We start from the raw sequence: 229050 nt of genomic DNA on the forward strand, positions 1-229050 counted from the left end.
GTGACGATCTGGCCGCCCTCCTCGATCATCCCGCGGAAGATCGCGCCCGGCACGCCAAGGCAGTCGCGCACGCGATCGAAGCGCTGCGCACAGCTCGCCCGCCAGAACCACAGATCACCGACGACGTCGCGCAGTGGCTCGCCCCGCGGGCCGTGCGTGTGCTGCACGCCGACGGCATCCGCACGCTCGCCGATCTGACCGTGCGCATCCCGCGTCGCCGCCAGTGGTGGAAAGCGGTGCCCGGCCTCGGCGTCGCCAGCGCCCGCGCCATCGAGACATTCTTCGCGGCCTGGCCCGCCCTCACGGAAAAGGCGCGGGCGCTCCTGCTCGCGAGCCGCCGCGCCGAACTCGTGCCGTGGGAATCGCTGCAGGTACCGCATGAAGTTGACGGCTCCCAGGGGACATTTCGGGCGCCGAAGGCCACCTGCGCGCTCGACGCCGGCAACGACTATGAAGCGGTGCAGACCTGGCTTGCCCTGCAGGAGTCCCCCGCCACACAGCGCACCTACCGCAAGGAGGCCGAGCGACTGATCCTGTGGGCGATCGTCGAGCGCGGCCGCGCGCTGTCCTCGCTCACAACGGAAGATGCGATCGCGTATCGCACGTTCTTGCGCCACCCATCGCCTCACGCACGCTGGGTCGGTCCGGTGCGTCCTCGCACATCACCCGACTGGCGGCCGTTCAACGGCAGCCTGTCGGCGCGCTCGGTCGCGCATGGGCTGTCGATTGTGGGCGCGCTGTTCCGCTGGCTGATCGAGCAGCGCTACGTGCTCGCCAATCCATTTGCCGGCGTGAAGGTGCGCGAAGCCTCCGGTGCCAACGTGCTCGATACCTCGCACGCGTTCACCGAAGGCGAATGGGCGCTCGTGCGCACGATCGCCGATGGACTCGAGTGGTCGTATGGCTGGTCAGCCCCGGCCGCACACAGGCTGCGCTTCCTGCTGGACTTCGGCTACGCGACGGGGCTGCGGGCGGGCGAACTGGTCGGCGCCACGCTCGGACACGTCGAGACCGATGCGCGCGGCGATCACTGGCTGCGCGTGACGGGCAAAGGCAGGAAACTGGCGCGCGTCGCGCTGCCGCCGCTCGCGTGGGACGCCCTCGCCCATTACCTCGCCGAACGCGAACTTCCGATCGCGCCGGTGCGCTGGCGCCCGGAAACGCCGGTCATCGGCAGCCTCGAGGCAGACAGCGGGTCGACAATCAGCAGCGTGCGGCTATGGGGTGTGCTGAGGCGCTTCTTCCTTGCGGCTGCGAAGAGTATCGAAGCCGATCATCCGCCGCTGGCAGAGAAGCTGCGGTGCGCAAGTCCGCACTGGATGCGCCACACCCACGCGACGCATGCGCTCGGACGCGGCGCGGAACTGACCACCGTGCGGGACAACCTGCGGCACGCTTCGGTGTCGACGACGTCGATCTATCTGCATAGCGATGAAGTGAAGCGGGCACGGCAGATGAGCGACGTGTTCGGGGCTCGCAAGTAAGGTCGGTTCGATAACGCGCTGTGTGCTATCCGGGCGCGGCATCCAATTGAACGCACTTTGGCTGGCCTGACGCTTCCGCTTCGGCTGCACGTTCGGCAGGTGGCTAAAGTGCCTTGCTAAAAGCCCCATCGTGCACTAAAAAACATCTACCTACCTCGCATGTCTACTGGCCGCCCAGCCAATGCGGTGGGCGCCTCTACCCCAGCGAACGCGACAGTCTATGAGTCTTCTCGAGCTCAGAGGCGTTTCCAGACATTTCGGCGCCATTCAGGCCCTGATCGACGTGACGCTCAGCCTGGAGCCAGGCCAGGTGGTCGGGCTCATGGGCGATAACGGGGCCGGGAAATCGACATTGGTGAAGATCGTCGCCGGCAACTTTCCGCCTTCGCACGGTGAAATGCTCATCGATGGAAATCCCGTGCATTTCAACAAGCCGATCGACGCCCGCGCGCGCGGCATCGAGGTCGTCTATCAGGACCTCGCGCTTTGCGACAATCTGACGGCAGCCGCCAACGTCTTCCTTGGTCGCGAACTGCGGATCGGGTTCGGACCTATCCGCGTGCTCGATCACGCGACCATGTATCGGCGTGCGGGTGATCTGTTCAAGCAACTGAAGTCCGAGACGCGCCCGCGCGACCTCGTCAGGCAAATGTCGGGAGGGCAGCGGCAAGCGGTGGCCATCGCCCGCACGCGACTCTCTGATGCGAGGCTCGTCCTGATGGACGAGCCGACCGCCGCGATCAGCGTCCGCCAGGTCGCCGAGGTGCTCGATCTCATCAAACGCCTGTCCGAACACGGTATCGCCGTCATCCTCATCAGCCACCGCATGCCTGACGTATTCGCGGTCGCCCACCGGGTGGTTGTCATGCGGCGCGGGCGCAAGGTCGCGGACAAGAAGACCGAAGAGTCCTCCCCGGAAGAGGTGACTGGCCTCATCACCGGCGCCATCGCCGCCGCCTGAAACTGCCTTGCATCGGAGCCCCAGATTGAACGACGCGTCGCGAAGGCCTCCCACAATGCCGCCATTGATCGATGATCCACAGTCCGCGAGGACGCATACTCGCTGGTCGGGACTACTCGCAAGCCAGGTGTTCTGGGTCGTGCTGGCAACGATCGTCGCCTGTATCGCCCTATCGATTGCGACCTCGACCTTCGCGACCTCCGAGAATCTTTTCAACGTTACGCGAAACTTCGCCTTCGTCGCCATCGTGGCGCTGGGAATGATGGCGGTGATCGTCACGGGCGGCATCGACATTTCGGTTGGCTCGACCATCGGCATCAGCGGTATCGTGCTCTCGGTCGTCATGAACGCGGGCTACCCGATCTGGGCCGGCATCGGCATGGGCCTACTGACCGCCGGGCTGGTCGGCCTCGTCAACGGCTTGCTGATCGCGTATCTCGGCATGCAGCCTTTCGTCGTGACGCTCGCCATGCTGAGCGTCGGCCGCAGTCTCGCACTCGTGATTTCCCGCAGCCGGACTATTTTCGATTTCGGCCCCGACGGGAGCAAACTTCTCGCGCTCGGCGGCGGCGCGACGCTCGGCGTCGCCAATCCGGTGTGGTTCCTGATCCTGCTTGGGCTGTTGTTCTGGTTCGCGTTCGGCTGGACGCGCTGGGGCCGCTACGTGTTCGCGATCGGCGGCAACCGTCATGCGGCGACCCTCACCGGCGTGCCGGTACGCCGTATCGTTTGTAGCGTCTACGTGCTCTGTGGCCTGATGGCGGGCGTCGCGGCGATTCTCGAAGTCGGCTGGCTAGGCGCAGTGACGACAGGCCTCGGCACCGGCGACGAGCTGCGCGTGATCGCTGCCACCGTGGTCGGCGGGACCAATCTGATCGGCGGGGTTGGCAGCGCCTTCGGCACGATCGTCGGCGCCGCACTCATCGAGGTCATCCGCAACAGTCTGATCCTGCTCGGCGTCGACGCGTTCTGGCAGGGCACGGTCGTCGGCAGCTTCATTGTCGTCGCGGTGCTCTTCAACCGGCTCGGTGGCGAGCGGCAAGGGGATTGACTGTCTGTGGACGCACCGGCCACTTCCGGGCCGGTGCCGCGGGAAGCGGGTGTGGTCGGATCAGACGCGGGACTGGCGCACGCAGGGGTTCACAACACCGCGAGGGTCCGCTCCACGACCGGGGTCCGATTTCGGGCCTGAAGTCGGATCGTTATGAAAACTGTGTAAGCCGACATGGGCACCGCAGAGCCGGCGCCGAACAGGAGGAAGCAATGAAAAAACTGTTGATGTGTCTTGCTGCGGCGGGAGGACTCGCGATGCTGGCGTCCCCGGGCTTTGCGGCCGATAAGACTCTTGCGCTGGTCGTGAAGGGTCTCGACAACCCGTACTTCGACCTCATGCATCAGGGATGCGAACGGGCGAACAAGGAACTCAACAAGCAAGGCTACAACTGCTATTACACCGGTCCCGCGACCGCGGCGGACGAGAGCGCGCAAGTGCAGATTATCGACGACTTGCTGACCAAGGGCGTCGCGAGCATGGCGATCTCGCCCGCGAACGCGCCGGCTGTGGCGGAGGTGCTGCGCCGCCGCGGCGGATCGGTGCCAGTGATCACCGCGGATGCCGATCTGCTGCCGAAGGATGCGTCACTGCGCAAGAGCTATGTCGGCACCGACAACTACGAGCTGGGCGCGAAGCTTGGCGAGCAGTTGAAGATGCTGATGCCGAAAGGCGGCAAGGTCTGCCTCGTGATGGGCAATCCGGCTGCGGAGAACATCAACCAGCGGGCCCAGGGCGCGCGCGATGTGCTTTCCGGGAAGAAGGGCATCACGAAGCTCGCCGGCGAGAACGGGTGGCAAGAGATCAGTGGCTGTCCGCTCTACGTGAACGACGACGCCGCGAAGGCGAACCAGATGATGCAAGACACGCTGACCGCCAACCCCACGGGTCTCGACGCCTTTCTGCTGGAGGGCGGCTGGCCGCTCTTTGCTCCGCAGGCCTTTTCGCAGGTCGTCGCCCCGATCATGGACAAGATCAAGAATGGCAAATTCGTGATCGTCTCGGCTGACACGCTCGGGCCCGAACTGCAGGCGCTCAAGGACCGCAAGGTGAATGTGCTCGTCGGCCAGCGGCCCGAGGAAATGGGCTACCGCGCCGCGATGGTCATGCGTGACCTCGCGGAAGGGAAGTCCGTGCCTCCAGTCATTCACACCGGACTCGACGTCTGCACCTGGAAGAACGCCGACACTTGCCTGAAGCATTGAAGGCCGTTCGCTGCGATGAGGCCAGTCCCGTACCGCACGGGACTGGCTTTCTTATTGCAGGAGTACTCTGTGACTTCAACCTTGTTGACTGTTCGACGCCTCCAGCACTACGGCCTTGATGGCATGGACATGCACACCGAGCCGTTTCCTGGCGACTGCCAGCCCGTAACTTGCCGCGTCCTCGTCGCTCTGTCGTAAGAAATTGGACGACAGATTTACGAGCAGCGTGCCGTCGTTGAGCAGGCGCACACGCATCTCGAGCAGTTCGCCATCGGCGCGTGCTACGACGCCACGGACGATTCCGCATGGATGCCGCAGGCATCTGAGGCTAGCGCAATGCCGCGACCGCTACCCGTTGCGCAGCGGTCTGCCGCCCGGCATTCACTTTTGCGTCCGCCCTACGTTCATCTGGCTGATGAGTAGCGGTTGATCTGCGTGTTGAGCCCCGTGTGGTACCGGCCTGACTGGACTTTCGCGATGGTTATTCCGAGGTGAACGCGACAGTACGCTTTTGCCTCTCGTCTACGGAAAGCGAAAAAACATCCGGACGGGAATAGTGGCCAACGACGTCAAAATCGTAGCGAGCCCGCGTGAGTTCGGCCGTGTCGATCTGCGCCACCACGAGCCCCGTTTCGCCTCGTAACGGCCCGGCCAGCACTTCGCCGAGCGGGCCGACGAGCAGGCTGCCACCGTTGATCAGGGGACGGTCTTTGTCCCAGCCCGGCACGTCGATGCCAAGTGCCGCCGGCGACGGCTGCACCTGGCAGGCGCTGATAACGAAGCACCGCCCTTCATGAGCGATGTGGCGCATCGAGCACTGCCAGATCTCACGCTCGTCTACCGTAGGAGCGCACCAGATCTGTACGCCTTTCGCATACATGGCCGTACGCAACAGCGGCATGTGATTCTCCCAGCAGATCGCCGCGCCGGCGACACCTGCGGAACTCTGAACTGCGGGCAGAGTTGAACCGTCGCCTTGCCCCCAGATGAGACGCTCGGTTCCGGTAGGCATCAGCTTGCGGTGCCGGGCGACCAGCCCTTCCCCCGGATTGAAGAACAGTGCGGTGCAGTAAAGCGTGCTGCGCTCACGCTCAATGACGCCGATTACCAGCGAAGCGCCGCACCGGTTGGACAGCTCGGCGAGCGCCTCGGTCTCCTCCCCGGGGACGTCGATCGCGTTGTCGAAATAGCGTGCAAAAGCTTCGCGCCCTTCCGGCAGTCGATAGCCGAGCCGAGTGCCGAAGATCTCGCCTTTCGGATAGCCTCCCAGTAACGCCTCAGGCATGACGACGAGCTTCGAGTCGGAAGCGCGGATCTGTTCTTCGAACGACAGGATCTGACGCAAGGTCTCCGCCTTGCCTGCAGCGGACGCGCCGATTTGCAATGCGGCGACTCTCGATCTGGACATGATGCGGTTCTCCACGGTGAGTTGATAAGTGCAATTGTTCCGTCGCGATAGAATCGCGAGAACACATATCAGCACTTAACGATATGAATAAATTTGATATCTCGACTATCGATTTGAACCTGCTGAAGATCTTCGAAGCGTTGTTTGAGGAGGGAGGGGCCAGCCGGGCTGCGATTCGACTGGATATGACCCAGTCCGCCGTCAGCGCTGCCTTGAAGCGCCTTCGTGAGCTCTATTCCGACACGCTATTCGTACGTACCGGCCGCGGCCTGGCGCCCACGTCGCGTGCGCGCGAACTCAAGCCCGTGATCAGCAGTGCGCTGGACAACTGCAGGCAAAGCCTGGCTATCGCTTCGCCCGATGCAACGACCTTTCATGGCCGCAGCGTAGCGATCGGACTTTCCGATGATTTCGAACTTGCCGCCGGGCAACGAATTATCGATATGGTAGGACGCCGTGCACCGGGGCTTAGGATCATTTTCCGGCAAACCTACAGCCAGATCGTGAGCGATGCATTGGCCAGACAGGATATGGATTTGGCTATCGCGGCAGGTGGCTTTGCCGCTCGGGGTCTCAGTCACAAAGTGCTTGGCACGGGAAGCTATGCGTGCCTGATAGACGATGTGCACGGTGGAAGCCAAGGCCTGACGCTCGACGAATATGTGTCGAGAGGCCACGTTCTGGTGTCATCGGGCGGAGTCGTGGGGATCGTTGACGAGGCACTGGCGGCTCTCGGGTTGAAGCGCGACGTCATAGTGTCGACGACGCATTTTGCCGCGTTACCTTTTCTTCTAAAAGGAACGCGAGCGGTGGCGACGATCCCCTCACATGCTGCCGAAACAATCGCAGCAGTGACGGGGCTGACGCTACTGGCGTGTCCATTGGCGTTGCCGGGGTACCCGATTGAGCTTGGATGGCGCGGCAACTCGTTGCGGGATACGGCCGTAGCTAAAGTTCATAACGCGATAATCGAGTGCTTCTCCTGACCTGCGAGTGACTCGTCCTGGCGGGTCGCACCTTTGGCAGCCTCTTCCCTGTCGTGCTGCCCATTGAACGGGCAGCGTCCGCGCGGTTTGCAACGGCGCGAGCATGCAGACATCGGCGGTTTATGGCGTCGGCAGATGCAACTGGCCGTCGTCGCCGAGCACGAGTCCCTGCCAGGTCGCGGGCTTGCCCGACAGTTCCCATGCCTGGATCTGAGGCGGCGTCCTGCCGATACCGCCGCTTACGCGCGCAAGCGCTGCATGGTCGAGGTCTTCGTTCATCGGCAGGTCTTTGATAGTCAGCATATTCATCGTCGTGCTCCTTCGGCGGCGTGGTCAGCTGGTGTGCGGACCCAGTCGGGGAAAAGCACGGAGCATGCCACTCAGGCGAAGGCCGTCGGGACGGGACAATGCCCGAAAGAGTGATGGACGCGGACCAACAATTGCTCACTGCATGTCGGCGCACGACCGTCTTTAAGGTGAGCGTTTTCACCAGCTTTTGCAGGGACGACGATCCGCTTGCTGTCCTGTCAAAGAACCACTCATCCATCGTCAGAACCCTGATGCCAGAACAGTATCTCTTCCTTGCGCCGCCTCCTTGATTTCAACTGCCGTACTGCTTCGTATTCGGCATTCGCACGATGTGAATCCCCTCCGGCAACGATATCTCCACCCTGCCGCCCAGATCATCCGCGAGCATCTGTGCTGTCGCTGCACAGAACGTTGCCGTTTGCTGCGCCGTCGGTTTGATAGCGGTGATGTAGGATTCGCTCGCGTCCAGATATTCCTGTTCTCTGTCCGCGCTGGTCATGGCGCTTGAGTTCATGCTGCCTTTCTCCAGTATTTGCGCATGGGCGATTTCGCCATGCAGTTCCTTTGCCGCTTCCAACATGCGGCGTATCCTCCTCTCGCGTCTTAAACGATCCACGGTGAATCTTCATTCCATTCACACTCTACGAGTAATGCAGAAGTTCTTTCTCTTGCTCCACATGACTCCCTTAAGACCGCAGGTGTTGTTCCTCTGCAATTTGTGATTTCATACGTTTTCCAAGAAATTGACGCGCGCATACGCACGCCGCGCATTGACGCGATTGCAACGGCCGTTCTTCATCGAACCGGTCTCTCGGCCAAAACAGCAATTGCTGCGGGTGGTCGGTCTGACGCTCTCCGTTAGCAGGTACAGATCGTCGGGTCGACCTCGGCAATATGGCGCACGATGGCCGCGTTGACCTTGTCGGCATGCGTGACAGGTCCCATGTGTCCCGCGCCCTCGACCACGGCGAGACGCGCTGCTGGCAACAGCATTGGCAAGCGCTCGGCAATCGCACGAGTCGGAACGGGCGCGTGCTGGCCACGCATGATTAGCGCCGGAATACGCAAAGCGGCGTATGCGCTTGCGGGCGTACCCTCATCAATCAGTGCACGAAAGTCGAGAGGCGCCTTGGGAGCCCAGCGCGTGAGCGCGGCCTGAACCGACGGACGCAGTGCATCCCACGCGCCCCGTCCGCTCCAGTAGTCAACGAATGATGCTGCGGCACCCCGATAGTCGCCACAACTCACGCCATCTGCGGTGCGTTTCGAAATCGCGATGATCTCGGCAAGCGCCTCCGCCCCGTACCTCCCCATCGTCTTGAGCAGATGAAACGCCGATGGTTCGTAAAGCGTCAGACTTGCTACGCGCTCCGGCCGCTCGAGCGCCGCACGCAACGCGACGCCACCGCCATAAGAGTGACCGACGAGATGCACCTTCACGCGCAAGGCGTCGATGATCCCGACGGTTCTCGCTGCCTCGTCGGCGAGTGTGAAGGCGCGCTCGCCGCTCCACGGGCCCGTGCTCTCGCAGCCGTAATGCTCAGGGGCGATGAACTTGTGACCCGAGGCAAGCGCATCGCTGAGCTTTCGCCATTGCGCCGAACCCGAGCCGGAGCAATGAAGTGCAATTACCGGCGCCGCAGATGAGAAGAGTTGCGCTAGGGGCATGGTCGTCATGTCGTTCATGGAGGCTGGGTCGCTGTGTGGCGCGGATGGCTCGCGATGACCGGGGCGTGTAAGGTTTCGGCCGCATTGACGACAACCTCGCCTTCACGCATTCAGCGTCGTTCAATCACGACTTCGAGATACTCGCTCGGCAGGACGAGTGTCGCGTCGTTCGAGCGGTTACGGTTCTCGATCAATGCCGTCAGATCGCGATGAAACGCCACCTGCGACTCACCATCGAGGGCAGCAAACGCCTTGTTCATCGGCCCATAAAACGTCCGAAACACGTCGATGAAATGCGCCGGCGACCGATAGCGGAACACGAAATCGCGGTTGATCGCCGTGATCCTCCGCGCACTGTCGCCGAACAACTCTTCCAGGCGCGCCTTCGCGCCCCAGAGCGCTGGTGACTTCACGCCTGCCGGTGGCGGAATGTACTTGCCGATCGTCTTGAATAGCTGCCCGATGAAACTTTCCGGCGTCCAGTTGGCGAGGCCGATCTGTCCGCCAGGCGTGCATACACGCACGAGTTCAGCTGCGGCTTTTTCCTGGTTGGGAGTGAACATCACGCCGAAGGTCGACATCACGATGTCGAATGTGGCATCCGCGAAGGGCAGCGCTTCGGCGTCCGCTTCCTGGAACTGCACGGTCAGTCCCTCAGCTTGCGCTCGCGCCCGGCCCGAATCGAGCAGCGAAGCAACGTAGTCAGTCGACGTCACGTCGCACCAGCGGCGCGCGGCGGCAAGCGTTGCGTTGCCGTTTCCTGCGGCGACGTCCAGCACGCGACTGCCGGCGCGCAGGTCCAGCGCTTCGCAGAGGTTCTCGCCGACGATCTGCAACGTGGTGCCGACCACGGCATAGTTGCCTGTCGACCAGGCGACCTGGTGACGGGCCTTGATGGCGGCGAAGTCTGGAATCGATGCGGAAGCGAAATCTACAGTGGACATAGAGAACTCCTCAAAGGCCCTAAGTGCGAGGCGCGAACGCGGGTCGCGCTGCATATCTGACAGCGCCGCGAATTCTTGATGAGCGTGCCCGCGCGGCGATCTGGCAACGCAAACGGACGAAAATTGCCGATGCTTTGTTGACGTTCGATTGGCGCTTGATCGTTCGTTGTTGCAGCGGCGTGGGTGCTAGTATCAGCACGCATGTCGTATTGAGGAATGACTGGGCGTCCAGAATTTTTGCGCAAGACGCCGAAACTGATCGGCAGTCTCCTGGATGCTGTGTCGGATGTTCTTCGTGTCCTGTACGTCGCAGGCGCGGTTTATCTAAACACCGTCTTAACTGTGCCATGTGTCTAGTCGGAGGCTCAGCACAGAGGAAAGCTGCTGGGCAACGCAAGACAAACCGCGTCCGCCGTCAGCTCATCGCACTGCGACCTGGCCAAATGGTGCCGTCTGCGTGCGCGCGCGCCGACTACGGGACACCGAAGACGCCGGGCCAACTTCAATCAATGCGGCAGACACTCCGTTTGGAACCAATAGTCGACCAGGCGCTGGGCCGCTTGCAGATCATCCGGATAGTACGGGTCGTCATTCCATGGCGACGGGTCGTAACCTGCTTTCCTCAGGGCCGCGAGTTCGTTCTGGTGCTGCGCCATCGTAGGAGGCGCGTTGGTTTTGAGCGCTGCCAGGTCGCGGCACTCTGCGGGGCTGAGATGCGGCCCGGTATATGGCATGCCGCCGACGATACAGCCGGCGAGCAAAAGCACCGCGGCGGGAAGTGTCAATCCTGTCTTGAGCGACTTGGTCATAGTAGGTGGACTTCCATTCGATCGCTTGATTGCACGGGGTCGCGACGGGCGCCTTGTCGTGAAGTCGTTCCTTCCTACAGGTCTTCCTATCGCGAGGAGCGGTCAAGGCAACGCCCGCCTTCAACTCCCCGTTGAACGTGGCCTTGAATGACGCGTTTTTTGTCGCCACGCCTTTCCATTTTGAGCGCCTTCTATACGGGTATGTGTAAGCAATCGCTTCTGCTGATCACCCGGATGCGAACTTTACATCCACTGCAAGTCTCGCTGCTTTGTACCTAATCGCGATTTGCCTGCAACACCGTGAGCGCGGCCATATTGATGATTCGACGAACCGTCGAACTGGACGTCAGTATGTTGACCGGTGCATTGACGCCTAGCAGGAACGGCCCCACAGCGACATTACTTCCTGCCTCCGTCTTAAGCAGGTTATACGCAATATTTGCCGAATCGACGTTCGGACAGACCAGCAGATTGGCGGCGCCCTTCAGTCGCGACGTGGGTAAAACGCGCTGACGCAGCGCCTCATCCAGCGCGCAATCTCCGTGCATTTCGCCGTCGATCTCGAGGTCGGGCGCCTTTTCGCTAGCGAGTGCGAGTACGTTCCGCATCTTCTCGCCCGACGCAGAACTGCCCGAGCCAAAGTTCGAACGCGATAACAACGCCACTTTGGGCGACAGATTCAACCATGCCATTTGCGCCGCGGCCGCAATCGTGAACTCCGCAATCTGTTCGGCCGTGGGGTTATCGTTGACGTGTGTGTCGACGAGTGCCAGCGTGCGTTTGTCGAGCAGCAGGATATTCATTGCCGCATAAGTTTGTGCGTCGTGTTTTCTGCCGATCACTTCGTCGATGAAACGCAGATGCTTGTGATAAGCGCCGACAGTGCCACATATCATCCCGTCCGCGTCGCCCAGTCGTACCATCATGGCACCGATCAGTGTCAGGCGGCGGCGCATTTCAACCCGCGCCATTTCCTTCGTAATCCCATCACGGCATCGCAGTTCCCAATACGTCGTCCAGTATTGGTGAAAGCGTTCGTCGTTTTCCGGATTCGTGACCTCGACGTCCTCGCCGAGCTTCAACCGCAGCCCGAATTTCTCTATTCTCGACAGCAGCACTTCCGGCCGGCCAACAAGAATCGGCCGCGCCAGCTTCTCGTCGACGATCACCTGAACCGCCCTCAGAACACGCTCCTCTTCGCCCTCCGTGAAGACGATGCGCGAGTTGCCACCCTCGCGCACGAATTGCTTCGCGGCGGCGAACAGCGGTTTCATGAACGCGCCGGAGTGATAGACGAACTGCTGAAGCTGATCCGCGTAGGCATCGAAATCAGTAATCGGGCGCGTAGCCACGCCGTCCTCCATCGCGGCCTTTGCGACGGCGGGTGCGATGCGAACGATAAGCCGGGAATCGAACGGCTTGGGAATCAGATATTGCGGTCCGAAGGAAAGATCGTACGCACCATATGCGGCGGCGACGGAGTCGTTCGGTTCCTCCTGCGCGAGACCTGCGATTGCGTGAACGGCGGCCACTTCCATGTTCCGCGTGATGGTGGTCGCACCAACGTCCAGCGCACCGCGGAACACATAGGGAAAGCACAGGACATTGTTGACCTGATTCGGATAGTCCGATCGGCCCGTCGCGATCACCGCGTCATCACGGGCCTCGCGCACTTTCTCCGGAAAGATCTCCGGCGTCGGATTGGCGAGCGCGAGAATCAGCGGACGTGGCGCCATCTGCTTCACCATTTCGGCCTTCAGCACGCCACCGACCGAAAGCCCAAGGAATACGTCGGCGCCTTCGATGACGTCGGACAGCACCCGCGCCGAAGTGGCCTGTGCAAAGCGCGCCTTGTCGGGGTCCATCGCTGCCGTGCGTCCTTGATAGACCACACCTTCGATGTCGGTCACCCAGACGTTTTCGCGCGGCAGTCCGAGATCGACCATCAGTTCTAGACACGCGAGCGCCGCGGCACCTGCGCCCGAAGTGACGACCTTCACCTTCGAAATGTCCTTGCCCACCACTTTCAGACCGTTGAGAAACGCGGCGGACACGGTGATCGCGGTGCCGTGCTGATCGTCATGAAAAACGGGAATCTTCATACGTTCGCGCAGCTTTTGCTCGACGATGAAGCAATCGGGCGCCTTGATGTCCTCCAGATTGATGCCGCCAAATGTCGCTTCGAGACTCGCGATGATATCCACGAGCTTGTTGGGATCGCTCTCGGTAATTTCGATGTCGAAGACGTCAATGCCCGCGAACTTCTTGAACAGGACGGCCTTGCCCTCCATCACCGGCTTGGAGGCAAGCGCACCGATATTGCCGAGACCCAGCACCGCCGAGCCGTTGGTGATCACGCCGACCAGGTTTCCTCGGCTTGTATAACGGAAGGCCTCGCGTGGGTCCGCCGCGATTTCCTCGCATGCGACCGCCACTCCGGGCGTGTAGGCGAGTGCGAGATCGCGCTGCGTGACGAGCGGTTTGCTTGCGCTCACCGATATCTTCCCCCGCGTAGGAAACTCGTGATACTGCAGGGCTGCCTCGCGTTCGGTCCTGTCCATATGTGCCGTGCTCCTATGTGTACACCGGGACCATCCCGGCTGATCGTCATTGGAGACATTCTAGGAACGAGGCATTCGGGGCTTATTTTGTTTTATTATCGGGGCATCACCTTTTGGTTATGTCTGGATTCCCACTATCGTGTCATTCAACACGGACGAAGTGATAAGGCGCCTGGGCGCACGCCTGAAGATGCGCCATCTCATGTTGCTGCTGCAGATACGGCAGCATGGCTCTCTTACTCGCGTAGCCGAGCACATGGCAAGCAGTCAGCCAGCCATCACGAATGCCCTCGCTGAACTGGAAGATATGTTCGGTGGCTCGCTGTTCGAGCGTTCCTCGCGCGGCATGATTCCGACGCCGCTCGGCACCACCGTCCTCGCGCGCGCTGAGTCGATGCTGCACGATCTCGACCACCTCGCATCCGATGTCGGCGCACTGATCTCGGGCCACGCGACGCGGTTTCACATTGGCGTGATTTCCTTCATTTCGGGAAAGACTCTGGCGTCGGCAATCCGTCATACGCAGTCGCAGATTTCGCAGCGGCTCACTTTTTCCATCCACGAAGACACGAGCGAAGGACTAATGTCCCAATTGCGCGACCATACGCTCGACATTGTGATCGGACGGGCATCGTCGAGCGTCGATCTCGACAATCTGCATTTCGAGGTAATTCATCAGCAAAAACCCCGTCTGATTGCTTCGCGACGCCTCGCCGCCAGACTCTCACGCAGCGCAATGAACTGGCGAAAACTCGCCGAACTCGACTGGATTCTCGGTGCATCGCAAACCCCGATGCGCGACCAGATATCCGATCTGTTCCTGCACGCCGGTGTTACACCGCCCTTTCCTGTTGTGGAAAGTCTTTCGCCGCGGCTGATCGGCGAGACGGTCGCATTGAACGAGAACGCCGTGTCCATCATGCCGGCAGACATCGCGGAAGAACTCGTACGAATAGCGGGCGTGGCGATTGTCCCCTATGCGTTCGACTGGACGTTGCCACCCGTTACGCTGTTCACCCGCCCGGGCATTCCGCGCGAGATCGACACGATTTTCGCCGCATCATTGCGTGCGCAATATCAGAACAAGGTAGTGAACGATCCAGCGTCGCTCGGCTAGGGTGGCCGATGGTCCTGCTTGAGAAACATCAGCGGTTTCTATTGCGCCCGCATGATCGTATGCTTGCGCCCACCACACCGAATTCGGCGCGTATCGCGCTGCCGTTAAGGAGCAGCAAATGCTGGATCTGGACGACCTACGTCTGATACGCGCTGTGGGCGTCTCTCGCTCACTGGCCTCAGCGGCGCAATTGCTGAATCTCACTCCCCCTGCGGTCACGATCCGTTTGCAGCGGATGGAGGAGCGACTACGTATCCGCCTCGCCGTACGGAAGGCCAAGGGCATTTCACTCACAGAGGAAGGACAGCGCCTACACCAGGAAGCGGTTGAAATTCTTGAACGAGTCGAAGCATTGCCGGCACATATCTCCGGAGAGCACGGCGAGGTAACGGGCTCTCTGCGCGTCGTCGCTCCGTTCGGATTCGGGCGAATCCACGTATCGCAGATCGTGCGAAAACTCCACCTGTCGCATCCCGGGCTTGAAGTGTCGCTCCACCTGTCAGAAAGTCCATTGGTCAACGCTGCCAGTGCGGACGTGGTGATACATATAGGCGAGCTCAAGTCCTCATCCTGGGTTGGCTATCCACTCGCACCGAATGATCGGCTTCTGTGTGCAAGCCCCGCATACGCGAAAAGCATCAAGGGATTGAATCAGCCAGCGGATCTGGTCAACTATCACTGTATATGCTTGCGGGAAAACGATGAAGACCTGCCCCGCTGGCGCTTTTCCCTGAAGAGCGACCCAAAGCGGACCACGGTCCTGCGCGTGTCTGGCAAGTTGTCCGCAAACGACGGGACGGTGATTACCGATTGGGCATTGGCCGGGCTCGGCATTGTCGAGCGTTCCGAGTGGGATGTCGCCCCCTTGCTCGCGACCGGAAAACTCGTCCGCTTGCTGCCGGACTGGAATCTACCCCCTGCTCCGGTAACAGCGCTGCTGCCCTCACGAACGGGCATGTCCATCAGACAGCGCATCTTTCTGGAGACCGCGAGGGCCTTCCTTAACCCAGCGCCATGGAGAAGCCGCGGATAATTGTCACGGATTTATCTGTGCTTAATTCCGCATTATCCGTTCGTTAAACAACGGAGAACGCACTGCGCATATAGTTGTCACATAGGCCCCACTGTGAGACAGCAACATGAGCATTGACACCCTGAACACCCCTGCCGCCCTGATCGATGTGGCTCGAATGCGCCACAACATCGACAACATGCAAGCGCGACTCGACAAGCTCGGAGTCAGATTTCGCCCCCACGTCAAAACGACAAAATGCAAGCAGGTCGTAGATGCACAAGTCGCAGCGGGCGCTTGCGGCATCACCGTTTCGACGCTCAAGGAAGCGGAGCAGCTTTTTGCCAGCGGCGTTCGCGACATCGTCTACGCGGTCGGCATGGTGCCGACGAAACTCCCGCAAGCGCTTGCGCTGCGCCAACGAGGCTGTGACCTGAAGATTGTCGTCGATAGCCTTCAGGTCGCACGCGCTGTTGCCGATTTTGGGCGCGAACATGATGAGCGCTTCGAAGTCTGGGTGGAAATCGATGTCGACGGACATCGGTCAGGCATACAGCCCGATGATGATCTGCTGGTCGAGGTGGGCCGGACACTGGTCGCGGGTGGTATGACTCTCGGTGGGGTCCTCGCACACGCTGGCTCGAGCTACGAGTACAGTACACGTGCCGCGCTCGTGCAAATTGCGGAGCAGGAGCGCAGCCGTACCGTGCGCGCGGCAGAACGCCTTCGTGCCGCCGGCCTTCCCTGCCCCGTCGTCAGTATCGGCTCTACGCCGACCGCACTCTCCGCGGAACGTCTTGAAGGCGTCACCGAGGTTCGCGCCGGCGTTTACGTGATGTTCGACCTCGTCATGCACAACGTCGGTGTTTGTGATATCGAAAATATCGCACTCTCTGTGCTGACCACGGTAATCGGCCACCAGGAGGACAAGGGCTGGGCAATCGTCGATGCGGGCTGGATGGCACTGAGCCGGGACCGCGGCACGCAAAAACAGGCTCACGACTTCGGCTACGGGCAGGTTTGCACTGAAGACGGGCGAGTGCTCGGCGACTATCTGGTCAGCGGAGCAAACCAGGAACACGGCATCGTTGCCCGCGTCTCCAGCCCCGACGCCAATATCGCGGAGACGTTGCCGATTGGCACGCGGCTGCGCATCTTGCCCAATCACGCCTGCGCCACCGGCGCGCAGCATCCCGAATATCAGGCGGTGAATACCGACGGTTCCACTGAAGCCTGGCCGCGTTTCTACGGCTGGTAAGCCTTCACGAGTCCAGACATCCATCTGGTATCTGTCAGCAGCGAGTACGCGGTTTCGTGTGGCTCGCTTCATCCAGGATTTCGAAATGTCCACCGAATCTCACACTTCGACCATTACTTGTTCGAACGCGCCTGCTATGCCGCCCCCCGCTGGTCACTACTCGCACGTTTGCGTCGCGAACGGGTTCGTCTTCGTCTCCGGACAATTGCCCATTGATTCGGCAGGAAAGCCCTTGAGTGACGAACCGTTCGAAGCGCAAGTCGGCCAGGTCCTCCGCAATGTCGATGCCTGCCTAAACGCCGTGGGTACTACTCGCAATCGGCTGGTTCAGGTCCGGGTGTTCGTTTCGGATATTAAAAATTGGCCGGCTTTCAACAAACTCTACGCGGAATGGATTGGCACCCATAGGCCAGCGCGAGCCGTTGCGCAATCGACTTCCCTCCATTACGGCGCCGCCGTCGAAGTGGAAGGCGTCGCCTTGGCCACTGCGGCCTGAAAACCAGCAGAGGAGACGTCATCATGAAAAGACTAAAACTCGCCCATTGGATTATGTTCGGTATGGTACTGGGGGTCCTTGTCGGATACGCCTGCAACCGGTATGCGGGAAATGAAGCAACCGCAAAAGCCATCGCCGCCGACTTTGGCGTGGTGACGGGCATCTTTCTTCGACTGGTCAAAATGATTATCGCGCCACTAGTCTTCGCTACGCTCGTCTCCGGCATTTCGAGCATGGATAGCGGCAAGTCGATTGGTCGCATCGGCGCGAAAACGATTGGATGGTTCGTCGTCGCGTCGCTGATCTCTCTCACCATTGGACTGCTGTTCGTCAATATCGCGCGACCCGGCGCACATCTGAATCTGCCGCTACCTGCAGCGGATGTTCACCCCAACCTGCAAACGAGCGCGCTGAACTTCAAGGACTTTCTGACCCACATGTTTCCAAGCAGCGTTATCGAAGCAATGGCAAACAACCAGATCATGCAGATCCTGGTGTTCTCGCTGTTCTTCGGCATCGCACTTGGCAAAGTTCCCGGTCTGCCCGGTGAGTTCCTCAAGCGCTCGATCGACGGTCTCATGGACGTCATGCTTCGCGCGACGAATGCGGTCATGCTCTTCGCACCTGTCGGCGTTTTCGCCGCAATCGCGGGCGCGGTCACCTCACAAGGTCTGGGAATCATCTTTACGTACGGCAAGCTCATCGGATGGTTCTACGTTGCCCTGTTCACTCTGTGGGGCGCGCTGTATTTCGCGGGCCGCGCGGCCCTCGGTTGCCGCATGGGTCAACTGTTCAGGAGCATCCGCGAACCGATGATCATTGCCTTCTCCACTGCCAGCAGCGAAGCCGCCTACCCGAAGCTGACCGAAGTCCTGCAGGAATTTGGCGTACGAAAGCGCCTCGTCGGCTTCGTTCTACCGCTCGGCTATTCGTTCAACCTGGACGGCTCCATGGTCTACCAGGCGTTCGCGGCCATCTTCATTGCGCAGGCGTTTGGCGTAGATATGCCCATCGGCATCCAGATAACGATGCTTCTCATCCTCATGGTCAGCAGCAAGGGCATGGCTGCCGTACCACGCGGCTCGCTGGTGGTCGTGGCCGCAATTCTCCCGATGTTCCACTTGCCGGAAGCTGGCTTGCTGCTCGTCATGGGCATCGACCAGATTCTGGATATGGGGCGCACGGCGACCAACGTGCTGGGCAACAGTATCGCGACCGCCGTCGTTGCAAAATGGGAGGGTGAACTCGCTGCTGCTGGCACGCCCGAAAACGAAGAGGCCGTCATCGGCACCAGCTCCAATGAGCACGCGGCGCAGTACCTGCATTTAACGAAACCTCCGGGACGAACCATATGAAACTCGACGAAAGTGTAAAAGCAGCCGGCCTGACGCCGACAGCTGAGTTGCTGCAGGACGCCGGTCAACGTGCGCTCGCTTATGTTCAGTCTGTGCATGACAGGCCCGTCAACGTTTCTACCCAGGCATTGCAAGGCCTGAATGCATTCCGGCACTCACTGCCAGACGCCGGGCTGGATGCACGTGAAGTGTTGCGCCGCCTCGACGAGGCTGGGTCACCTGCTACCGTCGCGACAACAGGCGGACGGTACTTCGGTTTGGTCATCGGCGGCGCGCTGCCTGCAACCATCGCTGCGAACTGGCTTACGACTGCCTGGGATCAGAACGCATGCTTTCGGTGGACTTCGCCAATTGCGGCAACGCTCGAAGACGTTGCGTTACGCTGGATCGGCGATCTGTTCGGCTTGCCGGACGACATTGGAGGAGCCTTCGTTACAGGTGCCTCGATGGCGAACTTCGCGGCGCTGGCGGCAGCACGCCACGCTCTGCTATCCCGCCTGGGCTGGGACGTGGAGGCGAAGGGACTCTACGGCGCTCCGGAACTCCGGGTAGTTGTCAGTAAAGAGACTCACGTTACCGTGTCCAAGGCATTGTCGATGTTAGGACTCGGACGCGAGCGGGTCATCGTCGTGCCGACGGATCACCAGGGCCGGATGCGAGTCAGCGAGCTTCCGGAACTCGATGAGCAAACCATCGTGTGCATCCAGGCAGGCAACGTGAATACCGGCGACTTCGATCCTGCGCGTGAAATATGCCGACTTGCGAGGAAAGCCGGGGCCTGGGTCCATGTCGATGGTGCATTCGGCCTATGGGCGCTTGCAAACCGTCAGTTCGACACCCTGACGGATGGCTTCGCCGAAGCCGACTCCTGGGCGACGGATGGGCATAAATGGCTCAACGTCCCGTATGACAATGGCATCGTTCTGGTGCGCAGAGCTGCCACTCTGCGTGCGGCAATGTCGTTGAACGCCGCATACCTGGCAGAGGGTGATGCGACTGAGCGGGAACCGTCGCACTACACGCCGGAATCGTCACGGCGGGCGCGTGGCGTGGATATCTGGGCCGCGCTTCTCAATCTCGGTAGAGATGGCGTTGCGGCGCTAGTCGAACGTACTTGCCGTTATGCCGGAATGTTCGCCCAAGGTCTCGAGGCCAGTGGCTATGAAATCCTGAATCATGTCGCACTCAACCAGGTGCTCGTCTCATTTGGTACGCCGGAGATGACGCGGGCCGTGATTAACCGTCTTCAAGCCGAGGGGATTTGCTGGTGTGGCGGCACAGTATGGCAGGGCCGCGTCGCCATGCGAATCAGCGTCTCCAGTTGGGCCACCACCGACGCCGATGTGCAGACGAGCCTCCGGGCAATGATTCGTGCCGCGGAGACCTGTGCGCCGTGATGCGTTCTAAGGATCGATGGGCTTTTTCATGATCTTACAAAGCGTTATTGACTTTTCTGGACTGCCCGGTTTATAAATTGACAATGCGCAACGTAAACACCATCACCGACCGGCAGCGAGGACGTCCCCGCGAGTTCGACGTCGACCACACTATCGAGCGTGCAATGCAGGTCTTCTGGACGCTCGGTTATCAAGGCACGTCTTTGCCGGACCTCATGCAAGCGACCGGGCTTTCCCGAGGGAGCCTGTACGCAGCCTTCGGCGACAAACACGGTCTTTTCCTGCTCGCCCTCGATCACTACATCGTGCAGGCACTCAAGCGTCTCGACTTCGAGCTTGCGTCGGGCCAGAAAGCCCTGGCGGGGCTAAAGGCGTGTATGGACGGCTATGTCGAGCGTACCAATGGTGCTGCCGGCAAGCGAGGCTGCCTGGTTGTGGCTACAGCCATGGAATTGGCGGCACATGACCACGAGGTTTCAAACCGGATCGCCTATTTTTTCAGGGCAATGGAAACCCGGTTGGCCAACGCGTTGAAGCGCGCCCAGAAAGAAGGCGATCTGGGCAGGAACGTTAGCCCTGAGGCGGCGGCTCACGTGCTTGTTTGCTTTCTCGAAGGGCTGCGTGTCGTTCGCAAAACAGGAATCGAATCCGACAGGGCAAAGGATGCCGTGCAGACACTTATCCGCAGCCTGGCAGGTTAACCGCTGACGATGGGACGCGATGCATTCCTGCATCTTTTTTTAGACTGATTGGTTTAGATATCAATGGAAGCTATCCATATAGCAGCGGCCCTGCTTGTTCCCTTGCTGTGGGGATTTCAGTTTGCGGTCGTAAAAGCGGGGCTCACGGTGTTGCCACCGCTATTCTTCGCTGGCCTGCGATTTGCCGTGATTGCCGCGATTCTCATACCCTTCGTGGCACGAATTCGGGGCCCCGAGATTTGGCCGATCTTCCTTATTTCCTGCTTCATGGGAGGGGTAAATTTCGCGTGTTCCTACATAGGGTTGACGCAATCGCCGGTCGGAATTGCCGGGATTGCCAACCAGCTGTGGACCCCGTTCACCCTGATGCTTGCCTGGCCAATGCTCGGAGAAAAATCCTCTGCCCGAATGGTGATCGGCGTCGGCTTAGCGCTATGTGGTGTAGTCCTTTCAATCGCAGATCCGGGCTTGAAGATCTCGACCATTCCGACTTTGTTTTTGATCGCGTCTGCCTTCGGATTGGCTATGGGCAACGTACTGGCCAGGAAATTCGGCCCTTTCGACCCGGTGAAGCTCTTCGCCTGGCTGTCGTTCTTCACGGCATTCCAGCTGCTTGGACTTTCGATGATCGTGGAGGGTGGGCAGATCGAGGCGCTTCAGCGGGCGTCGAGTTCTGAGTGGCTGGCTTTCGCCTTTACCGTGATACTCGGCGGTATCGCCGCATTTACCATCTGGTTCTGGCTTATAGCCCGATTCTCGATGGCTCGGGTAGCCCCCTACGCCTTGCTTCAATCATTCTTCGCGATTGGCGCTGGCGTCGCTTTCAGGCATGAACCCATTACCCCTACGCTGATTTTGGGCGCCATTATCTGCGTTTCGGGAGTCGCGCTCAGCCAGTGGCCGATCTCCACCCGTCTTCGTAATGAAGACGGGGTGCAGTGAATCGCTCGCAAAGGCTCCGCAAATTCTTTATCGAAAAAATCGAGGAACAAATAGTCATGGCGAAATTCGTTCTTGTTCATGGTGCTTTTCAGGGCGGCTGGGTGTACGCGAGAGTCGCCCGCAAGCTTCGCGAGGCGGGACATGATGTCTACACTCCCACGCTGACCGGCCTCGGGGAACGCTCTCACCTGGCTGACCGGGCGATCAACCTGGACACGCACATTCAGGATGTTGTCAACGTCTTCAAGTACGAGGACATCACCGACGCAATCTTGTGCGGTCACTCGTATGGCGGCCTGGTCATCACTGGCGTAGCGCATGAAATCGGGGAGCGCATCCGCACGCTCTTCTATCTTGACGCCTATGCGCCAGCCGATGGGCAGTCACTTGTCGATATCACCGGCGCCGAGACCGCGCTGGCCTTCCTTGCGCAGGCGGGCCAAAACGACGGAATGATTCCGCCTATTCCAGCCGCCATATTCAATGTGAACAATGCGGACGCCGCGTGGGTCGACAGCATGTCAGGGCCGCAGCCGCTGGCCACGTTCATTCAAGGCGTTCGGGCAGGAGTGGATTCGGCCCCCGTTGCCAATCGCACCTATGTATTCGCGAGCGACAACGGAGGAGACTGGTTTGTCGACACGTATGCCCGATTGAAGGACGCCTCCCGGTGGAAGGTCCACGCTATTCCATGCGGACACTCCATCATGCTCGACCGTCCGGCGGACCTGGCTGCGCTACTGCTGGCAGAAGCCACGCATTGAGGTTGCGCTGTTCAGACTGCCCCAACGTCTTAAGGACGGCGCTATCGCCGGCAAAAAATGAACCTGGTACCCGCATCGAGCAGTCAACTTTCCGAATCGCCGCACACGGATGAGTCAACCCGCTATATGTTGCTGACCGGTGCCAGTCGCGGAATCGGACATGCGACCGTCAAACTGTTCCAGCAGCACAACTGGGATGTTTTCACTGTTTCGCGGCAGCCCTTCTCCAAAGACTGCAAGTGGCCGGCCGCACGGGAGTCGCATATCCAGGCAGACCTTGCCGATCTGAATTCCGTCGAGGAGATTGCCGACGAGGTGCGGCGGCGACTTCCGCACGGCAAACTGCACGCGCTCGTGAACAATGCAGGAATCTCACCTAAGGGCAAGAACCGAACGCGACTTGGCGTACTCGACAGCGACATCCACACGTGGTCGTCCGTCCTCAACGTCAATCTCATCTCCAACGCCTTGCTCGCCAGGGCTCTGTTTCCTGAACTTGCACGTGGCAAGGGCGCAATTGTCAATGTCACGTCTATTGCCGGTTTCAAGGTCCATCCATTTGCGGGTACCGCTTATGCAGCGTCCAAAGCAGCACTTTTCGCTCTGACGCGGGAGATGGCTCACGAATTTGGGCCCCACGGGATACGTGTCAATGCGATCGCTCCCGGCGAGATCGATACCTCGATTCTGTCTCCAGGTACCGAAAATATAGTCAACAACGAAATTCCGCTTCATCGTTTGGGCGACCCTCGTGAGGTGGCGGAGACGATCCACTTCCTTTGTGGGCCGGCTTCGTCTTACATCAATGGCACCGAGATTCACATCGACGGAGGCCAGCACGTCTGACTTACCGGACACCCGTATCGTCGCGTTTGCGCAATCGGTGCACTCACGCAACCGGTTTCCGGCGACGAGGTGAAGGGCACGGCGATGCCGACAACGAAATATCGGCCAGCCGCTTCACTATTGCCTTGCATGCCCCATCATGGGCTTGCGCCGACATGCCTTGCACAACCGCCCCGTAAAGGCGGGCGAGAGCTTCGGTGTCGGTCTCAGTGGCAAGCTCACCCTCGGCGACGGCACGGTCGAAGCGTGCCTTGACGGTCTGGAACCAGGACTCCCGCCGCTCGGCGACCGTCTGCCCGGTAAATCGATCAGGCGCGCCAGTACCAACTGCTGCGCTCCAATTGACACCATCTGCTGCTTCATTTTCATCGCCTCGCGATCAACAATGGCATCAGCGTGGGCCGGGACTCTCCATTGTTCGACTTCAACGACCGGACCGCGTTGGGCACGCTGCATTGATCCCGGGATTAAGCACCCCGAAGTGCAGAACTTGCGGCGACGTCGCAGCGCGCGGCAAGTACGACCCCGGCGGTTCCCTGCCGGGGTCTCCTCAAGCAGGTTGTCCTATCTCGCGTGTCAGCAAGACACCCCAATGACAAAAGCATACGGGCGCAGCAACAGCGGGCGAGCAAGTGCTCCCGATGTACTCCCGCACATGTCGCCCGCCGCTCGCACCGTCTCCTCGCCGCTGATGAACGCGTCGCGAGGCATACCAGGCCCACGAAGTGTCAGTCGGACTGTACGCGTGCGGTCAGTCAGATCGGCTACCGCGACTCGAATGCGCCCTTGCGCGTCTCGCGCGGCGATACATGCGATCGCTGACATCTGCGAGACCCCGCTCTCCCGTCCACGCACCTAGCATCAATTGTCTCGATCCGCGCCCCTTCCGGCGCCGCCGTCTAACCGGCGAACCACGCGCCCCCGGACAGCGCGGTCTGGCGCGGACAGAAGCCGGCCATCGCAATGCGTTCGTGTGTCTGCTAACCCGGTTTGGGACGCCGAAGCCTGAGTCGCAATGGTCGCCTGGGCTTACTGCGATTCCGGCGTCTCCGACGCGAGCCGCCACGTGAGATTCCCGCGAGCACGCATCTCGCATCTCGCGTGGAAATAGTCCGTGAAATAGATGCGAGGTCGTGCAAGCAGGCCGCCGAGAAACTTTCGCTCCTGCAAGTCATACGCCAGGTCGTCGAGGTCCGAGCGCTCCCTGCGTACGCGCACTCCTTCCGCGAGAAACCGGGATCTCGCGGCGCCTAGCACAGCGAGGTCGATGTCGCACGTAAAGCGCTCGTCGGGCTCTTCCGGCGCGCCGGTATGTCGGGTGGCGAGGATCATTTCGCAGATGTGCTCACACATCATGATGCGATCGTCGGCCGAGCGTCGAAGCCAGTCCGCGCTGCGCTGCTCGTTGTCGCCTGCGCCTGGAACATAGACGACGTCGTGGCACCACAGCGCAAGTTCCACGAGATCCGGATGCGGAATGGCGCTGCACGCGAAATCGAAATAGCGCAGACAGCGGCGAACGTGACGCAACGTGTGATAGTGACGAATGGGTTCGCTGTAACGTTGCGCGAGATCGGCATAGACAGCCTCGGCGCGTGCGCCCCCGCAGCGCGTCCATAACTCGACGAAGCGTTCCTGCAAGTGGCTCATCTCTGCTCCTTTGCGCACTTCGGCTCACTACGACTGCCCGCCGCTTTCTTCAGCAGGCTGCTCAGAGAAACTCCGCGCGAATGTCGATGCTGGAGCGTCGACCGAGATCCGCGTAGTGCCGCGCGAGCCACGCATCGGCCCAGTTTGTGCAGCGCATACAACCTCGTCGCGGCACGACCCATAGAAACTCATTATGCGCCCGATGCACCTAGGAGCAGTCCGGTCATTCACCTGGTATTGCGGCCGCCGAATCGTCCGAAAACGTGTACTCCCCCCAAGTATTCGCCTATACTGCCCCCTAGTATCCATACATCGTTGCTGTCATGCCTTATTCCGCCGAAGAAAAGAAACGCGTCCTGACACGCGTGCGCAGGGTTCGCGGGCAGTTGGACGCGCTCGAGCGCGCGCTGGAGGAAGGCGCCGATTGCGCTCCGGTGCTCCAGCAACTGGCGGCCATCCGCGGCGCGATCAACGGTGTGATGGCCGGTGTGCTCGAAAGCCATCTGCGCGAGGAGTTCACGCACCTTGCGGGGTCCGCGGATGCCTCTTCCGGGTCCATCGACGATGTCGTGACCCTCGTTCGAACCTATTTACGCTAGTACCATGCGGGAATTCCACCCCGCAGTTGGCCGCCCCTTTAAAGGACCACTATGAAATCGCGTGCTGCAGTTGCGTTTGCGCCAGGTAAGCCCCTCGAGATCGTCGAGATCGACGTCGAACCGCCTCGCAAGGGCGAGGTGCTGATCAAGATTACCCATACTGGTGTTTGCCACACCGATGCCTTCACACTCTCGGGGGACGATCCCGAAGGCCTCTTCCCCGTCGTGCTCGGTCACGAGGGCGCCGGCATCGTCGTCGAAGTGGGTGAAGGCGTGACGAGCGTAAAACCCGGCGATCACGTGATCCCCCTCTACACCGCGGAATGTGGCGAGTGTCTGTTCTGCAAGAGCGGCAAGACCAATCTGTGCGTGTCCGTGCGCGCCACTCAGGGCAAAGGGGTGATGCCCGACGGCACGACCCGCTTCAGCTACAACGGCCAGCCCATCTATCACTACATGGGCTGCTCCACGTTCAGCGAGTACACCGTGGTGGCCGAGGTGTCGCTCGCCAGAATCAACCCGCAGGCCAATCCCGAGCAGGTATGCCTACTCGGCTGCGGCGTAACCACGGGTCTGGGCGCGGTGAAGAACACCGCCAAGGTGCAGGAAGGCGATACCGTCGCCGTCTTCGGGTTGGGCGGCATCGGCCTCGCCGTGATCCAGGGCGCCAAGCTCGCCAAGGCTGGCCGCATCATCGCGATCGACACCAATCCGGGCAAGTTCGACCTGGCGCGCGCCTTTGGAGCGACCGACTGCCTCAACCCCAAGGATTACGCAAAGCCGATCCAGCAGGTGATCGTCGAAATGACAGACTGGGGCGTGGACCACAGCTTCGAATGCATCGGCAACGTCAACGTGATGCGTGCGGCGCTCGAATGCGCGCACCGTGGCTGGGGCCAGTCGGTCGTCATTGGCGTGGCCGGAGCAGGTCAGGAAATCTCTACCCGTCCGTTCCAGCTCGTGACCGGCCGCCGCTGGCTGGGCACCGCCTTTGGCGGCGTGAAGGGCCGCTCGGAACTGCCCGGCATGGTCGAAGACGCGATGGAGGGCAAGATCCAGCTCGCGCCGTTCGTCACCCACACCAAGCCGCTCTCTGGCATCAATGAAGCCTTCGATTTGATGCACGAGGGCAAATCGATCCGGACCGTGGTGCATTACTGACACTGAAGGACGGCGAGAGACCATGGTCTCGGCAGGCTGAGCGCGGCATCGGGAACGGCGCCGGGAACTTCGCGGGCGCCGCATCCACCGATCAGGTATGCGTTCGCCCGCGCTTCATGGGCAATCGCGGATGATCCGGGCCGTGGGTCATTCCGGAGTGGGAAAGGCTACAGATCGAGAATCAGATCCGAAGTCGGTCGGCTGCAGCACATCAAGCGCATGCCCTTGTCAATTTCACGCGGGCGGATGCCTCCGTTGTGCTTCATGTCCACTGAGCCTTCGAGCACTTTCGTCTTGCAGGTCCCGCAGATGCCCTGGCTGCATGACGACGGCAAGGGCACACCGGCCTTGCGCGCGGCGACGAGCACGGTCTGGGACCCGTCCATCGTGAACGTGCGACCCGAGCGCGCGAGCTGCACCGTGTAGCCAATCCGTCCGCTCGGTTCTGCGCTGGGCTCCGCGCCCGGCCCTTGGGCGCACTCCACAGTTTCCGCGAAGTTGAAGCTTTCCTGATGATATCGGGAAGGGTCGTGCCCACCTTCTTCGAGCATTTTTCTGGAAGCGTCCATATAGCCGCCCGGGCCACAGATGAACACTTCACGATCGCGGTAGTCCGGCACATGCCGGTTCAATAGTTCAAGACTCAGACGCCCCACGGGGCCTGGCCAATCCGGCTCATTCCCGGGCGCCTCGCACACGTGCACGACCCGGAGCTTGTCCGAGAGCGCGCACAAGCACGCAAGCTCGTTGCGAAAGATGATGTCTTCCGGCGTCCGGGCGCTATGAATAAACACGATGTCGCGATTCAGGCCGAGGTCGAGCGCCGCCCGCGTCATCGACATCAATGGTGTCACGCCCGATCCCGCCGAAAGATAAAGACTCTTCGCAGCGGGGCCCGAAGAAGGTGTGAATACGCCCGAGGGCCCGAAGACTTTCAGTTCGACACCCTCCCTCATGTTCTCGTGCAGCCAGTTCGACACGACGCCACCCGCCGTGCGTTTGACCGTAATGGAAAGCGTATGGGGGCGTGTAGGCGGCGAAGAGATCGTGTAGCAACGGCTAATCTCCTTGCCAGCGATCTCGGCGGACACCGTAATGAACTGCCCCGGTTCAAAGCTGAAGAGCCGGCCATCCCGGGCGCTAAACACGAATGTCCGGACATCGTGCGTTTCAGCGGACACCCGCGTGCACGTGAGCGTGCGCTGTTCGTGACTCGGCCACTGCGTGTCCGCACGTTCCCACGTGCTCGCACTGCAAAAGCGATCAGGCATTTCCTGACCCGGCTCGATGAAACATGAATCCGCGGCTACGTTCATGGCGGCCTCAAACTCCGTGCGCTCTCAGCTTCGCGTCGTACCAGCGCGAAAACTGATCCAACGCTGCCTCTGTATAGTTCGAAAAAGGCCCCGGGATATAAGCCGGATCCTGTGTTCCTGCGTGCGCGTTCGCGACGAGTTCCGCGTCCTGGTTCGTCGTCGCGATCCAGACTTCGGTGAGCCGCTTCAGGTCATAGTCCACTCCTTCGACTGCGTCCGCGTGGACGAGCCAAACCGTGCGCACCAGCGTTTTGTCCGGCGCGAGCGGCAAAAGATAGGCGATCACTGCGTGGTCGCTCATCACGTGGGTCCACGAATGATGGCCCCACATGTGGACGTCACCCAGATCGCGCCGCTCGACCCCGCCGAGCAGTTTCGTGCATGCCACTTTGGTGTCCAGCGTCTGCGATTCGTTGGCCCCCGAGATGACGAGACGCTGGGTCCGGAAGTTGGTATCCACACCCTCGTCGACCGATTCGAACGTGGCGCAGACATAGCCGTCCTGTTCCCAGTTCTCCCGGCAAGCCGCGTTGCGTTTCAGGTACTCATCGTAGCTTTGCAGCGATTCTTCACTCTGGCCGTCCGGACAGAAGCCGAAGTCTTCTGCAAGGAACGAGTTGGTCAGCTCCGGATGGGTGCCCGCGCAGTGGTAGCACTCGCGGTTGTTTTCCACCACGAGCTTCCAGTTGCCGTTTTCGACGATCTCCATCTGATGGGCGATCTTCGTTCGCGCCAGATCGTACGGCGCGAAGCGAGGGGCCATCACGGTCTCGAGCTTCTCGAAGTCAGCGGGCGGATCGTCGGCGAGACAAACGAAAATATGCGCGCCCACCGTCTTCACATGGACTGGAATCAGACTGTGGCAGCTTGCGTCGAAGTCCTTGCCCATATGCGTCGAATGCCTGAGGCTACCGTCGAGATCATAGGTCCACTGATGGTAGGGGCACACGAGCATCCCGACGCTGGCCTTGCCAGCTTTCTTTATGATTCGCGAGCCGCGATGGCGACAAACGTTGCGAAAGGCACGCACGTTCTCGTCGTCGTCCCGCACGATCATAATCGATGCCTTGCCGATGTCGACCGTGTGCACGTCACCCGCTTCCGGTACATCGGCAGTCACGCCAACGACAATCCAGAGCCTGTGAAAGAACACCTCGACGTCCGTCTCGAAGACGTCCTGACGCCCAAACAACTCGCCGGGCATGCCGTGTCCCTTCCTGCGGCTTTCGATTAGTTCGCGATGCGTTTGAAGCTGAACTTCGGACATGATTGGCCTCGTGGTGAGAACGTCTCGCAGTGCTGGCGGCACTGATATGGCGTTGAGTATTGGACCGTCAAAACGCACCGTCAACGTCCTTTATAAGCCGGTTCACATTCCTTTAAATCATGTGAGAATGCATGTGGAACCGGACTGCCGAACCGGGCATCGAGGCTCTGCTCTCGAACCAGGCAAACCAGGGTTTGGGATGAGAAAGAGGCGGATCACCGCAGGCTCAGACTCACCGTTGTACCCGTCGACAGATGTGACTCGAATGAAAACCACCAAAGCAACGAAAGGCTATCGTCGGATCGTTCCGTCGCTTACGGCGCTTGTCGAGTTCGAAGCCGTGGCTCGGCTCGGGAGTTTCACCTATGCCGCGAATGAATTGGGCGTCACGCAGTCCGCGGTGAGTCGACAGGTCAGATTCCTCGAAGAGACGCTCGGCGTTCAGCTTTTTCACCGGCTGCACCGTTCGATTGATCTGACAAGCGAGGGCGAAGCGTTGTACATGGTCGTCGCCGAGTCCATGCAGAAAATCGCCGGCGTATTCGATCGTCTGGTTACGGGCACCGAATTGCGGGAACTGGTGCTGGTGTCGACGGCCGCCTTTTCGCAATTCCGGCTCCTGCCGCGGCTCGCGAAGCTAAAGAAGCTCGTCCCCCCTTTGCAACTGCGGCTGTCCACCGACATGTTCACCGCGGACCTTCGGCATGTCGAAGTCGATGTCGCTGTGCGCTATGGCGACGGCAACTGGCCGGACGGAACCTCGACTTTGCTGTTCGACGTGGAAGTCTTCCCTGTATGTTCCGCGGAGTTCCTTCGGGAATACGGCACGCCTCGCTCACTCGATGAACTGGCGAAGATGGCGCTCGTCGAGTCCGATGCTACGACCGAAGGTTGGATGGGCTGGAACGAATGGTTTCGCGCGGTCGGGTACCGGCCTGGGCGACTCAACAAGGTGCTGCGGTGCAGTCTCTACACCGATGCGATTCAAGCCGCGAGATATGGCCAGGGAATTGCGTTGGGGTGGAGCCGCCTGGTCGATGACCTGTTGCGCTCAGGAGAACTGATCCGGATGGATGTGGCGACGTTCCGGCCGAGCGACGCCTATTTCGTCGTGGTTCCCCATGGCCGGACCATCACGCCGGTCATTACGCAGCTTATCGAGTGGCTGCGGGAAGATCCGGCGCCCCGCTGACTTCTCGCGCAGCGCATCGTTTGTTGTCGCTCAGACCCACATACCACCCATCGTGAAGCCGTTGACGAAAGGAACGTCAGGATCGAGAACCGCTCGATACACGAATTACTAAAAGGAATGCCAGCATGAAAATAAAGCGCGTTGACGCGCTTTCGTCGCGCTTCAATACTCAGGGTGAAGACCAACCGGAGCACTAGCCGCCCCTGCTTTTGCTTTTTATAAGCGCAGTTGAGATTCACGCGGGCCGGATGACGCCCGGTACGCTGAGCGCGCGCTCTTCCTCGTGGCCACCAACCCTATTGGGATCGTACCTTGATACGGACCTATACCGCCTTCTTTCTCCTCGGACTCTTCTGGGGATCGAATTACATCTACATGAAATGGGCGGCTCCGTTGATCAGCCCAGCTCAGATATCGCTGTTGCGGGTATTCTTCGGCTTCGTCCCTCTCGCGATTCTCGCGAGACGCCGGGATGTACTGAGGCTGGACCAGGTGCGCTACCTGCATCACTTCCTGGTGATGGCTGCGCTCGCAACAGCCTTCTGCTACTTTTCGATGGCAAAGGGAACCGCCCTGCTTCCGTCGGGTATTGCCGGCGTGCTCGGAGGCTCGCCGGCCATCTTTACGTCGATTGCGTCGACGCTGTTTCTGCGCAACGAGAAGATGAACCGCTCGATGGTCTGCGGTGTCGCGTTGGGGATGGCGGGCATCACGCTGATTGCACGACCATGGTCTGCCCTCAGCAGCGACGATGCCATCAGTCTCGCGGGCGTCGCGTGGATGATCGCGGGCGCGATCGTTTTTGGTCTGTCGTATATCTACGTCCGGCGCTTTCTCTCTCCAATCAACCTAGCCCCATTGGTCATCGTGACATGGCAGATGGGCCTTGCATTGCTGATACTCTTTGTCTTGACCGACCTCCACGGTACGGGCCAGATACTGCAGGACTGGCGCGCCACGGCAGGCGTGGTGATCGGTTTGGGATTTTTGGGCACAGGCGCATCGTTCCTGCTTTACTACTTCATGCTGCAGGATCTGGGCGCCGTCGTCGCCTCTGGGGCGGTCTATATCACGCCCGTCATTGCGCTTCTGATAGGTTGGGCTGCGGGTGAGCAGATCGGTCAGCTCGAAATCGCGGCGATGTTTCTGATACTCGGCAGCCTCGCGATACTTGAGATCGGGCGACAGCGCACCGTTCAAAGCCAAGCGGTACCTGTTCCGAGCGCCGTGACTCTTGATTGATCAGCGCGATACCTGGGCAACAGACTCACGGAAACATCCATGTACCGGCGACCTGCCAACCTCGAGCTTTTCATCCGCATTGCCCGCGATCTGTTTCAGGCGGAGGCGCTGCCGGAAGCGGGCCGCCAGTTGGCCGTGAAGGTGTTCCAGCGTCTCGATCAACCATCCGACGATGGAAAGCGAAACAGCGAACGCTATCCCGCCTGTGATCTCCTCGCTTCGGCCCTTGCACCGCTTCTTAACGACACTTCCGATCTCGGTGACGCCGCACGCGCTATCAATGTGCTCGAACCTGCGATCGGTTGGCAGCGGCGGACTTCCGGACTGAATGGCAGCAAAGACTATGTCGAGAAGCACGTGAACGGCATGATTTGCGGCCCTGGCGGCATGGAGAGCCGCTACGATGTTCAGTTGGGTTTTTCATTGCTCGCTCCACACACCCGATACCCCGATCATCACCATCCGCCGGAAGAGGCTTACGTGCTGCTCACTGCTGGGGAATTCCGGCAACGTAACGGAGACTGGTTCGATCCGGGCATCGGCGGCGGCCTGCACAACACCCGCAACGGCGTGCACGCGATGCGCTCGGGAACAACTCCGCTCCTCGCGCTGTGGTGTCTGCTGGTATAAAGGCGCTTCGATGACGGTTACCGGCATCCGCCGAGTTGAACCCGTTATCGCTGCGCAACGACAAGAGTCTGTTGTTAGCTAACCGTCGTCCGGCAATTCAGTTGGCGCCGAGGGTTGTCACCGGCAGCCACTTGCCGCCTTTCACCTGATAGAGCGTCGACGTCGGGTGCTTCAGATCACCGTACGAATCGAATTCGATCTTTCCCGTGATGCCGTCGTACTGAATAGTTCGCAACGCAGGCGTAAATACCTCCGGTTTTGAGGAATTCGCCTGTTTCATCGCAGTGATAGCCAACCACGCGCAGTCATAGGCGAATGGCGCGTAAGTCAAGGTATCCGCGCCAAACCGCTTTTTGAATTTTTCCGCGAAGGCCTTGCCTTGGGGAAGAGACTCGACCGGCCGTCCGTACTCCCACGCCATTGCGCCCTCGGCTGCACTGCCAGCAACGCTGATGAAGATGCTGTCGGCGATGCCACCGCTCCCTACGAACTGCGTCCGCATGCCGAGTTGTTTCATTCGCCTGGTAAGAAGGGCCGCCTGGTTATCAAGGCCGGCAAAGTAAAGGAGGTCCGCGTTCGCGGCCTTGATATTCGTGAGCTGTGCGTTGAATTCAACGGCCTTGTCGTTGGTGTATTCCGACGCGACGATATGGCCGCCGGCCGCGATGACGGCCTTCTTGAATTCATCGGCGGCTCCCTGGCCAAATGCCGTGCGGTCGTCCATGACTGCAATGCGCTGCGCTTTGGTGACCGTTACCGCGTACCCTCCTGCATTGCCGGAGTTCTGTGCGTCGGTGGCGATAATACGGAAAACGTTCTTTAGCCCTTGTCGGGTTATGGCCGGGTTCGTCGCGGCAGGGTCTATCAACGGAATGCCGGCCTTGGCGAATATCGGCGACGAGGGCAACGCTACTCCGGAGTTGTAATAGCCCACCACGGCAACTACGCCATCATCGACGAGCTTCTGCGCGACTTGCACGCCAATGCGCGGATCGCCCTGATCGTCGACGGAGTCCAGCTCGAAGCGCACCTCCTGCCCGCCCAACTTCGTGTGCTGGGCGTTGGCTTCTTCGACGGCGAGGCGAACGCCATTCTCGATGTCCTTGCCGTTGGCGGCTGCGGCGCCGCTCAGCGGGGCTGATACGCCGATCTTCACGACCTGCTGTGCGAACGGTTGGCTGCTCGCGAGCAAAAAGGCGACGGCAGCCAGCCCAGCCGTAAAGCATTTTCTGGCGGCGTCGAGCATCTGTTCACTCCGGGACGTGCGAAAGGGCGCGCGAACTGCAGTTCCGAGGGCGCGCACGCTACTCAGTATTGTGCAACCTGGTTGAACGAATTCGGCAAACGCGCTTCGCTCTTCTTTCGTGAAGTTGCCGCGCGGCGCGCGGGCAACGTCGACACGCTGTCGAGCTGGGTTTCGGCGCATCGAGTACGACGTTCAGGGCGTCGGCGCATCTGGCCGAATCAGTTACCTACGCCGGAGCTCAACCCAGAATTCGGGAGGAAAATCGCCCTCGAATGTCCGCAGGTTTTCATCGACTTGCGCGAGACTCTCGGGCGACGCGGTACGCTGGAGTCCATCCCTGATCAGCAACATCAACATCACGAACGTGAACGCGAGCAACGTGTCGGGCACGGTGGCGTACTCGATGTCTGCGGGCTTCGTCGCCGGTTCGAACTCGTGCTTCCAGGCGCTCTTGATGCAGGGCTCCGAGGGGGTCGACTACAACGGTCCGCGTCCGGTGTTCGTGAGCAATGTGAGCGGCGTTACGCTGAGCAACGTGGTGATCGCGGGCACCACGTACAACACGTCGCTGACCGCACCGGCAACCTGATGCGAGGGCACATGGACGCGGGCAACCGCATGCAAACGGAAGTACGACTACCCCGCCTTGTACTTTGGCGCCTGGCGCAGTCGTCGGGTCCTATTGCCACTTCGCGTTCTTATGACGATTGCGACCGACTACGTCCCACTGCTTTCTCGCTTCTTTTTGCGCCGACTTGCTGTGATCATGCTGGTGTTCTCCGTCGGCTGATTGACCGACCTTGGCGCCCCGCTTTGCGAACCTGAACATTTCGGCGAATTTCATCTCGATCTCCTTGTGCGGTGACGACGCCGCAAATCCAGTGTACTCCGGCTGCCAGGCCAAAAATCGCGACTCGAACCAGCTTGCCTCCAAGGTCCTCAACGGTTTTGGCTGTTCCCGGGAAACACAATGATCAACGCGTCAATTCAAATAAGCGGTTTCGTTCTTATTGCCTCGATCGCTGTCGCGCCGGGGTGGGCATTTTTCTGAATCTCAGCGTTGCAGCGTCTGGCGTAGATGAATGTCAGATCCGAAGCGTCTCGATGCAGGACCTGGAAAGTACCCCAATCCTCGCTCGGTTCGCTGAGGCGGTCACATAACAGTTCGATAACTGCATTCGGAGCGGGCGCGCAGTTCATCTGCGGCTTATGCGACATCAGAAACGTCCGCATTGTCTCTGGTTGTTCCAGGTTGAGCGGAACGTGCCACGGCAGCCGGCCAGATGTTCCATCGAACTGCACGTACAAGACCGGCGGAGCCTTGAAGTGCACGTGGAACAGCCCATGCACATGGATCGCGAAACGCTCGAAATAGTCCTCCATGCGCGCCTGCAAGCTCGAGTGGGAATAAAGGAGGGTCGCGCTCGCGGTGGCTTCCAGACAAAAGGTGACAAACCTCGCCTCCCCTTCCTGGGAAACCACCCCAACCCCGTACTGCCCTATCACCTGAAACGGGGTCGCGCGAGGCGGGGTATAAAAGTATCGATCGACGTACGAGACGGGTTCCCCATCGTCATCATCATCGCGGAAGCTGCCCGCTCGAGAACTCGCCGAAGCTGGATTGTCGGGATTCAATTGAGTGGATCGATTGTCCCTATCGCTTTTGCTCGACATAGTGGTGCCTCCGCATCTGGTTCTGGGAGAAGCAGCATATGCGTCCAACCCGGCGGGCCCGGTCTTGCGTCCAGCTTGCGAAAATCACCCTTTCGGATCTTTACGTACCACGTCGTTATGGGGTCCGTGTGTCGTGCGCCTCCAGGCCTCGTCCGCCCTTTGCTGAGCCGATTTCACGGTATGTTCGATCCGGTGCTTGCTATTCGGCGCATGCGTAATTGCCGAAGTCAGACTGGAAAGTGTCCGTCGGACAGTCCTGGTGACCATAACTCGCTCCGCGTTCTTGTCCATATCCATATGTTAAGTCTAGGCCGTTACATGAACTGCGCGCTACTGTACGTTTGAACAGCACCTTGGCGAGTTCATGATGGATATCGTCTCGTTTCATCGGAGCAATGAGCCCCGGGCTAAGGCAGCTTTGATTTACAACTGCCCTGAACGAATCGCGCGATTCAGTCGGGGCTTCAGGACTCTGGCCTGGCGCTCCTACCTGCGGCGAAGCGGCGTTGTATCCCGACGAGCTGGTCGTCCGTGGTCGCTACCAGCCACAGGCGTGCGTGCTCCTCGATCTTTCGGTTGTGGTCCTTCAGCGGCCCCATCGAGGTCGCGGCCTTCCAGACCACCGGGCCAATCCGGCTGCTCCTGCCCGACGGCGCGCCCACCAGCAGGCAATAAGGTCCAAGAGGAAGCGATACGAACGGTACCGCTGGACTCCCTCGCACGCGCCAGTCGATGAAGGGCGTCTCGCTGATGAGCAGCGGCATGGCCAAGCCGTAAAGCACGCTGAAATCGTACAGCGCCAGTTGCTTGCGCATGCCCGCGTAGGCGCGTCGGATATCAGCGATGACTGCCGCGCGGATTTCATCCTCGAACATGGGCTCGTTCGCATAGCGCGCGAATGCCTCCCGGGCGTCCGACTGATATGCGCTGAACACGCCCAGCTCCACGCAGTCCTGAACCGCGCGGTGGATCTCCGCAACCGAGCCGGCCTCGTCTGGCTTGCCCAATTGCGCTGCCCGCAAGAACCGGGCAAGTCCCGCTTCCTGGATAGGAGGGCCATCCGCAGCCGTATCGTCTGCAGCGTCCGTATCGAGCGGCACGTAGACATACTTTTCGGCCGCAAAGCGCGATTTCTTACCTTCATCAAACTTGATCTCGCCATCGATGCAGTCCAGATAGCGAGTACCGATTCGTCCATGCTCCCAAACCCAATTCTTCAGGAGCGGGCGTAGTGGATGCAATGTGTCATGGTCAGCAGCCATTCAAGCCTCCCAATGCCTTCGGATAGTTGCGCGTGGTCGTCTGTTTCGTCGAGGTTCCCCATCAGCGATGGTAACGGAGACGCGGCCTGCGACTTCCATCCACTCAAAGTGTGCGGGCAACGCCAACAGGTATCGCATGTATGTTGGGCGACGGGCGTCACGGAGCGTTTGCGGCACCCGATCCGCAAAGCTCATTTCCTTTTTTAATCAATGGACTAGAGAAATATGACGAATTGGCACGTCGCGTGCAATGTTGGTTTTAAGCCAGCGTTGCCTTGCTCCGAATGGCGTACGACGCCATCGGAGGGACTTCGAAACACCGTCGCGCATCGGCGCCCGGTGTGGCTTTTTGGAGTCTACCTATGCCGCTCGCTCGACTGCTACTCTGCTTTCTCCAGTGCTCGCTCGCAGCCGCGGTGCTGTTGCCCGTCGTCGCCGGCGCCGCGAACCTGCCAGAGGCATCGCAACGCTATGCATCCGACACGCGCGACGCGGCTCCCAGCGATTCGGCGACGCCTCACGAGCTGAAAGCTGGCATCGAGCGCCTGCGCACCGGGACGTGGTGGGAAGCCAACCGCAAGATCCGCCCGGAACTCGCGCAAGTCGGCGACCTGATGTTCCTGCTGCCGCTTGCCGACAGGCAGCTCGAACCATCGTCGGATGCTATCGGCCGCGTGCAGCGCCTGCGCGAGGCGCTGCGCGGCCACCTGATGCGCGAACCCGCCGGCTGGACCCGCCTCGTTGCGCAGGTGCGGGCAGAGCGCGCGAAGGCCGGCGATGCGTCAGCCGTGCTGCTCGCTGACGCGCTCGTCAACGAGGTCCGCTACCGCGACGGAACCGACGGCAGCTACTACGCGCCGGCACGCTTCTTCGCCGAAAGCGGCGTGTGCAAGGACTTCGCCGTCGCCAAATACCTGCTGCTGCGCGACGCGGGTTTCGACATCGAGCGGCTGCGTCTCGTGTCGCTCGCGCCGCGCTACAACAACACGCCCGACGACTGGCACGTGATCCTCGTCGTGCGGATCGATGGCGCGAGCGAACCTCTGGCACTCGATTCACCGAGCGCGCCGGGCGCGAAGCGCGCCGCTGATTCCGCCAACGAAGCATCGGCTTCGAGCGGTCCGTCCGCGCTGCTGGGCGCGATCCTCGCCGGCCGCGAGCCGGCCGACGCGGTGCTGCGCGCGCCCGCCGGCCCGCTCGCCACGCCGCTCAGCCGGTCGGGCCAGGCGCGGCGGCCGCTGGCGACGGTGTTTAACGAACTGGGCAGCCGGTCGTTCGAACGCGCCGCGCCGGGCGCGCCGCGGCGCGCGTCGGCGGCCGGGCGAAGCGCGAATGCAAAGTATGTCGACGAAATGGGCGAGTCGTGGACAGTCGACGGCTCCGGCACGTTTCCGAAGTGGCGCGTCGCCGTTGACCAGGCAGACCTGCCGGCGAAACCCGGTCCGGCGGCAAGATTGATACGCGTGGCGGCACGCTGACTGATGTGCGCATCTCGCGCGCCCGACGCGAATCGACCAAAACGCACCGCCGCGCGACCGCACTGCTGCTATCGGTTCTCGAGTTCCGCGAGCAGGGCTCGCGCCGCACGCACGTCGGTCAGTCCGCTTCCTTCACTAATGGCCTCGCAGGCGGGCTGCAACACGGCGCAGGCATGATTGAAATCGCCCGTTGACGCCAACCCGCGGGCAAGGCTGGTTGCAGCACGAAGACCCGGAAAGCACGCGCCCTGCCTTTGTGCCACGGCGAGCGCTTCGCGGATCAACGCGAGCCCTTCTTCGGATCGCGCGGTTCGCTGGGCCGCGAGCAATTCGCCTTTGAGCTGCAGCATCTCGGAGAGCTGGAAACGGCCGCCATGCTCATCCACAGCCGCGAGCGCCCGGTCGATCGCGACGAGCCCCGCCTCACCCCTGCCGGCTCGGCCAAGCGCTTCGCCGAGCAGCGCGTTGAAGTACGGCAAGCCCATTTCCGCACCTGTCGCGCTGATTGCCGCAATGCCCTCACGCATCCGTTCGATGCCTTCGTCGAGGTCGCCGCATTGCGCCAATGTCCAGCCCAGTTGAAATGCCCCCTGCGACAGCAGCAACGGCAACGCGTATTCCTCGCACACCGCGATCTCACGTACCGCCCACTGCCGCGCCAATTCCGGCTCGCCACGCAGGATATGCGCGAAGCTGCGCGTCCAGTACGCGAGAGCCGTCGTCAGCGGATGATCGAGTTCGCGCGCGAGTTCGAGGGTCCGGTCGGAAATCGACAGCGACTTGTCCGGATAGCCGCGCAGGCACTGCACGAGCGCGGTGAAGCAGCGGCAGCAGACACCGGGATCATGCCCGGAGTACTTGAATGTCAGCGCATGGTCCCGTTCGCGCTCGTAGAGGGCAATCCCCTTTGCACAGTGGAATCCGGCCGCGGCGTATTCCCCCATGAAAAAGCTGTTGGTCCAGAACAGATGATGCGTTTCTATGCGCATTGCAGGGTCGTGCGAGTCCGCCGTTAGTGCGGCGCAGCGGTTGCCAAGTTCACGGGCGACTTCCGACTCGCCCCGGATCATCCGATATTGTCCTTCGCCTCGCAGAACCGTGAACAACTCGCTGTCGTCGGCTAGCTCCTCGCACAGCGAACGGGCCCGCGTATAGGCGTCGAGCACTTCTTTGGCAGCCCAGCCCTTCGCCGCCATCATCGTCACGCCCAGAACCTTTTGGTAATCGAGTTCATGCCTGAGCAGCGCCGGCGTGCGAGGTAAGGTCCGGATGATGTCGAGTCCCCGGTTCAGATACTCGACCGCCTGCTGATACGCGGATCGCTGCAGCGCCTTGCACGCCGAGCGGTACAGGTATTCGACAGCCTTCTCCCACAACTCGCCCGCCAGCGCGTGATGCGCGAGGCGCTCGACATGCTCATCGAGACGTTGCTCATGAAGCCGCTCGATCACCTCCACGAGTTGCACGTGCACCGCTCGCCGCCGCTCTTTGAGCACGCTTGCATAAGCGACGCGATGCGTAAGCGCATGCTTGAACGTGTACTGCTGGTGAGGCAGCAAGCGCGTCTGATAGAGGAATTCGGCCGCCTGCAACTCGCCCAGCAGATCGAGCAGCCGTTCGTGCTCGAGTTGAGCCACCGGCTGCAGAAGATCGACCGCAAACTCCTGGCCGATCACGGCTGCCGTCTGCAGCAAACCTTTTTGCTGCGCGGACAGTCGATCGATCCGCGATGCCAGGACGGCGTGCACGGTCGATGGGATCTCGAACGTGTCGACGGATCGAACCATCTGGTACGCACCTGTCTGACCGACCAGCGCACCGGCATCGACCAGAGCACGGACCGACTCTTCGAGAAAGAGTGGCGTGCGGCCCGTGCGCTCGATCAGCCGTCTGCGCAGAGCCAATACCCCGGCGTCGTCGCCGAGCAGCGAGCGCAGCAGCAGGTCCGCGCTTTCAGCGGCAAGACTGTCCACACGGATCTGCGAGAAATAGCTTTTGCCGAACCAGGCGTGCCGGTATTCCGGCCGATGAGTGACGAGCAGCAACACGCGCGCGGCGCCCATGCAATCGACGAGATGATCGAGCACTGCTTGCGTGCCATCGTCGTTCCAATGCAGATCCTCGACGACGACGACCAGCGGATGGCTCTCACTCGCACGGATGATGAGAGAAGCCACGGCTTCGAGGGTGCGCTTGCGCTTTTGCGGCGGACTTGCGATCTCCCACTGCGGATCGTCGGTCGGCAAGTCCAGCAGTGCAGCCAGCGGGGGACGCGTCACGGCGAGTTGCGGGTCGACTGCGCCGATGCCCTGACTCAGCCTGTCAGCCGCTTCAGCCAGCGTGTCGCGCTCGCCGATGCCGAACCACGTCCGCAGCAGATCGGCGATCGGAAGATAAATTGCGCTGTTGTCGTGCGAGCTCGTACCCGTTTCGAGTGTCGTCCATCCAGCCGCGCGTGCCGCGCTGACGAATTCGTGCACCAGACGGGACTTGCCCACCCCGGCTTCCCCGACGATCGCGCACACCTGGCCAGTGCCGTATGCGGCGCGCTCGAGCAGCCCCTGCAAAGTAGCCATTTCCGTGTCGCGCCCGACAAACCGCGAAAGGCCGCGTGCCGCGCGAGCGTCCCAACGAAGCCGCAGCCCAGACCTGGCGCGCAATATGAAGATCTCGACCGGCGGCGCCGGGCCTGGCAGCACTCGCGACCGACGATCCGCGAGTTCGATGAATCCTTCCGCGCACCGCACCGTGTCGGCGCTTACGCCGATCTCATCGACGCGCAGCACGGAATCGATCAGGTTCGCCAGTTGCGGTACGGCGCCTAGCGCGTCGTAGTGCTGCGCCCGGTCGCTGCCGATCGTTCGGACGATCGCGTCACCGGAATGAATGCCAATTCGCACGTCCAGGGGCCGTCCAACGACCGCCGGCATCGCTTCGCGCATCGCGAGCGCGGCGTAACAGGCCCGCACCGCGTGGTCCTCCTGGGAGACGGGCGCCCCGAACAGCGCCGTCACTCCATCGCTGCGAAGCTGCGTCGTGAGCCCGCCGAACCGGTGGACGGCGTCGACCATGGTCTTCAGCACGGCGTCGACCTGCTCCACACCAAGCTCAGGGTCGGTGTCGCCGATCGGCTCGCGCACGCGCGTGCAGAGCACGCTGACCTGTTTGCGCTCCGCCGGCGATAGCGCTGCATGGACGGCTTCATGCGCGTCGCGCGACGCTGCGCCAGGCTGCTCTGCTCGTACCCCAGCAATCAGCTCCGCCGCGGCGGGCACGCCATACCCATCCTGCTGAATTTCGGCGGCCAGACGTTGAGTCGCTTCCGTGGGCACGATGCCGAGTTCGGCATTGAGCACGCGCACGCATTCCTGATACTGACGCATCGCAGCATCCCGGCGCCCCGCTCTCGCATACAGCCTCATCAGTGCCGCATGCGCCCATTCCAGCAATGGGTCCAATGCCAGGATTCTGCTGGCCGTCGCTATCGCGTCACTGGATGCGCCGGATTGCTCATAAAGGCTGACGAGCTCGCCGAACACTTCCACTGCGCGCTCATGAAACCAGCGACGCTCAATCGCCATCCATTGTTCGAAGGGTTCTTCACGCAGGCCGAAGCCATCGAGCAGCGCGCCTCGATAGAGCGCGACAGCCTTTGCCAGTGAAGCGGCAGACCGCTCGCCCGAGAAGTGCGTGAATTGCAGCGCGTCGACGTCGACAAGGTGGGCGTCGAGCCAAATCGCGTCTGGCCCTGCCTTCAACAGCGGCGCGGCGTACGACAACATCCGGCGCAGGCTCGACAGCGTCTGCCGCAAGCTCGCTCTCGCCTGCTCTTCGGCGCTGCGTTCCCAGAACACGCTTGCCAGTTGCTCGCGTGAACGCAGCATGCCCGGCGACAAGGCGAGGTAAGCCAGGATCGCCTTGCTCTTGCGGGTCGGAAAGTCCAGCGGCATGCGCTCCCCAGCAAGGCGGATGTGCAAGCCCCCAAAGACTTCGATCGTGAGCCGGGTCATGACGTGCGGAAAAAGAAACGTTGCCCTACAAACAGTTTACTTCGCGGCGCACGACATTCACGCATCGCGGCCGGACTTTGCCCAGGCTTGTTTCCTCTTCATTCGATCTTTTTTTACGACGAATTTACGCGGCCCCGCGCGCTGTTCACGGATCGATGACGTCCCGCAACGATAGTTGGATCGTGACGATGCGCTTCGGCCACGATGGCTGACACACTCGAACGGACATCCCGGCGGGCATCGGCACTTTGAGTATCGATGAATCGCAATTGAAGGAGATGTTTCAATGGAACTCACCACTGCTATGAACCCGATCGACACCAGCCGCTACGCAAAATGTATCGCCGCATCGAAACGCGTCCGCTGGGACATCGACCGCGACGTGATTCGCGGCCGATCTTTCGATTTTTCGAAGAAATTCCTGCCGGACGCGCTGTCGAAGATCGATTCCCTCGACTTCCTCGGCCCCGACGAACAGCGCATGCTCAGTCAGATTCAGGGCCGCACGTATGCAAACATGTTCGGCCTCGTCGAACGCTTCATTGCGGCCAAGGTACTGGAGATGAGCGGTCCCTACCGCCTCGGCGACCAGGACGCACTCGAAGCGCTGGTCCGGTTCAGCGATGAAGAAATCAAGCATCAGGAACTGTTTCGCCGGATCGAACACATGTGCGCTGAAGGCATGCCCGCCGGCTACGCGTTCTTGCCGGAAGCCAACAGCGTCGCTTCGTTCGTGCTTTCGAAATCCACCTGGGCGGTGCTCGCGCTGACCTGTCACATCGAGCTTTTCGTGCTGGCGCACTATCGCGGCAGCATCGGCGACGACCCGAATTCATCGGAGCTGTGGAAGGACGTCTTTCTCTACCATTGGCGCGAGGAATCACAACACGCAATCCTCGACGAACTCGAATGGCAACGCGAAGACGCCCGACTTTCGCCTGAGGAGCGCGACAAGGCGGTCGACGAACTGATCGAACTGGTCGCTGCCGTCGATGGCATGCTGCAAACCCAGGCCCGCGCGGACGCCGACTACTTTGCAAGGATCTGCGGACGGCCTCTGCCGATGGCAGAAAAAGAGGCCGTGCATGCGGGTCTGCTCGGCGCGTACCGCTGGCAATACATCATTTCCGGCGTGCAGGAACCGCGCTTTAGTCATGCGCTCGGCAGCATGATTACCGCGAACCAGGTGTCGCGGATCGAAACTGCGATGGCGCCAATCATGAGTTAGCGCGCGCGACGGGCCGCTGCGGAAATTCGCGCGGTCCGTCAAATTGCACGCTCTCGATCTCCTGACGCAAATCCCTCATCCAAACCGAACACAATAAACAGGCGGCAAATGCGCTGAAATCAATTGCCAGCTTTCGCCGCCGTCGTCGGACGTCCAGAGCGAGCCGGTGGTCGACCCCATCGCGAGGCGCATGCCGGAGTCATCTACCGCGAGCCCGTGCCGGTAGACAAGGTCATACGCCGGGCTCCGCGGCAGCCCGTTCGAGAAACGCTCGAACGTGCGCCCGCCGTCGCGTGTGCGCGTGACAACGAATTGGCCGTCCACCGGAATGCGGCACGCGTCTTTCACGGCAGGCACGAACCACGCGGTGTCGGGGTCGCGCGGATGGACGGCAACCGCGAAGCCGAAACTCGATGGCTGCGCTTCGATCCGCTGCCAGTGGGCCGCACCGTCGATCGAGCGGAAGATGGCGCAGTGATGCTGAGTCCACAACGCATCGGGGTTTGCCGGGCATTGCACGACGCGGTGCGGGTCTTGCACGTTGGCGTCGCCGCGCCGCTCCGGCGGCATGTAGTCGGCCTCCATGCCCTCGGCACTCACGCGCCAGCTCGCGCCGCCGTCGTCGGTTTGCCAGACGCCGCCGCAAGACACGCCGATCGTCACGTGCCGGCTGTCGCGCGGATCGACCATCACCGAATGGATTCCCGCCGCGTCGTAGCCGCCACCGAACCATTCACGGCGCTCCGGGCGATCCCACAGCGCGCGGTTGAGCACCCACGTGTCGCCGCCATCGCCGGAACGGAAAAGCCCGCCTGGAATCGTGCCGGCCCACAAGACACCCGGCTCGTCCGGGCCGCCTGTTTCGAGCGACCAGATCTGCTGAAGCGTCCACGGAGTGGCCGGCCGGCTGGGCGCGGCATCGTTATCGCTGTCGGCGCCTGCGCTCGCGTGCGCGCCGTCTCCGGCATGCGTCTCGTCGGCGGGCTGCGGCGGGTAGACCGGAACAGCGCACTCTTCCCAATCCGCCATGCCTTCGCGCCGGCGATGCAGCTTCACGCCGAAGTGGCCGAGATTGAGCGCCGCATACAGCGAGCTGTCGCGCGGATCAGGCAGCACCATACTGACTGGCTCGCCGGCGAAATGCAGATCGCCGAAGTTCCAGCCGCCCTCACCATCGGCTCGGACATCGAACAGGCCCTTGCGGGTCGCGACAAGCAATCGATCGCTCATATCGAGTGACTCCTCGAGTACTGATGACCCTCTCACCCCCCCGACAGCGCCTGAACGACGTAAACCCGGCTTTGCTCGCCGAGCGCGTCGGACAGATGCTCACGGTCGTGCACCCGCCGGCCGTCGACGAACACCGCGAGATGCGGCCGCAGCGAGCCCTGATCGTCAAGAATGTAGCCGCGCAGTCGAGGTTGCGCGACAAATACGGCTTCGAGCGCTTCGCCGAGGGTGCGCGCGTCGATCTCGCGCTCGGGCGTTGCGACATGTCGCTGAATCGAAGCTGCGAAAAAGATGTGCGCCATGGCCGGAGAGAGTCGCGGGGATGACAGTGCCGTCGGTTCTGTAGTCTAGGCGATTCCCCGCATTCGGTTGAGTCGCGCAATGAACGCAATTCAACGCCTGGCTGCGCGCCCCGTGCCGCATCGTCCCGGCCAATGCGGAGCCTCGCTCAGCGCCAGCTTGAGACCCATGACGACGATCGCTATCGAAACGAGCAACGTCATCGAAGGCGGCCGCCGCGCGATGAACAGTTCGATGGCCGCCGCCGTAACCGGCCCGAGCGCCTGAAACGCGACGACGCGGCTCGCATCGATCCGCGCGAGCGCCCACAGCAGACAAAAATATCCGATGCCGCTCGATAAGCCGATCACGCCGACGTTCGCCCATTGCGATACCGTCAAGCCTGGCACGAGCGGCTGCGATGCGACAACGCACCATACGGCGAGAAAAACGACCGCGGCGGTCATTGCCAATGCGCTGGTGGGCAATGCCGGATAGCGTTGCACATAAGGCCGGTACATGATGCTGCACACCGCGCCGATCACCGTTGCGCCGAACAGGGCGGCGAATGCAGGGGCCGTGCTCGGATGCGCGCCGCCAGATGAAGCCGACGCAGCCAACAGCAACGCGATGCCGCAAACCGCAAGCGCGAGGCCGGCGAGCTTGGTCCAGCGAAAGACCTCGCGGCCAACCATGATCGCGAAAGTCATCGTAAGAAGCGGCATGGTCGAGAACACGAGCGCACAGATGGCGGCGGACAATGTTCGCAACGCTTCATTGATCAGCACGATCAGCAGCGCAAACTGAAAAACGCCAAGCACCGCGATCGCGAGGGCGTCTTTCAGCGTGAAGCGCGGGCGCGGGCCGCACAGCACCGGGACAGCGAGTACGACGGTGCCGATCAGATAGCGAAGAAAGGCGAGCGTTGGTGGCGATGCATGGCTCGACACCGCGCGCGTCGACACCATTGCCACGCCGACCAGCACACCGGTGATCGCGGCGGCCGACGACGCCTTGCCATCTGCCTTCACAAATCGAGCGCCCAGTTCTGACCGATCAGGTCTTGGCCGAAGCTGTGATGCGGCTGCTCCTCTACCAGCGTGAAACCCGCCCTTTCATAGATGCGGCGTGCGTCGGTGAGCACGCTGTTGGTCCACAGCACGAGTTTCCGGTAGCCGGCGTAGCGCGCGAAGCGGATGCACTCGTCGACGAGACGGTGGCCGATGCCGAGGCCACGTGCGCTTGCTTCGACGGCAAGCAGCCGCAGCTTCGCGGTCGCGTCGTCCTGCCGTACCACGAACACCGAGCCGACCGGCTTGCCGTCTTTCTCGGCGATCCAGCAGCGTTCGCGCTTCGGATCGAATTCGCGAACGAACTTCGCGACGATTTCTGCGACCAGCGCCTCGTACTCTGCGTTCCAGCCGAACTCCCGCGCGTACAGCACGGCTTGCCGATGCACGATCCAGCCCATGTCGCCCGGTTGCGGCTCGCGCAGAATGAAGCCCGGCTCCGGATCGCTCAGCAGCGTGCGAATTTGCTCCATCGCGTCGACCAGTTGCTGCTGGGCGGTCTGCGGCAGCCGCTCGAGCATCGCGATGACCTCCCGCTGCGACGCTTGATCGAGCGGCGCAAAGCTCGCGCGGCCGTGGTCCGTCAACTCGAGATGCGCGACGCGAGCGTCCGTCGCCGAGCGCGATTTGACGACGAGGCCCTTCTTTTCGAAGCCAGAGATCACGCGGCTCAGATAGCCAGCATTCAGGCCCAGTTCGCGGCACAGATCCGACGTCGTCAGATCAGCGCGGTGTGCAAGCTCATACAGGATGCGGACCTCGGTCAGTGAGAACTCGCTCTCGAGCAGATGCTCGTGCAGCACGCCGATCTGGCGCGTATAGAAACGGTTGAAGCTGCGAACTGTGTGCGCGCGCTGGTCGACGGTGAGATCTGACATGATTGCACCTGTATATTTGCCTTAGGCAAATTATTATATGCCTGAGGCAAATATGTCAACGCCCGAGCAACTGAGTGAACGAAAGACGACGGCTATCTGCCGTCGTGGGCACGAAGCACCATCGATAGAATGTACGAATGTCCATTCAGAGCTTATTGGGGAAATCGACTTCAATGCGAAACGCGCCCTACATCCAAGGCCGGTTACTGATCGTCGCGATGTTCGCGTTGCCCGCGTTCGTCTTCACCAACGGCTGTAAGTCGACGGCGACGGCGACACCGTCCGCGAATGCGTCGGGGGCAATCGCCACTGACGACGCCACGCTCGCCAACCGGGTGAAGCAGGCGCTTGCCGCGGACCCCGCGCTACGATCGCTGCCGATGAGCGTGGCGACGTATCGAGGCGTCGTGCAGTTGTCGGGATACGTGGATTCAGAGGCTCAGATTCTGAAAGCGCTTGCGGTGACCCACGGCGTGCCCGGGGTGCAATCCGTGAGCAATGATCTGCACCTCAAGCCGCAATGACATGCGTTCGCCGGTAGACGGATGACACGAGAGTCACGCGGTACAGCACACGCCCTCGTTCTCAATATGTCGCAACGTGATATGTCGACCAACAGGCCGGCTTCGAAACCGGTGTTCGACAATCGAAAGGAATGTCGATTGCTCATGTCATGACGAGGCGGTTCGCGATTGAGCGGTTCACCGTCACTTTGCGGCCGCCTGTTTGTGTTCGAAAGGAGTTTCGATCGTGTCGCTCTCTCGCCGTCATTTCATGATACTTGCCGCATCCGTTGCCTCGACGACCGTCCTCTCGACGAAGTCAAACGCGGACGCGCCGGTGCTGGCCGAAAACGATCCGACCGCGCAGGCGCTCGGATACAAGATGGACGCGTCCAAGGTCGACAAGACAAAATTCCCTCGGTATCAGACCGGGCAGACCTGCGCAAATTGCCAACTGTATCAAGGCAAACCCGGTTCTACGAATGGGCCGTGCCCGACCTATGGGGGCAAGCTGGTCGAAGCAAAAGGATGGTGTAACGCCTACGTGAAAAAGGCGTAATTTACAACCTGCGGGCTTTGAACGAGAACCGTCACGCACGACAACGAACAACAAGCCCGCGTGCGTTCAGCACCATGTCACCTGGTCATATCCAACCGTGCGCCGGTAGACGTGCGTGGCATTCCAGTTGCACGTCGTGTATTCCATGTACGCATTGGTAAGAACAACGATCCAGTGTGACAGCGTTTGCATCACGATCTCCAGAGTTCGGAAAATGCCCTCAAGGCTCCTGCGGCGCAACAATTCGATGATTGTTGAGCCGTAGTTTTGTCGTCGGATAAGACGACCGCACAGTCCAGCTTCGGGATTTCGATTTCGTCGCGAATGCCTGGCCAGATCGTGCGGTTCATCATCGCCTTCTGCGGCAGCAACCGATTCTTCGAGGATCTGAATCGACCCAGGGCCAAAAACCGCCAATGAAAATGGCGAACCGTTGTCGCGATGCAGCACTGAAGCGACCCCGGCAACGGAGAGCGATGCATGATGTGACTCCATGCTGCCGGTTGTGTCTCGACGCGGCAATTGCGAAATCCGCCACCGCGATTGCTGATTCTTGCCGTCGAGCGCGACATAGCCGATCTTCGCTGCTCAGCGCTGAAAGTAGGTCAAGCCCAGCGCGCCTCTGACCTCTGACAATGTTTCTCCAGCCACTTCCCGCGCGCGCATCGTACCGCGACGCAGGATCGCAAGCACCTCGGCCGGGTCTTCCTCCAACTCGCGACGTCGTGCGCGAATCGGTTCAATCAGCGACTGGAGCCGCTCGTTCAGCACGCGCTTGATCACGCTGTCGCCAAGTCCCCCACGCCGATAGTGGGATTTCAGTTCGTCGACTTTCTGCACGTCGGGCTCGAACGCATCGAGAAACGCGAACACGACATTGCCTTCCACCTGACCAGGATCGCTGACTCGCAAGTGGTTCTGGTCGGTATACATGTTGTTGACTGCCTTGGTGATTTCGTCCGGCGTGGCGCCTAATGCGATCGCGTTGCCGAGGGACTTGCTCATCTTGGCTTTGCCATCGATGCCGGGCAATCGCGTGACCTGTGACAGCACCGCCTCGCATTCGACCAGTACAGATCGGTCGACGGTGTTGTTGAAGCGCCGAACCAATTCGTTGGTCTGCTCGATCATCGGTAGCTGGTCATCGCCCACGGGTACGTGCGTTGCCTTGAACGCGGTGATGTCAGCCGCCTGACTGATCGGATACGTGAGGAAGCCTGCCGGGATGTCGCGCTCGAAACCGCGCAGGCGAATCTCTTCCTTGATGGTCGGGTTTCGTTCGAGACGCGCGACCGTCACGACGTTCAGCAGATATTGAAACAGCTCGGCCAGCTCTGGCACCTGGGACTGGATGAAGATCGTCGACTTCGCTGGGTCGATGCCCACCGCAAGATAGTCGAGCGCTACTTCGATGACGTTCTGGGTAACTTTCTGATGCCGGCCGACGTTGTCGGTCAGCGCCTGCGTGTCAGCGAGAAGCAGGAACTGCTGCGCCTCATGCTGAAGTTGGACGCGCGCACGCAGCGAGCCGATATAGTGGCCGAGGTGAAGCGGGCCGGTGGTGCGGTCACCGGTCAAGATCGTGGGGCGGTTTGTGTGTGTCATGGACAGGAGGCTCATAATTTCGATGCCACCAGCCATGAGCGCGCTGAAACGAAAATGCCGCCAGGACTGGCGGCATCACGTTTGCGAATATGCGTGTGTGTGGAAACGGGCCGCCGGATTCAGGCGTGCCACCAACGATGCGGTTTCAGCGAGGTCGGGTTCGTATCCATAAATTTGAGTATAACGCAGCCTCGAACGAATTTGCCTGATGTCGGCGACGCGTACGAGGGTGACGCGCTACGTGCAGGCGCGAAAAAGGGAAAGTGATACGATTGTCCGGCGTTCGATCAGGAGACGAATATGCCCATCTATCAGATCACTCGCAGTGTTCTGGAGCGCGTCGCCCAGGCGGTATCGCGCTCCTTCCACGATGACGCTATCTACAGCGAAGAGGCTGCGGCGGATGGTCGGTTGAACGTGCTGCTAGTCCGCAACCCGGCCGGACCCGACACTCCCTATATTTCGCTTCGCTTCCCCGGTGACCTGCTGGGTCGCCTCGAAACGCTGGGGCCCAAGCAAACCGCCATTGTCGGAAATCACATTCGAAACATTGTTTCGGCCCGTCTTGCCGACTACCGGAACGCGGCCGACGCCGGAACGCTGAGCCGGAACGACCCCTTCCCGATCGAATTCGACGAGCGCATCTTCGACGCCACCGCTGGTGGAGATGAGACTACTTGAGCTCGTCGGAAGGAAATGCGGTGAGGAAATCGAAGTCGCACCCTGCCGCGGCGGATAGCACGTGATCGTGATAAAGCCGCTGGTAACCGCGCGCATACATCGCTTCCGCCGGACGAATCTCAGTGGCACGACGCGCCAGCTCGGCCTCGTCAACCAGTAGATCGATCCGCTTGTTCCGCGCCGAGAGCCTGATCCGGTCGCCGTTGCGCACCAGCGCCAACGGGCCGCCGAGCGCCGCCTCCGGCGTCACGTGCAGCACGATGGTCCCGTAGGCGGTGCCCGACATGCGCGCATCGGAAATCCGCACCATGTCCTTCACCCCCGCCCGCGCAAGTTTCTGCGGAATCGGCAGATAGCCGGCCTCGGGCATGCCTGAAGCACTGCGCGGCCCCGCGTTCTGCAGTACGAGAATGTCGTCCGCGCGGACGTCCAGATCGGGGTCGTCGATGCGGGCGGCCAGATCTTCGAGCGAGGTAAATACCACCGCGCGCCCTTCGTGTTCGAGCAGTTCGGCGGTAGCGGCGGCGCGCTTCAGAACCGCACCGCCGGGCGCCAGGCTACCGTTCAGAACGATCAGCCCGCCCTCGGCGCTGACCGGTTGCTCCGTCGAGCGGATCACGGCCGGATCGATCGGATCGGCAAGCGGCTTGTTCAAACGCTCCTCGAGACTCTGCCCGGCGATGTCGCGGCAAGTCAGATCGAGTTGAGGCATCAAGCCGCGCAGAACACCCTCCAGCCCGCCGGCTGCATGAAAATCCTCCATGTAGCCGTTGCCTACCGGCTTCAGATCCACGAGCACGGGCGTTTCATCGGACAGCCGGTTGAACTCGTCGTAATCGATCTTCAGTCCGATTCGACCGGCGATCGCCGCCAGATGAATCACGGCATTGGTCGAACCGGAGACCGCCAACAGCACGCGCAACGCGTTGCGCACCGATGCGGGCGTCACGATCTCGGCCGGTTTCGGTCCGCCATCGAGGGCCATGCGCGCAACCAGCGCTCCGGTCTCCTCGCAATTGCGCAGACGATCCGCGTGCACGGCCGGAATCGCCGCCGACCCCGGTAGCATCATGCCCAGCGTTTCCGCGATCAGCGCCATGGTCGACGCGGTGCCCATGACCGCACACGTGCCCGCGGTGACGGCCAGACGTCCCTCCACCTGCCGGATCTCCTGCTCCGGGACTTTCCCCGCGCGGAAATTGGACCAGAAACGGCGGCAGTCCGTGCACGCGCCGAGCCGCTCGCCGCGATGTCGCCCGGTCATCATCGGACCGGCCACCACCATGGCGGCAGGCCGCCCCGCGGAGATCGCGCCCATCAACATCGCCGGCACGGTTTTGTCGCATCCGCCGAGCATCACCACCGCATCCATCGGCTGGGCGCGAATCATTTCCTCGACGGCCATCGCCATCAGGTTGCGATAGACCAGCGAAGTCGGCGAAAGGAATACCTCGCCCAGCGAAATCACCGGAAACACCACCGGCAACGCGCCCGCTGCCAGCACACCGCGTTCGACCGCCTTGATCATTTCGGGGAAGTGGCGATGGCAGTTATTGAAGCCACTCTCCGAGGTGCAGATTCCGACGATCGGCTTGTCGAGCGATTCGCCGGTGTACCCCATCGATTTGGCAAACGACCGGCGCAGATAGCGCGCGAAGTCGTGATCACCGTAGTTCGTCAGGCCATTGTCCAGGCCACGCGGTTTTTGATTCATGTCCCATTCCTTACGATCAGGCGATGACGAATGTATTTGGGCGTCAGGTAATCAAGTATGCCGAGGCTGCCGCCCTCGCGGCCAAAGCCCGATTCCTTGATACCACCGAAAGGCGCCTCGGCCGTCGCCAACAGCGTTTCATTGATGCCGACCATGCCCGCCTCGAGCGCTTCGGCGGTCATCGCGGCCAGTGCCGAATCGTGCGTGAAGACGTAGGCCGCCAGACCGAACTCGGTTGCATTGGCGCGCGTGATCGCGTCCGTGACGTCATCGAAAGCCGCAATCGGCGCAACGGGTGCAAACGGCTCCTCGCACATGATCCTCGCGTCGTCGGGAACGTCAACCAGCACGGTCGGCTCGATGAAATGCCCTCGTTCGAGATGGGACGGCCGTTGGCCGCCAGCCAATACTCGCGCACCACGGGCGCGGGCATCCTCGATCAGCGACAGTGCGCTCTCCACCGCGCGGGCGCGAATCATCGGACCGAGGGTGGTTGCAGGATCACGTCCATCCCCGATCCTGAGTTCCCTCGCGACGGCCGCAAACGTCTCGGCAAACGGCGCCAGGATCGAGCGGTGCACATAGAAACGCGACGGCGAGATACAGACCTGGCCACAATTGCGGAACTTGGTCGTAGCCAGCTTTTTCGCGCTTTCCACGGGGTCCGCGTCGGCATGGACGATCACGGGTGCATGCCCGCCCAGCTCCATCGTAACCTTCTTCACATGATCGGCGGCGAGCCGCAGGATCTCCTTGCCGACCGGCACCGACCCCGTCAGCGACACCTTGCGAATCACCTTCGATTGAACCAGCCGGGCCACCATCGGTTTGGCGTGACCGGTCAGGATGCCAAGCACCCCGGCCGGCAAGCCCGCATCGAGCAGAACCTGCCCGAGCGCCATGCAGCTGCCTGGCGCTTCCGAAGCCGGACGCGCGACCACGCTGCAGCCGGCCGCCAGCGCCGCGGCAATCTTGCGCGACGGCAGCAACATCGGGAAATTCCATGCCGACAGCGCGAGGCACGGCCCCACTGGCTGATACCCGACAGCAAGCCGTTCGTCGGCATGGCGCCCGGCAATAGTGTGTCCGTAGATGCGCTTGGCCTCCTCCGCATACCACTCGAACTGGTCCGCGCTCGCGTTGATCTCGCCGCGCGCCTCGAGCAACGGTTTGCCGGTCTCGCCGCTCATCAGGAGGGCATACGTGTCATTCCGGGCTCTCAGAAGGTCCGCTGCGCGGCGCAGCACCACGGCTCGCTCCCACGCCGGCGTCTTGGACCATCGCGCGAAACCGCGCTCGGCCGCCGCGAGCGCAGCCTCTTCGTCGGCTTCTGTCGCGGCGGGCACGCTACCAACCGGCTCGCCGGTCGCCGGACTTCTGACCACGATACATTCACCGTCGGACGCACCGCGCCACGCGCCGTCGATCAGCAGGCCACCAGATTCGTACATGCTCTCCCCTTCAGATTCGCGTCTTCGTATAAGCGTCCTGCACGCCGTCGGACCACGGGCCGACGTTCCATCGGCCATACGCACCCATGCCGCCTGCGGGATCGGCACCGTAATAGACCGGCACGTGAATCAGACTCAGGCCAGGGTGCGCGTGCGCCTTCGCGAGCGCATCGCGCAGACCCCGCTCCGTATCGCCGGCCGACAATGCCATCACACCCGCCACCGCTCCCGCCATCGCCACATAATCGACGGCGACCGAATCGTTGGTGCGGTAATCGGTATCGAACTGCGCTTCCTGCAAGCTGCTGATCGCCGCCATGCGGCGGTTGTCCAGCAGCAGGATGGTGCCGTGCACGCCATGCTCGATACCGTCGATCAGGATCTGCGGATTCATCATGAACGAGCCGTCGCCGGTGAACGCGATGCCGTAGCACCCTTGCCGCGCGATCGCCTGAGAGAGCAGCGCGGATACCGCGAAACCCATATACGACGCGCCGGACTCGGTATACGTTTCGCCGGGCGAGTCGTCGCGGATCACCTGGAAGCCGTTAGCCTGCACGTCGCCGGCATCGAAAAACTTCAGCGCACCGATCTCGCGGCAAAAACGCTCGGCGATGGCGATGGCCTGCGGTTGCGTCAGCACCTCGCGCCGCCACACCGCATCGAAACACCGCGGGCCGCCGGCGCGCGCGTCGCGCAAGGCCGTCCACTCGGCTTTCTTGCGCGCGGCCTGTTCGAGCCATGCCGATTTCGCCGGCGTCAACGGCCCCGCCAGCGCCGCCGCGAGCCGCTCGCAGATGGCCGCTGCATCTCCAAGCAACGCGGTGCTTTCGTTGTAGTGCTGGACGTCGGTCGGATCGGCGTTGATGTTGATCACATGACGAACTTTCGGCCAGCCGATCCCCGAGCAGTCCGACTGACACACCGCGCGGCTGCCGATCACGATCAGCAGCTCGGCCTCCTGCATGGCCCAGTTGCCGCTGATCGATCCTTTCGAGCCCGCCACGTGCAGGTTCTGCGGATGCGCGTCGGGCAGCACGCCAACCGTTCCGGGGCTCAGGACCGCGACCGCACCGCTGGCTTCGGCCAGCCGCCGCACGGCCACCGGCGCATGACGCGCGCCAGCGCCGACCTTGATCGCCACCCGCTCCGCGCCCGCGATCAACTTCGCAGCCACGGCCAGGGACGCCTCGTCCGGTATCGGTAGACGCGGCCAAACGGGTCGGGCCGCGAGCGCATCGAGTCTCAGCGACACCCGCGCCAGTTGCGTGTTCAGCGGCAGATTCAGATAGAACGGCGCGGGCCGCCACGGATGAAACACGGCCGCACTGCCATTGCGCAACGCGTCGCGCAATGCAGCGGGCGTGTGCAACGTATAGGACGCCCCCATCCGTTCTGTCAGTGAGCCAAACAATCCCTGCCCCGGCCGAGGAATCTGCTGCATGTTGTAGCCCTCGCCGTGCGTCGTCTCGTCGCCATACAGATGGTAGACGCCGACCCCGTTCGACGCCGCGGCCAGCGAACCGGCGAGCGCCTGCAAAGCGCCCGGCCCGATCGACGTGAGTACCGCGGGAACTTCGCCGTAGACCCACGAAAGCGCGGTGGCCGCGTGCGCCATTTCCACTTCGTTGCGGAACTGCCAGCATTTCACGAGACCGTGCGCCTCGTAGATACGCAGAATCTCGGCAATCGCGGTGTTGCCGTGCCCGAAGATCGCCAGATACTTGGTCACGCCCTGCTTCATCAAACCCAGCACGAGCGCTTCGGCCAAAGGCAGTTCGACGACATCGGAAAGCAGGCCGTCCGCGAACGCCGCGCTCAGCCCGCCCGCCTCGCGCAACCAGGCGGCGCGGCTTTCTGTCGTGACCGGAAGCTGCTTCGACGGACTAACGAGATCAGACATGGTGGTGCCCTCTCGGGATCAAAATGCCAGGCGAATCGCCTTGCCTTCACGGGCCGACTGCTCGGCCGCCGACGAGAAGCGCAGCACCTGACGGGCCTCCCTCGCCGTCAGCACCGGCGCCCCACCCGTTTGCAGCGCATTCAGAAAATGCCGCGTCGACAGCACGAAGCTCTGCTCCCAGCCGCTCGGCACGTCGTAGGTCGTGATCTGGCCGTCCCGGTACAGGGTCACGGGCGGCGTCGCCCCGAGCCGTCCATGGCCGCCGTTGATGAAAAGCACCCCCGCCGTGCCGGTGATCTCGACGCGATCGTCCTGCGCATAGTGGCGCGTCACGAGTTCCATGTCCGGCGAATAGACGATCTCCAGATTGCCGACGCGATTGCCGGGAAACCGGAATGAGATGATCGACTGTGCATCGAAACGCATGCCGCCCGGACCTTCGGTATCGCCGATGAACGCATGCACCTCTTCCGGATCGCCCATGAAATGCCAGGCGAGCGCGAACTTGTGATGTCCGTCGTCGAATACGAGCGGCCCGCCGCCCGCGTGAGACTTCTCACTGCGCCATGCCGATGCGGACGGCGGCACTTCCCACGCCGTCGCGCTGCGCGCCGGGTTCGACTTGATGCGGATCGACAGCGGCGTGCCGATCGCGCCCTGATCGATCAGCTCGCGCGCCTTCAGAACGGGGGGATAAAAGATGAAATTCTCGAAGACCTTGAATGGCCGGTCGTAGGCCTCGGCGGCCGCCACCAGTTGGTCTGCCTCGGCGAGATCGACGCACATCGGCTTTTGCAGCGACACGATCTTGCCCGCAGCCATCGCCTTCAACGCCACCGGCAAATGCAGATGATGCGGCAACAGAATTTCGACCAGATCGATGTCCTCACGTGCGAGGAAGCGATCCACGTCCTCCTCGACCGCGACGTCGGGAATGCCCCAGGCCGCGAGCTTGCTGCGCGCCTGCGCCGCATCCCGGTCGCAGACGCCGACGATGCGTGCCAGCGGATTCTGCAGGTATTCGATGGCGTGCAGATCGGAGATGCGGCCCGCACCGATGATCCCCACGCGAAAACGAGATCCCGTCATTTTTCTTCCTCTATTTGAATAGTCTCTGTTGGCGATGGTTTGCGTTCATCGCTTCGCTTGGCGTGATTCCCGATCGCGATCCCGGCCGGGTCGAAGCGATGCAGCTTCGACCTGTCTACATTCAGACCGACTTCGTCTCCGCGGCGCACGGCGTGCGCGAGGGGCGAGCGCACCGTGAGCGTGGGTAGCCCATTGCCGATGGCGAGGTAATACAGCGTCTCCGCGCCAAGCTGCTCGACGAGTTCGATGCGCCCGCCAACACTCGCCTGCCCGCGTGCGCAAAGCGTGATGTGCTCGGGCCGGACACCGATACAGTCGACGCCGTCCGGCGCGCTGCGAGGTCCGGCATCATCCGGGCTCATGAGATGCGGCCAGGCCGACGCCGGGAGCACGTTCATCGCAGGCGCGCCGATAAAGCGCGCGACGAACAGATTCGCGGGCCGTTCATAGAGCTCCATCGGCGTGCCAACCTGCTCGATCTTGCCGCCGTTGAACACCACGATCCGGTCCGCCAGCGTCATCGCCTCGACCTGGTCGTGCGTGACGTACACCATCGTCGCGCGCAATTCGGCGTGCAGTCGCGCGATCTCGAGGCGCATCTGCACGCGCAACGCGGCATCGAGATTCGAAAGCGGTTCATCGAACAGAAAGATCTTCGGATGGCGAATGATGGCGCGCCCGATCGCGACACGCTGCCGCTGGCCGCCCGACAACTCTCTCGGCGTGCGTTCCAGCAGATGATCGAGCTGCAGCGTCTTGCCGACCTCGGCCACCTGCCGTCTGATCTCGCGCTTGTCGACACCCGCCAGGCGCAATCCGAAGCCGATGTTTTCAGCCACCGTCATGTGCGGAAACAACGCATAGGACTGAAACACCATCGCTATTTCGCGCTTCGACGGATGCACCTGCGTCACGTCCCGTCCATCGATATGGATCGTCCCGCTCGACACATCTTCGAGGCCGGCGATCATTCTCAGCATCGTCGATTTGCCGCAGCCCGACGGGCCGACGAACACCACGAACTCGCCGTCGGCGATGTGCAGATCGACGCCATGGATCACCTCATGGCCAGCGAACGATTTGCGTATTCCCTGCAGACTCAATTGCGCCATTCGATCACCCTTTTACCGCGCCCATGGTCATGCCCTTGATGAAGTAGCGCTGGAAGAACAGAAACACCAGCAGCGTCGGCAAGCTCGCCAGAATCGACAACGCCCCCTGCACGCCCCAGGCGACGGAATACTGGCCATTCAGGTTCACGATGCCGAGCATGATGGTGCGTTTGTCGTCGGATTGCGTGAATACCAGCGGCCACAGAAAGTCATTCCAGATCCACGTGAACTGCAGCGTCGCCAGCACCGCGAGCGCCGGCAAACTGAGCGGCAGCACCACCGATAGCAGCACGCGCGGCTCCGATGCGCCTTCCATGATCGCGGCTTCACGCAGCGTGGTCGGCACGGTTGCGAAGAAGTTGCGCATCAGCAGCGAGCAGATCGGAATGCCCAGCGCGGTATGCACGAGGAAAACCGGCCACAGTGTGTCGATCAGGCCGAGAAAATTGAAAAGCCGGAACAGCGGAATCAGAATCACCTGCGGCGGAAAGAACATGCCGGACACCAGCACCAGGAACAGACCATTCGAGCCGCGAAAAGGCAGCTTGGCGAATACGTAACCGGCGAGCACGCCAAGCGCGGTCGACACGATCGTGGCGGGCACGGTGACGATCAGCGTGTTCACGAAATACTGGTGCACCGCGGGCTTGGACAGCACCTCGATGAAATTGCCGAGGTACAGCCTGACCGGCAAGCTCCAGAGATCGCCCAGCGCAATGTCGCGCTGCTCCTTCACCGACGACAGCAACACGCCGACAGTGGGCAACAGGAACAGCACCGCCAGCACCACGAGAATCGTGAATGTGGCCGCTCTCGCCGGATTGAAGCGGGCATACGGACGCTCATCCATAGATGCGGTCCACCTTGCGCAGCTGACGGAAATACAAGCCGATCACGGAGACGGCGATCAGGAACAGCACCACCGAAATCGCACTGCCATAGCCCATGTGATATTTCTTGAAGCTCTCGTTGTACATGTGCATGGCCAGCGTATCGGAACTGTTGAACGGCCCACCGCCGGTCATGATGTAGAGAATGTCGAAACCCTTCAGTGAGTTGATCACCGACAGCGCCACCGCGACCACGGTGGAGGGCGTCAGCAACGGCAGGATCACGAGGCGGATGCGCTGCCAGCGGCTCGCGCCTTCGATATGGCAGACCTCCTGCAGGTCTTCGGGAATCGCGGTGAGCCCGGCGAGATAGATCACCATCGACAGCCCGGTCTGTTGCCACGACCACGCCACGATCACGGACCACAGCGCCGTATTGGGTTTAGCGAGCCACGCAAAGTCGTGAGGGGTTCTTGTCGCGTGAGACAGAAACAGGTTGAGCAGCCCCCAGTCGGGCTGATAGATCCAGATCCAGATCTGGCCGACGATCACGGCCGACAGACAGATCGGCAGATAGAAGATGCTCTTGAACACGCGGGAACCGGGCACCTTCGAATCGAGCAGCAGCGCGAGACCCAACCCCAGCAGCGTCGGCAACCCGATAGCGGCAACGATCCACAGCGCGGTATTGAGCGCCGCATGCGAAAACAGATGATCGTCGCGAATCCGCGTGAAATTGGACAACCCGACAAAATCATAGTCGGACGAAAAGCCATTCCAGTCGGTAAAGCTGTAATAGAACGACGACAGCAGGGGTCCCACCACCAGTATTCCGAAAACGCCCAGGGGCAGCGCCAGAAATACCACGCGCCATAGCCGATCGTGTGTCCTCATCTCGCGTCTCTACCGGAAAACAAGGCGGGCCGCCGCCGGGCGACCCGCCTTCGTGGAGGTATCACTGCTTCTTGAACGCGGCCTGCGCATCCGTCTGGGTCTGACTCAGCAGGCCCTTGATATCGCCCGGCTGGTCGATGAACTTCGCAAACATCGACAGACCGACTTCCGACACCGGCGGCGGCGTGGCGAGGTCATAGTTGAAGGCGAAGCTGTTGGACTTCTCGACCGCGGCGGCGGCTTTCTGCATCACCGGGCTGTAGTGGGACTGATCGACCTTCACGTTGGCCGACAGCGCGCCTTGGGACGACGTCCAGGCCGACTGCACGTCGGTGTTGCTGACCATGTAGTCGAGCAGTTTTTCGCTACCCGCCACGTTCTTCGCGTTGGAGGAGATCACGAGGCCGTCCACCGGACCCAGCGCGACATTCGGCACGCCCGCCTGCATCTGCGGGAATACCGCAACGTCGTAGTCCTTGCCCGCCACCAGATGGTTGTTGTTCCAGTAGCCCGTGATCCACGTGCCCATCAGCGTCATCGCGGCATCGCCCTTTGCGACCTTGTCGGCGGCGTCGGTCCAGTCGATCGCGTTGGCGTTATTGTTGAAATAGCCTGCATCGAACATGGACTTCCATTGGCCCATCACCGAGCTCACCTGCGGATCGTCGTAGCGGGCATGCCCCGTCATCAGCTTCGCGCGATAGTCCGGCCCCGCGGTACGCAACAGCATGTAGTCGAACCAGAACTGCGCGGGCCAGCGATTCTTCGACCCCATCGCAATCGGCGTGATGCCTTGCGACTTGAGTTGCTTGCACATGGCGAGGAAGCCGTCCCACGTCGTCGGCATTGCCGTGATGCCCGCCTTGCCCATCACCTTCGGGTTATAGAAAATGCCGACGAAGTGATAGTCGACCGGCACCAGATAGCGATGCCCGCTGTAGCTCGTCGCAGCCGCCGCGATCGGTTTGGAGATCACGGAATCCAGCCCCGCGGACTTCCACATGCCGTCGATCGGATGCAGGCTCTTCGAATCGGCGATGAATTGCGTCTTGGCGCCCGCCCAGAAACTGAAAACGTCGGGCAGGCTATGCCCGGCCGCGCGTACCAGGATCACCGACTTGAAATCCTCGTGTCCCACCGGGCTTTGCTTGATTGCGATCCCGGTCGCCGTGGTGAATTTGGCGAGCTGTTCGTTGAACGCCTTCTCCCCCATGTCGCCCGTGAAATAGTCGCTGATCGACACCTCTCCCGAATCCGCGAAGGCCGGGGTGGTGAATCCCGCGGCCGAGGCCAGCAGTGCAGCCAGCACAAGCGCGCGACGCTTTACTCCGTGTCTCCCCAACATGCCTTCCTCCGTAAAGTTGACGCATGCAAAACAACTTGGATTAAAAACTGCACTCACTGCTCCGACCGACCTGGTTCATCTGTGCTTAATTTGCATATGCACAACATTACTTGACATCTTGCGTAAAAAAATCCGTGTAATTCCCTACATTGAACGATTTTTCGGCTACAGTTTTCCTATGTAAAACTTTTGCGTGTTTTACATAGGAAAACTCCTTAATGGCGTGGAGAGATATTCATGCGACTGCTCCAGTCCCTGACTCGTGGCCTCGAAGCCCTGACGTATCTGCGGACTCATCACGGCCCCGTCCGGCTAACGGAACTGGCGAGCGAACTCGAAATGGACAAATCCATGGCCGCACATCTTCTGAAGACGCTGGTTGCCGCCGGCTATGCGGCGCAGGATTCCAATCGGCGCTATCTGGCCTCGAACGGCAGTCAACCGGGCAAGCCGGTACAACGCACGCTCGAAGAAGTCGTCGCGATCAAGGAAGCATGGCGCCCGGCGCTGGAAAGGCTCGCCGCCTCCACCGGGGAATGCACGCATCTGGCGGTGCTGGTCGGCTCGCGCGTCTGGTATATCGACAAGGTCGACTCGACCTTGCCGCTGAAGGTCGATCATCCGATTGGCGCTCTGTCGCCGCTGCACTGCACGGCGCTCGGCAAAGCGTTTCTGGCCTTCGGCCATGCCGAAACGCCGGCGGAACTGGTCACCTACACATTGCGCACCCTGACCTCGGAGCCGGCTCTCGCGCAGGAGTTGGAGCTGACGCGTCAGCGCGGCTATGCCATCGATGACGAGGAATTCACCGATGGCATCCGCTGCGTGGCTCGTCCCATTTACGACGCGCACGACGAGATGATCGCCGCCATGGGCATCTCCTGCCCGAGCGTGCGCGTCGACGCCGCCCGCCTCGCCGAGCTGGGCGACATCGTGCTGCGCGAATCGGGTAGTTGAACGGGGCTGATATCGTCCGCGGCGATTCCAGCAGCGGCGCCCGCACGCGACGATGCGTTGACGGCAGCCGCAGCGCATTAAAACTCCGGGCGCGCAGAGCGTAGACGCATAGAGAGTCACGCAAATAGGCGCCGCGAGGATTGCTTTGTCGAGACGCTACGCAAACCGACCGCTAGCGACATTCTGCGTTAGGAGCGACGCGACACGGATTGAGCCAGCAGTCTGCTGGCTACAACTTATGAGGCCCAGTGTATTTCGACGGTCAAAACGGCAAACTTCAAATTGTCCGTCTTAAGACAACGGGCTTTCCACCCATCGTCTGTTTGGTCATCCATGCGGCAAGCGCGGAATCGAGGTAGTCGGCGTGTCCGGGAAACCAGTTGTACAGATGCATGCCGATGTCCTGCACCAGCGCGGAACCGGCCTGCCCTGCTTCGACCGCTGCCTTAACGTCCCGGACCGACTTCAGCACGGCTTCGTGCTCTTCGATGTGGCAGTCGCGCGGGGGAAAGTTTGTCGTGCGCATCCATTCGTCTTCCTGCTCGAAATGGCTGACGGCGTGTTTTTCGAATTCCTCGATCGCGGCTAGGGCGCTCGCATCGGTGCAGGTCACGAGCCGTAGCGCGACTTCGTAGAATTCCTTATGCACGTCATCCATCGGCGTGAAGCCGAGTAGCCGTGCGTCCGACCACAGAAGGCTATTGTCACTTTCCCGCACAGGGGCTTCGACATCTTTCAATACAGAGTCTGTCATGTCCGTTCAATCCGGCTTTATCAAGAGCTATATCATAGCCGTCGAACATAGAACGCCGCGAATTTCCCAGCATTTCACCATCAGCGTGGCTTAAATCCTTCAGTCTTTCGAGGCTTGCCGGGCCAAACCATCCGGCCCGGCATTCATGCACGCCGAGGCGCTTTCCCTTCAGTTCTCCAGCACTGGTCGCCGCTTGCGTTGCGCGCCCGTTTCGCGCCGCTGACTTCTCTGGCCGTCTTTGAGTATTACCGTTTCGCAAGCTGGTTCTGATTCAGGAAGTCCTGACGGCTGAAATCAGCGCTTCCTGAGACGACATTCCGCCGGCGCCGATTGGCCGCACGCACCGATCTCCATAGCATCGATTCATCGCATATCGAAGGGAAAATCATGGCGGGCAACAGGTCACTGCGTTCTGAGGTCGAAAAACTCGTTGGCCCGACGCGGGGCCACGGGGCGTGCGTGCGGTTGGTGGACCGCTCCCGCTCGGGTGGAACATGCCGCGTGTGCATTCAGATCGATCGGCCGTCCGGCACGTTCTCACTCTTCTTCTTTCGCCATGCCGACGGCACGTGGCACGTGTTTCCGCCGGGCCTGCGCCGTCCGGAAATGGGGATAGGCGGGCTGGCTGCCTGACCGTTCATGAATCGATGAAACGTCACGTTGTGGGGCGCTATCGCGGGTTCGTTATCGAAGCGCACATGGAGCCACGCACGGCCCGTTTGTCCGATGGAATCGCGCTGACCTATCGCGTCACGTGGTCGTTACGCAGAAGGACGCGAAAACAACACGTCACCGGTGACTTCGCCGATCCCGTTACATACGAGTCGGAGAGTGTTGCCCTCACGTGCATCGACCGCGAGGCTCGCGCTCTTATCGATGCGATGCTGGCGAATCGCGCCTAACACACGCGAACCGCGATCACGCGTTCTGCAGATCCGCGATCGTCGCCGCCAGGAAGCGCGCCGCCTCGCCGCCTGTCACGACGCGATGATCGAACGTCAGGCTGAGCGGCAAAATCCGGTGCACGGCAGGCGCGCCGCCTGTCGCGACCACCTGTTCATGGATGCGCCCCGCGCCGAGGATCGCGACGGTCGGCGGCACGACGATCGGCGCTGCGTACTTCCCCGAAATCATCCCGAAGTTCGACAGCGTGATCGTGTTGCCGCGCATTTCTTCCGGCGGAATCTTGCGCGCGCGGATGTCGGCGCGCATCCGGTCGAGACCGCCGCGCAGATCCGCCGCATCGCGATGCGCGACGTCGCGCAGCACCGGCACGAAGAGTCCATCGGGCAGATCGACGGCGATGCCGAGATCGATCTTTTCCAGTACGTGGCGTCGCCCAGTATGTCCGTCGAACCATGCGTTCAGTGCCGGCTCAGCACGGCAACCCGCGACCAGCGCGCGGATCAGACGGATCGTCACGTCGGTGTGCGGCGGCCATGCGTGAATGTCGGCATCGTCGATCACGGTCGCGGCCGCCACTTCGCTTTGCGCGCGCGCCATGTTGTGCGCCATCGCACGCCGTACGCCGCGCAGCACCTCCGGCGGACCGACTTCACCGAGTATCTTCGCGACACGCTGCACGTCAGCCGCCGTGATGACGCCTTCCGGGCCGGACGGCGTCACCATCGAGAGATCGACATCCAGCTTGCGCGCCAGCGCGCGCGCCGCCGGAATTGCCTTGATCACCCCGCCGCCCGCGCCGACGCCACCGCCCGTACCGAGCGCCGCAGGCGCGTCCTGCACGACATGCTGGCCAACTTCCATATGGCCGACGACGGTGCCCGCGTCTGCATCGTCGCCCTCGCCTTCGAACGCGACAAGCGGCGCGCCCAGATGCACGATATCGCCCGTCCGTCCAAACAGCTTCGTGATGCGGCCGGATTGCGGTGCCGGAATCTCGACGATCGCCTTCGCCGTCTCGACCGACAGCAACGGTTGATCCGCGCGCACTTCGTCGCCATCGCTCACATGCCATTCGACGATTTCCGCTTCCTGCAAGCCTTCGCCGAGGTCGGGAAGTTTGAAGATTTTCATGGCTTTATGACGCCTCCATAGCCTGCCTCACCGCGGCGACGATGCGCGACGCACCCGGCATGTATTGATTCTCGAGCCGGTACAGCGGCACCACGACGTCGTAGCCGGTCACGCGCTGCACAGGCGCGAGCAGCGAATAGAGTCCGCGCTCGGCGATATTGGCGGCGATCTCCGCGCCGATGCCGCCCGTGCGCGAGCCCTCGTGCACGATCACGCAGCGGCCCGTCTTCGCCACCGAGGCCAGGATCGTGTTCATGTCGATCGGCTTGAGCGTCGCGACGTCGATCACTTCGGCCATCACGCCTTCCTGCGCGAGCAGATCGGCGGCGCCTTGTGCGTCCTGCACGGCACCGCCCCAGCACACCAGCGTCACATCCGAGCCCTCGCGCAGCGTAAAGCAGGTGTCGAGCGGCAGCCCTTCGCCGTTGTCATCCACGGTCTGCCGGTACAGCCGATAAAGTCGCGTCGGCTCGAAGAAGATCACCGGGTCGGGATCGCGAATCGCGGCCAGCAACAGCCCGTATGCGCGCGCCGGCGACGAAGGCGTAACGACGCGCAAGCCGGGAATGTGCGCGAACAGGGCTTCGGGGTTTTCGGAATGATGCTCGGGGGCATGGATGCCTGCGCCGCACGGCGTGCGGATCACGAGCGGACAGGTGAGGCGTCCGCGCGTCCGATGCCGCAGACGGGACGCATGATTGAGCACGTGATCGATCGCGGGATACAGAAACCCGCTGAACTGGATCTCGGCGACGGGCTTCAGCCCCATCGCCGCCATGCCGATTGCGGTGCCCGCGATCGCTGCCTCGGCGAGCGGCGTATCGAGCACGCGTTGCGCGCCGAAGCGTGCCTGCAGGCCGACCGTCGCGCGAAACACGCCCCCGTTCACGCCGATGTCCTCGCCGAGCAGCACGACGGCGGGATCATGTTCGAGTTCGTATGCGAGCGCCAGATTGAGCGCATCGATCATGTTCAGATCAGCCATGGCCGTTGCCTCCGTTCCGACCAGGCCGACCATTGCCCGCTATTGGCGCGAATCGCTGCGCGCTTTCCAGTTGCTCGCGCATGGCATGCGGCAGCGCCTCGTACAGGTGATCGAACATCGCGGAGGTATCGGGGGGCGGCACGGCCAGATATGCCTCTACGGCTGCTTCGACCTGCGCGTGACACGCCCGGCCGAGTTGCTCATCCTGCGCCTTGTCCCAGAAGTTCATCCGCATCAGATACTTGCGCAATCGCAGCAGCGGCTCGTATTCCCATTGCTTCTGAATCTCATCCGAGTCGCGATAGCGCGTTGCATCGTCGGCCGTCGTGTGGTCGCCGAGTCGATAGCTGAGCGCTTCGATCAGTGTCGGGCCGTCGCCTCGCCGCGCTTTCGCGAGCGCCGCATGCATCACCTGATGCACGGCGATGACATCGTTGCCGTCGACCTGCAAACCGTCGATGCCCGCCGCGATTGCCTTCTGCGCGAGCGTCTGCGCCGCGCTCTGCGTGCTGCGCGGCACCGAAATCGCCCACTGGTTGTTGTTGACGACGAGCACGAGCGGCGCCTGCCAGACGCCCGCCATGTTCATCGCTTCGTAGAAATCGCCCTTCGATGTGCTGCCGTCGCCGCAGATCGTCACGGCGACGCGCGGTTCGCCGCGCAGCTTGAACGCGTAGGCCGCACCGGCGGCATGACACACCTGTGTGCCGATGGGAACGCAATTTGGAAAGTCGAACCGCGGCACGCTGAAGTCGCTGCCGCGTTCGTCACCGCCCCAATACAGCAGGCTTTCCGTCATCGTGACGCCGCGCAGCAATTGCGCCGCATGGTCGCGATACGAAGGGAACAGCACGTCATCGGCCTGCATCGCGCTCGCGACGCCCACCCCGATCGCCTCCTGCCCCACCGACGATGCGAACGTGCCGAGCTTGCCGGTGCGCTGCAGCGCGACCGCTTTGGTATCGAATGCGCGGGTCAGCACCATCGCGCGATAGAGGGAAATCAGCGTCTCGGGTTCCCGCGCGAACGCCGGCAATGGCTGTACGGGCTCGCTTTCGGGGCCCAGATATCGCGTATATCCGATGTGAAAACTGGCAGTCGTGGTCATGACCGCCCTCCTTGCTGTTCGGATGTCGAATGCGTGCAGGAGATCACGTGCACAACCCGTGCCTGTAGGCCCAGGGGTGCCGGCGCGCTGAACGACGGTTCGGGCGGCTTATCGTTTGACAGGGAAAGCGGGGATAAGGTGCGAAATTTTGTGCTGCGAAGTGCGCGTCAATGCAGGTGGAGAAGCATGCGCGGAGGGATGTGCCCGCAAATTCTTCATCCCTTGCCGAGCGGCGGCCGACTCGGAAATCCCGCCATATTGCTCAACTGGGCCAGTTCATTCGTTGCGTCGCGCAGCAGTATCGAGTACTCGTGAATCTTCCCGGTCGTCAACCGCACCCGCGGACCGGCCAAACTGATGACGCCGACGCAGCGCGAGCCGCTCACCACGGGCACCGCCACCGCAGACATACGCGGGGCAAACACCTCGTCGATCATCGCATAGCCACGCACGCGCGCAGCGTGCAGGAAGCCCAGCAGCGCTTTGAGCGTCGTCGGCGCATTGGGTCCAAACTCGTTCGGCTGTCCGAAACCCTGCTTCAATACCAGCGCGGCCGCCTGCTCGTCGGTCATTGTCATCAGCCATGCGTGTCCGGTCGACGTGCATGAAAGTCGTGCTGCCTGGCCCATGTCAGGATCGTAGCGAAAGCCGATGCGCTGTCCGTCCGCTTTCCCCACCCAGATGATTGCTTCGCCGTCCACCAGCGACAGCCGCGCCAGCTCGCCTGTCTGCGCAGCGACGCGTTCGATGATTGGCTGGGCGATATCCGCGATACCCGTCAGGCTCAAAAATTCCAGCCCGTTCGACGTCATGCGCATGGTCAGAATATAGCGGCTGTGATCGACCAGTTGCCTGACATAGCCGCCTTCGATGAGCTCGGCGAGCAGCCGGTGGCAGGTGCTGCGTGGCAGGGACAAAGCGTCGGCAATGGCCAGAAGGCCCGCGCCTTCGGGTTGCGACGCCAGGAAATCAAGAACTCTCAGGCCGTTTTTGAGCGACATTTTCGCGCGATTTCACTATGTGCAATGCAGTTCCGGTGCGGAACGTCCCGCTTTCAGAGCGCAAACAATAGCACTTGTTCGTCGCAGAAACGAACGGTTCAACAAATCAGGCATTCAGGAGACGACATGTCATTTTTTGCTGATTCAGACCTTGCCGCGGAGGAACACTCCGCGCAGGCCCACTTGATGGCGCGCCGGGCGGTGGCAGGCGCGACCGTCGGAACGGCGCTCGAATGGTTCGACTTCGCGCTGTATGGCGTGGTCGCGGCCACGATCTTTCCAAAGCTGTTTTTCCCGTCGCTGGACCCCACCGCCTCGCTGCTCGCGTCGCTGGCCAGTTTCTGGGCAGGGCTCGCCGCCCGCCCGCTAGGCGCGGTGATCTGCGGGATGCTCGGGGACCGTTGGGGACGCCGCAAACTGATGCTCATCACCGTGTCGGTAATGGGAGTTTCATCGTTCCTGATGGGGCTGCTGCCCACTTACCACCAGGTTGGCATCCTCGCGCCGACGTTGCTGGTGACACTGCGCATCATCCAGGGTTTCGCGCTTGGCGGCGAGTCGACAGGCGCGCAACTGATGGCGGTCGAGCATGCATCTGCGAACCGACGTGGTTTGTATTCGGGCCTGCTTGGCATCTGCTCGCCACTCAGCCAGATTCTCGCCAACTTCTCGCTCTTTACGCTGGCCGCGCTGCTTTCCTCGGACGACTTCGATGCCTGGGGATGGCGAGTCCCGTTCCTCGCAAGCTTCGTGCTGGTGCTGCTGGGCATCTACATCCGCAGGAAGGTGAGCGAGACACCCGCGTTCGAGGCGCTCAAGAAGACTGGCGCTCGCACACGCGCCACCAATCCGCTAGGCACCGTCTTCAAATATCACTGGCGCACCGCGCTTCGCCTGACGCTGTTCTTCTGTGGCCCGGCGGCGCTGTTTTATCTGATCGTGGTGTTCTCGCTCAGCTATCTGACCAAACACCTCGGCGTACCCAAGCAGACCGGTTTCATGCTGTTGATGGTTGCGAATGTCTGCGCCATCGCGGGCGCGCTGGTCGGCGGTTATCTGAGCGATCGGATCGGACGCAAACGTGCGCTGATGATCGGTTCGTTCTGCACGCTGATCTGCTGCCTGATCTATTTTCCGATTCTCAATCAGAACTCGATCGCGATGACGATGGCCGTGATGGGCGCCTTCCTCGGCTTCACCCAATTCCAGAGCGGCATCCAGCCGGTGTGGTTCGCCGAGTCATTTCCGACCGAGGCGCGCTACACGGGGTCCGCACTGTCGTACTCGGGAGCCAACCTGCTCACCGGCGGTCCGATGCCCATCGTCGCGGTTGCGCTGCTCAATGCCTTCAACGGTTCACCGTGGGCCATCGTAGCCGTTTGCGGCTCGTTGAACCTGATCTCCTTCCTGATGATCGCAATCTCCCGGGAAACCAAAGACACGGCTCTCGAACGCTCTTCTACACATTGACACCATGACTCGCAAACTCTACATCCTCAATGGCTCCAACCTGAACATGCTGGGCATGAGGGAGCCACATCTTTACGGCAGCACGACGCTGAAGGACATCGAACGGAACTGCCTCGCACTGGCCGACGCCCTGAAGTTCGACTGCGTATTCCGTCAAACGAACAGCGAAAGCGAGTTGATCGACTGGATCCAGGAAGCGTTCCTGCAGGACGCCGCGCTGGTCATCAATCCGGCCGGCTTTTCATTCGGTCGGATTCCGGTGCTCGACGCGGTCAAGCTGATCCGCCGGCCGGTCGTGGAATTGCACATCACCAACATCCACCGACGCTCGGAGGAATATCGTCACTCGACGATTTCGGTGGCGGCTACCGCGGTAATTTGCGGGGCTGGTGCGAACGGATACTTGCTGGCGATCCGCGCGATCGACGATCTGTGGGGCAACCAGACCTGAGCCGCCTCTTCTGTGAGAGAAGCACGCGGGCTCCGCGATGGAGCCCGCTTCGGCCGACAGCTTGGGCTTACTTTGCGACACTATCCAGCGCGGTGGCCCGAATGAGCCGTGTCTCCTGAGCCGTGATCAGATGCCCCGATGCCTTCAGATAGACGGGGAAATCGGGATGCGTATCGCGTGCCAGGCACCGTCGTTCGTAGTCGGCCAGATCGTCATACCCCCACAGGTGGGTGAACTGGTTCTGCGGCCCGACCATACTCGTCCAAAAACCGAGCGGATGTCCAAGCGTCTCGAGCAGGATTGGCATCGCGAGCCTGTCAAACACGTCGAGAAACTCGGGCATCTTGCGCAGCGCGATCGTGTAGACCCGGAAATCCAACAGGGGCTTTGCCAGATACATGGCGCGAGTGTTCATGCGCACACCTCCTGTTTGGAGGTCGTGGCTTTGGCGGCGATCGCGTTACCGGTGACGAAGCCGAACGTCATATTCGGCCCGTGGGTGATGCCTGCGCCCGGATAGTTGCCGCCCATCACACTGCGGCGGTCATTGCCGACCGCGTAAAGGCCCTCGATCTCGCTGCCGTCAGCCCGCAGAACCTCGCCAGTGACGCTGGTCTTGAGGCCGTCGAACGTGCCCAGATCACCCATCACCACCTTCACCGCATAGAAGGGGCCGGTCGCAATAGGCGCAACGCAAGGATTAGGCTTGTGGTCCGGATCGGCGAGATAACGGTTGAACGAGGTGCGACCGCGATGGAACGCCGGGTCCTCTCCGCGCTCGGCATCGCGATTGTAGGCATGGACCGTCATTTCGAGCGCATCGGGAGCAATGCCGCAATTGCGCGCCAGCTCGCCGATCGTGTCGCCCTTGACCAGGTAGCCTTTGCGCAGCAGCGGCCCCACCGGCATCGGCGCGGGCTTGGCATAGCCCAGTCCATACTTGCCCAGCGCGACCTTATCGCAGATCAGCCACATCGCCGTCTCGCGTTCACCCTCGCAGGCGCGCATCAACGCGGCGCCAACGTCGTGGTAGGAGTTCGATTCATTGGTGAAGCGCTGACCGCTGCGCAGCACGCCGATCACGCCGGGCTTATACCGGTCGAGCAGATGCGGGAACACGCCAGTGCGGCCCTTGCCGAAGGGCACCTTCGACACAGGCATCCAGGCCGCCGCATCGGCGAAGCCGAGCTTCACGGCACCACCCACCTGCTGCGCCATGGTCAGCCCGTCGCCGGTATTGCCGACGGGCGTGGGCGACAGATGCTCACCCCCACGCTTCACATGCGGATAGACCTGCGCGATGCGCTTCAGATCGTGCGGGAAGCCGCCACAAGCCAGCACGACGCCGTGCCGGGCGGTGATCCGCAGCTCACCGTCCGCTGCGGCCGCGCGCACACCGATCACCTTGTCGTCGTCGCTCAGCAGTTCCTTCACGGGCGTCGACGTGAGGATCGGAATGTCGATCGCCAGCGCCGACTTCGCGAGCCTCGCGGCGAGCGCGTTGCCGCTCGTCACGTTGATCCCGCGCCGGTAGAGCGCCAGCTCCTTGATGTGCGTAGCCAGACGGCGGGCCACATACATGAATGAAACGATGGACTTGGTCGCGCGGAAGAAGTGCTTGAGGTCCGCGTTCGAGGAATTGAACATCATCCCCATGAAAGTGATCGTCTCGAGCGGCAGCTTGAGGCGGCGCATGTCCTTGCCCAGCCCGCGAATGTCATAGGGTGCGGCGAGGATCGAGCGGCCGATGTCGACGCCGCCCGGCGCATCCGGGTGATAGTCCGGATAGAGCGTCGGCACGAACTTCATCTCGGTCTCGCGCTCGAAGAACTCGACCATTTTCGGCCCGTTCTCGATGAAGCACTGGACCGCGGCCGCATCGAAGTTGTCGCCCGTCTCGCTCATCATGTATTCGCGCACGCGCTCGACGGTGTCAGCCGGGTTCTGCTGTCGGCCGAATTTGCTCAGCGGAATCCACAGGACCCCGCCCGACAGCGCGGTCGTACCACCGAACACGGGCTCCTTCTCGAGCACGATGACATCGAGGCCGCGCTTGCGTGCCGTGATCGCAGTGGCGAGGCCCGCGGCACCCGATCCGACCACGACCAGATCGCAGGTGATCTCCTTGGTCATATCCAATCTCCTTCGTTATGGTGTGATGGCGCTCACGCGGCCGCGGTAGCGTTGAAACCGGGGCGAGGAACCATGTCCATCAGCATGCAATCCAGACCGCCATCGACGAGCACCTCCGCGCCATTGACGTAGGCAGCCATATCAGAGGCAAGGAACAGAGCCGGGCCGGCGAGGTCTTCCGGCTCGCCGATGCGGCGGCTCGCGGTGGCGGCGGCGCGGCGCGCCTCGAAGCCGGGCTCCTCGTAGAACTTCGCGGACAGCGCGGTGCGGATCATGCCGGGCAGCACGCAGTTGCTGCGCACGCCGCGTGGGCCCCACTCCGCCGCCAACTGCCGCGAAAGCAGCAGCACGCCCGCTTTGCTTGGGCTATAGGAGCCGCTATTGGTCTGCGGATTGAGAGACGCAATCGAGGCAACGTGCACGATACTGCCCTTGCCCGCCGCCAGCATGTCGCGCCCGAAAGCTCGAGCACACAGCAGATAGCCGGTCAGGTTGACGGCGATCGCCTGGTTCCAGTCTTCGATCGAGACCGTCTCGAGCGCTCCGGCGCGCAGAAGCCCTGCATTGTTGACGAGCGCGCTGACCGGCCCGAGCTCCGCGCGAACCTTGTCGGCAGCCGCGGCAACCGAGGCTTCGTCCGACACGTCGCAGCCGATCGCCTGCGCCACCGCACCGGCCTTGCGAAGTTCGGCGGCGACAGCTTCAGCGCCGGCAAGATTCCGATCCACGAGCGCCACATGTGCGCCGACAACTGCAAAGGCGCGCGCGATGCCGGCACCAATGCCACTTCCCGCACCCGTGACCACGCAGACCTTTCCGTCCAAATTCAGCGCGTACGGGGTCGAAGCCGCTGCGCGATTTTCAAGTTCCTGTCTCATGTAATTACCTTCCTGAAATTTGTATGCGATTACGCTTCCCGAAATCCGTATCGCCATTGAACGCCTCGAGCGCCTGTGGAACAATGGACAGAGTCGACATTGAGCAGGACATAACGTGCATCATGGCCTCTGACCCACAGCGCCGTCGCACCGTGCTGCATTTCGCGCTTTATGGCGCGGAGGCAGACCAGCCTTGGGTCGACATGGTCCATTACGAACGCATTCCGCTGCGTGCCGGCCGCTTCCACTTCGACATCGAACCGCACGTCCACGACGCGCTGATCCAGGTGCTCTATGTCACCGCCGGCGGCGGCGAGACCTTCATCGACGGCAAGACCTGGGCCGTCCAGGCGCCATGCCTGATCGTCGTGCCGGCGCGCTCGGTCCACGGCTTTCACTTCCGCAGCGACATCGACGGGCACGTCATCACCGCAGCGCAGTCGGCGCTGGAATCGCTGGCAATGACGGCCGCGCCCGAACTGCTGGAATTCATCCGCACACCGACCGTGCTGTCGATCGATCCCGACGTCGAGCGCGGCACATCGCTGGACACCCTGTTTCAGTCGATCGGGCACGAGGCCGAGAGTCACGAGCGCTGGCAGTTCACCGCGGGCGCCGCACTCACTATCACACTGTTCGTCAAGATCGGGCGCCTCAGCGAGAGTGCCCGGCTTTCGGCCAATTCCGAGCAGCGCACCATGGCCGCGCGGATCGAGCGGTTCCGCGCCCTGCTCGACCGCCATTGCCGTGAGCGCCGGCCGGTCGCCAGCTATGCCGGCGAGATGGGCGTGACCACCGGCCAGCTCTCCCGGATCTGCCGCGCTACGTTCGGGGTCTCGGCAATCGAGGCGATCGATGCACGTTCGATCCATGAGGCCAAGCGGCTGCTCGGTTATTCGACGCTCAGCGTGAAGCAGATCGCCAGTGAACTGGGCTTTCAGGACGAGGCCTATTTCGGACGCTTCTTCCGCAAGCAGACGGGGCTGCGGCCAACCGAATACCGCTCTGCGGCCCACGATCGATCCTTGCCGCCTGAACAAGCGAGAGCGGACTGACTCGCTCTCGCCCTTGCTCCGCTTCAGGCCGACAACGCCCCCAGCTTCACATACAGGTGCTCCGGCCCGGAGTTGGTCAGATTGTTGCCCCGCACATACTGGATCGGCCTTGCCGGATCGAGCGCAATCTCGCCGATCTTGCGGGCCAGAGCCTTCGTCGCGATCAGCGTCTCCAGCTTGGCGAGCGGCGCGCCAAGGCATTTGTGCATGCCGTTGCCGAAACCCAGATGGCCGCTGGAATCGCGGTCGATGTCGAAGGTCTCGCCATCGGCGAACTTGCGGCTGTCGCGGTTCGCAGCCGACAGCAGCAATCGCACCACCGCGCCCTTGGGCAGATCGACGCCCGCGATGGTGGTCGCCTCGGTGGTGATGCGGCTCACGCGCTGGACGGTGCCACGATAGCGCGCCACCTCCTCGACATAACGCTCAGCGTCGGCGGGGTTTTCGCGGATACGTCGCAGCAGGTTCGGCTGTTCGGCAAACATGCGAAACGCGTTGGCGACAAGGATGGTGGTCGTGTCGTGCCCGGCGATGAAGACGAACGCGCACAGCTCCTTCGCTTCCTTTTCCGAAAGCAGCCCGTCCTTCCACATGCGCGCGATATGTCCGCCGATCGACTGGCTGTCGGTATAAGCGAGCCGCTCCATCGCTTCCTTCAGGTAAGCGAAGAACGCCTTCGCGCTCTGCTCGTCGGTGCCGGTCCCCGGCGCATTGCGGGCGAGGCGCCCGAAATAGCTAAAGGTCTCGTCCGACCAGAACTTCATCTTTTCCTCATCCTCGTTCGGCACGTCGATCATCGTGGAGATCGTCGAGATGCTGAGCGGGATCGCGAAATCGTTGACGACATCACCGCCGCCTTTGGCGATCATCGCGTCGAGCAGGTTCTCCGCCCTTTGCGCGATCTGATCGATAAAAGGATCGAGCGCCAGCGGCAGGAACGACGGCTGGACGACCTTGCGCAGGCGCGAATGGTCGGGTGCGTCGAACAGCGTCAGGAACGTCAGCGGCGGCGGGCTGACGACCTCGGAGGAAAACAGCTTCGGGTTGCGGATCGCCTGGTAGACGTCGTCATAGCGCGACAGGAACCACACGTCCGAAGTCGCCGACTGGCAACGCAGCACCGGCGCATGCTCCCGCATCCAGCGGTAGTGCTCGTAAGGGTCGCCTTGCGAGCCGTCATCGACCACCTTGAATGGCTCCAACCCATCGGGCCAGTCCAGTTCGTGTGAATAGGCCGGAAGCGTGCTGCCCGAGAATGGGCAGACCTGCGGCGCGCTCTGGGGCACAGCAGCCGGGAGAACGGGGGCCGGGGCCGCTGCGGCCACGGGTGCCGTCTTGCCCGTCGCCATACGCTCCAGCGCCCGGCTCATCGTGGCCTTGGAATGGAGCGCATGCAGCGCAATCACGTCCCGCGCCGCGTTCAGGTCGCCCAGTTCGAAGGCGGCGACGATGTCCCGATGCTGCTGGACGATATCGCCGACGATCTCGATCTGGTCGGACAGCGCGCGAGCGATGTAGTCCTGCACGGCCAACTGCCGGTAGAGCGCGATCAACTGGGCGTTCCCGGAGGCTTCGATCGTGAACATGTGGAACGCGTGATTCGCCTCGATGTAGCGTGGCACATCGGTAAAGCGCCGCCCGCGCACGAACGGCGCCGTCGCCTCGGCGAGCTGGCGAAAGGCGATCAGTTGCTCGCTCGACAGCCGGCCCATGGTCAGCTGAGCCGCCCCCAGTTCGAGCGCCATGCGCAGGTCGAAGGCTTCATCGACATCGACAGGAGCGATGCGCTCCTCGCCGGTCTGGACCACGAGGCCGGTGCCGGCGAACTTCTCGTAATAGAAGTTGCGCGGCGTCAGCCCTTCGGACGACAGAAAATCGCGCACCGCATCGACCATCGGCGGCGGGCCGCACAGGTAGACATCCGCATCGCCACCGTTGAGCTGGGAGGCGCCGATGTGGTGGGTCACATAGCCCTTGTTGGGATAGGCACTGTCGGCGTTGGAGACGGTGCACGCATAGGTGAAGTTCGGCAGGCGCTGCGCATAGGTTTCGAGCCGGTCGATGCCAACCAGATCCTCATCGCTGTTGACACCGAGGATCATGTGGATCGGATACGGGCTGCCGCCGTCCTCGACGATCTTGTCCAGCATCGACAGGAACGGCGCGAGGCCCGTGCCACCCGCCAGAAACAGCACCGGCCGCTCGATGGCGCGCAGGTAGAAGCTTCCCATCGGGCCGCGAAGCTCGATCGGGTCGCCTACTTTGGCGGTTTCGCACAGCCAGCTCGACATCACGCCTTGACGCACATTGCGCACAAGGAAGGACACGTGCGGCTCGGACGGCCCCGAGCTGAACGAGTAGGACCGAGTCTGATCGGTGCCGGGCACCTGGACGTTGACGTACTGCCCGGGAAGAAAGCTGAGATCCGCGCGGTCCTCGAGCTCGACCGAAAAGGCGATCGTAGTGTCCGACGCTCGTTGGCAGGCGATGATCCGCCCCTTGTGGGAAGCTGGGCCGGTACCTGAGACATTGGAGTTCGTGGCGATCTGGATCACGCAGTCGGAACGCGGGCTCATCTGGCAGGTGAGAACCTTGCGGGCGCTCACCTCGTCCGGGCTCAGCGCATCTTCCACGCAGTCGCCAAGAACGTACTCGCCGGACTCGCAGACCGCCTTACAGGTGCCACACACACCATCACGGCAATCGAGCGGGATATTGATCCTGGCGCGAATGGCGGCATCGGTGACGCGCTCGCCCTCCTCGCAGTCGATGAAGCGGGTCACTCCGTCCTCAAAACGGAGGGTTATCTGGTGGGCCATGCCGGTGTCTCCTCTGGAGCCGCCCGAACAGTCCGCTTCACTGGCGGTGTATGTTCGGGCGGGTGGCGCGCGAGTTGATCTTGTTTCTCGCAAGCGCCAGGTGGGCTTAATGGCGCCAATTTAGAGCCTCAGCCGCGTCGCTCTCAATGGACAGAGATGACGTTTGCCCGGACAAAACGTGCATCGTGACGGATGCCCGATGTCGGTGGTAACCCGCACCTCACCCGCTTTCCGAGGCCAGAAACCACACGTCGACCGCGTCAAATTCGCTGCGCTTCGGAGCCGAACGCAATATGGCCCAAACGACGCCTATCATCCAGATACCGCCCGGCAACGAAGTCGATCCCGGTTTGGGAGGTCACATGTCATCGCTACGCGCAAACGATCTGCTCCGTTCGAAGGAAGGAAGCCGTCTGCATGGCCCGGATCTCGATTGCTGGCGCCGCTGGGGGCCTTATCTGAGTGACCGGCAGTGGGGCACCGTTCGCGAGGACTACAGCGACTACGGAACCGCATGGGAGTATTTCCCCCACGATCAGGCGCGCAGCCGCATGTACCGCTGGGGCGAGGACGGCATTGCCGGATTCGGCAACGATCCACTCGACTGGTGCGTGTCGCTCGCGCTCTGGAACGGGCGCGACCCCATCCTGAAGGAGCGGCTGTTTGGCTTGACCAATGCGCAAGGCAATCACGGCGAGGACGTGAAGGAACTGTACTTCTACGTCGACGGCACGCCGACGCATTCATACATGAAGATGCTGTACAAGTACCCGCACGATGCGTATCCGTATCAGGACCTGGTCGACGAAAACGGCCGGCGGGGCGCCGACCAGCCCGAATACGAAATCCTCGATACGGGCGTGTTCGACAACAATCGCTATTTCGACGTCTGGGTCGAGTACGCGAAGCACACACCCGACGACATCGTGATGCGCGTCACCGTCGAAAATCGCGCGGATCAGCACGCGCCACTCCATGTGCTGCCGCTGTTCTGGGCGCGCAACCGCTGGGCGTGGTCAGGCAAGCCCGGCAGGCCGTCGCTGACGCTCGAACCGGCGTCCGTCGAAGGCGCGCGCGTGATCGCGCACAACCCCGCGCTGGGCACGATGATCGTCACGGCTTCGGCGCCGCAGCCGATCGAATGGCTGTTCTGCGAAAACGAAACCAATGTGCGCCGCATTTTCGGCATTGCGGGCGCGGGCCCGTTCAAGGATGGCTTCAACGATTACCTCGTCGATGGCGACGAGCAGGCGATACGCCGCGACGCGGGCACCCGTGCCGCCGCGCATGTGGCGCTGTCGCTCGCGCCGCACGAGCGCGCGGTGCTGTATCTGCGCTGGCGCCCGGCCGCACTGCCGGGCATCACGCGCGACGACGCGCCGCTCGACTTCGAAGCACTGTTCGCGCGCCGGATCGCGGAGGCCGACGAGTTCTACGCGGCGCTCCAGCATGACATCGCCGACGCCGATGCGCGGCTCGTGCAACGCCAGGCGCTCGCCGGCATGCTATGGACGAAGCAGTATTACCAGTTCGACGTGACGCGCTGGCACGACGGCGACCCCGGTCAGCCGAAGCCACCGAAAGGACGCCGGCACGGGCGCAATGCGGACTGGCGGCATATGTGCAATGGCGACGTCGTATCGATGCCGGACAAGTGGGAATACCCGTGGTACGCGTCGTGGGATCTCGCGTTTCATGCCGCCGCGTTCGCGATGATCGATCCCGACTTCGCGAAGAAGCAGTTGCTGCTGCTCGTGAAAGAACGGTACATGCATCCGAACGGGCAGTTGCCCGCCTACGAATGGGCGTTCGGCGACGCGAACCCGCCCGTCCATGCATGGGCGACATGGCGCGTGTACGAACTCGACCGTGAAGTCACGGGCGTCGGCGACCACCAGTTTCTCGAAGTGATGTTCCACAAGCTGCTGCTGAATTTTTCGTGGTGGGTCAACCGCAAGGACGCGGAGGACCGCAACATCTTCCAGGGTGGCTTTCTCGGGCTCGACAACGTCGGGATCTTCGACCGCTCTTCCCCGCTGCCGACGGGCGGCCGTATCGACCAGGCCGACGGCACCGCGTGGATGGCCTCGTATGCGCTCGACCTGATGCAGATCGGACTCGAGCTTGCGATGACGAACAACGCCTACGTCGAAATCGCGGTGAAGTTTTTCGAGCATTTCCTGTATATCGCGGAAGCGGTCGGTTGCAGCGAGGGATGCAGAACAGGTCTGTGGGACGGCCGCGACGAATTCTTCTATGACGTGCTGCATCTTCCGGACGGAACCCGTGTGCCGATGCGCGTTCGCTCGATCGTCGGCCTGATTCCGCTGTTCGCCGTGCATGTGCTCGAAGAGCGGATATACGGCCACCTGCCTGGCCTGCGAGAACGGCTCGCGTGGTTTCTCGATCATCGTCCGAACCTGGCCAAGCTGGTGTCGCGTTGGACCGAACCCGGCAAGGGCAACACCACGCTGCTGTCGCTGCTGCGCGGATACCGGATGACGGCGCTGCTGCGCCGAGCGCTCGACGAAAACGAATTTCTGTCCGATCACGGCGTGCGTGCGCTGTCACGCGTGCATCGCGATACACCGTACGAGTTCGATTATGGCGGCGCGCATGTCTGCATCGAGTATCAGCCGGCCGAATCGGATTCGCGCGTGTTCGGCGGCAATTCGAATTGGCGCGGGCCTGTGTGGATGCCCGTCAACTATCTGCTGATCGAATCGCTGTATGAATTCCATCGCTACTACGGCGACGAGTTCCGCATCGAATATCCGACGGGATCGGGCAAGCGGTGCTCGCTCAGCGAGATCGCCGACGGTCTCGCGCGGCGTGTCACTACCCTCTTTCTGAAGGACGAGCACGGCATGCGACCGGTGATGGCGGCTTATCCGCAGTTGCAGGCCGACCCGCGTTCGTCCGATCTCGTGCTTTTCCACGAGTACTTTCACGGCGACAGCGGGCGTGGCGTCGGCGCTTCGCATCAAACGGGCTGGAGCGGTCTCGTCGCGCTGCTGCTGCAGCCGCGTCTGATGAAGCTGGCCCACCTGGCGTCCGATACCGCCGCCGCTGCCGCCGCCGAAGATGTGCGGACGGGCGCGCCAGCCGCCGAAGACGCACTGCCCACGATGGCACGCTAGACGATGCTCTCCTGCGGCCATTCTTCATAACGATGTCTCGTCATCTTCGTCGCGAGGTTTCGCACGTCCTCAGGCGTCGACCTGTCGGACCAAAGTCTCATTGACCGACCTGAAGGTCGCGTGTCTTATTGGTTCGGGAGAGTCCACGTGCCCGAGGAGTCTCCTTTTCATCGTCCGAGGCGAACCGCGACGCAGGAAGAGCGAACATGGACTGGAACCGCTGGTACAGCCTAAAGAGTTACCTCAGGTCTTCCCTGTGGACGGTGCCGCTCGTCGCAGTAGCGATCTATGCGGTGGTAAAGCCGCTCACTGAAATGCTGGGAAGGTGGTTGATCGGACACGACATCCTCGATCCGAAAACCGGCCTGTTTGGGCTATCCATGACTGGAGCGCGGTCGCTTGTCGGCGACATCGTTTCCGCAGACCTGGCGTTTCTGGTGTTTACCTTCGGTTCGCTGCTCGTCGCGATCCAGGTGGCTGGCGGTCAATATACGCCGCGGATCATCGCGACCACGTTGCTGCGCGATAACGTAATCCGCAACATCTCGGGATTGTTCGTTTTCACACTCCTGTTCGCCAACAGAACCCTGGGCTGGATGGGTGACAGTCAGGTGCACCAGCTTCAGGTATTCATTGCAGCGCTATTCGGATTCGCTTCCGTCGTCGCATTCCTTTTCCTGATTGACTATGCGGCGAAATTCCTGCGTCCAGTGAGCCTCGTGGCGCGAGTTGGGGAACTTGGGATAGCGGTCATCGAAGGCGTTTATCCCGCGCCGGCGACCGGCCGGATCGCCCCGCCGTGCATTGACCGCAAGCGAGGCGCACCTGATCGCATCGTTCGCCACAGCGGCATATCCGGCATCGTTCTGGCCGTGAATCTCGAAAGGCTGGTTGCCAAGGCGAGACGCACGAACTCGGTTATCGAATTCGTGCCGCAAGTCGGCGATTTCGTCGCGGTGGACGAACCCTTGTTTTATCTGTACGGAGACTCGGGTGCAATCGATGAAAACCGGCTGCGTACACTGGTCGCCTTTGGGACTGAACGCACGATGGAACAGGACCCAATGTTCGCGTTCCGCATCCTCGTCGATATTGCGCTGAAGGCGTTATCGGCCGCGATCAACGATCCCACTACGGCCGTGCTGGCTATCGATCAGTTGCAGCGGCTATTGCGCGTAGTCGGAAAACGGTCTTTGTACACCGAAGAGATCACGGATAAGTCTGGGCGTGTGTGCGTCATCTTCCGAACGCCGAACTGGGAAGATTTCGTGCATATCAGTTTCCGCGAGATACGTCAGTACGGCGCGGGCAGCATCCAGATCGCGCGCCGTCAGCGCGCGGCGATAGAGAATCTCCTCCATTGCTTGCCGGAGCATCGTCACGACGCGTTACGTGTCGAGCTGACCCTGCTGGACCGTGAGATCGGTGCGCGGCATCCATTTCCGGAGGACCTGGCGTTGGCCCGTATCCCGGACTCGCAAGGGCTTGGAGGCTCGGACACCTCGGCAGCAAGGCAACCCGTCCTTTGAGGGGCGATCATGCGAAAACTCATCATGGGCATCGTCGAGTTCCGGGAGAAGATGCTGCCGCAATACGCGCAGCAGTTCAGCAAACTGGCGCTCGCTCAAACACCCGATGCGCTATTCATCACGTGCTCGGACAGCCGGGTTGTGCCGGATCTGCTTGCATCGACGCATCCCGGCGATCTCTTTACGATGCGCAACGTGGGCAATCTGATTCCACCGGCGACTTCGGAGGGCGTCTCTACCGGAGATCTTTCCGAGGCAAGCGCGATCGAATATGCGGTGCTGGTGCTGAAAGTCGCGAATATCGTCGTGTGCGGGCATTCGGAGTGCGGCGCGATGAAGTCCGTGTTCTCACGAAACGCCAAGCTGAAATCGCCAAACCTGGATAAATGGCTATGCCACGCCAACAACGCGGCGTTTCGCCTCGAACAGGAAGGTCCGCTCGATGACAGGCTTAAAGCGCACGATCAATTGTCGCAACTCAATGTACTCGTCCAGCTCGAGCACCTGATGACCTACCCGATCGTCCGCCAGCAAGTCATTGCCGGGGCACTCGTATTGAGCGGCTGGTGGTTCGATATCGCGACTGGCGCCATGTATGCCTATGAGCGCACGAGCCGCTCATTCGAAGTGATCGATCGCGCAATGGCTGAGCGGATGATTGCGCGCCTTGCGGCGCGGGCGAGGCGCGCATGAAATTAAACGACAGATATCAGAGTCAATCAGTCGGTCGGTGCCGCCGCTCGATAACAAAAGTTAGACGCTTCTCTCTAATCTGCCAATAAGCCCGGTATAGCACCACGCGGGTAATTCCGAATATTACATATAGATTAACAATTCCATACTCCGTCACGACGGGCGCTCAGGCTCCCTGAGAACGTCCAGTCGGCGTGCATGGAAGCCGCTTCCAGGCTCCCGTGCAAAAAAAGACATGCTACGGAGACAGTATGGGAATTCGCTTGAAGAGCGTCGTGAGCGCGCTCGCGTTGTGTGCCCTCATTGACGTCAGTTACGCCGCCGACCCGATCAAGATCGGTGTCGACGGACCTTTCACCGGCGGTTCGTCTTCGATGGGCGTGAGCATGCGCGACGGCGTGCGGCTCGCCACCGCGGAAATCAACAAGGCCGGTGGCGTGCTTGGCCGTCAGATCGTGCTGGTCGAGCGCGACGACGAAGCAAAAAATGAACGCGGCGTACAGATCGCGCAAGAGCTGATCAACAAGGAAAAAGTGGCTGCGGTGGTGGGCTACATCAATACCGGCGTGGCACTCGCGTCTCAACGCTTCTTCCAGGAAGCGAAGATCCCAGTGTTCAACAACGTCGCGACTGGCAGTGTCCTGACGAAGCAGTTCACCGATCAACCGGATAACTACGTCTTCCGCAACGCCGCCGCCGACCGCATTCAGGCGCCGATGATCGTTGAAGAAGCAATCGTCAAGCGCGGTTTCAAGAAGGTCGCGATTCTCGCGGACTCGACCAACTACGGTCAGCTCGGCCGCGAAGACCTCGAAAAGGCGCTGGGCACGAAAGGCGTCAAGCCGGTTGCCGTAGAAAAATTCAACATCAAGGACGTCGACATGACCGCGCAGCTGCTCAAGGCCAAGGAGGCCGGCGCTGAAGCGGTGCTGACCTACGGCATTGGGCCGGAACTCGCGCAGATCGCCAACGGCATGGCCAAGCTCGGCTGGAAAGTGCCGCTGGTCGGCAGTTGGACCCTGTCGATGGCGAACTACATCGACAACGCGAGCACCAACGGTGAAGGCGCCCGTATGCCGCAGACGTTCATTCAGGAAGCGAACACGCCTAAGCGCAAGGCGTTCATCGACGCGTACCTCAAGGAGTTCAAGCCGAAGAACAACCGCATCGAATCGGCGGTGTCAGCCGCGCAAGGGTACGACTCGGTCTATCTGCTGGCCGCGGCGATGACCCAGGCGGGTTCGATTGAAGGTCCGAAGGTGCGCGCCGCGCTGGAAAACCTCAACGGCAAGGTGGAAGGCGTCGTGATGGTTTACGACAAGCCGTTCACTCACGACGACCACGAGGCGATCAGCCCGAACGTGCCGGTGGTTGGCGAGGTCAAGGGCGGCCGCGTGATCTATGCGTATGACGCTGATCGCAAGGACGGCAACCAGTTGCGCGCCAAGCAGGCGTCGACGAACTAAGCGCGGATACAAGCGCAAATCCAGCGCGGCAGCATGCTCCAAAGCCGCACCCGCCCGCCAGCGGGGGCGGCTTTGTTTTATAGATGGTGAACTCTAAGGCGCTCGACGATGACCATTCTTTTACAGCTCATCTATAGCGGAATCGCACTCGGCATGATCTACGCCGTGATCGCATTCGGCTACCAACTCACATTCGCGACTTCCGGCACGCTGAACTTCGGCCAGGGCGACGCGCTGATGCTCGGCGCGTTGGTCGGCCTCACGCTGGTTTCGCTCGGCGTCAACTACTGGCTCATGATCCCGCTCGTCTGCGCGTTCGGTCTGTTGCAGGGCGCGTTCGTCGAACGGATCGGGGTGCGGCCCGCGATCAAGATCAAATCCGAATTCGGCTGGATCATGTCGACGATTGCGCTGGGCATCATCTTCAAGAACGTCGCGGAAAACGTCTGGGGCCGCGACGATCTGCGCTTCCCGTCGCCGCTGCCGGAAGCGCCGCTCAAGGTGTTCGGCGCGAACGTTCTGCCGATGGAACTTCTGGTGGTCGGCGGCGCGCTCGCAATGATGCTCGCCGTCGAGTTCTTCAATCGCAAGACGATCTTCGGCAAGGCCGTCGTGGCCACCGCGAACGACCGCGACGCCGCCGCGCTGATGGGCATCAACACCGGCCTCGTGATCACGTTTTCGTATGCCCTCTCGTCGCTGACCGCCGCGTTCGCCGGCGTGCTGATCGCTCCGCTCACGCTGACCGGCGCGACGATGGGCGCGGTGCTCGGCCTCAAGGCGTTCGCGGTGGCGATCATCGGCGGACTCACGAGCGGTTTGGGCATCCTCGTCGGCGGCGTCATTCTCGGCATCGCCGAGACCACTACGGGCTTCTATATCTCCACCGGCTATAAGGACGTGCCGGGGCTGGTCCTGCTGCTCATCGTGCTGGCGATGAAACCCGCCGGTCTGTTCGGCAAGACTTCAATCAAGAAAGTGTGAGGGCCGCCGTGAATCTGAAGAAACTCGTTGCGACGGCACTTGTGCTGATCGCGCTTGCGGTGTTCCCGGTGCTGTCGGGCAATCCGTACTACATCCATCTGGTCGAGACCATCATGATCTACGCGATCCTGCTGTTCGGTCTCGACATCGTGGTCGGCTACACCGGCCAGGTTTCGCTCGGGCATGCGGGGCTGTTCGGGGTTGGCGCCTACACGGCGGGCGTGCTGTTCATGAAGCTCGGCTTGCCGATTTTCGTGACCGCGCCGCTCGCGATTCTCGTCACGGCCGGCTTCGGCGCGATCCTTGCGCTGCCCGCATTGCGCGTGTCCGGCCCCTACCTCGCGATGGTGACGCTCGCGTTCGGCACGATCCTTCAGATTCTCATCAACGAGATGGATTTTCTGACCAACGGGCCGATGGGCGTCAAGATTCCCAAGCCGTCGCTCGGCGCGCGGCCGATGAACGAAGTCGAATACTACTGGCTCGTCGCGGCCCTGCTGGTGGCCTCGCTGATCGTCGTGCACCGGGTGCTCAAGTCGCATCTGGGCCGGGCCTTCGAAGCGCTGCGAGACAGTCCGATCGCGTCGGACTGTATGGGCGTGTCGGTGTACCGTTACAAGGTCTACGCGTTCGTGATCAGCGCGGGCTTTGCGGGTCTGGCCGGCTGCCTCTACTCGTATTCGGAGCAGTACATCTCACCGAATACCTACAACTTCGAGCTGACCATCCTGTTCCTGCTCGCGATCATCATGGGCGGGCGCAAGACGCGCACCGGCGCGGTGCTCGGATCGGCGATCATCGTGCTCTTGCCCAAGCTGCTCGATGACATCGATATGTTCCGCATCGTCGCATCGGTGCTGGCGGCCGCGGTCGTGATCGGCGCAGGCGTGGCGCTCGCGCGCAAGGTGTCGACGGCACGCAAGGTGGCGATTCCGGTGCTCGGTACGGTGGGACTCGCCGCGTTCTCGTACGGCATCGACACGCTCGCCGACTGGCGGCTGACCATCTTCGGCCTGATGATCCTGCTCGTCGTGTACTACCTGCAGGACGGCGTGATCGGATTCGTGCGCAAGAGCATGATGGGCGGCGTGGTGCGCGCGAGCACCGTCGACACTCAACAACCCGCGACGATCGGCGCAGACGCGGTCGCAGCCGTGCACGCAGGCGACGCGGAAGAGATCCTGCAACTACGCGGCATCCTGATGCAGTTCAGCGGGCTCAAGGCGCTCAATCAGGTCGACCTGACCGTGCGGCGTGGCACGGTCCACGGACTGATCGGCCCTAATGGCTCCGGCAAGAGCACGATGATGAACGTGTTGACCGGCATCTACGTGCCGACCGCGGGCTCGATCGAGTATCGCGGCATGTCGCTCGCGGGCAAGACTTCGTCGCAGATCGCGTTGGCGGGCATCGCGCGCACCTTCCAGAACGTGCAGCTGTTCGGCGAGATGACCGCACTCGAAAACGTGCTGGTCGGCTTGCATCACACGTTTCGGGCACATATCGCGGACGTCGGACTGATGTCCCCGCGTTACCGACGCGAGGAGCGCGCCGCCCGCGAGCGCGCGTTGGGCATGCTGCGCTTTGTCGGGCTAGAACATGCCGCCGGCGAAGAAGCGCGCAACCTGCCCTACGGCAAGCAACGGCTGCTGGAAATCGCGCGGGCGCTCGCGCTCGATCCGCAAGTGCTGCTGCTCGACGAACCGGCGGCCGGCCTGACCGCGCCTGACATCAAGGAACTGGTCGCAATCATCCGCAAGGTGCGCGATCACGGCATCACCGTCGTGCTGATCGAACATCACATGGACGTCGTGATGAGCGTCTGCGACCGGGTGTCGGTGCTCGACTTCGGGCAGAAGATCGCGGAAGGCAATCCGGCCGACATCCAGTCGAACGAAAATGTCATCGAGGCTTATCTCGGCGGCGAGGCGGCGGGGCAAGCGGCCTGAGCCGCGCCCCTAACTCGACCCACGAGACACACAGGAACACACATGCTATCGGTCAAGAATCTGCATGCAGGATACGGCAAGGTGAAAGTGCTGCACGGCATTTCGATCGACGTGCCCAAGGGCTCGGTCGTCACGCTGATCGGCTCGAACGGCGCGGGCAAAACCACCACCATGCGCGCGATCTCCGGAATGATCCGCCCTAGCGACGGCGAGATCACGATGGGTGTGGGCGCGAGCGCGAAGCGGATCGACGCACTCGATTCGCATCGCATCGCTCGCCTCGGACTCGCGCATTCGCCGGAAGGACGGCGCGTGTTCGCGACGATGAGCGTGCACGACAACCTGATCCTGGGCGCCTTTCCACGCCTCACGTGGGCGCGGCCGCGCGGCGATGTGAACGCCGATCTGGAACGCGCGATCGAACTCTTTCCGCGTTTGAAAGAGCGGCGCCATCAACTGGCCGGCACCCTCTCCGGAGGCGAGCAGCAGATGCTGGCGATGGCGCGCGCGATCATGCTGAACCCGGAACTCGTGCTGCTCGACGAACCTTCGATGGGGCTCGCACCGATACTCGTCGAAGAGGTCTTCCGCATCATCGAGAATCTGAAGGGCCAGGGCGTGACGATGCTGCTTGTCGAGCAGTTCGCCGCGGCCGCGCTCAATGTGGCCGATTACGGTTACGTATTGGAAAACGGCCGGATCGCCGCGCATGGGCCGGCGCTGCAATTGCGCAACGATCCGTCAGTGAAGGCGGCCTATCTGGGAACGAGTCATTGACGTAATGCAGGGGGCATCGCCTGGGTCTGTAACGCCTGGGGGCTTCTTTCAGTCCACGCCCGCTCTCTTTCGAGAGCGGGCTTTTTTTTCTGTCGCCGACCCCGACGTCTGTTTGCGGGCCAAGCCGTCACGCAGCTAGCAGCGTGAGTCCTCGCCATGGATTTCAAACGCCACGTTTCTGCAGCGGATACATTCTTCGACCGCATTGTGTGATCCGCTGCAATCACCATGCCATGCCCGCAATGCCGGGGATATCAAGTGTTGAAATAGCATACCCAAAGATTTATTCACACAGATTCGGCCACCGCGACCTAGTGTGTTTCGGTAGATACATGCGTTGCTGCATGTCGTTGGCGGACGGTAGCAAGCATCGTTTCTGCGCTGGGAAAAGACGTTTTCACATGTATCCGAAGGTTGGAAGTGATGGCGCCGGCGATGGAAAGCCGGCAATTCACAGGCGTTTTCCCCTTTTTCGCGAGGCCCAGAATGAAAATCAATTTTAGTTGCCTATCCCGGTCTATGTTGCGGGGCATTGCAGGTGGGGGCGTCGTCGCGCTCGCATGTTCGATCGGCCCAGGCGCGCACGCGCAAACGCTGGGATCGCTCGTCCAGGTAGCCGCGGGCGACCCATTTAGCGGTTGCACTGCCGACCAGCTGAACGCGCAGGAATCGGCATTCGGCAGCGTCCTGTTTCCCGCCACCTCGATCGAGCCCTGGGTTGCGGTGGACCCGACGGACCCGTCTCGCCTCCTCGCCGGCCACCAGCAGGATCGCTGGAACGACGGCGGCTCACGCGGGCTCGTCGGCGTCGTCTCCAATGATGCGGGCGGCACCTGGTCCAACTCAATTCCGTCCGGCGTGACTAACTGCACTGGCGGCAAATTCCGCCGTGCATCCGATCCATGGGTGGACTTTGCGCGAGACGGAACGGCCTTCTTCTTCTCTCTGGTGCTGGACCCCGCGAAACCGACGACGCCGTTTGGCGCGCGCAATAGCGCGATGCTGGTCAGCCGCTCCACTGACCACGGCGCAACGTGGCAGACTCCCGTCACGCTGATCCGCAGCAACTCGCCGCACGTGCTCAATGACAAGAACTCGCTCACTGCGGATCCGACTGCGAGCGACTACGTGTATGCGGTTTGGGACCAGTTGAGCGTGTTCCCGCAAACGAAGGAAGGCGCCCAGTTGCTCGCGCAGAACGATGGCGTTCTGATCGCGCGACAATTGCGTAACGGTGCGGCATCCGCGGCGGGCGGCGCCCCCTTGTTCAAGTTCAATTTCACCGGCCCGAGCTTCTTCTCGCGATCCACTGACAAAGGCGTGACCTGGAGCACCGCCGCGCCGATCTACCAGCCGGGGACGAACGCACAGACGATCGACAACATCGTGCGCGTGTTGCCTGATGGAACCTTGCTTGATTTCTTTACGGCGATCAACGCTACGCCGTCGGGCCTGAGCATCGGCTATATCAAGTCTGGGGATAGAGGCGGGAACTGGTCGGCGCCGACATTCATCAACGACATTTCGGTGGTCGGAGTGGTCTCGCCTGACAGCGGCCAGTCGATACGCGATGCATCCATTCTTTACAGTGTCGCCGTGAACCCGATGTCGGGGGCAATCTATCTCACCTGGCAGGACGATCGCTTTTCGTCCGCAACCTGCACCACGCCCACCGGATCGATCCCGATCGACGGGATCGCCTTCAGCCAATCGACAGATGGCGGTTCTACGTGGTCAACGCCAGTGATGATCAACAAGACGCCGCCGAACGGAACCAACCCCTGCCGTCAGCAGGCTTTCATTCCGGCGGTGGTGGCGTCGGGCGACGGCAATACGATCGTGGTGACCTACTACGACTTTCGTAACGACACGAACTCGCCCGCCGGCTTCGAGGGAACCGACTATTTCGCGGTGTTCTGTTCGACTGCTACTGCGTGTACCAATCCCGCGAATTGGAGTAATGAACGGAAGCTGACCGACACCTCGTTCAACATCCTTAACGCTCCCGTGGCAGGCGGCCATTTCCTCGGCGACTACATGGGCCTGGCTGCCAGCGGTTCGAAAATCGTCTACCCGGTGTTCGGTGTAGCCACGGGTCCCAACGTGACGGCCGAAGTCACCCGCAAGATCACTCTGCCGTGAGCGCAGATGGCGGCGACGAGGGTCGCCGCCCAGCCCTTCCTTCATCGCTCGCAGGCTTTGATTTTCAGGCACTTTCGCGACGCTACAACTCTGGTAAGGCGCGCTATGTCGCCGATTCACCGCCCCCTTGCACCCGGACCGGATCTCCGACACGTACGCCAAGCTGCGTCGCGGCGCTGCCGCGATTCACGGCGATCTCGACGAGCCCGATCGAGTTCTCGTACCAGAAAGCTTGACCGGCCGTTACATCGGAAAAGACCCGGGCATATTCGACATCGGCATCTCCGATGCTAAGCCGTGCAGACCTCGGCACGGTTCCAGCCCGCAGCCCTGTCAGCGCATTGCCGTAGTGATCGACGTAGATGACCTGGGCGAAATCGCCCGCATCCAGCTGCACGCTCAAGCCTGTCGTCTCAAAGAGTTTGTCGGAGGGCAACTCGCCGCGGCTGACCCATGCTGCCATCGGGGCGAACAGGTCGCGACCATGAAACGAAGCGGAGAGCGCTGCGGGACGCCATGTAATGCGCCAGGTCCTGGTATGCGCCGCGCGCGCCGCCACGACCGAGAGCAGCCCGTTGTCCGGCCCGACGAACCGCTGCCCGTCGGCTTGCAGCACGACGGCATCCCGTTCGCTACCCACGCCGGGATCGACCACGGCAAGGAAGACACAATCCGGCGGGTACCACTGCGCTAGCGCCGCGAGTAGATGCGCGCCTGCCTGCGCGTTGTAGTTCGGCGCAGTATGCAGCACATCGATAATGGGGGTGCCGGCTGCCGCATGCCGCAGCAAAGCGACCCTCACCTGCCCGACATAGATGTCGTCGGCTCCGAAATCGGTAAAGAGTGCGAGCATCGCAAAGCCTCCTTGGGTCCTGTGCCGCCTCGTCGGTCAGCGTTCGACAAATATTTGAAATCTCACCTATCAGCGCGACCGAGACTGCGAGCGCTTCAAGCCAGATCGGCTCCGCTTCGCTTGCTGCGAGGTCGCAGACCCATTTGGCGCGATCTGGGTATCAACGCAGAACGAAATGAACGCCTGCACCTTTGCAGCCAGGTGCCGCCGCGACGGATAGAGCGCATATAGAGGGAAACGTTCATCCGGCCAGTCCGGAAACAGATCGACAAGGTCTTGCTGGGCGATCAGTGTTTCCGTTCCGATCGACATGACCTGGGCGATTCCTGCGCCCGCTACGCAAGCGTTCAACATCGTGCCGACATCGGAGACCAGCAGCCGCCCGTAGACCGGGATGCCGACGACTTCCTTGCCTCGATGAAACTCCCATTCGAAAGGGCGTCCCGACAAGGGATTGTAGAAAAGGATGCGTTCGTGATCGACGACGTCATCAGGACAACTGGGCCGGCCGTTGCTTTCGAGGTAAGCCGGAGACGCAACCGTGATGATTCGCGCTTCCAGCAGCTTGCGGGCAACCAGCGTACCAACGGGTGGCGGCCCGAAACGTATCGCAAGGTCGAAGCCATCCGCAACGAGATCGCCCACGTCATCGCGCATGATCAATTCCACCGAAAGCTCTGGAAACTGCTGCAGCAGTGCGGGCAGCTTCGACGCCAGGACGGTCCGCGAAAAGAACGGGTCCACGTTGACGCGTAACTTGCCTTGGACCACGCCGGCCGAACCCGATGCTGTACTTGCCGCGCACTCGATGCCGACCAGATGCGGGCTGACCGTCTCGTAGAGACGCCTGCCTTCGTCCGTCAAGGTTTGCGATCGGGTCGTACGGTCGAGCAAGCGGACTCCGATCTGCTTTTCCAGCCGGCTTATCGCTCTGCTTACGCCGGACGGAGACACGCCGAGCGCCTCCGCGGCGCGAACGAAACTCCCGCTCTCCGCGACAGCAACAAGCACCGTTATCCCCGCAAACAATCGACCGTCGAAGGTCATGATGCGCCTCGAACACTGATGGATTCATGATTTTAATCATTTCAGATTTGATTGAACCATACTTTATTCATCAATTGGCGCGTGAGACATTGGACGCCTCGCCAACACGGAGAAAAATCAATGGAAACGATCAAACGAGGAGAGCTTGCAATACCGCGCCTGGGCTTCGGCACGTTCCGGATGCCCGGCAACGACTGTCAGCCGGTCGTAGAAAGCGCGCTGGAAGTCGGCTATCGGCATATCGATACCGCCGAGATGTACCAGAATGAAGAATCGGTGGGTGCCGCCATCGCCGGCTCGGGTATCGCGCGCGACGAGCTATTTGTGACGACCAAGGTATGGCACGAGAACCTCGACCCCAATGCCCTGCGCCGCGCATTTGCGACGAGCCTCGAGAAGCTGCGGCTGGATTTCGTCGACCTCTACATGATCCATTGGCCGTCCCGCGACATGAATCTTGGGGCTGTCTTGGAGACTCTCGTGCATCTCAAGGAGGCGGGACTTGCGCGCGGCATTGGTGTGTGCAATTTCAATATGCCGCTGATCAAAGCGGCCGTGGAGGATATCGGAGCGCCGATCGCCTGTCATCAACTCGAATATCATCCGTTCCTGGATCAGACCGCGATGCTTGCCTATCTGCGCTCGAAAAACATCCCGTTGGTGGCGTATGCGCCGCTCGCACAGGGACGTGCGGCAAGCGATTCGACATTGGCACGGATCGGCAGCAAGCACGGTGCGACTGCCGCACAGATCGCCATTGCCTGGCTGCTCGATCAGGACGGCGTTATCGCAATACCCAAGGCACAGCGACGCGAAAGCCAGCAAGCAAATCTCGATGCACTAGCTGTTCGACTCGACGACGATGACCGCCAAGCAATCGCTGCGCTTCGCAAGGATCAGCGTTACGTCGTTCCCCCCTTCGCTCCGCAATGGGACGCGTGACTGAGCGCAACGGCTGCTGAAGTGTCCGCGGCAAACGACCCTGCGACTGTTCCTCGATGGTCGCAGCGCCGTCGCCGCGGCAGGTCATGGGGATGGCTCGCGCAGGAGGCTTAGGTGCTCGGGTGACGCGCACACTCATCCAGCGCAGAGTTCGGACGATGCGCGTGCGCGCCCAATCCGAACGCGACGACGCTGAGCAGCGCCAAAGCCCATACACCGATCACCGCGTACAGCATCACGAGACCAAAGCCGTGCACGAGCGCCGCATGAACGATCACGCCGTGCGGATCGGCGGTTGCGAGTTTCGCGCTGTCCTGCGTCAGATGCGCAAAATTGCCTGCGGCCACCTTCTGCGCGAGAAAACGCAGCGATAAGGTTTCGGAAGAGCCGGGAAGCGCGCGAGCGAGATAAGAAAGCACGCCTTCGAAAAGTATGTAACCCATCAGCGCGATATTGATGGCCAGGCTGATCAGTCTCGCGCTCATATCGATACCCGAGGCCATACCCGCGCGGTTCGACGAGACCGAGCCGGTCGCAGTATTGGTGACCGGCGTGTTGGTCATCCCCAGCCCGGTTCCGCACAACAGGCATCCCGGCAGCATCGTGAGCCAACTCGCGTGCTCCACGCCGGCTCCGCACCTCATCAGGATGAAGCCGAGACCGATGATGAACAGTCCGAGCGGAATGACCCTGCGCGCATCGAAGCGCAGCGCAAGCCGCTCGGCAAATGGCGGCACGATAAGAGTCGGCAGTGTATAGGCGAGCAAGGACAGTCCGGTCTTCACATTCGGGTAGCCGAGCGCGCCCTGAAAATAGATCGGTAGATAGATCATGAACGGCCAGTAGCTGAAGTTCATGCCCATCGATCCGAATATCGCGCCTGAAAACCGCCGGATGCGGAATACGGAAAAGTCGAACATCGGCCGACGACTACGCTTCTCGACAACGATGAACGCAATAAAACTCAACGCCGTCGCCGCGACGATGCTTAGCGCGGCGGGGCTATCCAACCCGAGGTCCGGTCCTTGCGTAATGAAATAGACGAGGCCGAAACACGCTGCGGAAAGCGTGAGGATGCCGGCAACGTCCAGGGTTTGCGCATGTGGGTCGCGGGACTCCTGAACACCCGCAAAGACGAGACCTAGCGCCACGATCGAGATCCACGCGTGGACGAGGAACACCCACTGCCAGTTGGCGATTGCGACGATCATGCCGCCGATGATCGGACCAAAACCGAGTCCGATGCCGAAGATGATTCCCCACGCGCCAAACGCTTTGCTGCGGTCGCGCCCTTCTTGAAACTGATGCGACAGCACCGCCACCTGGCAGATCAGCATCGCTCCGCCGCCCATGCCCTGAAAAAAGCGGCTGACGATCAGGACCGACGCACTCTGTGCGAGTCCGCAGATGAGGGACGTGATCCCGAACATCACGATGCTGGCAACGTAGATGCGTTTGCGTCCAAAACGGTCTGCCAGCGCCCCGGTGCCCATCAGCACGGCGGTGCACGCGAGCGTGTAGGCATTCATGATCCATTGAATCTCCTTGAAATCCGCGTGCAGCACGTCTTCAAGGGTGGAGAGCACCGTCGGCACACTGGAAATTTCGAGGCCGAACATCAGCGACGTCAGGCATACCGCGGCGAGCGCCACGGCATTTTTCGGAGGGGTGGCGAGTGTCATCGGATATCGCAAGGAAAGGTGCGTTTGCGCGTACACGTCGGCGTACACGGAGGGAGCTACTCGAACAGCATCACGTGCGATGTACTATAACGGGAACCACCGTCCCTATTGACGCAGTTTTTTCCCACAACTTATTCCCCCAAGGACCCAATTCGATGGATCAACTCGATGGCGTAGCGGTCTTTGTCAAGGTGATCGAAGCCGGTAGCTTTACCGTTGCGGCGGAACGCCTGCATCTCACACGGTCGGCCATCGGCAAAGTGATTGCGAAGCTCGAGGCTCGCCTCGGCGTACGCCTGCTCCAGCGCACGACGCGTAGCCAGACACTGACGGAGGCGGGGCGCAGCTATTACGATCGATGCGTCCGCGCGCTCGCCGAGCTGGACGCCGCCGAGGCCGAACTGGAGACCGGATACAGCGAGCCACGCGGGCGCCTGCGGGTCAGCGCGCCGCTCGCCTTCGGCCACCACTGCGTCGCTCCAGTGTTGTTCGGACTGGCACGCAAGCACCCCCAACTACAGATCGACATCTCGTTTACGGACCGGGCAGTCGATCTCGTCGAAGAAAACATCGATCTTGCGGTGCGCATCGGCGATTTGCGCGACAGCACGAGTCTGGCCGCACGGCACCTCGGGGTTCAGGAAACGAGCATCGGAGCCGCCCCGGCGTATCTTGCGCGGCATGGGACGCCCGTCGATATCGGCGATTTCGGAAAGCATGCGGGCATCGCTTACTCGCGCGCCGGCGTGGTGTCGCCATGGCGCGTACTCGATACGGACGGGGCTGAACGGGAATTGCTGATCAAGCCGCAACTGAGCCTGGACGACATCCAGGCGATTGCCGGAGCAGGTGTCGCCGGTCTGGGGCTCGTGCAGTTGCCGTGCTGGTTGCTGACTCGATATGTGATGACGGGCGAACTCGTCGCGGTGAGGGAGCGTTGCGGCGTGCGACCACAGGATATCCACGCGGTGTGGCCGAACACGCGATATCTTCCGTTGAAGACTCGTTGTGCCATCGATGCACTGGTTGCGGAGATCCCGCCGATGATTCTCCGTTGACGTGCGGATCCCGCCGCCGGTACGCGAGGAATGTCAGCTCGTCTCGCAACGCCACCTCGCGCACGCCGCGCTCCATGCACCGGTCCTTCACGCCGCCGCCCATTTCGTTTTCGCGATCAGCGGAAAGCCGACCGACAGCTTCATGGTCGCGGCGACGCTCGGCACCGAGAACAGGCAGTTGTCACCCGACGCGACCCGGAAGTACATCCTGTCTTTGTGCGGTGCATGGCTGAATGGATGCCACGGCTGTCCCATGTTGTTCAGGCCGAGATCGACCGATTCGGTCATGCAGCGAGACTACCGACGAATTGTCTGATGCTGGCGAGGACTGCTCGCTGGTCGCCCGCAAAAACCCAGTGATCGGCGCCGTCGAGTTCGACGTATCGCGCGTGCGCGATATGGCTGGCGAGATGCCGGCCAGCGCCGACCCGAACGGCGTGGTCGTCGTGACGGTGCAGCACCAGAGTCGGCGCGGAGACCCGGCCCAATAGATCGCGCACATCCATATCGCGTAACGCCTCGAGCACGCCCTTGATCGCTCCTGGGCTCGACGCAGCCCGGAGCAAGCCCGCCCACCACGCTCGCGCCTGAGGATCGCGAGCCAGGCTCGGCGCGAACGTTTCGATGCCCGCCGGCCCGCCCCATGCTGCGACGAGTTGCTGGAGCCACGCGTCATACTGGCTAGCCCGCAGCGCGTGCGGATAGTCGGGTGTCGCGCTTCCCTTCGCCAGCGAGCCGAACAGAACGAGGCCGGTGACTCGACCGGGGTGATCGGCTGCAAATCTGATGCATGCCGGTCCGCCCTCGGACGCGCCGAACAGCACCACCCGGCGGCTCCCGGCGGCGTCGAGCACCGTGCCGAGGTCCTGCGCGGTCGCGTCGACGCCGGGGTTGAAGCCGACACGATCGGAAAGCCCGATACCGCGACGATCGAGCAGTATGAGCCGGCCCATCTCAGCGAGAGCAGAGAGGAACGCGCGGCAGCGCGGCTCCTCCCAGATCCGTTCGACGTGGGACACGAAACCGGGCAGCAGCAACACATCGATACCGCCGGCACCGTAGGTCTGGAACGCGAGATGGACGCCGCCGCCGAGTACATAGCGCGTCGGCGGCGGGGCCTCGATCGGCAACGTGGGGACGGCGTTCAGCAGCGCACGGGTCTCGGCTTCGGGCGCCACATCGAGCGCGTCGCGAAGGCGCTGGGTCATGGCGTCGAAGTGACGCTCGGCCGTAGCCCGGTCTCCGGCGAGCAGCAGATTGCGGATCAGGTGCCGGGCGTACGCTTCGCTCAGCGGATCCAGTTGAACGAGTCGGCCGGCGTGCGCAGCCGCTGTCGCGTAGTCGCCTGCCGCATGCCTGTCTTGCACCACCCGTTCCAGCGCGTGGATCGCCCTGCCCCGCAGAGCCTCACGGCGAAAGAAAGCCCATTCGTCGAACTGCGGGCAATCGCCAGCCGAAAACCCGTCGAGAAAGTCGCCGGAATATTGACGGCATGCCCGCTCGAACTCGCCCACATCACAGGCTTGCTCGAACAGTTGCGAATCAATTTGCAGGCCGATCGCTAATGACCATCGAAGCGTCGACCGGTCGGTGGTGAGGACGTCGTCGCCCAGCGTCAACTGGAGGCGGTACATCAGGCGCCGCAGCCGCACCCGTACGACATCTTCGCTGCTATCCGGCCACAACATGGTCGCGACGGTGTCGCGTCCGACCGGCCCCTTCGCTTCCGCCAGATAGACCAGCAGCGCCAGGCCTTTGCGCAAGCCTATCGGACACGGCTGGTCGTCCCGACGGATCTCCGGAAAACCAAGCGTCCTTACGTTGAACAGAGCCATCGTCATGCAAGCCTCCATGACGGCGTCGAGGGGACGCTCAGGGGACGCGTCGATCCTACCATGCACGCCAGACGATCATCGCTGCACTCATTGCGGCGGATCGCACTGGAGGATTTGCCATGAAGAACCTGGGTAAGCATGCGATCGTGATAGGCGCCGGAATGGGTGGGCTGCTGGCCGCACGCGCGCTATCGGATTTCTATTCCACCGTGACCGTGCTCGAACGCGATGCGTTTCCGGCAGAGGACAGCTGGCGCAAAGGCGTCCCGCAGGGTCGTCACACGCATGGGCTTCTTGCCCGCGGCAGCGCGGTGCTCGAGGAGTTCTTTCCCGGATATAACAACGAGGTCGTCACGCAAAGCGGCGGATTGCTCGGCGATGTCGCGAACGATCTGCTGTGGATCGGCCGCAACGTCACGCTTGCCAATGGCAACAGCGATTTGACCGGGCTTCTGGCGAGCCGTCCCGTGCTCGAAGGCCATCTGCGACGGCGGCTGCTGGCACTGCCGAACGTGCGCGCCATCGAGAATTGCGCTGTGCGAGGGCTCGCCAGCGACTCCGCCCGCGAGCGCGTGACGGGTGTGCGCATACGCGCCGAAGGCAGGCCGGAAGAGACCCTCGACGCGGACCTCGTCGTCGATGCGACTGGACGTAACTCGTCCAGCGCGACGTGGCTCGAAGCGCTCGGCTACCAAGCTCCGGTCAGCGAGAAGGTCGAGGTCGGCATCGGCTACACGACCCGCACCTATCGACGTCGCCCGAGCGATCTCGACGGCAAGCTCGGCATCATCGTCGCCGGCAGTGCGCCGAACTGGCGGAACGGCGTGATCCTCGCGCAGGAGAACGACAGCTGGATCGTCAGTACCGGCGGCTCTCTCGGCGACGAGGCCCCCGATAACGACGAGGGCTTTCTCGCGTATCTGGCGACGCTGCCGACGATGGAAATTCATGACATCGTCGCCGCAGCGGAGCCGTTGAGCGGCTACCGGCGCTACCGCTACGTCCACAGTTTGCGTCGTCGATACGAGACGCTTGCACGCTTTCCCGGGAACTACCTGGTTTTCGGTGACGCTATCTGCAGCTTCAACCCGGTCTACGGTCAGGGCATGACGGTCGCGGCGCAGGAGGCGCTGACGCTGCAACGCTGCCTGCTGCGCGCAGGTTCGAACGATCTTGCTCGGCGGTTCTTCAGGGAGGCCGCAAAAATCGTCGACATCGCATGGGACATCGCGGTCGGCAACGACCTTCGCAATCCGCTGATCGAGGGCCGACGGCCGCCGATGCTACGTTTCATCAACCGGTACATCGGCTGGCTTCACGTTGCCGCGACCCGCGACAGCACACTGGCCACCGCGTTTCTGAAGGTAGTCAACCTGATGGTCCCGCCGCCGTCGCTGCTGAGGCCTGCCATTGCCTGGCGCGTCTGGCGAGGCAACCGGCGCTCTGCGTTACCGCTTTCTCACCCGCAATCGGGCGAGTCCCCTGCTAACAAGCGTATTGAACTAACCTAGTTCGGGTAAGCCCAGCCATACCTGCATTCGCGAGTCCGAGCGGGTGCAGTTCCTGCCAAGACGGACGCTTCCGTCGAAGCTTCCATTGATGACGGCGTCGAAAGGAGTACGACATGATCGGTGTATTCGTTACGTTTCGCTACGGCGACAACTTCGATGAACGAGCCGTGCGCACGATTGCTGAGACCGCCCGCGCAAGGTTCGAGGGAATGCCGGGGCTACGTTCAAAGGCTTTCACACTCAATTCCGCAAAGCGTGAAGCCACCAACTTCTATGTTTGGGAATCGGAGGACGCAGCCAAAGCGTTCTTCACCGATGAACTCCGCGATCGGGTAACCGGTCTTTACGGTGTACGCCCTGACGTCGAATTCGTGCAGATTGCCGCGCTGGTGGAAAACGCTCGAACGTGATGTCGTCCAGCACCGTGGATAGACAAACACGAGCTTGTCTACACCATGATGAATCCGTGTCGCATGCCGAGCATCACCGCCTCGGTGCGATTGGTCGCACCGAGTTTGCCGAAGATGGACGACAGGTGGAATTTCACCGTGTTGTCCGAGATGTCGAGTTGCCGCGCGATCTCCTTGTTGCCGAGTCCATCGGCGAGCATTGCCAGCACTTCGATCTCTCGTGACGTCAACGCTTCGAACGATTCGGCGGGCGACTTCTGGCGCGACGGTCTCGTTTCGGCGAGCAGCCTTGCGAGGATGTCTGGCGTCAGCACGCAAAGGCCCGCGGCGACGGCTTCGATCGACGCGACGATTTCAGCTGGCATCGCGTTGCGCGGCAGGATGGCCACCGCATCGGCGGGCAACGCATCGAGCATCCAGTCGCTGTCCGGGTCGTCGCTCAACAGCACGAGCGACGGTGACGCGTGCGAGAGTTCGAATAGTGTCTTGAGCGCGTCGCTTGGCTCCGGCGCGATGTCGGTGACGATCACGTCCGGCACCGATCCCGCGAGACAATCGACGAGCTTTTCGGCGTCGGCTGCGCTTGCCAGGAACTCGAGTGCCGGGTTCGCCTCGACAAGCGCTTGCAGACTTGCGCACTCCTGCCACGATGCCGCCATCACTGCGACCCGCCAAGGCGCCGTCTGTCTCGTCTGTCCATCCGACATTTCGTCGTTTCCCGGAGCTCACCTGCACGAATTCCGTTGGGGCCGTTCGCCCACTGTTACCGAACAAGCGTGGCGCTCGCCACCTCGGATCACGGCGATTTGCAGCTGCTGCCCAACGCTTGCGGAGCCCAGCGCGGCAGCTACGTCGCCCATGTCGCGGCAAGGCTTGCCGTCCAGTTCGATCAGTACATCGCCTATCAGCACGCCCGCCTGCTCCGCAGGGCCGCCCGGCGCAAGCGAATTGATCAGCAAGCCACTGCTGAACGACAGGTTCATTTCCTTGACCCAGGCGTCCGGCAGGCCGACCCGCTGCGTGCCGACACCAAGGTAGCCCCGCGACACGCGCCCTTTCGCCAACAGTTCATCGGTGATGCGCTCCACGCTCGTCCCCGGAATCACGATGCCGGCGCCGCGCATCAGCGCCGAGGTGCAGATGCCGACCACCTGCCCGCGCATATCCGCGAGGGCCGCCCCCGAGAAACCGGGGCGCAGACCGCCGTCCAGTCGCACGAACGCATCGAGTTGTCCGCCTCTCCACGTGCGCCAGGCCCCCCCTACGCCGCCGATCACACCAAAATCAGCGCTGACGCCGGAATCGTCCGCACGTGCGACGGCGAGCGCAAGATGGCCCGGCTTCAGTGAATGGGCATCGCCGGAATCGATCGGGTCGAGATCGACGCCGTCCAGTTTCAGCACGCCGACGTCGGAGCCCGGGTCCTGGCCCGCGAGGACTGCGGCGACCGTACGGCCGTCGGTCAATGTGACTTCGATCCCTTCCTCCCGCCTGATCGTATGTGCAGCCGTCACGACGACGCCACGTCGCCAGATTACGCCGCTCGACGGCATGCGATGCCGGCCGTGTACCGCCACGACACTCCGCCCGACTCGCTCGACGATGTCCGCCAGATTGTCCGAGAGATCCATCAAAGGATTGCCGCTCGAGGATGTGGTTTCCATTTCAAGCCCCCTGCCCATTGCGTAATGACGACGGATTCACAATGACAGAACGACGGGGGACGCACACCACCCGAATGGGTAGCCGGGTAAATGAAGTGCGGACTTCACGATGCAACGAGTCCGGCTCGCGACGCGGTTAGCGCCGCCCGCTACGACCCCACACATAGCGCACCCATCGCTGCCAGCGGCTTTGCGGTGGAGCGGGCGCGTGGCGTGCAGTCTGCGCTTCGCGGTCGCGCTGGACGGACTTCTGCACCTGTTCGTGGATCTGCCTCAAGCTCATGCCGCCCGGGCCTTTCAGCTTGTCGGGATCGGCAGCGGGATCGCTATCGGGATCGTCTGTCATCAGAGTCGCCTGTTTGTGAAGAGGCGACTTGATCTTGATACAGATGCCCAGCAGCGGCAAGTTGGACGCCGCTCGCCGATCGGCGCGGAGTTCAACGGTCCTTGCCCGCGTGCCGTTCGTGAAGTAGATTTTTCTAATGAGGTTCAAGCCGGGAGGGACGGCCATGGAACTGAGTGTGGAACGTGTCGAGGTTTGGGCAGCTACCATCGACGACAAACCGGGAGGTCTTGCGAAAGTTTTAAGCGTCTTGCGGGATGCTGGTGCCGACTTGCAGTTCATCGTGGCACGTCGCACGCCAGAGGCATCGGGCAAGGGAGTCGTGTTCGTCGCTCCGCTACAGGGAGACACTGCGACCCGTGCCGCCACGCAGGCGGGGTTCAGCGTCACCCCGAGCCTGCACTCCATCCGTGTAATGGGTCTGGACCAGTTGGGCATCATCGCGCAATTGAGCCAGATGTTGGCGGATGGCGGGATCAATCTCCGCGGCGTCTCGGCCGCTGTACTTGGCACGCAGTTCATCGCTTATCTCGCGCTCGACTCGTTGGACGATGCCGAAAAGGCGATTGACCTTCTACAAAGGGCCTGAAGTGCGCGTGCCGGGCTGCGAACCGGCTTGGCTCTTGCTGGCAGCAAATCCCAATGCCGGTAGGGAGGTCGGCAGGGATGAAGACACCGACGACCACAAGGCGGGTGCTGTGGGCGCTTTCGCTTTGCATTATTGCGACTTGCATGGCCGTTGGCGCGGTATTGCTGTTCGAGCTGTTGGTGGTCGGTCGTGCCGTCAGCGATTTCCGCCGGGACGCGGCCATAGCGCAAGCGGACACCGAACGAGGCGAGCCGGCCACGCTCGAGGAGCGCATCAACCCGCCCTATCTGAAGCGGTACGGCTTGGACCGCAACCTGTATAAGGACATTCGCGGAAACTTTTCGCCAACCGGCGCTGACTGGCGGCAATGGGGCTTGCGAACCAAGGTCGCAGCCACTGTGATGTGGCTGGGTCACGATCCACCGGGAACGTGGTGGACCTACGTTCAGATCCAGTGCGTTGACCGTTTTCCTGAAGCTCATGCCGACAGCGAGCCGATCGTCGATGTTGCCGACGCTTGCCTCGGCGAACCGCATTGATCGACGCCCGGGCGTCCAACCACCTCCTCCGTGTCCCATGGGTCATTTCTGATCATCGGAACGGCCAGCACCGAGTGCCTCGAGCAACGGCCGCAGAGCATTCAGTTCCGCGCCGAAGCCGCTCCAGTCTCCCGTCTTCAGGCGCTCGATCGCGCGGTCATAGTGGGCAAGCGCTTCTCTCGCGCGAGCGTCCATTGCGCCTCGGGGCGATGATGCCGCTTGTGTGGTCTCCTGGAACAGCGCCGCCAGCGCTTGATCCAGGGTGTCCTCCATCACCACACGGTCACCATAGGCGGCAATTACCCGCTTCAACTCCGGCAACTGACCGGACGCCGCGCGCAAGTAGAGCGGAGAAACGTAGAGGAGCGAGTTCTCGATCGGTACCACCACAAGATGACCGCGTATCACGCGTGAGCCCATCTGGTTCCACAACGAGATCTGCTGCGAGATCTCGGTATTCTGCTGAATGCGCGCTTCGATCTGAAACGGCCCGTAGACCAGCTTGTCCTTCGGAAAGGTATACACGATGAGCTTGCCGTACCCGGGCTGATCGCAACGCGCCGCGAGCCAGGCAATCATGTTCTCCCGTTGGCTCGGCACCATCGGCAGCATCAGGATGAACTCGGCGCGCGGGTCGCCGGGGAGTCGCATGATCGTGTAGTACGGCGGCATCGTGCTGGCGGAGCTTCCGCCATCCATGCCGATCAGCTCCTGAGGAAACTGCCACAGATCCTCGCGGTTGTAGAACACTTCCGGCGCATCCATGTGATACGCGCGGTAGAGCTGCGCCTGGATCAGGAACAGATCTTCGGGGTAACGGATATGCTGCCGTTGCCCCGCTGGCATCGCGTCCAAAGGCTTGAACATACCGGGGAAGATGCGCGCGTAGGTGCGCAGCAGCGGATCGGCGGGATCGCTGACGTAGAAATCGACCGTGCCGTTATAAGCGTCGACCACCACCTTGACCGCGTTTCTGATGTAGTTGGCGTTGTCGCCGAAACCCGGGCGGGAGTAAGGAAACCACTGGCTGACGGTGTAGGCGTCCTGTATCCAGAACAGCCGCCCATTGCTCGCGACGACATAGGGATCGTGGTCGAGAGTCAGGAACGGCGCAATCGTACGCACCCGGTCCTGAATGTTGCGATGAAGCAGGACCCGGCTCTGATCCGTGATATAGCCGCTCAGCAGGATGTTCGGATCGTCGAGCTGCCAGGCAAACAGACTGCGGCGCCCCACACCGCCGAGCGTGACGCCGTCGCGCCCGCTATAGGTCGTGTACGCATTGGTCGGCCTGCGGGGATAGTCGAACTCGGCTACATTGCCGTTCACGATCACATAGTCCTGCCGGCCTTCACCGAAATAGAGACGTGGTTCGCGAATGGCCGGACCGCCGCTGGAGACGGGCGGAATATCGTGCAGATAGAAAGACGGTAAGCCTTCAGTGGATTTCTCTGTGACTGGCGACATCACGACGCCGATGCCGTGAGTAAAGATAAGGTGCAGGTTCACCCAGGTTTGAGCGTTGGACGGAAGCATCGCCGGTTCCAGTTCGCGCGCCGACAGCACCACCTGCCTGTATCCGCTATCGAGCTGATAGCGGTCGATGTCCACTGAAAGAAACTTGTAGTAAGTCCTGATCTCCTGCAACTGTGCGTAGGTATCCATCAGCGGTTGTACGTCCCATAGCCGGATGTTGTCGATGGTCGCCCGATTGGCCTGCAGCGAGTCGAGAGTCAGTCCCTGCTCGGCCTCGAACGGTTTAACCTCGATCTTGGCGAGGCCGTAAGCCTGTCGCGTTAGCGCGATAGTGTGTTCGATATAGGGTGTTTCCAGTGTCAGCTCGCTCGGTTTGACATAGAAGCGCTGAAACAGCGATGGATAGATCTCGGCGAACACAATCGAACTGCCGAATACGAGCAGCGCGAGAACGACGGGCTGCAGATGGCTGCGCCGGCGCATGTTGATCCAAAGAGCAACGGATGAGGCCGCCCCAAGGCCGACAAGCATCCACAGGACCGGCAACTCGACGTGGACATCGGTATAGCTGGCGCCGACCACGACGCCGTTGTCGCCATAGAGCAGCAGAAAGCGGTCGAGCCACCACGACCAGGCCTTCACCGCAAAGAACAAACCGAGCAGTGCGGAGCCATGAGTGATGGCGGCGGCCGACAGTGTGCGTGGCGGCCGCTCCAGCGCGATGTCGCCGCGCAATGCGTAGACCGCACCTGCTACGATCGCGCTCCAGAAGACCAGTTGCAGCAGCCAGTTCTTCAGTGCGATATACGCGGGGAGCGAGAACAGATAAAAGCCGATGTCCCGGTCGAAGATCGGATCGCGCTCGCCAACGGGCACCTGATAAATGAAGCGCAGCGCGACGTCCCAGTTCGAGACCTCGCCGGCGGCGATAACCAGGCCCAAGACAGCCGCGGCGCAGGCAATACTGGCGCGCCAGGGAACGTGCGGCGCGATCAGTTCGGACAGCTCGACGGCAACCTCGCTCGCATGCGACGGATCGGCTGCTTGCGCTCGCAACACATCGACGCGCCTCGCGTAACGATGCGCCAACATCCCCGACAGCCAGATCGCGCACGCCGAGACTGCGAACACCGTCGCAAACAGCAGCACCCGCGCGGAAAAGATGGTCCAGAAAACGCCACCATAGCCGACCGAAGAGAACCAGAGCCAGTCGACGAGGATGCCGGTGATGCGTCCGACGACGATCAGAGCAACGACGACGGCCGCCACCGTGATTGCATAGCGTCTCAGGCGCACGCCGGACTTCACTCCCGACCGCATGGTTCCTCCTGTGCTGGCCGTCGCCGATGCCCTGCTGCGGTTGCGATCCTGGTTCGGATGGAGCCGGTTCAGACAGCTTGAATCATTGTAGTTCGGTGCGGCTATTGACATTGGCACCACCGGTAAGTGGCTACTCGTCCGGGGGCTTGCTTTTCCCGCTCGCGGAGCCACAGTCAGAATACTCGTGGCCCTACTTTCTGCATGCGATCGAGTTTACCGGACCGTTCCATGGCGGCGGCACACCCTTTGCTGCGATGAAACGGTTTGGTTCATTTCACGAAAAGGGGACCTCTACCATGAAGCTCTACTATTCACCTGGTGCCTGCAGCCTCGCCGACCATATCGCTATGCATGAGGCCGACCTCACTTTCGACAGGGTTCGCGTCGATTTGAAGTCGAAGGAGACCGAAACGGGGGAGCAGTTCAATCAGATCAATCCAAAGAGTTACGTCCCAACCCTCGAGATGGATGATGGTCAGCGGCTTACCGAGAATATCGCGATTCTTTCGTGGCTCGCACAGCGCAAACCTGCGCTTGCGCCCAATAGCGAACCGGGCAACCTGCGCCTGCTCGAGATGCTCGCGTTCATTTCGACCGAAATCCACAAGCAGTTCGGCCGTGTTTTCAAGCCCACTTCGGACGCTGAAGCAACGGCAGCGCGCGAGAAGCTCGGCCAACGCTTTCAGTTGATCGCGACCATGTTCAAGGGCGATTACCTGTTCGGCAGCGAAGCGAGTGTAGCGGACGCGTATTTGTTCACCATGCTGCTCTGGGCCAAGAAGGTGGGTATCGAAGTGCCTGAAAAATTGGGAGCCTTTGCCGAACTGATGCGCGCACGTCCGGCCGTCCAGCTTGCGATGAAGCACGAGGGACTGGAATGATGAAGCGCCGATCGTCGCCGCGCCCGCGGACAATCGTCTTCACCGCCCGATAAGGTCCACGCCAGGCAAACGCGGCGCGACGAAAACCATCCGGTCCTCGCCGCGCGCGTCACGCCTTGCGATTCACTCGACCACGAGCGTCGCTTTCAACACAACCGCATTCGCCGGGTTGTAGACGTTCGGAGACGTCGCCCACCGTCATGCACGCGTTCAACGCCGCAATCAGATGTTTCTGAGGATTGGCAATCCGGTTCGAATCGCCCGAGTTCGCAAGGCTCGTCGATATCTATCGTGAAACGGCGCGGCACGCGCTCGCTCAATGCATCGCGTCGAGTAGCGCCCGGATGCGCGTCCCCTGCTCTTCGGAGACGAGCCCATCGAGCACTTCCGCGAAATGAGGATGATGCATACCGGAATGGAGGTACTGCCACCTGTAAGCGTGATGGAAATTCGCCTCGATCGACCTGACCTCGGCTTCGACGACGGCACGCCCGCAGTTCGCGATGAAATAGCGCGAGTCCGCTGCCGCCTGCACGCGCAAAATGCCGTCGAACGCAGTCAGCAGTTCCATGAAGTCATTGACCGCGTGATCGCGCGCCGCATCCGTCAGCGTAGCGTCGTGCCGCTTCCATTCGAGCTCGTCGAGAATCGCGTGCTGACTTTCTTCCTTCCAGTGGTAAAGAAATACATTCTTGAACAGCTCGGATAGCTGTTCGTCGGGATGAATGCTCTGGCGGTAGTGAATCTGCGAGAACAGTTCGATATGCAGCGTCATGGCCAGCACCGCCCACGTGCTCTTGCCGAGCACCACGGCGGCCAGCGCATCGGGATCGACGTCGAAGTGGTAACCCGCGGGCAGCGTTTCGCCGATCATTTGTTCGATGCGGCGAAACAGCGCCTGGTGTTTGAGCTCTTCGTCGCTGAAGCGCACGAGCGCTTCGAGCGCCACCTGATCGCCGAGCCAGTAGTCGCGACTCACTTCCAGCACCTTGGCGTTGATGAAGCGCTCGACCAGCCCGAACACGTTAGCGTAGGTGCGCCCCTGAATCTGGCTGACGAATCGCTTCTCGCCCTCCGAGAGCGTGATGAAATCCGGCACCAGCGAGAGTCCGTCCGGCAAATACTTCTGGGACATATCGAAGGTACGGTCTCCAATCACATCACGGTCGATGTCCCAATTGACCATCTTCGAAGCGCGAATGCATCGGGCGTAGCGAGCGCGATCGGATAGCCGCAATACTGCGTTCATAGAAGTTCTCCCCATATTGACCGCCACGCGGTCTGGCGTTGAGCGTCGGTTCACCGGACAAAGCCAGTCGAATGATCTGGCTTTCCGGCACGCTCAATTTACGATTGGGAGTCTTGGGGTTCTATGATCGAGTCGCCGCGCGATATGACTGAAACGCCGTTTCTTGTTGTTTGCCTGCACAGATCGACAGACGAGGTTGTCGAGCCGGCACGGCGCCTCGTGGCAGGCATCACTGGTCCGGCATTGCGGCAACGCCACTAGTATGTTGCGAGAGCTGCGCTGATGTTGCCGCGCCGTCGGCCTGTCCTTTGCTCTTGCGCCAACCGGCAGGCGGCATGCCGAATTCGCGTCTGAACGCGCGACTGAATGCGGCTTCCGACTCATAGCCAATCTGTTCCGCCACTGCGTTGAGCGGCTTGCTCCCGATCCGAAGTTCGTGCGCCGCAATCTGCATGCGCCACCTCGCGAGATATTGCATCGGCGGCTGCCCCAGAAGATCGGTAAACCGTTGCGCCAACGCGGAACGCGACAGGCCCACTTTGCGCGCAAGCTCCTCGACGGTCCACGCATGCGCCGCCTGCGCATGAAGCAGCGAAAGCGCGCGTCCAACGTAGCGGTCACGCACGCCGGCAAGCCACCCGATCTGGTTCTCAGGCAGCGCTTCAATACAGCTACGGATCGCTTCGACAAACAGCAGTTCCGATAGCCTGGCAAGCACGATCGTGCCGCCCGCGCGCGACTCGGCCGCTTCGGCGGCGGCAAGTTTGAGAGACGACTCGAGCCATGCCGCGCGCGGGTCCTGGCGCATGTCGATCTTGAAGAGCCGTGGCAGCGCTGACAGCAGCGGATTGTTCAGAGTATCGTCGCAGGCCAGAAAGCCGCACACGATGCGCGTCACAGCGCCCCCGCCGCCATGGGACAGCGTCATCACTTCACCGGGTGCTGTCGCCATCTGTTCGGCCAGCAGCGAGTCCGACGGCACCGGGGATAAATCGATCGCGCTGCCCATGATGTGCGTTTCACCCTGAGGCACCACGATCAGTTCGCCGGCATGGACGTGAATAGCCGAACCGGGATCGCCGGCCAACTTCGCCCAGCAACTCCCCTCTATGATCAGATGATAGGAAATGACGCGCTCGGAAGGCGGCAAATAAGCGCCGGAGAGCGATGCATCGGTGCGACCGATCAGACACCACGGTGCGGTGAATGTCCCGTTCAGAAATACGGCGCCGCTCAGACGAACGGCGCGCAGAACATCAGAGACTGCATCCATGGATAGCTCGCGTGAATTGCGATTTCCCGGGCGATAAACCTGGCCGCCGCTCAATCGTCAGGATGGCCAAGGGCTACATCTTATACCCGCAACCTCACTCGATGACAAATCCCTTACTGATGTTTGTCGCGAGGCTTATGAAGCATTTTGCGGGTCCGCTGGAGACTCGCGCAAAGCGTCGGCAAGAAGTGGACGATCGGTCAAGAAACAACGACGCATGGGCAGGACGGCCGCGGCTTGCCACAGGCACAGTTCACGACAGGAAGGAACATCACGGATCGACGTCATCCGCACTTCGCAGTCAAGCCTTCCTCGGACTTCAAAAACCTCGCGCGTCGCCCAACTGACCGCTTCGCGCGAACACAACAGCGTGAGATACCGATGAAAAGCCTGATAAGCCGTGCGATCTACCACCCGTTCATTGCGCTTTCCATTTTCTATCTGGTCGACGTTATGCATCACGTCGACTACAGCGTCGGCGGCGCGTTGCTGGTGCTGGCCACGAAGACGGTCTCGCGTGTTTTAAGTCTTTTCAACAAGGGATAGCGTTTGGGATGCGAAGCGACGACGCTATTCAGCGGCGACATAAAAACGCTGGCTGCGACCGGCAAATCAGCGAAAAGAGGCCAGAAAAAAGGCCTGTTCGCGATGCAAATGCGCGGAGTTGATCGATAGAATTTTCCGTAGCGCGTTACGCACCATGACGCGTCCGATATCTGTGGGATCGCTTTCCCACATCGGATTTCCGGTTAATTCAGCATGACACGGCTCGCACGGCACTACGTCCCCGAACAACCGCAACACGTAATCTTGCAGGGAATCGCGGGCCCTGCATTTCTGGACGAAGGAGACTACCTGTACTTCCTCGCCTGTCTGGCAGATGCCGCGCGCGTCGCTGATCTGGCAGTCCACGCGTGGGTACTCATGCCTGACGCGGTCCAGTTCCTCGTCACGCCTTCATACGAATCGAGCGTTGCCATGGCGATGCAGGCGGTTAGCCGTCGCTACGTCGAGACCTTCAACCGCCGCCATGGACGCCGTGGTGCGGTGTGGCGTGGCGGGTACCGGGCGACGGTGATCGAGCCCGACCGGTATTTCCTGCTCGCGAGCCAGGTCATCGATCAGGCGCCGGTGCGCAACCGCCTTGTGGCCGAACCGGCAAACTACCAGTGGTCGAGTTGCGCGCACCACATCGGGCTGCGTGTCGATAGCTTCATCAAGGATCACCCACTGTACCGGGCGCTCGGCAATACACCGTTCGAGCGCCAGCAAGCTTACCGCGATCTGGGTGCACAGCCGCTTGACGGACGCGATGTCGATAACCTGATGCAGTCGACGCTCAACGGCTGGGTGCTCGGCAGCGCCGCGTATTGCGAGTGGGCGGCGCGGACAGCCAATCGGCGCTTGATGCCACTACTGCTGCGCGACCGGCCGTCCGCGGTTCGCACGCCACGCGCGCTCTCACACGTGGGCTAAGCAAAGGAGAAACAAAACGGATTCAGTCTTTCTGCTGTCCAGCCATTTCTGCGGCCACGTGAAGTCCATTGTCCAACGCAGTTTCCTCCAGCGCGTAAGCGATACCCGGTTGGTGGCGCACTTCCTTGATTACGTCCCGAGAACGGTCGATGTGGATGATTTCAAATGTGTACCCACCTTCCGCTACCCCAATCGTTACGATCCGGTATGTATGTTTGCCTTTAGTGATCGTTTTAGTGGGCATCGATTCCTCCCGTCCGCGTCATTTTTCTCCGCCACCCGAGAAGCCATTTCATTCCGAAGTCGATTTGGTCGAAAAAGCCTCCGACCAAAATCAGCCAGGCTTCCCGCACTCGTCGAATTGAAGTGAGCTAGCGGATGGATCTTTGGCTCATTGAAAGTCCGGCAGGCCTGGCCAGCTTTCAATTTATGAAGTGAGCATTAAAACAGGCTTAAACATCTCCGCGCATTGGCGGGAGGGTTACCCCTATTCGTCCTTGCACTCCGACAAGTCTTCCCCGCCGTCCATGTCGATTCGCAAATTGCGCGAATCGACGCATGCCAACGCAATACCCGTGCTGCCCCTTACATACAATAGCGAGGCCATCTTCTACGATCAGGTGGTGACTGAATGCACGGCTTTTTTCAAGGCGACAGGCAGTCGGTCCCGGAGGAGTCAACGCAATTGGCAAGTGTCGGTGGAATACATCCCTTCAACCATTGCAGCATCACGGGTTCGACCGTGAACCACGATGGAGGCAGCCATGCGCAGAAGAAGCTTCTTACAAACAGGTGCCGCGGTTCTGACAGTCGCGGGTGTGGCGCTGAGCGGGTCCGTGGCGACGATGAGTAACGCCGTTGCCGCCGAATCCAACGCATCGAAGCGGCAGGTCATCGATGCCAAGGTCGACGAAACCCTGTCGCGGCTGTTCGAGACGGTCAAAGGTTCAAGAGAACTCGTCGGCAAGGCGAACGGCGTACTCGTGTTCCCGTCCGTACTCAAGGTCGGCTTCATCGCGGGTGGGCAATACGGTGAAGGCGCTTTGCGGGTGCACGGGAAATCGGTCGGCTACTTCAAGACGATATCGGGATCATTCGGCTTGCAGGCGGGCGCACAGTCGAAAGCCATGGTCTTTCTGTTCATGACGCAAGAGGCGCTCGACAGCTTTCGCAAATCCAACGGATGGTCGGTCGGTGGTGAAGGTTCGGTCGCGCTCGTGAAGGTCGGAGCAAACGGCACGATCGATACGACAACGGCCACCGAACCCGTCCAGGCGATCGTGCTGACAAATGCAGGTCTGATGGGCGACGTGTCGCTGGCCGGCACGAAGGTTTCTCGACTGAAAATCTGACCGCATTGCTAGCAGCGTTTGTCCGCCAGGGCTTTGCGCTCGTCGCGCAAGGCCCCGCAGTTCAAGTGGAACACATCGCCGCTCGCATCTGCGCGAACCCCTCCCGATAGCGAGTGGCGAGGGATGTGGCCGTCCGCCCCAGCAACGCCCGGTCGATCGTCAGCGCATCGAGCATTGCTTCCGAAAGCGCCTCGATCCTGACGCTGCCCGGCACGCACGCAGGCTCCCACGTCGCGGCAAACGCGGACTGCTTCGTCGTGTCATGCGCGCGCGCCGGATGGACGAAATTCACCCGCGGCAAACCGAACGCCATCGCGACGATCCGTCCGTGCAGGCTGCTTCCGGCATAGGCCGTGGCATCCGCGATCAGTGCGCAGATGTCCCATATCTGCAGCGAACCGAAGAGTTGCGTACGTGAGACCTTCATCCGTGACGCTATGCGTTCGTAGCACGCCAAATCGTCATGCCAAGGCGCTGCACCCGCCCGGAAAAAGACAATACCAAGCCCGGTCTCGCTCGACACGCGATCGAGCTCGCTAGCTAGCACACCGAGAGTTTGATCGTCGCCGAAGTCCGCACTGAACTGCACGGCGACATATCCATCGGGAAACGCCCGCTGCAAATCCGCCACGCCGCTCCGCTCCCTGTGCGCGCGAATATTCGCGCCGAACAACTCGGCCACCAGCACCGCCGGGTCCGGCACGAGCCGCGCGAAAATGCCTGCCGCGGCAAGACCGTTTTGCGTGTGGACGTCGCGCACGCTGATGTCGTCGGCTTGCGTGAGCTTCGACAGGACTTCTGCTCGCATGCAGGGGTCCAGCCGCGCGACATCGACGCCGCCGACCGCTTGATACATGACGCTCGACGCACAGGGAAACATCTCACGAGACGCCATGTAAGGGGCAAGCGCATCGAGACCCGTCAGCGCACGTGCCCACGCGCGTCGCTGATCGTGATGTGTATCTAGTCGCGTGATGATCTTCTGTGCCTGGTCCCGCGGCAGCAGCATCACCGCCGCCTCCCAGTCGCCGCAAGTCAGGATCTCGCCGCCCGCGTGCACGATATGCAAGCGGTCTTTGCCGCGTTCGGCTGCCAATTGCGCGAGCGCCTGTACAGCGTGGCCGCCGTAGACGCGCAGGTCGCGCTGCGCGAGCCCGGCGAAGATCACCTCGTCGCACGCAAGCAGTCTCGCGACGACGTGAGGGAACAGCAGGTCACCCAGGTTGTGGCGATCGAAGGCGCCGAACACCACTACCGCATCATGTTTTCCAGTGTCTCGCATCATGATTTGCGACCGGCCCTCTGCTAAGGGCGGCTACGGTGCTCACCGGGGTCCGCTGCGGCGCCACCTGCCTTCGCATCGGCCGGAGCCTGCCGCTTGTCGCGCCATTCCTCCACCTGCCAGGCAAGCAGCCCTGGCAGAAAGACGATGATGTCACGAAAACGGCGCGCACCCGCGAGCGCGAGGCAAAGCTGCGGAGGAAAACCAAGCACCGTACCGATCAGCAGAAATCCACCTTCCTGAACGCCGAGCGCGCCCGGCACAAAGAACGCGACGCTGCTGAGCGCCTGGATCAGCGACTCGAGCACGAGTGCCTGCAGGAAACTTGCTTTTGCCGATAGAAAATAGAGCGCGAGCCACAGCTCGAGCGCAGTCGCGATGCATTGGAGTGATTGCCAGATGACCAGGTAACGGATGATCACGCCGGGCTGATGCCACAGGTCACTGATCGACTGATCGATGCGCACCGACTCGCCGACGAGCGAGCGGAACTTGCCGCTGGTGATGCGATTGAACAGCTTCGTCAGACGGGCGAACGGACTCGCTCGCTGCACGAACGAAAACGCCAGAAGCAGAACCGCCAGAATGGCGATACCGCCCCCGAGCCTGGCTGCAAGGTGCAACGCGCTAGCGCCGGCATGGGCGATCAGATAGCCGATCGCCGCGATGGCGAACAGCATTTGGCTGATCAGCGTCAGTTGGAGGTCGACGACGAGGCTCGCCATGGCAGGGGCCGGCTGCATGCCCCATTTGCGCATCATGCGAAACGTCACGACTTCACCGCCCACTCGGGCAACGGGCAACATGCCGTTCACGGATTCCCGTATCCAGACGAGGCGCAATACGGCGAACAGATTCGGGCGTATCGGGCCGCGCATCAGCATCTGCCAATTCCTCGCGTTAGCGAGCATCGGCAGAACATGGACCAACCCTGCAAGCGCGAGCCCAGCACCGGCTGCGCGCATCAAACCGAGCACCTTCTGCGCGTCGACGTGCCAGACGAGCCAGACCGCGATTGCCAGGCCGGCAAGGGCGGCAACCCGGGCGAGATATTTCATAAGCTGGTGGCATCGTAGTGTCGGTTGTTTTCAGGTATCGAACCGCGAGCCTCGATTCGAGCTGCCGCATAATTCGTTCCCCGCGCCCATCGACCACGGGCCACACCGCCTGGCTTCGATTCGAATGGCCATACTTCGACGATCCTCTCGGATTGACGGTGCGTGCGACTTCTGTGCGCTGATCGAGCGCAGCCTGGGATAAACGTACCGAGATCGTGAATGCGCCTGGATCTGCTCAGCGAGACGTTCGAGTCACGTTCGTGGCTTCAGGCAAGGAAGCGCGTTGGACGCGCGATGACAGGTCCGTCGCGCGCAGCAGATTCACGCGCGGCGGCACGCCCAACATGTATCGATCGTATTGGGCACCAGTCAACGGACTCTTGCGAACGCACGCAGCACGGCGTCACCACGCGGCGTCACGTGAGGAAGCCGGAATCCCGAATCAGCTGGCTCATTCGCGATCAACTGCAGTTCGCGCAGCGCGCCAAGCTCTGCCCGATCCGAATCGATTCGTTCAGGCGCATCCTTCAATAGAAGCAGCGTGGCGACTTCGTGGGGACTCAACATATCGTGTACCTCACGGCGGGAACGAACAACGGGTGACCAGATCCGGCCGCGGCTGCATCGGCAGCACGCGAGAACCGGGCCCGGCAGGATTGGTGGAAGCTTGTCGCCTATCGGGTCGACGAGCGACGTGCGCGAGGCGGACTTCGGCGTTCCGGCGTGTCAGGGGTCGGCTTTGCAACGCGCTCGAGAATGGCACGGACCATTTCGCCTACGTTCGCCTCGGTGACGGACTCGCCGTCCCGTTGCTCCTCCGGCGGCACGATGTCCTCGCTTAACGTCGTGTCGACGCCCGTTGCGCAGGCCGGCTGCTCAGCTGACATGGTGCCTTCGTGCAGTTCACGCCCGTCGTCGTGATTGGTGTCGGGGTGGCACGGTCTGATGGTTTCCGCCGCGATGTCCATCCAGCCGCGCGTGTAATCGGCGAACTGCAGGACGAGCCAGGGCATCACATCGGCCTGGCGTCTGATCAACTGTTCAGGTGTCTGGGCGCGCAATACGCTTTCCCAGTGCAGCGCGGCACCTGTGACCGCGGACCTGCACGTATCCACGTTCAACCGCATCAACGCGCAAAAACCGGCGACGAGCTGGTTCGGCAGTTGCGACACGTCGGTCGAAACGGATAGGAGGAATGGCATCTGTTTTTGGCTGCTCACGGGATATCTCTCAGGTTCTCGCGGACACGGTGATCGCTGCCACTGCGATTCGTGAAGGTCGTTCCCACGCCGGGCCCGTCGGTAGGGCAGACGGTCTGAAGCCGTCTTAGAGCAGCCATTCTAACTTTGTTAAGTCGGATTCCAATTTTCGAGAGCCAGGGAGTTTCCCCAATATGTGGGAAATGTGCGCCTATGATGAGCGGGCGAGACGCGAGCGAGTCAACCGGAACCGCGGCCGACGGGCGGCCGGGCGGGTGCCAGATGCTTGCGCCTGGCACCGAACTTCGAAGGTAGTTAGCGGTCGATGAACCGCCAGGCGCTGCGCGGTTTAATGCACGGTTCCGAAGAACAGTTGCGCGCCTTCTTCCGGCGTCAACCCCGCGGCGAAATAGGCCTGAAGGCGCGTGGCCTTTGCGTCGTCGAGCAGAAAAGGCGGCCGTACGAGGCCCGCTGCGACGGCATGGTCATACCATCGGCTTATCCACGCGCGCAATTCGATTTCACTCGCCGACAGCACTTCCATGCGATGTTCTCCTACATCAGGTTGACCCGCGCGACGGGTTCGTTCGAATGCGTTGGTCCAGCTTCATCGACTACTCGCTGATCAAGCCGTGCCGGATCGCATAACGAATCACCTCCGCGTTATTCGAAAGGCCCAGCTTTTGCATCAACCGCATCTTGTGGGTGCTGATCGTCTTCGCGCTGAGCGAACACGCTTCGGCGATGTCATTGATGCTCTGGCCGCTGGCGATCAGCTGTAGCACCTGAAATTCGCGGTCCGTCAGGACTTCGTGCGGCGGCACGTCTCCCGCATGCTTTTCAAAGACCATCGCGTCGACCAGTTTCGGGTCGATGAAACGTCCGCCGTCGGCGAGCTTACGAATTGCCGCCAGCAACACATCGGGATCGCTGTCCTTGGTCACGTAACCGGTGGCGCCTGCCCTCAGTGCGCGGGACGCCACCTGCGCCTCGTTGTGAATGCTGAGCACGAGCAGCGGCAACCCGGGTCGGTCGGAGCGCACGCGGCGGATCAGATCGACGCCGCTGATGCCGGGCATCGTCATGTCAAGCAACAGCAGATCAATGTCACAGCTGCGAAGTTTGTCGATTACCTCGGAGCCGTGGCCGGCCTCCTCCACCACGATCATGTCGGCCGTAGTCGCGATGATCTGCTTGAGGCCGCCGCGCACGATCGCGTGATCGTCGGCGATGAGGATCTTGATCATGTCCCGAATCCGAACTCGTGCGTGAGGCGCCCGATTGATGAAGCCATTGTCCGTTCATCTCGCATTCGCAGGATTCGCGGCGGACAAGTTGCGCCCGGCTAGGTGACCAGCGAAAACTTCACCGGGATTTCCGCCCGATCGATCAGTTCGTCGAGCCGGTCGACGAGCTGATCGAGCGCCACGAACGTGCCCGCATCGAAGCCTTCCGCATGATCGCGGCGCAGTTCCTTCAACGTCTGCTGCAAACGTCGTATCGCGACAGGACGCGTGTCGCGCAAGGGCCAGCAAAACAGCAGGTATGTCAGCGGTGTCAGGCTGCGCGCCTCGCACCACGTTTCGAACAGGCGCTGGCAAATTCTGTCGATCTCTTGCAAGCGCCTGCGTCGGTCCAGAAAGTCCGCAATCATTTTGCACGTCGCCTTTCGATCTTCGCAAGCCCCACCGATGATGGATGAACAGCCGATAGCGCGCAGTCGTCGGCGGCTGCAAATGACGACGGCAAAGCCTGATCCGGAGGTCAGGAAATCCTGAATCCCGCGAGCCGGCAACGGTCGCGGAGGACTTTCAGACGCTCTGACGCCGCGTGGGCCGCCCCTTCCCGCACGTACGCGGCCGCGGAAATATCGCCAGCGCCGGCCATTACAATGGTGGCTATCCAAAAGACGAACTCGACCGCCATGCACCTTCCCTCGAGCCGCCGAGCGCAAAAACGAACCGCACAGCCAGCCTGGATCGCCGCATGTGTCGCGCTCCTGTTGTTGCCGCCCCCCCTTCTTGCGCAGGACCATAAGCCCGGTATCGCCTTTTCCACGATCGAGCCCGGCGCATCGCTGCCCGCTGGCTGGAAGAATCTGCCGGTGGTGCGCGGCAAGCCGATCACGCAATACACGCTGGTTCACGACGACCACACCACCGTGCTGCAGGCGGACGCGAACCGCTCGGCTTCTGCGCTGATGCACGAGGGCGATATCGACCTCGCGCGCACACCCGTGGTGGCATGGCGCTGGAAAGCAGATGGGCCGATCGAGGGCGCCGATAACCGGGTCGCGTCGAAGGAAGACGCGCCAGCGCGGCTGATGTTCATGTTCGACGGCGACAAGAGCAAGCTGTCGATGTTCGACCGGGCGAAGATGGGGCTGGCCAGGCAACTGAGCGGCGAAGAGCTGCCCTATGCCACGTTGATGTACGTCTGGTCGACCAACGCCGCGCCGGGCACCGTCATTGCCAACCCCCGCACGAACCGCGTACAGATGATCGTGGTCTCCGGTCAGCCAGGCGATGCGGGTCAGTGGCAAAGTCTGCGCCGCAATATCGTGCAAGACTACGAGCGGGTCTTTCACGAACCGCCAGGACGAATCACTGGTTACGGGCTGCTGACCGATACCGACAATACCGCTACCACGACGCGCGCCTGGTACGGGGACGTCCAGTTCCTTCCCGCGCCCTGATAACCCGGTGCCGTCAAACGGATCGAGCCAGTCGGCGTGACGCGGCTGGCTCGGTGCCGAGCGGCTCAGGGGCGTTCGTGAACTGACTTCCCGACCCTGCCCCAAGTGTGGCATAACACGTGCTACGAGATCATATTCCCCAGGATCGCATAGCATGAAAATTCCGAAACCCGGCGACTACCGAGCACCTGACGGCGCGCAAGGCGAACCATCAATGCCTGACGACTGGGCCCAGCGGTGGATCGACTCCGTCATAGACTACGCGGTCATCGGACTTTCGCCGGGAGGCATCATTCGTACCTGGAATGTCGGCGGCGAGAAAATTCATGGCTTTCTGGCGGACGAAGTCATCGGGCAGCGGTTCGACATATTCCACACGCAGGACGATCGCGACAAAGGCAGCGCCGCAGCGTTGCTCGATATCGCCCGAAGCACCGGCCGCTCGGAGTCCGAGGGCTGGCGCATCCGCAAGGACGGATCACGGTTCTGGGCCAATGTCGTGATCACCGCTCTGACCGACGACACTGGGCATGTGCTCGGCTTCGGCAAGATCGTGCGCGACATGACGGACAAGAAGACCGCGCACGATGCCGTCGTCGAGAGCGAACGGCGCTTTCGCATGCTCGTGAACGGAGTGACGGACTACGCGGTCTTCATGCTTTCTCCCGACGGGATCGTCACGAACTGGAACGCCGGCGCTCGCCGGATCAAGGGATACAGCGCCGAGGAAATCATCGGCTCGCACCTGTCGCGTTTCTACACGCCCGAGGATGCCGCGGCGGGCCTGCCGCAACGGGGGCTGTCGATCGCGGCCAGGGAGGGCCGGTTCGAAGCCGAGGGCTGGCGGGTGCGTAAGGACGGCCAGCGCTTCTGGGCGCACGTGGTGATCGATGCAATCCGCGACGAAGATGGGACGCTAGCCGGCTTTGCGAAAATCACGCGCGACATCACCGAGCGGATGGAAGCCAGCCGGATGCTGGAGGACACGCGCAAGGCGCTGTTCCAGTCGCAAAAGATGGAAGCAGTCGGCAAACTGACCGGCGGTGTTGCTCACGATTTCAACAATGTGCTGCAAATCCTGCGCGGCAATCTGGAATTGCTCGACAGCCGGCATTACCGCGACGAATGGACTCGCGAACGCGTGGCAAAGGCGATAACAGCCGTCGAGCGCGGCTCGAAACTCGCGTCGCAACTGCTCGCGTTCGGACGGCGGCAGCCGCTACAGCCGGTCGTTATCAACCTGGCCTCCGCTCTTCGCGGCATGGACGATCTGCTGCGCCGGGCTCTCGACGAAACGATCGACGTGGAAACGGTCGTCGCCGGCGGCTTGTGGAACACGCTCGTCGATATTCACCAGCTGGAAAACGTGATCCTCAATCTCGCGATCAACGCACGAGACGCGATGGCCGAGGGCGGCAAGCTGACGATGGAGCTCTCCAATGCGATGCTGGACGACGAGTACGTCGCTTCGGTACCGGACATCCAGGCCGGCCAGTACGTGCTGCTTGCCGTCACCGACACCGGCACAGGCATGTCGCCGGACGTGGTGGATCGCGCCTTCGATCCTTTCTTTACGACGAAACCGGAAGGCAGAGGGACGGGTCTCGGGCTCAGCATGGCATACGGCTTCGTCAAGCAGAGCGGCGGCCATATCAAGATTTACAGCGAGGTCGGGCACGGCACGACGGTCAAACTGTATCTGCCCCGCTCCAGCCGGCCGGCAGTCGAGCTGCCGCCACGCGTCACACCGGCTCCCAAGGGAGGATCGGAAACGATCCTCGTGGTGGAAGACGACAGGAACGTGCAGTCGACTGCCCTCGACACGCTGTCGGACCTCGGTTACCGGGTCCTGAAAGCCGACGCCGCGGAGGAAGCGCTCGCCGTATTGCGCAGCGGCGTCCATATCGATCTGGTTTTCTCCGATGTCGTGATGCCGGGTCCGCTTCGCAGCACGGACATGGTCGCGCAAGGTCTACGGCTGCTGCCGCATCTGAAGGTTCTTTTCACGTCGGGGTATACACAGAACGCGATCGTCCATGGCGGCAGGCTCGACCCGGGCGTCGACCTGCTCAGCAAACCGTACAGCCGCGAGCAGCTTGCGCATAAGATCCGTCAGGTGCTCGATGGTGGCGCCCCCGCGCGTAGTAAAACTTCGCGCGATACGGTGCTCGGCGGCCCTCTCGACCCTTTGCGCATCTTGCTGGTCGACGACGACATGAATCTGGCCCAAGCGACCAACGAACTGATCGGCTTGCTCGGGCATTCGGGGAAATTCACCACGTCGCCGCGTGAGGCGCTCCAGTGGCTGGCAAATGGACCCTTCGACGTGCTGATCACGGACCTGCGGATGCCGGATATCGACGGTATAGAACTGGCGAAGCAGGCGACCGCGCGAGCGCCTTCACTGCATGTCGTGTTTTCGTCGGGATACGCCAACCCGCAATTGCCAGCGCTGCCATTTCGCTGGACCGCATTGAGCAAACCGTTCACCATCGACGAACTCGCGACGGTGCTGGCCGGCGTTCGTAGGCGGAAATGACGTGCATTGCCGCTCACCGGCGCGTCGCCGGGAGCTTCGCGCTATCTGACCTGTGCGCCCCGCCGGTCAACAGCGTAGCGCCCGGCAGTGCTCCAGATATTCCGCTTCGGCGGTCAATTCAGCCATGCTGCCCTGTTTTCAGCGGGCCGCCGCATCGATGCACAGTCATGCTACTGACCGACGAAGCGCCCATGTCCGCTGCCGCGCCGATAGCCGCGATCATCAAGCCGAATGAACAGACCGACGATCGCCCGGGTGGGTATGCTGGCTGACAAGGTCTCGATCTTGATCGGAGTAAACCATCGGCACTGGGCGATCTCATTGCCGGGCTCAGGTGATATGTCGCGCGCGAACTCGGCGAGGAAAACATGATGCCGCTTGTTCAGTCCGCCAAACTGGAACAGATACGTCAGGTGGACCTCGACGACGTTCGTTTCTTCTTCCAGTTCGCGTCGGGCAGCGTCCAGCGGGGTTTCGAGCCGCTTTATCGTGCCGCCGGGCAGCGACCAGCGCGAGCGCGAGCGAGCGACCAGCAGCAGCTTGCTGTCGCGCACGCATAGGATTGTGGATCGATCTTTCATTTTTAAGTGGCGGGTATTACGTCGTGGGAGCCGATCGCAGCACGACGAGCAAGCAGCGTGCGCGCTGGCTCGGTAGCGTCACTGGCAGGCCACGAGATTGTTCGACGCAGAGAAAGCTAAATACAATGCGATGCATGGCCCGAAGCACCGTCTAAATCAGCACTCGTGTCTTCGACTCCTTTGCGGATGACCCGCGGGAACGAGGTGCGAGTTGCGCCAATCTGAGCGAGCACGCATGCGGAATTCCCACGAGCCAATAGCTGCCGGGCTCCGAGGCGCAGTTCGGACGCCGACGCTCAGCGGCTCGTTGCTCGCGCTCGTGTTCTGGTGGCAGTCACTGACGCCAACGCTAATTCCGCGGTCGTGGCTAACGCAAACCGTGGTCGGCGCGTTTTGTCTGGCCATCGGCTACGGGATAGGCACATTGGCCGGCCGCGGCGTGCATCGGCTGCTGCAGCGATGGGGGCGCGTGCCCGGCAGCGAGATCCGCCGGCGCATCGGGATCGTTCTGGCAGCGGCGTGGCTCATTGCACTATTCGATGGCGCCAAGCTATGGCTCGACTGGCAGAACGAGCAACGTGGTTTCATGGGGATGGCATCCATCGGCTGGGTGGACGGCGTGCTGATGAGCGCGGTGTCGTCGTTGGCCGCGGTGCTGCTGGTGGTCATCGGGCGAATGACGGCTCGTGGCGTCGCCGCAGTCAACCGGGTGATCCGGCGCCACGTGCCGTCGATCGTGTCGGTGCCGGCATCAGCGCTGCTCATCATCGCGATTGGCGCAGCGCTCGGTCGCGGAGTGGCTTTTCCCGCCCTCGCCACGGGCTCCGATCTCGTCCACGAGCCGAGGAACGAGAACACGACCGAGGGAACCCTGTCCCCCACGTCGCCCACGGTGTCCGGCAGCAGCATGTCGTTGGTCGCATGGGACAGCTTGGGACGCATGGGGCGCGACTTCGTTGCGACCGCGGCAAGCAGGCAAGAGCTTGCGAAGTTCCACGGGGCGGATGCGAGGCTGGTCGATCCGGTGAGGGTCTACGTGGGGGTGCGTTCCGCGGACTCGCTCGAACAGCGGGCGCGGATTGCGGTCCGCGAGCTCGAGCGCGCGGGCGGGTTCGACCGGAAAGTGCTGGTCGTGTGGATACCCACCGGCACGGGCTGGATCGTGCCCAAAGCCGCCGCCTCGCTGGAGGAACTGCACCGCGGCGACACGGCCATCGTGGCGATTCAATACTCTTTCCTGCCTAGCCGCTACGCCATCTTCATCGACGCCGGGCTCGCGGACGAGGCGGGCATCACGCTCTTCAACGCGGTTCGCGCCCGCTGGTCGACGCTCCCACCGCAAAAGCGGCCGAAGCTCGTTCTGTTCGGCAAGAGCCTCGGCGCCGCGGGAGTGGAAGCGCCTTTCGTGGGAGCGGACGCATCCGCGTCGGTGGCCAATATGGTGGCCGCGACTGATGGCGTGCTGATCGCCGGCGCCAAACAAAGCAACCTCATCCATGCGCAACTCACCCGCGAGCGCGATCGCGGGTCGCCCTTCTGGCAGCCGATCTTCAATGGGGGGCGTGTCGTACGGTTCCTCAATCGCGACCCGCATCAGGTGGCATTAAGTGCCGACTGGCCGGCCCCGCGAATCGTGTACCTTCAGCATCCGGCCGATCCGGCTGTGTTCTGGAGTGTCAGGGCGTTCTGGTGGCCGCCGGAATGGATGGCTCCGCCTCGCGGCTTCGACATGCCTCGCGCGATGCACTGGTTTCCGATCGTCTCGGGCGTGCAGGCGGTGGGCGATATGATTCACCAGCTCGCGGTGCCGCCGGGGTTCGGCCACAACTACTCTGCGGAGGACTACGTCAACGGTTGGGCCAGCGTGATGCCGCCCGAGGGCTGGACGAAGGCCGACACCAAACGACTGGCCCGGTTCCTCGACAACGTTGCCGGCGACGAGACAGAGCCGTGACGGAGCAGGTCGCGCGCCGCCACATGGGCTAACGCCACGCCTGTGTGAATTCGCCGATGACCCGCGTCAGATGCGCCTGCATCGCCGTGCGCGCTGCGCTCGCATCTCGCGCCATGATCGCCGCGAAGATGCGCTGATGCTCATCCTGCGAAGCCGCCCGCAATTCGGGAGTATGGAAGTGCTCCTCGATCTTTTTCCACAACGGGTCGGCGCGCGAGTTGTCCCACATCGCGGTCACCACGAGCCGGAGCATTTCGTTTCCCGTCGCGCGTGCAATCGCCAGATGGAAATCACGGTCAGCGGCCTCGTTCGCCGCCTTGTCGTGCATGTTTTCGCGCATCGCGCGCAACGCGGCGAACAGCCGGTCGAGGTCCGAATCTTTGCGTTCGGTAGCGGCTAACGCGGCGATCCCGCTTTCGATTACCACCCGCGCGCGCAGCGTCTCGATTGGGCCTAGCCCGCGCGGCAGTTTGAACATGGCGGAGCGCGCGTCCGGCGCGTCTGCCACATAGATACCCGACCCGACACGAACCTCGACCACGCCCTGCACTTCCAGCGCGATGATCGCCTCCCTCACCTGCGTGCGGCTCACGCCAAAGCGGTCGGCCAGCGTGCGCTCGGAAGGTAGGCGCGCACGCGGCCCGACGTCGCCGGCGGCGATCAGATCGTGGATCTGCTTCGCGAGCCCGACATAGGAACGGTCGGTCGCGTCCTCGTCGGCGCCGCGGCCGTTTGGCGTGTGTGAAAGCTCGTCCATCAGGATTCCAGAAAGCTTCGAAGCGGCCAAAGGATCGGTTCGAGTTCGACAAAATGGTACACCAATTGACGAACGAGGCCGCCTCGGGCCGAGCGCCACCCTTGTTGGCCCTCGAACCGATTCAGCAGGGGTTTCAGACCGTTCGAGGCCGCCGCGACGCCGTGGTAAACCACTATCGCGCGCGGATTGGTATGCCAGTACTGTCAGACGTGACTGAGTTCGCGCCGTCCCTTCGTTTTGCTTCGTAGGCGACGCCTTTGAAGAAGTCGTTCCGCTGCTTCGGCGAGTCCGAGTCAGCCCCGCTGCAGCACATTCCGCAAGATTCCCTGCTTCACGCATAGAATTCGGCGGCGATTCATGACCGCCATGTTCGCCGGCAATCGGCAAGTTCAATCCAACAAAAAGGAGACGACATGCTTTCAGGAATCCAGGTGCTTCGAGCGGCGGCGACCGCGGCATTCACGCTGTGCGCAAGCGCGGCCTTCGCGCAGGCAACGATCGTTTCCGGGCCGTCCAGCGACCCCACATGCATGGTCCCCTGGAAGAGCGACACGAAGTACATCAAATATCCGAAGAAGAACGGACCCTACCGGATCGCCCTCGTGAACGGCTATATCGCGAACACCTGGCGCATCCAGATGATCAAGACGGCCAAAGCCTATGCGGCACAGCCGGCCGTCGCCGCGAAGCTCAAGGAGTTCAAGGTCGTCTCGACCGGCGAGGACGTGCCGGCGCAGATCTCGGCCGTCAACAACTTCATCGATGCGGGCTACGACGCGATCATCGTGGACGCGCAGAATCCCACCTCGTTCGGCCCCGCGATCCGCCGCGCGAAGAACGCCGGTGTCGTGCTGATCGCGTTCGACAACATCCTCGACAGCGAAGACGCAATCAACGTCAACGTCGACCAGTACGGGCTCGGCGTGCTGTGGGCCAAGTGGCTCGCGAACCACCTGTCGAACGGCGGCAAGGTGCTCGAGGTTCGCGGAGTGGCGGGCACGTCGGTCGACACGGACCGGCACAATGGTTTCATGAAAACCTTGGACGACACCGGCAAGAAGTGGAACGTCGTGCAGGTCTACGGCAAGTGGGACGACGGGGTCGCGCAAAAGGCCGCCGCCGACGCGATCGCCGTGCAGGGTCATTTCGATGGAATCTCGGCGCAAGGCGGCGACACGGGCGTCGTGCGCGCGATGATCGATGCGAAGCATCCGTTCGTGCCCTTCGGCGGCGAGACGGAGAATGGCTTTCGCAAGTTCTGCGCGCAGTACGGGGGCCAGGGCCTGAAGTGCACGTCGGCGGGCACCGGTCCCGCGCAGGTGGCGGTGGCGATCAAGACTGCGCTCGCCGCGCTGGACGGCCAGACGGTCCCGGTCTCGATCAAGCTGCCGCTCGACGTCACCGACGATTCGAAGCTGAAGTCTGGCGTCAACTATTTCCCGAACGACTCCGACAACTTTTTCGTCGGCAACTCGTTTCCGACTTGCGGCATCAATTTCTCCGCGCAGGAGATCATGAAGCAGACCCAGGGCAACCAGTGATCGGATGATGGCCGGAATGTGACGGGAGACGAAGCATGCCGCAGGATGCAGCGCAGCCGTTCTTTCAGATGTCTGGCGTGTCGAAAAGCTACGGCGGCGCGGTCGCGCTGGATCACGCCGAGCTCACGGTGAAGAGGGGCCGCATTCACGCGATCCTCGGCGAAAACGGCGCGGGCAAGTCCACGTTGCTGAAGGCGATGTCCGGCGTCGTGCAGCCGGACGAGGGCACGATGCACTTCGAGGGCCGGCAGGTCTCGTTCGCTTCGCCGGCCGAGGCGAACGCGGCCGGCATCGTGTGCGTGTATCAGGAGCTGTCGCTGATCCCCGACTTGAGCGTGGCGGACAACATCTTCGCGTCGAACCCGCCGCGACGTTTCGGCATGATCGACCGCCGGGCCCAGCGCCGCCAGGCCGAGGAGGCGCTCGCCCGAGCGGGCGCTGCCGACATCAATCCGCTTGCGAAAGTCCGCGATCTGCCGCTGTCGCGCCAGCAGATGGTCGAGCTTGCCAAGGGGCTGGCGCACGAGCCTCGCATCCTGATTCTCGACGAAGCGACGTCGGCGCTGACCGCGGCCGACGTCGCGCGGGTGATCGAGGTGCTCAAGCGCCTGCGCGACGAGGGGCTCGCGCTGCTGTTCATCTCGCACCGGATGCACGAGGTGAAGGCGCTCGCGGACGAATGCACGGTCTACCGGAACGGCCGTCATGTGATGAGCTTCGAGGCCGGCACGCGCACCGACAACGAGGTCGTCGAAATGATGATCGGCCGCAAGTACCAGCATGTGTTTCCGGACAAACCCGCCAACCGCCGCGCCGCCGCTCCGATTCTCGCGTGTCGTGATCTCGCGTGGAACGACACGCTGCAAGGCATCAGCTTTTCGTTGAAGCCCGGTGAAATTCTCGGGCTGGGCGGACTCGACGGACAAGGCCAGCGCGAACTGCTGCTCGCGCTGTTCGGCGTGTTGCGCGGTTGCGCGGGCACAATCGAGGTCGACGGCAGAGCCGTGTCGATCGGCAGCCCGATGGCCGCGCGCGCCAACGGCATCGGCATGGCGCTGATCCCGGAGGACCGCAAGACCGAAGGCCTGATGCTGCCGATGTCGGTACGCGAGAACCTGTCGTTTGCCGCGCTCGATCGCATGTCCAGCGCCGGCGTCATCGATCGCGACCGCCAGCAGTCGCTGGTCGACCGGATGATGGAGCTGCTGGCGATCAAGTCGTTCAGCGTCGACGCGCCCGTGGGCTCGCTATCGGGCGGCAACCAGCAGAAGGTGGTCATCGCGAAGTGGCTGATCCGCCAGCCGCGAATACTGCTGCTCAGCGACCCGACGCGCGGTATCGACGTCGGCACCAAGCAGGAGCTGTATCAGCTGCTCAGACGCCTCGCCGACGAAGGCGCGGCAATCGTGTTCTATTCGACCGACTACGACGAGCTGATCGGCTGCTGCGACCGCGTGCTCGTGCTGTACGAAGGCAGGATCAAGAAGGAACTCGTCGGCTCGGCGATCACCGAGCAGAACCTGATTGCCAGCGCCCTGGACCTGCCCGTCGGACAGATTTCGCCTTCCACGGGAGTCGCGCTATGAGCGGACTGCGTTACTGGTATGCGGAGAATCGCGGGGCGGTGTTCGCGTTCGGCCTGTTCGTGCTGATGTTCGCGATCTATCTGTTCAACTATCCGTCGGCGTTGTCGGCCAACGTGTTTCAGACGGCGGCGAACAAGGCGGTGCTGCTCGCGCTCGTTTCGATGGGGCAAGCGCTCGTCGTGCTGACGGCCGGCATCGACCTGTCGATCGGCATGACGCTGGTGCTGACGAATTGCATCGGTTCGTGGATCGTCACCGGCGACGCGCTGCACAGCGCGCTCGGCATCGTCGGCGTGCTCGCGGCGGGCGCGCTGTGCGGCGCGCTGAACGCCGTGATCATCATTTTCGGCCGGCTGCAGCCGATCGTGACGACGATCGCGACCAGCGCGGTCTTCTACGGACTCGCACTGCTGCTGCGCCCCGTACCCGGCGGCTCGATCAACGAGGCCCTCGCCGACGCACTGACCGGCAAGGTCGCCGGCGTGCTGCCGGCGAGCCTGCTGATTCTGCTCGCAGCCACACTGCTCGTCTGGGTTCCGTTCAAACGCTCGGCAATCGGGCGCGCGGCGTACGCGACCGGTTCGTCCGAACCCGCGGCGTTTCTGTCCGCCATGCCGATCCGCCGCGCGAAGTTCGCGAGCTATACGCTAGCCGGCCTGCTCGCCGCGATCGGCGGCCTGTTTCTGACGTTCTTCACCGACACCGGCGAAGCGAGCCTCGGCAGCGCCAACTCGTACACGCTGTTTTCGATCGCCGCGGTGGTGATAGGCGGCGTGTCGCTGCTCGGCGGCAAGGGCAGCGCGATCGGCGCGATCTTCGGCGCATTCGCGTTCCGCTCGATCGGTGACCTGCTGTTCGTGTTCAACGTCGATGCGCTGTGGCAGCCGCTATTCCAGGGTGTGATTCTTCTGCTTGCCGTCGCGATCGGCGCATGCGGGCTGTTCAGGGTACGCAACCGTCTGGAGTGGTTTCAATGAGCCACGTCTCGGCAACCGGCCGCACCACGTTCGTATCGAGGCTCACGCGCAGAATCGACAAACCGATCGTGATCGCGTTCGCGTGCATCGTCGCGCTGCTGCTCGTCGGCGGAATGTTTTCGCGAAGCTTCACGTCGCCGGAGTACATCCTGCTGCAACTGAAGGTCGGCGCATTCCTCGGCATCATCGCGACCGGCCTGATGATGGTGATCCTGCTCGGCCACATCGACTTGTCACTGCCGTGGACGATCACGGTCGGCGCAATGATGGCGTGCGCGGTAGCGGGACACGGCGAACTCGGACAGATCCTCGCGATTCCGGTTGGGATCGGTTGCGGCGTGCTGATCGGCGTCGTCAACGGCATCCTGGTTGCGCTGCTGCGCATTCCGTCGATGATCGCCACGCTCGCGACCAATGCGGTCGCGCAGGGCATCATGATCGTCTATACCGGCGGATCGTCGCCGCAGGACTCCGCACCACAGGTGATGCGATGGCTCGCGGCGGGCTGGCTCGTACCGGGCGTGCCGAATGCCGTTGCGCTGTGGGTGGTGATCGGCGGCGCCACGGTGTTTCTGCTGTCGCGTACGACTTTCGGCCGCACGCTGTACGCGATCGGCAATACCGAGCGCGCGGCGTATCTGTCCGGCATCAATACGCGGCTCGTGACCGTGGCCGCATTTGCGGTGTGCAGCGGATTCGCGGCATTCGGTGGCGTTTTGCTCGCCGGTTATGCATCGAAGGCGGCACAGTCGATGGGCGATGCCTACCTGCTGCCGGCGATCGCGGCAGTCGTGCTCGGCGGCACGTCGATTCTGGGGGGAAGAGGCTCATACCTCGGCACGGTGGCGGGCGCGATTCTGATCACGCTGCTGCAGTCGATCCTTTCAGTCGCGCAGATGCCGGAGGCCGGACGTCAGATCATCTACGGCGTGGTGATAGCGGCGATGTTGCTGCTGTATGGACGCAGCAAGCGGGAAACGTAGGCCACGGTCACGCTCATCCATGCGCATCCACCCACGCGCGCGCCCAATCGAGGCCTGCATGGTGGGCTTCTTCCTCGCTATCGAATAGTCCGAGAATGCCCGATGCTTCGATCAGCTTTCCGCCCCGGGTAATGGTTCCGCTCGCCGCATAGCGCTCCGGTTGCAGGATGCCCTCGCCTTCCTGCTGAAGGATGGCATGCCCCCACAACGTGTACCCGTCGTAGTCGCTCGTTTCCATTAGCGCACGACCCTGACGGTTGCGGCGCGCGTAGTCACGCGATGCACGTTCTCTTCAAGTGTCATTAATGGCGAAATATCCGACACGGCGGGCTTTACCGTCGACGTGGTCTGCTGCATGTGGCGCGAGATGGGAAGAATCATTGAAGACGCAAAAAATATAGCACCGGTCAGCGCTTCGGTGGTGTCGACGACGGTTCGCTAACGATTCTGTTCGCGTTGAGACTTCGCTGTGAAGCTCTTGATCATGTCGATATCGTGCCGCGCCCGCGCCGCGACCTCGGGACATGCAACTGCTTTCAGACGCCGCCAATACGCTTCAGCCTGCCGATAATCGTGCCGGTCGAGCGCGGCCCCTTGCGAAGCCATGTGCGCGTTTGCCTCGGCTCCATCGAGGCCATCGATCGCCGCGACGACTGTCGTGACGCCAGCGCGCTGAATGTTGGGCTGCAGCCGGGATCGGTTCGTGGCTTGGGCGGGGCAGCAACGAGCTCTGGCCCTTTTGACCGCGCACGGTGCTGGTGAAGAGTAGCGACGGAAAATCGCCTCTGATATGAGACTTTGGTCTGATGCTTGTCGTGGTATCGACCTGAACCGCCGAAGACCCGCGGCAACCGGCGTGGGTCAATACGACCAAAGTCCTTCATCGCCGACCTGCGCCTGGGAGGAAACCGTCGCGCAAACGCTCGTATACGCGAGCCGCGAAACGATTCGACGAAGGAACGTTTCGTGCGAGCGCTACAGCATCTCCGGTTTCCCGACGATCAGCCGCATGCACTCTCCCCCCGACAGACGCACCGCGTCCCCCGCCGCACAAGGTGGTACGCCCACTTCGTCGTCGCAGCCTGCCCGCTCATGGGCCGCCGATCTCGGGCCGGGGTTGGCAAGTCTCGGCTGCGATAACGATCCCAGCGGCATTGCCACCTATTCACTCGCGGGCGCGTGGTACGGCTACGACATGCTGTGGACCTGCGTGCTGTCGTATCCGTCGATGGTTGCGCTGCAACTGGTCTCGGCGCGGGTCGCCGCCGTCACCGGACATGGCCTGACGGCGAACATGCGCGCGCACTATTCGCCAGTGTTCTTCTATTTCGCGGTGGCGCGCTTCGTGATTGCGAACACGCTGAACATCGCCGTCAATGTGATGGCGATGGCCGCAGTCATCCAACGCTTCACGCATGGGCCGCTATGGTTGCTCGCGCTCGCGTGCGGTTGCACGTCGATCGCACTGCAGTGGTTTATCCCGTATGCGCGTTATGCGCAGGTGCTCAAATGGTTGATGCTGCCGATGTTCGCGTACGTCGGCGTGCTGCTGATCGTCGATGTGCCGTGGCACACGGTCGTGCTGCGCTCTCTCGTGCCACACGTCGAGTGGAAGGAAGATTTCGTGACCATGCTGATGGCCGTGCTCGGTACGACGATGAGTCCCTATCTGCTTTTTTCGCAGGCCGAGCAGGAAGCTCAGGAGGAACATCGGCAGCACGAACAGCACGCCGCGCGGGGCGATCGACGTTCGTCGGAGCAGCTGCGCAGAGTGCGCAAGCAGACCTTGGTGCGCACAGCGTTATCGAGCGTGGCCGCGTTATGCATGATGATTGCGGCTGCGGCGACGCTGCATGTCGCACAAACGCAGCCTGGTGAACCTGCGGAACTTTCGCGGGCGCTCGAGCCGCTCCTGAAGGGCTACGCCGGCCCACTGCTCGGGCTTGCGCTGATCGGCTCGGCGCTGCTCGCATTACCTTCGCTTGCCGGTTCCGCCGCGCAAGCGGTCGCGAGTTCGTTCGACTGGCCCCGCGGCAAACAACGTGATCGGCGCATTGCCGCTTTGCTCGTTGCGCTCGCGGGATTCGGAACGCTGCTCGGTCTCGCACTCGGCCTATGGCACGTCGATCCTGTCAAGGCGCTGTACTGGAGCGCCGTCGTCAACGGTATGACGATAACGCCCGTGCTGGTGCTTCTGGTGCTATTGAGTGCGAAACGCGAAGCGGTCGGCGAACTCGTCGCGCACTGGTCACTACGCGCGCTTTGCTGGCTCGCGACCCTGACCACCGGCGTGGTCGTGGTCGCGCACTTCGTGCTCGAAGTGGTAGATCGTGTCTCGCGATGAGCCTGGGCTACTTCACGCTCCCTAGATGTTCAGCGAGGCGCGCGAACATCGCGTCGCACCGGTTCAGTTGTTCGACCGTGATGAACTCATCCGGCTTGTGGCCCTGATCCATGCTGCCGGGTCCACAAACCACGGTTGGAATGCCCGCCTGCGTGAAGAGTCCGCCTTCCGTGCCAAAGGCGACCGTTTCGAATTCCTTCGATCCGCTCAACATCGCGAGCAGGCGTGCCGCGTCGCTATCGGGCGAAGTCGCCAGCCCGGGATAGGCGTTCAGCATCTGCACGCGGACATCGGTATCGGGCTGCACTGCGCGCATCTTCGGCAGTAGTTCGGCTGCCGCGTAGGTTTGCAGTTGGTCCACCACCCTGCTGGGATCGAAGCCCGGCACGCCGCGTACTTCGAAATCGAACTCGCATTCGGCGGGAACGATATTCAGCGCGCGTCCGCCGTTGATGACACCGGTCTGCACCGTCGAGAACGGCGGATCGAAACGCGCGTCATGGTGTTCCGGCTGTGCGAGTTCGTCGCCAATCTGCTCCAGCCTGTTGATCAGCCGCGCCGCGTATTGAATCGCGTTGACGCCCTGCGGCGCGTACGCGGAATGACATGCCGCGCCCTTCACGTGGCAGCGCATCGCAAGCTTGCTCTTGTGGCCGAGCACAGGTTTCAATTCGGTCGGCTCGCCAATCAGACACATGTGCGGCTTGTGCGCGCGCTTTTCGAGTTCGGCCAGCATCGGCCGCACGCCGAGACAGCCCACTTCCTCGTCGTATGAAAACGCGAGATGCACCGGCACTTCGAGCTTCATCCTCAGGAAAGCGGGCACTGCCGCCAGCACGGACGCGATGTAGCCTTTCATATCGGCCGTGCCGCGTCCGTACAGGCGACCTTCTTTCTCGGTGAGAAGAAACGGCTCCACGGTCCATGCCTGACCGTCGACCGGCACCACATCGGTATGCCCGGACAGCACGATGCCACCACGGTCTCGCGGCCCGATGGTGGCGAACAGATTTGCCTTGGTGCGCTCGTCGTTATGGAACAGCTCGCTTTGCACACCTAGATCCGCGAGGTATTGCTGCACGAAGCCGATCAACTCCAGATTGGAGTCGCGGCTGACGGTCGCGAAACCGATCAGCCGTTCGAGCAGCGCACGGCTGGACAGCTCACTCATCGCCGGGCACTCCGTAGCTCGGCGCCGCGGTCGGATTCAATGCGCGCGCGATGTAGTCCCGCATCTGCGGCCGATACGCTTGCCATAGCGCGTCGAGTTTGCCGATCGGGTCGTCATCCGCCCAATCGACACGCAGATCGACGACCGGCCACACGTGTGTATCGACGATCTTCAGAGCCGCCGAATGCACGGGCCCGGCTTCTCCGCCGGCTTCGACGGCAGCATGCATCGCGTGCAGCAGCCGATCGGCGAGCGCGCCTTGTGCGCTCTCGAACGCTTTCACCATCGCGTCGATCACCGGTTTGCCGGCGAGCAGATTACCCGCTGCCACGCACTGATTTCCCGCGACGGCGTGATGTACGCCGAGGGCTTCCTTGCCGGTGAAAAGCGCGGTTCGACCTTCACTGTCGACCACCGTCACCTGCCGGTATTCGCTCCATTCGCTCGCGCCTAGCGCCCGTTCGAGCGCGGCGTCCGGCGCGATACGCTCGCTTTCCAGCAGATCGAGAATCTGCGGCCCGAGCGCGGGCAGCGTCACGTTCTGCGTTGCCACCACACCGACGCCAGCGCGCGCCCATGGACACCTGGCACCCACCGCAATGCTCGACGAACTGATCGCGATACCGAGCTGGCCGGTGTTTCCACAACGTCCGACGATCGAGAATGTCATGGGAATCCTTTAAGCCTGCACGGGCGTCCAGTTGTCCGGAATCACGGCGATCACGTCGATTTCCATCAGCCATTGCGGCTGGCCGAGCGCACAGACGCATAGCCCGGTCGAAATCGGATACACGCCCTTCAGCCACTTGCCGACTTCCTGATATACCGGCTCGCGATAACGAGGATCGGTGATGTAAGTCGTCGTCTTGACGATATGCGACAGGTCGCTGCCCGCTTCCTCGAGAAGCTGCTTGACGTTCTTCATCGCCTGCTCGGCCTGCGCGCGCGGGTCGCCGAGACCGACCAGGTTGCCGTCGAAATCGGTACCGACCTGGCCGCGCACATAGACCGTATTGCCCGCGCGAACCGCCTGGCAAAGATCGTTATCGAGCGACTGGTTCGGGTACGTGTCCTTCGTATTGAACATGCGGATGCGGGTATGCGTAGGCATCAGTTCACTCCCACTTCTTTGGTCTTCGGCGCGTGCGGTTCGTCGCACGCGGTATCGGGTGTATTCGCGCCATGCACGCCGCGCGCGTCCTGCTGACGCTGCGACGCGTCGCGATAGGCGAGGTATTTGCGCTGCGTGACGATGTGATCGGCGATGTGCTTTGCGTCGTGCCAGACGCCCCAGATAAACGACGACGCGCGCCGCGACAACCACGGCAGACCGAGGAAATACACGCCAGGTTCCTTCGATACGCCTCGTTGATGCTGCGGCTTACCCTTATCGTCGAACGCATTCACGTGCAGCCAGCTGAAATCGACCGCATAGCCGGTGGCCCAGATGATCGTGCTTACGCCCGCCTTCCGTAGATCCAGTTCCGGCAGAGGATGCGTGACGCACTCCGGGTCCGGTGGAATCAGCCGTGCGTCGGGGTCCTGCGGCAGGTCGATGCCGTTGCGCTCGATGTAGTCGTCGGCGGCGGCGAGTAGCGACATCAGGTATTCGTCGCCCCGCTTCAGATTGGCGGCGAGGTCCTGTTCGAAGCTCGCAACGCGATTCGCGAACGATTTCGTCGTGCCGACGAGCGTCATGCCCCGATGCGCGAGCCGGCGAAAATCGATGGTCTGGCCACCGTATGCGCCGCTGACGGCGATGGTCACATGCTCGCGGCCCGGCACGGCGACTTCCTTGTCCCATTCGCCGAGCACACCCAGCCACCAGCAGAAATCGCGACCGCGATAGGCGCGCGGCGGACGGTCATGCGCACCGACGGACAGATATACCTTGCGGCCCGCGCGTTGCAGTTCGTCGGCGATCTGCACGCCGGACGACCCCGCGCCGACCACCAGCACCGCGCCTTCGGGCAGTTGCTCGGGGTTCCGATAGTGGGCCGAATGAAGCTGCGTGAGCTCCGCGTCCTGCGGCGCGATGGGGGGAATGACGGGGCGCTGGAACGGCCCCGTCGCAACGACGACGCGACGGGCTTCGATCGCGCCATCGGAGGTTGTGACCGCGAATCCTGCCCGGCCCTTCAGGCGCTCGACGCTCGTCACTTCGACCCCTGTGCGGATCGGCGCATTGAACTTGCGCGCATAGGCCTCGAAGTAATCGGCCACCTGATCCTTGCCGGCGAAACCATCGGGATCGAGTCCTTCGAACTCCATATTGGGGAAGCGGTCGTGCCAGGCGGGGCCATTGGCGACCAGTGAATCCCAGCGACAGGTACGCCAGCGTTCGGCGATCCTCTCGCGCTCCAGCACGAGATGGGGCACGCCGAGTTTGCTCAGATGTTCGCTCATTGCCACGCCAGCCTGACCCGCGCCTATGACTAGCGTGTCGATCGACAATTCTTCAGCCGCCATGGGCCTTCTCCTTATGAAATACGCTCTGGATTCGGGTCTCTCGGTCGGACAGAATGTACGCCGCGCGGCGGGCAACAAAAACTATATTTTAAAAATGCTTTGCATCGTTTTTCGCTATGCAAGCGACAATTGTCGAGCGACAATCGGTTCGACCGAACACGGAGCAACTGATGGACGGCACTTCGATCCGCTACTCGTTGCGTCAGCTCAGGTATTTTGTCGTCACGGCCGAGACGCTTTCCTTCACCGCCGCGGCGAAGCGGCTGCACATCTCGCAGCCGTCTATCTCGACGTCGCTCGCGGATCTGGAAGAATCGTTCGGCGTCCAACTGTTCATCCGCCATCACGCGAGCGGGCTTTCGCTCACGCAACCGGGCCGCGATCTGCTAGGCCACGCTCGCAATCTGCTTCAGAACGCCGAAGAATTACAGCTGACCGCAACCGAAATCGACGGCGGCATGTCGGGCTCCATTTCGCTCGGCTGCATGGTGTCGCTGGCGCCGCCGCTGATGCCCGGCATCATCAGCCGCTTCGTGCAGGATTATTCGGCGATCACCTTCCGTACGACGGAAGCGCATCAGGACACGCTTTTGAGCGGCCTGCACGACGGCTCGCTCGATATCGCGCTCACCTACAGCCTCGATATCACCGATGGAATCGCGTTTACCCCGCTGCTTTCGCTGCCACCGTATGTCATCCTGCCCAAAACACACAGGCTTGCACGGGCGCGCCACGTGTCGCTGGCCGATCTGCTGCCCGAGCCCTATGTGATGCTGGATCTTCCGCATAGCCGCGAGTACTTCTCCGCGCTGTTCGACGCGGTCGGCAGCCGCCCTACCGCGGCTTTCCGCTCGTCACAGCCTGAAGTGGTGCGTGGCATGGTCGCCAACGGCTTGGGTTACAGCATACTCAACTTCCCGCTGAAGTCGACCCGGACTGTGGACGGCGAAGACTTCGTGATTAAACATTTCAGGGAAAGTGTCAATGCGACGACGCTTGGCATTGCGCTATCGGCCGCCGTCAAGCCGCGCGAGGTTGTGAAACGCTTTTCGGCATTCTGTGAAACGTATATCCGGCGTCTGCACATCGGTTAGCAGCCCGGAAAGCTGCACTGCATAGGCATGAGCTATGCGTTGCATGCAAAAACAATATTTTACCTAGCAATTTGGATTGTTAGATTGGTGCTCATCGGATGCAAACACTGATGGGGGGCCCCTATGTCAGCCATGCTTCAGTCGACGGACACTGAGCTCGACATCGTTCACGCGTTGCGCGAGAACTGCGAGCGTCCGTTCGAGGATGCACACGCGATGCCGCCGGCCGTCTACACGTCGGAGGCGTTTCTCGCGCTCGAACAGCGCGACGTGTTTCGCAACGAGTGGTTGTGCGTGGGCCGCGCCAGCGCGCTGGCACAGACCGGCGATTACCTGACCGCGCAGATCGACGACCAGCCGGTGTTCGTGCTGCGCGATGCGAGCGGCGCGTTGCGCGCATTCTCGAATGTTTGCCTGCACCGGATGTCGGTCTTGCTCGAAGGGCGCGGCAACGTGCGCCGGATCGTGTGTCCGTATCACGCATGGAACTACACGCTCGATGGCTCGCTCGCGGGCGCGCCGTTGATGGATCAGCAGCCGGGCTTTTGCAAGGACCAATACAGGCTGCCTGCCGTGCGCTGCGAAACGTGGCAAGGGTGGATCTACGTCACGCTCAACGAGCACGCGCCTTCGGTGGAATCGCATCTGTCCGGGCTGACGCAGCTGATCGCGCCGTACGGCATGGGCAACTATGTCGAGACCTTCCACGAAGAGCACGTGTGGGACACCAACTGGAAGATCCTCGCGGAAAATTTCATGGAGAGCTACCACCTGCCGATGCTGCATCGCGCAACGGTCGGACCGCACTCGAAGCTCGAAGAGATGGAATGTCCGCCGGGTTTGCCCGCGTTCAACTATCACTGGATCACCAAGGAAGCATCGCTGCCGATCGGCAACGCGCATCCCGCCAACACGCGTTTGCAAGGGCACTGGCGCCGCACCACCGCGCTGCTGGCGATCTACCCGACCCACCTGATCACGCTGACGCCCGGCTACTTCTGGTATCTGATCCTGCAGCCGCGGGGCGTCGGTCGCGTGCATATCCGCTTCGGCGGGGGCCTCGCGCCGGAATTCGTCGACGACCCACGCGCCGCCGATTACATGGCCACGCTGAAAACGCTGCTCGACGAGGTCAACGCCGAGGACCGGCGGGGCGTCGAGGCCGTGTTTCGCGGCGTGCACGCGCCACTCGCGAAGCCCGGCCATCTGAGCCCTCTCGAACGGCCGAATTACGACTTCGCCCGCTATCTGGCGGGGCGCGTGGGCGCGACGTGATCCGCCGCCCGACGTAGCCCGCCAACACTCTGCCGAGATGCCCATGTCAAGCCAACCATTTATCTCGTTCGACGGCGTCAGCAAGTCATACGACGGCGTGCATAGCGTCGTCGAGGGACTCGATCTCGACGTCCGGCACGGTGAATTCGTTTCGCTGCTGGGTCCGTCCGGCTCCGGCAAGACCACGACACTGATGATGCTGGCGGGATTCGAATCGCCAACCCGCGGCGAAATCCGCCTCGCCGGCAAGCGTCTGGACGACAAGCCGCCGCATCGGCGCGATATCGGCATGGTGTTTCAGAACTATGCGCTGTTCCCGCACATGACAATTGCCGAGAACGTCGCGTTTCCGCTGTCCGTGCGCAAGGTGAGCCGCACCGAACAGAAAGCGCGCGTGACGCGCGTGCTCGACATGGTGGAGTTATCGCATCTGGCGGGGCGGCGTCCGTCGCAGCTATCGGGCGGCCAGCAGCAGCGTGTCGCGCTGGCCCGCGCGCTGGTCTTCGAGCCGAGCGTGGTGCTGATGGACGAGCCGCTCGGCGCGCTCGACAAGCGCCTGCGCGAAACCATGCAATACGAAATCATGCGGCTGCATCGCGAGCTGTCGCTGACGATCGTCTACGTGACCCACGACCAGAACGAAGCACTGACGATGTCGGACCGCGTCGCCGTGTTTTCCGATGGACGCATCCAGCAGGCCGCCACGCCGACCGAACTCTATGAAAACGCGGCGAATGCATTCGTTGCCAATTTCGTCGGCGAGAACAACGGACTGACCGGCCGCGTCAATTCCGACGGCGGGGAATGGGCCGCGATGCAGCTGGCCGACGGCAGCACGGTGCGCGGACGCCCTGGCGCCGGGCTCGCGTCAGGCGACGCGGCGATGCTGGCGCTGCGACCCGAGCGCGCGCACATCGCCGCGACGCCGGAAGCCGTGCAGGAAGCGACCCGGCAGAACATGAACGTCGTGCATGCGCTGGTCGAGGAACTCGTCTACTGCGGCGATCATCATCGGGTGCATCTGAAGCTCGGCCATGGCGAAAGCATGGTCGTCAAGGTGCCGAACACACAGCACCATGATCTGCCCGCACTCGGCCGTCAGACCGCCGTGACCTGGCGATGCGACGACTGCAAGGTGCTGCCCGCGATGGCGGCCGCGCCGAAATCCTCCGCCGCGTCCGGCGGCGCCGACTATTCCACTGTTGCCGTTCCCTCGTCCGCTTCGCCACTTATCGCAGGAGCCAACTAGAAATGAAGACCACGTTCTCGTCATTCCGGACCACCCTCGGGGCATGCGCGCTCGGGCTGTTTGCCACAGCCACGGTTCACGCGGCCGATACGATTTCCGTCGTCACCTTCGGCGGTGCGTATGAAGCGGCCGCGAAAAAAGCATGGTTCGAACCGTTCACCGCGAAGACCGGCAACCAGTTCTCCACCGAGTCCTACGATGGCGGCCTCGCCAAGCTGCAGGCAATGGAACAGTCGAAAAACCCGACCTGGGATCTGATCGACCTCGAAACCAACGACGCGATCACCGCCTGCGACGAAGGCCTGATCGCCAAGTTCGACAAAAAAGCCCTCGGCAACACCAGCGACTTCCTGCCGGGCTCGATCAGTGATTGCGCCGTCAGCGCGATGGTGTGGTCCACCGTCTATGCGTACGACAGCAGCAAGCTGAAAACCGCGCCGACCACCATCAACGATTTCTTCGACCTGAACAAGTACCCCGGCAAGCGCGGCATGCGCAAGTCGCCGAAGGTCGCGATGGAATGGGCGCTGATCGCCGATGGCGTGGCGCCCAAGGACGTCTACAAGACGCTCTCCACGCCGGCCGGCGTCGACCGCGCGTTCAAGAAGCTCGACACGATCAAGCCGAGCATCGTCTGGTGGGAGGCGGGTGCGCAGGCGCCACAGCTGCTCGCCGATGGTGCGGTCGTGATGACGCAGGCGTACAACGGCCGCATCGACGACGCGGTGCACAAGGACAAGAAGCCCTTCAAGATCGTCTGGGATGCGCAGGTGTACGACTACGAATGGTGGGCGGTGGTCAACGGCGCGAAGCATGCCGACGCGGCGCAGAAGTTCATCATCGCGTCCTCGACGCCGCAGGCCTATGCGGACCTGTCGAAGTACATCGCGTATGCGCCGCCGCGCAAGGACGCCATTCCGCTGATCGACAAGGCGCGTCTGAACGATCTGCCGACGGCGCCGGAGAACTTCAAGCGTCCGCTGCAAATCAACGCGACGTTCTGGGCCGACAACGCGGATGCGATCAACAAGCGATTCCAGAACTGGCTCACGCAGTAACGCCGGATCGTACGAACGTCACCCGAGAGATCGAGCACGATGAACACGCCGCTGCCATCCACCGCCCCGTTCGGCCGCGGCCCGCAGGCCGCGAACCGCGAGTCGTTCCGGGCTGCGCGCCGCAAAGCCGCGATGCGCGCATTGCTGCTGGCTTTGCCGTTGCTGATCTTTCTGCTGGTGACGTTCGTCGCACCGATCGCAAGCCTGCTCGCGCGCAGTGTGCGAAACCCTGAAGTGCGCACCGGTATGCCGCAGTTGAGCGCAGCACTGGCCGGATGGGACGGCGCGGGCTTGCCCGGCGAACCGGCCTTCGCCGCCCTCGCGCACGATCTGAAGGACGCCAGCGAATCCGGCCAGCTCGGCAATATCGCGCGGCGCATGAACTTCTATCAACCGGAGTTCCGCAGCCTGCTGTTCAAGACGGCGCGTGCCACACGTTCGGAAACGCCCGCGCAATGGAAACCCGCGCTGATCGATCTCGATGAACGCTGGAACACGCCGGAAACCTGGCGTCTGCTCAGGCGTGCGTCGATCTCGCCCACCCCCGACTATTTGCTGAACGCCGTCGACGCGCAAGTCGCGCCTGACGGCTCGGTGACGTCCGTCGCGGCGGACAGTGCCATCTTCCGCGCGGCCTTCGGGCGCACGGTCACCATCAGTGCGACGGTCACGCTGCTGTGCCTGGTGCTGGGCTACCCGGTGGCGTATCTGCTCGCGACGCTGCCGGAGAACCAGAGCAACCGGCTGATTCTGTTCGTGATCGTGCCGTTCTGGACCTCGCTGCTGGTGCGCACCACCGCGTGGTATGTGCTGCTGCAACCCGGTGGCGTGATCAATAGCGCGTTGCTCCGCTTCGGCATCATCAATCATCCGCTGCCGCTGATTTTCAATCGCACGGGTGTGCTGATCGGCATGACGCACATCCTGCTGCCCTACATGATCCTCGCGATCTTTTCGGTCATGAAAGGCGTCCCGTCCGTTTACATGCGCGCGGCGAAATCGCTCGGCGCGCATCCGGCCGTGGCCTTCGTGCGCGTCTATATTCCGCAGACGCTGCCGGGTGTCGGCGCGGGATGTTTTCTCGTGTTCGTGCTCGCGCTCGGTTATTACATCACCCCCGCCCTGCTAGGCGGCGCCGGCGACGAAATGATCAGCCAGCTGATCGCGTCGCAGACCAACGATCAGCTCAACTGGGGACTCGCGGGTGCGCTGTCGTGCTATCTGATCGCATTTACAGCGGTGTTCTATTTCATCTTCAACCGGCTGGTCGGTATCGACCGCTTGCGCTTCGGCTAGCGCGCCGCGCAAGCGCCGCCAGGTAGTTGGCGCTCATTCGGATAGTTGATCAACAGGCAGACTCAGATGAAAGACGCACGAACCCGGCTAGTCTCGGAACGCATCGCGGGCGCGGGACTACGCGTGCATTGCGCGCTGATTTTCTTTTTCCTCGTCGCGCCGATCCTCGCAATCGTGCCGCTGTCGTTCAACTCCGGCTCGTTCTTCTCGTACCCGATGCAAGGCTTCTCGCTGCGCTGGTACGCACAGGCGCTGAGTTCGCCGGACTGGCAACGCGCGTTTGCCAACAGCATCGGCATCGGCGCGGCGTCGACGCTGATCGCGACGGTGCTCGGCACGCTGGCCGCGCTCGGCTTGAGCCGCGCGCAGTTCCCTTACCGCTCCATCATCATGCCGATCCTCGTGTCGCCGATGATCGTGCCGATCGTCGTCGTCGCGGCGGGGTTTTATCTGGTCTTCTCGCCGCTCGGGCTGGTCAATTCGTATACCGGCGTCGTGCTTGCGCATGCCGCGCTCGGTACGCCCTTCGTGGTGATCACCGTGACGGCTTCGCTGCTGTCGTTCGATCAAAGCCTGCTTCGCGCTGCGTCGGGTTTGGGCGCGCAGCCGTGGGTCGCGTTTCGTCGCGTCACCCTCCCGCTGATCACGCCCGCCGTCGCAACGGGCAGCGTGTTCGCATTCGCGACGTCGTTCGACGAAGTGATCGTCATTCTGTTCATTGGCGGCCCCGCGCAGCGCACCGTGCCTCGGCAGATGTGGAGCGGCATCCGTGACCAGATCGACCCGTCGATCCTCGCCGTGGCCACACTGCTGATGGCGTTCGCGATCGCCCTGTTCGCCTGCATGAACTGGCTGCGCAAGCGCGCGGCCGCGGCTAGCCGCTCGTTTGCCTGAGCCGACTGTTGCGCCAGTGTAATAGCGTGGACATGCGACTTGATGGCTTCCCTCTGAGCGTCGAGCGTTGCTAGCCTCTTTGCGGCGAAGCCGGAACGCCTGGCGTGGCGGCCCTTGACAGTTAGTTGCAGTTTTATGAAGAAAAATATTGAGCGCGTGAGTGCGTGGCGATATGCTTCGCATCGCCGCTAAACCACATGCAACGACCGAGGGTCGCGAAGGAAACGACAACATGCGATTGCGACGCATCACCGCACGACGCTCACCCGTGCATGGCATGGGATTGTTCGCGCTGCAGCCGATCGCCGCGGGCGAACGGGTCATCGAGTACAAGGGGGAAGTGACCAGCTGGCGGCGCGCCGCCGCCCGTCAGCGAGCCGACGCTGGCCACACGTTCGTGTTCGGGCTGTCCAACGGACGAGTGATCGACGGCAGCCGCGGCGGCAACAGCGCCCGCTACCTGAACCATGCATGCGCGCCCAACTGCGAGGCCATCGAGACGGGCGACCGGGTGTTCATCCATGCGCTCGCCACGATCGCTCCCGGGGAGGAGCTTTTCATCAACTACGGTCTGTCAGTGGACGGTGCGGTCACCGACGACATTCGCGCCCAGTACGCGTGTCATTGCGGCGCGCCGGCATGTCGTCGAACCATGCTGGGAATCGGCGGGCAGTCGTTGTAGCGCCGCGCGCCTTTCATCGTTTTGCACGCCATTGGAAAGGCAAGTTTTCCGCCCCGGTGCTGGGCAGAAAGACTGCGAAATCCTGGTTGCGAACGTCGGACCTTGCGCAGCCAACCGATCTCGACGCGCTGCTGGTACCCGGCTTCTGGGCGGAATCGCCGGAGCATGTGCAAAGCGTCGTGGGAGCGAATGACCGGCTGGTCGCGATGCTCGCGCGCCTACCGAAAACCACGCTTGTGTGGAGCTATTGCACCGGGGTGTGCCTGCTCGCCGCGGCGGGCAAACTGAATCGGCAACCCGCGACCGTGACCTGGTGGAAAATCAAGCTGGATCAGGTCAGCGAACGGCTCATCATGACGTCCGCACCCGCAAGCACCATCAGCGCGGAACTTGGATTCAGCAGCGACTCGGGTATGCGAAGAATGTTCAAGGATCTGACGGCGCTGACGCCCTCGCAGTATCGCAAGATGTTCGGCCGGAGCTGACTGCCTCGGCGGTCTAGTCGACGACGTGACATAGATCGTTGAAAATACGCACTCAAAGCCACCAATAGCAAAAAACCGAAGGAAGGTAACAATGTCTATAGCGAACACGAGAGCCACTCCCTATTACGCGGTGATCTTCACGTCCATCCGAACCCCCGGGGACAACGGCTACGGAGACATGGCCGACGCGATGGTCGAAGCGGCCGCAAAACAGCCCGGTTTCCTGGGCGTCGAGTCTGCGCGGGAAGAACTCGGAATTACGGTTTCCTATTGGGATAGCCTCGAATCCATCGCCGCCTGGAAACAGGATTCAATGCATCTGGTAGCGCAACAGGCCGGACGGGAAAAATGGTACGAATCCTACAAAACTCGTATTTGCCTTGTTGAGCGAGACTACGACTTCTCGAGGATTTAGTTTCCCGCGCCTTGTCTGTTGACTGCACGGCCCACGCTCCGCCGTGCAGCGATCGGATTAGCCGTTCACGGCTCCCGTCGCGCCGGCTTGTTTGCTCTTGCGGCGCAGTTCTTCGGTCGTTTCGCCTCCGCCGTCCGGTAGCCAGCCCGGCGGCTGGATCACGTGATTGATCGCGATCCACGGGCTCTTCGCCTTGACGACATCGCGAATCAGCGTGGCCCAGTGTTCGAACTCGACGACGAGCGGATTGCGCGACGTGGTCGGCGTCACGAGACCGTAGCGACACGGTTCGTCAGCGCGTTCTTCCACGTAGGTGCCGAACAGCCGGTCAAAGATGATCAGCACGCCACCGTAGTTCGCGTCCAGGTAATCGACATTCGATGCATGGTGCACACGGTGCGCGGATGGCGTATTGAACACATATTCGAACCAGCCCAGCTTGGGAATGTACGTGGTATGCAACCAGCCCTGGTACATAAGATTGAGGAACAGCGTGAACAGCACGACCTCGGGCTTGACCCCCAGCCATACGAGCGGCGCGAAGAACAACGTCGAGCCAGTCAGTTTGCCGGTCAGACCGAGGCGATAGGCCGTGGAAAGCGTCAACTGGTTCGGTGAATGGTGCACGGCATGCGTGGCCCAGAAAAAGCGCACCCGATGCGACGCACGGTGGTACCAGTAATAGCAGAACTCCATGCCGATGAAGAGCGCAAACACCATGAGCGCGCTATTGATGTCGACCGTAAAGATGCGATGGTCGTAGACGAAGCTGAAAATCGGCGTCGCAACCGAGATCGGCAGCAGTGACATCAGCCTGCGCGCGGCCAGGTCGAACAGTGAAATCCACACCTCGTACCACGCAAATGGTGAAGATGCACTTTTCCTGCGACTCAGCACGACTGCTTCGATCAGCGAAACGACAACGACGACACCGGTGACGAAAAGAAGAAGTTTTGTGAAGGATTCCATGACGATGCCATATGGTGTGGTGGCGGGAGGTATCGTCTGCGGTGGTGAGCGGTCAGTGCAGCGCATCCGATACGCGCACTTTAGACAGGGTTCTCATGCCTGGCTACGCAAAAGGTATTTCACCGTGTGTCATCGGATTGGGGCTGGCTTCTGGCGGGGCTTCGGCGGATTTTTTTCTCTGTTTCCAACGTTCAGCGCTCGTTCGCGCTTGCGGGGTCTGGCGGCCAACGCTCCATCCTTCGAGCTCTTCAAGCTGCCCTGCGCGCCTGCCGCGCAGCGGCCAGCGTGCTGCGCAAGCCTTCGAACGAGTAGAGAGCGAGTGCTGCCCAGATCGCGCCATAGCCGATCGCGCGCACGGACCCGAACGGCTCGCCGTAGATCAGCACGCCAGCGAGGAGCTGAAGCGTGGGCGTCACGTATTGGATCAGGCCGAGCATCGAGAGCGGGATGCGCCGCGCCGCAGCCGCGAAGAGCAGCAGCGGCACGGCCGTGATAGGTCCGGCGGCGGCCAGCAGCAGTTGCAGCCCGAGCGACGCATGCGTGAAATGGCTCGCGCCGGCCAGTCCGATGATCATCAGATAGACGATCGCCACGGGAAACAGCAGCACCGTTTCGAGCGCGAGGCCTTCGAGCGCGCCAAGCTTTGCAGTCTTGCGCAACAGGCCATAGCCGCCGAACGTCAGCGCGAGCGCAAGGCTGATCCACGGCGGCGCGCCGTTTTGCCAGGTGAGCCAGGCCACGCCCAGCGCCGCAAGCGCTACCGCGCACCATTGCAGCCAGCGCATCCGCTCATGCAGGAAGACGAAGCCGAACAACACGTTGATCAGCGGATTGATGAAGTAGCCGAGGCTCGCCTCGACGATATGGCCCGCGTTCACAGCCCAGATGTAGATGCCCCAGTTGGCCGAGAGCAGCGCGGCGCTCGCAGAGAAGCGTCCGATGAGGCGCCTGTCGCGCAACGCGGGCCGCAGCCACGCCCAGTGGTGTCGCGCGACGAGCACGGCGAGGATGAACACGAGCGACCACGCCATGCGGTGGGCGAGCATCTCGAGCGCGGGAATCTGGTGGAGCGTCTTGAAGTAGACGGGAAAGAGACCCCAGATGACGAAGGCGGAAAAGGCGTAGACGATGCCGGGATTCATGGTTCGTTGTAGTTGGCCGGTGCGCTAAGCGCATCGTCGTCAAGAACGGAGCTTGCGCATGGCAGAGAGTACCAGTTCCGTGGACGTTTCATAGAGCTGACGTTGGAGTCTTCACCGGCGGCTCTCCCTCGGCGTGGGTGAACGCGTACTGCCGGCCAGAAGCGGCCCATTGGCCTATTGGTTCATTGGATGGAGCGTTCCCATGCGGATTCTCGTGGCTGTCCTGCTGTCGTTGGTCAGCGAGCTTTGCTGTTACTGCCTACGATGTAGATATCACTTTCGCAGAGTGACAGAGCGACCTTGGCGGCGACAACGAGGTCGGGCTCGTCCTACGCGACGACGGTTAAGGGCAATCGTTTGGAGAGAGCCATGCATTTCGACTACCAGCAGTTCCACATCGACGCGTCGCCCCTTGATGAAGGCGGCCGCTATTACGCTCGCGCAAAGATCTACCGGCGCGCGTCGGCGAGTGGCGATGCCGTCGAGGTCAAGTATTCGGGCGACCTCGGCGATTATCCCTCCGACGTGGATGCCATGGAGGCGGCGCAGCGTTGGGCGATTCAGTGGTGCGACGAGAACTCCGCTTAGGCTTCGCGATCCAGCGTCAGGCTGTTCCTGGGTCCCGCTGATCCCCGGCAAAATAAGCGGCGCATAATGCAAACATCCCTTTGTCAGGACGATGGAGGTGAATGTGACAACCTTTGCTATCGACGCCGTTCGCATCAATCCGACGAACGACAGGTTTACCCATGTGCGTTGGGCTCCCGTCGATCCGTCGACGCGTGAATGGCTGTCCCCCCCTGCAATCGTGGAGGTGGTCGAAGTCGTCGCCGCGATCCGCCGGGGAGATGTTGTTTGGTCCCTTTTTACACTTGGTGGCACACGGTATTTCGGGCCAAAAATTGTGTCTGTCGCTCACACCGACGGACCCGCCGGGATCGACACGGATGTCCCTGGCGATCATGTCGAAAAATGCATTGACGATTTGCCCCACCTTTGACGGCATACCTTTGAGCCCGTCGGGCAACCGCTAGAATTGCGGTTTTAGCCCGGAATACGCCGATGTCTTTTGCCTCGCTTGGCCTGATCGATCCCTTGCTGCGTAATGTGCAGGACCTCAATTACCAGATACCTACGCCGGTGCAGGCCAAGGCGATTCCTGCCGTGCTCGGTGGCAAGGACGTCATGGCTGCCGCACAGACCGGCACTGGCAAAACGGCCGGCTTTGCGCTGCCGCTGTTGCAACGGCTGGTGCAACGCGGCCCGGCGGTGTCCAGCAATCGCGCGCGCGTTCTGGTGCTGGTGCCCACGCGTGAACTGGCTGAACAGGTCCTGCAAAGCTTTATCGCTTACGGCAGAGGCCTCGACTTACGATTTCTGGCCGCCTACGGCGGTGTGAGCATCAATCCGCAGATGATGAAATTGCGCAAAGGCGTGGATGTGCTGGTTGCCACGCCGGGCCGATTGCTCGATCTCAATCGCCAGAACGCAGTGCAGTTTGATCAGGTACAAACGCTGGTGCTGGACGAAGCCGATCGCATGCTGGATCTGGGCTTTGCGCGCGAACTCAACGCCGTCTTCGCTGCCTTGCCCGCGCAGCGCCAGACCCTGCTGTTCTCCGCCACGTTTACCGATGATATCCGCGCCATGGCGGCGAACATTCTGCGCGGCCCGGTCAATATCAGCGTCAGCCCGCCCAACGCCACCGCCAGCAGGATCAAGCAGTGGGTGGTGCCGGTGGATAAAAAGAACAAGCCTGACCTCTTCATGCACCTCGTGGCTGAGAACAGCTGGCAGCACGCGCTGGTGTTCGTCAAAACCCGCAATGGCGTGGATTACCTGGCGGCCATGCTGGATGAAGCGGGCTATGCGGTCGACACCATCCACGGCGACAAACCCCAACCCGCGCGCCTGCGTGCGCTGGAGCGCTTCAAGGCGGGCGAAGTGCAAATGCTGGTAGCCACCGATGTGGCTGCTCGCGGGCTGGATATCGACGACCTGCCGCTGGTGATCAACGTGGATCTGCCGATCGTGGCGCAAGACTATGTGCACCGTATCGGCCGAACCGGCCGCGCGGGCGCCAGCGGCGTGGCGGTGTCTCTTGTGTGTGCCGATGAAGCGCCGCAACTGGCCGCGATCGAAGCGCTGATCCGACAAACGCTGCCCCGCAAAGAAGAGCCGGGCTTCGAGGCCGAACACCGCGTGCCGCAAACCAGCGCGACGGGCCAGATCATCAAGAAACCCAAAAAGCCTAAGACACCCAAAGTGCAGCACGCCGCACCGGGCGCGATGCGGCCGCTCGGCAAAAAAACGGGCTCGCAAAGCGGCGAAAACAAACGCAAGCCTGCGGCGCAGCGCGCCGTGGCCGCGGGTAAAGGCGCACGCTCGTCCGGCGGTAACTCAATGAGCGTGCAAAAGCCACGCAGCAAGCCCGCCGGCAAGCCCGCCGCGGGTTCACGTAAGCCGGCCGGCAAGCCCGCTGGTGGCCGCGGCAAACGCCAACCCTGAGCCGTTGCCGGGGCGACTGCGCGCTAAACTGCGTGCTATCGAAAAGTTCGGTGGGTCGAGCGCAAGACGATGAAATTCACCCGAATGATGGTCGGCCTCGTCGTCACGTACATGATCGTGTTAGCCGGAGTCGCCATCTTGCAGGATCGTTTTCTCTACTTCCCTCAGAAGGCCACCATCGAGGAGGTCACCTCCGGCGGACTGCGCGCCTGGCCGACACCTGAGGCATACCGGGGCCTCGTGGCGGAGCCGGACGGTTCCGCGCGCGCCACGGTCATCGTCTTTCATGGCAATGCCGGGCATGCCGGCCATCGCGCGTTCTATGCCGCGGCGCTCACCCGGCTCGGGCTGCGCGTGATTCTCGCCGAATATCCGGGCTACGGGCCGCGCACCGGTGCATTAGGCGAAGCGAGTCTGGTCGACGATGCTCAACAAACCATCGCGCTCGCGCATCGCCTCTATGGAGCGCCGCTGCTGCTCATCGGCGAATCGCTTGGGGCCGGCGTGGCGGCTGCGGCCGGCTCGCGTGAACGCGACAAGATCGCAGGCATGATGCTCATCACGCCATGGGATCGGCTCGAGCACGTCGCCGCTCATCACTTTCCGTGGCTGCCCGTGAGGTGGCTGCTGCGCGACCGATACGACAGCGTGACCCACCTGGCGTCGTTCGACCGCCCGATTCTCGTGATGGTTGCGGAACGCGACAGCATCGTCCCCGCGCGCTTCGGCGAGGCACTTTACAACTCGCTGTCCGCACCGAGAAAACTGATGGTGGTGAAGGCGGCTGACCATAACGACTGGATTGGCCACGTCGACGAAACCTGGTGGCGGGAGGCGACCGACTTCCTGCTCACGCCTTTGCATTGAAATATGAAGACGCCACCGGCCCCGTCCAGTTCGGAACGCATCTTCGTTCTCGATGCGAAGAACAGGCCTGTCGAGGTGTTCGACCACGACGCGTGGTCGCGCTGGATGACGGAAAACGAACTGATCTTCCGCCGCACACTGCTGGACGACTACGGTGTGACGGTCACGACCCGCTTCCGTGGCGTGTCTAAACCGAAAAACGGAGAAGTTTTGCTGTTCGTGACGCGCGTCGCCGGAATGCAGGCGCAAGACAACAGGAGCTACGGAGCACGTACGCTCGCTGACGCGCTGGAACAGCATGAGCGCATCGTGCAGAAAATCCTCCGGATGATGACGGGGCGGTGATCTTCACAGCACGACGATCCCGCGGAGCGGTAACCGCAGGAAGTCGCCAAGAACGTGTGTCGAATAGCATCGGCGATCATTCGCGCTGATGCCGCCCGCGGCTCATATGAAGCTCACGCCGCCATTGACGGGGATCGTTTGGCCGGTAACGAAGCCGTTGCCGACCACCATTAGCACGACCTGCGCGACCTCGTCGGCTTCACCGAGGCGTCCAACGGGAAGCCGTTCCGCGACGTTGGCAGCCTTCAGCGGCGCGGCCATTTCCGTGTCGATCGGTCCCGGGGCTACGGCGTTCACGGTGATTCCTTCGCGGGCCAGCCGCGCCGCGTAACCGCGTGTCAACCCTTCGAGGCCTGCTTTCGAGGCGTTGTAGTGAACGCCTACCAGCCCAGCACCGCGGGCAGCGGCCGACGAGAGGTTGACGATGCGACCCCAGCGCTGTGCGCGCATTCCGGGCAACACCGCCTGCGTGCACAGAAACGCCGATTTCAGATTGACCGCAAGCGTCCGATCGAATTCGGCTTCCGTCAGAATATCGATGTCGACGATCGTACCGGTGCCCGCGTTGTTGACGAGAACATCGACGACGCCGAGGCGGTTTGCCACCTGATCGATCATTGCCTTGACGTCGGATGCAACCGAAACGTCGGCCTGTACCGCGATCGCACGGCCTCCCGCATTTTCGATTTGCTCGACGATCTGAGCAGCCTCGCTCTCGCGTTGCCGATAGTTGACCGCCACCGCTGCGCCAGCGGACGCAAGCGACAGACAAACGGCGCGGCCGATTCCTCGTGATCCGCCGGTCACGAGGGCGACACGATCGTTCAGATCGGGCGAATGGGCTGGCATGGAAGTCCTCCTCTGCTGTGAAACGATCAAAGCGGTTGTGCTCGCGCCCGCAGCGTGCCGCTGCGTCGCGTTTCAAGCTACCAGATCACAGCGCAAACAGCCGCCCAAGATGCGGTTCGGAGTCCCCCACCCCGGCGAGCCGCAACGCGTGCCACGCCATCGCGTAGTTGCTCGATATCACCGGCTTGCCGATCGCCGCCTCCAGTTCCGGAATCAACCCGGCGATCCGCAGGCTCGTGCACGATACGAAAATCGCGTCGACGTCTCGATTGCGCGCAAGTCGCTCGACGCCAGTGCGCAACGACACCGCATCGATGCGCGCCACTTCGTTATCGTTCGCATGCTCGAACGACGCCATGCGCGTAATGCGGTGACCACGCGACTCGATATAGTCGCGCATGTATTCGTTGATCGAACGCACGTAGGGTGTGAGCAAGGCCGTACGTTGGACGCCTAGCGCACGAAGCGCCGCCAGCGCCGCGGTAATCGGCGTGGTGCACGCGGCGTCCGCACGCGCTTCGCGAATCCGCGCGAATACCTTTTCTTCCCCGATCACCATCGACGCGGACGTGCAGCCAAACGCCACCACATCGATACGCTCGGCCGGCCGGATCAGCGCGACCGCCGGTGCGATACGGTCCTCCATTTCCGCCAGCCGTTCAGGCGTGATGTCCGCCGAGTTATAGACACGGCTTTCGTAGAACGCCACGCCCTCCTGCGTCATCAAGCCCCGCCACTCATGCTCAATCGTATGATCGGTGGCGAGCACCACGAGCCCAATCGCGGCACGACGGCAGATGCCGTCGTCCAGCGTGAAATCGAGCTTCGTGTACACGTCGTCATGCTGGGAAATCGCACTCATTTGGTAGTCGTCCTGTCTTGTCGCGTTCGGGTCGCGAGTCTTAACCGTCACTGCCTCTTAAAGGTAGAGGATCGAAGGCGCCTGTGTATAACGGTTTATACGCAAATACCCTATACCGTCCCATCGAACCCGGCTCCTATCATGAAAGCAGCGCTTTTGTGTCAGCGCTCCGGTGCAAGCCAGCCGTCACGCCGTTGACCTGGTGGGTATGAATCACTCGCAATCGCGCCATTTCCGTCCGCTTCTCGATGTCACCGGTATGCCCGTGTGGCGGATCGTCCGATCCCTCTCACAACAAGGAGTCGCTAACATGTTTGCTAAGACGATTGGCTGGTCCGGTGCAGAGCGGGGCTCGCGGCGAACGACTATCGCGGGCATGGCGGCCGCCGCGGCCCTGCTTGCCGGCATGGCTCCCGGTTCGGCGCTGAGCCAGGGCGCCACCATCAAGATCGGCGTGCCGGTTCCGCTGTCGGGTAGCAGTGCCAATGCCGGCACGGATATCGTCAATGGCGCGAAGCTCGCCGCCGCCAGAATCAATGCGGCCGGCGGCGTGCTCGGCAAGCAGATCGAACTGGTGCCCGAGGACGACGCCTGCGATGCGCAGACCGCGGTGCAGGCGGCGCAGAAACTCGTCGATGCGGGCGTTGTCGCGGTAGCGGGCGGCTATTGCTCCAGCGCGGCGCTGCCGGAATCGACGACTTTTCATCGCGCCGGGATTCCCTACGTGCTGGATGCGTCCACGAATCCGCAACTGACCGAGATGGGGTACGACAACGTGTTCCGCACGATCGGCCGTGACGACCAGCAGGGCCCGTTCGCGGCGAGCTTCATCAAAGACGTGCTGCACGCGAAGCACGTGGCGGTGATCGACGACAACACGACCTATTCCAAAGGCCTCGCCCAGAACACCGTGCAAGCCCTGAAGAAGGACGGTGTCGATGTCGTGTACGCCAATTCGATTACGCCCGGGCAAATGGACTATTCGCCGACGCTCACGCGGGTCTCTTCACTGAAGCCCGACGTGATCTACTACACAGGCTATTTCTCCGAGGCCGGCCTGCTCGTCAAGGAGGCGCGGCAACTGGGTCTGAAAATGACCTTCATGGGCGGCGACGCCACCAATGACCCCACGCTGATGAAGACCGCCGGTCCCGCCGCCGACGGCATGATCATCACGACCGCCCCGCTCGCGCAGTTCCTGAGCGGCGCGCACGCCTACGTCGATGACTATACGAAGGCTTACGGGCAAGGGCCGGGACCGTACTCGGTCTATGAATACGATGCGGTCGGGGTCACGGCGAAAGCCATCGCGGACGCCAAATCGACACAGCCTGCCGCGATCACCGCTGCTCTGCACAAGATCCAGAACTACCCGGGCGCGACCGGAACGATTGCCTTCAATCCGAAGGGAGACCGCAGCAAAGCCGTGTACATCACCATCGTCGTGCACGACGACAAGTTCGAGCCCTACCAGAGGCAGGATGCGAACGGACATTGGGCGGCGATGAAGTAGCGCGATTGCACAGCCCGCGCCGCCATGAGCGACTTCTTCCAGTTCGTCATCGAAGGGCTGACGACCGGCTCGTTCTACGCGCTCGTCGCCCTCGGCTACACGATGGTCTACGGAATCATCCGGCTGATCAACTTCGCTCATGGCGACCTGTTCATGGTCGGCGCGTTCATCGGCTGGACCGGCCTGATGGTGCTGGCGTCCGCGCATCTGCCGCTTGCCCTCGCACTGCTGATCGCCGTGGTGGCCGCCATGACGGTCACAGGCGCGCTCGGCCTGCTGATCGAGCGGCTCGCGTATCAGCCGTTGCTGCGCGCGCCGCGGCTGTCGATTCTGATCACGGCGCTGGGCGTCTCGCTGGCGCTGCAAAATGGGGTGCTGCTGATCTACGGCGCGGGCTTTCGCACCTATCCGCATGTGCTCAGCCAGGCGGGCTTCGAACTCCACGGGGTGCAGATCACCTTCGCGCAAATCGGCATCATCGTCGCAAGCCTGGCCCTGATGCTGGCACTGTACTTCTTCGTTCATCACACGTTCCTTGGAACCGCGATGCGCGCGCTGGCCATCGATCAGGACGCCGCGCGTCTGATGGGCATCGACGTCGAACGCCTGATCCAGCTCACCTTTCTGCTCGGCTCGGTGCTGGCCGCCGTGGCTGGCGTGATGGAAGGGCTTTACTACACGCAGATCAATTTCTTCATGGGTTTCGTGCTAGGCCTGCGCGCGTTCACCGCCGCCGTGCTCGGCGGCATCGGCAACATCCCGGGCGCGATGGCGGGCGGCATCCTGATCGGCCTGCTCGAAGCCTTCGGCGCGGGCTATGTCTCTTCGCAATGGACCGACGTGTTCGTGTTCGGCGTGCTGATCGCCGTGCTGGTGATCAAGCCGACCGGGCTGTTCGGCGAACGCGTCGTCGAGAGAATGTAGCCCATGAGCGCCCGTCAGGCTTCCGCGCGTTGGGCCAGGCCAGTCGGCGCGGCGCTACTGGCCGCCGCCGTGGCGCTGCCCGCCGTCGCCAGCAACTATGTCATCGATGTCGGCCTGACCATCGTCACCTATTCGATCCTGGGTCTTGGGCTGAACATCGTGGTCGGTTATGCGGGCCTGCTCGATCTGGGCTACGCGGCCTTCTTCGCGATCGGCGCGTACACGACAGCGTTGCTGGAAACCCTGCTGCAGTTCTCGTTCTGGGAAACGCTGCCGTTCAGTCTGGCGTTCGCCGCGGTATCGGGCATCGTCATCGGCTATCCCACGCTGCGCCTGCGCAGCGACTACCTGGCGATCGTCACGCTGGGGTTCGGCGAAATTACGCGTATCGTCGCCACCAATCTCGACATCACGGGCGGCCCGAACGGCATCTTCGGCATCGCGAGTCCGAGCCTGTTCGGCTTCGAGATCAGTTCGCCGCAAGCGCTCTACGAACTGGGCATGGCGTTCCTCGTGGTGGTGCTGGTGTTCGCGATCCGGCTCGGGCGGTCACGGCTGGGCCGCGCCTGGACCAGCATCCGCGAGGACGAGGCGGCTGCCGAGGCCGTCGGCGTGCCGACGCTGCGCGTCAAGCTGCTCGCCTATGTGATGGGCGCGTTGATCGGCGGCCTGGGCGGCAGCCTGTTCGCCGCCCGTTTCGGCACCATCGATCCAACCGGCTTCACGTATCTGCAGTCCGTCACGATTTTGATCGTCGTCGTGCTCGGCGGCCGCGGCAGCATTCCCGGCGTGATCCTCGGCGCCATCATCGTCGCCGGCCTGCCGGAGATACTGCGTTTTCTAAACCTGTGGCGCATCTTCGCTTTCGCGATCGGGCTCGTGATCCTGATGCTGCTAAGGCCGCAGGGCTTGTGGCCAGCGCCGTTGCGCCGCGTCGCGCCGGCGCGCAAGGGCGCTGACGCCGATCGGGCTCCTGTGCCCAGCCACGCCGTCACCGATGAGACCCTGCTGGAGGTGCGCGACATGCAGCGCCGCTTCGGCGGCGTGCTGGCGGTCGGCGGTGTCAGCTTCACGGTGCGCAGCGGCGAGATCGTCAGCCTGATCGGTCCGAACGGCGCCGGCAAGACGACCGTGTTCAACTGCCTGACCGGCGTGATCCGCCCGACTGGCGGCCAGATCGTCTGGTGCGGGGAACGGCTTGCCGGCGGCGCGCCTCATCGCATCGTCCATCAAGGCATGGCGCGCACCTTCCAGGGCATCCGCCTGTTCGGCCATATGACTGCCTTCGAAAACGTGCTGACCGGCATGGATCATCGGCTTCGGACACCGCTCGCAGCCGAGCTTCTGGCGTTGCCGTCCGCGCGTGCCGAGGCGGCCGACCATTCCACCGAGGGCCTGCGCTGGCTCGCCTTCGTCGGTCTTGCCGGCAGGTCCGGCGAGCGCGCCGCCGACCTGCCCTACGGCGACCAACGCAGACTGGAGATCGCCCGGGCGCTCGCCAGCAGCCCTCGCCTGCTGCTGCTCGACGAGCCGGCGGCGGGCATGAACCCGACAGAGAAACGCGCGCTGATGGAACTGATCCGGCGAATCCGGGATCACGGCGTGACGGTGCTGTTGATCGAGCACGACATGATGCTGGTAATGGGCGTGTCGAACCGGATCATCGTGATGGATCACGGCGTCATCATCGCCGAGGGCCCGCCCGCCGCGATCCAGGCGGACCCGCGTGTGATCGATGCCTATCTCGGCACAGCCGAAAAGGACGAGGCGAGCGACGATACCGCCGGGGAGAAATCGCTGTGGGACTCCTAGAAATCCGCGATCTACGTGTCAGCTATGGGACTGTCGAAGTGCTGCACGGCATCTCGCTGGACGTCGCACAGGGCGAGGTCGTCGCGCTGCTCGGCAGCAACGGCGCGGGAAAAACCACCACCCTGCGGGCGATTTCCGGATTGATCCGTCCGCGCGCGGGCGACATCACGATGGATGGCCAGCGCCTGACGGGATTGCGCGCACACCAGATCGTGGCGCTGGGCCTCGGTCATGTGCCGGAGGGGCGGCGCATTTTCGGGGCGCTGACGGTGGAGGAAAACCTGCATCTCGGCGGCTATCTGATCCGAAGCGACAGTGCGGCATTGCAACAGCGAAGGGATCAGCTCTATGCGACTTTTCCGCGGCTCGGCGAGCGACGCAGCCAGCTCGCAGGCACGCTCAGCGGCGGCGAACAGCAGATGCTGGCGATTGCCCGAGCCCTGATGCTGCGCCCCCGTATCGTCGTACTGGACGAACCGTCGATGGGACTCGCGCCGAAGCTGGTCCGCGCGATCTTCGGCATGGTCGCCGACATCTGCCGGGAAGGCACTTCGATACTTCTGGTCGAGCAGAACGCCCGCCAGGCGCTGCGAATCGCGCATCGGGCTTACGTGCTGGAAAGTGGGCGCATTGCGCTCGCGGGGTCCGCCCGCGAGCTGGCTCAGGATAGCCGGGTCCGCGCTGCCTATCTGGGAGGCAGTGCTATCGCGGCAGAGTAACCCGCCAACCGGGCAGCGCGAGGAGGTCTTAATACAGGCTCAGGCCTGAATTCGAGGGAGAATGCATGATGCTGAATTACCCTGCTGCCTATCAGTCCACCAAAGGCTCGGCGCTCGACGTCGACAAGACGTTCTATCAGCGCATCGCCTCACAGCACGACACCCGCACGCTGGTCGAATCGATCGTCGTGCCGATCCGCTCGGGGCGAGCGTGGACCGTGCCAGCCGGCCACGTGTTTCGCATTGTCACGCTCGAAGGCCCGCAGGTTGCCGACCTGAACATGTGGAACCGGCACAATCCACGCGAGCGCATGTGGGCATCGCGCACGCGCCAGTTGCAGCAGGCGCACGTGAGCACGTTCGACCGTCTGTGGTCGACGCTGCCATTCCTGCGTCCGATGGTGACCATCACCGATGACAGTCTCGCCGGCTACGGCGTCGACGAGCACGGCGGCCGTGTCCACGATCTGCTCGGCACGCGCTGCGACCCCTACGTGAACCGCATGCTGACCGGCGAGGATTTTCATTTTCACTGCCACTCCAACCTGACGCGCGCCATCGCCCCGTATGGCTTGACCGAGTACGACGTTCACGACGTGCTCAACGTGTTCCAGTGCACCGGCCTGAATCTCGACGACAAATACTTCATGAAGGCGTGTCCGGCAAAGAAAGGCGATTACCTCGAATTCTTCGCGGAGATCGACTTGCTGTGCGCACTGTCGACCTGTCCGGGCGGCGATCTGTCGGTGCCGATGTGGGGACCGGACGCCCGCGATCCGCTGGATGTGTGCCGGCCGCTCGGCATCGAGGTCTGGCAACTCGCGCCACAGATGCTGGACGGATGGACGCCGCCGGCCGTGGCTGCCTACAAGGGGCAGCACGGCATGGTGCTGAATCAGCCGCAATGGAAGTGACAGCGCCGCAGCGCCCTTGTATCTCAGGACATTATGAAAATCATCGTGCTCGGTGGCGGGGTCGTCGGTGTGACGACCGCGTACCAGTTGCAGAAAGATGGCCATGAGGTCGTCATCGTCGAGCGACAGCCCTTGGTCGCGGCGGAAACCAGCTGGGGTAACGCGGGCATGATCGCGCCCGGGCATTCCTTTGTCTGGTCCTCGCCGAAAGCGCCAATGATTCTGCTCAAATCGCTGGTGCTGAAAGATCAGGCGTTGCGCTTCAAGTTCTCGGCGGACCCGAGGCTTTACAGCTGGTCGTGGCGATTCCTGATGGAATGCACATCGGAGAAGGCACGCCGCAATACCCTGCTCAAGCATCGGCTTGCCGCGTACTCGCAACGGGTCCTACAGGGTGTGATCGCCGACGAGGCCATCGAATACGATCGAAACGACCGCGGAATTCTGTATCTCCATCGGACCCGGGAATCGCAGGACCGCGGCGTCGAGCACATGAAGCTGCTGGAATCGGATGGGCAAGTCATCAGGGTCCTCAGCCCCGATGAGGTCGTCGCACTCGACCCGTCGCTAGCTTCGGCAAAAGACCGGATAGCGGGCGCCATTTACTGCCCGACCGATGAGACCGGAGACCCTGCGAAGTTCACCCGCGCCCTTGCGAAAAAGATCGTCGCGCGCGGCGGTACGCTTCTGACGGACACCACGATCGCCGGTTTCGAAACCGCCGGGCAGGACATAGTGGCCACCAGAACGAGTCGAGGCCTTATAAAAGGCGACGCGTATGTGCTCGCCCTCGGCCCCTATAGTCCTGTTCTCGCCCGACAGATCGGCATCGATCTTCCGATCTATCCGATCAAGGGGTACTCGCTGACGATTCCCATCGAGGGCCGGCCCTTGCCACCCGCCATTGCAGCGGTCGACGAGCACAACCTGGTCGCAATCTCGCGCTTCGGCGACCGTATCCGGGTCACCGCAACGGCGGAGTTTGCTGGCTACGACACGAGCCACAAGCCCTCTGATTTTGCGTTTATGAAGAGCGTGACACAGGAACTCTACCCGGCCGGCGCCAACTACGATCGCGCCGAAATGTGGGCCGGGCTCAGGCCGATGACGCCGACGAACTTGCCGTTCTTTGGGCGCAAGAAGTACCGCAATCTTTATCTAAATACCGGTCACGGTCATATCGGCTGGACGATGTCACACGGGTCGGCTCGAATCACGGCCGACCTGATCGCGGGACGAACTCCGGCGATTCCGATGGTAGGGCTGCTTTGCGACTGATGGCGACGCCCCCCGGGCCCCGCCTCAGGCCCGGCCGCTGCCCAACCCTCGCATCCGCCGTGCGAAATGCGCGCGCTCCGCATCGCCCATCAGCGCGAGAAACTGATCGGCTTCCATATGAATCAGTTCTTCGTGATCGCCCGCCTCGAAGTAGACGTCGGGCTGGCCTGCCAGGCTCGATTCCAGGTAAGTTTTCATGCCATACGCCATACAAATCGGCGGCACCGCTCCCGCATCGCAGTCCTTGAACAATTCGCGCAGTTCGACTTCCGTGGCGAGAGCAAGCCGGCGCCCGGTCTTGCTCCAGAACTCGGAAAGCTGCACGGCGTAAGTCGATGGCAGCACGGCGGCCACATAGCCGTGTTCGTCTTCGAGGAGCACGGTCTTGGCAAGGCGGTCACCCGGAATGTGCGCCGCGGCAGCCGTTTCGATACTCGAGTGGCTGTATGGATGACGCACGACTTCGTAGCGGGAACCCTTGCTGCGCAGGCACTCCTGCAAGGTTGGCGACATCGCCATGGCACACCTCCTGTCGAATATCTGAAAACGAATGAACACTTGCGATCTATTCAGAATAGTTCACGCACTGGCAAACCGCACGCCAGCCGAGCGCGCGGAAATGAGCGGCGGATCAGTCCGACGCAAGCGGAGTGCAGCCGGCATCGGTGAGCGGCGCCGCAACTTCGGGTGACAAGTGGCGCAAAGGCCTAGAATGAAAGCACGGTTTGTACCTTATAAGGGGCCGGCTATGTCTCGATCGATCACGGGTTTTTCGGCGAGACTGAGCCCAAAGGAGGCGCCCAATGTCAGTGATCGCACCCGACGAAAGGGCTGATTTTCTCGCCGTCCTGCGTCGGCACCACCTCGCCGAGTCCGACTTCGTCCTTCAGGAGACCGGGGCGACCGATATCGTGGACGAGGTCTACCCGCTTAGGGGGAGTGTCACCGTCGTTCGCACGTCGTCACTGCGGGAACGGGAGTACCAGACCGGACACGGCACCGCGTGGACAGTCGAATTCGAGAAAGACGTGATCCGGGGCGTATTCGGATAAGCGCCGACAGGCGACGGTTTCCCCACTGCTGCGTCTCGTTCGCGGTCCGGCCGCGAGCCTCGGGACCTATTGCGCCCGCGTCGAATCGATAAGCTCGTCGGCCTCGCGTTCCAATGCGTCGCCTTCCGCCGAACGTTGCGTGTGGCTGAGCAGCGTGGCCAGATTCCGCAACGTGCGTGCTTCATCCTGCCGCCAGGTCAACGGATCATCGTGTGCGAGTTTGCGGTACAGATCCAGCGCTCGGCGCCACGCGTCTTCCGCTTCCCGCGGCCTGCCCGTGCGGCTGTAGAGCACGCCAAGATTGTTCAGTATCCGTGCCTCGTCAGGCTGGTACTTGACCGGCGCATCGCGCGACAGCGCGTGAACGATCCGCAGCGCGTCCCGGTACGTCTGCAGCGCCTTGGCCGGCTGCCCTTGGAGACGGTACAGCACGCCCAGATTGCCCAGCGTATGCGCCAGATCGGGCTCGTAAATCGCGGGGTTTTCGCGGGCGAGCTGTTGTCGGACCTTTAGAGCCTGCCGGTAGGCGTGCTCCGCTTCCGGCAGGCGCTCGCTTGCGCTATAGAAGTTCCCGAGGTTATTCAGCGTGCGCGCAAGCGCCGGACGCCAGGCGGCGGGATTGTCGTGTTCGAGTGCGCGCTGGATGCTGAGCGCTTCGAGATAGGCGAGTTCCGCGTCGTGCGTGCGCTGTGTCGCACTGTAAAGAATGCCGAGGTCGTTGAGCGTCATCGCGACCGCCGGTCGGTACTTTGCCGGGTCCTGTCGGGCCAGCGCACGGTCGAGGGCGAGAGCTTCGCGCCATGCGTCTGCCGCATCCTGCAGACGCTGCGTGTCGCGGTACAACGTTGCGAGACTATCAAAGGTGTTCGCCACTGCGGGACCATAGGCCGAAGGGTCCACGCGCGCGAGCGCCCAGTACATTTCGAGCGCGTGCAGCCATGCGGCTTCGGCTTCCTTCTGCTGCTGCCGCATCACATACAGACTGCCGAGCTTGCCGAGCGTACGCGCGATGGACGGCTGCCATGCGGCGGGCCGCTGTTTCGCGAGCCCCCGATACTGGACCAGCAGCGCCCGATACACCGGCTCGGCGCGCTCGGGCTCGTGCTGCACGAGCAGCGTGTCGGCAAATGCGGTGGCGATGTCCCTGTCGTCGGGTTGCAGCGTATGGGCATGCTCCAGGTAGGGCAGCGCGTTCCATGGCATGAAGCGAAGCAGTTCGACGCTCGCCGCTTCGTAGTTGCGCACGGCGCTTAGCTGGGCGGTACCGGGTGCCTCGGCCATGAGCCGCATCAGCAGCGCAGAAGCGTGGTCCAGATCGAGACGCCTGACGGCGGCAGCGGCCTGCAGTTCGGCGGAGTCCGTGCTGCGCGTGATGGACAACCTGCGCAGCAGCTCTTGATAACGCGCGCTCCATTCCGAAGCCTCGGCGATAAGGTCGATGTCGGAGCGCGTCCTGATCTGCGATGCAAGGCTTTCGAGGATCGGTTCGAAGTTGGCGAGTGCGGCGTCCTTGGTGGCTTCGTCTTGATCTGTCCGCGAGAAGACAGCATGCAGCATCGTGTTGGCCGCTGCCGCCAGCGCGGCACGTTGCTCGGCGGAGAGCCCGTCGCTCTTCACGGCGCGGTTCAGGCGTTCCGTCACGCGTGCGAGCGCGGGCGCGGAGACAACGCAGCGGGTCCGCACTTCGAGTCCATCCTTGACGGCGACCTCGGAGAACGACGGCACACACGCACCGGCCGCACCCGCAGCGGCGCATGCAGTGGACAGCGCGGCCATCGCGATGCCGGACAAAACCTTGCCCGTACTCATTTCCAATCCGGCCTACAGAATTACCGCTACAGCGTTGCGCGACGCATCGCCTCGCCCGGAACGCCGCAATGCCATCGCGTGTATTTATTCTATCGAATACAGTTGAGCCATTACCGTGCGAGGCAGGCGCGCCGCCGATTTACAAGTAGCCTACATTCGCCAACTTGACGACGCCCATCGTGAACCTCGAACGCGGCCACACCTTCTCCTTTAGCCCCGACGGCGAACATTTCCTGCTCGACGGCATGCCATTCCAGATTCGCAGCGGCGAGATGCATCCAGCGCGCATCCCGCGCGAGTACTGGCAACACCGAATCCGCATGGCGAGGGCGATGGGGATGAACTGCATCGCGTTGTACGTCATGTGGAATTACCACGAGATGCACAGAGGCGTGTTCGACTTCGGCAGCGGTAACCGCGATATCGAGGCCTTCATCCGCCTATGCCAATCCGAGCAGATGTGGGTGCTGTTGCGCCCCGGGCCTTATGTTTGCGCAGAGTGGGATCTGGGCGGCCTGCCTTGCTGGCTGTTGCGCGATCCGGACATCCAGTTGCGGACCGACTCGGCCACCGATCCTCGCTACATGGCGGCGGTGGCCCGCTATATCGACGAACTGGTTCCGCGTATCAAGCCATTGATGAGCGAGCACGGCGGACCGATCCTGATGATCCAGATCGAGAACGAATTCGGTTCGTATGCGAGCAATCCGTCTTACCTCGAAGAGCTCAGGCAGCTTTGGCTCAGAGGAGGCATAAGCGGGCCGTTCTACACCGAAGACGGTCTCGCGCAACTCGAACGCAACCACACCACGGTGACGGGCGGCGCGATCGCGCTGAGCAATGGCAACGCAGCGCAAATCGCAACGGTGCGCCGCAGATTCCCCTCGGTGCCCGCGATGGCTGGCGAGGTGTACCCGGGGTGGCTCACGCATTGGGGCGAAGCGGGCTTCGCGGGCGTGGACTACGATCTCTCCGGCACCTTGGACACGTTCATGCAGGCACGACTGTCGTTCAACCTGTATGTGATTCACGGCGGCACGAGCTTTGGCTTTTTTGCCGGCGCGAACGTCGACGATGCAGGCAACTATCAGCCCGACATCACGAGCTACGACTATTCCGCGCCGATCAACGAGCAAGGCATGGCGACACCGAAGTACCTCAAGTATCGAAACCTGATCGCCAGCTATCTGCCCGAATCGTTGCCAGCCATACCCGATGCCATCGCCACGCTTGACTGCACAGGCGTTGGGGCCTTGATGCCAACGCTGTACGCGTCGATCTGGGACAACCTGCCCGCAGCACTGCCGCGCGAGCATGGCGTCGGTCCGAAGTCGTTTGAACACTACGGTCAGGCGTTTGGCTTCGTGCTGTATCGCACGCCATTACCGGCGCACGCGAACGGTGTGCTGGATATCAGCGGCGTTCACGACTATGCGACCGTTTTCCTTGGGGAACAGTACGCGGGCGGCGTATCGAGAGCGCAACTGCCGCGGAAGTACGCGCAGTCGCTCCACATGATGCATCGCGCGCCACTTGTCCTGCCTCCGGCGCGGCGGAATCAAGGGGCGAACACGGACGGCCCGGTAGCGCTGGAGATACTCGTCGAGGCCATGGGGCGCGTCAACTTCGGACCCGCGCTCATTGACCGCAAAGGTCTGCTCGATCCGGTCACGATGAAACACGCAGACGGCTCAGTCTCGTTGCTCGATGAATGGGACGTCTACCTGCTGCCGATGGATGAAGCATTCATCGCCGCCCTCAACGAAGACTGCACGAACCCGCGCAAACCCGGTCTTTTTTTCAAGGCGAATGTGCTGCTGACCGAAGTCGGCGACACGTGGCTCGACATGAGCAACTGGACCAAGGGTATCGTCTGGGTCAACGGACACAACCTCGGACGCTACTGGAACATCGGCCCGCAAAGGCGTCTGTACTGCCCCGCGCCGTGGCTCGCGCAAGGTAACAACGAGGTGCTGGTCTTCGACCTTCATCAGATCGAGGCAAAGCCGATTCCCGTGGCCGACAGGCTGTACTAGCGCGTACGCCTCCTGCCCTTCACCGCTTCGCGGCGGCAACCGGCAGCAGTTCGAGCGTGAGTACTTCGAACGGCGCAAGGTGCACTGCTCGCGGCACATCGGCGTCCAGTCGAGCGGGAATACCGGAAGCCCCTGCATGCCCAACGCTGCGCAATTCGAATCGTGCCACCGCCCCATCCGGCAACTCCAGTTGGCGCCGCAGGTCGAGTGTGAAGCGTTGCGTGCGACTGGCAGGATTGCGCAGCGTCACGATCGCCTTGTGCGACGCCCACGCGGCCCAACCGTACGCCGCCCGTTCGTCCGGCGCCCCGCCAATCCAATGGCTGTCGCGCAGAATGTCGCCGTTTTCGCGCGCCCATAGCGCGGCGCGCGCAAGCACATCCCAGTCGTGCTGGCCCAGCAGCGCCGGCGTGATGTACAACTCCTGCAACTGCGTGCCGGTCCCGAAGTACGACCATACTTCGTGGGCGAATGCGTCGCCCGCCGACGTATTGAGCCGTGGATTGCACTGCGCGTACAGGATGCCGTGCAGCATCAGCGAACTGAGCGGAAAGAGCGGACTGCGCTCCACGACGTTGTGATACGTCTGCGTGTCGCGGTAAGTGATCCAGCGCTCGCGGTTCGTGCCGCTGCCCGCGAGGCCATCGTCGCTGCCGCCGCGCCAGATGGAATCGACATGGAGCAGCCAGAAAGGCGACGGATGCGTGCCTGTCGAGAGATTGATGAAGGTTTCGGGTTTGGCCGCGCGGATGTCCCCGATCAGTTGAATCGCCGCGTCCCAATCGCTATCGAACAGGCTGCCGGGAAACACCCTGTCGGCATTGCCTGTGCCGTCGAACTTGAATTGATTGACGCCGCCCTTGCCGAGCAAGTCCATCACGACTTGATGAAAGCGCCGGTAATACGCCGGCCCCGATAATGCGAGACCGTTGTCGATGACCTCGTAACCAGCGGCCCGTCCTCGCGCTACGCGTTCCTGTTTCGGCGTACCGTAGCCGCCCCACGGCGATAGCCATATGCCGGGAGCGGCGCCGAATCGCGCGGCAGCGTCGCGCAGCGGAACGAAGCCATGTGGAAATGCGTTGCTGAATTGCCAGCCGCCGCCAAGGTCGTCCCAGCCATCGTCGAACAGAAGCGAATCGATTTGCACCCCGCGCGCCGTGTGCAACTCGCGGCCGATCGTGTCGATGCGTTCGAGTGCCTGTTCCTGCGTATATGGCGTCAGGTAGCCGATATCGCCCCAGCTGTTGTAGTGCAGAAACGGGCGATACGGACGAGCGCGTTCCCGCTCCAGATAGATGCCGAAGTCGCGCCGAATCTGGCCGTCGCAGGCTACACCTGCCACAGCGGAGTAGACCAGTGTCCTGTTTTTCGGCAGCGGCAACGCCCGATGCAGCGTAAAGCCGAGGCTGTCGCCATCTATTTGACTCGTCGCCAGCGGATGCTCGAAGCCCAGATAGAAGTTGCCCGCAATGACCGGCGTGCCCTTCCGCTCACTACTGGCCTTGGCGCCAGCAGCGCGCGTCTGCAGCAATGACACGGCGGTGATCGCTTCATCCTGAAGAAGCGCCGTAACCGCCAGTTGGACGCGCAGATATCGTGACCCTTCGCGTTGCTCGACGCTCCATTGCACCTTGAGGCGTCCATCAGTATCGACCAGCGAGACGCTCGCGCGGCGCCCTGCGATTCGTTCGCCGAGGCGGGACGCATCGGGGTTGGGTTCGAGCGCAACGTCGCTCACGGGCGCAACGACCCTCAGCCCGGACAGGTCCGTGGTGGTTCCGTCAGCAAGCGTGAGTGTGAACGGCGCGACGATCAGCAGCGTGCGTTTGCGCTCGCAATCGATCAGCGAGAAACCGGCGAGACGCTCGTTCTCGTGCGTCCAGCGCAATGCAATTGCGTCGTTGCCGAATGACGCGATATGGCCCGACGTCTGGAAAACGGGCATGCCAGTTTGCGTAGGCAAAGCATGGTCGGCGCGCATGGAGAGACCTGTCTCGGGCCACAGCAGCACATAGGGTAACGGCAACGGACCCACGTGTTCAAGGCGCAGCGAGCGCGGATCGCCGCGCCGTCCTGCGCCGGCGGCATCCCATGCGAACGACGGACCCGTCACCCGCGAAGTGCGCGTGGACTAAAGCGACCTTGCTGGCCTGCGCGGCGTGCAGCAGCTATCAAATCCGCGCACGCGGGCGAGTCGGAGCGAGGAAACGCGTAGAAACGAACAACCGGCAACGCGGGCAATCCTTCGTTGCGACCCACGAGCCGCAAACCTTCGACTCGCTGACTATCGGCAACGACTGTGACAGCAAAACCCGCACGCGCCGCCGACAGGCAGCCCGCCATGCTGCTGCTCTCGAACACGACGCGCCACGCGTGCCCTGCCTTGTTGAGCGCCGTGATCGCCGATTCTCGATAGATGCAGGGATCGGGAAAGACGGCCAGCGGCAGCGGCCGGTCGAGATCCAGCGGTTCATTCTCCGCGTAGGCCCAGACTAGCGGCTCTTCCCACAGCAATTCACCGCCCTTTCCGACGCGGCTGCATTGCTTGCCGAACACCAGATCCAGACGACCGCGCTCTTGTTGGCGCAACAGATCGGCTGTGATGCCGACTTTCAGGTCGATCGTCGCCTCGGGATGTCGCTGTCGAAAACGCTGTAGCACTTGGGGTAGCCAGGCGCCCGCAAAATCTTCCGATGCACCGACGCGCAGTAACCCACGCAGCGGCGCGCCGCGTAGTTTCGCGCGGGCCTCGCGTTCCAGATCGAGAATGTTGCGGCCGTACGCATACAGGGTGTCGCCGCCCTGCGTCAACGACAGGTGACGAGTCGTGCGTGTCAGCAGATCGACGCCGACCATTTGTTCCAGACGCTTGATATGGCCGCTCACGGCCGAAGGAGTCAGCGCCAGACGCTCGGCGGCCGTGGCAAAGCTGCCGCTGTCCACGACTTCGAGAAAAGTGCGGAGCAGGACGGTATCGAGCGGAACACCATCGGCAGTGGGCAGTATGTCCATCAAATTCGATTAAGTTATTCAACACGAACGATCATCAATAGATCGTGATTATTCACCAATCGCAACGAGACGTCGAGCTATCGTGGTACTTCCCTGTTTGCACGAGGAAAACCATGAACACCTACCGCCACGCCGATACCGGGCGGCTCGACATTGCCTATCTCGAATGGAACCCGCAGGGCGCGCGAACAGCGGTGCTGCTGCATGGCTGGCCGGACAGCCCGCAGTGCTGGAAGAGCGTCGCGCGCATTCTGGCCGATTCGGGTTATCGCGTGCTCGCACCCGCGCTGCGGGGCTTCGCGCCCACACGGTTTCTCGATGCGAGCACGCCTCGCAGCGGCCAGTTGTCCGCGCTGGGCCGCGATCTTCTGGATTTCATCGACGTGTTGGAAGTCGAGCGGCCGATCCTGGTCGGACATGATTGGGGCGCACGCGCGGTCGCGAATGCGTGCGGCCTGCGAGACGGCGTGGCTTCACATCTGGTCATGCTATCGGTGGGATACGGCACCAATGCCCCGGACCAGATACTGACCCTGCAGCAGGTGCGCAATTATTGGTACCACTGGTTTATGGCCACGCCGCGCGGCGCACGCGTGGTACGGGACGACCGCGAGGCCTTCGCTCGGCAGATGTGGGATAGCTGGGCGCCGGCCGGCTGGTATGCGCCGGCCGACTTCGACGAAGCGGCGCAGGCATTCGCGGGCGACGACTGGGCCGAAATCGTGCTCCATTCCTACCGCCACCGTTGGGGCTTCGTCGACGGCGACCCCGCCTATGCCGACGATGAAGCGCGTCTGAATCCCGCACCGGCGCTATCGGTCGCAACGCTGGTGCTGCACGGCGGTGCGGACACCTGCAACCATCCCGATAGTTCGAGCGGACGGGAGTCTTACTTCCTTGGGCGCTATCAGCGGAAGGTTCTCGATGGTGTAGGCCACTTCCCGCAGCGCGAAGCGCCTCAGGAGGTTGCCGATTCCATCTTGCAGTTCTGTCGATGAGACTGGGCGCGCTCACGAGGCCTCAATGGTCGTCGTCAGCGTCACCGTCGTCGCGGTGAAGACCGTAACGACGGTCGTCGCGGCAATCCCAGCGGTGGTGGCCCGGGAGCCCGGAAATTCTGCGAATCCGGAACCCATCGGCAACATACAGCGCACCGTCACGCGCGAACGCGAGGCCCCGTGGCTGCATCAGCATGGCCTGAATGGCGAGACCTCCGTCACCCGAATAGCCCGCCGCACCTGTGCCGGCGATAGTCTCAATGACCCCTGTCTGCCGGTCAACCTGCCGCACGCGGTAATTAGCGCTATCGCTGATGGTGAGATTGCCTGCGCAATCGGTCGCAATATGCGACGGATAGTTGAGCAGCGCCTGCGTCGCAGGCTGGCCATCGCCGTTGTAGCCCGCCTCGAAAGCAACCCCTGTCGTGCCGGGATAGACACCTGCCACCGTCGTAAATGTGCGGCCCTGTCTGTCAAGTTCGCGAACGGTGCTCAGAACAGAGTCGGCAAAGAACATGCTATTGCGACGGTCAAACGCGATAGTGATGAAGTAGAGGAAGCCGGCTGCGGCCGCGGGGCCGCTGGCCGGACCTGCTCCGTGGGTGCCGTTGCCCACCACCGTCGTGATGATCCCGGTGCGACGGTCGACGCGGCGAATGCGCTCGTTGCCAGAATCGCTGATGAAGAGGTTTCCATAGCGGTCGAAGGCGATGTCCGTCGCGTTGATCAACGCAGCACTTGCCGGCCCTCCGTCCCCGGAAAACCCGCGTTCGCTTCCGCCGACAACCGTGTGCATCGTCAGTGTGTGATGATCCATACGCCAGATCCGGCTGGTGGCCCCGTAGTCGGCAACGTACACATCGTCGTCGGGTCCGACGGCGACGCCTGTCGGATAGCCGAGATTTGTCGCCGTTGCCTCCAGTCCTTCACCGTTGTAGACGGTTTGACCGGTGCCCGCGTAGGTGGTGATGATCCCTGTCGCGCGATCGATACGCCGGACAACGTGGTTCACCGGTTCGGCCACAAACAGGTTGCCGTCGTGGTCGAGACAGAGGCCCTCAGGCGCGAGCAGCGCTGACGCAGCCGGCCCTCCGTCGCCAGCGTACCCTTGCGCCCCGTGCCGGCGACCGTATCGATTGTTTGCGATTGCGCCCATGCTACACAGGGCGCGGCCAGAATGACGATCCAGGCAAACTGGATAAGCCTCGCACGAATGGAGCAATTCATCGCTAGTCTCCCGGAGTTCTCGTGCGGATGCCGGCGCGCAAGGACGACGGTCACCGGCCCAGTTCGGTTCCCTGGTCTCCTGCCTTCCAGGAGGCCCGCCGCCGATGGGCCCGTCCACGAATTCGGCTGGATGAGTCGCGATTCAAGCGTCTGACGAAGCAATAGAAGATCCATGGATGGATCTTGAGCATGGTCATGACGACGGAAGGCTTCGGCCGGCCCTTGGCACAGATGCCAATCAGGTCCTGAAGCGTCTGGAAATTGCCGATTCGCGGAACATGTAACGATCGCCTCGGCTTCGGACTTCGACGTCCACTTCTGCCGCGTTTCTATTCGCACTCGTGAGCTGGTAGGTATTCCGGAGTTCTCACGTTGATGCTTTATCAGTGCGGAGAAAGTCGACGGTGAATATCGAACCGATTTCTCGTTCAGGCCGACATACGGCACGTATGGCGTACTTCAACATATATATTCGCGGCACAAATGACAGCAATCGGCCCAAATTGTTGATGAGTTGTCGCGATTAACGGTGTTCGAGGTCTTCGTGGATCAAAAGGCTGGTTTGGCGCCGTTGCAATTCTAAAGTTCATACCAGTGATGCCGATAAATGGCTTGCTGGTCCCTGATTGCACGGGATGGCCATTATTCAAAGGCGCTGGGCTGTTGCGCGTCGACGCTCTCAATCCACAAATAAAGAATCATGAAGACCAAAGCACTTTCAAAGTCCGTGCTCGCCGCGGGTTTTGTCGTTACAGCACTGCTCACGGGTTGTGCTTCGCTTCCGAAAACCGACCTTGCCGCCAGCAATCGGCAAAAGCTACATACGATCGGCATGCTGGACGTCAAGGAACCGCGCGGAGAGAGCGTGGTCAACTTCGGCGGCGCTGCCGGAGCATTTGGATTGATTGGTGGATTGGTGCAAGCCGGGGTCAACGCCAATCATACGAGTACGTACACGCAGCGTGTGGCGAGCGAAAAAATCGTTTTCGCCCCTGTTGTTGACGATGGCCTTACAGCGAGACTCTCCAACGCCGGGTATCAGGTCGTTGCGTTGCACGGCCAGAGCGTCAAGCTCGCAAGCGATGGCAAGTCCGACGACTTCTCAGACGTCAAGACCGACGCGGATGCCATCTTGAACGTGTGGATTACTTCGTTTGGCTATGCATCCCCACCGGATACAAGCGACTTCATTCCATGGGTCGTTATCCGTGCGCGCCTGCTCGATTCGAAGTCGAAGCAGGACATGTACTTTAAGACATTCGCTTGCGGCTGGGACATCAAGGCCAATTCGGTTCATATCGAAGCAGACGCCAAATATCGTTATGGCAGCTTCGGCACGCTGACCGACCAGTTCGATCAGTCGGTGACAGGCCTCAAGGATTGCGAACAGGCGGTTGTCGCAGCAATTGGGCAGGATTTGACCAAGCCGCAGTAAGGGTTGATCTCAGGATTGACAGCCCTCCCCGCCCCAAGAACCGGCAGGTCTTGCCGACTTCACGCGTCAATTTTCGCCGCCAACGTCGTTCCTCCATCAAGCCTTTTTAGTTTGATCGGCGCCAGGGGTTGCCGGGTGGTCTGTCAGGTTCGCCGACTTCCTACATAAGCTCATATTACAATGCCGGGCTAAAAACGCCGCCCGGTACGGCGGCACACAGATCAAAACGCTCAATGTCGACCCAGCTTTCGAATCCTACGTCGCTCGCCTCGGCCTCCGACAAACCTGCCGCCGCAGGCATCGCATCACTCGGTTGGCTGCTCCCCTTCCACGCACTCGTCTGGACCCTGGCCGCCTGGCTCGCGCGCGGCAACCTGGACATCCAGGGCGACATGGTCGAGACCTATGTCTGGGGCCTCGAGTGGCAGGCCGGTTACGCGAAGCACCCGCCGCTTTCGTCGTGGGTCGCAGCGGCCTGGTTCAGCGTGTTCCCGCATACCGATCTCGCGTATTTCGCGCTGTCGGCGGTGAACGTGCTGGTCGGCCTCGTCGGGATCGTCGCGCTCGCCGGGCGCTTCGTACCGCGCCAGATCGCGATCTTCGCCGGGCTTGCGATGGCGGTATCGCCGCTTTACTCGAATCTCGCCATCAAGTTCAATCCGAACTCGATCCTGTTGTCGGTCTGGCCGTGGACCGCCTACTTTTTCGTCCGCTACGTGCAGCCGGGCAGCCGCCTCGCGCGCGGCGGCGCGGCGCTCGGTCTCGGGGCGTGCGCGGCGCTTGCCGTGCTGGGCAAGTACTTCACGGTCGTGCTGCTGCTCGGGCTGTTGCTGGCATTGCTCGCGCGTCCCGCATGGCGTGCGCGCCTCGTCAGCGTCGATTCGCTGCTCGCGGTGGCGGCGGGTGTCGCCGTGCTGGCCCCGCACGTGCACTGGATGATGGTCAATCATTTCCCGACGCTGGAGTACGCCGCGCAACGCACCGGCGGCACGCTGGTCGCCGCGGTCGGGCGCTTTGGCATCTACACGCTCGCGCAGATCGGCTATCTCGCGCTCAGCTTCATTTTCGTGCTGTTGATGGTGCGCACGCGCGGGGCCGCGCGGCTGATGGTGCTGAGCGTGGTTCGGCGCGGGTCGCACCCGGATCTGTGGTGGCTCGCGCTGGGGCCGCTGTTCGCCGTGGGCGTGCTGTCGGTGATCGGCAAGACGCAGATGGCCTCGGTCTGGGGCATGGCGCAATGGTTCGCGATCGTGCCGCTCTGGCTTGCCGTGCTCACGCAAGCCCGCGTCGAGTTCGCGCCGCAGCGTGCCATACGCGCCATGGCGGTGTACTGGGCGCTGGTGCTGGTGGTGTCGGCAGTGGTCGGCTACATGGGGGCGCGGCGCAATACCGACGACGCGGCCGAGCCGCGCGCGGAACTCGCGGCAGCGGCGCAGGCGGTGTGGCACGAACACACCCGCCGGCCGCTGTCGATCGTGGGGGGCTCGACGCATGAAGCCGCTTCGATGGTGTTCTATGACGGCGGCGGCGCCCGCTTCTGGGATCTCCACTGGCCGGCCGCAACGCCCTGGTTTACACCCGCCGATTTCGCGCGCCAGGGCGCGCTGATCGTGTGCCGTGGCGACGACTCGGACTGCATCACGACGGCATCGTCGCTAAGTCATGCAGCACCGGTTGCGTTCGAGGTGGGCAAGACCGCATGGGGACGGGAGTTGCCCGCGCGTCCCTACCAACTGTTCGTGATCGTGCCGCAGTCGTGAGCCACGCGCCGATCACGCCGGACCGCGGCCGGCCGCTCGTCGTCGATCTCGATGGCACGCTGTTGCGCTCCGACGTTCTGATCGAGTGCGTGTGGGCGTTTCTGAAGACTTCGCCGCTGCGTTGCTGGCAACTGCTGGTCTGGCTGCTGCGTGGCGGCAAAGCGGGCCTGAAGGCGCGGCTCGCGGCCGCCACGAATCTCGATGTCACCGGATTGCCGTATGACGCGTCCCTGCTCGCGCAGTTGGCGGCCGAGCGTGCGGCCGGCCGTGCGCTCGTGCTCGCGACCGCCACTCACCAGCGCTATGCGCAGGCTATCGCGGATCATCTGGGCTGCTTCGACGAGGTCCATGCAACCGACGGCGAGGTCAACCTGTCCGCAACGCGCAAGCGTGACCGCCTGATCGCCGCCTTCGGGGAGCGCGGTTTCGACTACGCGGGCAATTCACGCGACGACGTGCCGGTCTGGGCCAGCGCCGCGCGAGCGTGGGTGGTGAACCCCGGGCGCGGCGTCGAGCGCGTGGCGCTCGCGCAGGGCAATGTCGATCGCGTGATCGAGACCCGGCGGGGGCGCCTGAAGGTGCTGAGTAGAGCGCTGCGCCTGCACCAGTGGCTCAAGAATCTGTTGATTTTCGTGCCGCTGCTCACCGCGCACCACTTCGGTCAGCCGGCGACAACGCTCGCGGCGGGGCTCGCATTCGTCGCCTTCGGGCTGTGTGCGTCGAGCGTCTATCTGCTCAACGATCTGATCGATCTCGAGGACGACCGCCATCATCCTTCCAAGCGCAATCGGCCGCTCGCATCCGGTGCGTTACCGCTTCGCTGGGGCGTCGCGTTGTGTCCGGTATTGCTTGCAGGCGGCGCGCTACTCGCATTCGGCTGCCTGCCGCTGCGCTTCGGGCTCGCACTGCTCGCCTACTACGCGCTCACGCTCGCTTACTCGCTCTACCTGAAGCGGCTGGTGATGGTCGACGTGGTGGTGCTTGCCGCGCTTTACACCGCGCGCATCGTGGCCGGTGCGGCCGCGATCGGGGCACCTCTGAGCTTCTGGCTGCTCGCGTTTTCGATGGTCATGTTCCTGAGCCTCGCCTTGATCAAGCGTTATGCGGAACTGCACGCATTGCAGGCGCGCGGGCTGACGAAGACGCGCGGGCGCGGCTACCAGTCCGACGACCTGGCGCTGATCTCATCGCTCGGCGCCGCATCCGGCTATCTCGCGGTGCTGGTGCTCGCACTCTATATCCAGGACCGTAATACCGCGCTGCTTTATCGTCACCCGCCGATGATCTGGCCGGTGTGCGCGATCCTGCTGTACTGGGTCAGCCGCATCTGGCTGATCGCCCATCGCGGACAGATGCACGACGATCCAGTGCTGTTTGCCGCGAAGGACCGCGCGAGCTGGCTGATGATCGCATTTTGCGCGGCATCTTTCTGGATGGCGCTCTAGAGGGGCGATCATGTGTCGGATGGCCTGTGCTGATGTGCCGCCCTCCCACCTTCTGCAATGCGCTCGCAAGCTAACCGAGCGAGTGGAAAGGGGTACCATGAGCACACCATCCGACGCCAGGCTGATCCGTGCCTGCGCGTGTAACGTCTCCCTCGCCAGAGGTCCTGCCATGATCGCGTATCACACCGTGCCCGGTTCACCGGTCATCGAAATATCCGTCGAAGGCAAAATCACCGACCACGAACTGCGCGAAGCCATCGAGCGCATGCGTGGTGATCTCGAGCTGAACGGTAAGAGCCGCGTACTCGAACGCATCGAGCATTTCAGCGGCATCGAACCGAAGGCGCTGTGGACCGACCTGACGCTCGGCGTCGCCGTCGCCCGCAAGGTCACGCGCGCCGCCGTGGTGGCCGACGCGGGCTGGATTCACGCGTCGATGCATTTGGCGCGGTTCTTTACAAAGGCTGAAATCAAGGCGTTTCGCGTCAACGAACTGGAACAGGCGCGGGCCTGGATCAACGCCTGAACGTCGTCTTCAGCCGAACGCATTGAGCAGAGACCGGTACTGCCGCATCAGCGACGCGCAGTGCCGCCCACACAAGAAGCACAACAGGAGAAGAGGAGCACATGACGAAGCGAGTGATTGTGACCGGCGGCAGCGGCCTGGCCGGAAAATGGGTCGTCGAGGACCTGGTCGAGCACGGCTACGAGGTGATGAATGTCGATCGCGTGCCGATGGCCGCGCGCACGGCGCGCACGTTGATTACGGACATCACCGATGCGGGCCAGGTATTCAATGCGCTTGCATCGAGCACGGCGCCGGGAGAATTCGCTAACGACCTCGAACCAAAGCCGATCGACGCAATCGTGCATTTCGCGGCGATCCCTCGCATCATGATCACGCCCGACAACGAGGTGTACCGGATCAACGTGATGGGCACGTACAACATTCTCGATGCAGCGTCGAAGCTTGGCATTCGCAAGGTGATCGTGGCATCGAGCGAAACGACCTACGGCATCGTGTTCGCGCACCGCGACCGCAGTCCTGAATACTTCCCGCTCGACGAGGAATATCCGGTGGACCCGATGGACAGCTACGCGACGTCGAAGGTGATCAACGAAGTGACGGCGAAAGCGTTTCACGCACGCACCGGCTCCGACATTTACTGCTTTCGGATCGGCAACGTGCTCGAACCCAGCGACTACGCGAAGTTTCCGCAGTGGCTCAAAGATCCGGCACTGCGCAAGAGGATTGCGTGGAGCTATATCGACGGCCGCGATCTCGCGAGCGCGTGCCGGCTCGCTATCGAAAAGGACGGCCTCGGCTTTCAGGTGATGAACGTCGCGGCCGACGACGTATCGTCCGACGTACCCACGGCGGAACTGCTCCGGCGCTACTACCCGGGCGTGCCGCTCAGGAAGCAGTTCGGCGAGTTCGAAACCCTGCTCAGCAACGAAAAGCTCAAGCGCCTTCTTGGTTGGAAACAGCAACACTACTGGCGCGACGAGGCGAAGAAGGTCGTCTAGCAGGCATGGCGGGCCGGCGCCCTGCCGGCCCAATCATGCCCTGCGGGTCTTGATGGACTGCCTTGCAACGACGCAGACCCGTGCAATAGCGTCGTTGCCGATCCCACGCAGATCAGTGCTTGTGCACCTTCTCCAGACTGTCCGCGCGATGCACCGCGTGCTGGCCGCTCTTCTCGCTTTCGACCTCGTAACGGGGGTCGTCCTTCGACGCGCTGACAACCTGACCGTCCAGTTCCGTATCCCTGATGATCCTGCGGACGACCGTGCCTGTCGTCACGCCTTGCGGGGTGTTCCACGTGACGCGATCACCTGTTTTCAGTCGATGGGACATGATTGTGCCCTCCAGGGGTTGAATCCATAGGATCGCAGCATTCTTCGTTCCTGAGGCCAGATCCGGAATGTCTTACTTATCGATAAAGACGCCGCCGCCGTAAGGCGTCTCGCCGCTTTCCGCATTGGTCGATGTGATGCCGTGATTCATCAGCACGCCATCTTCGGCGAGCAGTCCTTCTACGTGTGCGAAGTATTCGGCCAGGTTTTGGCGCCCCACATGCTCGAACATCCAGTTCTCCTTCATGGACCGCAAGTAAAGCGACATCGTCGATGCAGACCGTGCAATACGCCGGATCAACGGTTGAAATCGCGGCCCGAGGTCACGGCGTCGACATAACCTGTGCGAATGACGAAGTCACCGAAGTGCTCGTGCTCGACACGTTCGCTGGCGAAATGGCCTAGCGTCGTGTCGAGCGACTCGAGGATCGTCTGTTCGCCGACGTTCTCGCGATACAGGCGATTGAGTCTTTCCCCGTGAAAGCCGCCACCCAGATAAAGGTTGTACTTGCCAGGCGCCCGTCCCGACAGTCCGATCTCTGCGATGTAGGGCCGCGAGCAGCCGTTCGGGCAACCGCTCATGCGCATCGTGATCGGGACATCCGTCAGTCCATGCTTTTCGAGCAAGGCTTCGATCTTCGTCACGAGAGACGGCAGGTAGCGCTCGCTTTCGGCCATCGCCAGTCCACATGTCGGCATCGCGACGCAGGCCATCGAGTTCAGGCGCAACGCGCTGTCACGCACGTGAGCGAGCAGGCCGTGTTCTTCGGCGAGCCGCTCGATCTGCTCGCGGTTCGTGTCGGGTACCTGAGCGATCACGATGTTCTGATTAGGCGTCAGGCGAAACGTGCCGACGTGCACGCGTGCGATTGCACGCAGACCGTCGAGCAGCGCATGGTCCGGCCCGTGGCTCAGGCGGCCGTTCTCGATGAACAGCGTCAGGTGATGCGCGCCGTCGTCGCCGGTCTGCCAGCCCAGTGCGTCGCCGTTCGTCGTAAAGGCAAACCGGTGCGCATCTCCGAGCGCGAAGCCCAGCCGCCGTTCGATCTCGGCTTTGACCCAGTCAAGACCGAGATCGTCGATCGTGTACTTGAAGCGCGCGTGCGCGCGTTCCTTGCGGTCGCCGTAATCGCGCTGAACGCTCATCACGGCTTCGCAGGTGGCCAGCACCTGATCCGGCGTGACGAAGCCGATCACGTCGGCGAGCCGCGGATAGGTCGCCGCCGATTGATCGCTGCGCCCCATTCCGCCGCCGATCGCGACGTTGAATCCCTTCAGTTCGCCGTGCTCGGCAATGGCGATGAATCCGAGGTCCTGTGTGTAGACATCGATGTCGTTGACGGGCGGAACCGCGAAGCCGATCTTGAACTTGCGCGGCATATAGGTCTTGCCGTAGAACGGCTCCTCGGGTTCCGGGCCCTCGATGCGTGTCTCGCCATACCAGGTCTCGTGATAAGCGTGCATGCGTGGAATGGCCTGGTCGCTGGCGCGGCGTGCGAGGTCATAGACCGCGGCATGGAGTGACGACAGATGCGGATTGATCGAACACATCACGCCGCGTGCGTCGTCGCCGCAGGCAGAGATCGTATCGAGCTGCACTTCGCGCAGGCCCTGGATGACGGGTCGCAGGTCGTGTTTGAGCACCCAATGGAATTGGACCGTTTGCCGCGTCGTCAGCCGCAATGTCTCGCCGCCGTTCGCGCGCGCGAGCTCGTCGAGTTTGAGCCATTGCGCGGGGGTGCAGACGCCGCCTGGCATCCGCACGCGAATCATGAACTGAAACGCCGGTTCCAGCTTTTGCCGCCGGCGCTCGTCGCGCAGATCGCGGTCGTCCTGTTGATAGATGCCATGGAATTTCAGCAGCTTCGTGTCGGTATCGGCTACGGCGCCCGTCAGCGGGTCGGCCAGGCTTGCGCCAATCGTGCCGCGCAACTGGTCGCTCGCGGCCTTCAGACGTTCGTCCGCGCTCAAGCGTTCGACGGGCTGTGACAAGTCGCGGCTGCGATCCGGTTCGGTAGGTGGATTGCTCATCATGTCGCTCAGTAGACGTCGCGCTGGTAGCGCCCGTCGCGTTGAAGCTGTTGAAGGTACGCTTGCGCGCATTCGGTATCGAGCGCGCCCTCGCTGCCGATGATCTCGAGAAGCGTGTGATGAACGTCGGGCGCGAGGCGGCTTGCATCGCCGCAGACGTACAGGTGCGCGCCTTCTTCCAGCCACGCGAACAGGTCGTGACCCTGCGCCTGCATCCGGTGCTGCACGTAGGTCTTCCCTTCGCCGTTCGCGCGCCGGTCGCGCGAGAATGCAACGTCCATCCGCGTCAGCGCGTTGTCCTTCAGCAGCCGTTGCCACTCTGTCTGATAGAGAAAGTCGGTGCGGAAGTTGCGTTCACCGAAGAAAAGCCACGACCGTCCGTTGGCCCCACGTGCTTCGCGTTCCTGCATGAAGGCACGGAATGGCGCAATGCCGGTGCCGGCGCCGATCATGATGATCGGCACGTCGCCTGCGGGCAGCCGGAAGTTCGAATTCCGGTGTATGTACACCGGCAATTGAGCATCGAGCTCGATGCGCTCGGACAATTGGCCCGACGCCACGCCCGCGCGCGGTTCGCCGTGCAGTTCGTAGCGCAGCGCCGAAACGGTCAGGTGCACTTCATCGGGCGCCGCGGCGAGGCTCGATGCAATCGAGTAAAGGCGCGGCTGCAAAGGTCTTAGCGCGGCGAGGAAGTGCTGCGCGTCGATTCCCTTGACGGGAAACCGCCGTACCACGTCGATGATGTGATGGCCGCGCATGTAGGCGGTTCGCTCGCCAGCGTGCGCGTTGTCGACGAGACGTTCGAGCTCTGCCGCACCGGAAAGCCGTGCCCAGTGCTCGAGAAAGCGTGGCGTGAGCGCAGTGACTTCGAAGCCGGCACCGAGCGCATCGCCGAGTGTCGTGTCGTTGCCCTTTACGTCGACGGCCTGCGAGTCATCGAGATCGAGTTCCTGCAGTACCGCGCGAACCACTGAAGGGTCATTCGTCGGCACCACGCCCAAAGCGTCGCCCGGTTCGAAGCTGAGACCCGAGCCTTCGAGCGACAGTTCGATATGCCGGGTTTCCTTCGATGATCCACGTCCCGTCAGCGCGATGTTTTCAATGACGCGGGCGTGAAAAGGATGTTGCCTGTCGATCGCCGCCCGCCGCCGCGGCAAAGCGCCTGCGGGCGCGCGCGGCCCGGCGCTGGGCGGATGACCGGCTGCGGATGCATCGCTGACCAGAAGCGCAAGGGTCTGTTCGATCCAGGCGTTTGCCGGTTGTTCGTAATCGACGTCGCAATCGACTCTCTGCGCGAGTCGCTCGGCGCCGAGTTCCTCGAAACGGCGGTCGAGCCGCTTGCCCGCCTCGCAATAGTGTTCATAGGTCGAGTCGCCCAACGCCAGCACGGCAAAACGCACGCCGCTGAGCTTCGGCGCCTTGCGTCCTTCGATGAACTCGAAGAAGTCGGTGGCCGATTGCGGCGGATCGCCCTCGCCATAGGTGCTCGCGACGACGAGGACGTCCTGCTCGTCCTTCAACTGTCGAACCTTGTAGCTGGCCATGTCATGCAGCGATGCGACGAGGCCGCGTTGCGCCGCCTGCTCGGCGAGCGTGCGGGCGAGCGCCGCGCTGTTGCCGGTTTCGCTGCCGTAGAGCACGCTGAGCCGGCGTGCCGAAGTGCCGCCGAGATCGGCTTCAGCAGCCGGTGCGCGCGCTTCGGCTCGGAGTGTGCTGGCTTGATCGAACCCCGCGAGATATCCGCTGACCCAGACGAGTTGCCGGGAGTCGAGCGAGGTCGTGAGGGCCTTGATGTGTTCCCACTGGGCCTCCGTAAGCACGGGGTCCCGAAATTCCGCAACAGCCATCTCTCTATCGACTCCAGACGTACGCTGTCCCGGGGCGCCCGCGGGAGCGTGTCGCGCGGGCCTCGACAAGTCAGCTTGGTGATGCACCAACAGCCATTTTCCGGCACCGGTTATCCGCAGGCAAATGGATAATCATTGCAATTGATAGCAAAAATTTTGATATGAAACGATGGATATCACGCCGCCCCGTACCTTTCTCGAAGTCTCGGCAAGTGGCAGCTTCATATCGGCTGCGGAGCGTTTGCACCTGACGCAGACGGCGGTGAGCGCGCGCATCCGCACGCTGGAGGAGCAGCTGGGACGCCGGCTGTTCGTCCGCAACAAGGCTGGCGCGCGTCTGACGACGGCCGGGGAACGCTTCGTCGGGCATGCAACGACCCTCGTGCAGGTGTGGGAACAAGCACGTCAGCATGTGGCGCTCCCGCCCGGTCGCGAGGAGGGTGTCAGTCTGGGCGGCGAACTCAGTCTGTGGCATCCGCTTCTCGCCGACTGGCTCATCAGGATGCATCGCGAATGCCCGCAGATCGCACTGCGCGCGGAGGTCGACTGCCCGATGCGCTTGCTCGACCGCGTGCATGAAGGCTCGCTCGACATCGCCGTTCTTTACAACCCTGTCAGTCGGCGGATCGGGCTACTTTCGCATCGGCACCGCCGAGCCGTTTTTGCGGGACGGCCGCCTGCGCCTCGTCACGGGCGCGCCGGAATTCTCATGGTCGGCCTACGTGGTGTACGCCAGACGACAGGAAGCCAACGTTATCGACCGCGTCCGGCAGGGGCTGCGGGCCGCGCCACTGCTGATGACGAACCGCGCGCGGACCACGCGGTGGGCTCACGGCCGACAGTTCGCGGCAGCAGGCGGCGCACGGATCGGGGCGAATCCGTCTCGCAGCGGTGACGGCGCTTGTACGTTTTACCGACATGTTCATCCGGAATGTCTGCTCCGGTCAGGTGATCATCGAGAGGAGCCGACCGTTATCAGAAGCGTGACGTCTTTCGGAATGTCCACCGGGTCCGGCCCGAACACACCCGCGGGAATATGAATGTTGCCGCCATAGTGAATCTTGTGTGAGCCGGCGGATAGCGGCTCTAGTAGCAGGAAGTAGCCGTCGCCTACGGCCGTACCGTTACCGCCGGTACCCGTAGGGTTAAAAACCCAAGGAGTAGGAGCGGTAAACGGGAACTGGTCAGTCATCGTCCGATATGCGCTGACGTTGGCGATTGGGACATCGTCGACACTCACAAACACGTTCTGGATGTAGTTGGCGAACTGATTGGCAATCGCCCGTTGACCGGCCGCCGTCGCTGCATAGAAAGGCTCGGGGTCGAGCGACGAAGCCTCTACGTCAAGCGTGGTCAAAAAGATCGCCGTCCCTGCGGGAATAACGTTTGCAGACTGATTGCAGATTTGGTCCGGGAGATCGGGCGCCGACCAATACCAAACATTGCCCGTTTGCCCCGCTGAGATAGGACGGTTGGTGCAGTCATTAAAAGGATGTGGAAGCGGACCGAGAGGCAACGCTAACGCCCACTGCCAGAACGACGCCTCCCACTGCGCGTAGGTCTTGCCTCCAAAGCGCGCATTGAGCGGCACCACGTGAGGGCTCGCAGCCGCCGCGGGCGGCGCAGCTTTATGCGCTACTGCCGACTCGCCAGCACTATCACTGCCTCCTCCACCGCATGCGGTCAATGCCGCTGCAATCGATATCACAATCGCGGTTGCCTGCAATCCTCTATTGAGTCGTGGAATGAAGGTCGCGATATCTGTTCCTGCATCTTGATCATTCATGACGCTCTCCAACGTATTTGTGCTTCTTTAACTGGGAGCCATCGACTCGGTCGATGGTAACGTTGACGAGCCACCCGGATTTGCAAACCAACCAACGACAAAAGACAGCTTCTCTAATCGCTATGACGTCGCTATCGCGGTCGCGAGCGAACTCAATAGCAATATCGAGCGAAACTCCGCGAGTCTATTTGCCGCCAATCATTCGCAAAAACCGAAAGGCAATAAAGGTCCCACCGACATTCACCTGATCGGGCGAATGTGAAAATGGGCGCATCGTTGAGCGCGCGGAGCCACGCATTCGCTGTGACGCAAACCATCCGCGACCGGAACCAACATATAGGGAGGACTACTTCGTCACTGAGCCAACGCAATGAGCTGAGTGGTGGCAGATGCGTGCAGAAGTTTTGCACGGAAGTCTGCTCGTGGTGACTTCATGAGTCGTGCAACGCCAATAAGATTTGCATTGCATGACGTCGTTATAGCAGGGGTGAAAACTACTACAAGGCGATAAATCAGCCGGGATAAGACTTCGGTTAGACGCCATGAGCCATGCAGGTGCGCGTCGGCTCAATTCGACACATTGGCCGATCGTCATCGGACGCGCGCGCGCAATTCGTCCCGCCACGGGCCCGCGTGTGGCGCGCGGCACCGCTCGTTCCCCGTCAATCAGTACGCGAGCAGCGAATTCCACGCCCGCTTCCCTCAATGCGGCTCACTCTTCCACATTGAACCGGACCGGAAAATGTTCGTTCGGCACAGACCAGGCGACCTACACTGCAATTCAACGAAGACAAAAAAGATCGCCAGACTTAGCTGGACCTGGACGATCGCATTCCGATTTCGCTTTGATCAGGCGGAGTCCGTACATGCTCCCCTTTCTGTCTGGAGGCGCTCATGAAAAAGGAGAGGAAGACAGCACGGCAAATTCTGTCCGGGAACCCTCGGGAGGTTGTTTCGGTCGGCCCCGACGACACGGTGCTCAGCGCGCTGCAACTGATGGCCGACAAGGATGTGACGACGGTGCTGGTGCTGCAAAGCAGCAATCTGGTTGGCGTGCTGTCTCAGCGCGACTACGCGCGCAAGGTCGACGTGCTCGGCCGCAACGCTGCCGGCACCAGGGTTGGCGACATCATGACCACTCAGGTTTTTTATGTGACGCCCGAGCATACCTGCGATCAATGCCTCGCGTCGATGCATACGAAGCGGGTCCGGCACCTGCCTGTTATCGAATCCGGGCGCGTCATCGGCGTGCTTTCCAACAGTGACGTGCTGGAGGAACTCCTGCAGGAGGACGAGCGTTTCATCCGGGTTCTCGAGGACGACATGCTCCATCTGACCATTGATACCGGCGGCGCCTATTAGACAGTCGCGCTCGAATCAGACGAGGTGAAACATGAGCACGCAATCAACCGCGGGGACGCCTGCACCGGCCATCCTTTCCCGCTCGTCCGGCAAAGTCGCATCGGCGCGCGATGCCGTGCGCCTGATCCGCGCCGGCGATACGGTCGCGACAGGTGGCTTCGTCGGCATCGGCTTCGCCGAAGACATCGCTATTGCCCTCGAGGAACTCTGTACGACGCGTGACGAGGATGCGTTAGTGACCCTCCCAAAGCCCCGCGACCTCACGCTGGTCTATGCGGCCGGCCAGGGAGACGGCAAGGACCGGGGACTGAACCATCTGGCGACGCCGGGACTCGTCAAGCGCGTGATCGGCGGACACTGGGGTCTGGTGCCGAAGCTACAGCGGCTTGCGGTAAATAACCAGATCGAAGCCTATAACCTGCCGCAGGGCGTGATCAGCCACCTGTTTCGCGACATTGCGGCCGGAAAACCCGGCCATCTGTCACGAGTGGGCCTAGGTACCTTCGTCGATCCGCGCTTCGGTGGCGGCAAACTGAACGAACGCACCACCGAGAACCTGGTCGAGTTGATGCAGATCGGCGGCGAGGAATATCTGTTCTACAAGTCGTTCCCGATCAACGTCGCGATCGTGCGCGGCACCACCGCCGATCCCGACGGCAATGTGACGATGGAGCGCGAAGCGCTGACCCTGGAGGCGCTGGCGATCGCCATGGCCGCGCACAACTGCCACGGTCTGGTGATCGTCCAGGTGGAGCGCATCGCCGAAAGCGGCTCGCTCAATCCGCGTCAGGTCAAGATCCCCGGCGTGCTGGTCGATTGCGTCGTGCTGGCGCCGCCAGAGAACCATCAGCAGACCTTTGCCACACCCTACAGCGCGGCGTTCGCCGGCGAAATCCGGGTCCCCGCGAGCAGTGTGGCGCCGATGCCGATGAGTGAGCGCAAGGTGGTCGCGCGGCGCGCGGCAATGGAACTCCAGCCGAACAGCGTGGTGAATCTCGGAATCGGCATGCCCGAGGGCATCGCCAGCGTCGCCAACGAGGAAAGAATCCTCGACCTGCTGACGCTGACCACCGAGCCCGGCGTGATCGGCGGCATTCCAGCGGGAGGCTTGAACTTCGGCGCGGCGACCAACCCGCAGGCGATCATCGATCAGCCCGCGCAATTCGATTTCTATGACGGCGGCGGGCTCGACATCGCGTTTCTCGGCCTCGCGCAGGCCGATCGGATGGGAAACCTCAACGTGTCGAGATTCGGGCCGCGCCTGGCCGGTGCCGGAGGCTTCATCAACATCAGCCAGAATGCCAGGAAGGTCGTGTTCGTCGGCACTTTCATGGCGGGCCAAAGCCAGATTTCAGTCGTCGACGGCAAGCTGCGTATCCACCGTGACGGCACGGCCAGGAAGTTCATCGAGGAAGTCGAGCATCGCACGTTTTCTGGCCCGTATGCGGCGGCAGCGGGACAACCGGTCCTCTACGTCACCGAGCGTTGCGTGTTCGAACTCGGCGCCGAGGGCATGGAACTCATCGAGATCGCGCCTGGCGTCGATCTGGAGCGCGATATTCTGGCCAGGATGGACTTCGCACCGATCCTGCGTTCGCCGAAGCAGATGGACGAGCGGATTTTCCTGCCGGAACCGATGGGCCTGCGCTCGAATGTTTTGCGACTGCCGCTGGAAGCGCGCTTCATCTACGACGACGACAAAAACATCATGTTTCTCAATTTCTCGCGTCTCGAGGTGAAGCGTCCCGACGACATCGCCGCGATCCGAACTCAGGTATGCCGCATCTGCGAACCACTGGACCACAAGGTTTATGCGGTGGTGAACTACGAGGGCTTCGTGTTGGACCCCGCGCTGGAAGACGCGTATGTCGAAATGGTCGAGGATATGGTGCAGCGCTACTACCTCGGCGTAACGCGCTTTACGACCAGCGCTTTCATGCGCGCCAAGCTGGGTGGCGCCCTGACGCGGCGCGGGCTGTCACCGTATGTCTATGAGACGGAGGCGGAAGCGCAGGCGTTCCTGCGCGAGCAGTCGCCGAACCGCTAGCGAAGCTGAAATCGCCACGCGTGATGTCATCGAGCCGGCAGCCCTCACATCGGCTTGTTGTCGCCGCCCTGCAAGTGCAGCGGGTCCGGGCTCTTCTGGGTTGAGCGCAACACGCCGGTGTCGTCGAAATAGAAATTGAACAGCAGGTACCACACGTTGTCTTCCAGATAGCGATAGCTCCATACCTCGCGTTTCAACATTGGAAAGTATGTCGTGTCCTCCGGGCGGCCGAAGTTGGTTAGAACGTCGTTCTTCGTCCACTTGTCAGGCTCCGCGCGGTAAAACTCGTTCGGCTGCAGCACTTGCCGGACGCGGATCAGTTTGCCGGTTGGGTCGATGTCCGCGGCGACGGTGAGTTCCCCCATGGGCTGCGTCGGCCACATCAGCCGCCTGGAACCGTCGGGCAGCTCGTAGACCTCGCGCGGCTGCCCCAATCTGGCGACGACGGCGGATTCCGGTTCGCCTGCATGGAACGCCTCCCACGGCTGCGCGCAGGCCCCGAGCGCGAAGACCGCCGCGCAGAGCAGCGCGGCGCGTGTGTGACAGGCAAGACCCAAGGCCGATCGGGATGGGTTCGATCGCCGGGATGTCATTTGGGACTCTACCCGCCAAGATCCGGAGTCAGTGCCTGTGATGTAGCCAACCCATGTGATGCGCGTCGAGCCACTGGCTCATTGTCTCTTCCGGATGCGCGTGCCTGTATCGCCGCGCGAACACGTACGCGAGGACCAGCAGCGCTGCCAACGCCACTACCAGGCCCATCATTGACTGAGTCATGGCAGCCTCCCTTCTAGGTTGCGACCATGGTTATATGGTAGGCGATGCGCTCGATGTCAGGGCCCTGCCCGCCAGCGCAACTCCGGCCCCGGATAGCTCGCGAGCCATGTGCCGTTCGCGTCCATCGGCTTCCACGTTGATAACGGTTTCAAGGCAAGTTTGAAATACTGTTATTACGAGAGGTTATTAAGCGGCAGACGACCAGGCGCCGTCGATTTCCGCAAAAACCCCGTGCGGTGGGCCCTGCAGGCTCGCGACACCGCCCGCGCCTGGACTCGCCATCGAGCAGCGCGACCCCGGCCGGCAGCGGCCCCGATCCGACATTTCGGTATACTCCCGGGCTTTCCCGAAACGATTATTCGCGGCCCCTCCCGCGCAGCGACCGCCGCTTGACCGGCGCGCCGCCTTCGCGCGACAAGCGCGTCCGCTCCACTCATCATGTCCGATCTCTCCACGCCATTCGGCGCGCCTCGCCGTGCCGTCAACATCAATCCAAAGCCGCTCACCGTCGCGCTCGCGCTGGTCGTGCTCGGCGCGGTCTATCTCGCGCAAACCGTCAGCGTGAAGCAGGCCGCGCTGTACGTCCTCGGCGCGCTGCTCGGCATCACGCTCTATCACGCCGCGTTCGGCTTCACGTCCGCATGGCGCGTGTTCATCGCCGACGGCCGCGGCGCCGGTCTGCGCGCGCAGATGCTGATGCTCGCGGTCGGCGTGCTGCTGTTCTTCCCGGCGCTTTCCGCCGGCACGCTGTTCGGTCATCCGGTGGTCGGCGAAGTGTCGCCCGTCGGCACCTCGGTCGTGGTCGGCGCGTTCATGTTCGGCATCGGCATGCAGCTCGGCGGCGGCTGCGCGTCCGGCACGCTGTACACGGTCGGCGGCGGCAGCACGCGGATGGTGGTCACGCTGATCGCGTTCATCATCGGCTCGGTGATCGGCACCGCGCATATGCCGTTCTGGTCCGCGATGCCGCATCTGCCGCCGATCTCGCTCGTGCAGACGCTCGGCGTCGTCCCGGGCATCGCGCTGAACCTCGTGGTGTTCGCGGCCATCGCCGCGCTGACCGTTCTAATCGAGAAACGCCGTCACGGCCGTCTCGTCAGCGAGGTGGAACGCGCACCGAACGCATCGCCGTGGCTGCATGGCCCGTGGCCGCTCCTCGCCGGCGGCGTCGTGCTCGCGATCCTCAACTTCGTGACGCTCGCGCTGTCGGGTCGTCCGTGGGGCATCACGTCGGCGTTCGCGCTGTGGGGCGCCAAGGCGTTCTCCGCAATGGGCGTCGACGTCGCGAGCTGGCCGGTGTGGAGCACCGGCCCGAACGCAGCCGCCCTCGCCGCACCGATCAGCCACGACATGAAGTCGGTGATGGACATCGGCATCGTGATCGGCGCGATGGTCGCCGCTTCGCTGGCCGGCCGCTATGCGCCGGTGTGGCGTCTGCCGCTGCGCTCGCTGCTCGCGGCGATCGTCGGCGGTCTGATTCTCGGCTACGGCGCGCGTCTCGCGTACGGCTGCAATATCGGCGCCTACTTCAGCGGCATCGTGTCGGGCAGCCTGCACGGCTGGCTGTGGCTCGTCGCGGCATTTTTCGGCAACGTGGTCGGCACGAAGCTGCGTCCGCTGTTCGGCCTCCCGGTCGAGCGCGTCAAGCAGACGGGCTGCTGATCGGGCGGCTTCGGCCGCCTATCGGGCGGGGGCTGCGCTGCTGCCCCGCCCGCGCAATTCCGGGTGGAAGTCGTCGCAACGAAGCCGAGTCTTCTATCTGGCGCCAGTCTGAAGCCGTCGCGCGAGTTCGTCGGCTATCTGCTGCGCGCTGTTCCTGACCGCCGTCTTTTCATCGCGGCCGGAAAGAACGACCTTCGCGGCGATCACGTACGGATTGAGCTTGATCACCGCGCCCGGCATATCCCTGCTCTTCCCCTCTTCAACGCTTTCATACAGCGGCGGCAACTCCGGCGAAGCCAGGTTATCGCAGGAGACCGCGACCTGAAACTGGCTTTGGCCCGCGCCCATTCCCACCATCGCGCGACGCAGCCGGTTACCCTCATCGACGCTGAGAAAAACGCCGCGCACCTGCCAGCCGTCGTGAGGCAGCGGCTCACCCGGCGCGACACGGCGCGCGTCTACTCCGGCCTTTTTCAGATCGTCCGTCAAGGATTGCGCCATCAGCGCAACGATCTCGCGCGCCCGCGCCTGCGGGTCCTGCTGCTGACGCAGCGGACCCGCCGGCACCAGATTGCCCACGATGCCTCGCGCGCGGTGGCCTGGTCCGCTGTCAGGGGCGATATTCGCGGCGTCGAGATCGAAATCGGCGACATAGACGACCGGCGATGCAACAGGAGCCGCGAGCGCTGCCGACGCATCCGCCGCCAGACATCCTTGCGCGCCGGCGCACACATACGTCGCCAGACCGACAATTCGCATCCATCGAAACACCATTGCGCACCTCCGCGCTGATCGCCTGGTACTGGTCGCATCGCAAGCGACGAAATACGGCACTCGCATCAAGGCTCTTTATCCATCTTAGGACTTTCGATCGTCTGCATCGCGATCCGAAAATCCTATACTTGGTCGATGCGGTTGGTGGCTACGCGCGTTGTCCGCGTATGCCTTGGCGCGAGTCCGACAAACGGAAAACAAAGCCATGCTGACGATCGACGACATTCGCGCCGTGCCGCTGTTCTCGACCCTGCCCGACAGCGAACTGGAAAACCTCGCGCACACGGCCGCCGACCTGCATCTATGCGCGGGCGAGTTCGCGGTTCATGAAGGCGGCGAGCGCGCGTTGTACGCGGTGCTGTCGGGCAAGATGGAAGTCATCAAGACATTCGACGGCATCGAGCGGACCTTGGGCTGGCGTCTGCCCGGCACGATCTTCGGCGAAGTGCCGCTTGCGCTGAGTTCGCCGTTTCCGGGCGCCTATCGAGCGGCCGAGCCTTCGCGCGTGATGCGCGTCGACGCGCCGCAATACTATGCGCTCGCGGCGGCGTCGCCCGAGGTGGCGTTCAAGATGGGGGCGCTCGCGCGCGAACGCATCGGCGGGCTGCAAAGCCTTTCTGCCGAGCCGCCGAAAGCGCGTGTGACGATCGTCGGCAACCGTTGGGACGATGCGTGCACGCTGCTGCGCCAGTTTCTCGCGCGCAATCAGATCAGCGCCGACTGGCTGGCGCCGGATGCGCCGGAACTGGCCGCGCGCTGGCCTGGCACCTGTCCAACGGAACGCGAGTGCCCCGCGTTGCGCCTCGTCGACGGCACGGTGCTGAGCCGGCCCGCGACCCGCGAACTGGCGGGACTGCTCGGCCTTCAGACGCAGCCGCGTCTGGACGGATACGACACGGCGATCATCGGCGGCGGCCCCGCGGGGCTGGCTGCCGCGGTGTACGGCGCGTCGGAAGGTCTGCGCACGCTGGTGCTGGAGCGCGAGGCGCCGGGCGGACAGGCGGGCACGTCCTCGCGCATCGAGAATTACCTCGGCTTTCCCAATGGCGTTTCCGGCGACGAACTCGCGAGCCGCGCGCTGCAACAGGCACGGCGGCTCGGCGCGGAAATCCTCGTGACGCGCTCGGTCGAGCGCATCGATGTAAAGACGCGGCGGATTCATCTCGATGGCGGCGACGCCGTGCACGCTCGATCCATCATTCTCGCGACGGGCGTCACGTGGCGGCGGCTTGCCATCGACGGCTTCGACCGCTTTATCGGCAAGGGGATCTACTACGGCGCGGCGCGCAGCGAGGCGAGCGCGACCCACGGCCTCGATGTCCATCTGATCGGCGGCGGCAATTCGGCCGGCCAGGCGGCGTTATTCTTCGCCAATCATGCGCGCAGCGTGACGCTCGTCGTGCGCGGCGATTCGCTCGAAAAGGGCATGTCGCGCTATCTGGTCGAACAGCTTGCGGGCAAATCGAATGTCGCGGTGCGCTTGCGCTCGGATGTCGTCGGCGCGCATGGCGATACGCATCTGACGGCCATCGACATTCGCGATTCGACGACGGGCTCAGTAAGCCGGCACGACTGCGGCGGTCTGTTCGTCTTCATCGGCGCGGATGCGCAAACGGAGTGGCTACCGTCCGAAATCGCGCGCGACGTACGCGGCTATGTTCTGACCGGTGACGACGTCGTCAAGGCCGCACGCTGGCCGCATCATCACCGCGATCCTTATCTGCTCGAATCGAGCGTGCCGGGTGTGTTCGCGTGCGGAGATGTGAGACTGAGCCCTGTGAAGCGCGTCGCTTCGGCCGTCGGCGAGGGCAGCATGGCGATTGCTTTCGCGCACAGGTTTTTGCAGTCGGACGGTGCGTGAGGTCGTCGCTCGGTCCTTATGTATTCGCAGGCAGCGCGGCGCGTTCCAATACCGTCATCGGTCCGAGCCTTTCGATCACGTCCAGTTGAGCCGGGTCACGCACGAACAGCGAACCCGCAAATCCGAGCGCGTTGACCGACACGCCTTCGACACGCTCTTGCGATCTCGGCACGAGCAACATCCAGCGCCGCGTGACCAGCAGGTTGTAGGGCGCCGCATGACACCACACGCGATCGATTTCGAGCGCGCCGATCCCCGCCGCTTCCAGTAGCGTGCGATAGCGGGACAGCGCCAGCTTCGGCGCATCCGCGCGCGTCAGATCATCCGCGTCGAAGCGCGCGAACGCATGCCAAAACGGCAGCTCCGGCAAGCGGTCCTGCGCGCCCAACAAGGGCTCGATAGGCACGGGCGGATCGGTTTGCCCGAGCGGCAGCGGCACGATCTGCAAATGCTTGTGCGGCTGGCTCGCGCCCGCCTCCGTGCCGGCGTTGTAAAAGCCGATGCCGTCGAATTCGGCCATGCACGCGAGCAGCGCTTCGAAATCGGCAAGATCGAGCAGCGCTTCCTGCGGTACGAATTCACGCGTGACGATCAGCAGATGATGATCGATCACGTTGAACTTGTTCAGCAACGCGAGATGCGTATCGGAGATATCGGCGACGAACAGATCTGGATCGGGGGGAAGAAATGGGTTCTGTGGGCGCATTGCCGTCTGCAGCTTGTGCGCTTGCTCGCGCTGTTGTTCCTTGTGCATCAGGCTCGACACCCGACGCACGAGAAAGCGGATGCCACCGCTGTCGATCATGGACTGTTGCGTGTCGATCGGTCGCAGCGCACCGCAACCGAGCGCATGTTCGGTCTGTCGCAGAATGGCGGGCCACAGCGTGCCCGGAATCAGGCGTCGTTGTCGTTCCATAGCATGTCGGCAGGTATGGCGGCGCGTGTGAAGCGAGTCAAAGCGCAGCAGCCGCTACAGCTTGTAGCCTATCGTGCGCAAAAGATCCTTGCGCCATTGAACGTCTTCCGCGCTTTCGGTGCCGACGGGCGGAAAGCCATCGATCACGCCGACGATGCCTCGCCCCTGATCCGTTTCAGCGACCAACACTTCGACGGGATTCGCCGTGGCGCAGAAGATGCGGCAGACCTCGGGCACGGCCTTGATCGTGTTCAGCACGTTGACGGGGAAAAAGCCGTCGCCGAGAAACACGAAGAAGCTATGGCCCGCGCCGACGTTGGTGGCGTTCTGGCATGCCATCTCGACGAGACTCTCGTCCGTGCCGGAGCGCCGCACGAGGCGCTTGCCGGAGGCCTCGCAAAACGCGAGGCCGAACTTGATGCCGGGCACCGTGCCGACCATCGCTTCGTGAATATCCTCGACGGATTTGATGAAGTGGCTTTGCCCGAGGATGAAGTTGGTCGCTTCGGGCTTGACGACCTTGACGGCGGACAATTGCATGGGGGACCTCGCTCCATTGCGGCAACGCCGAAAACACGTCGAACACAGGCCAACCCGACTGCGGATGGTTCGCGCGTCAGCCGGTCTTCGTCGATCCGGCTTCTAGCCTAGTACGAAAACCGGGCCTCTGGCGAACGACGCCACGAATTCCCGAATTCCGGAGCCCGTCGCGTACCGCACGTGGCTCGTTGCGGCTCTATCCTGAAGCGATCCCGGCATCCAGGAAACCTGCGTCGTCGCGGCGCACGATCCGCTCCGCGGCGAAACCGTCAAGGACGTCGAACAGGCAGAGAAAGCCTGACTTATGGCGGCGTCGATCGACCGAAAGTCGCGTCTCCGTCATAGCGTTTCGACCCGCTTTAAACCTGATCGCGCCGAAGCAGCCGCTCCGAGTCAACAAGGTCAAGCGCCGGTTTACGCCCCCGACCGAGTGTGCAAGTATCTTCACCAAGCCGCATCCCGCACACTCTTGCGAGGTCCACGATGGCCTGGAAACTTTGGAAGACCGACAAGCAGAACGACGAGACGCGAAGCTGGCCGAGCGGGACGCATGAGTCGTTGAAGCAACTTCTGGACATGTACCTGGTCAGCGACTCGCCACCGTTCGCGAACTGGGCCGCGCCTGGGATCACGTTCACGCCCGAACTCGAAACGCTCGCCCGAAACGGCGTGCGGGGCTATCAGCTTGCCCTTTGGCTGTGGCTTTTCGCCGAGAAGCACGGCACCATCGCGGCAAAAATGGTGCGCGAATCTTTTTGCCTGCTCGCCGACGCGATGCAGCCGTCGTCCGGCGACAAGATCGACTCGCTGCTCGACCTCGAAAATCGCCTCGCGCATTCTGTCGAAGACCTTTCCGCTCAACAGCGAACCTTCCGTCTGGAGGGTCTGTCCGTCGAGCTGCCGATGGAGTTTTTCCTCGCTACCGCCTTCCTGCGGCTCGCGCCGGATTCTCCATATGCGGGGACCGAAGGCACTCACCTGCAAGGCAATGACTTCAAGCTGGCCGACTGTTTTCGCCATGCAACCGAAGAGGGACTGGCGGTATTCCGGCCGATGGTAGACGCGGTCGACTTCGACGCGAAATCGCTGCCGAACTGGAAATGGAGCGCTCATCCCGGCGCTGCCGAGCGACACCTGCAACGCCGCGACAAGAATCCGCTGTTCGCCCTTCATCGTCAGATGGTGACGGCTCATGAAGTGTATGAGGCGCGGCTGGCCGACGCTCGGGCCATCGAGGAGGTCAGGAGCGAGCTCAATGAGATCAGCCGGTCGTTCTCCGAGACGACCGAATTGCCGCTGAACTGGCAGCCCTTCCTCGAAGGATATCGGGACCACGTCGACCGGCTCGATGAACGCCGGCTCGTCGTTGGCGGACAGAGCACGTCCCTCGGCAATGCAATTGCGGAGTTGCGCGCCGACATACTTGCAACCTGGCGGGCGTCGATTCACAAGAACCGGCACAGTCTCGCGACCCTGGAGCAGGACGAAGCAAAACGGACCGAGCGACGCACGCTGCTGTATGGATGCGACTGGACGGCTCAGCTTTTGAGCCACGGGTCGCTGATTCCGCCAGAAGAGGTGGTGCCCGCCCTGCTGAGCGAGCCCCCCTCCGAGCTGGAAAAGGTGGTGACAGGTCTGCGGGGCGACCCGCGACTGCACGAGACGCTTGCGCAGTGCCGTGCAACTGCGCATCGGCTCGTCAACGAGCTTCGCGCCGCCGGCCATCAGCTTCCCGATCTCGACGACAAGCTTCGCATTCTGGATGGTGCGCCCGGGCAGTTGCCGGACTGAACATCTTGCTGGTATGCGATGTCTTGTTACCTGTGGATGCCACGCTCGACCACAAAGGCCACTTATGAATTCTTCCTCTCGCGCCCCGCTCGATGTAGCGACTGAGGCGGCATCCACGCTTTCGGAGTACCTGGAGCTGTCGCTAGACAAAGGACAGAGCCTGATTTTCGTGCTCTCTCAAGGCGAAAACAGCGAAGTCTATCTTGGGGACCCCGGCGAGCCAGACGCGGACTGGACAAGCTGCGCGGCCATTCCGAACACGATCGTCCACGCGCTTCTGGAGACCACCCGGTCGGGATTCAACCAGTTGGTCATCGAAGGACAGGCCTACCGCTTCGCCCGGACTTTCGCGCAAGTTGCCGGGCATGGTGCTGTCGTCTTCACGCCTGCGTAGACGTCGTAGCCAATCACGTTGCTGCATTTGAGCATGGATGATCATAGCGATTTCGTGGTGCGCAACATGTCTTCCAGCGAGGTCGATCTGGCGATCGAATGGGCTGCGGCGGAGGGATGGAATCCGGGCCTCGACGACGCGCGATGCTTCTGGGATGCCGACCCCAACGGCTTTTTCGTCGGTACCTGGCGCGGCGAGCCGGTGGCATGCATCTCGGCGGTCGCCTACGACGAGCGTTTCAGTTTCATCGGCCTGTACATCGTCAAGCCAGCGTTTCGCGCCAGGGGTTTCGGTTTGCGCACCTGGCAGCACGCGATGCGCTATCTGGGAGATCGCACGATCGGCCTCGATGGTGTCGTTGCCCAGCAGCGGAACTATAAGAAATCCGGCTTCCAGCTCGCGTATCGCAACATCCGCTTCGAGGGCGCCGTGCAAGCTGCGTCGACGCCGACGCTGACGAACGCGCGGGAGGTGCCCTTCGCGCAACTGCTCGCCTACGACAGCGCATGTTTTTCGACCGCCCGTTCCGGCTTCCTCGCGGACTGGATCGCGCAACCACAGGCGCTGGCTCTGGCGGATGTGCGCAACGCTCAGATACGAGGGTACGGTGTGCTGCGCCGTTGCAGGAGCGGCTACAAGATCGGTCCGCTCTTTGCCGACGACGCACGCATCGCCAACGATCTGTTCGACGGACTGGTCGCGAGCGCCGCGGGCGAAGTCATCGCGTTCGACGTCCCGGAAGTCAACAAGGCTGCCGTAGCGCTCGCTGAACGCTACGGCATGGTGAGCGCGTTCGAAACGGCGCGCATGTACACGCGCGCCGCGCCGGCCGTTCCCGTGCAGCGCGTGTTCGGGGTCAGTACGTTCGAACTCGGTTGACTGCAACGCAACAGAACGATCATCGAGCGGCCGTGAGCGACGCCTCACGCTGACCGGCAATCGTGAAAAGGCGCACCGTCTCATCGAGCACTTGAGCGGAGTCGATCAGCCGTTGCGCGGTGGCCGTCGCTTGCTCCACCAGCGCGGCGTTTTGCTGGGTCGCGCTGTCGAGGTGCGTGATTGCCTGATTCACCTGCATGATGCCTTTGGCCTGCTCGTCGCTTGCATGGGAGACATCGTCGATGATGGTCAGCACGCGTCTGACCGTCTCGTCGATCACTTTCATCTGCGACGCGGTACGGTCGATCAGCTCCGTTCCCTGCGAGACTTCCGCGACGGTCAGATCCACCACGGACTTGATTTGCCTTGCTGACTCCGCGCAACGTTGCGCCAGCATCCGCACTTCGGTGGCGACGACCGCGAACGAACGGCCGGCGTCGCCGGCACGGGCGGCTTCGACCGCCGCGTTCAATGCAATGATGTTGGTCTGAAAGGCGATCCCATCGATCACCCCGGTAATATCGGCGATACGCTGCGACGCCGACGTGATGCCGGACATGGTCCGCTCAACGTGACCGACGATCTCGCCGCCAAGCGCCGCGGCATCCTGTGCTTCCCGGGCAAGTCCGAGCGCGGACGCGGCGGCGTCTGCATTGGCCTTCACGCTGGTGGTGAATTGCTCCATGGTCGCAGCCGTTTCCTCCAGCGACGCCGCTTGCGATTCGGTGCGGCGCGCCAGATCCTCATTGCCGCTCGACATTTCACGAGCGGAGTCGACCACCCCGCCGATCTGGCCACGCACGTCCAGCACGATCGCGCCGAGGTTCGCCTTCAGTTGATTCAGCGCGCTCAGTACGTCGCCGAAATCGCCGTTCCTCGAGATGCTCATTTCGGCGGTCAGGTCACCGGCAGCCATTCGGGTAGCGAAACTGGACAGCCCCGCCAGCGGCGCACCCAATTGCTTTCTCACCGCCAACCAGGCCAAGCCGGCCAGCACCGCGGAGACGGCAGCCGCGGTCCAGAACGGCAACGGCGGCATCCCGCCGTACTGCACCGCACCGACGAGCGGGAAGACCAGCGGCGCGATCACATAGCCCATACCGATACGCGCCACCACCGACAAGCGTGTCAGTGCCTGCAGCTTGCCGGCGATCCCGGTACGCACCAGCTTGCCGCGGCGCAACTTGTGCGAGCGCAACGTGCCTTCGCGCATCCGCGCATAGGTTGACTCGGCAAGCCTCACTTCGTTGCGAGATGGCTTGGTACGAACACTCAGATAACCGACGGTCTGACCGCTTTCGATCACCGGCGTGACGTTCGCGCATACCCAGTAATGGTCGCCATTCTTGCGGCGGTTTTTCACCAGCGCTGTCCACGGTTGACCCGCGCGGATCGTGTCCCACATGTCGGCGTACGCGTCGGCCGGCATGTCGGGATGCCGGACGATGTTATGTGCCGCGCCCAGCAACTCTTCTCGCGTGAAGCCTGATATCGCGATGAAAGCGGGGTTGCAGTACTGAATCCTTCCTTTCAGATCGGTCGCCGAGACGAGCATCTCAGAGGCGGGGAAATCGAGTTCGCGTTGTGTTACGGGCTGGTTATTGCGCATGAAGGTCGTTAGCGAGGCACCGCGCTCTGCTGAAGGCGCCGGAATGTCGGTCAATGGACGTTCTAACGGCAATACCTCCTAAATATTGAGGTTATCTGAGTAGCTTAGTCGGGTAATCGAAAGCCTGGTGCCGTCAAGTGCTATGCACCTGTCGCGGCGACGCCAGGCGACATGGACGTCACTTTCGCGAGCCCCTCTTCTTCCTTTCCGGAGCCTCGACGGTCGTATCGACCGGCGTGAACGGTGCCTGAAAATGATCGACGAGGAAATCGATGAAGGCTCGCGCCCGCGCCGTCTGATTGCGCTGCCTCGGGTAATAGACGAACAGGTCCGCCGACGGCAGCACGGTATTCGGCAGCACCAGCTTGAGGCGTCCGCTCTGTACGTACTTGGCCAGATCCCATTCGGAGCGAATCAGAATCCCGTGACCGTCGAGCGCCCATCGAAGCGCAATGTCGCCGTCATTGCTCGATAGCACGCCTTTGACCTTGATCGCCTCGATGTGGTCGTTCACGATGTAGCGCCACACGCCATAAGCGTCATCGTTCTGCCGATGAATGATGCAGCGATGCTGATGCAGGTCCTCCACGCGCTCCGGCGTTCCGAAACGCTCCAGATATTTCGGCGACGCGCAAAGAAAACGGCGATTGCTCATGATGCGCCTCGCGCTCAGCCGACTGTCCGGCAGCTCGCCGAACCGTATCGCCATATCGAAGGCGCCTTCGACGAGATCGACCGGCCGGTCCGTCACCTCGAATTGCACTTCGACATTCGGAAAACGCTTGGCGAAGTCGGACACGAGCGGTGCGATGGTCGTCCTGCCGAAACCTAGCGTCGCGTTGATGCGCAACGGCCCATGCGGATCGCGTCTGGCCCCGGAGATGGCCTCCTCCATCTCGCGGACCTGCCCGACGATCTGGGACGCGTAGCGCAGATAGGTCTCTCCCTCGGGCGTCAGGCTGACGCTGCGCGTGGTCCTGTTGACCAGACGCGCGCCGAGCCGTTGCTCGATGATCCCGAGCCGCTTGGTCGCCGCTGGCGGACTGAGATCGAGCGCCCGGGCGGCGCCGGACATGCTCCTGAGTTTCGCAAGGAGAATGAAGAACTCGAAGTCGGATGCGGGTGCAGTACTCACTTTTGGTGAAATATATAGTGAACGCAAGTGAATTCTAGCAAGCTCTTTCGCGGCTAAGCTATGCCCCACATTGCAGCCAGGGTGGCGCAATAACTGTTCAAATCTCTGGAGACAGTGGCGTGAGAATCGTTGAAATCCGCGAAAAGACCGTTCCGATCAGTTCCCCGATCCGGAACGCCTACATCGACTTCAGCAAAATGACCTCGAGTCTCGTCGCGGTCGTGACGGACGTGATCCGCGACGGCAAGCCGGTGATCGGCTACGGCTTCAACTCGAACGGCCGCTATGGTCAAGGCAAGCTGATGCGCGAGCGTTTCATCCCGCGCCTGCTCGAGGCCGACCCTGCGTCGCTCGTCGACGACTCCGGCGACAACCTCGATCCCCACAAGATCTGGGCGACGATGTTCATCAACGAGAAGCCCGGTGGCCACGGTGAGCGTTCCGTCGCGATCGGCACGATCGATATGGCCGTCTGGGATGCGGTGGCGAAAATCGCCGGCAAACCGCTGTTCCAGTTGCTCGCCGAGCGGTACGGCAATGGCGAGGCCAACCGCAGGATCTTCGTCTACGCGGCGGGCGGCTACTACTATCCGGGCCAGGACCACGAAAAGCTCAAGGATGAGATGCGCAGCTACCTCGACCGGGGCTATACGGTCGTGAAGAAGAAAATCGGCGGTGCATCGCTCGACGAAGACCTGCGACGCATCGACTCGATCCTGAGCGTGCTGCAGGACGGCCAGAAGCTCGCGGTCGATGCCAACGGCCGCTTCGATCTCGATACCGCGATCAGCTATGCGAAGGCGCTGTCGCAGTACGACCTGTTCTGGTACGAAGAGGCGGGCGACCCGCTCGACTTCGAGTTGCAGGCGACGCTGCGCAACTACTATGACAAGCCGATGGCGACCGGCGAAAACCTGTTCTCGATGCAGGATGCCCGCAACCTGATCCGCTACGGCGGTATGCGCCCCGATCGCGACTGGCTGCAATTCGATTGCGCGTTGAGCTACGGCCTCGTCGAATATCTGCGAACGCTAGACATGCTGCATCAGCATGGCTGGTCGAGCAGCCGTTGCATTCCCCACGGCGGACACCAGATGTCGCTGAACATCGCGGCGGGTCTCGGACTTGGCGGCAACGAATCGTACCCGGACCTGTTCCAGCCTTACGGCGGCTTCCCGGACGGCGTACGCGTCGAGAACGGATATATCACGATGCCGGAGCTGCCCGGCATCGGCTTCGAAGGCAAGTCCGACCTCATCGCCGAGATGCGCAAGCTGGCTGAATAACGCGCGCTCGCAACGGCACCGACAAACATTCCCGCTTGAATGGTTCATAAAAAGACGGAACGAAGCCGGCTCGATGCGGCCTTCCCACGCTGCTCGCGTGGCAGGGCCGCGTTTCCCTTTGAAGACGCCATGCACAGGAGACAGGCATGCCAGTATCGAAAGTAAGAAGAGCACTTTCCAGGCTGTACGTTCAGGTCATCATCGGCATCGTGGCCGGTGTCCTGCTGGGCCACTTCTACCCCGATATCGCGTCGCAGATGAAGCCGCTGGGCGACCTGTTCATCAAGCTGATCCGGATGCTGCTTGCGCCGATCATCTTCGCGTCGGTGGTGGTCGGGATTGCGCGCATGAACGACCTCCATCAGGCGGGCCGGGTAGGCGTGAAAGCCCTGCTCTATTTCGAACTGGCATCGACGGTCGCGCTGATCGCGGGGATGGTGGTCGTCAACGTCATCAAACCCGGCAGCGGCATGAACATCGATCCGTCGCAGATCGATGCCGCGGCGATTTCGACCTATACGCACGCGGCGCAGCAACACGGCATGCTCGACTTCTTCATGAGCATCGTTCCGAATAGCATCGTCGGGGCATTCGCGACGGGCGAGATGCTTCCGATCATTTTCTTTTCAGTTCTGCTCGCCATCTCGCTGGCAAAGCTCGGACCCCGTACCGCGCCATTCGTCGACATGCTCGACATGTTCCTTCAAGGGATGTTCGGCGTCGTGCGGATCGTCATGTACGTTGCTCCGATCGGCGCGTTCGGCGGCATGGCCTTCACGATCGGCAAATACGGCATCGGCACGTTGGCATCGTTCGGCGAGTTGATGCTTTGTCTGTATCTGACTTCGTTCTTCTTCGTGTTCGTCGTGCTTGGCCTCGTCATGAAAATGTGCGGGCTCTCACTATGGAAATTTCTCCGCTACATCAGGGACGAGATTCTGATTACGCTCGGCACCGCGTCGACGGAAGCGGTGTTGCCGCAGATGCTGATCAAGATGGAGGCGATGGGCTGCGCACGCCCCGTGGTCGGCATGGTCTTGCCCACCGGCTACACGTTCAATGCCGACGGAACCGCGATTTATCTGACGATGGCGGCGTTGTTCATCGCCCAGGCGATGAACGTCCACCTGAGTATCTGGGACCAGCTGCTCGTGCTCGGCGTGCTGCTGCTCACATCGAAGGGTTCCGCCGGCGTGGCCGGGGCGGGATTCGTCGCACTGGCCGCGACGCTGGCCTCGATGCACAAGATTCCCGTGGAAGGCCTCGTGCTGCTGCTCGGTGTGGACCGCTTTCTGAACGAGGCGCGCGCAGTCACGAACCTGATCGGTAATGGCGTTGCGACCGTCGTCGTCGCTCGCTGGGAGGGGCAACTCGATAGGAACCTCGCGCGCGCGGTGCTGGATCGCGACAACCCGGCTCGCTTCAAAACCCCTGGTTCTGCCGCGCAACCGGCGGTCACGTCCGCATCGACGACCGAAGCGGACGCGATCCTCGATGGCTCACCGAATCATCAATAGAGCTGAACTTTTCGGAACGGGTGCCGTTAACTCAAAGGTATCTCACTCTTCCGAATCCAGCATGAAACTGACCATCAAGTTCCGTCTTCTCGCCACACTCATCTTGCTCGGGTTCCTGCTGACGGTGACCGGCGTACTGGGTATCGCCGGCATGCGTGGTTCGAACCATGCGGTTGCGCAGGCGTACACCAACGACGTGGCTGCCGCGACCGCGCTCGGCAAGTCCAACCTGAACCTGACGGTAGTGCGCACCACGCTCGATCGCGTGCTGCTGCACCCGGAGGCGGCGGATCGAGCCGCACTCATCGATAAGGCGCGCAACTATCTTGCGGTCTCCGACAAGGCCTGGAAAGAGTACCGCGCACTACCCGTCTCCGATGCGGAGGCGGCCTTGTCGAAGGCCGTGTCCGACGCCCGCGAAGCGATGCTGCATGGCGCACTCGAACCGATGATGGACGCGATGAGCCGTGGCGATCATGAAGCCGCAGACCACGATGCGATGGTCGTGATGCCACCGCTTTCGGCCGCTCTGACGCAAAAATCCGCGGATCTGGACAAGTTTCGCAACGAGCAGGGCAATGCGCGTTACCAGACTGCTCAGGACCGCTATGACACCCTCGTGACCATTACCGCAATCGCGATCGCCGTTGGTCTTCTGACCTGCGTCACCTGCGGCTTCACGCTGCTTCGTGCGATCGCGCGCCCGATCGATATGACGGTGCGCCATGTCGAGCGGCTCGCTCAGGGTGACCTGTCGCAGCAATTGCGGTTTGACAGCAATGACGAAATGGGTCGCCTCGTCCGAAGCGTTGGGCAGATGCAGAAAGACATCGGCACGATGATCGAGCAGATCGCGCGCGGCAGCGAGTCGATCGCGTCGGCGACCCAGCAGATCTCGGCCGGCAACGCGGACCTGTCGGCACGCACCGAGGCGCAGGCGGCGTCGATCGAGGAAACGGCGGCGAGCATGGAACAACTGACCAACGCTGTCACGGAGAACGCGGCGCACGCGCGTGAAGCGCGCGAGCTGGCCGATGCGACGAAGGCGACCGCCGGTGCGGGCGCGGACGTGGTGCGCCAGGTCATCGACGCGATGAGCGACATCCACGACGGCGCGAAGAGGATGGGCGAGATCATTGGCGTGATCGAAGGCATCGCGTTCCAGACCAACATCCTCGCTTTGAATGCGGCTGTCGAGGCCGCTCGCGCCGGAGAGGAAGGACGCGGCTTTGCCGTCGTCGCCGGGGAGGTACGCAATCTCGCTCAGCGCTCGGCGACCGCGGCGAAGGAAATCAAGGAGCTGATCGACGCGTCGACCGCGCGCGTCGCCGACGGTTCGCGCCTCGTCGGCCGTGCCGGTGAGACGATGGGCGAAGTACAGGCGGCCGTCGGTCGCGTCACGTCGATCATGAGCGACATCGCGACGGCTTCGGCCGAACAGAGCGATGGCATCGAGGAAGTCAATCGCGCGATTACGCAGATGGATCAGATGTCGCAGCAAAATGCCGCGCTGGTCGAGCAGGCGGCTGCCGCTGCCGCGTCGCTAACCGAGCAGACTGGCCTGTTGACGCAGGCGGCTGGCCGATTCCGCTTTGCCTCCGTGGCTTGATGCCACGCTAGAGGCTCGTCTGCCGCTCTGCGCTTTAGGTCCTCGAGGCGCCGGAGGCCGTGGTGTCGGTCTCATTGGTAGGCACCGCCTCGAGAAAGCCGCGTCCCATCTCCGCCTCGAAACGCGCAGCGCTGCCCTCCCAGATGATTCGCGCGTGTTCGAGCACGTAGACGCGGTCGGCATGCGGCAGCGCAAACCTGACGTTTTGCTCGCCCAGCAACACGGTAATGGGCGTGGACTTCTGCAGCGAATCCAGTGCCTTCGACAATTGCTCGAGAATCACGGGCGCGAGGCCGAGTGTCGGCTCGTCGAGAATCAGCAGTTTCGGCTGGGTCATCAGCGCGCGCGCGATCGCGAGCATTTGCTGCTCGCCGCCGGACAGCGTGCGCGCGGTTTGGCCCTGGCGCGACTTCAGGATCGGAAACAGATCGAAGAGCCACGACAGCTGCTTTGCGCGCACCGTGTCGGCGAGATGATATCCGCCGAGTTCGAGATTCTCGCGTACCGTCATGTCGCCGAATAGCTCGCGCGTTTCCGGGCATTGCACGAGACCGGCGCGCGAGACCGCGGCACCGCTGATACCGCGCAGATCGCGCCCATCGAAGCGAATCGTCCCCTTGTACGGCACGAGGCCCGACAGCGCGTTGAAAAGCGTCGTCTTGCCCGCGCCGTTCAGACCGACAACCGAGACGAATTCGCCCTCGCGCACTTGCAGACTGACGTCGTCGAGTGCGCACGCCTTGTCGTAGAGTACGCGCACACCGCTCACCTCGAGGATCGTGGGCTTCGCATCGCTCGCGGCTCCGTTACGCTGGCGCAGCTCCAGCTTGCCGCCCAGATAGACGCGGCGCACCGTCTCGTTCTGCATCACCTGTTCGGCGGTGCCTTCGGCGACACGCTCGCCAAGGTACATCGCGAGCACACGGTCGGCGAGCGCGGACAGACTCTTGACGTTGTGATCGACCAGCAGGACCGCGCGCCCTTCGGCGCGAAAGCCGCGAATCAGCTCGGAAAACGCGTGCGATTCGGCCACCGTCAGCCCCGCGAACGGCTCGTCCACCAGCACGACCTGCGGGTCGCGCGCAATCGCCTTGGCCATCTCCATGCGGCGCAGGTCGGCGAACGGCAGCGTCGCGGGATGCCGATGCATGACGCCGGCAAGGCCCACACGCTCGGCGATTTCCTGCGCGCGCTGGTGCACGTGGGGTTCGGCAGCGAGCTTGACGAGTGAGTCTGGCAGCAGCGCGAGCTTGATATGTTCCAGCACCGTTTGCCGATGCAGCGGCCGCGAATGTTGAAACACGATGCCCACGCCCGCGCGCGCGATCCGGTGCGGCGCCCAGCCGGCCATTTCCACGCCGTTCACCTTGACCGACCCCGCATTGGGCCGCTCGATGCCCATGATCAGCTTCATGACCGTGGACTTGCCCGAGCCGTTCGGGCCAATCAGACCGAGGATCTCGCCGGGCCGGATGTCGAAGCCGATATCCTTGACGGCGACGAGACCGCCGAAGCGCTTGGTCAGCCCGCGTACGGACAGCAGCGGCGTGTCGTTCATTGGCGCTCCCTCGCGCGCAGCAGGTTGCCGAGCAGACCGTCTGGAAAGAACAGCAGCGCGGCCAGCGCAACCGCCGCGACGACGAATGTGTTGAGCTGACCGAGCGGACGCAGGAACTCGCCCGCGACGATCAGGAAGATCGAGCCGAGCACCGCGCCGAGTATCGTGCGGCGTCCGCCGAGCACGGCCGCGATAATGATCTGCACGCCCACGCTGAGATCCACCACCGTGCTCACCGAGGCCGTGCCCTGGTAGAACACCAGCATCGCGCCGGCCACGCCCGAGAACACGGCGCTGATGCAGAAGGCCACGAGCTTGTGCCGCGTGACATTGAAACCCAACGCCTGCGCGCCGGTCGCGTCTTGGCCGCTGGCCTGAAGAATCAGACCGACTGCCGAACGCGACAGGCCGAACAGCAGGATCGCGCAAATGATCAGGAACGCGAGCGCGATCCAATAGTTATGGTTCGCATCGACCGACATCACGTCCGGCACCGTCATGCCGATCTCCCCTCCGGTTATGCCCGCGAAGATCACGATGGCGTTCTGCAGCAGCAGCACGGCCACGAGCGTAACCAGACCGAAGTAAGGACCGCGCAGCCGCAGCGCGGGCACCGCGAGCAGCAGACCTCCAACGAGCGCGAAGCCGCCGCCCGCGAGCACGCAAACGGGTATGGGCAGGCCCCATCTGGCGTTGAGGATCGCAGCGGAATAGGCGCCGAGTCCGATCAGAAACGTCGGCCCGAAGTTGACCTCGCCGGCAAAGCCGAACAACAGGTCCCACGACATCGCGAACACGCCGAAGTAAAACGCCACCGTGAGTACGCCGAGGATGTAGCCAGAAAGCCACCAAGGCAACGTCGCGGCGATCACGGCGAGCGCAACGGCGATCCATGCACCACGCGAACGGACAAGAACGGACATAGAGGTACGCTCCATTCGCACTATTAGCGGCGTCCCAGGAAGCCCTGGGGCCGTACATACACGACGAGCACCAGCAGCAGCAACGCGGGCAGCGGGCGCAGCGTCGGCGCGATCAGATAGGCCGTGACGGTTTCCAGATAACCCACGACATACGCGGCCATCAACGAGCCCGATACACTGCCGAGCCCGCCCAGCACGACGATCGAGAACGCGCTGGCCGTGAGCTGCCCCGCATTGTTCGTGCTCACGCCAAGGAACGAAGCGAGCAGCACGCCCGCAATGCCGGCCAGCACGCCGTAGATGCTCCACGCGAGAAGATAGATCCGGGAGAGTTCGAAGCCGAGCAGCGTGAGACCGCGCGGATTCATCGAAGCCGCGAGCAGCGCCTTTCCTGCCCGCGTGCGATTCACGAACAGCCACAACATGCCGATCACGGCCCAGCAGACCACCGCGATCATGATTTCGTTGTACGGCACGCGCACGCTGCCCACCATCGCCACACCGCTGATCAGCGGGCGCATCGTCACCGGGTTGTCGGTAAAGAGCCACGCCATGCCCTGCTGGATCATGATGCCCCACAGCAGCGTGCCGGTGAGCACGAAGATCTCCTCCTCTTCGCCGGGAATCGCGGCCGAGCGTTGAATGGGCCGCACCACCAACAGGTAGGTGATGAAGGCCGTCACGAGACCCGCCAACACGCCGAGCAGCGTGCCGAGATAGGTGCCAAGACCCGCCTCGCCCGCGAGCATCCAGCCCATCAGCGCCGCGACCAGCATCACGCCGCCGTGCGCGAGATTCAGGATGCCGGAGACGCCGAAGATCAACGTGAAGCCGATCGCGCCCAGCGCATAGAGGGAACTGATTGCAAAGCCGTCGATGAGAATCTGCAGTAGCAACATGCGCGGCCTTTCATGCTGGTTAGGGTGTCGATTCTTGCGCTGTCCGGATCTTCGCTAAGCGCAGATCCGGACAGTGGCGATCGTCGCGCGGCTAGTTCGCGCTTGCCTGCTGCACCTTGATGAAGGTCGGGAACTTGACCGTGCCGTTGGCAATCGACTTGGGCCAGATCGCGACCTGCTTGCCGTTCTGCCACTGCAGGTTGATGCCCGTGATATAGCCGGGGCCGTACTTCAGCGCATGCGTGAACTGATCGCTCTTGCCGTAGAACTGCCAGCGTCCGATCGTGCCCACGTAGTCGGTTTTCTCGAGCGCGTCGACCATCTGGTCCGGATCGGTCGAGCCCTTGTTGCGCCTGATCGCGTCCGCGATGATGTAGACGAGGTCGTAGCTCGTGAAGCCGCAATACGCCGGAGAAACGCCGAACTTCTTCTGGTACGCATCCGTGAACGGCACCGTTTTCGGCGTGATCGCCACGCCCGGCGCCGCGGCCGAGGCCGTGATCACGCCTTCGGTCGCGCCGTTCGTGTCCTTCCAGAAGCTCGTGGTCGTGGCCTGCGAGCTTTGGCCCGACATCGGGATCGGCACTTGCTGGTCGTGCCATTGCACGGTCGGTTGCACGCCGACGTGGCTGATACCGGTGGTGATCGTATCCGGGTGCTTCGCCTCGATCTGGTTGAAGATCGGCGTGAAGTCGGAGGTATCAGGATTGAAGCGGATGTGATCGAGCACCTGAAGTCCCGCTTTGGGCAGGCATTCGAGGTAGCGTTCGTCGAGCGGCTTGGTCCACGCCGCGTCCTCGCTCATGACGACCGTCGTTTTCATCTTGAACTGGCCGACGAGAACGTCGTGCGAGAAATCGCAGATAGACTGTGCGATGAACGCCGACGTCATCCAGCCGTGGAACGTGTACTTGTAGTGGTCGTAGTCGTCGTGAACGTGCTTCGAAATATCGTTGCTAGCTGCGCCGGGGGTGATGAACGGCACCTTCAGGCGTCCCGACCACGGTTCCATCGCGAGCGCCACTTCGCTGATGTAGCTGCCGATCACGGCGACCACCTTGTCCTGGGTCGCCGCGCGCTGGAAGGCGCGCACGCCGTCAGAGGCCGATGAATGGTCGTCGTACGCGACGATTTGGATGGGCCGCCCATCGACGCCGCCGCTCGCGTTGATCTGGTCCGCGGCGAGCTGCGCCGCCTTGCTGATCGAAGCGCCCGCTACCGAGGATTCTTCGCTGATCACGCCGATCTTGATCGGCTCGGCCGCCGCATGGGCGCCTGCCGCCAGACCTAGCCCCGCCGCCACCATCCCCGTCGCGACGACGCAATGAAGGTTTCGCCACACATTGTTACTGGACATCATGCATCTCCGATTCGAATGGATCGTTGAGCAACAATTGCCCGCCACATTGCAGCATCTTAAGAATGCGCACACAACAATATTCACCCGTTTTGCGGCGCTCAATCGGTACAAACGATGACCGGGTCCCTACGGACTTCATGGTGCACAGCGGAAAAAATTCTGCCGCTCGCGCTGCCGGAAGCGGTCTTTTCTGTGTGAGAGCTATCGCTATGTAGCGTGAAATTAGCGGCCTTCTCCTTCTCCCTTATTCGTCATCCGAAGCATTGCGAACTTCGTGCGACGGTTCAATGGACCAACGTCCTGCCACCTCGCAATCGCTCGCGACGCAGCGCATCAACTCGCATCGCGATCAGCCTGAAGATGGCAAGCGTGCCTGCGTGCGGGTCCGAACATTACGCGGCAACCCTGCTTGCTGACATATGTACGTCATGATAGGTTGCTGCAATTCCCGCTGCCGCATCTGGCATCTATTTTCGCAACGCTACGCGCGCGATAAAAACAAGCGGGATGGGTTGATCTGGACTCATCGTACGCATACGCCTTTCCCCAAGAGGAATTCAAGAGCCATGGCTTCAATGATCCAGCGAACGACCCTGTTCGCCTGTCTGCGCGCGGCTTCCGTCGCGGCTTGCCTGTCCATCGCCGCACTTGGCGCGCACGCCGCCGATCTGGTGATCGCAGGCCGGGACGACATCTACGGCCGCGGACTCGCGCAGGCGGTGGACGGCTACAAGAAACAGCACCCGGGCGTCGATATCGAGTTGCTGAAGCTGCCGAACAACGACCTGTATCAGAAGCTGAAGCTGTCGTTACGCGAAAACACGCACGCCTATGACCTGGTGATGATGGACGACACCTGGTCCCCCGAATTCATCGCCAACGGATGGCTTCAGCCGCTGCCCGCCGCGCTCGCGGACGCCGATATGGTGACGTCGACGGTCTCCCTCGGACGCGCGCCGACGGGGACCTTGTACGCGATGCCGGTCGTCGGCAATGCCGAGATGTTCGCCTATCGCAAGGATCTGCTCGCGAGTCGCGGCCTGCAGCCGCCGCGCAACTGGGACGAGGTACTGAAGATCGCACAGACCATCGGTACCGCCGACAAGGACGTGTCGGCTGTCGTGTTTCGCGGCGTGAAGGGCAACCCCGTCGTCACCGGTTTTCTGCCGATCCTTTGGGCCTATGGCGGAGAAGTCGTCGACACGAACGGCAAGGTCACGATCGATTCGCCCGAAGCACTGGCCGCGCTGAAAATGCTGCTCGCGCTGAAGAAGTGGGCACCGAAAGACGTCGACGTGTATGGCGCCGGTGAAGTGCGCGACGCATTGCAGGGCGGCACGGCCGCGCAAGCCATCGAAGTGTGGCCCGCCTGGCTGCCCGCGCTCGACGATCCGGCGAAATCGCGCGTCGTCGGCCAGGTCGCGCTGCAACCGCCGCCCGGACAGGTCAAGGGACCGGCGCCGATGCTCGGCATCTGGCAAATGGGCATCGCGAAAGATGCCGCGCATGCGAAAGTAGCGGCGGATTTCCTCGCTTACCTGACTTCGTCGGCGACGCAAACACAACTGGCCGTGCTCGGCATTCCGCCGACGCGCAAGAGCGTCTTCGTCAATCCGGCACTCGTCAAGCAATATCGTTGGTATCCGGACCAGCTGAAGGCGCTCGAAGCGGGCCGGGCGCGGCCCCGCGTTAAGGATTGGCAGCAGATCGAGGCGATTCTCGGCGACGCGTTGCAACTCGCGCTGACGGGGCAGGCCGCGCCCGACGCAGCGTTGCATCAGGCCGCGCAGAAAATCGCCCAGGCCAACGCCGCAGTGCAGTGATAGCGGCAGTGACAGCGCAGGCAAGCGTGGAAACGAGTCGATGAGCCGGTTGCGACGTTATCTGCCGCTGCTCGTCCTGATGAGCCCAGCCGCGCTCGTGCTCTGCGTGCTAGCGCTCTACCCGGTCGCGCGCGTGCTGATCGATTCGTTTTTCTCGGTGGATTACGCGTCGGGGCATCGCTCGTACATCGGGCTCGCCAACTATCGATCGGTCATCGCTGACGGCGAATTCGGCATGAGTTTCGTCAATACGATCCAGTTCATGATCGTGGCCTCGCTCGCCGAAGTGCTGTTCGGACTCGCGCTCGCGCTGCTGTTCGTCCGCGCGTTTGCGGGCCGGCGCATCGCGTTGCCGCTCGCCGTGCTGCCGATGATGCTCTCGACGCTCGTGTGCTCCGCCATCTGGCGCAACTGGCTCAATTACCGCGGCTTTCTGAATGCGCTGCTCAAGACGGTAGGTCTGCCGGCGGTGCCCTGGCTATCCGATCCGCACCTCGCGCTGTGGTCGCTGATGCTGGTCGATGTCTGGCAGTGGACGCCGATGGCATTCCTGATCATTCTCGCGGGGCTACAGTCGATTCCGCCTGAAATCGCCGAGGCGGCACGCACCGACGGCGCGAACGAATGGCAGTGCCTGCGCTACATCACGCTGCCGCTCGTTGCACCTCACGTCGCCCTCGCGATGCTGTTGCGCTCGATCGATACCTTCAAGCTGTTCGACAAAGTGTACGCGTTGACGGGCGGCGGTCCCGGCAATGCCACGCAGACGCTATCGACGTACATCTACGACACGGGTTTCCGCTTCTTCAACGTCGGACCTGCCAGCGCGGCTTCGGTATTGATGCTGCTCACGTGCGCGGTGCTGGTCTCGGGATACATATGGAAATCGGCAGTCAAGCGCGACCGTTGATGCCGCTCGCCCGGTTGCGCGGTTTCGCGCGACGCTCGTCCGGTGCCGCGCTGCGAGGACTGTTGCGGGTCGCTGCGCTGGCGGTGTTGCTGCTGCCGTGCATATGGATGTCTGGCGCGGCCTTTACGCCGACGCTGGAACGCCTCGCCCATCCGCTTTCGTTGTGGCCTTCGGCGCCCACGCTCGAGCATTTCGCGGCGGTGTGGGAAAGCGGCATGGCCCAGTCGGTGCTGAACTCCGTGTGGGTCGCGGTGGGCGCCACGTTGCTCGCACTCGCGCTCGCTTTTCCGGCGGCCTATGCGCTCGCGCGACTGGCGTTTCCGGCGCGACTCGATCTGCTGTTCCTGATGCTCGTGCTGGCACTGAAGCTGATGCCGCCTATCACCGTGGCCGTACCGCTGTTTTCGCTGGCCAAGTGGCTTCATCTGCTCGATTCGCTATTTGGGCTGGTACTCGCCTATCAGCTGTACGCGTTACCGATGGCGATCTGGATGTTGCTGCCGTTCGTGCGCGACGTGCCGATCGAATTCGAGGAGGCCGCGGCGCTCGACGGCGCGAACCTCGCGCAGCGGATCGTCTTCATCGTCATGCCGCTGTGCGCGCCAGGTCTCGTTGCCACCGCGATCTTCGTGTTCATCATCGCGTGGAACGAGTTTCTGCTGGCGCTGTTGTTCGTCTCGTCGCCGAGTCATTTCACACTGCCGCTCACGATGGCGGGTTACGTGACCGAGAACGGCATCGACTGGGGCGAACTGATGAGCGCGGGGTTGATTTCGTCGGTGCCGACGCTTCTGCTCGCGGGCTATGTGCAGCGCTATCTGCTGCAGGGCTTTTCGGGCGGATTGAAGTAACGCGCTCCAACTTCGCGTCGCCGTTGCAGCAGACGCTTTGCTTATCCAGAGGTTTTCTTGCGCCCTGTCCTGAGCCATCCCACCGTTTCGCCCGCTGACTGGATGTCGACCATCGATGGCAGCCGCTTGCTGTCTGCACTGACCTTGCCGGGCAGCCATGACACCTGCGCCTACACGGTCGATGACCGGCTCGCGCGCACACAACATGCTGCGCTCGACGATCAGTTTCACCATGGCGTGCGAGTCCTCGACATCCGCTGCCGCCATGACCGCGATCGGTTTGCGATTCATCACGGCGGCATCTCGCTGGGTCTGAGTTTCGACGATGTGATACGGACATGCGCTCAGTTTCTCGCGCGTCACCCGAGCGAATCCATCGTCATGTCGGTCAAGGACGAATGGCCCGCGAGTGACTGCGTCCGCGCGTTCGCCGCGACCTTCGAATGGTATGTGGAGCGACACGCTGCGGTGCGCTGGCACCTTGCTTCCGAACTGCCGCTGCTGGAGGCGGTGCGCGGGAGCATCGTGCTACTGCGGCGCTTTGCGAGTGACAAGCCGCTCGGCATAGACCTGACTGCCTGGCCTGACAACGCGACGTTCGATATCGACGACGTGCCGGCTCCGTTCACCATTCAGGATGAGTTTCGCGTGCCAGTGCCGGCATCGATCGCTTACAAATGGCGTGCCATCGATTCGCTTCTAGATCTCGCGCCTGGCCTGTGCGACGAGCGTTGGGTCATCAACTTTTGCAGCGGCACAGGGATGGCGGCACCACCGGTCGTCGTGGCGTGTGGCGATACACAGCATCGCGGTATTCACGACCAGCTTGCCGAGCGGCTCGCGACTCGTCCGGGACCAAGCGGCACCCTACTGCTCGACTTTTGCGACTGGCAGGACTGGCGCCTCGTTGATGCGTTGATCGATTGCAACGGAAGCCGATAACGCCTCGCTGCGAGCGTAACGTTGCCGGCAAATCTCAGCGTGATTCCTTTGCTCGCGGCTGCCGCGGTGGCGGCCTCGATTCTGGTCCGCGCCTCACCGGTTCACGCGTACAGGCGTCCGGCGGCGTGACATAGGGAACGTCGTCGCGACAACACGCATAGATCGGAAATCCATACGCGTTCGTGCCGACGATGGTCGTTGGGCCGTGCAGCGGGCACACCGCCTTCATGACGCCTCCTCCAGACGCATCGATCAATCGCTTCCATCCTACGCTCGCACGGGATAGATGTTCTATGTGCGCCTGCATTCGCCTTCGCACCGCATGGTCCCGCGCACCACCAAGACGCGCATTCACCTACCGTGTCGCGCCGCAGCATTCCTCATCCCCCGAGCTGAAGGCCCGGTAATGTACTGATTAGCGTATTTGCGCTTACATTCGCGAGCGATTTTGGCGACTTGGTCGGGCGGCAGCCGCGTTGCAAGGAAGCGTCGGCGGAATTGTCATTTCTTGCACGTCATGCAATGATTCATCCCGGTGCGGGGTGGTGTCATTCCGGCCGTTGCTGACATTTTGGGATGCCTTGGGAATCAGTCGAAGCGCCCACTCCTCGCCCCCGGCTGTTCCAGTCCGTTGTTTCGACGCACAAAACATCGACCTGGCCCGGCAACCATCTGCGATGGCGGCGATTGCTGAATCAGGGTATTCACCTACCCCTTCTTCCCGAAAATTTAACATTTTGAAGTTAGAATGAACCCTCTAAAATCGATTGTTTATCTCATCTGATGACAGTTGAATTAGAGATCGAACCGTCGGAGCAGCCGTACGACCTACCGGCGCGGGTCCGGGCTAATTGGTCGGCTGTGACTCGATGGAAAAACAGCATGTCGTATTTCGACTGATGAATACAGACATGAAAATGCGATTCGGCACAATTCATTTTCAGTGTTTATTTAGTCTTACTAATAAGACTTTTACTCCGGGATCCTCACCGACGATATTCCGCATACTGATTGCGGATATGGTTTCCGGGGCAGGCGGGTTCGAAATTCAATCCAGGAGAAGCAATGAAAGACCTTTCGTCCGAAGATTTACTGAAATTCTGCCGAACGAAAGTGTCGACGTTCTTTTCTCCCGCCACCGAAGCGTTTGAAGGAACACAGAAACTCGCTGGCCCGGACCGGCAGGCGGGGAGCACCATTCGGGGCATCTGGAATCTTTGAGCAGTGCGCTGGCGCGGCGTGTCGCTGCTAGCCGACGCACTGAGCTCCATTCGCGCAATACCACAAGCCTATAAAAACCCGCGCAGTTCAATCAATGCCGAAGCCGTTCCTCCCATGACGCTGGAGGCGGCAACGCGTTGTGGCAAAACAATGGCGGGTTGTGCGAGACGGCCATTGGGTATTCACGAACCTCGCAGACATATCGATCACGGATGGAAAGGATGACAAAACGAGTCGTAGTAGTAACGGGCGGCATGGGCGGCCTTGGAGAAGCGATCAGTACGAAACTGCACGACGCAGGGTATGCGGTGGTAGTCACGCACTCGCCGAGCAACACTGGTGCAGACAAATGGTTGGCGGACATGGAAACTCAGGGTCGGAGCTTTCGCGCTTACCCGGTCGACGTGGCCGACTACGACTCATGCCAGCGTTGCGCGGACAAGATTCGGGCGGAAGTCGGCCCGGTGGACATCCTGATCAACAACGCAGGCATCACCCAGGACATGACCCTCAGGAAGATGGACAAGGTGAACTGGGATGCGGTGATTCGCACCAACCTCGACTCGGTCTTCAACATGACCAAGCCGCTGTGCGAGGAGATGGTCGCACGAGGCTGGGGACGCATCGTCAATATCTCGTCCGTCAATGGCTCGAAAGGCTCGGTCGGCCAGACCAACTATGCCGCGGCCAAGGCCGGCATGCACGGCTTTACGAAGTCACTGGCGCTGGAAGTGGCGCGCAAAGGCGTCACCGTCAACACGATTTCGCCGGGCTACCTGGCCACCAAGATGGTCACCGCGATTCCGCAGGAGATCCTCGACACGAAGGTCCTGCCGCATATCCCGATGGGACGTCTCGGCAAGCCCGACGAAGTCGCGGCGCTCGTGCTCTATCTGTGCTCGGAAGATGCCGGCTTCGTGACCGGCTCCAATATCGCGATCAACGGCGGCCAGCACATGCAGTGACGCGACATACCGCGCCGGTGCGCGCCGGAACACCGGACGAATCGGCGTTAACCATTCACGCAACACCCCTGTGCTTCCATGAGAGAGGAACGTGTCATGAGTGAGACCTGGATGGGCCTGATCATTGGGGGCTCGGCCCTCAGCATCGCAATGCTCATGGTGATCGATCACTATCGCCGTGAGCGCATACGGGCAAGACTGCTACGCCACCTGGATCATCATGAGTGGTGGCATCAACCGCGCGGGCGAATGTAAGTGCGTCGACCGCGTCAATAAAAAATCGGATACATCGAGAGGGCTGAAGAATGACACCGGAAATCACCGGACAACAAAAGGCCACAGGCCATCAGATCACGGTTCGTACGAGGCGCGGCGGCATGCGGGTCGCCGCAGTGTGGCAGGTATTGATGCCGGTCGCCGATGCCATCGAGGACGTACGGATCACGAGCAACCGCAAACGTGATGTCGAAGACATGACGATCGCGTTTGCCGACAGGTTCTCCGGATCGCTGCACACCGTTCTCAGGCAGTTCGAGACGATGCCGTGGGTGGCCGCCGCGGAGCTTTGCTGAACACCGAGGGCCGTGCCGCTTGCGATGGGTCGCGTCGCTACGAGGACCAGCGCGCGTCACGCTACCTGGCTCGCCAGGTAGCTGGCGGGCGCACGCGCCTCGCAAGCGTTGTTTGGCACAAACTGGCCGATTGAAGTCGGACGTACACGACCAGACCCAGCCGGTCACCACCTGAGAGAGAAGTGGATGAACACAACAATCAAGAAAGGGCCCCCGGACAGGGAGAGCCCCTATACCCCCCTGACTGCTGGAGATGCGATTTCCCATCTCGAACGGATCCTGTCTCACGATGGCGTGGATTCGTTGTTCAGCCGGACCTACTGGCGCGCGCGTGTCCAGCAGGTGAGTGCGACTCAAGGACTGACTCCGCACCAGCAGGCAAGGCTGGTTAAGCTGCTCGAGTCGCTGCATCCCCCGGTCGGGAGCGCAGAGTCGTGCTAGTCACTTGTCGACGCGGACGTACACCGTCCGCGACGGATCAGAGCTGATCGTCGACATCCAGCAGCCGATCCTCCACGTGCAGATCTTCGGCGCACTCTCCCTGCAAGGGCAGTTCCTTGCCTTGCGCACGGAGGCGATCGCGGACCATCTGGCACAGGCGTTCGCGCACGAGGATACGTTGTGCCGTGTCCATCTGCGCGTAACGCTGAATCTGCGAAGCCGAAAAGCGCAGTGTGAGCACGCATCGCGCGTCCAGCGTCGTGTCGCCATGTGACTCGATCACCCAGGAGGCCTGGATGAAGAAGGTCCGGCCGTCGTCGTAGCCGCTGATCGCCGGCGCTTTCGGCGACTCGAATAGCGTGGAAAGAGCCAGTTCGATTTCTTCGATGCGCTGGTTCAAATCGATGTCTTTCATTGAAAGTCCTCCTTGTGGTCGAGGCCCCGGCCCCGCTTTTACGCGAGCAAAATCCGTGTCCGGCCGTCGCTGGCTGCCAGTGTTTCGAGTGGAGCCGGACTCGCAATCCCGTTGCCGCTCACGAGGCAATTTGTACCGATGCCGCCCGTCAGCAGATATTCGCCGGCGTAACAGGCGATTCGCACGCTTCACGCAGCGACGATACGACGCCGTCCGACGCCGTCGCGCGCGTATCGCCAGCTCAAATCGCGCTTCAGTTCTTCAAACAGAAGCCGACATAAGGAATAGGCCCAACAAGCATCTGGCTCGCTTGCCCAGCCTGGTCGTCGCACAGACGACTCCCCTATTCCAGCCGGACACAGAACTGAGCAATAACAACCATGCAGTTTTCCAACATGAAGATCGGTAACAGAATCGGAGCAGGCTTCCTGGTAGTACTGTTACTTTCCGCAATGACGGTGGGCATCGGAATCCTGATGCTTCAACGTCTGAACGATCAGGCCACCGCTGTCGACAAGACCAACCTGCCGCGTCTATTGAACGTGAACGCGGCCGGACATCAGCTGGACGCGATCGCGGTCGCCGTCCGGAACCTGCTTCTCAACGACGATCCGGACGTTCAAAAGAAATCGCTGGATACGATCGCCGCCAGCAGATCCACGCTGCACGAAACGATCGCAACGTTGTCGAAATCGCTCGCGCGTCCCGAAGTGGGCGAGCGGCTCGTGAAGCAAAGCGCGGACTACGATCACGGCATCGAAAAGATCGTCGGCTTGCACGCCGAAGGACTGCGCACCCAGGCTATCCAATCCCTGAACAAAGACCTGCTGCCGGTCTACGTCGGTTACACGGCGACACTCGACGACATACACCAATTTCAGGTCTCCGGGACGACCAAAGCCACCGCCGCCATCACGGACATCGCGCAGAAGAGCTGCCTGATATTGGCCGCTCTGGGCGCGGCGGTCCTTGCCATGAGCGTTGGTTTTGGCTGGGTCATCACACGCAGCATCACCCGCCCGCTCGCGGAAGCCGTCAATATTGCGTCGACTGTCGCGAAGGGCAACCTGACCCAGAAGATCGAGGTCACCAGCAAAGACGAAACCGGCCATCTGCTCAACGCGCTGAAGGACATGAACGACAGCTTGAGTAGAGTGGTTCTCGACGTACGCAAGGGCTCCGACGCGATCGCTACGGCAACCAAAGAGATCGCCGCAGGCAACCTCGACCTCAGTGCGCGGACCGAGCAGCAGGCTGCGTCGCTGGAAGAAACCGCTTCGAGCATGGAAGAGCTGACCGCCACGGTCCGCCGCAACGCCGAAAGCGCCGAACAGGGCAACGTTCTGGCCGCCAATGCGTCGGAGGTTGCGGCGCGCAGCGGCGAGGTGATGGAGCGTGTCGTCCAGACCATGCACCAGATCTCGAACAGTTCAGGCAAGGTGGCCGACATCATCGGCACGATCGAAGGCATTGCGTTCCAGACGAACATTCTTGCCTTGAATGCGTCGGTCGAAGCAGCTCGAGCCGGAGAACAAGGCCGGGGCTTCGCCGTCGTGGCCAATGAAGTGCGCATCCTGGCGCAGCGCTCCGCAGCCGCCGCCAAGGAGATCAAGGAACTGATCGACGAGTCGGTCGCTCGCGTCAAGACCGGTCAAGCCCAGGTCGACGAATCGGGCCGCACGATCGACGAAGTCGTGTCCGCCGTGCGTCGCCTGACCGACCTGATGGGCGAGATTACCGCTGCGTCCCGTGAACAGCATCAGGGCATCGAGCAGGTCAATCAGGCGATCGTGCAGATGGACAAGGTCACTCAACAGAACGCCGCGCTGGTCGAGCAGGCAGCCGCCGCGGCGAGCTCGCTCCAGGAGCAATCAGGCACGCTGGTGCAACAGGTAGCAGTATTCGCTGTCGACTGATACGGCAACGTCGGTTCCAGGTCACGGATCGCTTCATCACCATCGCGGCCCGATACGACCGCGCAGCGGGCAGCGCGAGAAAGCTCCATTCGGGCATCCGATTTAGAGGCATCAGTCGATTGACATTCGCTGCCGCGGCGTTCCGGCCGAGAGGACGAAGTCTCCCGGCGGCACGCTTTCAAGGGTTGCGATTTCCTTCAGAGGGCATCTAATCCATTTATCGCGCTCGACGCGAGACCACGCCAGACAAGGCCTGGATGCTTCACTCGCGATGTTCGTCGAGGCCTACCGGGGGCGAGGCTCCGCGCACCACAGATCACCACCACCCGCAGACGGGCCCGGCAATGCGCGATGCATACAGAACAATGCGTATGTGGTTAACCCGCTCTTTCAACCCGCGCCGCGCGTGCTTATCGTGCTGGGTGCGAACGGCAGGCCAACAAGATCAAGCAGCATGCCGTCATTGGTTGGATCGGGATGTCGACGGCGGACGTAGTCAGCGCAGCTTCGCGAGCCGCCAGCCGCTACCATCGCACACGCGCGTAAGACAGCGCATAACGTCTTCTGCGGCGCCGGGGCGACCGCCACATCGGCGAGTCGAAAAGCGCACTCAGAAAACGAACAGATACCTGCACCGCCGGCATGGCCGGACGCGTTCGCAGCCGAGCGGGCCACGATCGAGAGGCCTCCATAGAGGGGACAAAAGATGTTCGGATGCAAGCTGATTGACGTCAACGCATTATCCGCCCGACCCGCCCGAGCGCCGGTCCAGCGGCGCACGCGCCGATCGCATCGCGGCCACGTCCATCTCGTGCCCACTCCCCACGACACGACACAGTACGGTCATTAGCCACTGGCAGGCTCACTGCCGCATTTCATGACCGCCGCCACTCCCAACCGATCAATCAATCCCTCGGCTTCGGGTGCGCAAACCGTTACGCCGGACCCCGCTCACAGCGCTCTCCCAGCAATGAACAAGGGGTCCGATTTTCAACGTTGTTACGTGGTTCGTTAGCAAGGAAATCGAATGCAAAACAAGAAGCGCACTTTGCTTAAGGCCGCCGCCGCGCTGGTACTGGCAGGTTCGAGCGTGGTCGCCCATGCGGACGATGTGGTCAAGGTCGGGCTCATCGTTCCGATGAGCGGTCCGTTCGCGTCCACGGGTCGTCAGGTCGACGCGGCGGTCAAGCTGTATATGGCCCAGCATGGCGACACGGTCGCGGGCAAGAAAATCCAGGTCATCCTGAAGGACGACACCAACGTCCCGGACACCACCAAGCGCCTCGCGCAGGAGCTGATCGTCAAGGATCACGTGTCGGTGCTGGCCGGCTTCGGGCTCACGCCGCTGGCGCTCGCCGCCGCGCCGCTCGCGACCCAGGCGAAGGTGCCGATGATCGTGATGAACGCGGCCACCGCGATGATCACGGAACAGTCGCCTTACATCGTGCGCACGGGCTTCACGCTGCCGCAGAACACCCTGGGCATCGCGCGTTGGGCGCCCAGGAACGGCATCAAGAAGGTGGTCACGCTGGTGGCCGACTACGGTCCCGGCATCGACGCGCAGAACTCCTTCAAGAAGGTGTTCGAAGCGGAGGGCGGCAACGTCGTCGAGCAACTGCGCGTGCCGGTCGCCAACCCGGACTTTTCGCCGTTCCTGCAAAAAGTCGCCGACCTGAAGCCTGACGCACTGTTCATCTTCGTGCCGTCGGGCGCTGGCGCCGTGTTCATGAAGCAGTTCGCCGAGCGCGGCCTGAGCAAACAGGGCATCAAACTGATCGGTACCGGCGACGTGGTCGATGACGACATCCTGAACGCCATGGGGGACGTCGCGCTGGGCACGGTGACATCGATGCACTACTCGGCGGCTCTCGACAATCCCGAGAACCGCGCCTATGTGGCCGCCTTCGAAAAAGCCAACCCCAGCATGCGCCCGAACTTCCACAGCGTCGGCGCGTATGACGGCATGCACCTGATCTACGCGGCGCTGCAAGCCACCAAGGGCGACACCAACGGCGACAAGCTGCTGGCCGCGATGAAGGGCCAGAAATGGAACAGCCCGCGCGGCCCGGTGGAACTCGATCCGCAGACGCGTGAAATGGTCCAGAACGTGTACATCACCCGGACCGAACGCGTGAATGGCCAGCTGTTCAACGTGTCGTTCGACAAGGTCGACGCCGTCAAGGACCCGGCCAAGATCAAATAAGCTCGCGAAAGCGAGGCAAGCCGTATCTGGATCGCTTCGATTTGCCCGCCGCGCCCCTGGCACTGCCAGGGTCGCGGCGTTTTGGCGTTAAAAACTCATGCTAACCATTCTCTTCGACGGTATTGCCTACGGTATGCTTCTGTTCGTGCTGGCGAGCGGTCTGGCCATCACGCTGGGATTGATGAACTTCGTCAATCTCGCTCACGGCGCCTTCGCCATGGTAGGCGGCTATGCCACCGTGCTGGCGATGTCGCGTCTGGGCATCCCCTTCCTGTGCGCATTGCCGATCGCGTTCGTCGCGTCCGCGGTGCTTGGCGGCATTCTCGAACGCACGCTGTACAAGCGCGTGTACGGGCAGTCCGAACTCAACCAGGTGCTGTTTACGATCGGCCTGACCTTCATGGCCATCGCGACGGTCGACTACTTCATGGGCTCGACCCAGCAGTTCCTGACCTTGCCGCAATGGCTGCAGGGCCGCACGGTGTTCGCCGGCATCGGCATCGGCTACTACCGGCTGTTCGTGATCCTCGTCTGCGTGGTACTCGTCATCGCGCTGCAGCTGATTCTGACCCGGACCCGCTTCGGCAGCCGCCTGCGGGCATCGGTGGATGATCCGCGCGCGGCGAGCGGTCTCGGCATCAACATCAACTTCGTGTTTCTGACCACCTTCGCGTTCGGCTCGGGCCTCGCCGGCCTCGGCGGCGCGCTCGGCGCGAACATGCTCGGCCTCGATCCGATCTTCCCGCTCAAGTTCATGATCTATTTCCTGGTCGTGGTCGCGGTCGGCGGGACGACCTCGCTGACCGGTCCGCTGCTGGCTTCGCTGCTGCTCGGCATCGCGGACGTGGCGGGCAAATACTACATCCCCGATCTCGGGGCGTTCATCATCTACGGCGTCATGATCATCACCCTGATGTGGCGACCACAGGGTCTATTCGTCAGGGCGGGGGGCAAATGAAGTCGGCAACTTCTAACGAAATGAGCACATCGACGATCGTGCCAGAGGTCCGCAGCATGGGCAGGCAATGGTCGCGCTGGCGCCCCGTGGAAATCGTCTTCTGGATCGCGGCGCTGGGCGTCTGCGTGATGCCGCTGAATAACTACCTGCTGCTCAACGAGATGGCGATCCTCGCGTTGTTCGCGGTATCGCTGGACCTGATCCTCGGCTACACCGGCATCGTGTCGCTGGGCCATGCGGCCTTTTTCGGTCTCGGTGCTTACTCGGCTGCATTGCTGGCCAAGCACTTCAATGTCGATCCGCTGCTGGGCATGCTGCTCTCGTGCGGGGTCGCGGCGCTGGCGGGCCTCGTCACCAGCGTGCTGGTGATGCGCGGTTCGGACCTCACGCGCCTGATGGTGACGCTCGGCGTGGCCTCGATCCTGCACGAACTGGCCAACAAGCTCGGCTGGCTCACCGGCGGGGCCGACGGCATGACGGGTGTGCCGATGGTGCCGCTCTTCGGTCACATCGAGTTCGATCTGTTCGGCAAGGTGGCCTACACGTATTCGATCGTCACGCTGTTCGTGCTGTTCGTGATCGGCCGCGCGGTGGTCAAGTCGCCGTTCGGCATGTCGCTGCAGGCGATCCGCCAGAATCCGCTTCGCGCCGCGGCGATGGGCGTGCCGGTCAACCTGCGCCGCACTGCCGTCTACACGTTGAGCGCGGCCTACGCGGGCGTGGCCGGCGCTCTGCTCGCGCAGACCACCGGCTTCGCGTCGCTCGACGTGCTCGACTTCCACCGCTCGGCCGACGTGCTGCTGATGCTGATGATCGGCGCCGCGGGTTATTTGTATGGCGGCATCATCGGCGCGGTCGTATTCCGGTTCATGCAGGACCGGCTGGCGGACATCACGCCGCAATACTGGCAGTTCTGGATCGGCCTGCTGCTGGTGATCATCGTGATCGTCGGTCACGAGCGGCTCGTGCGTCCGTGGACATGGTTCCGTCGCAGCGGAGGTAACGCATGACGATCGCACTGCAAACATTCAATCTGATCAAGCGCTTCGGCGGCCTCGTCGCCACCAATGACGTGTCGATCAGCGTCGAGAAAGGCGCCCGCCAGGCGCTGATCGGCCCCAACGGCGCCGGCAAGACCACGCTGATCAATCAGCTGACGGGCGTGCTGTCGCCGACTTCGGGCCGCATCGAGCTCGAAGGCCACGACATCACGTCGCTGTCCGTGCACAAGCGGGCTCGCGCCGGGCTCGTCCGCACGTTCCAGATCAACCAGCTGTTCAAGCACATGACGCCGGCCGAATCGCTGTCCGTCGCGATCTCCGAGCGCGACGGTCTGGGCGCGCGCTTCTGGCGTGCGCTCGGCCGGCGCGGCGAAATCATGGACGAAGTCGCTTCACTGCTCGAACAGTGCAAGCTGCTCGACGTGATGAGTCGCGAAACGCGCGTACTGCCCTACGGCAAGCAGCGCCTGCTCGAAATCGCGTTGGCGCTGGCGGCAAAGCCGCGCGTACTGCTGCTGGATGAGCCCGTGGCCGGTGTTCCCGACGGCGAGCGTCGCGAGATTCTCAATACGGTCGCCGCATTGCCCGACGACGTGACCATTCTGCTGATCGAGCACGACATGGACCTGGTGTTCAGCTTCGCCAACCGCATCTCGGTGCTGGTGAGCGGCGGTCTGCTCACCGAGGGCGCATGCGCCGACATCGCCCGCGATCCTCGCGTGAAGGCCGTGTATCTGGGCGAGGAGCTGGTTGGAGGTGAATATGTCTGAATTGCTGAAACTGGAAGGAGTCGTAGCGGGCTACGGCGAAGCCAGGATCCTGACGGGGATCGATCTGGCCTTGGATCAAGGCCAGGCTCTCGCGCTGCTTGGCCGCAACGGCACGGGTAAAACCACGCTGATCAACAGCATCGTCGGTCACACGCGTCGGTTTAGCGGGCGGATCTGGCTCGATGGCAAGGACGTCACCGGATTCAAGCCGCACCAGCGCGCGCTGGCCGGCATCGGCTGGGTGCCGCAGGAACGCAATATCTTCAAGTCGTTGACGGTCGAAGAGAACCTGACCGCGATCGCGGTGCCCGGTCCGTGGGACCTGGCGCGCATCTACAGGATGTTCCCGCGCCTGCAGGAGCGCCGCGCCAATATGGGCAACCAGCTTTCCGGCGGCGAGCAGCAGATGCTGGCCATCGGCCGCGCGCTGATGCTCAATCCGAGGGTGCTGCTGCTCGACGAACCGCTAGAAGGGCTCGCGCCGATCATCGTGCAGGACTTGATGCGCATCCTGTCGGAGATCATTCGCGACGAAGGCCTGTCCGTGATTCTGGTCGAGCAGAACGCGCGCAAGGCGCTGAGCATCACGCACAACGCCGTGGTGCTGGAGCGCGGTTCGGTCATTCATTCGAGCACGGCGGCCGAACTGCTGGCCCAGGATCACAAGATCGATACCTTGCTGGCCGTGTCTCAACACTGAGCGGCTCGCGATGCGTGGGCGGTCTACGCGGCGAAAGTCGCGACCGCCCGGTTGAACGCATCGGGTCTTGCGACATTCATCCCATGCGACGCACCGTCGATCGTTTCGCGTTCGGCAAACTCGATCCACTGTTCGAGCTTGTCGACCGTATTGCGGAACATGCGGGGACTTCTCTGGCCGTCGATCAACAACGTCCGACACTTGATATCGCGCGCGGCTTCCGGCGTATAGGCGGGAAGCGGATCGAGCAACTGCTTCGGCAGCGTGAGCGCGTTGTCGAGCGCCATACGACGAAAGCTCTCCGGGCTTTTGTTCCAATACCCCGGCATGCTCACGGAGTCGACGAACATCGACAAGCCGGCGTCGAACTCGCCCCGCTCGATCAGTTCCGCGACCCGGGCGCGCAACACGTTGGTCGCCGGCGGCATGAACGCGGGCTGCCCCCTCGGTTCGGTTTGCAGCGGGCCGCCAGGGTCGGCTAGCGTCAGCGTTTTGACGAGGCGCGGATATTCGCGCGCGAGATGGAAAGCCACGCACCCACCCCGTGAATGACCGACCAGATGAACAGGAGCCAGGTCGAGCGCGGTGATGAATCCGGCCATTTCCTCGACGTGCGTCTCCCAGCTGAAGTCGCTGTGTCCAAACGCATCGATCTCGGGCCAGTAATGGCTCAAGCTCGGCGCGAAGCAGCGAAACCGGCCAGACAGCGAGGCCACCTGGGCGTCCCAGTAGCGATAGTCGCAAAGCGAGCCGTGCACGAACACCATCGGCTCACCGCGCCCGGACTCGACATACGGTATGGCAACACTCGATGCGGTGGTCACGAACGATGGCGCGGCCGCGCCATAGGCCGAGGCCAGAATCGATGGGCTGGTACGTGCATTCATCAATGGGCTCCTTTGGCGACACTATCGATGGTGTATTGACAAAAGAAAATCGCATAATATTGATGGAATCGATCTACTTTTCTGATATCAATCATCATGGCAACGGAAATGAAAGCGCTCGATCTGGACGTGCTGTCGATGATCATCGCGGTGGCAGACGCCGGCACGATCAGTCGCGCGGCGCAGGTCGTGCATCGCTCGCAATCGGCGGTGAGCATGCAGATCAAGACGCTCGAGACGGCGCTCGGCAAGGCGCTGTTCGTGCGCAAGCCTCGCAGCGTGGTGCCGACGCAAGACGGCGAAATGCTGTTGACCTACGCACGACGGATGATCGCGCTGCGCGATGAAGCGTGGGCAGCGGTGGTTCGGCCCGACGTGACCGGGCGCGTGGTGATCGGCGTGCCGGACGACTATGCGACGTCACTGTTCCCGCCGATCCTCAAGAAATTTTCGGCGACCTATCCGAAGGTGGAGATTCAGGTGGTGGGGCTGCCAAGCGTCGCGCTCGAGCCGATGTTGAAGGACGGCACGGTCGATCTCGTCTGCGCGACCCGCGTGAAAGGATTGCACGGCGAGTTCCTGCGTCACGAACCGATGGTGTGGGCCGCCGCCCCGGGCGCGACCGAGATCTGGCGCGAAAGGCCCTTGCCCATCGCCGTGTTTTTGCCTGGCAGCGTCGCGCGAGAGAAAGCCATCCGGAGTCTGGAGCGTGCGCGCATCACGTATCGAACGTCGTATGAGAGTCCGAGTCTGCTGGGTCTGCTGACGATGGCCGAGGCCGGACTCGCGGTGACCCCTTTGGCCAAGTGCGCGGTACCGGCTCACTTCTCGCTGCTGGGGGCCGCGAATGGCCTGCCGGAAATCGGCACGCTCGAAGTCGTGCTGGCGCGAAGCGCGGCTTCGAAGCGGCCTGTGTGTGACTTTCTCGCGGAACGTATTCTCGCCGACCTGAAGAATTAACCCGGAAGACTTCAGGAAGACTCCTCCGCGCCGGCTCGGCACGACGCACACATCCGCCACGCAGCCTTCGGCGCAGCGACCGTTTCCGCCACCTCGCGCCACCAGCGTTCGCCGCGATGCACCGCGGTCAGATCGAGGCGCTCGCCCATGCGCGGTGTCGACAGCGCGACGCCGCGCGCGAGCGCCAGCCCCGTCACCCTCTCGAACGGTTCCTGCCAGCGATGCATCGCGAGGTCGAAGGTGCCGTTGTGAATCGGCACGAGCCAGCGGCCGCGCAGGTCGATATGCGCCTGCACGGTTTCTTCAGGCTGCATATGAACGTATGGCCACATCGCGTCGTACGCGCCGGTCTCGATCAACGTCACGTCGAAGGGTCCGAGGCGCTCGCCGATCGCGCTGAAACCATCGAAGTAGCCGGTGTCGCCGCTGAAGAACACGCGCAGATCGTTATCGACGATCACCCACGACGCCCACAACGTGCGGTTGCCGTCGAACAGGCTGCGCCCCGAGAAGTGCTGCGCGGGTGTCGCGGTGAACTCGATGCCTTCGACCACCGTGCCCTGCCACCAGTCGAACTGCCGGACCTTCGCCGCGTCGATACCCCATTCGATGAGCCGGTCGCCGACCCCGAGCGGCGTCAGGAACACCTCAGTCCGCTGCGCCAGGATCAGGACGGTCTCGCGGTCCAGATGGTCGTAGTGATCGTGCGACAAGATCACGCCGTGCAGCGGCGGCAAATCGTCGAGCGAGATCGGCGGCGCATGAAAGCGCTTCGGACCGAGATTGCGAAACGGCGACGCCCGCTCGGCGAATACGGGATCGGTCAGCCAGAACTTGCCGCGCAACTTCAGCAGCATCGTCGAGTGACCGAGCCGGTACAGGCTGCGATCGGGCGCCGCCTCGAGTTGCGCGCGTGTCAGCGTTTCGACGGGCAATGCGTCGGCCGGCACGGTGCCACGCGGCTTGTTGAATAGCACCGTCCACGCGAGGCCGAGCGTTTTGCGCAGGCTTTCCGCCGGACGCGGCTTGACGTTGCGAAAGCGCTCGCCGTCGTGCTGCGGCGACAGGCCGAACCTCGCGCGGCTGCGTTGCGCGGCGTTCACGCCGAGCATTCGGCGGACATAGGCGGGAAGCGACGTCATCAAGTTGACCTTTCGAAGAAAATGTACACCCGGCAGTGTAGTTTATTTTCAAGAAAAGTAAACTGACCAGTGTAAAATTAAGGAATGGAATCCCCTGCCCGCCCGCAACGTCTGACTGACCGCAAGCGCGTCGCGATCGTCGCCGCCGCGATCGAGGAGTTCCTCGCGGCCGGATACGACGCAACCAGCATGGACCGCATCGCCTCTCGCGCGAGCGTCTCGAAGCGCACGGTCTATAACCATTTCCCGAGCAAGGAAGCACTTTTCGCGGCGATCCTCCAGCAGCTATGGGACGCGAGCCACGACGGCGATGCGCCCTCCTACCTCGCCGATCAACCGTTGCGCGGGCAGTTGCTCGATTTGCTGGAGCGCAAGCTGAGGCTGCTTCACGACGAATCCTTTTTGTCGCTGGCACGGGTGGCGATCGCGGCTGGCATCCATTCGCCGGAGCGCGCGCGCGATATGGTCGCCCGCATGGGGGAGCGCGAGGAGGATCTGACGGCATGGGTCCGCGCGGCTGCCGCGGACGGCCGCATCAAGACCGAGGACCCCGTCTTCGCCGCACTGCAGTTGCAGGGGCTCGTGAAGGCTTTCGCCTTCTGGCCGCAAGTGGCGATGGGTCAAGTGCCGCTCGATGCCAGCGAGCAGAAGCGGATCGCGGAAGCGGCGGCGGATATGTTCCTCGCGCGTTATGCGTGAGGTTTGTCGGGTTGGGTTTGCTGTGGCTCCGACCCGTCAACGCAAGAAGTTCTTTGCTCGAAGGCGGCGGTGCGCGCAGTGACTTTCCGCGAAGCGGGCGCCGCGAGAGCGAACTCTTTCTTTTTCGCAAACGTTTGCCCTCGGGTATCAAGTCTCAGCTTCCGAAGCCGAAAACGCGTACATCGCCTCGAAACTTTGGAGACCCGATGTGACGCGCGTTGTGCTCTTACTTGCCGTAATGTTCATAACAGGCTGCGCACAAGTGCAGCAGCCCACTACGGCACAAGCCGAGAAGCCTGCGGTGTCGAACGTGATCATGAAGTTCGACATTCCCGCCGATGCCCTCGGCGCGCGCGATCCGCAACTGGCCACGGTGCTCGCCAAGGCGGGCGCGCTCGCCGCCGCACAGAAGCGACCCACGGTGATCCGCGTGACGGCGCTGGGCCAGGACTTCAAGTACATCAACGAGGCGATCTGGCGGGGCGTGCCGCAGCAGGGGCTCAAACCCGCACTAGAGAACCTGACGACCGGCGCGAACCAGACGTACAGCGTCTCGATCCAGCCGCTACGTGCGGGGAGCTGACACGATGCGCCTGATTGCTTTCGTCGCGGCATCGGTATGCTGGTGTTCGTCCGCGTGGGCGGGCCAGCCCGCCGCCGGCGCGCCTGCAACCGCGGCCACCTCTGCCAGCCTGGCCTCCGCGGACAAGGTCTACCCGCCGCTGCCCACGCTCGCGATGCTGCCGCCCTCCACCGGCGACGATGACGACCTTCCCGCGGCGCGCTCGACGTCGCGCAACAAGAAGAAGACGCAAAAGCGCGATTGCCACTGTGCGATGCCGACGCCGCGCCTCGTCGTCTCCGATGAATCACGCGCCTATCTGAAGGACATCGAGCGGCAGCTCGATTCCGCGCTGGCGCAGTAAAGCAGGACCTGGAGCGCCGACCCATGGACCAGCACAAGACCAACGCCTTCGGCCCTTTGCGCTCGTGGGCCATCTGCGCCTGGGCGGCGCTGGTGGTCCTCGGCAGTTCGGCCGCGCACGCCGCCCCGACCGCCGATGACTGCTTCGACAAGGCCGGCGCCTACCAAGGTGTCAATCCGCACGTACTGCGCGCCGTGGCATGGCGCGAATCGAAAGGCGACGCGACCGCCATCAACCGCAACGCCAACGGTTCGATCGACGTGGGCCAATTGCAGATCAATTCGATCCACTTTCCGGAACTCGCGAGCCAGGGCATTCCGCACCGCGCGCTCACGGACCCGTGCGTGAATATCTTCGTGGCCGCCTGGCTGCTCAAGCAGAAGATGGTGCGCCACGGCAACACATGGCGCGCCATCGGCGCGTATCACTCGGAATCGCCGCGTGAACGTGACGCCTACGCGCGCAGCATCCAGGCGATTCTCGTCAGCTGGGGGCTGTTGCAGCGGGAGCGCTGAGACCCAGGCGCGCGCCGCGCGGGTCGTTGCCAGCAGATCGCGCTCCGCTAACTACTCCCCGATCCAAGCTCCATTCGCTTGCGCTGCAGGAAGCGGCGCACGGCCGGGTCACGCTCGAGGCCGATCGCCAGATCGTACGCACCGAGCGCTTGCGCGGTCGCGCCGGCACGCGCGAGCAGATTGGCGCGTGCGGCCCAGTAGGGCTGGTAGTCGGCCAGCCGCGGATCGTCCGCATACGGCGCCAGCGCATCGAGCGCCGCCTGCGGGCCGTCACGCTCCGCCACCGCGAGCGCGCGGTTCACGGCGACTACCGGCGACGCTGCAATCGAAAGCAGCCCATCGTAGAGCTGCACGATTTCGTCCCAGTTCGGGCGCCCCGTCCGGCAGCGATCCACATGCGCCGATTGCAGCGCGGCCTCGAGCTGAAAGCGCCCGATTGCGTTGAACGCGTTCGCACGCCGCAATAGTGCGTTCGCCGTGTCGATCATCGGTGCATTCCATGTTGCTGGGTCTTGTGCCGACAGCGGCACGTAGTCGCCAGCCGCATCGCGTCGCGCATCACGCCGTGCCTGTGCGAACAGCATCAGCGCGAGCAGGCCTAGCGTCTCCGGTTCTCCGGGAAGCAGCTCGACGAGCAGTTGCGCGAGATACAGCGCCTCGTCGGCAAGGTCGCGCCGCTCCGTGTCGCCGCCGATGGGGTCCGTCCAACCTTCCGCATACGCCGCATAGACCGCTTCGAGCACCGCGTCGAGCCGGCCGGGCAGTTCCTCGCGCTCGGGCACGCTGAACGGAATGCCTGCTTCGCGGATCTTGGTCTTTGCCCGCACGAGGCGCTTGCTCATCGCGGCGGGCGACATCAGGAACGCCGACGCAATCGTCTTCGCTTCCAGCCCCAACACCACTTGCAGCATCAGCGGCGTGCGAATCGGGGCCTCGAGCGCGGGGTGCGTGCACGCGAACAGCAGCGCCAGCCGCCGGTCGGGCAACGCGTCTGTCGCGCACTCGTCGATTTCGTCGGCGAGAATCAGCAGCTGGTTCGCCACGTCGTCGCCGACCTGGCGATGACGCGCGCCGTCGATCGCCCGGCGGCGCGCAACCGTCATCAGCCAAGCTTCGGGACTCGCCGGACAGCCGTGCTCCGGCCAGTCCGCGAGCGCCGCCGCGAATGCGTCGGCGAGCGCGTCCTCGGCCGCGGCGACGTCGCGCGTGCGCATCGCCAGCAGCGCGACGAGCTTGCCGTAGCTGCGGCGAGCGACCGCCTCGGCGATCGAACGCGCGACGCCGTCATCGCCACGGGCGTCGCCGGACCAGCTCATGCAGACGGCGCTTCGTACGGAGCGGTCCAGACCGGGCGCACCTCCATGACGCCGTGCGCCGCGCCGGGACAGCGCGACGCCCACGCCATCGCCGCATCGAGGTTAGGCACGTCGATCAGGTAGTAGCCGGCCAGTTGCTCCTTCGAATCGGAAAACGGGCCATCGAGCACCTGCGGCTTGCCGTCGACGAGCCGCACCGTGGTGGCCGTGTTCGAGTGCTGCAACCGGTTGGCGCCCACCAGAGCCCCGGATTTCTTCAACGATTCGGTGTACGCGTGATAGGCGGCAACGCCTTGCTGCCGCTCGCTGTCGGTCATCTTGTTCCAGCTGTTTTCTTCCGAGTAGATCATCAACAGGTATTCCATTTGAGCCTCCGTCATGGGGTTGAGGCGGATGAATTGCATCGGCCGCCATATCAATGACGCGCGGGCCGCATGCGGACGGACAGGTGGCGTCAAAAAAATTCGCGCACGGCCAGCTGGGACCCACGCTGCATTGGAAAAAGACGTTTGGATCGCAGCCGGTTCGAGCGTGTTTCGCAAAACATTTTCGGACGGGTTAGCTGCGTTGTCGACCTGGGATTGGCTGCGGCGCGGCGAGGCCGGGATCGGGATCTGCGAAACGAACCCGACAAAAAAAATGGCGCCGCAGGCATTCAGCCCGAGGCGCCATTTCGTGGCGCTACGACGCGAACGACACGCCGTAGCCCGACAACAGACTTACATCGTCACGCCGTCGGCGACTTCCTTGAAGTCTTCGATCTGATCGAAGTTCATGTATTGATAGATCTTGTCGCCGTTGGCGTTGAGCACGCCCATGTCGGCCATGTACTCTTCCTTGGTCGGGATCTTGCCGAGACGCGAGCAGATCGCGGCCAGTTCCGCCGAGCCGAGGTACACGTTCGTGTTCTTGCCGAGGCGGTTCGGGAAGTTGCGGGTCGACGTCGACATGACCGTCGCGCCTTCGCGCACCTGTGCCTGGTTACCCATGCACAGCGAGCAGCCCGGCATTTCGGTACGCGCGCCAGCCGTGCCGAACACGCCGTAGTGGCCTTCCTCGGTCAGCTGCTTCTGATCCATCTTGGTCGGCGGAGCCACCCACAGCTTGACCGGGATGTCGCGCTTACCTTCCAGCAGCTTCGACGCGGCGCGGAAGTGACCGATGTTGGTCATGCACGAGCCGATGAACACTTCGTCGATCTTCGCGCCGGCCACGTCCGACAGCGTCTTCACGTCGTCCGGATCGTTCGGGCAGGCCACGATCGGCTCGTGGATGTCGGCGAGGTCGATCTCGATGACGGCTGCGTACTCGGCGTCGGCATCCGGCGACAGCAGTTGCGGGTCGGCCAGCCACTGCTCCATCGCCTTGATGCGGCGCTGCAGGCTGCGCGGGTCCTGGTAGCCCTGGGCGATCATCCACTTCAGCAGCGTGACGTTGCTGTTCAGGTATTCGATGATCGGTTCCTTGTTCAGGTGCACCGTGCAACCGGCGGCCGAACGTTCGGCGGAAGCATCCGACAGTTCGAACGCTTGCTCGACCTTCAGATCGGGCAGGCCTTCGATTTCGAGAATGCGGCCGGAGAAGATGTTCTTCTTGCCTTGCTTGGCAACCGTCAACGTGCCTTGCTTGATCGCGTACAGCGGAATCGCGTTGACCAGGTCACGCAGGGTCACGCCCGGCTGCATCTTGCCCTTGAAGCGGACCAGCACCGATTCCGGCATGTCCAGCGGCATCGTGCCGGTGGCGGCCGCGAAGGCGACCAGACCCGAACCTGCCGGGAAGCTGATACCGATCGGGAAGCGCGTGTGCGAGTCGCCGCCGGTGCCGACGGTGTCGGGCAGCAGCATGCGGTTCAGCCACGAGTGGATCACGCCGTCGCCCGGGCGCAGCGCGATGCCGCCACGGTTGCTGATGAAGTTCGGCAGCGTCTGGTGGGTCTTCACGTCCACCGGCTTCGGATAAGCGGCGGTGTGGCAGAACGACTGCATCACGAGATCGGCCGAGAAGCCGAGGCACGCCAGGTCCTTCAGTTCGTCGCGGGTCATCGGGCCCGTGGTGTCCTGCGAGCCGACCGAGGTCATCTTCGGTTCGCAGTACGTGCCCGGACGGACGCCCTGGCCTTCCGGCAGACCGCAAGCACGGCCGACCATCTTCTGCGCCAGCGAGAAGCCCTTGCCGCTGTTGGCCGGCTGTTGCGGCAGGCGGAACAGCGTCGACGGAGCGAGACCCAGCGCCTCACGCGCCTTGGCGGTCAGGCCGCGGCCGACGATCAGCGGAATGCGGCCGCCGGCGCGCACTTCGTCGAACAGCACCTCGGACTTCACCTGGAACTCGGCGATCACTTCGCCGTTCTTCAGTGCTTTGCCTTCGTACGGGCGCAGTTCGACCACGTCGCCCATTTCCATCTTCGACACGTCGAGTTCGATCGGCAGCGCGCCGGCGTCTTCCATCGTGTTGTAGAAGATCGGGGCGATCTTGCCGCCGAGGCACACACCGCCGAAGCGCTTGTTCGGGATGAAGGGGATGTCTTCGCCCGTGAACCACAGCACCGAGTTGGTGGCCGACTTGCGCGAGGAGCCGGTGCCGACCACGTCGCCCACGTACGCGACCAGGTGGCCCTTTTCCTTCAGCGACTCGATGAACTTGACCGGGCCACGCTTGCCGTCTTCTTCCGGAGTGATGCCGGGGCGCGCGTTCTTCAGCATCGCCAGCGCGTGCAGCGGGATGTCCGGACGGGTGGTTGCGTCCGGAGCCGGCGACAGGTCGTCGGTATTGGTTTCGCCCGTCACCTTGAACACGGTGATGGTCAGGCTTTGCGGCACTTCCGGACGGCTCGTGAACCATTCGGCGTCGGCCCAGCTTTGCATCACGGCCTTCGCATTGGCGTTGCCCTTGTCGGCCAGTTCCTTGACGTCGTGGAACTGGTCGAACATCAGCAGGGTCTTCTTCAGCGCGTCGGCGGCCACGGTGCCCACTTCGGCGTCGGACAGCAGTTCGATCAGCGGCTGGATGTTGTAGCCGCCCAGCATCGTGCCGAGCAGTTCGGTGGCGCGGGCGCGCGAGATCAGCGCGCAGACGGTCTCGCCCTTGGCGACGGCGGCGAGGAAGCCAGCCTTGACGCGGGCGGCTTCGTCCACGCCGGCGGGCACGCGGTTGGTGATCAGGTCGAGCAGCGTCTGCTCTTCGCCAGCGGGCGGGTTCGTCAGGAGTTCGACCAGCTCGGCGGTCTGCTGA

The 229050-nt window shown here is 62.4% G+C and carries 211 protein-coding genes and 1 pseudogene (1 of these 212 only partly in view); 114 read left to right on the forward strand and 98 right to left on the reverse strand.

What is annotated here, in order from left to right; all coding sequences use genetic code 11:
* The 4 genes from GCT19_RS04510 to GCT19_RS04525 all read left to right on the forward strand — a co-directional run.
* Nucleotides 1–1484 (forward strand): site-specific integrase (locus GCT19_RS04510; protein ID WP_152851146.1); only part of this gene is annotated, 1484 nt, incomplete at its 5' end.
* A gap of 220 nt (nt 1485–1704) precedes the next feature.
* The gene (locus GCT19_RS04515; RefSeq protein ID WP_013093563.1) at nt 1705–2445 is read left to right on the forward strand and encodes an ATP-binding cassette domain-containing protein; all 741 of its coding nucleotides are present in this window, start codon (nt 1705–1707) and stop codon (nt 2443–2445) included.
* Between the two features lie 55 nt (nt 2446–2500).
* Nucleotides 2501–3496 carry an ABC transporter permease gene (locus GCT19_RS04520; protein WP_026228875.1) on the forward strand — a complete coding sequence of 332 codons (996 nt, stop codon included), beginning with the start codon at nt 2501–2503 and terminating at the stop codon, nt 3494–3496.
* 212 nt (nt 3497–3708) lie between these two features.
* Entirely contained in the window at nt 3709–4701 is a 993-nt protein-coding gene (locus GCT19_RS04525) for a sugar-binding protein (RefSeq protein ID WP_152851147.1), read from the forward strand.
* Between the two features lie 75 nt (nt 4702–4776).
* Here GCT19_RS04525 and GCT19_RS42600 read toward each other — a convergent pair whose 3' ends face one another.
* Both GCT19_RS42600 and GCT19_RS04530 read right to left on the reverse strand, forming a co-directional pair.
* On the reverse strand, nt 4777–4950 hold the full coding sequence (locus GCT19_RS42600) for a hypothetical protein (RefSeq protein WP_184129399.1): 174 nt from the start codon (nt 4948–4950) through the stop codon (nt 4777–4779).
* A gap of 232 nt (nt 4951–5182) precedes the next feature.
* Complete coding sequence (locus GCT19_RS04530) at nt 5183–6109, reverse strand: carbon-nitrogen hydrolase family protein (RefSeq protein WP_152851383.1); 927 nt, start codon at nt 6107–6109, stop codon at nt 5183–5185.
* Between the two features lie 83 nt (nt 6110–6192).
* Here GCT19_RS04530 and GCT19_RS04535 point away from each other — a divergent pair, with 83 nt between their 5' ends.
* The gene (locus GCT19_RS04535; RefSeq protein ID WP_152851148.1) at nt 6193–7095 is read left to right on the forward strand and encodes a LysR family transcriptional regulator; all 903 of its coding nucleotides are present in this window, start codon (nt 6193–6195) and stop codon (nt 7093–7095) included.
* A gap of 120 nt (nt 7096–7215) precedes the next feature.
* Here GCT19_RS04535 and GCT19_RS04540 read toward each other — a convergent pair whose 3' ends face one another.
* From GCT19_RS04540 to GCT19_RS04565, 6 genes are all read right to left on the reverse strand, one after another.
* Nucleotides 7216–7404 carry a hypothetical protein gene (locus GCT19_RS04540; RefSeq protein ID WP_152851149.1) on the reverse strand — a complete coding sequence of 63 codons (189 nt, stop codon included), beginning with the start codon at nt 7402–7404 and terminating at the stop codon, nt 7216–7218.
* A 292-nt stretch (nt 7405–7696) separates the two neighbouring features.
* Nucleotides 7697–7984, reverse strand: a complete 288-nt coding sequence (locus GCT19_RS04545; protein WP_227749177.1) for a hypothetical protein — start codon at nt 7982–7984, stop codon at nt 7697–7699.
* A gap of 278 nt (nt 7985–8262) precedes the next feature.
* Nucleotides 8263–9090 carry an alpha/beta fold hydrolase gene (locus GCT19_RS04550; protein WP_152851150.1) on the reverse strand — a complete coding sequence of 276 codons (828 nt, stop codon included), beginning with the start codon at nt 9088–9090 and terminating at the stop codon, nt 8263–8265.
* A 92-nt stretch (nt 9091–9182) separates the two neighbouring features.
* Nucleotides 9183–10016 (reverse strand): class I SAM-dependent methyltransferase, encoded by an 834-nt coding sequence (locus GCT19_RS04555; protein WP_152851151.1) that lies wholly within the window; start codon nt 10014–10016, stop codon nt 9183–9185.
* Nucleotides 10017–10522: 506 nt separating this feature from the next.
* On the reverse strand, nt 10523–10825 hold the full coding sequence (locus tag GCT19_RS04560; RefSeq protein WP_013093570.1) for a DUF4148 domain-containing protein: 303 nt from the start codon (nt 10823–10825) through the stop codon (nt 10523–10525).
* Nucleotides 10826–11100: 275 nt separating this feature from the next.
* Nucleotides 11101–13386, reverse strand: a complete 2286-nt coding sequence (locus GCT19_RS04565; RefSeq protein ID WP_152851152.1) for an NADP-dependent malic enzyme — start codon at nt 13384–13386, stop codon at nt 11101–11103.
* A 139-nt stretch (nt 13387–13525) separates the two neighbouring features.
* Here GCT19_RS04565 and GCT19_RS04570 point away from each other — a divergent pair, with 139 nt between their 5' ends.
* From GCT19_RS04570 to GCT19_RS04615, 10 genes are all read left to right on the forward strand, one after another.
* On the forward strand, nt 13526–14503 hold the full coding sequence (locus GCT19_RS04570) for a LysR family transcriptional regulator (protein ID WP_026228873.1): 978 nt from the start codon (nt 13526–13528) through the stop codon (nt 14501–14503).
* Nucleotides 14504–14621: 118 nt separating this feature from the next.
* The gene (locus GCT19_RS04575) at nt 14622–15536 is read left to right on the forward strand and encodes a LysR family transcriptional regulator (RefSeq protein ID WP_018436361.1); all 915 of its coding nucleotides are present in this window, start codon (nt 14622–14624) and stop codon (nt 15534–15536) included.
* 106 nt (nt 15537–15642) lie between these two features.
* Nucleotides 15643–16773, forward strand: a complete 1131-nt coding sequence (locus GCT19_RS04580) for a DSD1 family PLP-dependent enzyme (RefSeq protein ID WP_152851153.1) — start codon at nt 15643–15645, stop codon at nt 16771–16773.
* 85 nt (nt 16774–16858) lie between these two features.
* Entirely contained in the window at nt 16859–17269 is a 411-nt protein-coding gene (locus GCT19_RS04585; RefSeq protein WP_026228871.1) for a RidA family protein, read from the forward strand.
* A 23-nt stretch (nt 17270–17292) separates the two neighbouring features.
* Entirely contained in the window at nt 17293–18624 is a 1332-nt protein-coding gene (locus GCT19_RS04590) for a dicarboxylate/amino acid:cation symporter (protein WP_152851154.1), read from the forward strand.
* Nucleotides 18621–20021 carry a pyridoxal phosphate-dependent decarboxylase family protein gene (locus tag GCT19_RS04595; RefSeq protein WP_152851155.1) on the forward strand — a complete coding sequence of 467 codons (1401 nt, stop codon included), beginning with the start codon at nt 18621–18623 and terminating at the stop codon, nt 20019–20021. Before GCT19_RS04590 ends, GCT19_RS04595 begins: the two co-directional genes overlap by 4 nt.
* Before the next feature lie 47 nt (nt 20022–20068).
* Entirely contained in the window at nt 20069–20722 is a 654-nt protein-coding gene (locus tag GCT19_RS04600; RefSeq protein ID WP_227749178.1) for a TetR/AcrR family transcriptional regulator, read from the forward strand.
* A 63-nt stretch (nt 20723–20785) separates the two neighbouring features.
* Entirely contained in the window at nt 20786–21664 is an 879-nt protein-coding gene (locus GCT19_RS04605; protein ID WP_152851156.1) for a DMT family transporter, read from the forward strand.
* Nucleotides 21661–22428 carry an alpha/beta fold hydrolase gene (locus GCT19_RS04610; protein WP_321576752.1) on the forward strand — a complete coding sequence of 256 codons (768 nt, stop codon included), beginning with the start codon at nt 21661–21663 and terminating at the stop codon, nt 22426–22428. The genes GCT19_RS04605 and GCT19_RS04610 overlap by 4 nt, the downstream gene beginning before the upstream one ends.
* Nucleotides 22429–22485: 57 nt before the next feature.
* Nucleotides 22486–23274, forward strand: a complete 789-nt coding sequence (locus tag GCT19_RS04615; RefSeq protein ID WP_152851158.1) for an SDR family oxidoreductase — start codon at nt 22486–22488, stop codon at nt 23272–23274.
* A 1029-nt stretch (nt 23275–24303) separates the two neighbouring features.
* Here GCT19_RS04615 and GCT19_RS04625 read toward each other — a convergent pair.
* Complete coding sequence (locus GCT19_RS04625) at nt 24304–24924, reverse strand: HD domain-containing protein (RefSeq protein ID WP_018436352.1); 621 nt, start codon at nt 24922–24924, stop codon at nt 24304–24306.
* Between the two features lie 323 nt (nt 24925–25247).
* Here GCT19_RS04625 and frmR point away from each other — a divergent pair, with 323 nt between their 5' ends.
* Nucleotides 25248–25523: a formaldehyde-responsive transcriptional repressor FrmR gene (gene frmR / locus GCT19_RS04630; protein WP_152851159.1), complete on the forward strand. Its 276-nt coding sequence runs from the start codon at nt 25248–25250 to the stop codon at nt 25521–25523.
* Nucleotides 25524–25574: 51 nt separating this feature from the next.
* Nucleotides 25575–26684, forward strand: coding sequence for an S-(hydroxymethyl)glutathione dehydrogenase/class III alcohol dehydrogenase (locus GCT19_RS04635; RefSeq protein WP_152851160.1), 1110 nt, complete (start codon nt 25575–25577; stop codon nt 26682–26684).
* 167 nt (nt 26685–26851) lie between these two features.
* Here GCT19_RS04635 and GCT19_RS04640 read toward each other — a convergent pair whose 3' ends face one another.
* Together GCT19_RS04640 and GCT19_RS04645 are read right to left on the reverse strand one after the other, a co-directional pair.
* Nucleotides 26852–28000: a hybrid-cluster NAD(P)-dependent oxidoreductase gene (locus GCT19_RS04640; protein ID WP_018436348.1), complete on the reverse strand. Its 1149-nt coding sequence runs from the start codon at nt 27998–28000 to the stop codon at nt 26852–26854.
* A 7-nt stretch (nt 28001–28007) separates the two neighbouring features.
* The gene (locus GCT19_RS04645) at nt 28008–29267 is read right to left on the reverse strand and encodes an aromatic ring-hydroxylating oxygenase subunit alpha (protein WP_152851386.1); all 1260 of its coding nucleotides are present in this window, start codon (nt 29265–29267) and stop codon (nt 28008–28010) included.
* Nucleotides 29268–29532: 265 nt separating this feature from the next.
* Here GCT19_RS04645 and GCT19_RS04650 point away from each other — a divergent pair, with 265 nt between their 5' ends.
* The 3 genes from GCT19_RS04650 (at nt 29533) to GCT19_RS04660 (ending at nt 32331) form a co-directional block, all read left to right on the forward strand.
* A complete protein-coding gene (locus GCT19_RS04650) occupies nt 29533–30459 on the forward strand; it encodes a LysR substrate-binding domain-containing protein (RefSeq protein ID WP_152851161.1) in 927 nt (308 codons plus the stop codon).
* Nucleotides 30460–30771: 312 nt separating this feature from the next.
* A complete protein-coding gene (locus tag GCT19_RS04655) occupies nt 30772–31701 on the forward strand; it encodes a DMT family transporter (RefSeq protein WP_152851162.1) in 930 nt (309 codons plus the stop codon).
* A 39-nt stretch (nt 31702–31740) separates the two neighbouring features.
* Complete coding sequence (locus tag GCT19_RS04660; RefSeq protein ID WP_152851163.1) at nt 31741–32331, forward strand: dimethylsulfonioproprionate lyase family protein; 591 nt, start codon at nt 31741–31743, stop codon at nt 32329–32331.
* Nucleotides 32332–32428: 97 nt separating this feature from the next.
* Here GCT19_RS04660 and GCT19_RS04665 read toward each other — a convergent pair whose 3' ends face one another.
* Nucleotides 32429–33577 (reverse strand): branched-chain amino acid ABC transporter substrate-binding protein, encoded by a 1149-nt coding sequence (locus tag GCT19_RS04665; RefSeq protein ID WP_152851164.1) that lies wholly within the window; start codon nt 33575–33577, stop codon nt 32429–32431.
* Between the two features lie 364 nt (nt 33578–33941).
* Between GCT19_RS04665 and GCT19_RS04670 the strand changes: the two genes are divergently transcribed.
* Nucleotides 33942–34166, forward strand: a complete 225-nt coding sequence (locus tag GCT19_RS04670; protein WP_152851165.1) for a hypothetical protein — start codon at nt 33942–33944, stop codon at nt 34164–34166.
* A gap of 90 nt (nt 34167–34256) precedes the next feature.
* On the opposite strand, the gene GCT19_RS42605 is transcribed toward GCT19_RS04670, so the two are convergent.
* The 3 genes from GCT19_RS42605 to GCT19_RS04680 all read right to left on the reverse strand — a co-directional run bounded on the left by GCT19_RS42605 (nt 34257) and on the right by GCT19_RS04680 (nt 36513).
* Nucleotides 34257–34421 (reverse strand): hypothetical protein, encoded by a 165-nt coding sequence (locus GCT19_RS42605; protein ID WP_176134997.1) that lies wholly within the window; start codon nt 34419–34421, stop codon nt 34257–34259.
* A 143-nt stretch (nt 34422–34564) separates the two neighbouring features.
* On the reverse strand, nt 34565–35251 hold the full coding sequence (locus GCT19_RS04675) for a hypothetical protein (RefSeq protein ID WP_152851166.1): 687 nt from the start codon (nt 35249–35251) through the stop codon (nt 34565–34567).
* Nucleotides 35252–35715: 464 nt separating this feature from the next.
* Nucleotides 35716–36513, reverse strand: a complete 798-nt coding sequence (locus GCT19_RS04680) for a hypothetical protein (RefSeq protein ID WP_152851167.1) — start codon at nt 36511–36513, stop codon at nt 35716–35718.
* 362 nt (nt 36514–36875) lie between these two features.
* Between GCT19_RS04680 and GCT19_RS04685 the strand changes: the two genes are divergently transcribed.
* Nucleotides 36876–37991, forward strand: coding sequence for a transglutaminase domain-containing protein (locus tag GCT19_RS04685; RefSeq protein WP_152851168.1), 1116 nt, complete (start codon nt 36876–36878; stop codon nt 37989–37991).
* 68 nt (nt 37992–38059) lie between these two features.
* Here the strand turns inward: GCT19_RS04685 and GCT19_RS04690 are convergent, their stop codons facing one another.
* Nucleotides 38060–41941, reverse strand: a complete 3882-nt coding sequence (locus GCT19_RS04690; RefSeq protein ID WP_227749179.1) for an AAA family ATPase — start codon at nt 41939–41941, stop codon at nt 38060–38062.
* Nucleotides 41942–42287: 346 nt separating this feature from the next.
* Here GCT19_RS04690 and GCT19_RS04695 point away from each other — a divergent pair, with 346 nt between their 5' ends.
* Nucleotides 42288–43229, forward strand: a complete 942-nt coding sequence (locus GCT19_RS04695) for a hypothetical protein (protein WP_152851170.1) — start codon at nt 42288–42290, stop codon at nt 43227–43229.
* Between the two features lie 75 nt (nt 43230–43304).
* On the opposite strand, the gene GCT19_RS04700 is transcribed toward GCT19_RS04695, so the two are convergent.
* The 4 genes from GCT19_RS04700 to GCT19_RS04715 all read right to left on the reverse strand — a co-directional run bounded on the left by GCT19_RS04700 (nt 43305) and on the right by GCT19_RS04715 (nt 46686).
* The gene (locus GCT19_RS04700) at nt 43305–44459 is read right to left on the reverse strand and encodes a WD40/YVTN/BNR-like repeat-containing protein (RefSeq protein ID WP_152851171.1); all 1155 of its coding nucleotides are present in this window, start codon (nt 44457–44459) and stop codon (nt 43305–43307) included.
* Between the two features lie 32 nt (nt 44460–44491).
* Nucleotides 44492–44761, reverse strand: coding sequence for a MoaD/ThiS family protein (locus GCT19_RS04705; protein WP_152851172.1), 270 nt, complete (start codon nt 44759–44761; stop codon nt 44492–44494).
* A gap of 90 nt (nt 44762–44851) precedes the next feature.
* Entirely contained in the window at nt 44852–45769 is a 918-nt protein-coding gene (locus tag GCT19_RS04710) for a DMT family transporter (protein ID WP_321576753.1), read from the reverse strand.
* Nucleotides 45766–46686, reverse strand: a complete 921-nt coding sequence (locus GCT19_RS04715) for a bifunctional helix-turn-helix transcriptional regulator/GNAT family N-acetyltransferase (RefSeq protein WP_152851174.1) — start codon at nt 46684–46686, stop codon at nt 45766–45768. The genes GCT19_RS04710 and GCT19_RS04715 overlap by 4 nt, the downstream gene beginning before the upstream one ends.
* A gap of 173 nt (nt 46687–46859) precedes the next feature.
* On the opposite strand from GCT19_RS04715, the gene GCT19_RS04720 reads away from it, so the two are divergent.
* Nucleotides 46860–47210 (forward strand): BON domain-containing protein, encoded by a 351-nt coding sequence (locus GCT19_RS04720; RefSeq protein ID WP_152851175.1) that lies wholly within the window; start codon nt 46860–46862, stop codon nt 47208–47210.
* A gap of 226 nt (nt 47211–47436) precedes the next feature.
* A complete protein-coding gene (locus tag GCT19_RS04725) occupies nt 47437–47748 on the forward strand; it encodes a high-potential iron-sulfur protein (RefSeq protein ID WP_085951688.1) in 312 nt (103 codons plus the stop codon).
* Between the two features lie 66 nt (nt 47749–47814).
* Here GCT19_RS04725 and GCT19_RS04730 read toward each other — a convergent pair whose 3' ends face one another.
* Nucleotides 47815–48243, reverse strand: a complete 429-nt coding sequence (locus tag GCT19_RS04730; protein ID WP_152851176.1) for a hypothetical protein — start codon at nt 48241–48243, stop codon at nt 47815–47817.
* A gap of 93 nt (nt 48244–48336) precedes the next feature.
* Nucleotides 48337–49353 carry a tryptophan--tRNA ligase gene (gene trpS / locus GCT19_RS04735; RefSeq protein ID WP_018436330.1) on the reverse strand — a complete coding sequence of 339 codons (1017 nt, stop codon included), beginning with the start codon at nt 49351–49353 and terminating at the stop codon, nt 48337–48339.
* Nucleotides 49354–49653: 300 nt separating this feature from the next.
* On the opposite strand from trpS, the gene GCT19_RS04740 reads away from it, so the two are divergent.
* Nucleotides 49654–50034, forward strand: a complete 381-nt coding sequence (locus GCT19_RS04740; protein ID WP_152851177.1) for a hypothetical protein — start codon at nt 49654–49656, stop codon at nt 50032–50034.
* Here GCT19_RS04740 and GCT19_RS04745 read toward each other — a convergent pair.
* From GCT19_RS04745 to GCT19_RS04780, 8 genes are all read right to left on the reverse strand, one after another.
* Nucleotides 50027–51748 carry an IlvD/Edd family dehydratase gene (locus tag GCT19_RS04745; protein ID WP_152851178.1) on the reverse strand — a complete coding sequence of 574 codons (1722 nt, stop codon included), beginning with the start codon at nt 51746–51748 and terminating at the stop codon, nt 50027–50029. The two genes, GCT19_RS04740 and GCT19_RS04745, sit on opposite strands and share 8 nt — an antisense overlap.
* Entirely contained in the window at nt 51745–53199 is a 1455-nt protein-coding gene (locus GCT19_RS04750) for an NAD-dependent succinate-semialdehyde dehydrogenase (RefSeq protein ID WP_152851179.1), read from the reverse strand. The genes GCT19_RS04745 and GCT19_RS04750 overlap by 4 nt, the downstream gene beginning before the upstream one ends.
* A gap of 10 nt (nt 53200–53209) precedes the next feature.
* The gene (locus GCT19_RS04755) at nt 53210–55102 is read right to left on the reverse strand and encodes a thiamine pyrophosphate-dependent enzyme (RefSeq protein WP_152851180.1); all 1893 of its coding nucleotides are present in this window, start codon (nt 55100–55102) and stop codon (nt 53210–53212) included.
* An 18-nt stretch (nt 55103–55120) separates the two neighbouring features.
* Nucleotides 55121–56191, reverse strand: a complete 1071-nt coding sequence (locus GCT19_RS04760) for a Gfo/Idh/MocA family protein (RefSeq protein ID WP_152851181.1) — start codon at nt 56189–56191, stop codon at nt 55121–55123.
* Nucleotides 56188–57303 (reverse strand): ABC transporter ATP-binding protein, encoded by a 1116-nt coding sequence (locus tag GCT19_RS04765; protein WP_152851182.1) that lies wholly within the window; start codon nt 57301–57303, stop codon nt 56188–56190. The genes GCT19_RS04760 and GCT19_RS04765 overlap by 4 nt, the downstream gene beginning before the upstream one ends.
* A gap of 4 nt (nt 57304–57307) precedes the next feature.
* A complete protein-coding gene (locus GCT19_RS04770) occupies nt 57308–58153 on the reverse strand; it encodes a carbohydrate ABC transporter permease (protein WP_152851183.1) in 846 nt (281 codons plus the stop codon).
* A complete protein-coding gene (locus GCT19_RS04775; protein ID WP_152851184.1) occupies nt 58146–59027 on the reverse strand; it encodes a carbohydrate ABC transporter permease in 882 nt (293 codons plus the stop codon). Before GCT19_RS04775 ends, GCT19_RS04770 begins: the two co-directional genes overlap by 8 nt.
* Nucleotides 59028–59088: 61 nt before the next feature.
* Entirely contained in the window at nt 59089–60372 is a 1284-nt protein-coding gene (locus tag GCT19_RS04780; RefSeq protein WP_152851185.1) for an ABC transporter substrate-binding protein, read from the reverse strand.
* A 237-nt stretch (nt 60373–60609) separates the two neighbouring features.
* On the opposite strand from GCT19_RS04780, the gene GCT19_RS04785 reads away from it, so the two are divergent.
* Nucleotides 60610–61329: an IclR family transcriptional regulator gene (locus GCT19_RS04785; protein WP_035491506.1), complete on the forward strand. Its 720-nt coding sequence runs from the start codon at nt 60610–60612 to the stop codon at nt 61327–61329.
* Nucleotides 61330–61606: 277 nt separating this feature from the next.
* Here GCT19_RS04785 and GCT19_RS04790 read toward each other — a convergent pair whose 3' ends face one another.
* Nucleotides 61607–62083, reverse strand: a complete 477-nt coding sequence (locus tag GCT19_RS04790; RefSeq protein ID WP_152851186.1) for a bacteriohemerythrin — start codon at nt 62081–62083, stop codon at nt 61607–61609.
* Between the two features lie 387 nt (nt 62084–62470).
* Here GCT19_RS04790 and GCT19_RS04795 point away from each other — a divergent pair, with 387 nt between their 5' ends.
* Entirely contained in the window at nt 62471–62716 is a 246-nt protein-coding gene (locus tag GCT19_RS04795; RefSeq protein ID WP_152851387.1) for a hypothetical protein, read from the forward strand.
* Nucleotides 62717–63001: 285 nt separating this feature from the next.
* Here the strand turns inward: GCT19_RS04795 and GCT19_RS04805 are convergent, their stop codons facing one another.
* From GCT19_RS04805 to GCT19_RS04820, 4 genes are all read right to left on the reverse strand, one after another.
* Entirely contained in the window at nt 63002–64120 is a 1119-nt protein-coding gene (locus GCT19_RS04805) for a dihydrolipoamide acetyltransferase family protein (RefSeq protein WP_152851187.1), read from the reverse strand.
* A gap of 4 nt (nt 64121–64124) precedes the next feature.
* Nucleotides 64125–65105, reverse strand: a complete 981-nt coding sequence (locus GCT19_RS04810; RefSeq protein WP_018436315.1) for an alpha-ketoacid dehydrogenase subunit beta — start codon at nt 65103–65105, stop codon at nt 64125–64127.
* Complete coding sequence (gene pdhA / locus GCT19_RS04815; protein WP_152851188.1) at nt 65098–66213, reverse strand: pyruvate dehydrogenase (acetyl-transferring) E1 component subunit alpha; 1116 nt, start codon at nt 66211–66213, stop codon at nt 65098–65100. Before pdhA ends, GCT19_RS04810 begins: the two co-directional genes overlap by 8 nt.
* A gap of 215 nt (nt 66214–66428) precedes the next feature.
* Nucleotides 66429–67214 carry an IclR family transcriptional regulator gene (locus GCT19_RS04820; RefSeq protein ID WP_013093606.1) on the reverse strand — a complete coding sequence of 262 codons (786 nt, stop codon included), beginning with the start codon at nt 67212–67214 and terminating at the stop codon, nt 66429–66431.
* Between the two features lie 186 nt (nt 67215–67400).
* On the opposite strand from GCT19_RS04820, the gene GCT19_RS04825 reads away from it, so the two are divergent.
* Both GCT19_RS04825 and GCT19_RS04830 read left to right on the forward strand, forming a co-directional pair.
* Nucleotides 67401–68684, forward strand: coding sequence for an MFS transporter (locus GCT19_RS04825; RefSeq protein ID WP_152851388.1), 1284 nt, complete (start codon nt 67401–67403; stop codon nt 68682–68684).
* A 4-nt stretch (nt 68685–68688) separates the two neighbouring features.
* Entirely contained in the window at nt 68689–69135 is a 447-nt protein-coding gene (locus GCT19_RS04830; protein WP_152851189.1) for a type II 3-dehydroquinate dehydratase, read from the forward strand.
* A gap of 67 nt (nt 69136–69202) precedes the next feature.
* Here the strand turns inward: GCT19_RS04830 and GCT19_RS04835 are convergent, their stop codons facing one another.
* Genes GCT19_RS04835 through GCT19_RS04845 form a run of 3 tightly spaced genes read right to left on the reverse strand, consistent with a single transcriptional unit; the run spans nt 69203 to nt 72146 of the window.
* Nucleotides 69203–69550: an NIPSNAP family protein gene (locus GCT19_RS04835; RefSeq protein ID WP_152851190.1), complete on the reverse strand. Its 348-nt coding sequence runs from the start codon at nt 69548–69550 to the stop codon at nt 69203–69205.
* The gene (locus tag GCT19_RS04840; protein WP_152851191.1) at nt 69547–71268 is read right to left on the reverse strand and encodes an FAD-dependent oxidoreductase; all 1722 of its coding nucleotides are present in this window, start codon (nt 71266–71268) and stop codon (nt 69547–69549) included. The genes GCT19_RS04835 and GCT19_RS04840 overlap by 4 nt, the downstream gene beginning before the upstream one ends.
* A gap of 32 nt (nt 71269–71300) precedes the next feature.
* Nucleotides 71301–72146, reverse strand: coding sequence for an SDR family NAD(P)-dependent oxidoreductase (locus GCT19_RS04845; protein ID WP_152851192.1), 846 nt, complete (start codon nt 72144–72146; stop codon nt 71301–71303).
* 122 nt (nt 72147–72268) lie between these two features.
* On the opposite strand from GCT19_RS04845, the gene GCT19_RS04850 reads away from it, so the two are divergent.
* Complete coding sequence (locus GCT19_RS04850) at nt 72269–73201, forward strand: helix-turn-helix domain-containing protein (protein ID WP_018436307.1); 933 nt, start codon at nt 72269–72271, stop codon at nt 73199–73201.
* A gap of 23 nt (nt 73202–73224) precedes the next feature.
* Here GCT19_RS04850 and benC read toward each other — a convergent pair whose 3' ends face one another.
* Nucleotides 73225–76020 (reverse strand): benzoate 1,2-dioxygenase electron transfer component BenC, encoded by a 2796-nt coding sequence (gene benC, locus GCT19_RS04855; protein ID WP_152851193.1) that lies wholly within the window; start codon nt 76018–76020, stop codon nt 73225–73227.
* A 362-nt stretch (nt 76021–76382) separates the two neighbouring features.
* Between benC and GCT19_RS04860 the strand changes: the two genes are divergently transcribed.
* The 8 genes from GCT19_RS04860 to GCT19_RS04895 all read left to right on the forward strand — a co-directional run bounded on the left by GCT19_RS04860 (nt 76383) and on the right by GCT19_RS04895 (nt 88700).
* A complete protein-coding gene (locus tag GCT19_RS04860; protein ID WP_152851194.1) occupies nt 76383–79160 on the forward strand; it encodes an MGH1-like glycoside hydrolase domain-containing protein in 2778 nt (925 codons plus the stop codon).
* 206 nt (nt 79161–79366) lie between these two features.
* The gene (locus tag GCT19_RS04865) at nt 79367–80689 is read left to right on the forward strand and encodes a DUF2254 domain-containing protein (protein ID WP_018436304.1); all 1323 of its coding nucleotides are present in this window, start codon (nt 79367–79369) and stop codon (nt 80687–80689) included.
* Nucleotides 80690–80698: 9 nt separating this feature from the next.
* Nucleotides 80699–81382: a carbonic anhydrase gene (locus GCT19_RS04870; protein WP_152851195.1), complete on the forward strand. Its 684-nt coding sequence runs from the start codon at nt 80699–80701 to the stop codon at nt 81380–81382.
* Nucleotides 81383–81633: 251 nt separating this feature from the next.
* Nucleotides 81634–82848, forward strand: coding sequence for an ABC transporter substrate-binding protein (locus GCT19_RS04875; RefSeq protein WP_013093617.1), 1215 nt, complete (start codon nt 81634–81636; stop codon nt 82846–82848).
* A gap of 108 nt (nt 82849–82956) precedes the next feature.
* Nucleotides 82957–83832 (forward strand): branched-chain amino acid ABC transporter permease, encoded by an 876-nt coding sequence (locus GCT19_RS04880; RefSeq protein WP_152851196.1) that lies wholly within the window; start codon nt 82957–82959, stop codon nt 83830–83832.
* Nucleotides 83833–83840: 8 nt separating this feature from the next.
* Nucleotides 83841–85781, forward strand: a complete 1941-nt coding sequence (locus tag GCT19_RS04885; RefSeq protein WP_321576754.1) for a branched-chain amino acid ABC transporter ATP-binding protein/permease — start codon at nt 83841–83843, stop codon at nt 85779–85781.
* A 42-nt stretch (nt 85782–85823) separates the two neighbouring features.
* The gene (locus tag GCT19_RS04890) at nt 85824–86558 is read left to right on the forward strand and encodes an ABC transporter ATP-binding protein (protein ID WP_013093620.1); all 735 of its coding nucleotides are present in this window, start codon (nt 85824–85826) and stop codon (nt 86556–86558) included.
* Between the two features lie 486 nt (nt 86559–87044).
* Nucleotides 87045–88700 carry a sialidase family protein gene (locus tag GCT19_RS04895; RefSeq protein WP_152851197.1) on the forward strand — a complete coding sequence of 552 codons (1656 nt, stop codon included), beginning with the start codon at nt 87045–87047 and terminating at the stop codon, nt 88698–88700.
* Between the two features lie 103 nt (nt 88701–88803).
* Here GCT19_RS04895 and GCT19_RS04900 read toward each other — a convergent pair whose 3' ends face one another.
* Nucleotides 88804–89553 carry an SAM hydrolase/SAM-dependent halogenase family protein gene (locus tag GCT19_RS04900; RefSeq protein ID WP_152851198.1) on the reverse strand — a complete coding sequence of 250 codons (750 nt, stop codon included), beginning with the start codon at nt 89551–89553 and terminating at the stop codon, nt 88804–88806.
* 69 nt (nt 89554–89622) lie between these two features.
* Nucleotides 89623–90600 (reverse strand): LysR family transcriptional regulator, encoded by a 978-nt coding sequence (locus GCT19_RS04905; protein WP_152851199.1) that lies wholly within the window; start codon nt 90598–90600, stop codon nt 89623–89625.
* Between the two features lie 120 nt (nt 90601–90720).
* Between GCT19_RS04905 and GCT19_RS04910 the strand changes: the two genes are divergently transcribed.
* Nucleotides 90721–91542 carry an aldo/keto reductase gene (locus GCT19_RS04910; protein ID WP_152851200.1) on the forward strand — a complete coding sequence of 274 codons (822 nt, stop codon included), beginning with the start codon at nt 90721–90723 and terminating at the stop codon, nt 91540–91542.
* A 110-nt stretch (nt 91543–91652) separates the two neighbouring features.
* On the opposite strand, the gene GCT19_RS04915 is transcribed toward GCT19_RS04910, so the two are convergent.
* Entirely contained in the window at nt 91653–93224 is a 1572-nt protein-coding gene (locus GCT19_RS04915) for an MFS transporter (RefSeq protein ID WP_152851201.1), read from the reverse strand.
* Nucleotides 93225–93379: 155 nt separating this feature from the next.
* On the opposite strand from GCT19_RS04915, the gene GCT19_RS04920 reads away from it, so the two are divergent.
* The gene (locus GCT19_RS04920; protein ID WP_152851202.1) at nt 93380–94282 is read left to right on the forward strand and encodes a LysR family transcriptional regulator; all 903 of its coding nucleotides are present in this window, start codon (nt 93380–93382) and stop codon (nt 94280–94282) included.
* 87 nt (nt 94283–94369) lie between these two features.
* On the opposite strand, the gene GCT19_RS04925 is transcribed toward GCT19_RS04920, so the two are convergent.
* Both GCT19_RS04925 and GCT19_RS04930 read right to left on the reverse strand, forming a co-directional pair.
* Entirely contained in the window at nt 94370–94570 is a 201-nt protein-coding gene (locus GCT19_RS04925) for a hypothetical protein (RefSeq protein WP_152851203.1), read from the reverse strand.
* On the reverse strand, nt 94567–96123 hold the full coding sequence (locus tag GCT19_RS04930; protein ID WP_152851204.1) for an alpha/beta hydrolase: 1557 nt from the start codon (nt 96121–96123) through the stop codon (nt 94567–94569). The genes GCT19_RS04925 and GCT19_RS04930 overlap by 4 nt, the downstream gene beginning before the upstream one ends.
* A gap of 113 nt (nt 96124–96236) precedes the next feature.
* Between GCT19_RS04930 and GCT19_RS04935 the strand changes: the two genes are divergently transcribed.
* Together GCT19_RS04935 and GCT19_RS04940 are read left to right on the forward strand one after the other, a co-directional pair.
* Entirely contained in the window at nt 96237–97628 is a 1392-nt protein-coding gene (locus tag GCT19_RS04935) for an FAD-dependent oxidoreductase (RefSeq protein WP_152851205.1), read from the forward strand.
* Between the two features lie 113 nt (nt 97629–97741).
* Nucleotides 97742–98038 (forward strand): YdhR family protein, encoded by a 297-nt coding sequence (locus tag GCT19_RS04940; RefSeq protein WP_013093629.1) that lies wholly within the window; start codon nt 97742–97744, stop codon nt 98036–98038.
* Nucleotides 98039–98076: 38 nt separating this feature from the next.
* On the opposite strand, the gene GCT19_RS04945 is transcribed toward GCT19_RS04940, so the two are convergent.
* The 3 genes from GCT19_RS04945 to GCT19_RS04955 form a co-directional block, all read right to left on the reverse strand.
* Nucleotides 98077–98745, reverse strand: a complete 669-nt coding sequence (locus GCT19_RS04945; protein ID WP_152851206.1) for a response regulator transcription factor — start codon at nt 98743–98745, stop codon at nt 98077–98079.
* An 18-nt stretch (nt 98746–98763) separates the two neighbouring features.
* Nucleotides 98764–99669 (reverse strand): S1C family serine protease, encoded by a 906-nt coding sequence (locus tag GCT19_RS04950; protein ID WP_152851390.1) that lies wholly within the window; start codon nt 99667–99669, stop codon nt 98764–98766.
* 169 nt (nt 99670–99838) lie between these two features.
* Nucleotides 99839–100048 carry a hypothetical protein gene (locus GCT19_RS04955; protein WP_026228857.1) on the reverse strand — a complete coding sequence of 70 codons (210 nt, stop codon included), beginning with the start codon at nt 100046–100048 and terminating at the stop codon, nt 99839–99841.
* Between the two features lie 163 nt (nt 100049–100211).
* On the opposite strand from GCT19_RS04955, the gene GCT19_RS04960 reads away from it, so the two are divergent.
* Both GCT19_RS04960 and GCT19_RS04965 read left to right on the forward strand, forming a co-directional pair.
* Nucleotides 100212–100634 carry an ACT domain-containing protein gene (locus GCT19_RS04960; RefSeq protein ID WP_013093633.1) on the forward strand — a complete coding sequence of 141 codons (423 nt, stop codon included), beginning with the start codon at nt 100212–100214 and terminating at the stop codon, nt 100632–100634.
* Between the two features lie 77 nt (nt 100635–100711).
* Nucleotides 100712–101173: a hypothetical protein gene (locus GCT19_RS04965; RefSeq protein WP_026228856.1), complete on the forward strand. Its 462-nt coding sequence runs from the start codon at nt 100712–100714 to the stop codon at nt 101171–101173.
* 42 nt (nt 101174–101215) lie between these two features.
* On the opposite strand, the gene GCT19_RS04970 is transcribed toward GCT19_RS04965, so the two are convergent.
* On the reverse strand, nt 101216–103969 hold the full coding sequence (locus GCT19_RS04970) for a UPF0182 family membrane protein (RefSeq protein WP_152851391.1): 2754 nt from the start codon (nt 103967–103969) through the stop codon (nt 101216–101218).
* Between the two features lie 296 nt (nt 103970–104265).
* On the opposite strand from GCT19_RS04970, the gene GCT19_RS04975 reads away from it, so the two are divergent.
* Nucleotides 104266–104850, forward strand: a complete 585-nt coding sequence (locus tag GCT19_RS04975; protein WP_152851207.1) for a glutathione binding-like protein — start codon at nt 104266–104268, stop codon at nt 104848–104850.
* A 316-nt stretch (nt 104851–105166) separates the two neighbouring features.
* On the opposite strand, the gene GCT19_RS04985 is transcribed toward GCT19_RS04975, so the two are convergent.
* Nucleotides 105167–106099, reverse strand: coding sequence for a hypothetical protein (locus GCT19_RS04985; RefSeq protein WP_152851208.1), 933 nt, complete (start codon nt 106097–106099; stop codon nt 105167–105169).
* Between the two features lie 229 nt (nt 106100–106328).
* Nucleotides 106329–107372, reverse strand: a complete 1044-nt coding sequence (locus tag GCT19_RS04990; protein ID WP_152851392.1) for an AraC family transcriptional regulator — start codon at nt 107370–107372, stop codon at nt 106329–106331.
* 147 nt (nt 107373–107519) lie between these two features.
* Between GCT19_RS04990 and GCT19_RS04995 the strand changes: the two genes are divergently transcribed.
* Together GCT19_RS04995 and GCT19_RS05000 are read left to right on the forward strand one after the other, a co-directional pair.
* Nucleotides 107520–107918 (forward strand): hypothetical protein, encoded by a 399-nt coding sequence (locus GCT19_RS04995; protein WP_152851209.1) that lies wholly within the window; start codon nt 107520–107522, stop codon nt 107916–107918.
* A gap of 213 nt (nt 107919–108131) precedes the next feature.
* A complete protein-coding gene (locus GCT19_RS05000; RefSeq protein WP_152851210.1) occupies nt 108132–108848 on the forward strand; it encodes a transposase in 717 nt (238 codons plus the stop codon).
* Between the two features lie 22 nt (nt 108849–108870).
* Here the strand turns inward: GCT19_RS05000 and GCT19_RS05005 are convergent, their stop codons facing one another.
* Nucleotides 108871–109092 carry a hypothetical protein gene (locus tag GCT19_RS05005; protein ID WP_018436278.1) on the reverse strand — a complete coding sequence of 74 codons (222 nt, stop codon included), beginning with the start codon at nt 109090–109092 and terminating at the stop codon, nt 108871–108873.
* Nucleotides 109093–109612: 520 nt separating this feature from the next.
* Between GCT19_RS05005 and GCT19_RS05010 the strand changes: the two genes are divergently transcribed.
* Nucleotides 109613–110200 (forward strand): BPSL1445 family SYLF domain-containing lipoprotein, encoded by a 588-nt coding sequence (locus tag GCT19_RS05010; RefSeq protein WP_152851393.1) that lies wholly within the window; start codon nt 109613–109615, stop codon nt 110198–110200.
* A 61-nt stretch (nt 110201–110261) separates the two neighbouring features.
* On the opposite strand, the gene GCT19_RS05015 is transcribed toward GCT19_RS05010, so the two are convergent.
* The 7 genes from GCT19_RS05015 to GCT19_RS05045 all read right to left on the reverse strand — a co-directional run bounded on the left by GCT19_RS05015 (nt 110262) and on the right by GCT19_RS05045 (nt 115534).
* On the reverse strand, nt 110262–111485 hold the full coding sequence (locus GCT19_RS05015; RefSeq protein ID WP_152851211.1) for a polysaccharide pyruvyl transferase family protein: 1224 nt from the start codon (nt 111483–111485) through the stop codon (nt 110262–110264).
* A 20-nt stretch (nt 111486–111505) separates the two neighbouring features.
* Nucleotides 111506–112540 (reverse strand): lysylphosphatidylglycerol synthase domain-containing protein, encoded by a 1035-nt coding sequence (locus GCT19_RS05020; protein WP_152851212.1) that lies wholly within the window; start codon nt 112538–112540, stop codon nt 111506–111508.
* Between the two features lie 369 nt (nt 112541–112909).
* Nucleotides 112910–113107: a hypothetical protein gene (locus GCT19_RS43240; RefSeq protein WP_041735627.1), complete on the reverse strand. Its 198-nt coding sequence runs from the start codon at nt 113105–113107 to the stop codon at nt 112910–112912.
* 107 nt (nt 113108–113214) lie between these two features.
* The gene (locus GCT19_RS05030; protein ID WP_311542479.1) at nt 113215–113760 is read right to left on the reverse strand and encodes a phasin family protein; all 546 of its coding nucleotides are present in this window, start codon (nt 113758–113760) and stop codon (nt 113215–113217) included.
* A gap of 328 nt (nt 113761–114088) precedes the next feature.
* Complete coding sequence (locus GCT19_RS05035; RefSeq protein WP_152851213.1) at nt 114089–114283, reverse strand: hypothetical protein; 195 nt, start codon at nt 114281–114283, stop codon at nt 114089–114091.
* Between the two features lie 70 nt (nt 114284–114353).
* Nucleotides 114354–114986, reverse strand: a complete 633-nt coding sequence (locus GCT19_RS05040) for a response regulator (protein WP_013093646.1) — start codon at nt 114984–114986, stop codon at nt 114354–114356.
* Between the two features lie 98 nt (nt 114987–115084).
* Nucleotides 115085–115534 (reverse strand): hypothetical protein, encoded by a 450-nt coding sequence (locus GCT19_RS05045; RefSeq protein WP_227717729.1) that lies wholly within the window; start codon nt 115532–115534, stop codon nt 115085–115087.
* A gap of 129 nt (nt 115535–115663) precedes the next feature.
* Here GCT19_RS05045 and GCT19_RS05050 point away from each other — a divergent pair, with 129 nt between their 5' ends.
* Together GCT19_RS05050 and GCT19_RS05055 are read left to right on the forward strand one after the other, a co-directional pair.
* Entirely contained in the window at nt 115664–116434 is a 771-nt protein-coding gene (locus tag GCT19_RS05050) for a DUF3047 domain-containing protein (protein WP_152851214.1), read from the forward strand.
* 214 nt (nt 116435–116648) lie between these two features.
* Entirely contained in the window at nt 116649–118973 is a 2325-nt protein-coding gene (locus tag GCT19_RS05055; protein WP_152851395.1) for a hybrid sensor histidine kinase/response regulator, read from the forward strand.
* Nucleotides 118974–119143: 170 nt separating this feature from the next.
* On the opposite strand, the gene GCT19_RS05060 is transcribed toward GCT19_RS05055, so the two are convergent.
* The gene (locus GCT19_RS05060) at nt 119144–119554 is read right to left on the reverse strand and encodes an NUDIX hydrolase (RefSeq protein ID WP_152851215.1); all 411 of its coding nucleotides are present in this window, start codon (nt 119552–119554) and stop codon (nt 119144–119146) included.
* Between the two features lie 307 nt (nt 119555–119861).
* Between GCT19_RS05060 and GCT19_RS05065 the strand changes: the two genes are divergently transcribed.
* Nucleotides 119862–121508: an alpha/beta-hydrolase family protein gene (locus tag GCT19_RS05065; RefSeq protein WP_152851216.1), complete on the forward strand. Its 1647-nt coding sequence runs from the start codon at nt 119862–119864 to the stop codon at nt 121506–121508.
* A 28-nt stretch (nt 121509–121536) separates the two neighbouring features.
* On the opposite strand, the gene GCT19_RS05070 is transcribed toward GCT19_RS05065, so the two are convergent.
* Nucleotides 121537–122265: a FadR/GntR family transcriptional regulator gene (locus tag GCT19_RS05070; protein ID WP_018436265.1), complete on the reverse strand. Its 729-nt coding sequence runs from the start codon at nt 122263–122265 to the stop codon at nt 121537–121539.
* Between the two features lie 413 nt (nt 122266–122678).
* Between GCT19_RS05070 and GCT19_RS05075 the strand changes: the two genes are divergently transcribed.
* Genes GCT19_RS05075 through GCT19_RS05090 form a run of 4 tightly spaced genes read left to right on the forward strand, consistent with a single transcriptional unit; the run spans nt 122679 to nt 127352 of the window.
* On the forward strand, nt 122679–123806 hold the full coding sequence (locus GCT19_RS05075) for a sugar ABC transporter substrate-binding protein (RefSeq protein WP_013093653.1): 1128 nt from the start codon (nt 122679–122681) through the stop codon (nt 123804–123806).
* A gap of 35 nt (nt 123807–123841) precedes the next feature.
* Nucleotides 123842–125392, forward strand: coding sequence for a sugar ABC transporter ATP-binding protein (locus GCT19_RS05080; RefSeq protein ID WP_152851217.1), 1551 nt, complete (start codon nt 123842–123844; stop codon nt 125390–125392).
* Nucleotides 125389–126369 carry an ABC transporter permease gene (locus GCT19_RS05085; protein WP_013093655.1) on the forward strand — a complete coding sequence of 327 codons (981 nt, stop codon included), beginning with the start codon at nt 125389–125391 and terminating at the stop codon, nt 126367–126369. The genes GCT19_RS05080 and GCT19_RS05085 overlap by 4 nt, the downstream gene beginning before the upstream one ends.
* Nucleotides 126366–127352, forward strand: coding sequence for an ABC transporter permease (locus GCT19_RS05090; protein ID WP_013093656.1), 987 nt, complete (start codon nt 126366–126368; stop codon nt 127350–127352). Before GCT19_RS05085 ends, GCT19_RS05090 begins: the two co-directional genes overlap by 4 nt.
* 13 nt (nt 127353–127365) lie before the next feature.
* Here the strand turns inward: GCT19_RS05090 and GCT19_RS05095 are convergent, their stop codons facing one another.
* Nucleotides 127366–127590: a hypothetical protein gene (locus GCT19_RS05095; RefSeq protein WP_013093657.1), complete on the reverse strand. Its 225-nt coding sequence runs from the start codon at nt 127588–127590 to the stop codon at nt 127366–127368.
* Nucleotides 127591–127790: 200 nt separating this feature from the next.
* Nucleotides 127791–127958, reverse strand: a complete 168-nt coding sequence (locus tag GCT19_RS42610; protein WP_193727372.1) for a hypothetical protein — start codon at nt 127956–127958, stop codon at nt 127791–127793.
* A gap of 403 nt (nt 127959–128361) precedes the next feature.
* On the opposite strand from GCT19_RS42610, the gene GCT19_RS05100 reads away from it, so the two are divergent.
* Complete coding sequence (locus GCT19_RS05100) at nt 128362–129696, forward strand: NRAMP family divalent metal transporter (protein WP_193727373.1); 1335 nt, start codon at nt 128362–128364, stop codon at nt 129694–129696.
* Between the two features lie 7 nt (nt 129697–129703).
* On the opposite strand, the gene argE is transcribed toward GCT19_RS05100, so the two are convergent.
* Genes argE through GCT19_RS05120 form a run of 4 tightly spaced genes read right to left on the reverse strand, consistent with a single transcriptional unit; the run spans nt 129704 to nt 133336 of the window.
* Nucleotides 129704–130867: an acetylornithine deacetylase gene (gene argE, locus GCT19_RS05105; protein ID WP_152851219.1), complete on the reverse strand. Its 1164-nt coding sequence runs from the start codon at nt 130865–130867 to the stop codon at nt 129704–129706.
* Nucleotides 130860–131537: a DUF1028 domain-containing protein gene (locus GCT19_RS05110; protein WP_018436260.1), complete on the reverse strand. Its 678-nt coding sequence runs from the start codon at nt 131535–131537 to the stop codon at nt 130860–130862. The genes argE and GCT19_RS05110 overlap by 8 nt, the downstream gene beginning before the upstream one ends.
* 9 nt (nt 131538–131546) lie before the next feature.
* Nucleotides 131547–131978 carry a RidA family protein gene (locus GCT19_RS05115; protein WP_152851220.1) on the reverse strand — a complete coding sequence of 144 codons (432 nt, stop codon included), beginning with the start codon at nt 131976–131978 and terminating at the stop codon, nt 131547–131549.
* On the reverse strand, nt 131978–133336 hold the full coding sequence (locus GCT19_RS05120) for a flavin-containing monooxygenase (protein ID WP_152851221.1): 1359 nt from the start codon (nt 133334–133336) through the stop codon (nt 131978–131980). The genes GCT19_RS05115 and GCT19_RS05120 overlap by 1 nt, the downstream gene beginning before the upstream one ends.
* A gap of 170 nt (nt 133337–133506) precedes the next feature.
* On the opposite strand from GCT19_RS05120, the gene GCT19_RS05125 reads away from it, so the two are divergent.
* From GCT19_RS05125 to GCT19_RS05165, 9 genes are all read left to right on the forward strand, one after another.
* Entirely contained in the window at nt 133507–134430 is a 924-nt protein-coding gene (locus GCT19_RS05125; protein WP_152851222.1) for a LysR family transcriptional regulator, read from the forward strand.
* Between the two features lie 123 nt (nt 134431–134553).
* Complete coding sequence (locus GCT19_RS05130; RefSeq protein WP_026228849.1) at nt 134554–135705, forward strand: SRPBCC family protein; 1152 nt, start codon at nt 134554–134556, stop codon at nt 135703–135705.
* A 43-nt stretch (nt 135706–135748) separates the two neighbouring features.
* Entirely contained in the window at nt 135749–136954 is a 1206-nt protein-coding gene (locus tag GCT19_RS05135; RefSeq protein WP_018436256.1) for an ABC transporter ATP-binding protein, read from the forward strand.
* A 2-nt stretch (nt 136955–136956) separates the two neighbouring features.
* Nucleotides 136957–138012, forward strand: a complete 1056-nt coding sequence (locus tag GCT19_RS05140) for an ABC transporter substrate-binding protein (RefSeq protein ID WP_152851223.1) — start codon at nt 136957–136959, stop codon at nt 138010–138012.
* A 39-nt stretch (nt 138013–138051) separates the two neighbouring features.
* Entirely contained in the window at nt 138052–139308 is a 1257-nt protein-coding gene (locus GCT19_RS05145; protein WP_152851224.1) for an ABC transporter permease, read from the forward strand.
* Between the two features lie 66 nt (nt 139309–139374).
* Nucleotides 139375–140202: an ABC transporter permease gene (locus GCT19_RS05150; protein WP_018436254.1), complete on the forward strand. Its 828-nt coding sequence runs from the start codon at nt 139375–139377 to the stop codon at nt 140200–140202.
* 232 nt (nt 140203–140434) lie between these two features.
* Nucleotides 140435–140884, forward strand: a complete 450-nt coding sequence (locus tag GCT19_RS05155) for an SET domain-containing protein (protein ID WP_152851225.1) — start codon at nt 140435–140437, stop codon at nt 140882–140884.
* A complete protein-coding gene (locus tag GCT19_RS05160) occupies nt 140842–141369 on the forward strand; it encodes a helix-turn-helix domain-containing protein (protein ID WP_227749182.1) in 528 nt (175 codons plus the stop codon). The genes GCT19_RS05155 and GCT19_RS05160 overlap by 43 nt, the downstream gene beginning before the upstream one ends.
* Before the next feature lie 91 nt (nt 141370–141460).
* Complete coding sequence (locus GCT19_RS05165; protein ID WP_018436251.1) at nt 141461–141784, forward strand: antibiotic biosynthesis monooxygenase family protein; 324 nt, start codon at nt 141461–141463, stop codon at nt 141782–141784.
* A gap of 57 nt (nt 141785–141841) precedes the next feature.
* Here the strand turns inward: GCT19_RS05165 and GCT19_RS05170 are convergent, their stop codons facing one another.
* Together GCT19_RS05170 and rarD are read right to left on the reverse strand one after the other, a co-directional pair.
* Nucleotides 141842–142753 carry a sterol desaturase family protein gene (locus tag GCT19_RS05170; protein ID WP_152851226.1) on the reverse strand — a complete coding sequence of 304 codons (912 nt, stop codon included), beginning with the start codon at nt 142751–142753 and terminating at the stop codon, nt 141842–141844.
* 248 nt (nt 142754–143001) lie between these two features.
* The gene (rarD, locus tag GCT19_RS05175; RefSeq protein ID WP_018436249.1) at nt 143002–143895 is read right to left on the reverse strand and encodes an EamA family transporter RarD; all 894 of its coding nucleotides are present in this window, start codon (nt 143893–143895) and stop codon (nt 143002–143004) included.
* Between the two features lie 369 nt (nt 143896–144264).
* Here rarD and GCT19_RS05180 point away from each other — a divergent pair, with 369 nt between their 5' ends.
* The 5 genes from GCT19_RS05180 (at nt 144265) to GCT19_RS05200 (ending at nt 147615) form a co-directional block, all read left to right on the forward strand.
* Entirely contained in the window at nt 144265–144483 is a 219-nt protein-coding gene (locus GCT19_RS05180) for a hypothetical protein (RefSeq protein WP_013093673.1), read from the forward strand.
* A gap of 103 nt (nt 144484–144586) precedes the next feature.
* Nucleotides 144587–144895: a hypothetical protein gene (locus GCT19_RS05185; protein WP_013093674.1), complete on the forward strand. Its 309-nt coding sequence runs from the start codon at nt 144587–144589 to the stop codon at nt 144893–144895.
* Between the two features lie 62 nt (nt 144896–144957).
* Nucleotides 144958–146403, forward strand: coding sequence for a DEAD/DEAH box helicase (locus tag GCT19_RS05190; RefSeq protein WP_152851228.1), 1446 nt, complete (start codon nt 144958–144960; stop codon nt 146401–146403).
* Between the two features lie 69 nt (nt 146404–146472).
* Complete coding sequence (locus GCT19_RS05195) at nt 146473–147270, forward strand: alpha/beta hydrolase (RefSeq protein ID WP_018436247.1); 798 nt, start codon at nt 146473–146475, stop codon at nt 147268–147270.
* Nucleotides 147271–147273: 3 nt separating this feature from the next.
* Nucleotides 147274–147615, forward strand: a complete 342-nt coding sequence (locus GCT19_RS05200) for a hypothetical protein (protein ID WP_018436246.1) — start codon at nt 147274–147276, stop codon at nt 147613–147615.
* Nucleotides 147616–147717: 102 nt separating this feature from the next.
* Here the strand turns inward: GCT19_RS05200 and GCT19_RS05205 are convergent, their stop codons facing one another.
* Together GCT19_RS05205 and GCT19_RS05210 are read right to left on the reverse strand one after the other, a co-directional pair.
* The gene (locus GCT19_RS05205; RefSeq protein WP_152851229.1) at nt 147718–148464 is read right to left on the reverse strand and encodes an SDR family NAD(P)-dependent oxidoreductase; all 747 of its coding nucleotides are present in this window, start codon (nt 148462–148464) and stop codon (nt 147718–147720) included.
* Between the two features lie 85 nt (nt 148465–148549).
* Nucleotides 148550–149326 carry a maleate cis-trans isomerase family protein gene (locus GCT19_RS05210; RefSeq protein WP_152851230.1) on the reverse strand — a complete coding sequence of 259 codons (777 nt, stop codon included), beginning with the start codon at nt 149324–149326 and terminating at the stop codon, nt 148550–148552.
* A gap of 310 nt (nt 149327–149636) precedes the next feature.
* On the opposite strand from GCT19_RS05210, the gene GCT19_RS05215 reads away from it, so the two are divergent.
* From GCT19_RS05215 to GCT19_RS05240, 6 genes are all read left to right on the forward strand, one after another.
* Complete coding sequence (locus GCT19_RS05215; RefSeq protein ID WP_152851231.1) at nt 149637–150839, forward strand: branched-chain amino acid ABC transporter substrate-binding protein; 1203 nt, start codon at nt 149637–149639, stop codon at nt 150837–150839.
* A 24-nt stretch (nt 150840–150863) separates the two neighbouring features.
* On the forward strand, nt 150864–151763 hold the full coding sequence (locus GCT19_RS05220; protein ID WP_013093681.1) for a branched-chain amino acid ABC transporter permease: 900 nt from the start codon (nt 150864–150866) through the stop codon (nt 151761–151763).
* A 69-nt stretch (nt 151764–151832) separates the two neighbouring features.
* Nucleotides 151833–153575, forward strand: coding sequence for a branched-chain amino acid ABC transporter ATP-binding protein/permease (locus GCT19_RS05225; protein WP_321576755.1), 1743 nt, complete (start codon nt 151833–151835; stop codon nt 153573–153575).
* Nucleotides 153563–154294: an ABC transporter ATP-binding protein gene (locus GCT19_RS05230; RefSeq protein WP_026228846.1), complete on the forward strand. Its 732-nt coding sequence runs from the start codon at nt 153563–153565 to the stop codon at nt 154292–154294. The genes GCT19_RS05225 and GCT19_RS05230 overlap by 13 nt, the downstream gene beginning before the upstream one ends.
* A gap of 68 nt (nt 154295–154362) precedes the next feature.
* Nucleotides 154363–155208 (forward strand): urea carboxylase-associated family protein, encoded by an 846-nt coding sequence (locus GCT19_RS05235; RefSeq protein ID WP_152851398.1) that lies wholly within the window; start codon nt 154363–154365, stop codon nt 155206–155208.
* 33 nt (nt 155209–155241) lie between these two features.
* Complete coding sequence (locus tag GCT19_RS05240; protein ID WP_152851233.1) at nt 155242–156486, forward strand: D-amino acid dehydrogenase; 1245 nt, start codon at nt 155242–155244, stop codon at nt 156484–156486.
* Nucleotides 156487–156510: 24 nt separating this feature from the next.
* On the opposite strand, the gene GCT19_RS05245 is transcribed toward GCT19_RS05240, so the two are convergent.
* Nucleotides 156511–157005, reverse strand: a complete 495-nt coding sequence (locus GCT19_RS05245) for an aminoacyl-tRNA deacylase (RefSeq protein ID WP_013093686.1) — start codon at nt 157003–157005, stop codon at nt 156511–156513.
* 284 nt (nt 157006–157289) lie between these two features.
* On the opposite strand from GCT19_RS05245, the gene GCT19_RS05250 reads away from it, so the two are divergent.
* Nucleotides 157290–157538: a hypothetical protein gene (locus GCT19_RS05250; RefSeq protein WP_018436237.1), complete on the forward strand. Its 249-nt coding sequence runs from the start codon at nt 157290–157292 to the stop codon at nt 157536–157538.
* A 66-nt stretch (nt 157539–157604) separates the two neighbouring features.
* On the opposite strand, the gene GCT19_RS05255 is transcribed toward GCT19_RS05250, so the two are convergent.
* Nucleotides 157605–159347 (reverse strand): tetratricopeptide repeat protein, encoded by a 1743-nt coding sequence (locus GCT19_RS05255; protein WP_152851234.1) that lies wholly within the window; start codon nt 159345–159347, stop codon nt 157605–157607.
* A 164-nt stretch (nt 159348–159511) separates the two neighbouring features.
* Between GCT19_RS05255 and GCT19_RS05260 the strand changes: the two genes are divergently transcribed.
* A complete protein-coding gene (locus tag GCT19_RS05260) occupies nt 159512–161383 on the forward strand; it encodes a beta-galactosidase (RefSeq protein ID WP_152851235.1) in 1872 nt (623 codons plus the stop codon).
* A gap of 19 nt (nt 161384–161402) precedes the next feature.
* Here the strand turns inward: GCT19_RS05260 and GCT19_RS05265 are convergent, their stop codons facing one another.
* Together GCT19_RS05265 and GCT19_RS05270 are read right to left on the reverse strand one after the other, a co-directional pair.
* Nucleotides 161403–163499 (reverse strand): enterotoxin, encoded by a 2097-nt coding sequence (locus tag GCT19_RS05265; protein ID WP_321576756.1) that lies wholly within the window; start codon nt 163497–163499, stop codon nt 161403–161405.
* Nucleotides 163496–164398, reverse strand: a complete 903-nt coding sequence (locus GCT19_RS05270; protein WP_152851236.1) for a LysR substrate-binding domain-containing protein — start codon at nt 164396–164398, stop codon at nt 163496–163498. The genes GCT19_RS05265 and GCT19_RS05270 overlap by 4 nt, the downstream gene beginning before the upstream one ends.
* A 113-nt stretch (nt 164399–164511) precedes the next feature.
* On the opposite strand from GCT19_RS05270, the gene GCT19_RS05275 reads away from it, so the two are divergent.
* Nucleotides 164512–165396, forward strand: a complete 885-nt coding sequence (locus tag GCT19_RS05275) for an alpha/beta fold hydrolase (protein ID WP_152851237.1) — start codon at nt 164512–164514, stop codon at nt 165394–165396.
* 22 nt (nt 165397–165418) lie between these two features.
* Here the strand turns inward: GCT19_RS05275 and GCT19_RS05280 are convergent, their stop codons facing one another.
* Nucleotides 165419–166552, reverse strand: coding sequence for an NHL domain-containing protein (locus tag GCT19_RS05280; protein WP_152851238.1), 1134 nt, complete (start codon nt 166550–166552; stop codon nt 165419–165421).
* A 771-nt stretch (nt 166553–167323) separates the two neighbouring features.
* Between GCT19_RS05280 and GCT19_RS05290 the strand changes: the two genes are divergently transcribed.
* The 5 genes from GCT19_RS05290 (at nt 167324) to GCT19_RS05310 (ending at nt 172790) form a co-directional block, all read left to right on the forward strand.
* Nucleotides 167324–168058 (forward strand): hypothetical protein, encoded by a 735-nt coding sequence (locus GCT19_RS05290; RefSeq protein ID WP_227749183.1) that lies wholly within the window; start codon nt 167324–167326, stop codon nt 168056–168058.
* 233 nt (nt 168059–168291) lie between these two features.
* The gene (locus GCT19_RS05295; RefSeq protein ID WP_152851239.1) at nt 168292–169818 is read left to right on the forward strand and encodes a glycosyltransferase family 39 protein; all 1527 of its coding nucleotides are present in this window, start codon (nt 168292–168294) and stop codon (nt 169816–169818) included.
* Nucleotides 169815–171263 carry a UbiA family prenyltransferase gene (locus tag GCT19_RS05300; protein WP_321576757.1) on the forward strand — a complete coding sequence of 483 codons (1449 nt, stop codon included), beginning with the start codon at nt 169815–169817 and terminating at the stop codon, nt 171261–171263. Before GCT19_RS05295 ends, GCT19_RS05300 begins: the two co-directional genes overlap by 4 nt.
* A gap of 169 nt (nt 171264–171432) precedes the next feature.
* A complete protein-coding gene (locus tag GCT19_RS05305; protein ID WP_018436226.1) occupies nt 171433–171789 on the forward strand; it encodes a SpoIIAA family protein in 357 nt (118 codons plus the stop codon).
* A 101-nt stretch (nt 171790–171890) separates the two neighbouring features.
* Nucleotides 171891–172790, forward strand: coding sequence for an NAD-dependent epimerase/dehydratase family protein (locus tag GCT19_RS05310; RefSeq protein ID WP_018436225.1), 900 nt, complete (start codon nt 171891–171893; stop codon nt 172788–172790).
* A gap of 112 nt (nt 172791–172902) precedes the next feature.
* Here GCT19_RS05310 and GCT19_RS05315 read toward each other — a convergent pair whose 3' ends face one another.
* The 4 genes and pseudogenes from GCT19_RS05315 to GCT19_RS05330 all read right to left on the reverse strand — a co-directional run bounded on the left by GCT19_RS05315 (nt 172903) and on the right by GCT19_RS05330 (nt 176998).
* A complete protein-coding gene (locus GCT19_RS05315; protein ID WP_152851241.1) occupies nt 172903–173121 on the reverse strand; it encodes a hypervirulence associated TUDOR domain-containing protein in 219 nt (72 codons plus the stop codon).
* Nucleotides 173122–173196: 75 nt separating this feature from the next.
* Nucleotides 173197–173352: pseudogene (locus GCT19_RS05320) on the reverse strand (class I SAM-dependent methyltransferase); the annotation flags it as partial.
* A 65-nt stretch (nt 173353–173417) separates the two neighbouring features.
* Complete coding sequence (locus GCT19_RS05325; RefSeq protein WP_152851242.1) at nt 173418–175151, reverse strand: NADPH-dependent assimilatory sulfite reductase hemoprotein subunit; 1734 nt, start codon at nt 175149–175151, stop codon at nt 173418–173420.
* Nucleotides 175152–175159: 8 nt separating this feature from the next.
* Nucleotides 175160–176998: an assimilatory sulfite reductase (NADPH) flavoprotein subunit gene (locus tag GCT19_RS05330; RefSeq protein ID WP_152851243.1), complete on the reverse strand. Its 1839-nt coding sequence runs from the start codon at nt 176996–176998 to the stop codon at nt 175160–175162.
* A 169-nt stretch (nt 176999–177167) separates the two neighbouring features.
* Between GCT19_RS05330 and GCT19_RS05335 the strand changes: the two genes are divergently transcribed.
* Complete coding sequence (locus tag GCT19_RS05335) at nt 177168–177893, forward strand: LysR family transcriptional regulator (protein WP_227749184.1); 726 nt, start codon at nt 177168–177170, stop codon at nt 177891–177893.
* Nucleotides 177894–177950: 57 nt separating this feature from the next.
* Here GCT19_RS05335 and GCT19_RS05340 read toward each other — a convergent pair whose 3' ends face one another.
* Entirely contained in the window at nt 177951–178784 is an 834-nt protein-coding gene (locus GCT19_RS05340) for a hypothetical protein (RefSeq protein ID WP_152851244.1), read from the reverse strand.
* Between the two features lie 894 nt (nt 178785–179678).
* Here GCT19_RS05340 and GCT19_RS05345 point away from each other — a divergent pair.
* A complete protein-coding gene (locus tag GCT19_RS05345; protein WP_018436220.1) occupies nt 179679–180146 on the forward strand; it encodes a CBS domain-containing protein in 468 nt (155 codons plus the stop codon).
* A gap of 31 nt (nt 180147–180177) precedes the next feature.
* Nucleotides 180178–182193, forward strand: a complete 2016-nt coding sequence (locus tag GCT19_RS05350; protein ID WP_152851245.1) for an acyl CoA:acetate/3-ketoacid CoA transferase — start codon at nt 180178–180180, stop codon at nt 182191–182193.
* Between the two features lie 44 nt (nt 182194–182237).
* On the opposite strand, the gene GCT19_RS05355 is transcribed toward GCT19_RS05350, so the two are convergent.
* Complete coding sequence (locus tag GCT19_RS05355) at nt 182238–182786, reverse strand: hypothetical protein (RefSeq protein WP_152851246.1); 549 nt, start codon at nt 182784–182786, stop codon at nt 182238–182240.
* A 28-nt stretch (nt 182787–182814) separates the two neighbouring features.
* Nucleotides 182815–182970 (reverse strand): hypothetical protein, encoded by a 156-nt coding sequence (locus GCT19_RS42615; protein ID WP_013093704.1) that lies wholly within the window; start codon nt 182968–182970, stop codon nt 182815–182817.
* Nucleotides 182971–183408: 438 nt separating this feature from the next.
* Between GCT19_RS42615 and GCT19_RS05360 the strand changes: the two genes are divergently transcribed.
* On the forward strand, nt 183409–184632 hold the full coding sequence (locus tag GCT19_RS05360) for a YeeE/YedE family protein (protein WP_018436217.1): 1224 nt from the start codon (nt 183409–183411) through the stop codon (nt 184630–184632).
* Nucleotides 184633–184725: 93 nt separating this feature from the next.
* On the opposite strand, the gene GCT19_RS05365 is transcribed toward GCT19_RS05360, so the two are convergent.
* Nucleotides 184726–185391, reverse strand: a complete 666-nt coding sequence (locus GCT19_RS05365; RefSeq protein ID WP_227749185.1) for a DUF4410 domain-containing protein — start codon at nt 185389–185391, stop codon at nt 184726–184728.
* Between the two features lie 220 nt (nt 185392–185611).
* On the opposite strand from GCT19_RS05365, the gene GCT19_RS05370 reads away from it, so the two are divergent.
* Nucleotides 185612–187267, forward strand: a complete 1656-nt coding sequence (locus tag GCT19_RS05370; protein ID WP_152851248.1) for an FAD-dependent oxidoreductase — start codon at nt 185612–185614, stop codon at nt 187265–187267.
* Nucleotides 187268–187283: 16 nt separating this feature from the next.
* Here the strand turns inward: GCT19_RS05370 and GCT19_RS05375 are convergent, their stop codons facing one another.
* The 3 genes from GCT19_RS05375 to GCT19_RS42620 all read right to left on the reverse strand — a co-directional run bounded on the left by GCT19_RS05375 (nt 187284) and on the right by GCT19_RS42620 (nt 189066).
* A complete protein-coding gene (locus GCT19_RS05375; RefSeq protein WP_152851249.1) occupies nt 187284–188183 on the reverse strand; it encodes an ATP adenylyltransferase family protein in 900 nt (299 codons plus the stop codon).
* A 54-nt stretch (nt 188184–188237) separates the two neighbouring features.
* Nucleotides 188238–188723, reverse strand: a complete 486-nt coding sequence (locus GCT19_RS05380; protein ID WP_018436213.1) for an adenosine-specific kinase — start codon at nt 188721–188723, stop codon at nt 188238–188240.
* A 196-nt stretch (nt 188724–188919) separates the two neighbouring features.
* Complete coding sequence (locus GCT19_RS42620) at nt 188920–189066, reverse strand: hypothetical protein (RefSeq protein ID WP_176134923.1); 147 nt, start codon at nt 189064–189066, stop codon at nt 188920–188922.
* Between the two features lie 326 nt (nt 189067–189392).
* Here GCT19_RS42620 and GCT19_RS05385 point away from each other — a divergent pair, with 326 nt between their 5' ends.
* The 3 genes from GCT19_RS05385 (at nt 189393) to GCT19_RS05395 (ending at nt 191787) form a co-directional block, all read left to right on the forward strand.
* Nucleotides 189393–190514 (forward strand): tryptophan leader peptide, encoded by a 1122-nt coding sequence (locus GCT19_RS05385; RefSeq protein ID WP_321576758.1) that lies wholly within the window; start codon nt 189393–189395, stop codon nt 190512–190514.
* A gap of 64 nt (nt 190515–190578) precedes the next feature.
* Nucleotides 190579–190908, forward strand: coding sequence for a hypothetical protein (locus GCT19_RS05390; RefSeq protein WP_152851250.1), 330 nt, complete (start codon nt 190579–190581; stop codon nt 190906–190908).
* A 33-nt stretch (nt 190909–190941) separates the two neighbouring features.
* Nucleotides 190942–191787 carry a GNAT family N-acetyltransferase gene (locus tag GCT19_RS05395; protein ID WP_152851251.1) on the forward strand — a complete coding sequence of 282 codons (846 nt, stop codon included), beginning with the start codon at nt 190942–190944 and terminating at the stop codon, nt 191785–191787.
* Nucleotides 191788–191806: 19 nt separating this feature from the next.
* Here the strand turns inward: GCT19_RS05395 and GCT19_RS05400 are convergent, their stop codons facing one another.
* Nucleotides 191807–193396, reverse strand: a complete 1590-nt coding sequence (locus GCT19_RS05400; protein WP_152851400.1) for a methyl-accepting chemotaxis protein — start codon at nt 193394–193396, stop codon at nt 191807–191809.
* 178 nt (nt 193397–193574) lie between these two features.
* On the reverse strand, nt 193575–194471 hold the full coding sequence (locus GCT19_RS05405; RefSeq protein ID WP_018436207.1) for a LysR substrate-binding domain-containing protein: 897 nt from the start codon (nt 194469–194471) through the stop codon (nt 193575–193577).
* A 179-nt stretch (nt 194472–194650) separates the two neighbouring features.
* On the opposite strand from GCT19_RS05405, the gene GCT19_RS05410 reads away from it, so the two are divergent.
* The 3 genes from GCT19_RS05410 to GCT19_RS05420 all read left to right on the forward strand — a co-directional run bounded on the left by GCT19_RS05410 (nt 194651) and on the right by GCT19_RS05420 (nt 198943).
* A complete protein-coding gene (locus tag GCT19_RS05410; protein WP_184246723.1) occupies nt 194651–195817 on the forward strand; it encodes a mandelate racemase/muconate lactonizing enzyme family protein in 1167 nt (388 codons plus the stop codon).
* Nucleotides 195818–195963: 146 nt separating this feature from the next.
* Complete coding sequence (gene dctA, locus GCT19_RS05415; protein WP_152851253.1) at nt 195964–197334, forward strand: C4-dicarboxylate transporter DctA; 1371 nt, start codon at nt 195964–195966, stop codon at nt 197332–197334.
* Nucleotides 197335–197395: 61 nt separating this feature from the next.
* On the forward strand, nt 197396–198943 hold the full coding sequence (locus GCT19_RS05420; protein ID WP_152851254.1) for a methyl-accepting chemotaxis protein: 1548 nt from the start codon (nt 197396–197398) through the stop codon (nt 198941–198943).
* Nucleotides 198944–198977: 34 nt separating this feature from the next.
* Here the strand turns inward: GCT19_RS05420 and GCT19_RS05425 are convergent, their stop codons facing one another.
* The 4 genes from GCT19_RS05425 to GCT19_RS05440 form a co-directional block, all read right to left on the reverse strand.
* Complete coding sequence (locus GCT19_RS05425) at nt 198978–200501, reverse strand: ATP-binding cassette domain-containing protein (RefSeq protein WP_152851255.1); 1524 nt, start codon at nt 200499–200501, stop codon at nt 198978–198980.
* Nucleotides 200498–201424, reverse strand: coding sequence for a branched-chain amino acid ABC transporter permease (locus tag GCT19_RS05430; protein WP_018436202.1), 927 nt, complete (start codon nt 201422–201424; stop codon nt 200498–200500). The genes GCT19_RS05425 and GCT19_RS05430 overlap by 4 nt, the downstream gene beginning before the upstream one ends.
* Nucleotides 201425–201447: 23 nt before the next feature.
* On the reverse strand, nt 201448–202323 hold the full coding sequence (locus GCT19_RS05435) for a branched-chain amino acid ABC transporter permease (protein ID WP_152851256.1): 876 nt from the start codon (nt 202321–202323) through the stop codon (nt 201448–201450).
* A gap of 91 nt (nt 202324–202414) precedes the next feature.
* Nucleotides 202415–203680 carry an ABC transporter substrate-binding protein gene (locus tag GCT19_RS05440; RefSeq protein ID WP_152851257.1) on the reverse strand — a complete coding sequence of 422 codons (1266 nt, stop codon included), beginning with the start codon at nt 203678–203680 and terminating at the stop codon, nt 202415–202417.
* 569 nt (nt 203681–204249) lie between these two features.
* Here GCT19_RS05440 and GCT19_RS05445 point away from each other — a divergent pair.
* From GCT19_RS05445 to GCT19_RS05475, 7 genes are all read left to right on the forward strand, one after another.
* Nucleotides 204250–205506 carry an ABC transporter substrate-binding protein gene (locus GCT19_RS05445; RefSeq protein WP_152851258.1) on the forward strand — a complete coding sequence of 419 codons (1257 nt, stop codon included), beginning with the start codon at nt 204250–204252 and terminating at the stop codon, nt 205504–205506.
* A gap of 40 nt (nt 205507–205546) precedes the next feature.
* Nucleotides 205547–206416: a carbohydrate ABC transporter permease gene (locus GCT19_RS05450; protein WP_018436198.1), complete on the forward strand. Its 870-nt coding sequence runs from the start codon at nt 205547–205549 to the stop codon at nt 206414–206416.
* Nucleotides 206416–207267 (forward strand): carbohydrate ABC transporter permease, encoded by an 852-nt coding sequence (locus tag GCT19_RS05455; protein WP_152851401.1) that lies wholly within the window; start codon nt 206416–206418, stop codon nt 207265–207267. The genes GCT19_RS05450 and GCT19_RS05455 overlap by 1 nt, the downstream gene beginning before the upstream one ends.
* Nucleotides 207268–207369: 102 nt before the next feature.
* Nucleotides 207370–208209, forward strand: a complete 840-nt coding sequence (locus GCT19_RS05460) for a phosphatidylinositol-specific phospholipase C (protein WP_193727374.1) — start codon at nt 207370–207372, stop codon at nt 208207–208209.
* A gap of 1065 nt (nt 208210–209274) precedes the next feature.
* Nucleotides 209275–209430, forward strand: a complete 156-nt coding sequence (locus GCT19_RS42625; RefSeq protein WP_193727375.1) for a hypothetical protein — start codon at nt 209275–209277, stop codon at nt 209428–209430.
* A 221-nt stretch (nt 209431–209651) separates the two neighbouring features.
* Nucleotides 209652–210395 carry an acetoacetyl-CoA reductase gene (gene phbB, locus GCT19_RS05470; RefSeq protein WP_026228835.1) on the forward strand — a complete coding sequence of 248 codons (744 nt, stop codon included), beginning with the start codon at nt 209652–209654 and terminating at the stop codon, nt 210393–210395.
* Between the two features lie 305 nt (nt 210396–210700).
* Nucleotides 210701–210967: a hypothetical protein gene (locus GCT19_RS05475; RefSeq protein WP_018436193.1), complete on the forward strand. Its 267-nt coding sequence runs from the start codon at nt 210701–210703 to the stop codon at nt 210965–210967.
* A gap of 478 nt (nt 210968–211445) precedes the next feature.
* Here GCT19_RS05475 and GCT19_RS05485 read toward each other — a convergent pair whose 3' ends face one another.
* On the reverse strand, nt 211446–211823 hold the full coding sequence (locus tag GCT19_RS05485; RefSeq protein ID WP_018436191.1) for a DUF3022 domain-containing protein: 378 nt from the start codon (nt 211821–211823) through the stop codon (nt 211446–211448).
* Nucleotides 211824–212203: 380 nt separating this feature from the next.
* Between GCT19_RS05485 and GCT19_RS05490 the strand changes: the two genes are divergently transcribed.
* The 6 genes from GCT19_RS05490 (at nt 212204) to GCT19_RS05515 (ending at nt 219371) form a co-directional block, all read left to right on the forward strand.
* A complete protein-coding gene (locus tag GCT19_RS05490) occupies nt 212204–213739 on the forward strand; it encodes a methyl-accepting chemotaxis protein (protein WP_152851261.1) in 1536 nt (511 codons plus the stop codon).
* 1027 nt (nt 213740–214766) lie between these two features.
* Complete coding sequence (locus GCT19_RS05495) at nt 214767–215942, forward strand: ABC transporter substrate-binding protein (RefSeq protein WP_018436189.1); 1176 nt, start codon at nt 214767–214769, stop codon at nt 215940–215942.
* A 97-nt stretch (nt 215943–216039) separates the two neighbouring features.
* Nucleotides 216040–216900, forward strand: a complete 861-nt coding sequence (locus GCT19_RS05500) for a branched-chain amino acid ABC transporter permease (RefSeq protein WP_018436188.1) — start codon at nt 216040–216042, stop codon at nt 216898–216900.
* A gap of 20 nt (nt 216901–216920) precedes the next feature.
* Nucleotides 216921–217910 carry a branched-chain amino acid ABC transporter permease gene (locus tag GCT19_RS05505; RefSeq protein WP_152851262.1) on the forward strand — a complete coding sequence of 330 codons (990 nt, stop codon included), beginning with the start codon at nt 216921–216923 and terminating at the stop codon, nt 217908–217910.
* Entirely contained in the window at nt 217907–218671 is a 765-nt protein-coding gene (locus GCT19_RS05510; protein ID WP_152851263.1) for an ABC transporter ATP-binding protein, read from the forward strand. The genes GCT19_RS05505 and GCT19_RS05510 overlap by 4 nt, the downstream gene beginning before the upstream one ends.
* A complete protein-coding gene (locus tag GCT19_RS05515; protein WP_152851264.1) occupies nt 218664–219371 on the forward strand; it encodes an ABC transporter ATP-binding protein in 708 nt (235 codons plus the stop codon). Before GCT19_RS05510 ends, GCT19_RS05515 begins: the two co-directional genes overlap by 8 nt.
* 23 nt (nt 219372–219394) lie before the next feature.
* Here the strand turns inward: GCT19_RS05515 and GCT19_RS05520 are convergent, their stop codons facing one another.
* Nucleotides 219395–220258 (reverse strand): alpha/beta fold hydrolase, encoded by an 864-nt coding sequence (locus GCT19_RS05520; protein ID WP_018436184.1) that lies wholly within the window; start codon nt 220256–220258, stop codon nt 219395–219397.
* Nucleotides 220259–220366: 108 nt separating this feature from the next.
* Between GCT19_RS05520 and GCT19_RS05525 the strand changes: the two genes are divergently transcribed.
* Entirely contained in the window at nt 220367–221218 is an 852-nt protein-coding gene (locus GCT19_RS05525) for a LysR substrate-binding domain-containing protein (protein WP_026228833.1), read from the forward strand.
* A gap of 11 nt (nt 221219–221229) precedes the next feature.
* Here the strand turns inward: GCT19_RS05525 and GCT19_RS05530 are convergent, their stop codons facing one another.
* Nucleotides 221230–222360, reverse strand: coding sequence for an MBL fold metallo-hydrolase (locus GCT19_RS05530; protein WP_152851265.1), 1131 nt, complete (start codon nt 222358–222360; stop codon nt 221230–221232).
* An 84-nt stretch (nt 222361–222444) separates the two neighbouring features.
* Between GCT19_RS05530 and GCT19_RS05535 the strand changes: the two genes are divergently transcribed.
* From GCT19_RS05535 to GCT19_RS05550, 4 genes are all read left to right on the forward strand, one after another.
* Complete coding sequence (locus tag GCT19_RS05535; RefSeq protein ID WP_018436181.1) at nt 222445–223059, forward strand: TetR/AcrR family transcriptional regulator; 615 nt, start codon at nt 222445–222447, stop codon at nt 223057–223059.
* 208 nt (nt 223060–223267) lie between these two features.
* Nucleotides 223268–223642, forward strand: coding sequence for a hypothetical protein (locus GCT19_RS05540; RefSeq protein WP_013093739.1), 375 nt, complete (start codon nt 223268–223270; stop codon nt 223640–223642).
* A 4-nt stretch (nt 223643–223646) separates the two neighbouring features.
* Nucleotides 223647–223985: a hypothetical protein gene (locus tag GCT19_RS05545; RefSeq protein ID WP_018436179.1), complete on the forward strand. Its 339-nt coding sequence runs from the start codon at nt 223647–223649 to the stop codon at nt 223983–223985.
* 23 nt (nt 223986–224008) lie between these two features.
* Nucleotides 224009–224500 carry a lytic transglycosylase domain-containing protein gene (locus GCT19_RS05550; RefSeq protein WP_018436178.1) on the forward strand — a complete coding sequence of 164 codons (492 nt, stop codon included), beginning with the start codon at nt 224009–224011 and terminating at the stop codon, nt 224498–224500.
* 47 nt (nt 224501–224547) lie between these two features.
* Here the strand turns inward: GCT19_RS05550 and GCT19_RS05555 are convergent, their stop codons facing one another.
* From GCT19_RS05555 to acnB, 3 genes are all read right to left on the reverse strand, one after another.
* On the reverse strand, nt 224548–225816 hold the full coding sequence (locus GCT19_RS05555) for an RNA polymerase sigma factor (protein WP_018436177.1): 1269 nt from the start codon (nt 225814–225816) through the stop codon (nt 224548–224550).
* The gene (locus GCT19_RS05560) at nt 225813–226181 is read right to left on the reverse strand and encodes a YciI family protein (protein ID WP_013093743.1); all 369 of its coding nucleotides are present in this window, start codon (nt 226179–226181) and stop codon (nt 225813–225815) included. Before GCT19_RS05560 ends, GCT19_RS05555 begins: the two co-directional genes overlap by 4 nt.
* 354 nt (nt 226182–226535) lie before the next feature.
* On the reverse strand, nt 226536–229050 hold the 3' portion of the coding sequence (acnB, locus tag GCT19_RS05565; protein WP_152851266.1) for a bifunctional aconitate hydratase 2/2-methylisocitrate dehydratase. The gene runs 71 nt beyond the window's last position; only the last 2515 of its 2586 coding nucleotides appear in the window; its start codon lies beyond the right edge, outside the window; it ends in the stop codon at nt 226536–226538.

It is taken from the genome of Paraburkholderia atlantica (genome assembly GCF_009362785.1).
Classification (GTDB): Bacteria; Pseudomonadota; Gammaproteobacteria; order Burkholderiales; family Burkholderiaceae; genus Paraburkholderia; species Paraburkholderia atlantica.

Bases quoted from the DNA above. Each gene is read 5' to 3' on its own strand.
- GCT19_RS05550 (WP_018436178.1), top strand. From the start codon at position 224,009: ATGGACCAGCACAAGACCAACGCCTTCGGCCCTTTGCGCTCGTGGGCC.
- GCT19_RS05200 (WP_018436246.1), top strand. From the start codon at position 147,274: ATGAAGACGCCACCGGCCCCGTCCAGTTCGGAACGCATCTTCGTTCTC.
- GCT19_RS05425 (WP_152851255.1), bottom strand. From the start codon at position 200,501: ATGAACGACACGCCGCTGCTGTCCGTACGCGGGCTGACCAAGCGCTTC.
- GCT19_RS04680 (WP_152851167.1), bottom strand. From the start codon at position 36,513: ATGGCTGCTGACCATGACACATTGCATCCACTACGCCCGCTCCTGAAG.
- GCT19_RS04695 (WP_152851170.1), top strand. From the start codon at position 42,288: ATGGAACTCACCACTGCTATGAACCCGATCGACACCAGCCGCTACGCA.
- GCT19_RS04790 (WP_152851186.1), bottom strand. From the start codon at position 62,083: ATGACAGACTCTGTATTGAAAGATGTCGAAGCCCCTGTGCGGGAAAGT.
- GCT19_RS05335 (WP_227749184.1), top strand. From the start codon at position 177,168: ATGGATATCACGCCGCCCCGTACCTTTCTCGAAGTCTCGGCAAGTGGC.
- GCT19_RS04705 (WP_152851172.1), bottom strand. From the start codon at position 44,761: ATGGCGCACATCTTTTTCGCAGCTTCGATTCAGCGACATGTCGCAACG.
- GCT19_RS04785 (WP_035491506.1), top strand. From the start codon at position 60,610: ATGCGACTGCTCCAGTCCCTGACTCGTGGCCTCGAAGCCCTGACGTAT.
- GCT19_RS04955 (WP_026228857.1), bottom strand. From the start codon at position 100,048: ATGACAGACGATCCCGATAGCGATCCCGCTGCCGATCCCGACAAGCTG.
- GCT19_RS04900 (WP_152851198.1), bottom strand. From the start codon at position 89,553: ATGCTCGCACTCTTTACCGATTTCGGAGCCGACGACATCTATGTCGGG.
- GCT19_RS05060 (WP_152851215.1), bottom strand. From the start codon at position 119,554: ATGAAAGATCGATCCACAATCCTATGCGTGCGCGACAGCAAGCTGCTG.
- GCT19_RS42625 (WP_193727375.1), top strand. From the start codon at position 209,275: ATGAAAGACCTTTCGTCCGAAGATTTACTGAAATTCTGCCGAACGAAA.
- GCT19_RS04860 (WP_152851194.1), top strand. From the start codon at position 76,383: ATGTCATCGCTACGCGCAAACGATCTGCTCCGTTCGAAGGAAGGAAGC.
- frmR (WP_152851159.1), top strand. From the start codon at position 25,248: ATGCCTTATTCCGCCGAAGAAAAGAAACGCGTCCTGACACGCGTGCGC.
- GCT19_RS04560 (WP_013093570.1), bottom strand. From the start codon at position 10,825: ATGACCAAGTCGCTCAAGACAGGATTGACACTTCCCGCCGCGGTGCTT.
- GCT19_RS05400 (WP_152851400.1), bottom strand. From the start codon at position 193,396: ATGCGCAATAACCAGCCCGTAACACAACGCGAACTCGATTTCCCCGCC.
- GCT19_RS05205 (WP_152851229.1), bottom strand. From the start codon at position 148,464: ATGCCAGCCCATTCGCCCGATCTGAACGATCGTGTCGCCCTCGTGACC.
- GCT19_RS05310 (WP_018436225.1), top strand. From the start codon at position 171,891: ATGACGAAGCGAGTGATTGTGACCGGCGGCAGCGGCCTGGCCGGAAAA.
- GCT19_RS05240 (WP_152851233.1), top strand. From the start codon at position 155,242: ATGAAAATCATCGTGCTCGGTGGCGGGGTCGTCGGTGTGACGACCGCG.
- GCT19_RS05305 (WP_018436226.1), top strand. From the start codon at position 171,433: ATGATCGCGTATCACACCGTGCCCGGTTCACCGGTCATCGAAATATCC.
- GCT19_RS05500 (WP_018436188.1), top strand. From the start codon at position 216,040: ATGCTAACCATTCTCTTCGACGGTATTGCCTACGGTATGCTTCTGTTC.
- GCT19_RS05440 (WP_152851257.1), bottom strand. From the start codon at position 203,680: ATGTCCAGTAACAATGTGTGGCGAAACCTTCATTGCGTCGTCGCGACG.
- GCT19_RS05375 (WP_152851249.1), bottom strand. From the start codon at position 188,183: ATGGAACGACAACGACGCCTGATTCCGGGCACGCTGTGGCCCGCCATT.
- GCT19_RS04845 (WP_152851192.1), bottom strand. From the start codon at position 72,146: ATGAGACAGGAACTTGAAAATCGCGCAGCGGCTTCGACCCCGTACGCG.
- GCT19_RS05395 (WP_152851251.1), top strand. From the start codon at position 190,942: ATGGATGATCATAGCGATTTCGTGGTGCGCAACATGTCTTCCAGCGAG.
- GCT19_RS05015 (WP_152851211.1), bottom strand. From the start codon at position 111,485: ATGATGCGAGACACTGGAAAACATGATGCGGTAGTGGTGTTCGGCGCC.
- GCT19_RS04635 (WP_152851160.1), top strand. From the start codon at position 25,575: ATGAAATCGCGTGCTGCAGTTGCGTTTGCGCCAGGTAAGCCCCTCGAG.
- GCT19_RS05020 (WP_152851212.1), bottom strand. From the start codon at position 112,540: ATGAAATATCTCGCCCGGGTTGCCGCCCTTGCCGGCCTGGCAATCGCG.
- GCT19_RS05075 (WP_013093653.1), top strand. From the start codon at position 122,679: ATGCTTTCAGGAATCCAGGTGCTTCGAGCGGCGGCGACCGCGGCATTC.
- GCT19_RS05315 (WP_152851241.1), bottom strand. From the start codon at position 173,121: ATGTCCCATCGACTGAAAACAGGTGATCGCGTCACGTGGAACACCCCG.
- GCT19_RS04780 (WP_152851185.1), bottom strand. From the start codon at position 60,372: ATGTTGGGGAGACACGGAGTAAAGCGTCGCGCGCTTGTGCTGGCTGCA.
- GCT19_RS04895 (WP_152851197.1), top strand. From the start codon at position 87,045: ATGAAAATCAATTTTAGTTGCCTATCCCGGTCTATGTTGCGGGGCATT.
- GCT19_RS05190 (WP_152851228.1), top strand. From the start codon at position 144,958: ATGTCTTTTGCCTCGCTTGGCCTGATCGATCCCTTGCTGCGTAATGTG.
- GCT19_RS05275 (WP_152851237.1), top strand. From the start codon at position 164,512: ATGAACACCTACCGCCACGCCGATACCGGGCGGCTCGACATTGCCTAT.
- GCT19_RS04530 (WP_152851383.1), bottom strand. From the start codon at position 6,109: ATGTCCAGATCGAGAGTCGCCGCATTGCAAATCGGCGCGTCCGCTGCA.
- GCT19_RS42615 (WP_013093704.1), bottom strand. From the start codon at position 182,970: ATGACTCAGTCAATGATGGGCCTGGTAGTGGCGTTGGCAGCGCTGCTG.
- GCT19_RS04940 (WP_013093629.1), top strand. From the start codon at position 97,742: ATGATCGGTGTATTCGTTACGTTTCGCTACGGCGACAACTTCGATGAA.
- GCT19_RS05085 (WP_013093655.1), top strand. From the start codon at position 125,389: ATGAGCGGACTGCGTTACTGGTATGCGGAGAATCGCGGGGCGGTGTTC.
- GCT19_RS05350 (WP_152851245.1), top strand. From the start codon at position 180,178: ATGAGCACGCAATCAACCGCGGGGACGCCTGCACCGGCCATCCTTTCC.
- GCT19_RS04675 (WP_152851166.1), bottom strand. From the start codon at position 35,251: ATGTCGAGCAAAAGCGATAGGGACAATCGATCCACTCAATTGAATCCC.
- GCT19_RS04875 (WP_013093617.1), top strand. From the start codon at position 81,634: ATGGGAATTCGCTTGAAGAGCGTCGTGAGCGCGCTCGCGTTGTGTGCC.
- GCT19_RS05520 (WP_018436184.1), bottom strand. From the start codon at position 220,258: ATGAATGCACGTACCAGCCCATCGATTCTGGCCTCGGCCTATGGCGCG.
- GCT19_RS05280 (WP_152851238.1), bottom strand. From the start codon at position 166,552: ATGGGCGCAATCGCAAACAATCGATACGGTCGCCGGCACGGGGCGCAA.
- GCT19_RS04640 (WP_018436348.1), bottom strand. From the start codon at position 28,000: ATGAACGTAGCCGCGGATTCATGTTTCATCGAGCCGGGTCAGGAAATG.
- GCT19_RS05010 (WP_152851393.1), top strand. From the start codon at position 109,613: ATGCGCAGAAGAAGCTTCTTACAAACAGGTGCCGCGGTTCTGACAGTC.
- GCT19_RS04950 (WP_152851390.1), bottom strand. From the start codon at position 99,669: ATGGATCTCTCGGACAATCTGGCGGACATCGTCGAGCGAGTCGGGCGG.
- GCT19_RS05545 (WP_018436179.1), top strand. From the start codon at position 223,647: ATGCGCCTGATTGCTTTCGTCGCGGCATCGGTATGCTGGTGTTCGTCC.
- GCT19_RS05430 (WP_018436202.1), bottom strand. From the start codon at position 201,424: ATGTCCGTTCTTGTCCGTTCGCGTGGTGCATGGATCGCCGTTGCGCTC.
- GCT19_RS05495 (WP_018436189.1), top strand. From the start codon at position 214,767: ATGCAAAACAAGAAGCGCACTTTGCTTAAGGCCGCCGCCGCGCTGGTA.
- GCT19_RS05080 (WP_152851217.1), top strand. From the start codon at position 123,842: ATGCCGCAGGATGCAGCGCAGCCGTTCTTTCAGATGTCTGGCGTGTCG.
- GCT19_RS05215 (WP_152851231.1), top strand. From the start codon at position 149,637: ATGTTTGCTAAGACGATTGGCTGGTCCGGTGCAGAGCGGGGCTCGCGG.
- GCT19_RS05150 (WP_018436254.1), top strand. From the start codon at position 139,375: ATGAAAGACGCACGAACCCGGCTAGTCTCGGAACGCATCGCGGGCGCG.
- GCT19_RS04515 (WP_013093563.1), top strand. From the start codon at position 1,705: ATGAGTCTTCTCGAGCTCAGAGGCGTTTCCAGACATTTCGGCGCCATT.
- GCT19_RS05290 (WP_227749183.1), top strand. From the start codon at position 167,324: ATGAAGACCAAAGCACTTTCAAAGTCCGTGCTCGCCGCGGGTTTTGTC.
- GCT19_RS42610 (WP_193727372.1), bottom strand. From the start codon at position 127,958: ATGGCTTCGCAAGGGGCCGCGCTCGACCGGCACGATTATCGGCAGGCT.
- GCT19_RS04880 (WP_152851196.1), top strand. From the start codon at position 82,957: ATGACCATTCTTTTACAGCTCATCTATAGCGGAATCGCACTCGGCATG.
- GCT19_RS05170 (WP_152851226.1), bottom strand. From the start codon at position 142,753: ATGGAATCCTTCACAAAACTTCTTCTTTTCGTCACCGGTGTCGTCGTT.
- GCT19_RS04665 (WP_152851164.1), bottom strand. From the start codon at position 33,577: ATGCTCGACGCCGCCAGAAAATGCTTTACGGCTGGGCTGGCTGCCGTC.
- GCT19_RS04650 (WP_152851161.1), top strand. From the start codon at position 29,533: ATGAAAACCACCAAAGCAACGAAAGGCTATCGTCGGATCGTTCCGTCG.
- GCT19_RS05005 (WP_018436278.1), bottom strand. From the start codon at position 109,092: ATGCCCACTAAAACGATCACTAAAGGCAAACATACATACCGGATCGTA.
- GCT19_RS04535 (WP_152851148.1), top strand. From the start codon at position 6,193: ATGAATAAATTTGATATCTCGACTATCGATTTGAACCTGCTGAAGATC.
- GCT19_RS05340 (WP_152851244.1), bottom strand. From the start codon at position 178,784: ATGAATGATCAAGATGCAGGAACAGATATCGCGACCTTCATTCCACGA.
- GCT19_RS05220 (WP_013093681.1), top strand. From the start codon at position 150,864: ATGAGCGACTTCTTCCAGTTCGTCATCGAAGGGCTGACGACCGGCTCG.
- GCT19_RS04730 (WP_152851176.1), bottom strand. From the start codon at position 48,243: ATGGAGTCACATCATGCATCGCTCTCCGTTGCCGGGGTCGCTTCAGTG.
- GCT19_RS05460 (WP_193727374.1), top strand. From the start codon at position 207,370: ATGTCGACCATCGATGGCAGCCGCTTGCTGTCTGCACTGACCTTGCCG.
- GCT19_RS04615 (WP_152851158.1), top strand. From the start codon at position 22,486: ATGAACCTGGTACCCGCATCGAGCAGTCAACTTTCCGAATCGCCGCAC.
- GCT19_RS04920 (WP_152851202.1), top strand. From the start codon at position 93,380: ATGGATCAACTCGATGGCGTAGCGGTCTTTGTCAAGGTGATCGAAGCC.
- GCT19_RS04550 (WP_152851150.1), bottom strand. From the start codon at position 9,090: ATGAACGACATGACGACCATGCCCCTAGCGCAACTCTTCTCATCTGCG.
- GCT19_RS05245 (WP_013093686.1), bottom strand. From the start codon at position 157,005: ATGGCGATGTCGCCAACCTTGCAGGAGTGCCTGCGCAGCAAGGGTTCC.
- GCT19_RS04545 (WP_227749177.1), bottom strand. From the start codon at position 7,984: ATGTTGGAAGCGGCAAAGGAACTGCATGGCGAAATCGCCCATGCGCAA.
- GCT19_RS04740 (WP_152851177.1), top strand. From the start codon at position 49,654: ATGCCCATCTATCAGATCACTCGCAGTGTTCTGGAGCGCGTCGCCCAG.
- GCT19_RS05390 (WP_152851250.1), top strand. From the start codon at position 190,579: ATGAATTCTTCCTCTCGCGCCCCGCTCGATGTAGCGACTGAGGCGGCA.
- GCT19_RS04760 (WP_152851181.1), bottom strand. From the start codon at position 56,191: ATGACGGGATCTCGTTTTCGCGTGGGGATCATCGGTGCGGGCCGCATC.
- GCT19_RS05530 (WP_152851265.1), bottom strand. From the start codon at position 222,360: ATGACGTCGCTTCCCGCCTATGTCCGCCGAATGCTCGGCGTGAACGCC.
- GCT19_RS04805 (WP_152851187.1), bottom strand. From the start codon at position 64,120: ATGAAAATCTTCAAACTTCCCGACCTCGGCGAAGGCTTGCAGGAAGCG.
- GCT19_RS05250 (WP_018436237.1), top strand. From the start codon at position 157,290: ATGTCAGTGATCGCACCCGACGAAAGGGCTGATTTTCTCGCCGTCCTG.
- rarD (WP_018436249.1), bottom strand. From the start codon at position 143,895: ATGAATCCCGGCATCGTCTACGCCTTTTCCGCCTTCGTCATCTGGGGT.
- GCT19_RS04555 (WP_152851151.1), bottom strand. From the start codon at position 10,016: ATGTCCACTGTAGATTTCGCTTCCGCATCGATTCCAGACTTCGCCGCC.
- GCT19_RS04810 (WP_018436315.1), bottom strand. From the start codon at position 65,105: ATGGCTGATCTGAACATGATCGATGCGCTCAATCTGGCGCTCGCATAC.
- GCT19_RS05270 (WP_152851236.1), bottom strand. From the start codon at position 164,398: ATGGACATACTGCCCACTGCCGATGGTGTTCCGCTCGATACCGTCCTG.
- GCT19_RS43240 (WP_041735627.1), bottom strand. From the start codon at position 113,107: ATGTTGAGTCCCCACGAAGTCGCCACGCTGCTTCTATTGAAGGATGCG.
- GCT19_RS04720 (WP_152851175.1), top strand. From the start codon at position 46,860: ATGCGAAACGCGCCCTACATCCAAGGCCGGTTACTGATCGTCGCGATG.
- GCT19_RS04985 (WP_152851208.1), bottom strand. From the start codon at position 106,099: ATGAACGCAGTATTGCGGCTATCCGATCGCGCTCGCTACGCCCGATGC.
- GCT19_RS05140 (WP_152851223.1), top strand. From the start codon at position 136,957: ATGAAGACCACGTTCTCGTCATTCCGGACCACCCTCGGGGCATGCGCG.
- GCT19_RS05040 (WP_013093646.1), bottom strand. From the start codon at position 114,986: ATGATCAAGATCCTCATCGCCGACGATCACGCGATCGTGCGCGGCGGC.
- GCT19_RS04750 (WP_152851179.1), bottom strand. From the start codon at position 53,199: ATGTACGAATCTGGTGGCCTGCTGATCGACGGCGCGTGGCGCGGTGCG.
- GCT19_RS04945 (WP_152851206.1), bottom strand. From the start codon at position 98,745: ATGTCGGATGGACAGACGAGACAGACGGCGCCTTGGCGGGTCGCAGTG.
- argE (WP_152851219.1), bottom strand. From the start codon at position 130,867: ATGAGTGAGCTGTCCAGCCGTGCGCTGCTCGAACGGCTGATCGGTTTC.
- GCT19_RS04840 (WP_152851191.1), bottom strand. From the start codon at position 71,268: ATGACCAAGGAGATCACCTGCGATCTGGTCGTGGTCGGATCGGGTGCC.
- GCT19_RS04590 (WP_152851154.1), top strand. From the start codon at position 17,293: ATGAAAAGACTAAAACTCGCCCATTGGATTATGTTCGGTATGGTACTG.
- GCT19_RS04965 (WP_026228856.1), top strand. From the start codon at position 100,712: ATGAAGACACCGACGACCACAAGGCGGGTGCTGTGGGCGCTTTCGCTT.
- GCT19_RS05165 (WP_018436251.1), top strand. From the start codon at position 141,461: ATGTCTATAGCGAACACGAGAGCCACTCCCTATTACGCGGTGATCTTC.
- GCT19_RS05505 (WP_152851262.1), top strand. From the start codon at position 216,921: ATGAGCACATCGACGATCGTGCCAGAGGTCCGCAGCATGGGCAGGCAA.
- GCT19_RS05235 (WP_152851398.1), top strand. From the start codon at position 154,363: ATGCTGAATTACCCTGCTGCCTATCAGTCCACCAAAGGCTCGGCGCTC.
- GCT19_RS04585 (WP_026228871.1), top strand. From the start codon at position 16,859: ATGTCCACCGAATCTCACACTTCGACCATTACTTGTTCGAACGCGCCT.
- GCT19_RS04835 (WP_152851190.1), bottom strand. From the start codon at position 69,550: ATGAACACTCGCGCCATGTATCTGGCAAAGCCCCTGTTGGATTTCCGG.
- GCT19_RS05475 (WP_018436193.1), top strand. From the start codon at position 210,701: ATGACACCGGAAATCACCGGACAACAAAAGGCCACAGGCCATCAGATC.
- GCT19_RS05420 (WP_152851254.1), top strand. From the start codon at position 197,396: ATGAAACTGACCATCAAGTTCCGTCTTCTCGCCACACTCATCTTGCTC.
- GCT19_RS05055 (WP_152851395.1), top strand. From the start codon at position 116,649: ATGCCTGACGACTGGGCCCAGCGGTGGATCGACTCCGTCATAGACTAC.
- GCT19_RS04625 (WP_018436352.1), bottom strand. From the start codon at position 24,924: ATGAGCCACTTGCAGGAACGCTTCGTCGAGTTATGGACGCGCTGCGGG.
- GCT19_RS04660 (WP_152851163.1), top strand. From the start codon at position 31,741: ATGTACCGGCGACCTGCCAACCTCGAGCTTTTCATCCGCATTGCCCGC.
- GCT19_RS05210 (WP_152851230.1), bottom strand. From the start codon at position 149,326: ATGAGTGCGATTTCCCAGCATGACGACGTGTACACGAAGCTCGATTTC.
- GCT19_RS05000 (WP_152851210.1), top strand. From the start codon at position 108,132: ATGACACGGCTCGCACGGCACTACGTCCCCGAACAACCGCAACACGTA.
- GCT19_RS04775 (WP_152851184.1), bottom strand. From the start codon at position 59,027: ATGAGGACACACGATCGGCTATGGCGCGTGGTATTTCTGGCGCTGCCC.
- GCT19_RS05525 (WP_026228833.1), top strand. From the start codon at position 220,367: ATGAAAGCGCTCGATCTGGACGTGCTGTCGATGATCATCGCGGTGGCA.
- GCT19_RS05555 (WP_018436177.1), bottom strand. From the start codon at position 225,816: ATGAGCTGGTCCGGCGACGCCCGTGGCGATGACGGCGTCGCGCGTTCG.
- GCT19_RS05355 (WP_152851246.1), bottom strand. From the start codon at position 182,786: ATGACATCCCGGCGATCGAACCCATCCCGATCGGCCTTGGGTCTTGCC.
- GCT19_RS04755 (WP_152851180.1), bottom strand. From the start codon at position 55,102: ATGTCTGATCTCGTTAGTCCGTCGAAGCAGCTTCCGGTCACGACAGAA.
- GCT19_RS05380 (WP_018436213.1), bottom strand. From the start codon at position 188,723: ATGCAATTGTCCGCCGTCAAGGTCGTCAAGCCCGAAGCGACCAACTTC.
- GCT19_RS05115 (WP_152851220.1), bottom strand. From the start codon at position 131,978: ATGCCTACGCATACCCGCATCCGCATGTTCAATACGAAGGACACGTAC.
- GCT19_RS05145 (WP_152851224.1), top strand. From the start codon at position 138,052: ATGAACACGCCGCTGCCATCCACCGCCCCGTTCGGCCGCGGCCCGCAG.
- GCT19_RS05120 (WP_152851221.1), bottom strand. From the start codon at position 133,336: ATGGCGGCTGAAGAATTGTCGATCGACACGCTAGTCATAGGCGCGGGT.
- GCT19_RS05295 (WP_152851239.1), top strand. From the start codon at position 168,292: ATGTCGACCCAGCTTTCGAATCCTACGTCGCTCGCCTCGGCCTCCGAC.
- GCT19_RS05050 (WP_152851214.1), top strand. From the start codon at position 115,664: ATGCACCTTCCCTCGAGCCGCCGAGCGCAAAAACGAACCGCACAGCCA.
- GCT19_RS05560 (WP_013093743.1), bottom strand. From the start codon at position 226,181: ATGGAATACCTGTTGATGATCTACTCGGAAGAAAACAGCTGGAACAAG.
- GCT19_RS04605 (WP_152851156.1), top strand. From the start codon at position 20,786: ATGGAAGCTATCCATATAGCAGCGGCCCTGCTTGTTCCCTTGCTGTGG.
- GCT19_RS04960 (WP_013093633.1), top strand. From the start codon at position 100,212: ATGGAACTGAGTGTGGAACGTGTCGAGGTTTGGGCAGCTACCATCGAC.
- GCT19_RS05370 (WP_152851248.1), top strand. From the start codon at position 185,612: ATGCTGACGATCGACGACATTCGCGCCGTGCCGCTGTTCTCGACCCTG.
- GCT19_RS05035 (WP_152851213.1), bottom strand. From the start codon at position 114,283: ATGGAAGTGCTGTCGGCGAGTGAAATCGAATTGCGCGCGTGGATAAGC.
- GCT19_RS04765 (WP_152851182.1), bottom strand. From the start codon at position 57,303: ATGGCGCAATTGAGTCTGCAGGGAATACGCAAATCGTTCGCTGGCCAT.
- GCT19_RS05365 (WP_227749185.1), bottom strand. From the start codon at position 185,391: ATGCGAATTGTCGGTCTGGCGACGTATGTGTGCGCCGGCGCGCAAGGA.
- GCT19_RS04890 (WP_013093620.1), top strand. From the start codon at position 85,824: ATGCTATCGGTCAAGAATCTGCATGCAGGATACGGCAAGGTGAAAGTG.
- GCT19_RS04645 (WP_152851386.1), bottom strand. From the start codon at position 29,267: ATGTCCGAAGTTCAGCTTCAAACGCATCGCGAACTAATCGAAAGCCGC.
- GCT19_RS05255 (WP_152851234.1), bottom strand. From the start codon at position 159,347: ATGAGTACGGGCAAGGTTTTGTCCGGCATCGCGATGGCCGCGCTGTCC.
- GCT19_RS42605 (WP_176134997.1), bottom strand. From the start codon at position 34,421: ATGAAATTCGCCGAAATGTTCAGGTTCGCAAAGCGGGGCGCCAAGGTC.
- GCT19_RS04540 (WP_152851149.1), bottom strand. From the start codon at position 7,404: ATGAATATGCTGACTATCAAAGACCTGCCGATGAACGAAGACCTCGAC.
- GCT19_RS04770 (WP_152851183.1), bottom strand. From the start codon at position 58,153: ATGGATGAGCGTCCGTATGCCCGCTTCAATCCGGCGAGAGCGGCCACA.
- GCT19_RS05095 (WP_013093657.1), bottom strand. From the start codon at position 127,590: ATGGAAACGAGCGACTACGACGGGTACACGTTGTGGGGGCATGCCATC.
- dctA (WP_152851253.1), top strand. From the start codon at position 195,964: ATGCCAGTATCGAAAGTAAGAAGAGCACTTTCCAGGCTGTACGTTCAG.
- GCT19_RS05155 (WP_152851225.1), top strand. From the start codon at position 140,435: ATGCGATTGCGACGCATCACCGCACGACGCTCACCCGTGCATGGCATG.
- pdhA (WP_152851188.1), bottom strand. From the start codon at position 66,213: ATGACCACGACTGCCAGTTTTCACATCGGATATACGCGATATCTGGGC.
- GCT19_RS05515 (WP_152851264.1), top strand. From the start codon at position 218,664: ATGTCTGAATTGCTGAAACTGGAAGGAGTCGTAGCGGGCTACGGCGAA.
- GCT19_RS05090 (WP_013093656.1), top strand. From the start codon at position 126,366: ATGAGCCACGTCTCGGCAACCGGCCGCACCACGTTCGTATCGAGGCTC.
- trpS (WP_018436330.1), bottom strand. From the start codon at position 49,353: ATGACACACACAAACCGCCCCACGATCTTGACCGGTGACCGCACCACC.
- GCT19_RS05070 (WP_018436265.1), bottom strand. From the start codon at position 122,265: ATGGACGAGCTTTCACACACGCCAAACGGCCGCGGCGCCGACGAGGAC.
- phbB (WP_026228835.1), top strand. From the start codon at position 209,652: ATGACAAAACGAGTCGTAGTAGTAACGGGCGGCATGGGCGGCCTTGGA.
- GCT19_RS05455 (WP_152851401.1), top strand. From the start codon at position 206,416: ATGCCGCTCGCCCGGTTGCGCGGTTTCGCGCGACGCTCGTCCGGTGCC.
- GCT19_RS04715 (WP_152851174.1), bottom strand. From the start codon at position 46,686: ATGTCAGATCTCACCGTCGACCAGCGCGCGCACACAGTTCGCAGCTTC.
- GCT19_RS05180 (WP_013093673.1), top strand. From the start codon at position 144,265: ATGCATTTCGACTACCAGCAGTTCCACATCGACGCGTCGCCCCTTGAT.
- GCT19_RS05125 (WP_152851222.1), top strand. From the start codon at position 133,507: ATGGACGGCACTTCGATCCGCTACTCGTTGCGTCAGCTCAGGTATTTT.
- GCT19_RS05510 (WP_152851263.1), top strand. From the start codon at position 217,907: ATGACGATCGCACTGCAAACATTCAATCTGATCAAGCGCTTCGGCGGC.
- GCT19_RS04830 (WP_152851189.1), top strand. From the start codon at position 68,689: ATGACTCGCAAACTCTACATCCTCAATGGCTCCAACCTGAACATGCTG.
- GCT19_RS05405 (WP_018436207.1), bottom strand. From the start codon at position 194,471: ATGTCCGGCGCCGCCCGGGCGCTCGATCTCAGTCCGCCAGCGGCGACC.
- GCT19_RS04870 (WP_152851195.1), top strand. From the start codon at position 80,699: ATGCGAAAACTCATCATGGGCATCGTCGAGTTCCGGGAGAAGATGCTG.
- benC (WP_152851193.1), bottom strand. From the start codon at position 76,020: ATGGCCCACCAGATAACCCTCCGTTTTGAGGACGGAGTGACCCGCTTC.
- GCT19_RS04690 (WP_227749179.1), bottom strand. From the start codon at position 41,941: ATGCCGCTGGACTTTCCGACCCGCAAGAGCAAGGCGATCCTGGCTTAC.
- GCT19_RS04820 (WP_013093606.1), bottom strand. From the start codon at position 67,214: ATGTCGCTCAAAAACGGCCTGAGAGTTCTTGATTTCCTGGCGTCGCAA.
- GCT19_RS04925 (WP_152851203.1), bottom strand. From the start codon at position 94,570: ATGACCGAATCGGTCGATCTCGGCCTGAACAACATGGGACAGCCGTGG.
- GCT19_RS04745 (WP_152851178.1), bottom strand. From the start codon at position 51,748: ATGAATCAAAAACCGCGTGGCCTGGACAATGGCCTGACGAACTACGGT.
- GCT19_RS05100 (WP_193727373.1), top strand. From the start codon at position 128,362: ATGCACTCTCCCCCCGACAGACGCACCGCGTCCCCCGCCGCACAAGGT.
- GCT19_RS04905 (WP_152851199.1), bottom strand. From the start codon at position 90,600: ATGACCTTCGACGGTCGATTGTTTGCGGGGATAACGGTGCTTGTTGCT.
- GCT19_RS05445 (WP_152851258.1), top strand. From the start codon at position 204,250: ATGGCTTCAATGATCCAGCGAACGACCCTGTTCGCCTGTCTGCGCGCG.
- GCT19_RS04975 (WP_152851207.1), top strand. From the start codon at position 104,266: ATGAAGCTCTACTATTCACCTGGTGCCTGCAGCCTCGCCGACCATATC.
- GCT19_RS05360 (WP_018436217.1), top strand. From the start codon at position 183,409: ATGTCCGATCTCTCCACGCCATTCGGCGCGCCTCGCCGTGCCGTCAAC.
- GCT19_RS04520 (WP_026228875.1), top strand. From the start codon at position 2,501: ATGCCGCCATTGATCGATGATCCACAGTCCGCGAGGACGCATACTCGC.
- GCT19_RS04525 (WP_152851147.1), top strand. From the start codon at position 3,709: ATGAAAAAACTGTTGATGTGTCTTGCTGCGGCGGGAGGACTCGCGATG.
- GCT19_RS04990 (WP_152851392.1), bottom strand. From the start codon at position 107,372: ATGGATGCAGTCTCTGATGTTCTGCGCGCCGTTCGTCTGAGCGGCGCC.
- GCT19_RS04595 (WP_152851155.1), top strand. From the start codon at position 18,621: ATGAAACTCGACGAAAGTGTAAAAGCAGCCGGCCTGACGCCGACAGCT.
- GCT19_RS04700 (WP_152851171.1), bottom strand. From the start codon at position 44,459: ATGAGCGATCGATTGCTTGTCGCGACCCGCAAGGGCCTGTTCGATGTC.
- GCT19_RS05130 (WP_026228849.1), top strand. From the start codon at position 134,554: ATGTCAGCCATGCTTCAGTCGACGGACACTGAGCTCGACATCGTTCAC.
- GCT19_RS05325 (WP_152851242.1), bottom strand. From the start codon at position 175,151: ATGAGCAATCCACCTACCGAACCGGATCGCAGCCGCGACTTGTCACAG.
- GCT19_RS04575 (WP_018436361.1), top strand. From the start codon at position 14,622: ATGCTGGATCTGGACGACCTACGTCTGATACGCGCTGTGGGCGTCTCT.
- GCT19_RS04565 (WP_152851152.1), bottom strand. From the start codon at position 13,386: ATGGACAGGACCGAACGCGAGGCAGCCCTGCAGTATCACGAGTTTCCT.
- GCT19_RS04865 (WP_018436304.1), top strand. From the start codon at position 79,367: ATGGACTGGAACCGCTGGTACAGCCTAAAGAGTTACCTCAGGTCTTCC.
- GCT19_RS05490 (WP_152851261.1), top strand. From the start codon at position 212,204: ATGCAGTTTTCCAACATGAAGATCGGTAACAGAATCGGAGCAGGCTTC.
- GCT19_RS04825 (WP_152851388.1), top strand. From the start codon at position 67,401: ATGGCGCGCCGGGCGGTGGCAGGCGCGACCGTCGGAACGGCGCTCGAA.
- GCT19_RS05435 (WP_152851256.1), bottom strand. From the start codon at position 202,323: ATGTTGCTACTGCAGATTCTCATCGACGGCTTTGCAATCAGTTCCCTC.
- GCT19_RS04915 (WP_152851201.1), bottom strand. From the start codon at position 93,224: ATGACACTCGCCACCCCTCCGAAAAATGCCGTGGCGCTCGCCGCGGTA.
- GCT19_RS05330 (WP_152851243.1), bottom strand. From the start codon at position 176,998: ATGGCTGTTGCGGAATTTCGGGACCCCGTGCTTACGGAGGCCCAGTGG.
- GCT19_RS05485 (WP_018436191.1), bottom strand. From the start codon at position 211,823: ATGAAAGACATCGATTTGAACCAGCGCATCGAAGAAATCGAACTGGCT.
- GCT19_RS04795 (WP_152851387.1), top strand. From the start codon at position 62,471: ATGGCGGGCAACAGGTCACTGCGTTCTGAGGTCGAAAAACTCGTTGGC.
- GCT19_RS04930 (WP_152851204.1), bottom strand. From the start codon at position 96,123: ATGACGATGGCTCTGTTCAACGTAAGGACGCTTGGTTTTCCGGAGATC.
- GCT19_RS04910 (WP_152851200.1), top strand. From the start codon at position 90,721: ATGGAAACGATCAAACGAGGAGAGCTTGCAATACCGCGCCTGGGCTTC.
- GCT19_RS05195 (WP_018436247.1), top strand. From the start codon at position 146,473: ATGAAATTCACCCGAATGATGGTCGGCCTCGTCGTCACGTACATGATC.
- GCT19_RS42620 (WP_176134923.1), bottom strand. From the start codon at position 189,066: ATGACGGAGACGCGACTTTCGGTCGATCGACGCCGCCATAAGTCAGGC.
- GCT19_RS04935 (WP_152851205.1), top strand. From the start codon at position 96,237: ATGAAGAACCTGGGTAAGCATGCGATCGTGATAGGCGCCGGAATGGGT.
- GCT19_RS05535 (WP_018436181.1), top strand. From the start codon at position 222,445: ATGGAATCCCCTGCCCGCCCGCAACGTCTGACTGACCGCAAGCGCGTC.
- GCT19_RS05110 (WP_018436260.1), bottom strand. From the start codon at position 131,537: ATGACATTCTCGATCGTCGGACGTTGTGGAAACACCGGCCAGCTCGGT.
- GCT19_RS04580 (WP_152851153.1), top strand. From the start codon at position 15,643: ATGAGCATTGACACCCTGAACACCCCTGCCGCCCTGATCGATGTGGCT.
- GCT19_RS04685 (WP_152851168.1), top strand. From the start codon at position 36,876: ATGCCGCTCGCTCGACTGCTACTCTGCTTTCTCCAGTGCTCGCTCGCA.
- GCT19_RS05345 (WP_018436220.1), top strand. From the start codon at position 179,679: ATGAAAAAGGAGAGGAAGACAGCACGGCAAATTCTGTCCGGGAACCCT.
- GCT19_RS05160 (WP_227749182.1), top strand. From the start codon at position 140,842: ATGTCGTCGAACCATGCTGGGAATCGGCGGGCAGTCGTTGTAGCGCCG.
- GCT19_RS04850 (WP_018436307.1), top strand. From the start codon at position 72,269: ATGGCCTCTGACCCACAGCGCCGTCGCACCGTGCTGCATTTCGCGCTT.
- GCT19_RS05450 (WP_018436198.1), top strand. From the start codon at position 205,547: ATGAGCCGGTTGCGACGTTATCTGCCGCTGCTCGTCCTGATGAGCCCA.
- GCT19_RS05135 (WP_018436256.1), top strand. From the start codon at position 135,749: ATGTCAAGCCAACCATTTATCTCGTTCGACGGCGTCAGCAAGTCATAC.
- GCT19_RS04970 (WP_152851391.1), bottom strand. From the start codon at position 103,969: ATGCGGTCGGGAGTGAAGTCCGGCGTGCGCCTGAGACGCTATGCAATC.